This is a genomic window from Rhodopseudomonas sp. RCAM05734, from assembly GCF_052658035.1.
The window spans coordinates 2212929-2441754 of record NZ_CP199742.1; the positions used below are offsets into that span (position 1 = coordinate 2212929).

At 64.7% G+C, this 228826-nt stretch carries 196 protein-coding genes, 10 pseudogenes and 1 riboswitch (1 of these 207 running past the window's edge); of the genes and pseudogenes, 101 read left to right on the plus strand and 105 right to left on the minus strand.

The genetic code is table 11. The features are described 5' to 3' along the window. From ACUXVA_RS10480 to fsrB, 3 genes and pseudogenes are all read right to left on the minus strand, one after another. Positions 1-338: pseudogene (locus ACUXVA_RS10480) on the minus strand (response regulator) (it extends 1658 nt beyond the left edge of the window). 359 nt (positions 339-697) lie between these two features. Further along, complete coding sequence (locus ACUXVA_RS10485; protein ID WP_265080361.1) at positions 698-1156, minus strand: tRNA (cytidine(34)-2'-O)-methyltransferase; 459 nt, start codon at positions 1154-1156, stop codon at positions 698-700. Positions 1157-1238: 82 nt separating this feature from the next. After that, on the minus strand, positions 1239-2534 hold the full coding sequence (gene fsrB / locus ACUXVA_RS10490; protein ID WP_445492018.1) for a siderophore utilization protein FsrB: 1296 nt from the start codon (positions 2532-2534) through the stop codon (positions 1239-1241). A 704-nt stretch (positions 2535-3238) separates the two neighbouring features. Between fsrB and petA the strand changes: the two genes are divergently transcribed. The 12 genes and pseudogenes from petA (at position 3239) to ACUXVA_RS10550 (ending at position 14602) form a co-directional block, all read left to right on the plus strand. Further along, the gene (gene petA, locus ACUXVA_RS10495; RefSeq protein ID WP_445492020.1) at positions 3239-3766 is read left to right on the plus strand and encodes a ubiquinol-cytochrome c reductase iron-sulfur subunit; all 528 of its coding nucleotides are present in this window, start codon (positions 3239-3241) and stop codon (positions 3764-3766) included. A gap of 58 nt (positions 3767-3824) precedes the next feature. Continuing rightward, positions 3825-5891, plus strand: a complete 2067-nt coding sequence (locus tag ACUXVA_RS10500; RefSeq protein ID WP_265080358.1) for a cytochrome c1 — start codon at positions 3825-3827, stop codon at positions 5889-5891. 169 nt (positions 5892-6060) lie between these two features. Beyond that, the gene (locus ACUXVA_RS10505) at positions 6061-6999 is read left to right on the plus strand and encodes a bile acid:sodium symporter family protein (RefSeq protein ID WP_445492022.1); all 939 of its coding nucleotides are present in this window, start codon (positions 6061-6063) and stop codon (positions 6997-6999) included. Continuing rightward, the gene (locus tag ACUXVA_RS10510; RefSeq protein WP_445492024.1) at positions 6996-7967 is read left to right on the plus strand and encodes an SDR family oxidoreductase; all 972 of its coding nucleotides are present in this window, start codon (positions 6996-6998) and stop codon (positions 7965-7967) included. Before ACUXVA_RS10505 ends, ACUXVA_RS10510 begins: the two co-directional genes overlap by 4 nt. After that, complete coding sequence (locus ACUXVA_RS10515) at positions 7964-9241, plus strand: flavin-containing monooxygenase (RefSeq protein ID WP_445492026.1); 1278 nt, start codon at positions 7964-7966, stop codon at positions 9239-9241. The genes ACUXVA_RS10510 and ACUXVA_RS10515 overlap by 4 nt, the downstream gene beginning before the upstream one ends. Before the next feature lie 51 nt (positions 9242-9292). Further along, on the plus strand, positions 9293-9967 hold the full coding sequence (locus ACUXVA_RS10520; protein WP_265080354.1) for a dienelactone hydrolase family protein: 675 nt from the start codon (positions 9293-9295) through the stop codon (positions 9965-9967). A gap of 62 nt (positions 9968-10029) precedes the next feature. Continuing rightward, entirely contained in the window at positions 10030-10452 is a 423-nt protein-coding gene (locus ACUXVA_RS10525; protein ID WP_320109670.1) for a GNAT family N-acetyltransferase, read from the plus strand. A gap of 53 nt (positions 10453-10505) precedes the next feature. Further along, on the plus strand, positions 10506-10736 hold the full coding sequence (locus ACUXVA_RS10530; protein WP_445492029.1) for an AbrB/MazE/SpoVT family DNA-binding domain-containing protein: 231 nt from the start codon (positions 10506-10508) through the stop codon (positions 10734-10736). After that, on the plus strand, positions 10726-11127 hold the full coding sequence (locus ACUXVA_RS10535; RefSeq protein ID WP_445492031.1) for a PIN domain-containing protein: 402 nt from the start codon (positions 10726-10728) through the stop codon (positions 11125-11127). The genes ACUXVA_RS10530 and ACUXVA_RS10535 overlap by 11 nt, the downstream gene beginning before the upstream one ends. 12 nt (positions 11128-11139) lie before the next feature. Further along, on the plus strand, positions 11140-11670 hold the full coding sequence (locus ACUXVA_RS10540; protein ID WP_445492033.1) for a GNAT family N-acetyltransferase: 531 nt from the start codon (positions 11140-11142) through the stop codon (positions 11668-11670). A gap of 199 nt (positions 11671-11869) precedes the next feature. After that, positions 11870-14031: pseudogene (locus tag ACUXVA_RS10545) on the plus strand (anthranilate synthase component I). A 24-nt stretch (positions 14032-14055) separates the two neighbouring features. Continuing rightward, positions 14056-14602: pseudogene (locus ACUXVA_RS10550) on the plus strand (adenine phosphoribosyltransferase). A 147-nt stretch (positions 14603-14749) separates the two neighbouring features. On the opposite strand, the gene ACUXVA_RS10555 reads toward ACUXVA_RS10550, so the two are convergent. From ACUXVA_RS10555 to ACUXVA_RS10575, 5 genes are all read right to left on the minus strand, one after another. Beyond that, positions 14750-15418, minus strand: coding sequence for a hypothetical protein (locus ACUXVA_RS10555; RefSeq protein ID WP_445492035.1), 669 nt, complete (start codon positions 15416-15418; stop codon positions 14750-14752). 103 nt (positions 15419-15521) lie between these two features. After that, positions 15522-16277 (minus strand): hypothetical protein, encoded by a 756-nt coding sequence (locus ACUXVA_RS10560; protein ID WP_265080349.1) that lies wholly within the window; start codon positions 16275-16277, stop codon positions 15522-15524. Between the two features lie 285 nt (positions 16278-16562). Continuing rightward, positions 16563-17690 (minus strand): M48 family metallopeptidase, encoded by a 1128-nt coding sequence (locus tag ACUXVA_RS10565; RefSeq protein WP_445492037.1) that lies wholly within the window; start codon positions 17688-17690, stop codon positions 16563-16565. Positions 17691-17875: 185 nt separating this feature from the next. Beyond that, entirely contained in the window at positions 17876-18436 is a 561-nt protein-coding gene (locus ACUXVA_RS10570; RefSeq protein WP_265080348.1) for a LemA family protein, read from the minus strand. 230 nt (positions 18437-18666) lie between these two features. Beyond that, entirely contained in the window at positions 18667-19047 is a 381-nt protein-coding gene (locus ACUXVA_RS10575) for a COG4315 family predicted lipoprotein (RefSeq protein WP_265080347.1), read from the minus strand. Positions 19048-19379: 332 nt separating this feature from the next. Here ACUXVA_RS10575 and ACUXVA_RS10580 point away from each other — a divergent pair. Next, positions 19380-20323 (plus strand): IS630 family transposase gene (locus tag ACUXVA_RS10580; RefSeq protein ID WP_445492040.1). Its coding sequence is split into 2 segments (ribosomal slippage): positions 19380-19797 and positions 19797-20323, totalling 945 coding nucleotides; the frame shifts between segments, so codons are not numbered across the junction. Positions 20324-20335: 12 nt separating this feature from the next. Here the strand turns inward: ACUXVA_RS10580 and ACUXVA_RS10585 are convergent. Together ACUXVA_RS10585 and ACUXVA_RS10590 are read right to left on the minus strand one after the other, a co-directional pair. Then, the gene (locus ACUXVA_RS10585) at positions 20336-21307 is read right to left on the minus strand and encodes a small ribosomal subunit Rsm22 family protein (protein ID WP_265080346.1); all 972 of its coding nucleotides are present in this window, start codon (positions 21305-21307) and stop codon (positions 20336-20338) included. Between the two features lie 233 nt (positions 21308-21540). Continuing rightward, a pseudogene (locus tag ACUXVA_RS10590) lies at positions 21541-25005 on the minus strand (chromosome segregation SMC family protein). 384 nt (positions 25006-25389) lie between these two features. Between ACUXVA_RS10590 and ACUXVA_RS10595 the strand changes: the two are divergent. Next, the gene (locus tag ACUXVA_RS10595; RefSeq protein ID WP_265080345.1) at positions 25390-26091 is read left to right on the plus strand and encodes a GrlR family regulatory protein; all 702 of its coding nucleotides are present in this window, start codon (positions 25390-25392) and stop codon (positions 26089-26091) included. A gap of 395 nt (positions 26092-26486) precedes the next feature. Here ACUXVA_RS10595 and ACUXVA_RS10600 read toward each other — a convergent pair whose 3' ends face one another. Both ACUXVA_RS10600 and ACUXVA_RS10605 read right to left on the minus strand, forming a co-directional pair. Continuing rightward, entirely contained in the window at positions 26487-27143 is a 657-nt protein-coding gene (locus ACUXVA_RS10600) for a DsbA family protein (RefSeq protein ID WP_445492043.1), read from the minus strand. A 104-nt stretch (positions 27144-27247) separates the two neighbouring features. Beyond that, on the minus strand, positions 27248-27727 hold the full coding sequence (locus ACUXVA_RS10605) for a DUF721 domain-containing protein (RefSeq protein ID WP_265080343.1): 480 nt from the start codon (positions 27725-27727) through the stop codon (positions 27248-27250). Positions 27728-27910: 183 nt separating this feature from the next. On the opposite strand from ACUXVA_RS10605, the gene mutY reads away from it, so the two are divergent. Beyond that, positions 27911-29008, plus strand: a complete 1098-nt coding sequence (gene mutY, locus ACUXVA_RS10610; RefSeq protein WP_445492045.1) for an A/G-specific adenine glycosylase — start codon at positions 27911-27913, stop codon at positions 29006-29008. A gap of 3 nt (positions 29009-29011) precedes the next feature. Here the strand turns inward: mutY and ACUXVA_RS10615 are convergent, their stop codons facing one another. Continuing rightward, a complete protein-coding gene (locus ACUXVA_RS10615) occupies positions 29012-30754 on the minus strand; it encodes a sensor domain-containing diguanylate cyclase (protein WP_445492047.1) in 1743 nt (580 codons plus the stop codon). A 313-nt stretch (positions 30755-31067) separates the two neighbouring features. On the opposite strand from ACUXVA_RS10615, the gene ACUXVA_RS10620 reads away from it, so the two are divergent. Both ACUXVA_RS10620 and ACUXVA_RS10625 read left to right on the plus strand, forming a co-directional pair. Continuing rightward, positions 31068-31604, plus strand: coding sequence for a PAS domain-containing protein (locus ACUXVA_RS10620; RefSeq protein WP_265080340.1), 537 nt, complete (start codon positions 31068-31070; stop codon positions 31602-31604). Positions 31605-31641: 37 nt separating this feature from the next. Further along, a complete protein-coding gene (locus ACUXVA_RS10625) occupies positions 31642-32898 on the plus strand; it encodes a methyl-accepting chemotaxis protein (RefSeq protein WP_445492050.1) in 1257 nt (418 codons plus the stop codon). A gap of 112 nt (positions 32899-33010) precedes the next feature. On the opposite strand, the gene ACUXVA_RS10630 is transcribed toward ACUXVA_RS10625, so the two are convergent. Beyond that, positions 33011-33925, minus strand: a complete 915-nt coding sequence (locus tag ACUXVA_RS10630; RefSeq protein WP_265083844.1) for a LysR family transcriptional regulator — start codon at positions 33923-33925, stop codon at positions 33011-33013. 239 nt (positions 33926-34164) lie between these two features. On the opposite strand from ACUXVA_RS10630, the gene ACUXVA_RS10635 reads away from it, so the two are divergent. Then, positions 34165-34575 carry a nuclear transport factor 2 family protein gene (locus tag ACUXVA_RS10635; protein ID WP_265080338.1) on the plus strand — a complete coding sequence of 137 codons (411 nt, stop codon included), beginning with the start codon at positions 34165-34167 and terminating at the stop codon, positions 34573-34575. A 166-nt stretch (positions 34576-34741) separates the two neighbouring features. Here ACUXVA_RS10635 and ACUXVA_RS10640 read toward each other — a convergent pair whose 3' ends face one another. The 3 genes from ACUXVA_RS10640 to ACUXVA_RS10650 all read right to left on the minus strand — a co-directional run bounded on the left by ACUXVA_RS10640 (position 34742) and on the right by ACUXVA_RS10650 (position 37415). Next, positions 34742-35428: a glutathione S-transferase family protein gene (locus ACUXVA_RS10640; protein ID WP_265080337.1), complete on the minus strand. Its 687-nt coding sequence runs from the start codon at positions 35426-35428 to the stop codon at positions 34742-34744. 240 nt (positions 35429-35668) lie between these two features. Beyond that, positions 35669-35989, minus strand: a complete 321-nt coding sequence (locus tag ACUXVA_RS10645) for a hypothetical protein (protein WP_265080336.1) — start codon at positions 35987-35989, stop codon at positions 35669-35671. Positions 35990-36281: 292 nt separating this feature from the next. Next, a complete protein-coding gene (locus tag ACUXVA_RS10650; RefSeq protein WP_445492053.1) occupies positions 36282-37415 on the minus strand; it encodes a site-specific DNA-methyltransferase in 1134 nt (377 codons plus the stop codon). A gap of 236 nt (positions 37416-37651) precedes the next feature. On the opposite strand from ACUXVA_RS10650, the gene ypfJ reads away from it, so the two are divergent. Next, on the plus strand, positions 37652-38587 hold the full coding sequence (gene ypfJ / locus ACUXVA_RS10655; RefSeq protein WP_445492055.1) for a KPN_02809 family neutral zinc metallopeptidase: 936 nt from the start codon (positions 37652-37654) through the stop codon (positions 38585-38587). Between the two features lie 144 nt (positions 38588-38731). Next, positions 38732-39295, plus strand: a complete 564-nt coding sequence (gene moaB, locus ACUXVA_RS10660; RefSeq protein ID WP_265080334.1) for a molybdenum cofactor biosynthesis protein B — start codon at positions 38732-38734, stop codon at positions 39293-39295. Positions 39296-39299: 4 nt separating this feature from the next. Here moaB and ACUXVA_RS10665 read toward each other — a convergent pair whose 3' ends face one another. From ACUXVA_RS10665 to ACUXVA_RS10685, 5 genes are all read right to left on the minus strand, one after another. Beyond that, positions 39300-39449, minus strand: a complete 150-nt coding sequence (locus ACUXVA_RS10665; RefSeq protein ID WP_265080333.1) for a hypothetical protein — start codon at positions 39447-39449, stop codon at positions 39300-39302. Beyond that, positions 39449-40378 carry a bifunctional helix-turn-helix transcriptional regulator/GNAT family N-acetyltransferase gene (locus ACUXVA_RS10670; protein WP_265080332.1) on the minus strand — a complete coding sequence of 310 codons (930 nt, stop codon included), beginning with the start codon at positions 40376-40378 and terminating at the stop codon, positions 39449-39451. Before ACUXVA_RS10670 ends, ACUXVA_RS10665 begins: the two co-directional genes overlap by 1 nt. Positions 40379-40599: 221 nt before the next feature. After that, complete coding sequence (locus ACUXVA_RS10675; RefSeq protein ID WP_265080331.1) at positions 40600-41166, minus strand: glycosyl transferase; 567 nt, start codon at positions 41164-41166, stop codon at positions 40600-40602. A gap of 107 nt (positions 41167-41273) precedes the next feature. After that, positions 41274-42899, minus strand: a complete 1626-nt coding sequence (locus ACUXVA_RS10680; protein ID WP_445492059.1) for a PEP/pyruvate-binding domain-containing protein — start codon at positions 42897-42899, stop codon at positions 41274-41276. Positions 42900-42909: 10 nt separating this feature from the next. Next, positions 42910-44838 carry a hypothetical protein gene (locus ACUXVA_RS10685; RefSeq protein WP_445492061.1) on the minus strand — a complete coding sequence of 643 codons (1929 nt, stop codon included), beginning with the start codon at positions 44836-44838 and terminating at the stop codon, positions 42910-42912. A 192-nt stretch (positions 44839-45030) separates the two neighbouring features. Here ACUXVA_RS10685 and ACUXVA_RS10690 point away from each other — a divergent pair, with 192 nt between their 5' ends. The 3 genes from ACUXVA_RS10690 to ACUXVA_RS10700 all read left to right on the plus strand — a co-directional run bounded on the left by ACUXVA_RS10690 (position 45031) and on the right by ACUXVA_RS10700 (position 48686). Continuing rightward, positions 45031-46185 (plus strand): PA0069 family radical SAM protein, encoded by a 1155-nt coding sequence (locus ACUXVA_RS10690; protein WP_445492063.1) that lies wholly within the window; start codon positions 45031-45033, stop codon positions 46183-46185. A 184-nt stretch (positions 46186-46369) separates the two neighbouring features. After that, positions 46370-47113: a ribonuclease HII gene (locus tag ACUXVA_RS10695; RefSeq protein WP_445492065.1), complete on the plus strand. Its 744-nt coding sequence runs from the start codon at positions 46370-46372 to the stop codon at positions 47111-47113. A 64-nt stretch (positions 47114-47177) separates the two neighbouring features. Then, positions 47178-48686, plus strand: a complete 1509-nt coding sequence (locus ACUXVA_RS10700; RefSeq protein WP_445492066.1) for a glycosyltransferase family 39 protein — start codon at positions 47178-47180, stop codon at positions 48684-48686. An 8-nt stretch (positions 48687-48694) separates the two neighbouring features. On the opposite strand, the gene ACUXVA_RS10705 is transcribed toward ACUXVA_RS10700, so the two are convergent. From ACUXVA_RS10705 to carA, 5 genes are all read right to left on the minus strand, one after another. After that, positions 48695-50941 carry a TonB-dependent receptor gene (locus tag ACUXVA_RS10705; RefSeq protein ID WP_445492068.1) on the minus strand — a complete coding sequence of 749 codons (2247 nt, stop codon included), beginning with the start codon at positions 50939-50941 and terminating at the stop codon, positions 48695-48697. A gap of 109 nt (positions 50942-51050) precedes the next feature. Continuing rightward, complete coding sequence (locus ACUXVA_RS10710) at positions 51051-53246, minus strand: TonB-dependent siderophore receptor (protein ID WP_445492070.1); 2196 nt, start codon at positions 53244-53246, stop codon at positions 51051-51053. 497 nt (positions 53247-53743) lie between these two features. Further along, complete coding sequence (locus ACUXVA_RS10715; RefSeq protein WP_265080323.1) at positions 53744-54274, minus strand: hypothetical protein; 531 nt, start codon at positions 54272-54274, stop codon at positions 53744-53746. 56 nt (positions 54275-54330) lie between these two features. Further along, complete coding sequence (locus ACUXVA_RS10720; protein ID WP_445492072.1) at positions 54331-54822, minus strand: PaaI family thioesterase; 492 nt, start codon at positions 54820-54822, stop codon at positions 54331-54333. 244 nt (positions 54823-55066) lie between these two features. After that, positions 55067-56257, minus strand: coding sequence for a glutamine-hydrolyzing carbamoyl-phosphate synthase small subunit (gene carA, locus ACUXVA_RS10725; protein WP_265080321.1), 1191 nt, complete (start codon positions 56255-56257; stop codon positions 55067-55069). 108 nt (positions 56258-56365) lie between these two features. Between carA and ACUXVA_RS10730 the strand changes: the two genes are divergently transcribed. The 5 genes from ACUXVA_RS10730 (at position 56366) to ACUXVA_RS10750 (ending at position 62183) form a co-directional block, all read left to right on the plus strand. Then, on the plus strand, positions 56366-57067 hold the full coding sequence (locus ACUXVA_RS10730; RefSeq protein ID WP_445492075.1) for an alpha/beta fold hydrolase: 702 nt from the start codon (positions 56366-56368) through the stop codon (positions 57065-57067). A 153-nt stretch (positions 57068-57220) separates the two neighbouring features. Further along, the gene (locus ACUXVA_RS10735; RefSeq protein ID WP_320109668.1) at positions 57221-58843 is read left to right on the plus strand and encodes a glycosyltransferase family 39 protein; all 1623 of its coding nucleotides are present in this window, start codon (positions 57221-57223) and stop codon (positions 58841-58843) included. 99 nt (positions 58844-58942) lie between these two features. Continuing rightward, on the plus strand, positions 58943-59398 hold the full coding sequence (locus ACUXVA_RS10740; RefSeq protein WP_265080319.1) for a GatB/YqeY domain-containing protein: 456 nt from the start codon (positions 58943-58945) through the stop codon (positions 59396-59398). Between the two features lie 273 nt (positions 59399-59671). Beyond that, positions 59672-61282, plus strand: coding sequence for an acyl-CoA synthetase (locus ACUXVA_RS10745; protein WP_445492078.1), 1611 nt, complete (start codon positions 59672-59674; stop codon positions 61280-61282). Positions 61283-61355: 73 nt separating this feature from the next. Continuing rightward, on the plus strand, positions 61356-62183 hold the full coding sequence (locus ACUXVA_RS10750; protein ID WP_265080317.1) for a DUF2189 domain-containing protein: 828 nt from the start codon (positions 61356-61358) through the stop codon (positions 62181-62183). A 27-nt stretch (positions 62184-62210) separates the two neighbouring features. Here the strand turns inward: ACUXVA_RS10750 and ACUXVA_RS10755 are convergent, their stop codons facing one another. Beyond that, the gene (locus ACUXVA_RS10755; protein WP_265080316.1) at positions 62211-62666 is read right to left on the minus strand and encodes an SRPBCC family protein; all 456 of its coding nucleotides are present in this window, start codon (positions 62664-62666) and stop codon (positions 62211-62213) included. Further along, a complete protein-coding gene (locus ACUXVA_RS10760) occupies positions 62659-62973 on the minus strand; it encodes an ArsR/SmtB family transcription factor (protein ID WP_265083842.1) in 315 nt (104 codons plus the stop codon). Before ACUXVA_RS10760 ends, ACUXVA_RS10755 begins: the two co-directional genes overlap by 8 nt. Positions 62974-63106: 133 nt before the next feature. On the opposite strand from ACUXVA_RS10760, the pseudogene ACUXVA_RS10765 reads away from it, so the two are divergent. Together ACUXVA_RS10765 and ACUXVA_RS10770 are read left to right on the plus strand one after the other, a co-directional pair. Further along, positions 63107-63717, plus strand: a pseudogene (locus tag ACUXVA_RS10765) (LysE family translocator). Positions 63718-63798: 81 nt separating this feature from the next. Next, positions 63799-64773, plus strand: coding sequence for a DUF3592 domain-containing protein (locus ACUXVA_RS10770; RefSeq protein WP_265080315.1), 975 nt, complete (start codon positions 63799-63801; stop codon positions 64771-64773). Positions 64774-64980: 207 nt separating this feature from the next. On the opposite strand, the gene ACUXVA_RS10775 is transcribed toward ACUXVA_RS10770, so the two are convergent. Beyond that, positions 64981-65796, minus strand: a complete 816-nt coding sequence (locus ACUXVA_RS10775; protein WP_445492081.1) for an N-formylglutamate amidohydrolase — start codon at positions 65794-65796, stop codon at positions 64981-64983. Positions 65797-65889: 93 nt separating this feature from the next. Between ACUXVA_RS10775 and ACUXVA_RS10780 the strand changes: the two genes are divergently transcribed. From ACUXVA_RS10780 to ACUXVA_RS10790, 3 genes are read left to right on the plus strand one after another with little or no spacing between them, the layout of a single operon-like run. Next, positions 65890-66786, plus strand: coding sequence for a transglutaminase family protein (locus tag ACUXVA_RS10780; protein ID WP_265080313.1), 897 nt, complete (start codon positions 65890-65892; stop codon positions 66784-66786). Between the two features lies 1 nt (position 66787). Further along, positions 66788-67612: a transglutaminase-like domain-containing protein gene (locus ACUXVA_RS10785; RefSeq protein ID WP_445492083.1), complete on the plus strand. Its 825-nt coding sequence runs from the start codon at positions 66788-66790 to the stop codon at positions 67610-67612. Then, on the plus strand, positions 67612-68016 hold the full coding sequence (locus ACUXVA_RS10790; protein ID WP_265080311.1) for a gamma-glutamylcyclotransferase family protein: 405 nt from the start codon (positions 67612-67614) through the stop codon (positions 68014-68016). The genes ACUXVA_RS10785 and ACUXVA_RS10790 overlap by 1 nt, the downstream gene beginning before the upstream one ends. Before the next feature lie 34 nt (positions 68017-68050). On the opposite strand, the gene ACUXVA_RS10795 is transcribed toward ACUXVA_RS10790, so the two are convergent. Together ACUXVA_RS10795 and ACUXVA_RS10800 are read right to left on the minus strand one after the other, a co-directional pair. Then, entirely contained in the window at positions 68051-68716 is a 666-nt protein-coding gene (locus ACUXVA_RS10795; protein WP_445492086.1) for an NAD(P)-dependent oxidoreductase, read from the minus strand. Between the two features lie 78 nt (positions 68717-68794). Continuing rightward, positions 68795-69658: an NmrA/HSCARG family protein gene (locus ACUXVA_RS10800; RefSeq protein ID WP_265080309.1), complete on the minus strand. Its 864-nt coding sequence runs from the start codon at positions 69656-69658 to the stop codon at positions 68795-68797. 101 nt (positions 69659-69759) lie between these two features. Here ACUXVA_RS10800 and ACUXVA_RS10805 point away from each other — a divergent pair, with 101 nt between their 5' ends. Continuing rightward, positions 69760-70653 (plus strand): LysR family transcriptional regulator, encoded by an 894-nt coding sequence (locus tag ACUXVA_RS10805; RefSeq protein WP_265080308.1) that lies wholly within the window; start codon positions 69760-69762, stop codon positions 70651-70653. Between the two features lie 36 nt (positions 70654-70689). Here the strand turns inward: ACUXVA_RS10805 and ACUXVA_RS10810 are convergent, their stop codons facing one another. From ACUXVA_RS10810 to ACUXVA_RS10835, 6 genes are all read right to left on the minus strand, one after another. Then, positions 70690-72396: a methyl-accepting chemotaxis protein gene (locus ACUXVA_RS10810; RefSeq protein WP_445492089.1), complete on the minus strand. Its 1707-nt coding sequence runs from the start codon at positions 72394-72396 to the stop codon at positions 70690-70692. Between the two features lie 121 nt (positions 72397-72517). Beyond that, a complete protein-coding gene (locus ACUXVA_RS10815) occupies positions 72518-73723 on the minus strand; it encodes an MFS transporter (RefSeq protein ID WP_265080306.1) in 1206 nt (401 codons plus the stop codon). Between the two features lie 142 nt (positions 73724-73865). Next, positions 73866-74411 carry a chlorite dismutase family protein gene (locus ACUXVA_RS10820; RefSeq protein ID WP_445492091.1) on the minus strand — a complete coding sequence of 182 codons (546 nt, stop codon included), beginning with the start codon at positions 74409-74411 and terminating at the stop codon, positions 73866-73868. Between the two features lie 147 nt (positions 74412-74558). Then, complete coding sequence (locus tag ACUXVA_RS10825; protein WP_445492093.1) at positions 74559-74873, minus strand: BrnA antitoxin family protein; 315 nt, start codon at positions 74871-74873, stop codon at positions 74559-74561. Beyond that, positions 74821-75006 (minus strand): BrnT family toxin, encoded by a 186-nt coding sequence (locus ACUXVA_RS10830; protein ID WP_445493274.1) that lies wholly within the window; start codon positions 75004-75006, stop codon positions 74821-74823. The genes ACUXVA_RS10825 and ACUXVA_RS10830 overlap by 53 nt, the downstream gene beginning before the upstream one ends. A gap of 12 nt (positions 75007-75018) precedes the next feature. Next, positions 75019-75135: a BrnT family toxin gene (locus tag ACUXVA_RS10835; RefSeq protein WP_265080303.1), complete on the minus strand. Its 117-nt coding sequence runs from the start codon at positions 75133-75135 to the stop codon at positions 75019-75021. 352 nt (positions 75136-75487) lie between these two features. On the opposite strand from ACUXVA_RS10835, the gene dnaG reads away from it, so the two are divergent. From dnaG to ACUXVA_RS10855, 4 genes are all read left to right on the plus strand, one after another. After that, positions 75488-77527, plus strand: a complete 2040-nt coding sequence (gene dnaG, locus ACUXVA_RS10840) for a DNA primase (protein WP_445492096.1) — start codon at positions 75488-75490, stop codon at positions 77525-77527. Between the two features lie 233 nt (positions 77528-77760). Further along, positions 77761-79869, plus strand: coding sequence for an RNA polymerase sigma factor RpoD (gene rpoD / locus ACUXVA_RS10845; RefSeq protein WP_265080302.1), 2109 nt, complete (start codon positions 77761-77763; stop codon positions 79867-79869). Between the two features lie 374 nt (positions 79870-80243). After that, entirely contained in the window at positions 80244-80630 is a 387-nt protein-coding gene (locus ACUXVA_RS10850; RefSeq protein WP_265080301.1) for an ester cyclase, read from the plus strand. 36 nt (positions 80631-80666) lie between these two features. After that, the gene (locus ACUXVA_RS10855) at positions 80667-81317 is read left to right on the plus strand and encodes a lysozyme inhibitor LprI family protein (RefSeq protein WP_445492099.1); all 651 of its coding nucleotides are present in this window, start codon (positions 80667-80669) and stop codon (positions 81315-81317) included. Positions 81318-81395: 78 nt separating this feature from the next. Here ACUXVA_RS10855 and ACUXVA_RS10860 read toward each other — a convergent pair whose 3' ends face one another. Then, positions 81396-82262 carry an SDR family NAD(P)-dependent oxidoreductase gene (locus tag ACUXVA_RS10860; protein WP_265080299.1) on the minus strand — a complete coding sequence of 289 codons (867 nt, stop codon included), beginning with the start codon at positions 82260-82262 and terminating at the stop codon, positions 81396-81398. A gap of 232 nt (positions 82263-82494) precedes the next feature. Here ACUXVA_RS10860 and ACUXVA_RS10865 point away from each other — a divergent pair, with 232 nt between their 5' ends. After that, complete coding sequence (locus ACUXVA_RS10865; RefSeq protein ID WP_265080298.1) at positions 82495-83058, plus strand: type 1 glutamine amidotransferase domain-containing protein; 564 nt, start codon at positions 82495-82497, stop codon at positions 83056-83058. A gap of 54 nt (positions 83059-83112) precedes the next feature. Here ACUXVA_RS10865 and ACUXVA_RS10870 read toward each other — a convergent pair whose 3' ends face one another. The 3 genes from ACUXVA_RS10870 to ACUXVA_RS10880 form a co-directional block, all read right to left on the minus strand. Continuing rightward, the gene (locus tag ACUXVA_RS10870) at positions 83113-84303 is read right to left on the minus strand and encodes a GGDEF domain-containing protein (RefSeq protein ID WP_445492102.1); all 1191 of its coding nucleotides are present in this window, start codon (positions 84301-84303) and stop codon (positions 83113-83115) included. A gap of 197 nt (positions 84304-84500) precedes the next feature. Then, positions 84501-84773, minus strand: a complete 273-nt coding sequence (locus tag ACUXVA_RS10875; RefSeq protein WP_265080296.1) for a DUF2798 domain-containing protein — start codon at positions 84771-84773, stop codon at positions 84501-84503. 187 nt (positions 84774-84960) lie between these two features. Next, entirely contained in the window at positions 84961-85854 is an 894-nt protein-coding gene (locus ACUXVA_RS10880) for an alpha/beta fold hydrolase (protein WP_265080295.1), read from the minus strand. Between the two features lie 191 nt (positions 85855-86045). Here ACUXVA_RS10880 and ACUXVA_RS10885 point away from each other — a divergent pair, with 191 nt between their 5' ends. Both ACUXVA_RS10885 and ACUXVA_RS10890 read left to right on the plus strand, forming a co-directional pair. Beyond that, positions 86046-86393 carry a GIY-YIG nuclease family protein gene (locus ACUXVA_RS10885; RefSeq protein ID WP_265080294.1) on the plus strand — a complete coding sequence of 116 codons (348 nt, stop codon included), beginning with the start codon at positions 86046-86048 and terminating at the stop codon, positions 86391-86393. Positions 86394-86677: 284 nt separating this feature from the next. After that, the gene (locus tag ACUXVA_RS10890; protein WP_445492105.1) at positions 86678-87622 is read left to right on the plus strand and encodes a DUF4238 domain-containing protein; all 945 of its coding nucleotides are present in this window, start codon (positions 86678-86680) and stop codon (positions 87620-87622) included. A 112-nt stretch (positions 87623-87734) separates the two neighbouring features. Here ACUXVA_RS10890 and ACUXVA_RS10895 read toward each other — a convergent pair whose 3' ends face one another. Continuing rightward, entirely contained in the window at positions 87735-88628 is an 894-nt protein-coding gene (locus ACUXVA_RS10895; protein WP_445492107.1) for a DUF3800 domain-containing protein, read from the minus strand. Positions 88629-89567: 939 nt separating this feature from the next. On the opposite strand from ACUXVA_RS10895, the gene ACUXVA_RS10900 reads away from it, so the two are divergent. From ACUXVA_RS10900 to ACUXVA_RS10915, 4 genes are all read left to right on the plus strand, one after another. Next, entirely contained in the window at positions 89568-90392 is an 825-nt protein-coding gene (locus ACUXVA_RS10900) for a lytic murein transglycosylase (RefSeq protein ID WP_265080292.1), read from the plus strand. Between the two features lie 229 nt (positions 90393-90621). Beyond that, a complete protein-coding gene (locus ACUXVA_RS10905) occupies positions 90622-91902 on the plus strand; it encodes a GGDEF domain-containing protein (RefSeq protein WP_265080291.1) in 1281 nt (426 codons plus the stop codon). 281 nt (positions 91903-92183) lie between these two features. Next, a complete protein-coding gene (locus ACUXVA_RS10910) occupies positions 92184-93422 on the plus strand; it encodes a GGDEF domain-containing protein (RefSeq protein WP_265080290.1) in 1239 nt (412 codons plus the stop codon). Between the two features lie 101 nt (positions 93423-93523). Next, positions 93524-93913: a DUF5413 family protein gene (locus tag ACUXVA_RS10915; RefSeq protein WP_265080289.1), complete on the plus strand. Its 390-nt coding sequence runs from the start codon at positions 93524-93526 to the stop codon at positions 93911-93913. Positions 93914-93948: 35 nt separating this feature from the next. Here the strand turns inward: ACUXVA_RS10915 and ACUXVA_RS10920 are convergent, their stop codons facing one another. Next, complete coding sequence (locus ACUXVA_RS10920; protein ID WP_265080288.1) at positions 93949-94458, minus strand: PAS domain-containing protein; 510 nt, start codon at positions 94456-94458, stop codon at positions 93949-93951. 223 nt (positions 94459-94681) lie between these two features. On the opposite strand from ACUXVA_RS10920, the gene ACUXVA_RS10925 reads away from it, so the two are divergent. Next, entirely contained in the window at positions 94682-95212 is a 531-nt protein-coding gene (locus ACUXVA_RS10925; protein ID WP_265080287.1) for a DUF4112 domain-containing protein, read from the plus strand. 70 nt (positions 95213-95282) lie between these two features. Here the strand turns inward: ACUXVA_RS10925 and ACUXVA_RS10930 are convergent, their stop codons facing one another. The 6 genes from ACUXVA_RS10930 to ACUXVA_RS10955 all read right to left on the minus strand — a co-directional run bounded on the left by ACUXVA_RS10930 (position 95283) and on the right by ACUXVA_RS10955 (position 99399). Beyond that, positions 95283-95576, minus strand: a complete 294-nt coding sequence (locus tag ACUXVA_RS10930; RefSeq protein ID WP_265080286.1) for a hypothetical protein — start codon at positions 95574-95576, stop codon at positions 95283-95285. Between the two features lie 246 nt (positions 95577-95822). Beyond that, a complete protein-coding gene (locus ACUXVA_RS10935) occupies positions 95823-96203 on the minus strand; it encodes a hypothetical protein (RefSeq protein ID WP_265080285.1) in 381 nt (126 codons plus the stop codon). Positions 96204-96352: 149 nt separating this feature from the next. Beyond that, the gene (gene msrB / locus ACUXVA_RS10940; RefSeq protein ID WP_265080284.1) at positions 96353-96766 is read right to left on the minus strand and encodes a peptide-methionine (R)-S-oxide reductase MsrB; all 414 of its coding nucleotides are present in this window, start codon (positions 96764-96766) and stop codon (positions 96353-96355) included. A gap of 75 nt (positions 96767-96841) precedes the next feature. After that, a complete protein-coding gene (gene msrA / locus ACUXVA_RS10945) occupies positions 96842-97561 on the minus strand; it encodes a peptide-methionine (S)-S-oxide reductase MsrA (RefSeq protein WP_445492113.1) in 720 nt (239 codons plus the stop codon). A gap of 205 nt (positions 97562-97766) precedes the next feature. Then, complete coding sequence (locus ACUXVA_RS10950; RefSeq protein WP_265080282.1) at positions 97767-98174, minus strand: BA14K family protein; 408 nt, start codon at positions 98172-98174, stop codon at positions 97767-97769. Positions 98175-98289: 115 nt separating this feature from the next. Further along, positions 98290-99399 (minus strand): ATP-dependent DNA helicase, encoded by a 1110-nt coding sequence (locus tag ACUXVA_RS10955; RefSeq protein WP_265080281.1) that lies wholly within the window; start codon positions 99397-99399, stop codon positions 98290-98292. Between the two features lie 180 nt (positions 99400-99579). On the opposite strand from ACUXVA_RS10955, the gene ACUXVA_RS10960 reads away from it, so the two are divergent. Both ACUXVA_RS10960 and ACUXVA_RS10965 read left to right on the plus strand, forming a co-directional pair. Then, positions 99580-99966 (plus strand): DUF4345 domain-containing protein, encoded by a 387-nt coding sequence (locus ACUXVA_RS10960; RefSeq protein ID WP_265080280.1) that lies wholly within the window; start codon positions 99580-99582, stop codon positions 99964-99966. After that, entirely contained in the window at positions 99963-100118 is a 156-nt protein-coding gene (locus ACUXVA_RS10965) for a hypothetical protein (protein ID WP_265080279.1), read from the plus strand. The genes ACUXVA_RS10960 and ACUXVA_RS10965 overlap by 4 nt, the downstream gene beginning before the upstream one ends. Before the next feature lie 142 nt (positions 100119-100260). On the opposite strand, the gene flbD is transcribed toward ACUXVA_RS10965, so the two are convergent. The 9 genes from flbD to ACUXVA_RS11010 all read right to left on the minus strand — a co-directional run bounded on the left by flbD (position 100261) and on the right by ACUXVA_RS11010 (position 108780). Further along, entirely contained in the window at positions 100261-101640 is a 1380-nt protein-coding gene (gene flbD, locus ACUXVA_RS10970) for a sigma-54-dependent transcriptional regulator FlbD (protein WP_265080278.1), read from the minus strand. A gap of 56 nt (positions 101641-101696) precedes the next feature. Continuing rightward, the gene (gene fliN / locus ACUXVA_RS10975) at positions 101697-102044 is read right to left on the minus strand and encodes a flagellar motor switch protein FliN (RefSeq protein WP_413776401.1); all 348 of its coding nucleotides are present in this window, start codon (positions 102042-102044) and stop codon (positions 101697-101699) included. A 10-nt stretch (positions 102045-102054) separates the two neighbouring features. After that, positions 102055-102690, minus strand: a complete 636-nt coding sequence (locus tag ACUXVA_RS10980) for a FliH/SctL family protein (RefSeq protein ID WP_265080277.1) — start codon at positions 102688-102690, stop codon at positions 102055-102057. Further along, complete coding sequence (gene fliG, locus ACUXVA_RS10985; protein WP_265080276.1) at positions 102690-103778, minus strand: flagellar motor switch protein FliG; 1089 nt, start codon at positions 103776-103778, stop codon at positions 102690-102692. Before fliG ends, ACUXVA_RS10980 begins: the two co-directional genes overlap by 1 nt. Before the next feature lie 5 nt (positions 103779-103783). Continuing rightward, positions 103784-105397 carry a flagellar basal-body MS-ring/collar protein FliF gene (fliF, locus tag ACUXVA_RS10990; RefSeq protein ID WP_265080275.1) on the minus strand — a complete coding sequence of 538 codons (1614 nt, stop codon included), beginning with the start codon at positions 105395-105397 and terminating at the stop codon, positions 103784-103786. A 176-nt stretch (positions 105398-105573) separates the two neighbouring features. Then, complete coding sequence (gene sciP / locus ACUXVA_RS10995; protein ID WP_002714638.1) at positions 105574-105849, minus strand: CtrA inhibitor SciP; 276 nt, start codon at positions 105847-105849, stop codon at positions 105574-105576. A 303-nt stretch (positions 105850-106152) separates the two neighbouring features. Then, a complete protein-coding gene (locus ACUXVA_RS11000) occupies positions 106153-106878 on the minus strand; it encodes a flagellar hook assembly protein FlgD (protein WP_265080274.1) in 726 nt (241 codons plus the stop codon). A 10-nt stretch (positions 106879-106888) separates the two neighbouring features. Further along, on the minus strand, positions 106889-108451 hold the full coding sequence (locus ACUXVA_RS11005) for a flagellar hook-length control protein FliK (protein WP_445492119.1): 1563 nt from the start codon (positions 108449-108451) through the stop codon (positions 106889-106891). An 89-nt stretch (positions 108452-108540) separates the two neighbouring features. Then, positions 108541-108780: a hypothetical protein gene (locus ACUXVA_RS11010; protein WP_265080272.1), complete on the minus strand. Its 240-nt coding sequence runs from the start codon at positions 108778-108780 to the stop codon at positions 108541-108543. On the opposite strand from ACUXVA_RS11010, the gene mnmA reads away from it, so the two are divergent. The 3 genes from mnmA (at position 108779) to ACUXVA_RS11025 (ending at position 112293) form a co-directional block, all read left to right on the plus strand. Continuing rightward, positions 108779-109981 carry a tRNA 2-thiouridine(34) synthase MnmA gene (gene mnmA / locus ACUXVA_RS11015; protein WP_265080271.1) on the plus strand — a complete coding sequence of 401 codons (1203 nt, stop codon included), beginning with the start codon at positions 108779-108781 and terminating at the stop codon, positions 109979-109981. The two genes, ACUXVA_RS11010 and mnmA, sit on opposite strands and share 2 nt — an antisense overlap. Positions 109982-109997: 16 nt before the next feature. Then, on the plus strand, positions 109998-110636 hold the full coding sequence (locus ACUXVA_RS11020; RefSeq protein ID WP_265080270.1) for a class I SAM-dependent methyltransferase: 639 nt from the start codon (positions 109998-110000) through the stop codon (positions 110634-110636). Positions 110637-111189: 553 nt separating this feature from the next. Then, positions 111190-112293 carry a hypothetical protein gene (locus ACUXVA_RS11025; protein WP_265080268.1) on the plus strand — a complete coding sequence of 368 codons (1104 nt, stop codon included), beginning with the start codon at positions 111190-111192 and terminating at the stop codon, positions 112291-112293. Positions 112294-112382: 89 nt separating this feature from the next. Here the strand turns inward: ACUXVA_RS11025 and ACUXVA_RS11030 are convergent, their stop codons facing one another. Then, positions 112383-112751: a DUF1236 domain-containing protein gene (locus ACUXVA_RS11030; RefSeq protein ID WP_265080267.1), complete on the minus strand. Its 369-nt coding sequence runs from the start codon at positions 112749-112751 to the stop codon at positions 112383-112385. 237 nt (positions 112752-112988) lie between these two features. Here ACUXVA_RS11030 and ACUXVA_RS11035 point away from each other — a divergent pair, with 237 nt between their 5' ends. The 11 genes and pseudogenes from ACUXVA_RS11035 to ACUXVA_RS11085 all read left to right on the plus strand — a co-directional run bounded on the left by ACUXVA_RS11035 (position 112989) and on the right by ACUXVA_RS11085 (position 128907). Next, positions 112989-113147 carry a DUF3096 domain-containing protein gene (locus ACUXVA_RS11035; protein ID WP_265080266.1) on the plus strand — a complete coding sequence of 53 codons (159 nt, stop codon included), beginning with the start codon at positions 112989-112991 and terminating at the stop codon, positions 113145-113147. An 86-nt stretch (positions 113148-113233) separates the two neighbouring features. Further along, positions 113234-116206 (plus strand): pyruvate, phosphate dikinase, encoded by a 2973-nt coding sequence (gene ppdK / locus ACUXVA_RS11040; protein WP_445492123.1) that lies wholly within the window; start codon positions 113234-113236, stop codon positions 116204-116206. A 519-nt stretch (positions 116207-116725) separates the two neighbouring features. Continuing rightward, positions 116726-118136 (plus strand): annotated as a pseudogene (locus ACUXVA_RS11045) (cell wall hydrolase). A gap of 274 nt (positions 118137-118410) precedes the next feature. Then, the gene (locus ACUXVA_RS11050) at positions 118411-119655 is read left to right on the plus strand and encodes an MFS transporter (RefSeq protein ID WP_265080263.1); all 1245 of its coding nucleotides are present in this window, start codon (positions 118411-118413) and stop codon (positions 119653-119655) included. A 95-nt stretch (positions 119656-119750) separates the two neighbouring features. Next, positions 119751-119900: riboswitch (FMN riboswitch) on the plus strand. A 114-nt stretch (positions 119901-120014) separates the two neighbouring features. Next, positions 120015-120488, plus strand: a complete 474-nt coding sequence (locus ACUXVA_RS11055) for a 6,7-dimethyl-8-ribityllumazine synthase (RefSeq protein WP_265080262.1) — start codon at positions 120015-120017, stop codon at positions 120486-120488. 47 nt (positions 120489-120535) lie between these two features. Further along, positions 120536-120964: a PaaI family thioesterase gene (locus ACUXVA_RS11060; RefSeq protein ID WP_445492126.1), complete on the plus strand. Its 429-nt coding sequence runs from the start codon at positions 120536-120538 to the stop codon at positions 120962-120964. Positions 120965-121097: 133 nt separating this feature from the next. Continuing rightward, complete coding sequence (acuI, locus tag ACUXVA_RS11065; protein ID WP_265080260.1) at positions 121098-122078, plus strand: acrylyl-CoA reductase (NADPH); 981 nt, start codon at positions 121098-121100, stop codon at positions 122076-122078. Positions 122079-122189: 111 nt separating this feature from the next. Next, the gene (locus tag ACUXVA_RS11070; RefSeq protein WP_265080259.1) at positions 122190-122789 is read left to right on the plus strand and encodes a hypothetical protein; all 600 of its coding nucleotides are present in this window, start codon (positions 122190-122192) and stop codon (positions 122787-122789) included. 612 nt (positions 122790-123401) lie between these two features. Beyond that, positions 123402-125432, plus strand: coding sequence for a methyl-accepting chemotaxis protein (locus ACUXVA_RS11075; RefSeq protein ID WP_445492129.1), 2031 nt, complete (start codon positions 123402-123404; stop codon positions 125430-125432). A 330-nt stretch (positions 125433-125762) separates the two neighbouring features. Then, positions 125763-126482, plus strand: a complete 720-nt coding sequence (locus ACUXVA_RS11080; RefSeq protein WP_445492131.1) for a hypothetical protein — start codon at positions 125763-125765, stop codon at positions 126480-126482. Beyond that, positions 126397-128907, plus strand: a complete 2511-nt coding sequence (locus tag ACUXVA_RS11085) for a PAS domain S-box protein (RefSeq protein ID WP_445492133.1) — start codon at positions 126397-126399, stop codon at positions 128905-128907. Before ACUXVA_RS11080 ends, ACUXVA_RS11085 begins: the two co-directional genes overlap by 86 nt. Before the next feature lie 18 nt (positions 128908-128925). Here ACUXVA_RS11085 and ACUXVA_RS11090 read toward each other — a convergent pair whose 3' ends face one another. Further along, on the minus strand, positions 128926-130731 hold the full coding sequence (locus ACUXVA_RS11090; RefSeq protein ID WP_265080257.1) for a carbamoyltransferase family protein: 1806 nt from the start codon (positions 130729-130731) through the stop codon (positions 128926-128928). 413 nt (positions 130732-131144) lie between these two features. On the opposite strand from ACUXVA_RS11090, the gene ACUXVA_RS11095 reads away from it, so the two are divergent. Further along, entirely contained in the window at positions 131145-131462 is a 318-nt protein-coding gene (locus ACUXVA_RS11095) for a hypothetical protein (RefSeq protein WP_265080256.1), read from the plus strand. Between the two features lie 94 nt (positions 131463-131556). Here the strand turns inward: ACUXVA_RS11095 and ACUXVA_RS11100 are convergent, their stop codons facing one another. The 5 genes from ACUXVA_RS11100 to ygfZ form a co-directional block, all read right to left on the minus strand. Next, positions 131557-134244 (minus strand): DUF2339 domain-containing protein, encoded by a 2688-nt coding sequence (locus tag ACUXVA_RS11100; protein ID WP_265080255.1) that lies wholly within the window; start codon positions 134242-134244, stop codon positions 131557-131559. A 140-nt stretch (positions 134245-134384) separates the two neighbouring features. Further along, entirely contained in the window at positions 134385-134891 is a 507-nt protein-coding gene (locus ACUXVA_RS11105) for a tyrosine phosphatase family protein (protein ID WP_265080254.1), read from the minus strand. Positions 134892-135002: 111 nt separating this feature from the next. Then, positions 135003-135620 (minus strand): HD family hydrolase, encoded by a 618-nt coding sequence (locus tag ACUXVA_RS11110; protein ID WP_265080253.1) that lies wholly within the window; start codon positions 135618-135620, stop codon positions 135003-135005. Positions 135621-135623: 3 nt separating this feature from the next. Then, complete coding sequence (locus ACUXVA_RS11115; protein WP_445492137.1) at positions 135624-136271, minus strand: DNA-3-methyladenine glycosylase I; 648 nt, start codon at positions 136269-136271, stop codon at positions 135624-135626. Beyond that, positions 136268-137149: a CAF17-like 4Fe-4S cluster assembly/insertion protein YgfZ gene (ygfZ, locus tag ACUXVA_RS11120; protein ID WP_265080251.1), complete on the minus strand. Its 882-nt coding sequence runs from the start codon at positions 137147-137149 to the stop codon at positions 136268-136270. The genes ACUXVA_RS11115 and ygfZ overlap by 4 nt, the downstream gene beginning before the upstream one ends. A gap of 129 nt (positions 137150-137278) precedes the next feature. On the opposite strand from ygfZ, the gene ACUXVA_RS11125 reads away from it, so the two are divergent. Beyond that, positions 137279-138613, plus strand: a complete 1335-nt coding sequence (locus ACUXVA_RS11125; RefSeq protein ID WP_445492140.1) for a dihydroorotase — start codon at positions 137279-137281, stop codon at positions 138611-138613. Positions 138614-138795: 182 nt separating this feature from the next. Here ACUXVA_RS11125 and ACUXVA_RS11130 read toward each other — a convergent pair whose 3' ends face one another. Beyond that, positions 138796-139062 (minus strand): hypothetical protein, encoded by a 267-nt coding sequence (locus ACUXVA_RS11130; protein WP_265080249.1) that lies wholly within the window; start codon positions 139060-139062, stop codon positions 138796-138798. Between the two features lie 194 nt (positions 139063-139256). Here ACUXVA_RS11130 and ACUXVA_RS11135 point away from each other — a divergent pair, with 194 nt between their 5' ends. Both ACUXVA_RS11135 and ACUXVA_RS11140 read left to right on the plus strand, forming a co-directional pair. Beyond that, positions 139257-140540, plus strand: coding sequence for a DUF445 domain-containing protein (locus ACUXVA_RS11135; protein WP_265080248.1), 1284 nt, complete (start codon positions 139257-139259; stop codon positions 140538-140540). A gap of 269 nt (positions 140541-140809) precedes the next feature. Then, complete coding sequence (locus tag ACUXVA_RS11140) at positions 140810-141580, plus strand: esterase/lipase family protein (protein ID WP_445492143.1); 771 nt, start codon at positions 140810-140812, stop codon at positions 141578-141580. Positions 141581-141769: 189 nt separating this feature from the next. On the opposite strand, the gene ACUXVA_RS11145 is transcribed toward ACUXVA_RS11140, so the two are convergent. From ACUXVA_RS11145 to ACUXVA_RS11170, 6 genes are all read right to left on the minus strand, one after another. Further along, a complete protein-coding gene (locus ACUXVA_RS11145; RefSeq protein ID WP_445492145.1) occupies positions 141770-142990 on the minus strand; it encodes a bifunctional alpha/beta hydrolase/OsmC family protein in 1221 nt (406 codons plus the stop codon). Positions 142991-143201: 211 nt separating this feature from the next. Then, a complete protein-coding gene (locus ACUXVA_RS11150) occupies positions 143202-143864 on the minus strand; it encodes a sulfite oxidase-like oxidoreductase (protein ID WP_445492147.1) in 663 nt (220 codons plus the stop codon). 27 nt (positions 143865-143891) lie between these two features. Next, complete coding sequence (locus tag ACUXVA_RS11155) at positions 143892-145127, minus strand: MFS transporter (protein ID WP_413776546.1); 1236 nt, start codon at positions 145125-145127, stop codon at positions 143892-143894. Positions 145128-145345: 218 nt separating this feature from the next. Continuing rightward, positions 145346-146545, minus strand: coding sequence for a cytochrome P450 (locus ACUXVA_RS11160; RefSeq protein WP_265080243.1), 1200 nt, complete (start codon positions 146543-146545; stop codon positions 145346-145348). A gap of 79 nt (positions 146546-146624) precedes the next feature. Next, positions 146625-146834 (minus strand): ferredoxin, encoded by a 210-nt coding sequence (locus tag ACUXVA_RS11165; protein ID WP_265083838.1) that lies wholly within the window; start codon positions 146832-146834, stop codon positions 146625-146627. A 120-nt stretch (positions 146835-146954) separates the two neighbouring features. Further along, positions 146955-148394: an amidase gene (locus tag ACUXVA_RS11170; protein ID WP_265080242.1), complete on the minus strand. Its 1440-nt coding sequence runs from the start codon at positions 148392-148394 to the stop codon at positions 146955-146957. A 120-nt stretch (positions 148395-148514) separates the two neighbouring features. Between ACUXVA_RS11170 and ACUXVA_RS11175 the strand changes: the two genes are divergently transcribed. Continuing rightward, complete coding sequence (locus ACUXVA_RS11175) at positions 148515-149360, plus strand: alpha/beta hydrolase (protein WP_445492151.1); 846 nt, start codon at positions 148515-148517, stop codon at positions 149358-149360. A gap of 203 nt (positions 149361-149563) precedes the next feature. Here the strand turns inward: ACUXVA_RS11175 and ACUXVA_RS11180 are convergent, their stop codons facing one another. The 5 genes from ACUXVA_RS11180 to ACUXVA_RS11200 form a co-directional block, all read right to left on the minus strand. Then, positions 149564-150340, minus strand: a complete 777-nt coding sequence (locus ACUXVA_RS11180; protein ID WP_265080239.1) for an SDR family oxidoreductase — start codon at positions 150338-150340, stop codon at positions 149564-149566. Between the two features lie 90 nt (positions 150341-150430). Next, a complete protein-coding gene (locus tag ACUXVA_RS11185; protein ID WP_265080238.1) occupies positions 150431-151912 on the minus strand; it encodes an ATP-binding cassette domain-containing protein in 1482 nt (493 codons plus the stop codon). After that, positions 151912-152835, minus strand: coding sequence for a branched-chain amino acid ABC transporter permease (locus ACUXVA_RS11190; protein WP_445492154.1), 924 nt, complete (start codon positions 152833-152835; stop codon positions 151912-151914). Before ACUXVA_RS11190 ends, ACUXVA_RS11185 begins: the two co-directional genes overlap by 1 nt. 2 nt (positions 152836-152837) lie before the next feature. Continuing rightward, a complete protein-coding gene (locus tag ACUXVA_RS11195) occupies positions 152838-153713 on the minus strand; it encodes a branched-chain amino acid ABC transporter permease (RefSeq protein WP_265080236.1) in 876 nt (291 codons plus the stop codon). 235 nt (positions 153714-153948) lie between these two features. Beyond that, entirely contained in the window at positions 153949-155199 is a 1251-nt protein-coding gene (locus ACUXVA_RS11200; RefSeq protein WP_265080235.1) for an ABC transporter substrate-binding protein, read from the minus strand. A gap of 239 nt (positions 155200-155438) precedes the next feature. Here ACUXVA_RS11200 and ACUXVA_RS11205 point away from each other — a divergent pair, with 239 nt between their 5' ends. Further along, positions 155439-156518 (plus strand): tartrate dehydrogenase, encoded by a 1080-nt coding sequence (locus tag ACUXVA_RS11205; RefSeq protein ID WP_445492157.1) that lies wholly within the window; start codon positions 155439-155441, stop codon positions 156516-156518. Positions 156519-156598: 80 nt separating this feature from the next. Here the strand turns inward: ACUXVA_RS11205 and ACUXVA_RS11210 are convergent, their stop codons facing one another. From ACUXVA_RS11210 to ACUXVA_RS11220, 3 genes and pseudogenes are all read right to left on the minus strand, one after another. Further along, complete coding sequence (locus ACUXVA_RS11210; RefSeq protein WP_265080234.1) at positions 156599-157510, minus strand: NAD(P)-dependent oxidoreductase; 912 nt, start codon at positions 157508-157510, stop codon at positions 156599-156601. Positions 157511-157524: 14 nt separating this feature from the next. Further along, positions 157525-158778: a Zn-dependent hydrolase gene (locus ACUXVA_RS11215; RefSeq protein ID WP_265080233.1), complete on the minus strand. Its 1254-nt coding sequence runs from the start codon at positions 158776-158778 to the stop codon at positions 157525-157527. A 40-nt stretch (positions 158779-158818) separates the two neighbouring features. Next, positions 158819-159735 (minus strand): annotated as a pseudogene (locus tag ACUXVA_RS11220) (LysR family transcriptional regulator). A gap of 122 nt (positions 159736-159857) precedes the next feature. Here ACUXVA_RS11220 and ACUXVA_RS11225 point away from each other — a divergent pair. From ACUXVA_RS11225 to ACUXVA_RS11250, 6 genes are all read left to right on the plus strand, one after another. Beyond that, positions 159858-160673, plus strand: coding sequence for a putative hydro-lyase (locus ACUXVA_RS11225; protein WP_265080232.1), 816 nt, complete (start codon positions 159858-159860; stop codon positions 160671-160673). Positions 160674-160754: 81 nt separating this feature from the next. Further along, complete coding sequence (locus ACUXVA_RS11230) at positions 160755-162011, plus strand: ABC transporter substrate-binding protein (RefSeq protein WP_265080231.1); 1257 nt, start codon at positions 160755-160757, stop codon at positions 162009-162011. A gap of 272 nt (positions 162012-162283) precedes the next feature. Then, a complete protein-coding gene (locus ACUXVA_RS11235; RefSeq protein WP_445492160.1) occupies positions 162284-163162 on the plus strand; it encodes a branched-chain amino acid ABC transporter permease in 879 nt (292 codons plus the stop codon). Continuing rightward, positions 163162-164148: a branched-chain amino acid ABC transporter permease gene (locus ACUXVA_RS11240; protein ID WP_265080230.1), complete on the plus strand. Its 987-nt coding sequence runs from the start codon at positions 163162-163164 to the stop codon at positions 164146-164148. The genes ACUXVA_RS11235 and ACUXVA_RS11240 overlap by 1 nt, the downstream gene beginning before the upstream one ends. Then, positions 164145-164879 (plus strand): ABC transporter ATP-binding protein, encoded by a 735-nt coding sequence (locus ACUXVA_RS11245; RefSeq protein ID WP_265080229.1) that lies wholly within the window; start codon positions 164145-164147, stop codon positions 164877-164879. The genes ACUXVA_RS11240 and ACUXVA_RS11245 overlap by 4 nt, the downstream gene beginning before the upstream one ends. Further along, positions 164863-165567 (plus strand): ABC transporter ATP-binding protein, encoded by a 705-nt coding sequence (locus ACUXVA_RS11250; RefSeq protein ID WP_265080228.1) that lies wholly within the window; start codon positions 164863-164865, stop codon positions 165565-165567. The genes ACUXVA_RS11245 and ACUXVA_RS11250 overlap by 17 nt, the downstream gene beginning before the upstream one ends. A gap of 35 nt (positions 165568-165602) precedes the next feature. On the opposite strand, the gene ACUXVA_RS11255 is transcribed toward ACUXVA_RS11250, so the two are convergent. From ACUXVA_RS11255 to ACUXVA_RS11265, 3 genes are all read right to left on the minus strand, one after another. Then, positions 165603-167564, minus strand: coding sequence for a methyl-accepting chemotaxis protein (locus tag ACUXVA_RS11255; protein ID WP_265080227.1), 1962 nt, complete (start codon positions 167562-167564; stop codon positions 165603-165605). Between the two features lie 165 nt (positions 167565-167729). Next, positions 167730-168161 (minus strand): response regulator, encoded by a 432-nt coding sequence (locus tag ACUXVA_RS11260; RefSeq protein WP_445492164.1) that lies wholly within the window; start codon positions 168159-168161, stop codon positions 167730-167732. A 130-nt stretch (positions 168162-168291) separates the two neighbouring features. Then, positions 168292-168969: a Crp/Fnr family transcriptional regulator gene (locus ACUXVA_RS11265; RefSeq protein ID WP_265083835.1), complete on the minus strand. Its 678-nt coding sequence runs from the start codon at positions 168967-168969 to the stop codon at positions 168292-168294. Positions 168970-169320: 351 nt separating this feature from the next. Here ACUXVA_RS11265 and ACUXVA_RS11270 point away from each other — a divergent pair, with 351 nt between their 5' ends. Together ACUXVA_RS11270 and ACUXVA_RS11275 are read left to right on the plus strand one after the other, a co-directional pair. Beyond that, positions 169321-170079 (plus strand): ABC transporter ATP-binding protein, encoded by a 759-nt coding sequence (locus tag ACUXVA_RS11270; protein ID WP_445492166.1) that lies wholly within the window; start codon positions 169321-169323, stop codon positions 170077-170079. After that, entirely contained in the window at positions 170076-171599 is a 1524-nt protein-coding gene (locus ACUXVA_RS11275) for a permease (RefSeq protein ID WP_445492168.1), read from the plus strand. Before ACUXVA_RS11270 ends, ACUXVA_RS11275 begins: the two co-directional genes overlap by 4 nt. A gap of 32 nt (positions 171600-171631) precedes the next feature. On the opposite strand, the pseudogene ACUXVA_RS11280 reads toward ACUXVA_RS11275, so the two are convergent. From ACUXVA_RS11280 to ACUXVA_RS11295, 4 genes and pseudogenes are all read right to left on the minus strand, one after another. Then, a pseudogene (locus ACUXVA_RS11280) lies at positions 171632-173880 on the minus strand (xanthine dehydrogenase family protein molybdopterin-binding subunit). Positions 173881-173890: 10 nt separating this feature from the next. Further along, positions 173891-174900: pseudogene (locus ACUXVA_RS11285) on the minus strand (FAD binding domain-containing protein). Next, the gene (locus tag ACUXVA_RS11290) at positions 174897-175385 is read right to left on the minus strand and encodes a (2Fe-2S)-binding protein (protein ID WP_265080223.1); all 489 of its coding nucleotides are present in this window, start codon (positions 175383-175385) and stop codon (positions 174897-174899) included. The pseudogene ACUXVA_RS11285 and the gene ACUXVA_RS11290 overlap by 4 nt, the downstream one beginning before the upstream one ends. 137 nt (positions 175386-175522) lie before the next feature. Further along, entirely contained in the window at positions 175523-177715 is a 2193-nt protein-coding gene (locus ACUXVA_RS11295; RefSeq protein ID WP_445492170.1) for a catalase, read from the minus strand. Between the two features lie 235 nt (positions 177716-177950). Here ACUXVA_RS11295 and ACUXVA_RS11300 point away from each other — a divergent pair, with 235 nt between their 5' ends. Further along, positions 177951-178787 (plus strand): hypothetical protein, encoded by an 837-nt coding sequence (locus ACUXVA_RS11300; protein ID WP_265080221.1) that lies wholly within the window; start codon positions 177951-177953, stop codon positions 178785-178787. Positions 178788-179106: 319 nt separating this feature from the next. Here ACUXVA_RS11300 and ACUXVA_RS11305 read toward each other — a convergent pair whose 3' ends face one another. Together ACUXVA_RS11305 and glgX are read right to left on the minus strand one after the other, a co-directional pair. Further along, on the minus strand, positions 179107-179949 hold the full coding sequence (locus ACUXVA_RS11305) for a transglutaminase-like domain-containing protein (RefSeq protein ID WP_265080220.1): 843 nt from the start codon (positions 179947-179949) through the stop codon (positions 179107-179109). Between the two features lie 221 nt (positions 179950-180170). Next, on the minus strand, positions 180171-182276 hold the full coding sequence (gene glgX, locus ACUXVA_RS11310) for a glycogen debranching protein GlgX (RefSeq protein WP_265080219.1): 2106 nt from the start codon (positions 182274-182276) through the stop codon (positions 180171-180173). 117 nt (positions 182277-182393) lie between these two features. Between glgX and rocF the strand changes: the two genes are divergently transcribed. From rocF to ACUXVA_RS11325, 3 genes are all read left to right on the plus strand, one after another. Further along, positions 182394-183353, plus strand: a complete 960-nt coding sequence (gene rocF, locus ACUXVA_RS11315; protein WP_265080218.1) for an arginase — start codon at positions 182394-182396, stop codon at positions 183351-183353. A 190-nt stretch (positions 183354-183543) separates the two neighbouring features. After that, positions 183544-183804: a hypothetical protein gene (locus ACUXVA_RS11320; RefSeq protein ID WP_265080217.1), complete on the plus strand. Its 261-nt coding sequence runs from the start codon at positions 183544-183546 to the stop codon at positions 183802-183804. Positions 183805-183891: 87 nt separating this feature from the next. Continuing rightward, on the plus strand, positions 183892-185484 hold the full coding sequence (locus tag ACUXVA_RS11325; RefSeq protein ID WP_445492174.1) for an alpha-amylase family glycosyl hydrolase: 1593 nt from the start codon (positions 183892-183894) through the stop codon (positions 185482-185484). A 144-nt stretch (positions 185485-185628) separates the two neighbouring features. On the opposite strand, the gene ACUXVA_RS11330 is transcribed toward ACUXVA_RS11325, so the two are convergent. Beyond that, positions 185629-187320: an alpha-amylase family protein gene (locus tag ACUXVA_RS11330; RefSeq protein ID WP_445492176.1), complete on the minus strand. Its 1692-nt coding sequence runs from the start codon at positions 187318-187320 to the stop codon at positions 185629-185631. Between the two features lie 455 nt (positions 187321-187775). Next, entirely contained in the window at positions 187776-189374 is a 1599-nt protein-coding gene (locus ACUXVA_RS11335) for an ABC transporter substrate-binding protein (protein ID WP_445492178.1), read from the minus strand. 220 nt (positions 189375-189594) lie between these two features. Between ACUXVA_RS11335 and ACUXVA_RS11340 the strand changes: the two genes are divergently transcribed. The 7 genes from ACUXVA_RS11340 (at position 189595) to ACUXVA_RS11370 (ending at position 197018) form a co-directional block, all read left to right on the plus strand. After that, positions 189595-191262: an ABC transporter substrate-binding protein gene (locus ACUXVA_RS11340; protein ID WP_265080213.1), complete on the plus strand. Its 1668-nt coding sequence runs from the start codon at positions 189595-189597 to the stop codon at positions 191260-191262. 237 nt (positions 191263-191499) lie between these two features. Continuing rightward, entirely contained in the window at positions 191500-192453 is a 954-nt protein-coding gene (locus ACUXVA_RS11345) for an ABC transporter permease (RefSeq protein WP_445492181.1), read from the plus strand. 28 nt (positions 192454-192481) lie between these two features. Next, a complete protein-coding gene (locus tag ACUXVA_RS11350) occupies positions 192482-193360 on the plus strand; it encodes an ABC transporter permease (protein WP_413776545.1) in 879 nt (292 codons plus the stop codon). Between the two features lie 4 nt (positions 193361-193364). Further along, positions 193365-194432 (plus strand): ABC transporter ATP-binding protein, encoded by a 1068-nt coding sequence (locus ACUXVA_RS11355; RefSeq protein WP_265080210.1) that lies wholly within the window; start codon positions 193365-193367, stop codon positions 194430-194432. Further along, positions 194429-194626: a hypothetical protein gene (locus ACUXVA_RS11360; RefSeq protein ID WP_265080209.1), complete on the plus strand. Its 198-nt coding sequence runs from the start codon at positions 194429-194431 to the stop codon at positions 194624-194626. The genes ACUXVA_RS11355 and ACUXVA_RS11360 overlap by 4 nt, the downstream gene beginning before the upstream one ends. Continuing rightward, the gene (locus ACUXVA_RS11365) at positions 194623-196038 is read left to right on the plus strand and encodes an amidase (RefSeq protein WP_265080208.1); all 1416 of its coding nucleotides are present in this window, start codon (positions 194623-194625) and stop codon (positions 196036-196038) included. The genes ACUXVA_RS11360 and ACUXVA_RS11365 overlap by 4 nt, the downstream gene beginning before the upstream one ends. Continuing rightward, on the plus strand, positions 196035-197018 hold the full coding sequence (locus ACUXVA_RS11370) for an ABC transporter ATP-binding protein (protein ID WP_265080207.1): 984 nt from the start codon (positions 196035-196037) through the stop codon (positions 197016-197018). Before ACUXVA_RS11365 ends, ACUXVA_RS11370 begins: the two co-directional genes overlap by 4 nt. Before the next feature lie 160 nt (positions 197019-197178). Here the strand turns inward: ACUXVA_RS11370 and ACUXVA_RS11375 are convergent, their stop codons facing one another. From ACUXVA_RS11375 to ACUXVA_RS11390, 4 genes are all read right to left on the minus strand, one after another. After that, a complete protein-coding gene (locus ACUXVA_RS11375) occupies positions 197179-197661 on the minus strand; it encodes a CinA family protein (RefSeq protein ID WP_445492184.1) in 483 nt (160 codons plus the stop codon). Positions 197662-197686: 25 nt separating this feature from the next. Beyond that, entirely contained in the window at positions 197687-198727 is a 1041-nt protein-coding gene (locus ACUXVA_RS11380; RefSeq protein ID WP_265080205.1) for an esterase, read from the minus strand. 181 nt (positions 198728-198908) lie between these two features. Then, a complete protein-coding gene (locus tag ACUXVA_RS11385; RefSeq protein WP_445492186.1) occupies positions 198909-200225 on the minus strand; it encodes an MFS transporter in 1317 nt (438 codons plus the stop codon). Between the two features lie 147 nt (positions 200226-200372). Beyond that, positions 200373-201269, minus strand: coding sequence for a transcriptional regulator GcvA (locus ACUXVA_RS11390; protein ID WP_265080203.1), 897 nt, complete (start codon positions 201267-201269; stop codon positions 200373-200375). 116 nt (positions 201270-201385) lie between these two features. Between ACUXVA_RS11390 and ACUXVA_RS11395 the strand changes: the two genes are divergently transcribed. Continuing rightward, positions 201386-201607, plus strand: coding sequence for a DUF1127 domain-containing protein (locus tag ACUXVA_RS11395; RefSeq protein WP_265080202.1), 222 nt, complete (start codon positions 201386-201388; stop codon positions 201605-201607). A gap of 20 nt (positions 201608-201627) precedes the next feature. Then, a complete protein-coding gene (locus ACUXVA_RS11400; protein WP_445492188.1) occupies positions 201628-202224 on the plus strand; it encodes a GNAT family N-acetyltransferase in 597 nt (198 codons plus the stop codon). A gap of 45 nt (positions 202225-202269) precedes the next feature. On the opposite strand, the gene ACUXVA_RS11405 is transcribed toward ACUXVA_RS11400, so the two are convergent. Next, complete coding sequence (locus ACUXVA_RS11405; protein ID WP_265080200.1) at positions 202270-202971, minus strand: SDR family NAD(P)-dependent oxidoreductase; 702 nt, start codon at positions 202969-202971, stop codon at positions 202270-202272. Positions 202972-203064: 93 nt separating this feature from the next. On the opposite strand from ACUXVA_RS11405, the gene ACUXVA_RS11410 reads away from it, so the two are divergent. Both ACUXVA_RS11410 and ACUXVA_RS11415 read left to right on the plus strand, forming a co-directional pair. Beyond that, complete coding sequence (locus ACUXVA_RS11410) at positions 203065-204834, plus strand: acyl-CoA dehydrogenase family protein (RefSeq protein WP_445492191.1); 1770 nt, start codon at positions 203065-203067, stop codon at positions 204832-204834. A gap of 106 nt (positions 204835-204940) precedes the next feature. Next, positions 204941-205933, plus strand: coding sequence for an IS481 family transposase (locus ACUXVA_RS11415; RefSeq protein WP_265078738.1), 993 nt, complete (start codon positions 204941-204943; stop codon positions 205931-205933). 113 nt (positions 205934-206046) lie between these two features. On the opposite strand, the gene ACUXVA_RS11420 is transcribed toward ACUXVA_RS11415, so the two are convergent. Both ACUXVA_RS11420 and ACUXVA_RS11425 read right to left on the minus strand, forming a co-directional pair. Further along, positions 206047-207555, minus strand: a complete 1509-nt coding sequence (locus ACUXVA_RS11420; protein WP_445492193.1) for an amidase — start codon at positions 207553-207555, stop codon at positions 206047-206049. Between the two features lie 100 nt (positions 207556-207655). Further along, positions 207656-208183, minus strand: a complete 528-nt coding sequence (locus ACUXVA_RS11425; RefSeq protein ID WP_265080198.1) for a cytochrome b — start codon at positions 208181-208183, stop codon at positions 207656-207658. A 74-nt stretch (positions 208184-208257) separates the two neighbouring features. Between ACUXVA_RS11425 and ACUXVA_RS11430 the strand changes: the two genes are divergently transcribed. Next, positions 208258-208575 (plus strand): hypothetical protein, encoded by a 318-nt coding sequence (locus ACUXVA_RS11430; protein WP_445492195.1) that lies wholly within the window; start codon positions 208258-208260, stop codon positions 208573-208575. Between the two features lie 115 nt (positions 208576-208690). Here ACUXVA_RS11430 and hemN read toward each other — a convergent pair whose 3' ends face one another. Then, a complete protein-coding gene (gene hemN, locus ACUXVA_RS11435; RefSeq protein WP_445492197.1) occupies positions 208691-210052 on the minus strand; it encodes an oxygen-independent coproporphyrinogen III oxidase in 1362 nt (453 codons plus the stop codon). Between the two features lie 418 nt (positions 210053-210470). Between hemN and ACUXVA_RS11440 the strand changes: the two genes are divergently transcribed. Further along, on the plus strand, positions 210471-212666 hold the full coding sequence (locus tag ACUXVA_RS11440; RefSeq protein WP_445492199.1) for a methyl-accepting chemotaxis protein: 2196 nt from the start codon (positions 210471-210473) through the stop codon (positions 212664-212666). Between the two features lie 22 nt (positions 212667-212688). Here the strand turns inward: ACUXVA_RS11440 and ACUXVA_RS11445 are convergent, their stop codons facing one another. The 4 genes from ACUXVA_RS11445 to ACUXVA_RS11460 form a co-directional block, all read right to left on the minus strand. Further along, positions 212689-213852, minus strand: coding sequence for an alpha/beta fold hydrolase (locus ACUXVA_RS11445; protein ID WP_445492201.1), 1164 nt, complete (start codon positions 213850-213852; stop codon positions 212689-212691). Beyond that, entirely contained in the window at positions 213849-215162 is a 1314-nt protein-coding gene (locus tag ACUXVA_RS11450; protein ID WP_445493275.1) for a cobyrinate a,c-diamide synthase, read from the minus strand. The genes ACUXVA_RS11445 and ACUXVA_RS11450 overlap by 4 nt, the downstream gene beginning before the upstream one ends. 188 nt (positions 215163-215350) lie before the next feature. Further along, positions 215351-216889, minus strand: a complete 1539-nt coding sequence (locus tag ACUXVA_RS11455; RefSeq protein WP_445492203.1) for an acyl-CoA synthetase — start codon at positions 216887-216889, stop codon at positions 215351-215353. Positions 216890-217136: 247 nt separating this feature from the next. Beyond that, complete coding sequence (locus ACUXVA_RS11460) at positions 217137-218309, minus strand: acetyl-CoA C-acetyltransferase (RefSeq protein WP_265080193.1); 1173 nt, start codon at positions 218307-218309, stop codon at positions 217137-217139. A gap of 130 nt (positions 218310-218439) precedes the next feature. On the opposite strand from ACUXVA_RS11460, the gene ACUXVA_RS11465 reads away from it, so the two are divergent. The 8 genes and pseudogenes from ACUXVA_RS11465 (at position 218440) to ACUXVA_RS11500 (ending at position 227676) form a co-directional block, all read left to right on the plus strand. After that, positions 218440-219111, plus strand: coding sequence for a TetR family transcriptional regulator (locus ACUXVA_RS11465; RefSeq protein WP_265080192.1), 672 nt, complete (start codon positions 218440-218442; stop codon positions 219109-219111). 246 nt (positions 219112-219357) lie between these two features. Beyond that, positions 219358-220116 carry an SDR family NAD(P)-dependent oxidoreductase gene (locus ACUXVA_RS11470; protein WP_265080191.1) on the plus strand — a complete coding sequence of 253 codons (759 nt, stop codon included), beginning with the start codon at positions 219358-219360 and terminating at the stop codon, positions 220114-220116. Positions 220117-220252: 136 nt separating this feature from the next. Beyond that, positions 220253-221059, plus strand: a complete 807-nt coding sequence (locus ACUXVA_RS11475; RefSeq protein ID WP_265080190.1) for an enoyl-CoA hydratase/isomerase family protein — start codon at positions 220253-220255, stop codon at positions 221057-221059. A 71-nt stretch (positions 221060-221130) separates the two neighbouring features. Then, positions 221131-223005: an AMP-binding protein gene (locus ACUXVA_RS11480; protein ID WP_445492206.1), complete on the plus strand. Its 1875-nt coding sequence runs from the start codon at positions 221131-221133 to the stop codon at positions 223003-223005. 55 nt (positions 223006-223060) lie between these two features. Further along, positions 223061-224188 carry an acyl-CoA dehydrogenase family protein gene (locus tag ACUXVA_RS11485; protein WP_265080189.1) on the plus strand — a complete coding sequence of 376 codons (1128 nt, stop codon included), beginning with the start codon at positions 223061-223063 and terminating at the stop codon, positions 224186-224188. Between the two features lie 11 nt (positions 224189-224199). Then, a pseudogene (locus ACUXVA_RS11490) lies at positions 224200-225443 on the plus strand (acyl-CoA dehydrogenase). 153 nt (positions 225444-225596) lie between these two features. Further along, on the plus strand, positions 225597-226841 hold the full coding sequence (locus tag ACUXVA_RS11495; protein WP_445492209.1) for an acyl-CoA dehydrogenase: 1245 nt from the start codon (positions 225597-225599) through the stop codon (positions 226839-226841). 154 nt (positions 226842-226995) lie between these two features. Then, entirely contained in the window at positions 226996-227676 is a 681-nt protein-coding gene (locus ACUXVA_RS11500) for a nitroreductase (RefSeq protein ID WP_445492211.1), read from the plus strand. A gap of 202 nt (positions 227677-227878) precedes the next feature. On the opposite strand, the gene ACUXVA_RS11505 is transcribed toward ACUXVA_RS11500, so the two are convergent. Next, positions 227879-228664 carry an enoyl-CoA hydratase/isomerase family protein gene (locus ACUXVA_RS11505; protein WP_445492213.1) on the minus strand — a complete coding sequence of 262 codons (786 nt, stop codon included), beginning with the start codon at positions 228662-228664 and terminating at the stop codon, positions 227879-227881. Between the last annotated feature and the right edge of the window lie 162 nt (positions 228665-228826).

Genomic DNA, 228826 nt, shown 5'->3' on the forward strand with positions numbered 1-228826 from the left:
TCGAACATCTTGCGCAGCCGGTCCTGTTCGGCGGCATTGCGGCGGTCGGCGAGCACCCGCTCGGTGGTCTCGACCACAATGGCGATGACGCCGGCCGGCCGCCCGCTCTCGTCCGGAACCGGCGAGTAGTCGAGGTTCATCCAGACCTGTTCGGGGACGCCGTTGCGATACAGCGTCAGTTCCATATCGCGATAGGCCAGCGTGCCGCCGGCGAGGCCGACCTTCATGACGTGGTCGTTGAAGTCGGCGACCTCCGGCCAGCCCTCGCGGACCTTGCTGCCAAGCGGCTGCGGATGCCGTCCGCCCGCGAATACCGAATAGGCATCGTTGTAGATCATGATGCCGTCGTCGCCCCACAGCATCACGATCGGGACGGTGGAACGGATGATCAGCCCGGTGGCGGTCTTCAGGCTTTGCGGCCAGGAGGCGAGGGGGCCGAGCGAGGTCGAGGACCAGTCATAGTCCCGGATCAGGGCGCCTGTTTCGCCGCCGCCTTCCAGGAAACTGGTTGTTTCGATCGTATGGGGTGGGACAGGCAGGACGGATCTCCGGCAAAAGGACCGCTTGCGGCACGGATACGCAGGATTTGCGCGAACGTCACCTGCCAGTTTGCTGCAATCGACAAGCCAACCTTCGGCAAGTGGCGACGCCGCGATTTGGTTCCGCAGGACAATGCGGCCGGCTTGCGGGGACAAACTCAGGGCGGCGACGGCCCGGCCTGCCGCAACGCCTCGCCCATCGCCATCGCCGCGGCCATGGCGATATTGAGCGAGCGCAGGCCGGCGCGGATCGGGATCACCACCCGGGCGTCGGCGGCGGCTGCCACCGCATCGGGGACCCCGGCGGATTCCCGGCCGAACATCAGGATGTCCCGGGCGGTGTAGCGGTGCTCGAGATAGGGCGTGGCGCCCTTGGTGGTGAACAGCACCAGCCGCAGGTCGTTCGCGGCGCGCCACTGTTCGAAATGGCCCCAGGAGTCATGGCGGACGATGGTCACATGGTCGAGATAGTCCATGCCGGCGCGACGGAAATGGCGGTCGGAGATCGGGAAGCCGGCGGGCTCGATGATATGGGCTTCCACGCCGAGGCAGGCGCACAGCCGCAGGATGGTGCCGGTGTTTTGCGGGATGTCGGGCTGATAGAGCGCGATGCGCATAGGGTGGCGGCTCCGCGGCGGCACGATGCCGCCGCCCGGGGCCAGCCGATAGCGGTCCCGCGCCGATGCCGCAAGCCGCGCGCTATTCCGCCGGCGCCAGCCGTCCGCCCGGGCGAGTTGCCCCGGTTTCGCGCACCCGAACCCGGACCCGGGCGCGGCGCTTGCGCCACCAGATGACCACGCCGGTCACCGACAGTACCGCGACGACGAGGCCCATCAGCGAGATCAGGATGCGGCCGGGCAGGCCGGCGATGCGGCCGGAATGCAGCGGTAACTGCGGCTGCACGAAAATGTCGGCGGCGGTACCGACCCAGGGCACCCGGTCGCCGATCGGGCGGCCGTCCTCGCTGTCGTAGTACAATTGCGCCGGCGCGACGCCCGCGGCGCCGTGGTCCTCGCCGGGACGAAAGAACCCCGCAGCGTAGACGCCGTGGGCCGCGCCGTAAAACAGCGAGCCGACCGGGGCGTCCCAGCCGCGGGCTTTGCCGTCGGCGGTGGCGCGCGCCAGAATGTCGGCGAAGGTCATTTTCGGCTCGATGGGATGGTCGAGGTCGCGGTACTCGCGCAGCTCGAAAGGCGTCGGCGTGTAGTCCGAGACCTTCTTCATCAGCGGCGAAAACACCTCGAAATACAGGTTCAGCGAGAACGCCGTGAAGGCGATGACGAACAGCAGCGCCCAGGTCCACAGGCTGAAGGCCCGGTGGATGTCGAAGTTGATGCGATAGGCGCTGCCGGAGGTCTTGATCTTCCACGCCGGCTCCCAGCGCGCCCAGAAACCCTTGCCGAGTTCGCGTTCGACGGAGGCCGCTCGCCCGGCCTTGACGAGCCGGCGTGCCGGCAGCGTCAGGTAGAAGCCGACGAAGCAGTCGATGGTCCAGATGATGGCGATGACGCCAAGCAGCCGCGCGCCCCAGCGGTCGCTGCCCCAGAACTCCGGGATGTGCATGGTGTAGTGCAGCTTGTAGAGGAACGAGACGAAGTTCTCCCGGGTCACCGGCCACACCGCGCCCCAGTAACGCCGGCCCAGTTCGGCGCCGGTGTTGGGATCGAGGAAGACCTGGTTGTAGTCGAGGGTGAAGCGCTTGCCGGTGGCCGGGTCGATCTGCGGCTGCACGAAGAACGCCAGCGACTCGCCCTTTTCCGGCGTGGTCAGCAGGTAGCGGACGCGGGCGCGGGGGTCGCGCTGCTCGATCAGGGCTGCGAGTTCAACCGAGGGGCGGGCCGGGCCCGGCGTGGTGACGTCGAAGAGCTTCTTGTTCAGGAGATCGTCGAGTTCGTGGTCCCACGAAATCACGGCGCCGGTGATTCCGGAAAAGAACAGGAAGCCGGCCGTCAGCAATCCGGCCCAGCGATGCAGTTTTCCGAAGATCGATCTCATGATGCCACCGTCGGTCGGTTGGTGCGACGACCGCCTGGCCGCTCCCCGCGCCGGGCCGCGCGTCGCGCGAGGCCACGGTCGTCCCCGGCGGCCTGCGCCGGGGGCAGGGCCATCGCGCCGGTCGGTTCGGGAATGGTTCGGGCTGTCGTCACGCGGCCTCTGAATGCTGCTCCGGCGTTGCCGGTATTTTGCTGCTTCAGCTCTAGGCGCAGACACGGCGCGATGACCAGCCGTTGGGGTTTAGAATAGATTGAGACCGCGCCGTGCGATCCCGGCGATCGCGCAAACACTGCAGAATGCGGCGATTTCCGCGACAATCTGTCCCGTCATCGGCCGGCCGACGGATCGGCGGCGGATGTCGGGGGCGGCCCCGCGGCGACCGGTCGGGCGGCTCAAATCGCGGCGCGTCCGGACCGCAGGAGGGGCCCGCATTTGTCGGAATCCGTGCCCTGAAATGTCGGGACGAAAGGCAGGCAGCCCCTGTTTCAGTGCATTGCACGCGCGCAGGCAGATAGTGGGCTTGCACTGCCGCAGCAAGGGTGCCAATAGAACGATTCTGGACTGTCTGTTCCGCCTGCCTGGCCGGGACAAATGGTCGTTCTGCCGCCGCGGCAATCGCGGACGCCGGCGCTCCCAGGGGGTTGCACGCATGTCGCGTCACCGGGCGGGGATCGCCTGCTGCAGATGAGAAAGGGCTTGGAATCGTGACGACATCGTCTTCGGCGGAACCGACACGCCGTGATTTCCTCTTCGTAGCAACGGGCGCGGTGGCCGCAGTTGGCGCCGCTGCCGTGGCCTGGCCGCTGATTTCCCAGATGAACCCGGATGCCTCGACCATCGCCGCCGGCGCCCCGATCGATGTCGATCTGACGCCGATCGCCGAGGGCCAGGACATCAAGGTGTTCTGGCGCGGCAAGCCGATCTACATCATGAACCGTACCAAGAAGCAGGTCGAAGAGGCCCGCGCGGTTCCGACCGCCAGCCTGCCAGACCCGCAGTCTGACCAGTCCCGCGTCAAGGAAGGCCACGACCAGTGGCTGGTGGTGATCGGCATCTGCACCCATCTCGGCTGCATCCCTATCGCCCATGAAGGCAATTACGACGGCTTCTTCTGCCCGTGCCACGGCTCGCAGTACGACTCGTCCGGCCGCATCCGTTCCGGCCCCGCGCCGCTGAACCTGCCGGTGCCGCCTTACGCCTTCATTTCCGACACCAAGATCAAGATCGGCTGAGCCTCGGCCCTCTCCGAGACTTCACCCTTCGCGTCGCTTCTCTCCTCAGGATCGCATCATGAGCGGACCATCCACCTACCAGCCGACCAATCCCGCCCTGCAGTGGATCGAACGGCGTTTGCCGATCCTCGGGCTGATGCACTCGTCTTTCGTGGTGTATCCGACACCGCGCAACCTGAACTACTGGTGGACGTTCGGCGGCATCCTGTCGTTCATGCTCGGGGTGCAGATCATCACCGGCGTCATCCTGGCGATGCACTACACGCCGGAATCCACGCTGGCCTTCAACTCGGTCGAGGCCATCGTCCGTGACGTGAACTACGGCTGGCTGCTGCGCTACCTGCATTCCAACGGCGCTTCGATGTTCTTCATCGCCGTGTACATCCACATGTTCCGCGGCCTCTATTACGGGTCGTACAAGGAGCCGCGCGAAATCCTCTGGATCCTCGGCGTGATCATCTACCTCTTGATGATGGCGACCGGCTTCATGGGCTACGTGCTGCCGTGGGGCCAGATGAGCTTCTGGGGCGCCACCGTCATCACCAACCTGTTCTCCGCCATTCCCTACGTCGGCGACAGCATCGTGACCTTGCTGTGGGGCGGCTACTCGGTCGGCAACCCGACCCTGAACCGCTTCTTCTCGCTGCATTACCTGCTGCCCTTCGTGATCGCCGGCGTCGTCGTGCTGCACGTCTGGGCGCTGCATGTGGCCGGCCAGAACAACCCGGCCGGCGTCGAGCCGAAGACCGAGAAGGACACCGTGCCGTTCACGCCCTACGCGACCATCAAGGATGGTTTCGGCATGGTGTGCTTCATGATCTTCTTCGCCTGGTTCGTGTTCTACGTGCCGAACTACCTCGGCGACCCCGACAACTACATCCCGGCCAATCCCGGCGTGACCCCTGCGCACATCGTGCCGGAATGGTACTACCTGCCGTTCTACGCGATCCTGCGCTCGATCCCGAGCAAGCTCGGCGGCGTGATCGCCATGTTCGGCGCCATCATCGTGCTGGCGTTCCTGCCCTGGCTCGACAACGCCAAGACGCGCTCGTCGCGCTATCGCCCGATCGCCAAGCAGTTCTTCTGGATCTTCGTGGTGGTGTGCATCGTGCTCGGCTGGCTCGGCGGCAAGCCGGCGGAAGGCATCTACATCATCGCCGGCCGCGTGCTGACGTTCTGCTACTTCGCCTACTTCCTGATCGTGCTGCCGATCCTCAGCAAGGTCGAGAAGCCCCGCGCCCTGCCGAACTCGATCGCCGACGACGTGCTCGCCAGCTACGGCAAGAAGGCCGCCTCCGCGATTGTCGCGCTGGTGCTGGCCGGCGGCCTGATCGCCGGCGGCATGCAGGACGCCCGGGCCCAGGAGCATGGCGGCAACCTGCCGCCGTCGCAGAGCTGGTCGTTCGCCGGTCCGTTCGGCAAGTTCGACCGCGGCGCGCTGCAGCGCGGCTACAAGGTCTACAAGGAAGTCTGCTCGACCTGCCACTCGATGAACCTGCTGCACTTCCGCAACCTCGCGGATGAGGGCGGCCCCGGCTTCACCGCGGCACAGGCGCTCGCCGTCGCGTCGGAATACAAGGTGCAGGACGGTCCCAACGATGCCGGCGACATGTTCGAGCGTCCCGGCCGTCTTGCCGACAAGTTCCCGGCGCCGTTCGCCAACGAGAACGCCGGCCGTGCCGCCAATGGCGGCGCATATCCGCCCGACCTGTCGCTGATGGCCAAGGCGCGCAACTACGATCGCGGCTTCCCGCAGTTCATCTTCGACTTCTTCACCCAGTTCCAGGAGAAGGGCCCGAACTACATCGACGCCCTGCTGCAGGGTTACGTCGATCCGCCGCCGGCCGACTTCAAGCTGCCGGACGGCGCCTACTACAACACGTACTTCCCCGGCCACGCCATCAAGATGCCGAAGCCGCTCTCCGACGATCAGGTGACCTATGACGACGGTTCGCCGCAGAAGGTCGCGCAGTACGCCAAGGACGTTTCGACCTTCCTGATGTGGACCGCCGAACCGCACCTCGAGGCGCGCAAGCGGCTCGGCTTCCAGGTCATGTTCTTCCTCGTGATCTTCGCCGGCCTGATGTACTACACAAAGAAGAAAGTCTGGGCCAACGCCCACTGATTTGCGAAGGATATCCTTCCAGAAGGGCCCCGGTGGGGCCCTTCTTCTGTTTGTGCCCCGGGTGCGCACAGGCCATGGATTCTCCGGGACCCCTTGATTAGAGTTCCGCCAAAGGCGGGAATCGCGCGTCTGGTTGGCAGCACGTACCTCCACGCTCACAGGGGGACGCATGGCCGCGACGCAGGGGCAGGGGATCGACGACATCCTTCTGAACATCAGCCCGACCGGGCAGTCGGCGCTTGGCCTGGTGCTGGCGCTGATCATGTACGGCGTGGCGCTCGACCTGCGGGTGGCCGATTTCGTTGCCGTGTTCCGGCGCCCGGCGGCGCCGCTGGCCGGCCTCGTGGCGCGGCTGCTGGTGCTGCCGGCGGTGACCTGGGCGATCACCATGGCGCTGCAGCCGCGGCCCTCCATCGCGCTCGGCATGATGGTGGTGGCGGCCTGTCCCGGCGGCAATATCTCCAACCTGATCACCCACATGGCGCGCGGCAACACCGCGCTGTCGGTGTCGATGACCGGGCTCTCCAGCCTGCTCGCGGTGGTGACCACGCCGCTCAACATCCTATTCTGGGCCGGGCTCAATCCCCACACCGCCGCCCTCCTGCGCCAGGTCAGCGTCGAGCCGCTCTCCTTTATCGGTTCGACCGTGCTGCTGCTGGGCGTGCCCATGGTCGCCGGCCTGCTCACGGTGCGCTATCTGCCGCGCCTGGCGGACCGGCTGCGGCGGCCGCTGCAGATCCTGGCTTTCGTGTTCCTGATCGGCTTCATCGTCGCCGCCACCGCCAGCAACTGGCGCTACATCACGGTGTTCGCGCAGTCTGTGCTGCCGTTCGTGGTGCTGCACAACGCCGTGGCGGTGGGGCTCGGCTGGGGCGCCGCGCGGGTGCTGCGGCTGGACGAGGCCGACACCCGCGCGCTGACCATCGAGGTCAGCATGCACAATTCCGGGCTCGGCCTGGCGCTGATTCTCAACCAGTTCGACGGGCTCGGCGGCGCCGCTCTGGTCGCCGCAGGCTGGGGCGTCTGGCACCTGGTATCAGGCTGGGCGCTGGCTGCGTGGTGGAAGCGGCGCGATCCCGCGTCCGCACGTGAACAGGGGGCAGCATGAACGACCTGAGTGCGACACCGCGCGGCGTGCTGGTGACCGGCGCCGCCGGCTTCATCGGCAGCGCATTGCTGCGCGAACTGGCGGGGATGCCGGACGCCGGGGTCACGGCGCTGGACCTGCGCGAGGTCGCAGGCGGCGACCGTGTCGCCGGCATTGCTTATGAGACCGCCGACATCCGCGCGGAGCGGTTGAAGGAGATCGTCGCCCGGGTGGGGCCGCGCACGGTGGTGCATCTGGCCTCGGTGGTCGCGGTCGGCGGCGACCCGCGGCGTGACTACGAGATCGACGTGCTCGGCACCCGCAACGTGCTGGAAGCCTGCCTCGCCGCCGGCGTCGAGCATCTGATCGTCACCTCGAGCGGCGCCGCCTACGGCTACCACGCCGACAATCCGGTGCCGCTGCGCGAGAGCGATCCGCTGCGTGGCAATGCGGACTTCCCCTATGCCAGCAACAAGCGCGAGGTCGAGGAGATGCTGGCGCGCTGGCGCACCGAGCATCCGCAACTGCGCCAGACAGTGTTCCGGCCGTGCACCGTGCTGGGACCTTCCACTGACAACCAGATCACCGCGATGTTCGAACGCCCGGCGGTGATCGGTCTCAGCGGCACCGCGACGCCGTTCTCGCTGATCGCCGACAGCGACGTGGTGGCGGCGCTGGCGCAGGCGGTGCGCGACGGCCGCGGCGGCGTCTACAATCTGGCCAGCGATGGCACGCTAAGCCTGCGCGAGATCGCCCGCCTCAACGGCAAGCCGTATCTTCCAATCCCGCCAGCCGTGCTGAAGGGCGTGCTGTGGCTGCTGCAGACCCTGCGGCTGAGCAAGCTCGGTCCGGGCAACGTCAAGTTCATCCAGTACCGGCCGGTGCTCGACAACAGCAGGCTGAAGACCGAGTTCGGCTACACGCCGCGCTTCGACGCCCGCGCCGTGTTCGAGCGCTACCGCGACGGCCGCAGGGAGCGATCCTCATGAGCTACCTCGTGATCGGCGCCGGACCGGCGGGCCTCGCGGCACTACGCAGCCTGAAGGAGGCCGGCCTTGCGGCGCAGGCCGTGGAGCAGAACGCCGATGTCGGCGGCCAGTGGCTGTATGGCGCCGAGTCCAGCGCGGTCTATGCCTCGACCCACCTGATCTCGTCGAAACGCACCACGGCGTTCGCCGACTTTCCCATGCCGGAGGACTGGCCGGCTTATCCCAACCATGCCCAGGTGCTGGATTATCTGCGGGCCTATGCCCGGCATTTCGATCTCTATCCGCATATCCGCTTCAACACCGGTCTGCGCGCGCTGACCCGGCAGGGCACCGGTTGGCGCGCCGCCTTCAGCGACGGCAGCAGCGCCGACTATGCCGGCGTCATCATCGCCAATGGCCATCTCAGCGATCCCCTGATCCCGGCCACTGCCGGCGCCTTCGACGGGCCGGTGATGCACGCCAAGGACTACAAGACCGCGGATATCTTCGAGGGCAAGCGCGTGCTGGTGGTCGGCATGGGCAACACCGGCTGCGATATCGTGGTGGATGCCGTGCACCGCGCGAAGCAGGTGTTTTGGAGCGTGCGCGGCGGCAATCATTTCGTGCCGAAATTTCTCGCCGGCAAGCCGGCCGACGAGGGCAACCACAGACCGCGCCGCTTCATCATTCCGAAATGGCTGCGCGCGCGACTGCACGAACCAATCCTGCGCTTCGTCGTCGGCCCGCCGGAACGCTTCGGCCTGCCGAAGCCGGCGCACCGGCTGTACGACCGCACGCCGATCGTCAATTCGCTGGTGCTGCAGCATCTCGGCCAGGGCGACGTCAAGCTGCGGCCGCCGATCCGCGCCTTCGACGGGCAATCGGTGGTGTTCGCCGACGGCCGCTCCGACGAGGTCGACCTGGTGCTGCTGGCGACCGGCTATCGCATCACCTTTCCGTTCCTTGACGATCTCCGTCCGCTCGACTGGCAGGATGCGGCGGGCGCGCCAAAGCTGTTCATGAACATCTTTCCGCGTGAGGATAACGGCCTGTTCGTCGCCGGCCTGCTGGAAGGCGCCGGCGTTGGCTGGGAAGGGCGCGCGCTGCAGGCGCGGGTGATCGCCGCCTATCTTGGCGCCCGGGCGGCGCGGCCCGAGGCTGCCGCGGCGTTGCGTCAGGACATCACCAGTTGGTTCCAGAAACCGGCAGCTCGGGATGGCGGCGCGCACGGCCTGTTCGTGGATTTTCTCGCTTACAAGCGCGACCTGCAGCGCCTGCTCGCCCGGTTGAGTTGACACGGAGAGCGCCTATAAGTTTGCCTACCAAACATCTCAGCGGAGGACGTCATGGGCACATCGATCAGTTTCAAGCGGCCGGATGGCAAGGAAGCCCATGGCTATCTCGCCAATGCCGCCACCGGCAATGCGCCGGGCGTGGTGGTGATCCAGGAATGGTGGGGCCTGTCGGAACAGATCAAGGGCCTCGCCGACCGCTTCGCGCTGGCCGGCTTCGACGCGCTGGCACCGGATCTCTACAACGGCGTGGTGGTGCCCTATCACGACACGGACGCCGCCAACAAGGAAATGGGCTCGCTGGATTTCATTGACGCCACCGCCCAGACCGTGCGCGGCGCGGCGCAGTATCTGGCGCGTAACGGCGCCAAGGTCGGCCTCACCGGCTTCTGCCTCGGCGGCGCGGTGACCATCATCGGTGCTGCGAAGATTCCCGAGCTGGGCGCCGCCGTGGCGTTCTACGGCATCCCGCCGGAGCAGGCCGCGAAACCTTCCGACATCAAGGTGCCGCTGCAGGGCCATTTCGCCAGCCGCGACGACTGGTGCACCCCGGCGGTGGTCGACGGCTTTGAGGCCGGCCTGAAGGCCGCCGGCAAGACCGCCGAGTTCTTCCGCTACGAGGCCGACCACGCCTTCGTCAACGAACAGCGCGCCAGCGTGCATGACCGCGAAGCCGCCGAACTGGCCTGGGGCCGGGCGACGGCGTTCTTCAAGAAGCACCTGGGGTAAGGGAGCCGCGCATCGCATGCTGATCCGCCGTGCCCTTCTTGAGGACGCCGCCTCGGCATGCGATGCGCCGCTCCATCGCCGAGCTTTGCAGCGCCGATCATCAGGATGATCCGGAGATCCTGCGGCGCTGGCTCGCCAACAAGACGCCGCAACATTGGGCGGAATGGCTCGCTTATGAGGCCAACACGGTTTTCGTCGCCGTGGACGACGAAACGGTGCTCGCCGTCGGCGTGGTCAAGAACGACGGCGAGATTACCTGCAACTACGTCTCGCCGGATGCGCTATTCAAGGGTGTCAGCAAGGCCATGCTGGCGCAGCTCGAGGCTACGGCACGCGGGTTCGGCCACGACTCCTGCAACCTCGTGAGCACCGAAACGGCGCGCCGGTTCTATCTCGCCTGCGGTTACGAGCAGGTAGGGATCCCCGATGGCAAGTTCGGCACCGCTGGGGCCTATCCGATGCTGAAGCGGCTGGTCCGCGACTGACGCGCTGGCCGTTTCCTGCTATGCTTGCAGCAAGGGCATAAGAGGAGTCGACCATGATCGTCTCTAAACTGGCTGACAGCCTGATCGTCCGCCTATCCGACGACGACGTTAAGACGTTGGGCCTGAAGGAGGGCGACATCGTTCAGGTCAAGCCGCTGGACGTTACACCAGCGCGCCTGACCGACCCGGCTGAGCGTAAGGCCGCGCTGGACCGGTTGGAGCGTTTTCGCGGGATGATGCCGGCTGATTTCAAGTTCAATCGCGACGAGGCGAATGAGCGTTAGCTTCTTCGATTCGAACGTTCTGTTGTATCTGGCGTCAGACGAACCAGACCGAGTTCTTCGCGTGCGCCAGCTCGTTGACAGCGGTGGCATCATCAGCGTCCAGATTCTGAACGAAATGACAAGCGTGTCGCGCCGAAAGTTTGGCATGTCCTGGTCTGAAACCAGGGCGCTGCTTACTGAGATGCGGGATCTATTGGCGATCGTTCCGCTGACACCAGAGATCCATGAATCGGGCATCCGCCTCGCTGAGCGCTACGTGTTTGCCGTCTACGACAGCTTCATCGTCGCGGCGGCGCTGGCTGCCGACTGCGATACGCTATGGTCCGAGGATATGCAGAACGGCATGCTGGTCGAAGGCAGATTGCGGATCGCCAATCCGTTCAGGGCATAAGGCACGCTCTCCATGAGAATCGACGAGGCGTTGCCGCCTGACTTCACCATCTCCGACCTGCGCGACTGCCCCGAATTCTTCGATACCGTTGCCGACCGGATCTGGCAGGCGTGGTGGAAGCGACACGGTGTCCCGCTGGCCTATATCGTCGGGCGGCTGCGTGAGAACATGACAGGACGGGGGCTGCCGCTGGCGCTCGTGGCCCACCGCGCCGGCCAGTTCGCCGGCACTGCGTCGCTGATCACATCGGATCTGGACGAACGGCCGGCCTATACGCCGTGGGTGGCCGCGGTCTGGACCGAACCGGAGTTTCGCGGCCAGGGCATTGCCCCGGCCTTGATCGCGCGGGCCGCCGCCGCGGGCTTTGCCGCCGGCTTCCCGCGCATCTACCTCTGCGCCGCGAAGCCGCACCGTGTTTTCTACGAAAGGCTGGGCTGGACCCCGCTCGAGGACGATGTCGGGGATCTCCAGCTCACCATCTTCGTGAAGGAGGGGGCTGAGGAAGTGCCGGGTGGCCCACAAAACCCGCTTCGGTCGCCTTGACACCGGCCCTCCCGCCATGGTGTTTTGCCGCCATGAACACCGTCGTCCGCAACAGCCGTCTCTGGTGGCGCACCTCCTGAAGAGGTGGCCGGTGCGATTTTATCTTTTTCAATCGTCGGGGGCCGCCATCGCAGTGCGACGGCCCTTTGTTCGTTTGTCCTGTGTGGCGCTCCTCGCTCAAGTCTCCTAAGAGGACACCATGAACAGGACGGTTTTTCCCTTCCCGCCGACAGCCAGTACCAGACCGCCGGGGGCCTCAAGGTCGCCCGCCACGTCGCCACCTTTACCGGCGGCACGGCGCTCGACGACCTGATCGAGCTATTGGACCGCCGCCGCGGCGTGGTGCTGTCCTCGGGCACCACCGTGCCCGGCCGCTACGAGAGTTTCGATCTCGGCTTTTCCGATCCGCCGCTGCTGCTGGAGACCACCGGCGCCGATTTCACCGTCACCGCGCTGAACAAGCGCGGCCAGGTGCTGATCGCCTTCCTGGGCGACAGCCTGCGCGATCCCTGCCTGGTGATCAGCGAACGTACCGCGGTCCGCCTCAAGGGCCACATCGTCCGCGGCGAGGCCCCGGTCGACGAGGACCAGCGCACCCGTCGGGCCTCTGTGATGTCGCTGGTGCGCGAGATGGTGGCGCAGCTGTTCTCGTCGGCCGATCCGATGCTCGGCCTGTATGGCGCCTTCGCGTATGATCTGGTGTTCCAGATGGAAGACTTGCGACAGAAGCGCGCGCGCGAGGCCGACCAGCGCGACATCGTGCTGTATCTGCCAGACCGGTTGCTGGCCTATGACCGCGCCACCGGGCGCGGCGTGACGCTGTCCTACGACTTCACCTGGAAGGACCGTTCGACCCGCGACCTGCCGCGCGACACGCCGGAGCAGGGCTACAACAAGCAGCCGCGCCAGGGCTTTTCCGACCACGCCCCCGGCGACTATCAGCGCACCGTGGAAACCGCGCGCGCCGCCTTTGCCCGCGGCGACCTGTTCGAGGCGGTGCCCGGTCAATTGTTCGCCGAACCCTGCGAACGCTCGCCGGCGGAGGTGTTCCAGCGGCTCTGCGTCATCAACCCGTCGCCCTATGGCGCGCTGATGAATCTCGGCGACGGCGAGTTCCTGGTCGCGGCATCGCCCGAGATGTTCGTGCGCTCCGACGGCCGGCGCATCGAGACCTGCCCGATCTCCGGCACCATTGCCCGTGGCGTCGATGCCATCGGCGACGCCGAGCAGATCCGGCAATTGCTGAATTCGGAAAAGGACGAATTCGAACTCAACATGTGCACCGACGTCGACCGCAACGACAAGGCGCGGGTCTGCGTGCCCGGCTCGATCAAGGTGCTGGCGCGCCGCCAGATCGAGACCTACTCAAAGCTGTTTCACACCGTCGACCATGTCGAGGGCATGCTGCGGCCGGGCTTCGATGCGCTGGATGCGTTCCTGACTCATGCCTGGGCCGTCACCGTCACCGGCGCGCCGAAGAAGTGGGCGATGCAGTTCGTCGAGGACAATGAGCGCTCGAGCCGCCGCTGGTACGCCGGCGCGATCGGCGTTGTCACTTTCGACGGCGGCCTCAACACCGGCATCACCATCCGCACCATCCGCATGAAGGACGGCCTCGCCGAAGTCCGCGTCGGCGCGACGCTGCTGTTCGACAGCGATCCAGTTGCCGAAGAGAAAGAATGCCAGACCAAGGCCGCGGCCCTGTTTCAGGCCCTGCGTGGCGACGCGCCAAAACCGCTGTCGTCGTTCGCGCCGGATGCCTCCGGCTCCGGCAAGAAGGTGCTGCTGATCGACCACGACGACAGCTTTGTCCATATGCTCGCGGACTACTTCCGCCAGGTCGGCGCCAGCGTAACGGTGGTGCGCTACATCCATGCACAGAGCGTGCTGAACCGTGAAAAGTTCGACCTGCTGGTGCTGTCGCCGGGGCCGGGCCGGCCCGAGGATTTCGGCATCAAGGCCACCATCGATACCGCGCTCGAGAAGGATCTGCCGGTGTTCGGCGTCTGCCTCGGCGTGCAGGCGATCGGCGAGTATTTCGGCGGCGTGCTGGGCCAGCTTGCGCAGCCCGCGCATGGCCGGCCGTCGCGCGTTCAGACCCGCGGCGGCAAGCTCATGCAGGGCCTGCCCAACGAAATCGTCATCGGCCGCTATCATTCGCTGTTCGTCGAGCAGGACAGCATGCCCGCGGTGCTCACCGTCACCGCCACCACCGACGACGGCGTCGCCATGGCGCTCGAACACAAGACGCTGCCGGTCGGCGGCGTGCAGTTTCACCCGGAATCGCTGATGTCGCTGGGCGGCGACGTCGGCCTGCGCATCGTCGAGAACGCGTTCCGGCTCGGCCGCAACCTCAACTAACCTGCAATCCACTGAAAGACGTCGATGACACCTGAACTCGAACACGATCTCAAAGCCTCGGTCCGCACCATCGCGGACTATCCCAAGCCGGGCATCCTGTTTCGCGATATCACCACGCTGCTGGGCGATGCCCGCCTCGTTCCGCCGCGCGGTGGATGAGCTGGTGCAGCCCTGGGCCGGGCTGAAGATCGACAAGGTGGCCGGCATCGAGGCGCGCGGCTTCATCATCGGCGGCGCCATCGCGCACCAGCTCTCGGCGGGCTTCGTGCCGATCCGCAAGAAGGGCAAGCTGCCGCACACCACTGCGCGGATCGCCTATTCGCTGGAATACGGCCTCGACGAAATGGAAATCCATGTCGACGCCATCAAGCCCGGCGAGCGCGTCATTCTGGTGGACGACCTGATCGCCACCGGCGGCACTGCCGAAGGCGCGGTCAAGCTGATCCGCCAGATCGGCGCCGAAGTGATCGCGGCCTGTTTCATCATCGACCTGCCGGACATCGGCGGCGCCGCAAAACTGCGCGCCATGGGCGTGCCGGTGCGCACGCTGATGGCGTTCGACGGGCATTGAGACCACGCTCGGCTGTCGTCACCCGGCCTGCGCGCAATTGCGCGCCAGGACCGGGTGCCCCAGTAAGCGGCACCGCCGGTGATCGTCTCGAACCACGCGGAATACTGGGTCGCCCGCTTTCGCGGGCGATGACAGCCGTGAATGGTGCTACGAACTCTGCAGCAGCAGCCGCAACTCGATCTCGCGAAAGCTGAAATAGTTGGCGCGGATCCACTGGTGCAGTTCGGTGGAGGAATCCTGTTCCGAACGCAGGTAGCCGGTGAATGAGAATGTCAGCCGGTCGATATAGGTCTTCAGGAACACCGGCAGCGCGGCGATGCGCAGCACCCGGCCCCTGGCATAGGCGGCGGGCAATTCGCCGCGCAGCACGTGTTCATTGTCGATGGTGATCAAAGCGGCGGGCGGGATCTGCTCCTGTAGCATCGCATAAGCGCGTGCCGAGGTGCGGTCGGTGTCGGCGATGAACAGGATGATCGGGCTGATGCCGCGCCGCGCCGCCTCCTTCATGAAGCCGATCTCGGCGGTCATGCGGAAGAATTCATCGAAGGCGTGGTAGCCGAGGTCGATCACCTTGGCGATGTCGTCATTGACGATCAGGCGGTCCATCAGCGCCATCTTGCCGAAGGTGTCGTCGATCTCGGCGGTCTCGGTCAGCTTCGGCAGGTAGTCGAGCAGCGACGGTTCTTTCAGGTTGATGTCGAACGCCGTCACGCCGCCCCGCTGCAGCAGCAGAAATTCGCTCAGCAGTCGCGCCAGCAGCGTCTTGCCGACGATCGGGCGCGGGGAGCAGATGATGTAGACGGGCGTACGGCGCATGGCGGCAATATAGGGGACGGATCGGGTTTGTAGATGGAGAAAATCCGCCGGGGCGCCGCGGTGGTTTCACCTCTCCCCGAAGGGCGGGGAGAGGTGAAGAAGCCTACTTCTCGCCGGGGCGGGTGGCACCCGGCTTGTCGTTGACGAGGTCGGTCAGCTTGATGCGGTCGAATTCGCTCCAGACATTGGCCAGCCAGTGCCGGACATAGCCGCGCAGCACGAAGGAGTAGTTGGCGGCCTCGTCGTTGACGCCCTTGTTGGCGACGAATTTCAGGAACGGCACCGAAGACACTTCGACCTGCTCATAGGCCATCTCGTTGAGCTTCGGGATGGTGATCTCGACGGCGTCCTTGATGCGGTGGAAGTAGGAATTGTAGGTCGCCTGGTCCCATTCGAAGAAGCTGGTGTTGTTGATGAAGTTCTTCACCAGGAAGTATTTGGCGCCGTTCATGAAGCCGGCGGTCTCGGCGATCTCGTCCAGGGAGGCGATCGACGGGCCGAGGATGTGGAACACGGCGAAGGTGATCTGGCCGGATTTGGCGGCGTCGAGGAAACCGATGTCGCGCAGATTGGCGAGCGCCGTGGAGAGCAGGCCGGCGCGGACGTCGATCACGGTCACAGAGGGCGCGGAGGAGTTGAGCGTATCGAAGATCTTCATCTGGTCGGACGTGGTCGTCATGTCGACGATCTGGGTGATGTCCGGATGGAAGCGCTTCAGGGTGCCGCGCGGCGACTCGGTGTCGAAGGCGCGGGTCGGCACGTTGTTGGCGCTGAAATAATCCAGCACTGTGCGCGACACCGTGGTCTTGCCGACGCCGCCCTTGTCCGCGCCGACCACAATCACTGCTGGTTTAGCCATGAAATCCCCTACGACCTGAATTGATGGGAGCGCGCCAACGGTCCCGCGCGACTCGACCGCGCCGACACTAGCCCATGCCTGCTTTGGGCGCGAACATGGCAGAAACAAGGGAGATTTCAATCGCCTGGCGGCGCAGGTCCCCGGAATTGTGGGGTGGGGCCGTTACCCCAGGTTCGGTTGTCATCACCCGCGAAAGCGGGTGACCCAGTACACGCAGGCCGGAGTTGACTGGGTCCCCCGGTCCTGGCGCGCAATTGCGCGCAGGCCGGGGGACGTCGGTCGGCCTCACCCATGCCTGCCCCACGGTCCCTCCGCGGTGGCCGGCGGCGTTCCTGCCGGCTCCCCGGCGTCGCTCCACGGGCCGGATTGCGGGGCGGGCGCTTCGGTATCCGATGGCAGGGCCAGCCGGCCGGGGTCGTGCCCCCCGGCGAATTTCATCAGAGCGGCGATCCGGGAATCCACCGAGGGATGGGTGGCGAACAGATCGGCAAACCCTTCGCGGGGATTGTCGAGACACATTTCCATCACCGCCGAGGTGGCGCCCGGCAACTCGCCGCGGTTCTCGATTTTTCGCAAGGCGCGGATCATGGCGTCGGGGTTCTTGGTCAGTTCCACCGAACCGGCATCGGCCAGAAACTCGCGCGAGCGCGACAGCGCCAGCCGCACCACCAGCGACAGCGCCCAGGCCAACGCGATCAATACCACCGCGAGAATGATGACGAAGACGGCACCGCCGCCAGAGCCCTTGCTGTTGTTGTCGGACGACGATGACGACGAGCGCGACGAACGGAAGCCGCCGAAATTCATGCCGGAATTGAAGAACAGCCGGAAGAACAGTTCGGCGGTGAAGCCAACCACGCCGGCAATGATCACCGCCACCACCATCATCTGCACGTCGCCGTTGCGGATATGGGTCAGTTCGTGGCCGAGCACCGCCTCGATCTCATGGTCGTCCAGCGCGGCCAGCAGGCCGGTGGTCACCGTGATGGAATATTGCCGGGGATTGAGCCCGGTGGCGAAGGCGTTACGCGCTTCGGTATCCATGATCTTCAGTTTCGGCATCGGAATGCCGCGCGAGATGCACAGGTTCTCCAGCAGATTGTACAGCCGCGGCTGCTCCTGCCGCGTCACCTCCGTCCCGCCGGTGATGGCGTCGATCATGTTCTGGTGGAAGAAATAGGCAATCACGACCCACAGCGCCGCGCCGATGGTGGCGTAGGGCAGTGCCCTGATCAGATCGCGGGTCGCGGCATTGAGATAATACGACACCGAGCCATCGCTGTTGATCGCTACCTCGGCGATCAGCGCGCCGGCGAACACCATCACATAGATCAGCAGGAACAGACCGCCGAGCAGCAGCATCGAACGGGTCTTGTTCGCGGCGATGTGGGTGTAGAGACCGTAGGCGGCCATGAGATTTCCACTTGGATGAAACGCTGTCGCTCCCCTCCCCCTTGCGGGGAGGGTGGCCGGCCCTCTTGGGCCGGTCGGGTGGGGGGCCACAAACTCTGGAGCCCGCGGCACCCCCACCCCGGCCTCCGCTTCGCTCGGCCGACCCTCCCCGCAAGGGGGAGGGCTTCCGCGAGCGCAGTGCTGAATTAGAACTTCACCTGCGGCACGGTTTCGACCTGCGCGCGGCTTTCGCCGAGATCGAAGAATTGCTTCGGCGTGAAGCCGAAGGTGCCGGCGAACAAAGCGGCGGGCATCTGCTGGATGCCGGTGTTGTATTCCTGGACCGCATTGTTGAAGAAGCGGCGGCTGGCGGCGATCTTGTTCTCGATATCGGACAGCTCGGACTGCAACTGCTGGAAGTTGGCATTGGCCTTGAGGTCGGGATAGGCCTCCGACAGCGCGATCAGTTTGCCCAGCGCGCCGGACAGCTGGTTCTCGGCGGCGCCGATCTGCGCCGGGCCCTGCGCCGACATGGCGGCGTTGCGCGCCTTGATGACGTCGTCGAGGGTGCCGCGCTCATGCGCTGCATAGCCCTTCACGGTCTCGATCAGGTTGGGGATCAGGTCGTGGCGCTGCTTGAGCTGCACGTCGATGTCGGCAAACGACTGATTGACGCGCTGGCTCAGCGCCACCAGCCGGTTGTAGGCAGCAAAGGCGAAGAACACGAGAACAACGAGGACGCCAAGGACAATCCAGCCGGTCGACATGTGGCAACTCCCGATAGAGATCAATGCCGCAGCCTAGCCGAAAATTGCGGCACAGGGCAGGGGCCGCGGACGATGCGGCGAGCATTGGTCGGTGCGGGAGATCGATTAGTTCAAAAGCGCGCCCAGGCGAGGGCGATCGCTGAGCTCTGTCGCTTGCCCTCACCTGGAACCGAGCTTGCGTCCGGCTCCGACCTCTCCCGCAAGCGGGAGAGGTGAAGAAACAATCGAACCTACGGCTTGGCCATATGCCAGGCGCCGTTGAGAAACCCGTCGCCGTTGATATCGCCGGGGGCCATGTCCCTCTTGAAGGTGTAGAGCGGCTTGCCCTTGTAGGCCCACATCTTCTTGCCGTCGTCGCGCACCACGACGGTCATGTCGGCGGTCGGCTTGGCATCGTCGGCGGCCAGCAGCGCCGGCCAGTTTTCCGCGCAAGGGCCGTTGCACATGGACTTGCCGCCGGCATCCTTGTCGAAAGTGTAGAGCGTCATGCCCTTGGCGTCGACGAAGGTCTTGCCCTTGGCAGTGTCGGCGGTCTTCAGCATCTGCGCCGAGGCGGCGGACGCGCTGAGCATGAGAGTCAAAGCCGCGATCGCGGCAAATGTCCTGGACATGGCAACGTACTCCTGATGGATTTGATGGGGACGCGGTTGCGTCACAGAACAAACGCCGGGGCGGCGGGATTATTCCACCTTGCCCAACACTCAACTGTCATCGCCCGGCCTGGCGCGCACTTGCGCGCCGGGCCGGGCGACCCAGTAGACGCCGGCATTTGTGAATGAGCCGTGGCGGTGCCGGATACTGGGTCCCCGCATGCGCGGGGACGACAACGGAGTGCGGGAAGACAGCGGCGCGCTAGAGTCTGATTCTATTGGATTGAATCGTTTGGGATTCCCAAACCGCGCGAATTTTGATTCAAGTGCTGACTGTTTGGAGGTCAGCATGGATGGCGAAGGCTTATTCGAATGATCTGAGAGAACGGGCGGCGGCGTTGGTTGTTGGCGGCCGTTCCTGCAGGGAAGTTGCGACGCTTATGGGTGTGAGCGTGGCCAGCGTCGTCAAATGGTCGCAGCGGTTGCGGGCGACAGGCAGCGCAGCGGCCAAGCGGGTCGGGAACCAGCGACCTCGATCATTGATGGCGGAGCGGGATTGGTTATTGGCGCGTCTCGAAGCGGTCCCGGATCTGACGCTACGCGCCTTGGTGGTGGAGTTGCGCGAACGCGGCGTGGTGACGAGCTACGGCTCGGTGTGGCGCACGGTCCGAGATGCCCGGCTCAGCTTCAAAAAAAAGACGCTGTTCGCAACCGAGCAAGACCGGCCTGACGTGGCGCGCCGGCGTCTGCGCTGGAAAGCGCATCAAGCGACGTCGATCCCGCACGGCTGGTGTTTATCGACGAAACTTGGGCGAAGATCAACATGACACGCTTGCGCGGCTGGTCGCCCCGCGGCGCGAAGTTACTCGCGAAAGTTCCTCACGGCCACTGGCAGACGCTCACCTTCCTTGCGGCCCTGCGCAATGACCGCATCGATGCGCCTCTGGTACTCGACGGGCCGATCAATGGTGAGAGCTTCCTGGCCTGGGTTGAGCAAATGCTGGTCCCGACGCTGGCGTCGGGCGATATCGTGATCATGGACAATCTGGGCAGCCACAAGGGTCTCGCCGTCCGCCGGGCGATCCGCGCTGCCGGCGCACACCTGCTTTTCCTGCCGCCCTATAGCCCTGATCTCAACCCGATCGAACAGGTCTTCGCCAAGCTCAAGACACTCTTGCGCAAAGCTGCCGAACGCTCCGTCGACGCAATATGGCGCCGAATCGGAGCGCTCCTTCAGAACTTCCCGCCGCACGAATGCGCCAGCTATCTCAGAAACTCAGGATACGCTTCAACTTAAATGGATCAGACTCTAGTCCAACACCGCGTCGCCCCAGTCGATCTTGCGGAATTTTGCATAGGCCGCCTTGTCGCGGCGTGGTGCGGTGGTGATCGCGAGACCTGCGGCTGTGCAGAGCTTTGCGGTGATGGCGACCTTGGTCATGACCGGTTGCGCCAGCACGCGCGACGGCCGCATCGTCATCGGCGTGCGCGACAGCGCGACATAGATAAATTTTTCGTCCTCATAGGGAAGTTCTGCGGACTTGAGTTGTTTATGCACGCGGGAGCGTTGCAGGCGCTGGGTGAAATGGCACCAGTCCGGCTGGTGCAGCGGACACGCTTGGTCATGGGGGCATGGTGCGATCACCTGCGCACCGGCCGCGATCAGCCGTGCGCGCGCATCGAGGATGCGCTGCCAGCCGGCCGGCGTGCCGGGCTCGACGATGACAAGCGTGTCCAGCGTCTTCGCCCAGGCCCGGTCGATGAATATGGCGCGCTGCGCATCGGTCAACTCGTTGATCACATAGCTGGCGATCACCAGATCAGCCGGCGCTGCGTCGTCGAGTTTGGCGACGGCGTCGCCGAGTGTGTAGTTGCTGGCTGCGAGACGATGGCTGTGCCGGACGAGATCCAGCGCCAGCGTGCGCAGCGCCGGATTGGCATCGAGCAGCGCGAAGGCATTCAGCGACGCGAATGCTTCGGCTGCCGCCCAGGTCGCGGTGCCCGGCCCGGCGCCGCAATCGAGCAGGGTGCGCGGCGCGAAGTCCGGGCGGACCTGCTGCAGCGCATTGAGGCTGGCGATGACGGCGGCAAACGTCGCCGGCATCCGCGCCAGCGCATAGGCCAGTGCATCGGTCTCGGAGCGGATCGCGGTGGAGCCGCCGCCGGATCGGTAGGTCTTTGAGATGGCATCCGAGCGCGCCGCCGCGTCGTTGCGCGACAGGCCGTGCAGTTTCGTATTGAGAGCTGCGGTGAGTTCGGCGGGCAGGTCGGGGGCGGTCATCGCAACAGAGCGCCCTTCTTTTCCCTCCCCCAAAGCGCAGCGAAGCTGCGCGTGGTGGGGAGGGTGGCCCGGCGAAGCGTAGCGAAGCCGGGTCGGGTGGGGGGTGGTGTAGCATAGTCAATAGAGGGCGGGGCGCCCCCCCCACCCCGGCCTCCACTTCAGCAATGCTTCGTTCGGCCGACCCTCCCCACCGCAAGGGCGGGGGAGGGAAATCGCAGCCGCCGTCGTTTCAATTACGCCACTTGCTGATCGAGGATCTTGACCGCGTTCTCGAGATCGACCGAGACCAGCTGCGAGACGCCGCGCTCCGCCATGGTGACGCCGTAGAGGCGGTTCATCCGCGCCATGGTGATCGGGTTGTGGGTGATGGTGATGAAGCGCGTCTCGGTGGTCGAGGCCATCTCGTGCAGTAGGTTGCAGAAACGCTCCACGTTGTGGTCGTCGAGCGGCGCGTCGACTTCGTCGAGCACGCAGATCGGCGACGGGTTGGTCAGGAACACCGCGAAGATCAGCGCGAGTGCGGTCAGTGCCTGCTCGCCGCCGGACAGAAGCGACAGGGTCTGCGGCTTCTTGCCGGGCGGTTTTGCCACGATATCGAGACCCGCCTCGAGCGGATCGTCGCTCTCGATCAACTTCAATTCCGCCTCGCCGCCGCCGAACAGTTCGACGAACATCCGCTTGAAGTGGCCGTTGACGATGTCGAACGAGGTCAGCAGCCGCTCGCGGGCTTCCTTGTTGAGGCTCTGGATGCCCTGACGCAGCCGCTTGATGGCTTCGACCAGGTCGTCGCGCTCGGTGGCCAGGCTGTTGTGCGAGCCTTCGACCTCATTCAACTCTTCTTCCGCGCGAAGATTGACGGCGCCGAGCCGCTCGCGGTCGCGGCGCATCTTTTCCAGCTCGGCCTCGACCTCGTGCAGGTTGGGCAGGTCGTCGCCGTGCTTGAGTTCGGCCATGGCGGCGACCGCTTCCGGCTCCACTTCCAGCATGTCACGGATTTCCCGCTCGATGTCCTCGAGGCGGCGACGGGTGCCTTCCATGCGCTCGTCCGCGCGGGCGCAGGCCTCGCGGGCGCTCGACAGGGCCTCCAGCGACGACTTGGCGTCGCGGTCGGTCTCCTTCATGGCGTTTTCGGCGGTCTGCAGTGCGTCGGCAGCGAGCTGGCGCTCCTGCTCGGCGGTCTCTACTTCGCTGATCAGCGCGCGGCGCTTCTGCGCGTAGAGTTCGGGCGCATCTTCCAGCTCGGCGCGTTCGGCGGTGACTTCGGCGACACGCGACGCCACGGTCTCGACCTGCGAGGTGGCGCTGCGCTGGCGGTTCTGCCATTCGCTGCGCTCGGCGATGATCGCCTGCAGCCGGCGGTCGGCGAGCTCGGCGTCGCGCGCCAGCGCCTGGGCTTCGGCGCGCACCTGCGCGGCGAGCCGGCGATGGCCCTCGATCTCGCCGCGCACCGCGGCAAGCTGGGCTTCGGCATCGCCCGACGGCGGCAGCTCCTCGAGCGCCGCCATGGCGTTTTCGTGCATGGCTTCGGCTTCGGCGTGGTCGGCGGCGAGGCGGGTCTGGGCTTCGGTCAGCGCCGACTTGCGGGCGGCGTGGCGGTTGATCTCGCGTTCGGCATTGGCGTGGCGCTCGCGCGTCGCATCCAAGTCGCGGCGGGCGTTGCGCATGGCGTCGCGGGCGGCGGTCTCCGCGGCGGCGGCCTGCTTCAGCCGTGTTTCGGCGGATTCCAGCATCTCGCGCTTCTCGGCGGCTTCCTCGCGGGCCATTTCCAGCTCGGCCTCGATATCGGCGAGGCGGGCGCGTTCGGCAAGACGGCGGGCGGCGCCCGACGGCGCATGCGCGGCGGCGACGAAGCCGTCCCAGCGCCAGACGTCGCCTTCCAGCGACACCAGTCGCTGGCCGGTCTTCAGTTGCGACACCAGCGCGGCGCCCTGGTCCTTGGCAACGACGCCGATCTGCTTCAGACGGCGCGCCAGCTCGATCGGCGCATTGACGTGATCGGCGAGGCGTTCGACGCCTGCCGGCAATTCCGGGTCGCCCTCGACGACGCCAGTGCCGGTCCAGCGCATGGGCGCCGAGGGATCGACGGGCGCGTCGAGATCGTCGCCCAGCACGGCGCCGAGCGCTTTTTCATAGCCCTTGGAGACGGTGACGCCGTCGATGATCGGCGGCCACAGGTTCTTGGTCTCGCCATTGACCAGCTTGGCGATGGTGCGGGCTTCGGTTTCGAGGCGCTGCACGCGCTTGTCGGCTTCGTTGAGCGGCGCGCGCGAGGCTTCCAGCGCCTGGCGGGCCTGCACATGGGCGCTCTCGCTGTCGCCGGCATTGAATTCCGACTGCGCCAGGATTTCCTGCGCGGTCTCCATCAGGGCGGCGAGTTCGTCGAGATCGCCGAAGCCGGAGGTCTGCGCCACCAGGCGCTCGACCTCGGCCTGCACGCCGGCGATGTCCTGATCCAGCTTGGCAAGCTTGCCGCTATGGGCGCGGACGCTGTTGGCGAGCTGGTTGCGCTTGGCCGACTGGTCGGCATGGGCGGTGGTCAGTTCGGTGAAGGTGCGCTCGGCCATGGCGAGGATCGCCTCGGCCTCGGCGACGCGCTCGTTGACGCCGTCGCGCTGCTCGACGCGGCCCATGATTTCTTCCCGGAGCATCATGTCCTCGTCGTCGAGGCGCAGCAAAGCCGCCGCGGCGTCTTCCGACTGCTTCAATTCGCGGGCGACGTCGCTCTCGAACTGCGCCAGCCGGCGATCCAGCTCGGCGACGCGCTCCTTGGCGCGGACTTCCTCGCGGTCGAGCAGTTCGCGGGCATTGGTCAGGCGCTGCAGGGAGGCGGCGGCGCGGGCCTCGGCCTCGCGCAAAGCCGGCAGCTCGGAGGCGCGGATCGCCTGGATACGGGCGGATTCGCCCTGTTCGCGGGTCCGCTCGGCGAGCTCGCGGACATTGAGGTCATGGGTCTGCTGGGCCTCGGCCACGTCGGCATGGGCTTCCAGCCAGCGCAGGTGGAACAGGGTCGCCTCGGACTTGCGCACCTTCTGCGCCACTTCGCGGTAGCGGATCGCCTGGCGGGCCTGCTTCTTCAGGCCCTCCATCTGGCCGGACAGGCTGGCCGATCACGTCCTCGACGCGGGTGAGATTGGTTTCGGCGGCCTTGAGGCGCAGTTCGGCTTCGTGGCGGCGGGCATGCAGGCCGGCGACGCCGGCGGCGTCTTCCAGCACGCGGCGGCGCTGTTCCGGCTTGGCCTGGATGATTTCGCCGATCTTGCCCTGGTGGACGAGGGCGGGGAGCGCGCGCCGGTGGCGGCGTCGGCAAACAGGATCTGGACGTCGCGGGCGCGCACGTCGCGGCCGTTGATGCGGTAGGTGGAGCCGGCGTCACGCTCGATGCGGCGGGAAATCTCCAGCATTTCCATGTCGTTGACAGCGGCCGGCGCGGTCCGGTCGGCATTGTCGATGGTCATCACCACTTCGGCGTGGTTGCGCGAGGCGCGGTTGCCGGAGCCGGCGAAGATCACGGCATCCATGTCGGCCGCGCGCAGCGACTTGTGCGAGGTCTCGCCCATCGCCCAGCGCAGCGCCTCGACCAGATTCGACTTGCCGCAGCCGTTCGGCCCGACAACGCCGGTCAGACCGGGCTCGATGTGGAAATCGGTGGGTTCGACGAAGGACTTGAACCCGTGCAGGCGCAGGCGCGTGAGTTTCATGGACAGGTTACTCTATTCATCGAACAGGATGCGACAGGTCGCGATTCTCCAGCCGCCATCCTACCACATCTGGTAGAAAAGCGCTTCAGGAGACTCGCCCCTAGCGGTGATCAGGCCGGGACAATGGCGACATGGGCGCCGGAGGGCAACGGGGCCGTCGGGCTTTTCCAGAGGTGATTGCGGGGGAAAAAGGGGGGAAGGGCGCGATAAATGGCTTGGTGGATCGAAAGGCGGATGATCCCGCCCCTCAGGTCGTCACGTCAGGTCGTCATCGCTGAGATCGGTGAGCTTGATCAGGTGGTGTAGCCGCCCTCGTCCCCATCGCGCTTTCCTTCGCCTTGCGCGATCGGCTACGTTGCGCCGCAATGATGCGGGGACGGGCGCTTGTTTGACGGGTTTTACAAGGTCGAGTACCAGGCCGGCGACGTGGTCGGCCGCAGCGTGATGTATGTTCATGAGGGCCGGTTGCTGGGCGGCAATTCGGCTTTTGCCCATGTAGGCAGCTATGAGCGGGACGGCGACGAGATCGTGTGCCGGGTCGCCGGCCAGCGCCACACCGTCGATCCGCGCTTCCGCACGCTGTACGGCTCCGATGACGATCGCATCGTCACCCGCGGTCGCGCCGACGGGCCGCTCTATCGCTTCGCAGGCGGCCGGCCGCAGGACAATGGCATCACGTTCCGCTCGGTGATGACGCCGCTCGACGAGGAGTCGCTGCCTTTGGCGGGCACTGTCGGCGCCGGCGGCGCGGTCAACGGGCTGTATTCGGTGCAGATTCGGCTGCGCGACGGGCTGGCGGGCGGCCTCACCGGGGTGATGCTGCTGCGGGACGGCCGGCTGCTCGGCGGCGATGCGTGCTTCTATTATCTCGGCGCCTACAGCTCATCCGACGGCCAGTGGAGGGGCGAGATCGTCAACCAGGAGCACACGCCGGCCAGCGCCGATCCGATCTTCGGCGGCCACGAGGTCGGCATCGGCTTTTCGGGCCATTGCGACGCCCATGGCGCCGACTGGCGGGCCACTGCCTTCACCGGAAAACGCAGCCTGCAGCTCACCGCCACGCTGACGCTGCTGCATCAAAGCTGATGCGCGCTCAGATATCGCGGGCGTAGCCGCTCGGCCGCCGCGCCCCCGGCACCACGCAGACCGCCACGCACAGGCCGACCAGCGCCAGCCCGATCAGATCGATCAACAAATGTTCAAACATGAAATGCCCCCGAAAACCGTTAGAATGGGAGGCAAGTTTTTAAGCGGTCATTAACGCGTGGCGCGTTCGCGCAAGACGGTTAATGGCGGCGGGAACATCCGACTGTGGTGCCCCGGACGCGGTGCAGCGCAGGCGATGCGTAGCATCGCGGCGCTGCTCCGCAGATCCGGGACCGTACCGAACACCGCGTTCCCCAGCGGCCCCGGATCAGCAGCGCACCACGCGGCAAGTGCCGCGCGTTGCGCAGCATCCGGGGAGCGAGCGCCCAGATGCGTCAGCTCTTCAGGAGCGGGGTGATCTTCTTGGAGAATTCCTCGAACGAGGTTTCGCCGGTCAGCTTCTCGCCGTTGATGAAGAAGGTCGGGGTCGAGTTGACCTTGAGCACTTCGTTGGCGAACTTCTGGTCGGCGGCGATCTTGTCGAGCAGCGCCTGGTCCTTCAGGCAGTCCTCGACCGCCTGCTGGCTGAGGCCGGCCTGCTTGCCGATCCGGGTCAGGGTGGCGGCGGTGTCCTTCATGACCCAGTCGTTCTGCTGCTTGAACAACAGGTCGATCACGGCGAAGTACTTCGGCGCGTCGTTCTTGGCGATGCAGCGCGCCAGCATCGAGCCGGCAGCGGCCTTGATGTCGAGCGGGAATTCGCGGAACACGAAGCGGATCTTGCCGGTGTCGATGAAGGCTTCCTTGATCTTCGGGAACACCTGTTCGGTGAAGGCCGCGCAATGCGGGCAGGTCATCGAGGCATATTCGGTGACGGTCACGGCAGCGTCCTTGGGACCGAGCACCATGTCCGGCAGCGACACCGGCTTGGCGACATCGGCGGCGCTCTGGGCGAAGGCCTCGCCGATCAGCTGCAGCGGCGACAGGCCGATGGCCGCGGCGACGCCGGTGAGAGCGAGGGCGGCGGTGAAGTCACGGCGCGTGATGATCAACGGAATGCTCCATATCGGCGCGGCGCGCCCGTAAATGTCTGTGTTGGCTAGCTTGAAACCACAATTGTGGCAAGCGCGCGCCGCTCACGGCGGCGGCTGCCGGCTCAATTTCGCTTGATCGCCGCGCCCAGCCGGGCCAGCGCCTCGCGCAATTCCTCATCCTCCACCGAGCCGAGCGTCTGCCCGACCCGGGCGACGGCGGCGGGGTCGAGCGGCGCGATGGTCTTGCGGACCTTGGGCCGGCTGAGCGGCGCCTGGCGCAGCGCGATCTTGCCGATCGCATTCCAGCCGAAGAAGCGGTTGACCCGCTGCAGGATGGCGTCGGAGGAATGCTGGATCTCCAGCGCCATCGGTCCCTCGACGCGCAGGATCAGGGTGGCCGGCTGCTCGGGCTGGCCTTCCACCGGCCGCGGCCACTGGATCTTCAGCGGCTCGGAGAATTTGGCCACGTCGGCGCCGGCGATCTCGGCCCAGCGGGTCACCAGTTCCCGCGACGCAAAGCCCTGCTTGGCATAGGCGTCGGCAAATACCCCGCCGAGCAGCAGGGACAGGGGTTTTGCCGAGATGTAGCCGGGCTTTCGCATGCTGCGTTCTAGCACCTTGCGTGGGGCAGTGCAGCCGGAGTTATGCAGCGTGGGGGCGGTTGTAGGATGGGTTGAGCCCTTGCGAAACCCATCGACTTGCTGCCGAGGGATTGATGGGTTTCGCGAAGGGCTCAACCCATCCTACGCACTGGCCACGGCCTGATTCTGATTTTACAATGCGGCGTGCCCGCCTCAACAGTCATCAAAGCCCGTAAGACAAAAGCCGCCTTCGCCGCCGCCGACCGTCCGGCGCAACTGCTCGCCTGGTACGACCGGCACCGGCGCAAACTGCCGTGGCGGCCGCTGCCGGGTGGCACCATCGATCCGTACCGGGTCTGGCTGTCGGAAATCATGCTGCAGCAGACCACGGTGCAGGCGGTCGGTCCCTATTTCGAGAAATTCCTCGCGCGCTGGCCGACGGTGGCCGATCTCGGCGCGGCCTCGCAGGATGACGTGCTGCGGATGTGGGCCGGGCTCGGCTATTACTCGCGCGCCCGTAACCTGCACGCCTGCGCGGTGGCGGTGCTGCGCGACCATGGCGGCGCCTTTCCGGATACCGAAGCGGGGCTGCGCAGCCTGCCGGGCATCGGGCCATATACGGCCTCGGCCATCGCGGCCATCGCCTTTGCCCGTCAGTGCATGCCGGTGGACGGCAACATCGAGCGCGTGGTGTCGCGGCTTTATGCCGTCGAAGAAGCGCTGCCCAGGGCGAAGCCGCAGATCCAGGCGCTGGCCACCACCTTGCTCGGACCAAAGCGCGCCGGCGACAGCGCGCAGGCGCTGATGGATCTCGGCTCGACCATCTGCACGCCGAAGAAGCCGGCCTGCGCGCTGTGCCCGATCAATGACGGCTGCGCGGCGCGCAGGCGCGGCGACCAGGAGACGTTCCCGCGCAAGGCGCCGAAGAAGACCGGGCTGCTACGGCGCGGTGCCGCCTTCGTGGTGACGCGCGGCGAAGAGTTGCTGGTGCGCACCCGCGCCGAAAAAGGCCTGCTCGGCGGCATGACCGAGGTGCCGGTGTCGGATTGGCTGGCCGGCCATGACGACAAGGCGGCGCTGGCCCAGGCGCCGGCGTTGAAGAGCGTGGCGCGCTGGCATCGCAAGGTCGGCGTGGTCAGTCATGTGTTCACGCATTTTCCGCTGGAGCTGGTGGTCTACACGGCGCAGGTGCCGGCGCGCAGCCGTGCGCCTGATGGCATGCGCTGGGTGCCGGTGGCCACCTTGCACGACGAGGCGCTGCCCAACCTGATGCGCAAGGTGATCGCCCACGGGCTCGGCTGACGCTCAGGCGACCTGCGAACCCGGCGTCAGTCTGGCCGGCTCGAACACCGTCCGGTTGCGACCGTCGTTTTTCGCCTGATACAGGCCCTGGTCGGCGCGCTCGATGATGTCCTGCACGTCGCGGTCGTTGTCCGCCAGCAGGGCGATGCCGATCGAGACGGTCGCCGAAATCCGCGTCGCGCCTTCGCCGACGGCGGTCTGCTCGATCATACGGCGAATGCGGTCGGCCACGATCCGTGCGTCGCCCTCATCGACCTCGCGCAGCAGCACCATGAATTCCTCGCCGCCGAACCGCGCCGCGCGGTCGGTGGCCTTGATGTTGCCGACGATGATGCCGGCGATGTGTTTTATGGCGCCGTCACCGGCGGCATGGCCATGGCGGTCGTTGATCTGCTTGAAATGATCGATGTCGATCATCAGCACCGCCATGCTGCGCCGGTAGCGCAGGCTGAAGGCCATGGCGTCGTCGGCGGCAGCCAGAAAGGCGCGGCGGTTCATCAGGTCGGTGAGGAAGTCGGTGTCAGCCAGCCGCCGCAACTTGCTGATGTCATCCTTGAACTGCATGGCGTTCTCGGTGGCGCGCGCTTCAGCTACCCTGGTCTGCTCTTCGGCGAAGCCGATACGACGCAGCAGCGAGCGCAGGGCGCGCGTCGGCTGCACCACTTCCACCGAGCCGTTGTGGCGCGGCAGCATGGTCGGCCCCGAGGCGCGTCCGATCCGGTCTGCCTCGATCGTGATGGCGCGGATCGGCCGTGAAATGCGCAGCGCGATGAAGAACGCGAAGGCGACGCCGGCCAGCCCGGTGATCGCGCCGGTGATGAGGATGGTCTTGGCGGAGCGAACCGCTGCGGCGAGTGCCACGCTGGCCGGCTGGCTCGCGGTGACGATCCAATCCAGCCCCTGATAGTCGCGGTGCCCCTTGCCGACATAGAACGCTGTCAGCATGGAGGTTGCGCCGGCGGTTTCGACGAACGCGCCCGAGCGGGATGCAAGAATGTCACTCAGGCGGCTACCGCTGAACTTGACGGTGCCGGGGCTCTGGCCGACCAGAACGGTGCCGCTGCGCGACGTCACGGCGATCCGGGTGTCGGTATTGCCGTCGTTGTCTTCGGCGTTGGCGATCAGGCTGCGCGCCCAGTCCCAGTTCAGGTGGCCGCCCAGCACACCGATGACGTCGCCGGGGCTGTCCCTGACGGGAACCGCGATGTCGACAAAACGATAGGGCTCTCCGTCGGCGCGCTGCGCCAGCAGCGACGACAGCAACTGCGCCTCGTGCACGTCGCCGATCGTGCTCTCGCTGAGGCCGGCCTTGAACCATGGACGCGCGGCAACGGACACCCCTTCCAGCAGGCCTCCGGTCGCCGCCGCCACCATGCCGTCAGAGCGCGCAAAGCCGATCCATGCGAAATCGGAAAACGAATGCTGCAACTGATTGAGCGCCTTGCGCAGGGTTGCGGGGTCATTCTGCCAAAGCGTGCGGAGCGTCTCCAGTTCGGAGAACAGGCGCACTTCCTGCTGGCGCACCGCCATGTAGCGATCCAGCCGCTCGGCGGTGGTGGAGGCCACGCTGGCCAGCCGGATGTTCACCTGCGAGGCGGTGTTGCTGTAACTGACGAACGCCGCCCCGATGGCGAGCAACCCGACCAGGATCACACTCAACGCCGCCACCGCCGCGGCAATCTGCGTGCGGACCGTCAGGCGATCCTCGAAGGCGTGAAGCAGGCCCGTCAGTTCTTTCAACAACATGTATCGATGGGTCCTGTTGGTTCGCCTTCTGACATAGTGCTGTTGCGATTTGCTAACGGTGGTCCGACGCGTTGCGATCATGTTGAACGTCGTGTGAACGGCGCGAGTTCCGCTGCGGAACCCGTTGCGATCAGCCGCACGAGATGGCGGCACAGGCGCAATTGCGAAACTTTCTTTAAGCGAAATGCAATCAAGGGCTGCCAAGGTGACCTGAACATGGCCGGGCAGTTGTGGGAAACCTTAACGCTTCGTTTAACAAGGTGGCCTAATACCACTCGCCTGCTTTCCCGCATACGTTACGACCGGATCTGAAATGTCCAAGCACGTCACGCCGAGCGGCCGCGAGACCTTCTTTCCCGCATCCGACCTGATCGTTTCGAAGACTGACCTCAAGGGCCGGTTGACCTATGCCAACCGGTTGTTCTGCAAGGTCGCCGGCTACACCGAGGCCGAGCTGATCGGCGCGCAGCACAGCATCGTCCGCCATCCCGATATGCCGCGCAGCGTGTTCAAGCTGCTGTGGGACACCATCGAGGATCGCCGCGAGATCTTCGCCTACGTCAAGAACATGGCGAAGGACGGCGACCATTACTGGGTCTATGCCCACGTGACGCCGTCGTTCGGCGCCGACGGCAAGATCTGCAGCTATCATTCCAATCGACGCGCACCGGCCCGCGACATCGTCGAGAAGACCATCGCGCCGCTCTATGCCGAGGTGCTCGCGATCGAGCGCCGCCATACCAACGGCAAGGACGCCGTCGCCGCCGGACACAAGGCCCTTGTGGATTTCGTTGCCTCGCAGAAAGTCAGCTATGACGAACTTATGTTTTCTCTCAAAAGCGCAGCTTAGCACGCTGCTCGTCATTGCCGCCTCGGTTACGGCACTCGTGCTTCAGCTCGCAGGGTTTCCGCTCGCCGCCATGGCCTGCTCGGCGCTGGCGATCGCCGCTGCGGCGCTGTCGCTGATGTGGGTGATGCGAGCCACGGCGCTGGTCACGCGTGCGACGAAGGTTTGCCATAGCATCGCGCAGGGCGATTTTGAAGCCCGCGTGCTGGCGATCCCGGTCGGCGGCGACATGGGAGAGCTGCTGCACAGCATCAACGACATGATCGACGGCTGCGACGCATTCGTCCGCGAATCCACTGCGGCGATGACCGCCCTGCATCACAATAAGTATTATCGCCGCATCCTGCCGGGCGGTTTGCACGGCGGGCTGCTGCAGGGCGCCAATGCCATGAATGCCGCCACCGACAGCATCGCGGCGCGCATCAAGCACTTCGAGCGGCAGACTGCCGAACTGGAAACCACCGTCAATGCCATCGTCAGCGCGCTCGACAGCGGCGCCGCGGAGATGAGCGGCACCGCCGGCAATCTGCGCGCCGGCGCCACCTCCACGCTTCAGCGCATGACTTCGGTGGCGGCGGCCTCCGAGCAGGCCGCGGCCAACATGCAGTCGGTCGCCTCGGCGACGGCAACGCTGTCGTCCACCGCCAGCGAAGTCGGCGCCGACATCCACCGCTCGGCCGACATCGCCGGTCGCGCCGTGGAGCGGGTTGCCGATGCCGCCAGCAATGTCGACGTGCTCCGCAACGTCGCCATGCGCATCAGCGAAGTCGTCAAGTCGATCAACGCCATCGCCAGCCAGACCAACCTGCTGGCGCTGAACGCCACCATCGAGGCGGCGCGCGCCGGCGATGCCGGCCGCGGCTTTGCCGTGGTCGCCCACGAGGTCAAATCGCTGGCGACGCAGACCGCCAATTTCACCGCCGAGATCGAGGCCCAGATCGGCCAGGTCAAATCGGCCACCGACAAGGTCAGCGATTCCATCACCGAGATCGGCACGGTCATCGCCGAGGTCAACGAGATCACCGGCAAGGTCGCCAGTGCCTCGGAGGCGCAGTCGGCGGCCACGGCCGGCATCGCCCGCAATGTCGACGAGGCGTTCGGCGTGGTGCGCGACATGTCCGCCAACATCCAGGCGTTAGCGGGTACGGCCAAGGAGACCGAGCAGCTCGCAACCTCGACCATGGCCGCGTCCGGCGATCTGTCGTCGCAGTCCGGTCTGCTGACCAAGGAAATCCGCCTCTATCTCGACCACGCCCGGCAAAACCTGGTGGATCAGACGGGCAGCAAGGCGGCGTAGCTATACTTGTAGGACGGGCAAAGCCTCGACCGCGCAAAGCGCGGCGAGGTGTGCCCACCACAAATGTGACACGCGTGAGGGTGGGCACGGCGCAAGAGCGCCTTTGTCCACCCTACGTTTTCAGCGCTTTCATCTCCTTTCCGATCTCCAGCATCACCTTGCGCAGCCAGATCGAGCCGGGATCGAACTGTGCCCGCGTCGGCGTGAACATGTATTGTTCGTCGATACCGGGATCGAGCGGCGGCGCGATCGTCGTCAACTCCAGAGATTTGGCGAGCGCTGCGATCAGACGGCGCGGCACAAAGGCGACGAGGTCACTGCGCGCCGATACGTGCAGCGCCTCGAGATAGCCCGGCACGGTCAGTGCAATTCGTCGCTCGATCCCCTGCGGCAACAGCCAGTTGTCGATCAGGTCCGCGTTGTTGCCGCGGATCACCACCGCGATATGCTTTGCCCTGAGAAAATCCGCGCGCCGCTTCAGCTTTGTCCCGGCGGGATGCCCGCGCCGCACCGCCAGCGCGTCGCTGTCGGTGTAGAGCAGTTGCCGGTGAAAGCCCTTGAAGGCATTGCCGATGCTGATCACCATGTCGATGGTGCGGGCGAACTCGGCATGGAAGATCGCCGGGCCGCGCCACGGCACAATGTCGATCTGCACGTTCGGCGCCAGCGCCGAGATCTTCGCCATTAGCGGCGGGACCAGCAGTTCGACCGCGAGGTCGGGCATCATCAGGCGGAAGCGCCGCTCGCTGCTGGTGGCATCGAAGCCCTCGGCAACGAACAGCCCGCGCACCTGCTCGAGCGCCTGTGCCAACGGCCCACGCAGAGCCTGCGCCCGTGGCGTCAGCTCCATGCGTGCGCCGACGCGCACCAAAAGCGGGTCGCCGAGAACGTCACGCAATCGCTGCAGTGCGTGGCTTGTGGCCGGCTGCGACAACCCGATACGCAGCGCGGCGCGGCTGACGCTGGCGTCGCGCAGCAGGGCATCGAGCGCCACCAGCAGGTTGAGGTCTATCGCAGCCAAATTCATGGCGTCGATATATATCATATCAACTATCGATTGGAAGAATACAGCGCGCTGCGCCATGTTGCGGTCATGGTCTCGTAACGAGGACAATCCGGATGACGTCATGCCGACAGCATCACGCCAATGTCGAAGCGCTATTCGACCGCTTTCCACGATCGTGGATGCCGCCGTTCCGATTCTCTACCTCGCTTGCGAGGCACCCTGAGCTTTTCGAACGTCACTATCGCTATCAGGAGATATTCATGAGCGTTGCTGCCAACAAAAGATTGATTCAGCAGATTTACACCGACTCCGCCAACCGCAGCGGCACCACCTTCGCCGACCACCTCGCCGACGACGTGTGCTGGATCGTCACCGGCCAATATTCATGGTCGCGCAGCTTCAAGGGGCGCGATGCGGTGGTGAACGGGCTGATGGGGCACTTCAGGTCGTTGTTCGACATCCGGCCGCGCACCGTGGCGTACAATTTTATCGCCGAAGGTGACACCGTCGTCGTCGAGGCCAAGGGCGACAATGTCACCAAGACCGGCGTCCGCTACGACAACGATTATTGCATGGTGTGGCGCATCGAGGATGGCCGGATCAAGCAGATCAAGGAGTATTGCGACTCGGCGCTGGTGGAGAAGGTGCTCGGTCCGTTTCCGCAGCTATGATCGGTAGCCCGGATGAGCCAACGGGTCGCGCTTCGCGCGCCCGATGATAAACTCCACGATATCCGGGGGCCGGAGGATCGCTTGAAACTCTGTCCCGGATGTCGTTTCCGCGCCGCAAGCGGCGCGGAAACTCATCCGGGCTACAGGCAGAGCTCTGTCCTCGCGATCAGGCGACCTTGGTGGCGAGGTGCTTGAACATGACGCTGCGCGCGGCATCGTCCATGTCGGGCTTCCAGGTGAAGCGGTCCTTGAGCGCGATGGCCTTGGCCGCTGCGGGCCGTGCGGAGATCGCATCCACCAGTCGCTTCACGTTGGCGTATTTTGCCAGCGCGTCGTCGCCGAGCACGAAGGCGGTCATCCGCGCCCAGCCCCAGACGTCCATGTCGACGATGGTGTAGCTGTCGCCGACCATGTAGGCGCGGCCGGCAAGCCGCTCGTTCAGTACCGTGAGATGGCGGTTGGCCTCGAACTGGTAGCGGTTATGGGCGTAATCGATCTTCTCGGGCGCGAAATGCTTGAAGTGCACGGCCTGGCCGAAAAACGGACCGACTCCGGTGGCGACGAACATCAGCCATGACAGCAGCTCGGCGCGGTCTTTGGCGCCGGCAGGCGGCAGGAACTTGCCGGTTTTCTCGGCGAGGTAGAGCAGGATGGCATTGCTGTCGAACACCACGACACCGTCATCGTCGATGGCCGGCACCTTGGCATTCGGATTGATGGCGAGATAGTCGGGATCGAACTGGCCGCCGGTGCGGGTATCGACCGGGACGGGCTCGTAGGGCAGGCCGAGCTCCTCGAGCAGCAGCGCGACCTTGGTCGGATTCGGCGAACCGTTGAAATAGAACTTCAGCACGGCATATCTCCCTGGAATTCTCTGCGGGCAAAGCGACACCGCATGCGCGGCCATTGTCCGGTGCTTGGAATTGGCAGCCAAGGCAAGCGACGTTTTCGTGAAGGCCGGGCTGCAGACCGGGAAAGCCGCAACGCCCCGGCCACGCCCGGCAGATGCGGTCGATCGCGCCGGCGGCCTGACGGCTCGAACCGGCGCTAGTCTCCAGCTTGAAGCGAGAGCGGCGCGGTGCGCTACCGGCACCTAGGCCTTGATATCGGTGATGAAACCCGGGCTGCCGCCCTTTTCAATCTGCTTCTGTGCAGCCTGCTTGACCATGTCCGCGATCTTTTGCTCGATTGCTTTCTGCTGGTCCGGCGGCATGCTTTTCAACTGCCCTTCGGTGACGCCAATGCTCGACAGCATGGCGGCGCGCATCCTGTCGGCCGGCGACATCTTGGTGAAGGCGCGAAATTTGTCCTCGGCACTCTCGGGCGCGATGGCCTTGTCGAGGCTGCCCTTGCTGGCCTTGATGCTGCTCGAGAGCGTGGACGTAAACATGCTGGATACGATTGAGCTGGCCATCGGGATCTCCCGCGTTGTGAGGCGTCAAGCACCCCCACGCAAAATCCGGACCATGGAAATATTCAGCAACACCAGGTATTTGAGGTTGCGCGGTGGCGGGAGGGCGTTGCCGCCCGGCAAGCCTTGCCGGCAGACCTTGCCGGTCTATGGCGTGTCCCCGCGTCGATCGCCACGCACAGCAACGCCGCCGGCCGCCCGGCGGCATTGTGTAGTGTAGTTCATGTCTTTGGAAATCGGCGCGGTGGGCACGACGCAAGTGCGCCGTTGCCGACCATGCCAGGCGATGGAGGGATTATACCCCGTCCATCTCGCTGCGGATCTGGGCACGCAATTCGTCGATGAGCCGCAGGCCCTTCTTGGTCTCGAGGTGCCAGAAGGTCCAGCCGTTGCAGGCGGCGGAGCCCTGGGCGACTGCGCCCATGCGGTGGATCGAGCCGACCTTGTCGCCGAACAGGATGGCGCCGTCGGCGCGCACCAAAGCGCCGTGGCGCTTCTTGGCATCGACGAGTTTCGTCCCGGGCGTGATCATGCCGCGCTCCACCAGTTCGGAGAACGCGACGCGGGGGGCAGAACGCGCGGTCATGAACGGGGCGAGGGTGGCGTCGGGCAGAGGCTCGATCGCGGCGATGCGCGCTTCGGCCGCGGCGGCGTAGTCGCGGTCGCGCTCGAAGCCGATGTAGCTGCGGCCGAGCCGCTTGGCGACGGCACCGGTGGTGCCGGTGCCGTTGAACGGATCGATGACCAGATCGCCGGGCTTCGATGACGACAGCAGCACGCGGGCGAGCAGGCCTTCGGGCTTCTGGGTCGGGTGCACCTTCTTGCCGTCGGCGCCCTTCAGGCGCTCGTCGCCGGTGCACAGCGGAATCAGCCAGTCGGAACGCGCCTGGACATCTTCATTCGCGGCCTTCAGGGCCTCGTAGTTGAAGGTATAGCCCTTGGCGTTCTCGTCGCGCGCGGCCCAGATCATGGTCTCGTGCGCATTGGTGAAGCGGCGGCCGCGGAAGTTCGGCATCGGGTTGGACTTGCGCCACACGATGTCGTTGAGCACCCAGAACCCGAGGTCCTGCATGATCGAGCCGACGCGGAAGATGTTGTGGTAGGAGCCGATCACCCACAGGGTGGCCGACGGTTTCATGATCCGGCGCGCGGCCAGGAGCCAGGCGCGGGTGAAATCGTCGTAGGCGGCGAATGACGAGAACTTGTCCCAGTCATCGGTGACCGCATCGACATGCGATTCGTCGGGGCGCTTGAGATCGCCCTTCAGTTGCAGGTTGTACGGCGGATCTGCAAACACCAGATCGACCGACTGGGCCGGCAACTTTGACATCTCGGCGACGCAATCCCCGATGACGATACGGGAAGAGGGGCCGGATTCGAATTTGATGCGGGGCGCCCTTGCAGACGCCCCGCGAAGCGAAACAACCATGACTCAATTACTCTGACTCAGGCGACGCTGTCGGCGACGCGGGACTAAACAACCGACTGGCCACAACATGACGCGGCAAAGTAAAAATCGACTTAATTGCCATCGACTTCGTTACTGTTCATGCTAGGCAATAATTGCCGGGCAGGTTATTGCTGAATTCGATGGAAATTTTATGCGGTTGCCGCGTTGTGTGTCGGCGCGCGCTCCGCCAGCGGACTGAATAAAGGAAAGCCACCATGCGTTACGATGACTTCCGTCGCAGCGACAACATTGACGACCGTCGCGACGACGAAGGCGGCGGCGGTGGTGGCGGCGGTTTCGGCCTGCCGATGGGCGGCGGCGGTCTCGGCATCGGCACGGTGATCGTGCTCGGCCTGGTCGGCTGGGCGTTCGGCATCGATCCGCGCATCCTGATCGGCGGCGCCGAGATTCTCACCGGCGGCCAGCAGCAGGCGCCGACTTATCAGACGGACCGCCGCTCGGCGCCCTCCAAGGGCGGCGCGCCGACCGACGAGATGGGCAGCATGATTTCCGGCGTGCTCGGCGAGATCGACGACCGCTGGAGCGAGATCTTCCAGGCCAACGGCCAGAAGTATTCCGGCCCGCGCATCGTGCTGTTCAAGAATGCCACCAACGGTGGCCGCTGCGGCATGGCGCAAGCGGCGATGGGGCCGTTCTACTGTCCGCCGGACAAGCAGATCTTCCTCGACACCGGCTTCTTCCGCCAGGTCGAAACGCGTTTTCGCGGCTGCTCGGGCAATGCCTGCAAGTTCACCGCGGCCTACATCATTGCGCATGAGGCCGGCCACCACATCCAGAACCTGCTCGGCATCCTGCCGCGCGTGCAGCGGCTGCAGGAGCAGGCCGGCAGCAAGGCCGCGTCCAACGCGCTACAGGTCAAGGTCGAGCTGCAGGCCGATTGCCTGTCCGGCGTCTGGGTCAACCGCGAGGAGAAGAAGCGGCCGGGCTTCCTTGAGGCCGGCGACATCGACGCCGCGCTGCAGACCGCCTCGGCCATCGGCGACGATACGCTGCAGCGTCAGGCCCAGGGCCGCGTCGTGCCGGACTCCTTCACCCACGGTTCGGCCGAACAGCGCAAGCGCTGGTTCATGACCGGCTACCAGCAGGGTACCGTGCAGGCCTGCAACACCTTTGGCGCGCAGCGGCTGTAAACTGGGTACGTTCCCCGGACGCGATGCAATACGCAGTATTGCTTCGCAGATCCGGGGCCCAGCTTTCTGCTACAACCGGGGTCCAGCATCTGCGGAGCGGCGCAAGAGCGCCGCACCGCGTGCGGGACACGAGAGGTCGACACCATGTCATCCACCGACGAAACCAAGATATTCATCCCGCTCAACATCGCGGTGCTCACGGTGTCCGACACCCGCGCGCTGGCCGACGACAAATCGGGCACCACGCTGGTCGATCGCCTCACCGCTGCCGGCCACAAGCTGGCGGCGCGCGAGATCGTCACCGATGACGTGCCGGCGATCCGCGCCGTGATTCAAAAGTGGATTGCCGATCCCGGCGTCGATGCCGTCATCACCACCGGCGGCACCGGCTTCACCGGGCGTGACGTCACGCCGGAAGCGATCGAGCCGTTGTTCGAGAAGCGCATGGACGGCTTCTCCATCGCCTTCCATATGCTGAGCCACGCCAAGATCGGCACGTCGACAATCCAGAGCCGGGCCACCGCCGGCGTTGCGGGCGCGACCTATATCTTCTGCCTGCCGGGATCGCCCGGCGCCTGCCGCGACGGCTGGGACGGCATCCTGGCAGCACAGCTCGATTACCGCACGCGGCCGTGCAACTTCGTCGAGATCATGCCGCGGCTCGACGAGCACCTGCGTCGCGGCAAGGCGAAGGGCGCCTCGGCCTGATCTGTCAGCGCCGGCGCAGGATGCGTGTGAGCCATCCGCGCAGGGTGCGCCGTGCCGCGCTGCAGGCTTCGATACGCAGCAGCTTCGCATTGGCCTTGTGAAACGCCAGTAGCTCCGGGGTGACGCGCCGCGGTGTGTCGCGCCGCGCCGACATTACAGGTCGCGCTCCCACGTCTCCCCGATCAGGTTCTGGCCGAAGCTGCGATGCGGCTCGGTCGATACCAGCACGAAGCCGGCCTGCTGATAGATTTTTCGCGCGGCGATGAGGATGCTCTGGGTCCACAGCGTGATCTTGCTGTAGCCGCATTGCCGGGCGAAGCCGATGCACTCCGCGACCAGCCGTTGTCCGAGCTGCTGGCCGCGCCCGGCCGGGTCCACCAGCAGCAGCCGCACTTTTGCGATGTCGTCCGACTGCCGGACCAGAAATATCGAGCCCACCGGCTGGCCGTCGATCTCGGCGATCCAGCAGCGCTCGCGGGAGGCGTCGAACGACGCCAGAAACTTGCCGGCGATCTCCGCCACCAGCGCCTCGAAGGACGCATCGAACCCATATTCGGCGGCATAGAGCGCGCCGTGGCTTTGCACCACCCAGCCGATGTCGCCGGGGATCGGCGCGCGCAGCGTCGCTTTCGGGCGCGCACGGGCCCGCGCATCGAGCAGTCGTTCGATGGTCGACATGGCCTGCGCTACCTGGTTGGCCTCGTGTGGCGCAAGCTGGCTGAGCATCGCGCCGATGTCGGCATGCGAGCTGCGATCGAGCCGGCCGGACGCCAGGCGGCCTTTGGCGGTCAGGCCGAGCTGGTACTGGCGGCGATCGGTCGGCAATGGCCGGCGGGTGACCAGGCCCTTGTCGGCAAAATTCTGGACGATGCGGCTGAGATAGCCGGCGTCGATGTCGAGGGCGGTGGCGATCTCCTTCGCCGACGGCGCCTCGCGATGCGCGAGTTCGTACAGCACCCGCGCTTCGGTGAGCGAATAGGGACTGTCGAGGAACTGCTGCTCGAGCACGCCGAGCCGGCGGGTATAGAAGCGGTTGAAGTCGCGGACCGCGGCGATCTGCTGATCGGAGATGGTCGGTGTCATGGTCGTGTGTCCGGCAAGCCTCAATGGTTGCCAATGTCAATCAATTGGTTGCTTTTAGCAAGTAATTTGTGAGGCGCCGTTCGTAGGATGGGTAGAGCCAACGGGTCGCGCGAAGCGCGCCCGATGATAAACTCCGCGAAACCCATCGTGTCTGTGCGGGTGATTGATGGGTTTCGCGAAGACGCTCGACCCATCCTGCGCTGCCACGCCGTTGCATTCGTTCAGGCGACGATGATCCGGCTGCGCAGCAGGGTGCGCGAGGAACGGCCCAGCCGGCGCAGCAGGCGGGCTTCGGCGCGGGCGGCATCGGCGTAGCCGCCGAGCCGGTCGTAATGCTCGCGGGCGATCAGCAGGCCTTGATCCGCGGAAGGTCCGAGCATCAGGCGGCCGAGCAGTTTCAGCCCGTCGCGCAGGGTCGACTCCGAATAGGGCGAGCGGGCATAGCGGAAGATTCCCGCTCGGGGTTTATCGCTTCCCGACATCCGCTGGATGAACTGGCTGGTTTCCTCGATCCAGCCGGCGTCGAGCACGGCGCCGGCATGCAGGAACATCAGCCATGGCGAGCGCGACTGCCGGGCGCCGGCGGCCATTGCTGCGGCGCGCGAGCCCTGGAACGACAGGAAGCCGCAGCCGGCGACATCGGCGACGTGCTCGATGACGCCGTTATCGGCGCGGTCGACCAGCAGCACTTCCTTGATCACGCCCGCGGCAGCGCCGGGCACCAGCGCGGCCAACGTGGCGACGGCAGGCTGTTCGACGCCTTCGGTGGGGATGATCACGCTGAGCATGGGCGGAGGGGAGTACCTTTTTGATGCGAAACCGTGGCACGGTTATCATTTTGTCGCAATCAAATCAGCCCTCGGCCCGCCTATTTTTGCGCCCGTACCAACAAGCGCTATTGGCCCGCGGCGTGGTGCGGAGCCGGCCCCGCCGCGTGATGACCATGGCCCTTCGATCGCCAGCCTTCGATCTCGGCGAGTTCGGCGTCCGGGTGGCTGACGATGATCTCGCGCTTGCCGAGATAGATGTGGCCGCTGTCACCGTCGATGCAGATCCAGTCGCCGGCCGCCAGCGTGGCGTCGCCAAGTCGGGCCTGATCGGCGTCGGTGTCGATGACCATGCCGGCGCAGCCGACGATGCACGGCCGTCCCATCTGCCGCGCTACCAGCGCCGCATGCGCGGTGCGGGCGCCGACCGAAGTGACGATGCCGGCGGCGACCGCAAAGCCTGCCACGTCGGCGGTGGATGTATCCGGGCGCAACAGGATCACCGGCTCGCCGGTGTCAGCCAGCCGCCGGGCGCTGGCGGAGTCGAAGGCGGCGCGCCCGACGGCGATGCCGCCTGACGCGCCGATCCCTGCGATCGCCGGATCGGAGCTGTCCGCCAGCCGGGTGTGGTCGAGCGCCGCGAGATCGATGCCGTCGATCCGCTGCAGCGCCTGCTTCGGTGTGATCAGCCCGTCATGGACGAGGTCGATGGCGATGCGCAGTGCCGCGCGTGGTGTCCGCTTGGCGGTGCGCGTCTGCAGGATCCAGAGTCTGCCGTCCTCGATGGTGAACTCGATATCCTGGACATCTACGAATTCGCGTTCGAGCTGTTTAAGGATATCGCTGAGCTCGCCGGCCACCGCGGGCATCGCGCGGGCGATGCTCTGTTCGCTGTCGGGGGTGCGACGGCCGGAGACCACGTCCTCGCCCTGGGCGTCGAGCACCAGATCGATCATCGGCTTCGCCAGGCCTGTGGAGGGATCGCGCGAAAACGCCACGCCGGCGCCGGAAGAGAGGCCGCCATTGCCGAACACCATGGCTTGCACGGTCACCGCGGTACCTTCGAGGTCGTCGAGCTGTTGCAGCTTGCGGTAGGTCTGTGCGCGTTCGCTGACCCAGGAGCGATAGACCGCGCGCGCCGCGCTATCGAGTTGCGCCGCCGCATCTTCCAGCCAGCTGTCATCGTCATCGTCGACCAGGGCGCATTGCTCGCCGGCCAGGCGTTCCAGCGCTTCGCTGTCGAGATCGCGGTCGCTCAAAGCCTGCTCGGCGGCAATCAACTCCGTCAGCCGCGCGTTCAATGGCGCGGGATCGCGGCCAAGCACGGTCTCGGCATAGCTCTCGATGAAGCGGCGGCGGCAATCCCAGGCCAGCCGCGGCCGCCCGGTTGTGCGGATCAGCCCGTGTACCGCAGCCAGCGTGCAGCCGACGTCGAGCACGGTCTCCAGCATGCCGGGCATCGAGCGCGCGGCGCCGGAGCGCACTGATACCAGCAGGGGATTGCGGCGATCGCCGAAGCGCTTGCCGGTCGCCTGCTCCAGGAAGGCGATGCCGTCCTTCAGCCCGTGGCGAAGATCGCGTTCGGCCCGCGGATCGCCCGATATGATGGCGGCACACAGTCTGACCGGAAGCACGAAGGCCGGCGGCACCGGCAGGCCCAGCGCTGCCATGCGCGCCAGGTTGGCAGCCTTGTTGCCGATACTGTCCGCCGAATGCGGTTTGGTCGAGCCGTCGCCGATGCGCACGATATGCATGGTCTGTCCTCTACGCCAACAGGTCGGAGATGATGTAGCGGCGCAGCAGATGGCCGAAGCCGGCCAGCCGGTCGGTGGTGCGCTCGATGGCCCGCGCCAGCTCCAGCACCGACAAGGAGGTCGCCACGTCGAAGCCGCCGGCGAACACCCGGGTCGTCACCTCGCGTTCGCGCAGGTCGGCGTCGTGCTCGGCATCGATCAGCCGCACCACGCAGGCCAGCGCATCCTCGGAATCGACACGCTGGCCGTCCGGGACCTCGGCGGCGGCAGCGAGGCCCGAGGCCACGGCCTGCAGCGCCGTGACGGCGGTCCCGCACAGCCCGGTGAGTGCTTCCAGCAGCGCCGGATCGACATTCGCCGGCAGCAATGAGGCGATGAAGGCGGCCTGCTCCAGTTCGTCGACGGCCTGTTCGACGCTGTCCGTCATCTGCTCGATCACCGGGCGGGCGTTGAGGCGCGTCACTTCCTTGCGGGCCTCGATGGCGATGCGGTCGGCCTTCTGTTCGATGCGGCTGGCGCGGGCGGCGAACGCCTTGCCGTCGGCGCTCCGTCCGGCCTGCAGCGCCGCGAGATGATGGGCGAGGCCGGCGGCGATATCGTGGGCGAGACCGGCCTGCCGCGTGATGATCTCGAGCAGGGTGCTGTCGACGCGCTCCAGATGGCGCACCAGCTCGGCCTCGATCTGGTCGCGGACCAGACGCACCGAACGGCCCGCACTCAGCGCCTCGGTCGACACCCGCATGGCGGTCTTGAGAAAATCCACCGCGGCGTCGCGGCCGAGCGCTTGGTCGAGCCGTTCGCCGAAGCCGATCCGGGTCGGCGCGGCATTGCGTACCGCGGCGCCGATCAGCTCGTCGCCGCCCAGTTCGAGAAAGGCGCGGTGGCCGATGCGATGGCGCGCGGCCCAGCCGAGCAGCTCGGCGGCGTCGTTCTTGGCGACCCAGCTGCGCAACAGTTTGCGCGCCTTGTTCCAGTCGATCAGGAACACCAGCGCAGCACCGACGGCGGCGAGGAATTCATCGCGCTCGTCGGCGCTGTCGGCCTGATAGTCGCCGGTGACCAGATAGAACGTGCCGTCGTCGCCGAGGCCATCGGCGGCATGGCGATCCAGCCCGCTCCACGTCGCCGGAAATTTATCGAACAGCGCCACGAAGAACCTGGCGCGGGCACGATGGACGTCGGTGTAAGTGACGGTGACCGCGTTAGCCTTGACGGCGATCACCACCACATGAGCGTCGGTGGTGCCGATATCGTTCTGGATCAGCAGCCGGCCGCCGGAGCGGGTGGCCATGGTGTCGAGGCCGGGATGGTCGAACTTCAGTGCCCGCGTCTGGCCGAGCCCGCGCATGAAGGCCTGCACCGGCGCATGGTCGCCGGGCTGCAGCCCGAACACATGGGCGCCGTCGATCACCTCTTCGGCGCAACCCGCGGCCAGCCGGTTGAGCGCCTTGTGCAGGTCCATCACCATCCGGTGCAGGCTGTCGGCGCCGTTTTCGGCCATTCCGGTCAATCGCGCGATCCGCGCCGCCTCGATGTCGGCGGCGGCGTCCAGCACGCCGGCCGCCAGCATCGCGGACAGCCTGCCGTCGAAGGCTTCGCCTTCCCGCGACGCGCCGGCCTTGACCGCGCGGATCATCGCGGTGACGTCGTCGACGATGTCCTTCATCAGCCTTGCGAGATTGGGCGCCGCGATGCGGCCCTCCGCAGCCATGTGCGCGCCGCCGATCAGTGTGGCGATGGCGGCGGGCGCAATACCCGCGGCGCGGCATTCCGCCTGCAGATCGGCCATGGCCTGCCCCGGCGCCCGCGCATGCTGGACGGCGGCCTGCAACGCGCTCATCCGCACCTTGATGCGGTCGTTGGCGGCGAGACCCTCCGCCACCAGCGATGGCAGCAGTATGTCGGTCTGGCCGAGTTCTTCGATGATCTGGGATTTCATGGGCGACGCACACCGGTTGAATCGGACGTGCCGCCTGTATGGCCCGGCTTAGCGACACTTTGATTGCGCTATGTCAGTCATCCAATTGTCATGAGAACGTCGGTACAGCGGATGCATGCTCGTACCGGACGGAATGAATCGAGAGCGACGTTATGTTCTTGATTTGTTCCTACGTCGCGCTATGTTGTTGGCATGAGTCGCAACATCGCTGCCCTCAAGTACCCGCCGGTCCCGGCGCCCTCCGAACCGGCGGGTGTACCTTCGCCGTTTCCCGAAATCGCCGTGGCGATCGAGAAGCAGCGGCGGCGCGGCCGCGGCGCCCAGTCCAACGACTCCGGCCGCTTCGAGGCCGAAGCCCGGGTCGCCTTCGACGACGGCTGGCAGAGCCTCGACGAACTGTCGCCGTTCAAGACGACGGTGGCCGTCGACACCGCGCGCAAGGTGATCACCCGGAACGACTCCCCGGACATCGGCTTCGACCGTTCCATCAATCCCTATCGCGGTTGCGAGCACGGCTGCGTCTATTGCTTCGCGCGGCCGAGCCACGCCTTTCTCGGCCTGTCGCCGGGGCTGGATTTCGAATCCAAGCTGTTCGCCAAGCCGGATGCGCCGGCGCTGCTGGAAAAGGAGCTGGCGGCGCCGGACTACGAGCCGAAGATGATCGCCATCGGCACCAACACCGATCCGTACCAGCCGATCGAGCGCGACAGCAAGATCATGCGCGGCATTCTCGAAGTGCTGGAGCGCGCCTCGCATCCGGTCGGCATCGTGACCAAATCGGCGCTGGTGACCCGCGACATCGACATCCTCGCCCGCATGGCCAAGCGCAATCTCGCCAAGGTGGCGATCTCCGTAACCACGCTGGATCCCAAGCTGGCCCGCACCATGGAGCCACGCGCCTCGACGCCGGCGAAGCGGCTGGAGGCGCTGCGGCAACTGTCGGAGGCCGGGATTCCCACCACGGTGATGGTGGCGCCGATCATTCCGGCCCTGAACGATGCCGAGATCGAGCGCATCCTCGATGCCGCCGCCCATGCCGGGGTCAAGGAAGCCAGCTACGTGCTGCTGCGGCTGCCACTGGAGGTCCGCGACCTCTTTCGCGAGTGGCTGATGGCGAATTATCCCGACCGCTACCGCCACGTCTTCACGCTGATCCGCGATATGCGCGGCGGCCGCGACTACGACTCGCAATGGGGCACGCGGATGAAGGGCACCGGGCCGATGGCCTGGATGATCGGCCGCAGATTCGAGATCGCCTGCGCGAAGCTCGGCCTCAACAAGCGTCGCTCGAAACTGACCACCGACCATTTCGCCAAGCCGGCGGGTCAGCAGCCGAGTTTGTTTTAGAATTCTGAAGTGTCGCTGCCAGGACTTGGCCCCTCGTGTCGCTTCCGAGGGTGCCTGTGCAGCGCAGGCGGGTGGAGGGAAGTCCGTGAGCCACGCGGGCTTCCCTCACCCGACGTCCCTGAATAGCGGGCACAGCCCGGAGTTCCCGGTTGCGCTGTCGGGCCGGTGACAGCACGATCCCGGCATGATTCGTGTTCCAGCCAAAGATCAGCCGAAGCCGCGCAAGCCGGCAGTCATCGTGAAGCCGCCAAGCTTCAAGCGCGAGCGCGCGCTGCTGAAGCAGGGCGTGTGGCCGGTGGCCGGCTGCGACGAGGCCGGGCGCGGCCCGCTGGCCGGTCCGGTGGTGGCCGCCGCCGTGGTGCTCGATCCCAAACGGATTCCGAAAGGCCTCGACGATTCCAAGCGCCTGACCGAGGCCAAGCGCGAGGAACTGTTCGAGGAGATCTGTGCCACCGCCTCCTTCGCGGTGGCCTTCGCCGCACCGGCGCGGATCGACCGCGACAACATCTTGCGGGCCTCGCTGTGGGCGCTGGCGCGCGCAGTCCATGCGCTGCCGGACCGGCCGCAGCATGTCCTGGTCGACGGCCGCGACAAGATCGAGGCGGCCTGCAACTGCGAGGCCGTAATCGGCGGCGACGGCCTGGTGCTGTCGATCGCTGCGGCCTCGATCATCGCCAAGGTGACCCGCGACCGGCTGATGTGCCGGCTGGCGCAGGAATGTCCCGGCTACGGCTTCGAGGTCCACAAGGGCTACGGCGTGCCCGGCCATCTGGCGGCGCTCGGCCGGCTCGGCCCGACGGTGCATCACCGCCGCCTGTTCGCCCCGGTGGCTGCGGCGCGCGAGAAACACGAGGCGATGGCGCGGGCCGGTGCCATGCTGGCGGAGACCAGCCTCGAAACCGTCGAGATCGCAGCCGCCGCCGGCTGATCCGGTTGCTTCACCGCCCGCCGCGCTCTATCACCGGACGATACTGAACCTGCGCGGTCGCTTGATGCGTTTCACCTCCCTGATTGTCGAACTGATCCGCGCCCGGCCGCGGCTGATGTTCTGGGTTGTCGTGCTGTTCCAGGCCGCGTTGTGGCTGATCGTGCCGCTGATGCTGTACCGCGGACCGCCCGGCGACGTCGCCACCGTGCTGGCCTTCGGCCGGGAATACCAGGTCGGCACCGATCTCGGGCCACCGCTGGCCTTCTGGCTCGCCGATATCGCCTTCCGCGCCACCGGCAGCCATATCGTGGGCGTCTACCTGCTCGCGCAGCCGTGCTTCATCGTCACCTTCAACGCGCTGTACCTGCTGGGCCGGGCCATCGTCGGCGGGCCGCAGGCCGTGATTGCGGTGCTGCTGACGCTGACCGTCACGGCGTTTAGCTCGCCCGGTATTGCATTCGGGCCCGAGGTGCTGGCGCGACCGCTGTTCGCGCTGGTTCTGCTGCATGGCTGGCAGGCGATCGGCCTCGGCCGCCGCAGCGCCTGGTTCGCGCTGTCCATCGAGGCTGGACTGCTGCTGCTGACCACTGTCAACGCGCCGTGGCTGTTGCTGCTGCCGCTGGCCTTCGGCCTGTTCACCGCGCGCGGTCGCCGCAACCTGGCGTCGTTCGATCCGTTGTTGGCGCTGCTGGTGATCGTCGCGCTGGTGCTGCCGTGGTCGATCTGGGTGATGCGCGCCGGTTTCCGCGTCCTGCCCGAACTGCCGCGGCTGAACGATCCCGCCGCCGTCGCCACCGCCTGGGGCTGGCAGATCGCCGGCCTGCTGCTGGCGATGACCGGCATCGTGGTGCTGACCGTGCTGAACTGGGGCCGCGTGGCGCGGCAGTCCGACGACGCACCGATCGTGTTTCGCGCGCCGGTCGACGCGCTGGCGCGCGGTTACGTGTTTTTCTTCGCCCTCGCGCCGGCGCTGATCGGCAGCCTCGCCGCCGCGCTGTACGGCCGCGACCAGGCGGTCGGCGGCGCCGGCATCGCGCTGCTGATGTCCGGTCTCGCGGTGGTGGTGGCCACCGGCGATCTCGTGCACCTGCGGCACCAGTTGCTGCTGCGCAAGGTGTGGGCCTTCGCCGTGGTGGCGCCGGCGCTCGCCGTGGTGGCCAGCACCCTGTTCCTGCCCTGGCTGGGCGGCGGCGAGCAGAGCACCGCGCTGCCGGCCAGTGCCATCGGCAAGTTCTTTGGCGAGAGTTTCGAACGCCGGACCAATCGCCCGCTGCAGGCGGTCGCGGGCGATCCGCAACTCGCCGCGCTGATCGGCATGAGCGCATCGCGGCCGCACCTGCTGCTCGATGGCGGGGCGGCGCGTACGCCCTGGATCACGCCGGAGCAGTTCAGCGCGTCCGGCGGCGTGGTGGTGTGGCGCGCCGCCGACACCATCGGCACCCCACCGGAGGATATCGCCCGCCGTTTTCCGGACCTGGTCCCCGAAGTGCCACGCGCCTTCGAGCGGCTGGTGTCGGGCCGTCAGCCGCTGCTGCGGATCGGCTGGGCCATCGTGCGGCCCAAGGCGCCGTAGCGGCCGGTCTAGAGTTCGACCTCGAGCAGCGGCTGGAAGACGCGCGGCGTGCCCATGGTGAACGTGCCGAACGAGGCTACCCCCGCCCAGTAGTTGGTGCCGGCGACGTTCTGCACGGTGCCGCGCAGCGTGGTCTTGCGCCCCTCGACATAGTTGACGTAGCGCGCGCCGAGATCTAGCCGGGTCCATTCCGGAATAACCTGCGTGTTGAGGGCGTCGACATATTGCCGGCCGGTGTAAATCAGCGTGCTGCTCAGGGTCACGCCCGGCGCGCTCGGCAAATCCCATTCGCTGCCGAGATTGAATTGCGCGGAGGGAACGCCGACGGGGACCTTGCCGAGCGTGCGGACCGTTGTCGTCCTGGTCACCGCGGCATCGAACAGCGTCAGCCCGCCGACCGCGCGGAGGCCGGGCGTGATTTCACCGAACACGTTGAACTCGGCGCCGCGCACCCGCTGCTCGCCGATCGCTGCAAAGATGCCGGCGTTCAACTCGCCGTTGGGCTTGAGGATCTCGAACAGGCCGAACGTCGTGCCGATCCGGCCGAAGTCGAGCTTGACGCCGGTTTCATATTGCTTGGTCCGGTAGGGCGGCAGGATGTCGCGCGCGTTCAGCGCGATCGCGGGGGCGATATCTCCCCGGGTGAGGCTTTCGATATAGTTGGCGTAAAGCGACACATTCTCGATTGGTCGTACCACCAGCCCGAACATCGGCGTGGTCGCGGTCTGATCGTAGGAACTGGTCAGCAGCGCCGTGTCCGCGGAGAAACTGTTCGAGATCACCTGCTGGCGGCGGACGCCGACTGTGAGGGCGACACGCTCGTCCAGCACCGACATGGTGTCGGCGAGCGCCACGCCTTTCAGCGTGTTGTCGGCCAGCCGCGGCTTCAGCCCGGGCACCGTGTAGCCCTGCTCGGGTAGAGCGATCGGGTTGTAGATGTTCGACAGATAGGTCTGCCCGGTCGGAAACGCGCGGTATTGCTGGTCCTCGTAGTGCGAGGCCTGCACCGAAAATGCGTGATGCACGAAGCCGGTGTCGAACTTGGCCCGGACGCCGCCGTCGAAGGTGAAGCGATTGATGTCGATATTGTAGTAGCGTGGCGTGTTTTCGGTGTCGCCGCGGGCATTGACGATGTTCGGCAGGCCAAAGAAGCGCTCGATGTTGGTCTTCGAGCCGCCGATGTCGCCGAACAGCGTCACCGAGTCCGAGAGATCCAGTTCGTTCTTCCACAGCACCGACGACTCCTTGATCCGCGCCCATTCCCAGGATTGGGTGGGGTTGGTGCGGCCATCGGGCGCGGCCGGAATGGCAAGGCCGCTGGAGATCGTGAACTGGCGGGTCGGCGCCTGAAAGCGCTCGTTCTGGGTCAACGCATAGATCCAGGAGCGGTATCGTTCGCCCTGGTAGTCGAGCGCCAGCGAACCGACATGCAGGCGATCCGACTGGTGATCGAGCGCGGTGTCGCCACCGCCGAGTTTGCCGTTGAAACGCAGGCCGAATTCGCGATGGTCGCCGAAGCGACGCGAGAGGTCGATGTTGGTCTCGGCGAAGCCCTTCGAGACATAGCCGATGCCGATGCGGCTCAGGTCGGCCTCGGCGCGTTTCGGCACGATATTGATGGTGCCGCCGTTGGGCGAGAGGCCGGAGAGGATGGCCGAGGGTCCTTTGAAGATTTCGATCCGGTCGACATAGGTATTGAACAGCCGGAAATTCGGCGCGATGCCGTAGACGCTGTCGAAGGTGGCCTCGCCGGCCGCGCCCTCGAAGCTCGGCATGCCGCGAATGAAGAACGAATCCGCGACACCGCCGACCGGGCTCGTCACGCGAACGGACGGATCCAGCAACACCGCATCGGCCACAGTCGATGCCTGCAGATTGCGGATGGTCTCGTTGGTGTAGCTCGACGTCGCGAACGGCGATCGGAACGTGTCCGCATTGCCGAGCATGCCGAGACGGCTGCCACGCGCCACCTGACCGCCGGCGAACGCCGGTGGCCGGTCCGCCGCCGCGCTCTGCGCCGTCGGATTGACGTCCGGCGCACGTGCCGCGGCGGGCGCCGGCGCGCGGCGCGCCGAGCCCTGTGCGACCCGCCGTCTTGCCGCGACCGGCTTGGCGCGTGCCGGTTTCGGCGCATCGACGGTCACCGCCGGCAGGGTCTGTGCGGGCGCCTGGGCGAGCAGATCGGACGGCGACATGGCAAGCGAGCCCGACAGAACGAGCAGGCTGACGCCACAGAGGGAACGGTAACGAGACATGGAAACACCGACACCGGCGCGGGCCGGCTGGTTTGAGATGATCTGCGGGACGCAGTGCCGCGTACGGGAACCGAATCCGGCCAGATGAGTGCGAAGACTGAGGCCGGCTTTACAGTTCAAGCTCCAGCGACAGCAGGAAGACGCGCGGCGTGCCCTGTGCGAAGGTGCCGAACGAGGCCACGCTCGCCCAGTAATTGGTATCGGCGACGTTCTGCACGGTGCCGCGCAGCGTGGTCTTGCGGCCTTCGACGTAAGTCACGTAGCGCGCGCCGAGATCGAGCCGGGTCCATTCCGGCAGAACCTGCGTGTTGGCGGCGTTGACATATTGCCGGCCGGTGTGGATCAGCGTGCTGGTCAGGGTCACGCCTGGCGCACCCGGCAGGTCCCATTCGCCGCCGAGATTGAACTGCGCGGAGGGAACGCCGACTGGCGTCTTGCCAAGGTTGGCAACCGTCGCCGTCTGGGTCACGGCGGCGTCGAACAGCGTCAGGCCGCCGACCGCGCGAAGGCCGGGCGTGATTTCGCCGAACACGCTCAGCTCCGCACCACGCACGCGCTGCTCGCCGCCCGCCGAGTAGACGCCGGCATTCAACTCGCCATTCGGCTTGGTGATCTGGAACAGGCTGAACGTCGTGCCGATCCGGCCGAAGTCGACCTTCACGCCGGTTTCATATTGCCTGGTTCGGTAGGGCGCGAGGACCTCGCCGGAGTTGACCGCGGTGACCGGGGCAATATCGCCGCGGCTGAGGCCTTCGATAAAATTAGCGTAGAGCGAGACATGTTCGAGCGGCCGCACCACCAGGCCGGCCATCGGCGTGGTGGCGCTCTGATCGTAGGAACTTGTCTGCAGGCCGGTGACCGTGGAAAAATTGTGCGCGATCACCTGCTGGCGGCGGACGCCGAGGGTCAGTGCAACGCGCTCGTCCAGCACCGACATGGTGTCGGCGATCGCCGCGCCGTTCAGCGTGGTGTCGGACAATCGCGGCTTGAACGACGGGATCGTATAGCCCTGCTCGGGCTGAGCGATCGGGGCATAGAGGTTGGACAGATAGGACTGGCCCGCGGGAAACGCCCGGTATTGCTGGTCCTCGTAGTGCGATCCCTGCACAGAAATCGCGTGATGAACGAAGCCGGTGTCGAACTTGGCCCGCACACCGCCATCGAAGGTGAAGCGATCGACATCGAGATTGTAATATTGTGGCGTGGTGGTCGTGTCGCCCCGGGCATTGAAGATATTAGGCACGCCGAAGAAGCGTTCGACGTTGGTCTTCGAGCCGCCGACGTCGCCGAACAGCGTGACCGAATCCGAGAGGTCGAGTTCGGTCTTCCACAGCGCCGAGGATTCCTTGATCCGCGACCATTCCCAGGACTGGGTGAGGTTGGTGCGTCCGTCGGGCGCTGCGGGCACGGCCAGGCCGCTGGAGATCGTGAACGGGCGGGTCGGCGCCTGGATCTTCTCGTCCTGCGTGAATGCGTAGATCCAGGAACGGTAGCGCTCACCCTGGTAGTCGAGCGCCAGCGAACCGACATGCAGGCGATCCGACTGGTGATCGAGGGCGGTGTCGCCGCCGCCGAGCTTGCCGTTGAAGCGCAGGCCGAATTCGCGATGCTCGCCGAAGCGGCGCGCGAGGTCGATGTTGGTCTCGACGAAGCCCTTGGAGACGTAGCCGATGCCGATGCGGCTGAGGTCAGCCTCGGCGCGTTTCGGCACAACGTTGATGACGCCGCCCACGCCGCCGTTAGGCGAGACGCCGGACAGCATGGCCGACGGTCCCTTGAACACCTCGATGCGGTCGACATAGGTGTTGAACACGCGGAAATTCGGCGCGATGCCGTAGACGCCGTCGAACGCGACCTCGCCGGACGTGCCCTCGGCAATCGGGAAACCGCGAATGTAGAAGGAATCGACGATGCCGCCCACCGGGCTCGTCACGCGCACGGACGGATCCAGCAGCAATGCATCGGCGGCGGTCGCGGCCTGCAGATTTCGCACCGTTTCGTTGGTGTAGCTGGCGGTCGCGAAGGGGGATCTGAACGTGTCCGTATTGCCGAGCATGCCGAGACGGCTGCCGCGCGCCACCTGACCGCCGGCGAAAGCCGGTGGCCTGTCCGCCGTGGCGCTGCGCACCGTCGCGTTGACGTCCGGCGCGCGCGCCGTGGCGGGCGCCGGCGAGCGGCGCCCCGCGCCGGTCGAGGCTCGTCGTTGTGCGGCGACCGGTTTGGCGCGTGCCGGTTTCGGCGCATCCACGGTCACCGCCGGCAACGTCTGTGCAGGCGTCTGGGCGTGGACAGGGGACGACAACATGGCAAGCGAACCCGACAGAACAAGCAGGCTCACGCCACCGAGCGAACGGCAACGAGACATAGACATCCTGACACCGGCGCGTGAGCCGGTTTGCTGGCATTAATCAATACGGGGCGATCCCGTAGCGGTCACGGGGGAGGGGGCATCGAACGCCGTGGCTCTGCGAGGAGCGGCCGAGCAGGCCGCGTCATAGCTTCAGCGATCGTCATGCGGGTGAGCAGGGCGTGCTGTGGTGTCGGCTCCGATAGCGTCTCAGTCCTCCGCGCATAAAGAAGCAACAAGGCGCGCGAACGCATTGATGCGCGATGTGTGGCGGGCTTTTCGTCGGCCCGTTGTTTCTTGTGATGTCGGAACGGGATGCGAACGTCAATCAACCGGGAGCAACACTAGATAGCTTCTATATTTGAAACGTTCGAACATGGGACGTATTGCCGCGGCAACATGCGGCCGAGCTGCACGGCTGTCGTTTTATCAGCCGTTGTACGCGACGCGATGGTCTACGAAGCCGATTTCCAGATCCGCACCAACGGCCCGTCGGCGCCGAACACCGGATCGGTGTTCGGCAATTTCACCTTCGGAATAATCGCCCGCGCCTTGCGATAATTCTCCGGCGTCGGCCGCGTCACCTGCATGGTTGCACCCGGTGGATAGGCGCCGACGACGCTGAGGTCATGGCTGGCGAACAGGCATTTATGCCCGGTGCCAGCGGACAGCACGGCGACGTCGCCGGCGGTGATCTCGATGGCCTCGCCCTGCTCACCGCCGAACAGCACCAGCGCGCGACCGCGGGCGACGCCGAGCGCCTCATGCACCGTGGCGTGATAGTGCTGGAAGTCGTAGATGCCGTCACGCCAGGTCTGCCCCCAGCCATTGCCCTCGAACAACTGCTCGACGGCGTGTTCCTGCAATCGCGCCGGGACATCGATGACGCCCTTGTAGAGCAGCAGCGGCAGCACATTGTTCGGCACCAGCCCATCGTCGTCGAAGGGCAGGATCAGCGGCTTGATGTTGTCGGTGGTGGCAGTCATCGGGCCTCCGCATCAGGTGCCCGGATTAACCCGCAGCCCCCCGCCGATGTTCCCCGTCACGCAGACGCGGGAACCTCGAACACCAGACAGGTGGTGGTGGCGTGGGCGAGCAGCCGGCCCTTTGCATCGGTGATGCGCGCTTCGGCGGTGGCGGCGCGGCGGCCGACATTCAGCGTCCGGCCTTCGGTGCGCACCGTGCCGGACTCTTTCGACATGCCGCGAATGAAGCTGATCTTGAATTCCAGCGTGGTGTAGCCGCTGCCAGGCGGCAGCATGCTGTGCACCGCAAGCCCCATGGCGGAATCCAGCAGGATCGCCGCGTAGCCGCCATGCACCGAGCCGATCGGATTGTAGTGCCGGAAGCCCGGCTCGCTATGAAACACAACGACGCCGGGTTCGGCGCTGCAGTCGAACGGCGCGACATTCTCCATGATCGGCGGTTCCGGCAATTCGCCGGCGAACATTTTTCGCACGAAGTCGATGCCGGGCATGGAGGCCATCAGCGCGGTGGGGACGACGTCGTATCGGCGGGAAGGGGCGTCGGTCATGGCGACTCCGTCAGGTTTTAATGACGGGCATCATATCCAGCGATCGCAGGGCGAGGAAAGGCGGATGCGCCGTGCCCGCCATTTCGCCACAGGCTGTCGTCGCCCGGCTTGCCCGGGCGACCCAGTACTCGCCGATGTTCGCGATTGATCACCAGCGTCTGTGTCTACTGGATCCCCGCATGCGCGGGGATGACAGTCGGAGTGCGAGGCGACAGTGGACGCGGCTACGCCGACGCGCGTGCAGCTACGACGCCTTCCTGGCGCGCATCAGGTCCGAGAACCGCCGGAACAGGTAATGCGAATCGCGGGGGCCGGGCGAGGCTTCCGGGTGGTACTGCACCGAGAACACCGGTTTGCCCTCGAGCTGGATGCCGCAGTTGGAGCCGTCGAACAGCGAGATGTGGGTCTGCAGCGCGCCGGCGGGCAGGGTCGCCTCGTCCACGGCAAAGCCGTGGTTCATCGAGGTGATTTCCACCTTGCCGGTGGTCTCGTCCTTGACCGGGTGATTGGCGCCGTGATGGCCCTGATGCATCTTCTTGGTCTTGGCGCCGACGGCGAGGCCGAGCATCTGGTGGCCGAGGCAGATGCCGAAGGTCGGCGTGCCCGAGGCGATCACCTGCTGGATCACCGGCACGGCATATTTGCCGGTCTCGGCGGGATCGCCCGGGCCGTTCGACAGGAACACGCCGTCCGGCTTCAGCGCCATGATGTCTTCGGCCGAGGTGGTGGCGGGAACGACCGTGATCTTGCAACCCTCGCCGGCCAGCAGGCGCAGGATGTTGCGCTTGATGCCGTAATCGATGGCCACGACATGGAATTCCGGCGCGGTCTGGCGGCCAAAACCCTTTTCCCATTCCCACGGGGTCTCATCCCAGCTGTAACGCTGCGACGAGGTGACCATGGGCACCAAGTCCATACCCTCGAGGCCGGGCCACTCGCGGGCCTCTTCCTTCAGGCCGTGCAGGTCGAACACGCCATCCCTGGCATGAACCAGCACCGCGTTGGGCATGCCCTTTTCGCGGATCAGCGCGGTCAGGGCGCGGGTGTCGATGCCGGAGATGCCGATGATGCCGCGCGCCTTCAGCCACGCGTCGAGGTCGCGGGTGGAGCGGTAATTCGACGGATCGGTGATCCCTGCGCGCAGGATCACTCCGCGGGCGCCCGGCGTCGCCGCCATGTTCACGGTCTCGATATCCTCGTCGTTGGTGCCGACGTTGCCGATATGCGGGAAGGTGAAGGTGATGAGCTGCCCGGCATAGGAGGGATCGGTGAGGATCTCCTCATAGCCGGTCATCGCCGTGTTGAAGCAGACTTCGCCGACCGCCTGGCCTTCCGCGCCGAGGCCGAAGCCTTCGAGCACGGTGCCATCGGCAAGCACGAGGAGCGCGGTCGGTTTGTGGTCCGGCCAGGCTGATGCATTTTCAGAGGGGGTCATGAGTGGACTACATAGTCCGCAGCCGGGCTTGCGTCAAAGCCGGAACAGGTAGATTCACATGACAATCGCCGCAAATGGTGGAAATTTGGGCGGCAAGGGGAGATGAACATGGCCGAGGCAATGCCGATTCTGCTGGTTCCCGGTCTGGCCTCGTCGCCCCGGATCTATGCCCCGGTCATTCCTGCATTGTGGCGCTGCGGCCCGGTGACGGTGGCCAACCACATCCGCGACGACAGCATGGCGGCGATCGCCCGCCGCATCCTGGCCGAGGCGCCGCCGCGCTTCGCACTGGCCGGCCATTCGATGGGCGGCTACATTGCCTTCGAGATCATCAGGCAGGCGCCGGAGCGGGTGATGCGGCTGGCGCTGCTCAACACCCAGGCCGTGCCGGACACCCCAGTGGCCAGCGAGCGGCGGCGCGGGCAGATTTCCCGGGTCGAGGCCGGGCGATTTCACGACGTGCTCGACGAACTGTTTCCCGGTTTCGTGCATCCGTCGCGGCAGGACGACCCCGGGTTGCGCCGGCTGGTCCATGACATGGGCGACGACATCGGTCCCGAGGCCTTCATCCGCCAGCAGACCGCGGTGATGGAGCGGCCGGATTCGCGGCCCACCCTGAGCGCGATCCGCTGCCCGACGCTGGTGCTGTCGGGCGATCAGGACGCCACCATCCCGAACAGCCAGTCGGTCGACATGGCCGATGCCATCGCCGGCGCGACGCTGGCGATCATTCCGGAGTGCGGACATCTGTCGCAGGCGGAGCGGCCGCAAGCCACCGCCGAGGCCTTGGTGTCGTGGTTGCGCGGCTGAATCGACCTCTCCGGCCATTTTGCATACGGGTGTCGCCGATGCGGTGATACGCGGGATCAAATTGAATCGCTCCAATGCCCCCGCCAGCGCTTGCGGCAACGGGCAATCGCCGCTAGCAAACGCCATCTTTCTGTCTATTTTCGGACATTTTCTTTGCAACTCGACTATTTCACCGTGATGGCGGCACGCTCCGCTGCCTCACCTGCGCGGTGGCGGCGGCCGTTCTTGCGCTGGCTCGACGGCATCGAGAAGGGCTGGGGCATTCCCCTGCTGATCGCCGCCTTCGCCGCGGTCTGGCTGCTGTTCCTGATGATCGCCTATCTCAGCGGCGACCTGCATGCCGACGCCCTGGAGGCCTGGGTGGTGGGCCGCGATTTCGCATGGGGCAATGCCAAGCATCCGCCGCTGATGGGCTGGATCGCCTTTCTGTGGACCCTGGTGTTTCCGCTGACCGACTGGTCGATCCAGTTGCTGGCCATGACCAACGCCGCGGTGGCGCTGTGGGCCGTCGACCTGATCGCGCGCCGTTTCGTGCGCGGCGACCAACGCGCGGTGGTACTGCTGCTCCTGATGCTGCTGCCGGCCTACCAGTTTCATGCCCAGCGCTTCAACGCCAACACCGTGCTGCTCGCGGTCTGGCCGCTGGCGACGTACTGTTTTCTACGCGCCTTTGAGACCCGGACCGTCGCCTGGTCGGCCGCGGCCGGCGCGATGGCCGCGCTGGTGATGCTCGGCAAGTATTATTCGGTGTTCCTGGTCGGCAGCTTCGCGCTGGCGGCGCTGATGCATCCGCAGCGCCGGCTGTATTTCCGCTCCTGGTCGCCCGTCGTGTCGACGCTGACGGGGTTGGCCGTGCTGGGGCCGCACCTGTACTGGCTGGCGACCACCGGCGCCACGCCGTTCAGCTATGCCATGCAGGTCCATGGCGGCGTGCCCTTCCGGCAGTCGCTGGTCGAGGCGGCGATGTTCCTGCTGGGCCTGGCCGCGACGATGGCGCTGCCCGCGCTGGTGTGGATCCTGAGCGCGGAGACACGGCTGGCGAGATTCGTAGCGGATTTCCGTGCCATGAATCCCGGCCTGGTGCTGCTGTTCTGGATCTTGTTCGGCACCGTCGCGCTGCCGGTGGTCACGACCGTCGCACTGGGCACCGACATGCCGTCGCTGTGGGCGCTGCAGGGGCTGTTCCTGGTCGCGATCCTGATCGTCTGCGGCGCGAGTTTCGCGCTCGAACGGCTCTACGTCGTCAACATGATGGTGTTTGTTGGCGGCATCGCGCTGTTGGCCGTGACGGTGGCGGCGCCGATTCATGCCATCTATCGCAATGACGCGGGCGCCAACGACCGGACCTATTACCGGCTGGCCGCCATGGAGCTGACGCGACGTTGGCATGACGTTGCCCACGTGCCGCTGCCGGCGGTGTCGGGCGACGACCCTCTGGCCTTCGCCACTGCCTTCTACAGCCCCGATCACCCGCGTTATTCCCGCCCCTTCCGCCACCAGTACAAGTGGGGCATGCCGCGGGTGACCACGCTCGACAAGGGCTGGGCGGCGATGTGCTTCGCCGACAACGCGGCATGCCTCGGCTGGATGGCCAGCGTGACGGCGATTGCTCCGCGATACAGCCGTGTTGATTTCACCGTGACGCCGCAGCTCTGGGGGCGTCCCGGCCGGCCCGCCAGCATCGCCGCACTGATGGTGCTGCCGGTGGCCGCTGGCCAGCCGGCACCGTCGCGCGTGCCGGCCGATGACGTCGGCGCCAGCCAGCGGCACCGCTGAACCCTCGTCCGCGGTTGTATGCGCGGGCCAAACGGCCTAGATCGTCCCGACCGATCAATCCGGCGCCGCGCTCGCGGCGGACCGTGAAGGAGACGCGAGATGCTGCGCGACGATATCAACAATGCCGTCAAGGACGCCATGCGGGCCAAGGACGAGCGCAAGCTTTCCACCCTGCGGATGGTCAATTCGACCATCAAGAACGCCGACATCGCCGCCCGCGGCGAGGGCAAGCCCTTGCTCACCGATGGCGAGATCCTGGTGGTGCTGCAGAAAATGATTAAGCAGCGCCAGGAATCCGTCGAACTCTACGACAAGGGCGGCCGCGCCGAACTGGCCGACCAGGAGCGCGCCGAGATCGCCGTCATCACCGCCTACCTGCCGCAGCAGATGTCCGACGACGACGTCAAGACGGCGATCGCCGCCGCCATCGCCGAGATCAATGCTGTGGGCATCAAGGACATGGGCAAGGTGATCGCCGCGCTGAAGGCGAAGTATTCCGGCCAGATGGATTTTGCCAAGGCCAGCGGCCTGGTCAAGGCTGCGCTGACGGCGTGAATCCTTAACCTCTCCCCGCTCTTCGCGGGGAGAGGTCGGACCCCGAGCGAAGCGGAGGGCTCCGGGTGAGGGGCCGGGCACCGTGCTCACCTCATACAATTCGCTCTGGGGTCTGCAGCTTTCGACCCGAAGAATTTAATATCAGGCGGGCCGGTGCCTCGCCCCTCATCCGACCGGCTTCGCTGCGCTTCGCCGGTCGACCTCTCCCCGCGAAGAGCGGGGAGAGGTAAAGAGCGCCGCCGAATGATAATAAACTTCAGGGAGCCGTCCGCGATGCTCACCGAAACGTCCGACTACGATCAGCTCTATCGCGAGTTTCGCTGGGACATTCCTGCGCGTTTCAATATCGCCACAGCAGCTTGCGACCGTCACGCCGATGGCTCGGGCAGGCTGGCGTTGATCTATGTCGACGAGGACGGCGCCACGACGCGCTTTTCGTTCGACCAGATGCAATCCTTTTCGCGCCGCTTTGCCAATGTCCTGAAGGCCGACGGGCTCAGTCGCGGCGATCGCGTTGCGGTGTTCCTGTCGCAGTCGGTGGAATTGCCGATCGTGCATCTTGCTGCATTCCGCTCCGGCTTCGTCTCGGTGCCGCTGTTCACTTTGTTCGGCGAGGACGCGCTGGAATTCCGGCTGGCCAATTCCGGGGCGAAGGCGGTGGTCACCGACGCGAGCGGGTGGGCGAAGCTGTCCAGGATCCGCGACCGGCTGCCGGATCTGCAGCATATCTATGTGACCTCGGCTACGCCCGGTGCGGCAGCGAAATCGTTCTGGCCGGCGATCGAGTCTGCTTCCGACGATTTCGCGACCGTTGATACCTCCTGCGACGATCCCGCCATCATCATCTACACCTCCGGCACGACAGGTAATCCTAAGGGCGCGCTGCATGCGCATCGCGTGCTGCTCGGCCATCTTCCCAATGTGGAGATGGTGCACGGCTTCTTCCCCAAGCCCAATGATGTCTACTGGACGCCGGCGGACTGGGCATGGATCGGCGGGCTGTTCGACGCGCTGTTTCCGGCCTGGTATCACGGCGTGCCGATTGTCGGCCATCGCGCGAAAAAGTTCGAGCCGCAGGCCGCGATGCAATTGATGGCCGATCACGAGGTGCGCAATGTGTTCCTGCCGCCGACCGCGCTGAAGCTGATGCGGCAGGCCGATGTCAAACATCCCGGGGTGCACCTGCGCAGCATGCTGACCGGGGGCGAGTCGCTCGGTGCCGAATTGCTCGGCTGGGTGCGCAACACTTTCGGCATCGATGCCCACGAGATCTACGGCCAGACCGAATGCAACCTGGTGGTCGGCAACAATGCAAAACTGTTCCCGATCCGGCCGGGATCGATGGGCAAGGCCACGCCAGGTTTTGACGTGCGCATCGTCGACGAGAGCGGCAAGGAATTGCCATCAGGCGCGCGCGGCATTGTCGGCGTCCGCCAGCCCAATCCTTGCACCATGCTCGGCTACTGGCAGAACCCGGAAGGCACCGCGAAGAAATTTGCCGGCGAATTCCTGCTGACCGGCGATCTCGGGGTGCAGGACGACGACGGCTATTTCTGGTATGTCAGCCGCGAGGACGATGTGATCACCTCCGCCGGCTACCGGATCGGCCCCTCCGAGATCGAGCATACCTTGCTCAAGCACCCGGCGGTGGCCAATGCCGCGGTGGTGGGCGTGCCCGATCCGATCCGCAGCGAGGCGATCAAGGCCTGGATCGTGCTGCGCCCCGGCTTCGAGGCCGGCGAGGCCTTGGCGCGCGAGATACAGGACTTCGTCAAGGTGCAGCTCGCCGCGCACGAATATCCGCGCCACGTGCAGTTCGCCGACAGCTTGCCGATGACCGCCACCGGCAAGGTGCTGCGGCGCGAATTGCGCGCGCTGGGCTGATCATCGCGTATTGACGCCGCCCGGCGACGGCGCATGATGCCTCCCATAAGAATAGCATTGGGAGGGGAAGCCCATGACATCCATCTCGGGAAAGACCGATCCGGTCGTCCGGCGCATCACCGCCGCCGACATCGCGGAGTCGCTGGGCGAGGGGCTGCGCGATTTCCAGGCGGCGCCGCTGTTCGGGCTGGCCTTCGGCGCGCTTTACGTCGCTGGCGGCATCGCCATCCTGCTCAGCCTGACCGCATTCGGCATGGTTTACCTCGCTTATCCGCTGGCCGCCGGCTTTGCGCTGATCGGGCCGTTCGTTGCCGTCGGCCTCTATGAGGTGAGCCGCCAGCGTGAGGCCGGGCAGCGGCCGTCGTGGCGCGGCATCTGGGCCACCGTGAAGACGCGCAGCGAGATCGGCTGGATGGCCTTCGTCACGCTGTTCGTGTTCCTCATCTGGATGTACCAGGTGCGCTTGTTGATCGCCGTGCTGCTCGGCCTCAACGCATCCTTCGCCAGCCTGCCGGAATTCATCACGGTGGTGCTGACCACCAATGAAGGGTTGGTGTTCCTGGCGCTCGGCAATCTGGTCGGCGCGGCGCTGTCGCTGATCCTGTTCTCGCTCACGGTGGTGTCGTTCCCGCTGCTGCTGGAGCGCGACATCGACGCGGTCACCGCGATGATCACCAGCGTGCGCGCGGTGGTGATGAGCCCGCTGCCGATGATCGGCTGGGCCGCGGTCATCGTGGTGCTACTGGCGGTGTCGTCGCTGCCGTATTTCCTCGGCCTGCTGGTGACGCTGCCGGTGCTCGGCCACGCCACCTGGCATCTGTACCGGCGCATCGTTGTGCCGGTCGCGGCGTCCGATGCGGTGACGTCGCCGCCGCCGCTCGGATCGCCGGCGACGGGATAGGCTCCGATCGAGCCGGCAAGACCTGCTCTACGCCGCGATTGTCTTCTCGAAAGCCACCGGCTGGCCGGTCTCGAGAATGCTCTTGAGGCTCGACAGCACCAGCGGCCAGCCCTCGGAAATGCTGGGCAGGGTCTTGCTGCCTTCAGCGAAGCCGTCGTGGGTGACGGTGAGCTTGACGGCGCCCCGGGTGGTGGGTTCGAGCACGAACGTCACCTGCGAAGGCCGCTCCTGCTTCATGGCCTCGTCGAACACCGTCAGCCAGCTATAGACCAGCCGGCGCGGCGGATCGGATTCCAGGATGACGCATTCGTTCATGATCTGGCCGCCGCGCGTCATCTGCATGGGCGAGCCGACCTTCCAGTCCGAGGTCAGCTTGCAGCCGAACCAGTAGCGTTCGGTGAAATCCGTATCGGTCAAAGCGTGCCAGAGTTTGTCCGGCGTGGTGTTGATGAAGGTCGTGTAGACGAATTCCGGTTTACTCATCGTCCTTCTCCAGTTGGCGTTTCAAGGCGCTGAGCGCGGTGAGCTTGCCGCGCTCGAATTTCCTGATCCAGCGCTCGCCGATGTCAAAGATCGGCACGGGATTGAGATAGTGCAGCTTCTCGCGGCCATGCCTGATGGTCGCGACCAGATTGGCGGCCTCCAGGATCGCCAGATGCTTGGTCACCGCCTGCCGGCTCATGGCGAGGCCGTCGCACAGTTCGTTCAGCGTCTGGCCGTTCCGGGCATGAAGCCGGTCCAGCAACGAACGTCGCGACGCGTCGGCCAGTGCCTTGAAGACTTCATCCATGGCGGAGATAATAGGCAACCAAATAGTTGCATGTCAAGTCGACGATTGAGGCGATCCCGATTGCTGCTAGAGTTGAACCGACGCCGTCATGGCCGGCACGTGGCCAGGCAGGACGCAGCTCCGGAGCCAATCGATGTCCCTTCAGCTCTATCTCGCCTTCGTCGCCGCCTGCGTCGCGCTGGCGCTGTTGCCCGGACCGAATGTCACCTTGGTGATCGCCAGCGGCCTGCGCTACGGCACCCGCGCTGCACTGACTGTCATTGCCGGCACGCAAGTGGGACTGGCCGTCGTGATCGGCATCGTCGCGCTCGGCCTGGCCACGCTGATGGCCACCATGGGCTACTGGTTCGACTGGGTGCGCCTGGCGGGCGCGGCCTATCTGGTGTGGCTCGGCATCAAGCTGATCCGCGCGCCGGTCGAAGGCCTCGATGCCGACGTGGCGCCGCCGCGCGGCGGCTTCTTTTGCAGGGCCTGCTGGTGCTGCTCAGCAATCCCAAGGTGCTGGTGTTCTTCGGCGCCTTCATTCCGCAGTTCGTCGACATGGAGAAGAACCAGATGCTGCAGGTCGCGATCCTCGGATTCACCTTCATGGTGATCGCGGGGATCACCGACGCGATCTATGCAATCCTCGCCGGCCGTGCGCGAAAGTTCTTTTCGGCGCGGCGGACGCGAATGCTGTCGCGCGCATCCGGCGGCTTCATGATCGGCGGCGGGATCTGGCTGGCATTGACGCGGGCGCGCTGAGGCGCGATTGAACCATCCCGCCCGACGCGGCGTCCAAGCCTCATGGCGTCAACCGGCGTCGGTTCTTCCCGAGGTCGCGCCTTGCCCGATATCCCCTGGTACGCCTATGCGATCGTGCTGTCGCCGGCCGTCCTCTTCCTGATCGCCGCAACCTGGAAATATCTCCAGGTCCGTGCCGCCAGCGACTGGCCGTCGACGCCCGGCAAGGTCGTGGTGTCGACTTCCGAAGTGCGCGACGTCAAGGTGATCGACGACACCCGTGCCGATCGCCAGCGCCTTGAGCAGCGCAACTTCGCCAATATCGTCTACGAATACACGGTGAGCGGACAGAAGCTGCGCAACAACCGCGTCGACATCGGCGAGAACCGCGGCAATTTCGAGGTTGCCGAAACCATCGCGCGCTATCCGGTCGGCGCCGATGTCACCGTTTACTACAATCCGCGGCACCCGCGGGATGCGGTGCTGGAGCGCGATCTGCCGAAAGGCGCCGCCGGCTGCCTGGCCTGGGGCATCGTCATCGTGCTGGTCATCGTGTTCGGCGGCGCGTTCGGCGGCAAGCACATGGCGGACTATGTTGCCGCGCATCTGGCCGATCCCAAACTGTCGCCGCTGGTGATGGCGCTGGGCGCGTTCGGTTTTTTCATCGCGCTGTTCGGGCTGGCGCTGCATCGCCAGTCGAGGTTGGCGCGGAGCTGGCCGGTGGTGCCCGGCGTGATCAAGCTATCGGGCGTGGAGACCTATCAAAGCGCCGACAGCGACACCGGCCGCGCCGGACCGATGATGCACGAGCGCAAGGTGACCTACAGCTACCGCTTCAACCATATCGCCTATATCGGGAGCGCCGGCAGCATCAGCACCAGCAATCCGTCGCCGCCACGCTGGCAGATGCGCTTGTTCGGCATGGACTACCAGAACGGCGCGGCGGTCCGCGTGTTCGTCAACCCCGCCAACCCGACCGACTCCACCCTCAATCCGGGCGGCGGGGCAGCGTGGTTCCTGTGGGCCATCGCGGCGGGATTTGCGGTGGCGGCGGGTTACGTCGCGACGCATGGGTAGTTTCTTTCCCCTCTCCCCCAGCAAAGCGAAGCTTTGCGCAGCGGGAGAGGGTGCCTTCGCGCAGCGAAGGCGGGAGAGGGACGGCGGCAAGCGCTGTAGAAGAGCCCACTCTCCCGGCTCGAACCCGCTGCGCGTGTTCGATCCACCCTCTCCCGCCTGCGCGCAGCTTCGCTGCGCTTGGGGGAGAGGGAAGGGAAGTAGCTCCACCTAGATCAGCCCCTTCGTCTTCAGCACCGCTTCGATCTCGCCAAAGATCTGCGTCAGCCGCTCGGCCCATTGCGTCTCGCCGGCCTGATCCGAAATCAGGTCCTGCCTGATCTCGATGCCGGTATTCATCAGTCCGCGCGCTTCGGCATGGACCGGAATGGTGTAGTCGGTGGCATCCGACACCGCATAGGGCTCGTTGTCGCCGACCACGAGATCCGGCTCGGCGCGCAAGAAATCCAGCAGCAGCGGCGGCAGGCGAGTGTCTTTCTGATAGAGCGTGCCGATGTGCCAGGGCCTGGCGATGCCGGCATAGACCGGCGTGAAACTGTGTAGTGCCACCAGCACCGTGGGCACGCCGTCGCGCTGCCTTTGGTCGATGGTCTCGCGAATACGCTGGTGGTAGGGATCGAAGATCTCGCGCCGCCGCGCCTCGGCCTCGTCGCGGCTCAGCCCCTCATTGCCCGGCACCGTGGTGGCTTCGCTGATGATCGGGATCGAGCTCGGCGCTTCCGGCGGGCGATTGCAGTCGATCACCAGCCGCGAATAGCGCTGCGCGATCAGATGCGCGCCCAGCGCGCCTGCCATCTGCTCGGCGACGCCGGCAATGCCGATATCCCAGCCGATATGGCGCCGCCGCTCGCTGTCGGGCAGGCCGAGGTCGCCCAGCATGGCGGGGATCAGCCGGCCATAATGATCGCAGGTCAGCAGAAACGGCGAGGCGCTGCCGGCATTTTGTTCCCAGACCGGGGGAACTTCCCCGGCGCCGAGGCGTAGTGAAGTGTCGCTGACGCTGCTCAAAGCGCTTTTCCCCTGCATTGCCTAACGAGGCAGCAAACCGTCCTGTCAATCAGCAGGCATCGGTATAGATTTCACGATATGAATCATAGCCATCATATGAATGACGCGACGATGCCCCTGCTGACGATTCATCACAAGACCGAATATCGCTATGCCCATCCGGTGGCGTTCGGCGAGCATCGCATCATGCTGCGTCCGCGCGACGGGCACGACCTCCGCATGCTCACGGGTAATCTGCAGATCACCCCGGAGCCGATGTCGCTGCGCTGGATCCACGATGTGTTCGGCAATTCGGTGGCCATCGCCACCTTCGACGAGCGTGCCCGCACGCTGACCTTCAGCGCGACCGCCACCATCGAGCACATGCCGACCGATGAATTCGCGCTGACGCCGGACGACCGCGCCTATTTCTACCCCTTCATGTATGACGGCGACGAACTGCCCGACCTGCGGGAATTCATCCGCCCGCAATATGGCGATCCCGACGGCGAGCTGGCTTACTGGGCGCGCGGATTCCTCGATCCCGACGGGCCGACGCCGACCTTCAACATCCTCGCCGGTATGACCCATGGCATCCGCAAGCAGTTCAAGTACCGCAAGCGCCACGAGCACGGCACCCAGCATCCGCTGGATACGCTGCAGACCCAGTCCGGCACCTGCCGCGACTTCGCATTGTTCATGATCGAGGCCTGCCGCCGCCTCGGTATCGCCGCGCGCTTCGTCTCTGGCTACCTGTTCATTCACGGCGATAAGCAGCATGGCTATGTCGGCGGCGGCTCCACCCACGCCTGGGTGCAGGTCTATCTTCCCGCCGCGGGCTGGATCGAGTTCGATCCCACCAACGGCATCGTCGGCAGCCGCGATCTCATTCGCGTCGCCGTGGCGCGTGATCCGCGCCAGGCGATCCCGCTGCACGGCACCTATCTCGGTTCGGCTGACGCTTTCCTCGGTATGGATGTCAGCATCAATGTCGTCTCGGTCGGCGAAGACGTAAAGGCACACACCTAACATGCTCATCAGGGTCGGCTTCGAGATCACCTATGCAGCGCCGCAGCCGACACCGATGGTGACGATGCTCAGCATCCATCCGTCGCGATGGAGCGACATCGTCGGCACCGAGTCCATCACCACCGATCCGAACGTGCCGATCACCTATTACCGCGACAGCTTCGGCAATGTCTGCGGCCGGCTGGTGGCCCCGGCCGGCGGCATCACCTTCCACGGCAACACGCTGGTGCGCGATTCCGGCCAGCCCGACGTGGTGGTGCCGGCGGCGCAGCAATTGCCGATCGACCGGCTGCCCGACGAATGCCTGCTCTACCTGATGGCCAGCCGCTATTGCGAGACCGACAAGCTCACCGACATCGCCTGGTCGCTGTTCGGCAATACCGAGCCCGGCTGGAATCGGGTGCAAACCATCATCGCCTTCGTGCACAACCATGTGAAATTCGGCTACGAGCATGCCCATGCGATGAAGTCGGCCCATGACGTCTACGCCCAGGGCAATGGTGTGTGCCGCGACTACGCGCATCTGGCGCTGACCTTTTGCCGCTGCATGGGCATTCCGGCGCGCTACTGCACCGGCTATATGGGCGACATCGGCATTCCCTATGACGGATCGGTGATGGACTTCTCCGGCTGGTTCGAGGTCTATCTGTCCGGCCGCTGGTACACCTGCGACGCCCGCCACAACAAGCCGCGCATCGGCCGCATCCTGATGGGCACCGGCCGCGACGCCGCCGACGTGGCGCTGACCACCAGCTTCGGCCGCATGGACCTGGTCAAGTTCTTTGTGATATCCGACGAGATCAAGAACCCGGACCCCGTCGACTGATGACTGCAGCGCTTGATCTGATCTTCGTTTACGGCACCCTGATGCGCCGCTTCGATCATCCGATGTCGAAGCTGCTGTCGCGCAGTGCGGAATTTCTGGGCGAGGGCCGCTGCCCCGGCCGGCTCTACATGATCGCGCATTATCCAGGCCTGTTGCGGGCCGCCGCGCCGGGCGACGTCGTATCCGGCGAACTCTATCGCATGCATGATCCGGCCGCACTGCTGGCCGAACTCGACGAGTACGAAAGCTGCGGCCCGAACTTCGATCCGCCCACTCTGTATCTGCGCGAGACGCTGCCGGTGACGCTGGCCGACGGCAGCGTGCACGAGGCTTGGACCTACATCTACAATCGCCCGGTGGAGGAGGCGAAGCGCATCGCCTCCGGCCGGTTTCTGGAAAAATAGCACGCCGCGCTCCGGATCATCGGCCGATCTGCCTTCACCATGTGATCAGCGGAGCGCGATGCCGCCAGGCCTCGTTACCGAGTTGGTCGAGGACGAAACCCGCCACGTCCGAGCGCGATATCGTTCCGCCATGGAAGCCGGTAAGGTCGGTGATCGCCCGCACCGTGTTGCGGGCGGGCTTGTCGTTCAGCACGGACGGGCGAACCAGACTCCAGTCGAGCCCGCTGGCCCTGACGATGGCTTCCTGCCGGTTCTTGTCGGCATAGACCTTGCGCAGCAGAAGCGGGAAAATCAGCCTGTCGAAAACAAAGCCGCCATGTCCGGCGCTGTCGCCGGCGCCCATCCCCGTGATGCAGACGAGCCGCGAGACGTGCTCGGCCTTCATGGCGCTCACGAGCGCGCGCGTGGCAGTGGAGAGCAGCGTCACCTCGCGAAACGGACTGGCCGGTGTGCCCAGGGCACTGACGACCGCGGTCCGCCCTTTGATTGCTTCACGCAAGGCGGCTTCGTCGCGGGCATCTCCGACGACGAGTCTTGCCCCTTTGAGGTCACCGGCCTTCTCCGCTGAACGGACGAGGGCCGTGACGTCATATCCGCGCGTTACCGCCTGGTTGACGATCAGGCGGCCGGTGCCGCCGGTGGCGCCGAGGACGAGCAGCTTCGGCTGGGTCTGGACGGTGTCGGTTGCAGAGTCTTGCATGGCAGTTGCCTCGAAAAGCGGGAGGCCTGAGAGGCCGTCCCGTCGGTGAAGTTTCGGGTGGGACCGGAGGCTGCGCCGTCAGGCCGCGATTTCCCTGGCGAAGTCGCGGTAGGAGCGGAGCGGACGGCCCAGCAGCGCCGTCAGGCGGGTGACGTCGCCGGCCTCGGGGAGCATGCCGTCGGTGAGAAAGCGCTCGCTCATCAGCCGCATGTCGAACGCCATCCAGCCCGGCATGAACGCCCTGAGGTTCTGCTCGAAAGCTGCGGTGTCGTCGCCGCCATAGGCGATGGGACGACCCAGCACCTCCGACCAGATGGCGGCGATCTGGTCCCCGGTCAGCGTGTCCGGACCGACGACGTTGATGCGCTCGAGCGGCAGCGGGGCGGTCGCCTGCTCGCGACGGATCAGTTCGATGGCCGCGATCTCGCCGATGTCGCGTGCATCGACCATGGCGAGGCCCTTGCTGCCGACCGGCATCGGGTAGACGCCATGGCCTAGCACGACGTCCTTGATGGTGAGATCGTTGTTCATGAAATATGCCGGGCGCAGGATGGTGGCGTTGAAGCCCATCCGCTCGATCATCCGCTCGACGCCGAACTTGCCGGCGAAGTGCGGCACGTTCACGTAGAGATCGCTGTGGATCACCGACAGATAGACGATCCGTTCGATGCCGGCCTCGCGGGCGAGGTTGAGCGCGATCAGCGCCTGCGTGACTTCATCGGCCACCACGGCGTTGAGCAGAAACAGGGTGGAGGCACCTGCAAAGGCGCCGCGTAGCGAGTCGACGTCGAGCAGATCGCCCTGCACGACGGTGACGCCCGCCGGCAGGTTCGTCTTGGCGGGATCGCGGACCAGCGCCCGCACGTCGGCGCCGCGCTTGACGAGCTGTTCGACGACCTGGCGGCCGATGGTGCCGGTTGCGCCGGTAACGAGGATGGTCATGGGGATCACTCCGGTTGGTTGAAAACACACCCGGAAAATAGCGATCCACATTTGTGCCGATAGACAGTATATTTAGACAGATCGTCTCATTGGTGGAACATATGGATCTGCTTGCCCTAGCTGACTTCAATCTTGTGGCTCGGCACGGCGGGTTCGGCCGGGCCGCGCGGGCCGCTGGCCGCCCCAAAGCCACCCTGTCCCGCCGTGTCGCGGAACTGGAGGCGGCCCTCGAGCTGCGTCTGTTCGAGCGCGGCGCGCGGACGCCGAAGCTGACCGAAGAGGGGCGGGCGCTGTTCGAGCGAACCGGGGCCTTGCTGACCGAGATCGAGGAGACGGCCGCAGCGATCGCTTCGGGCGGAGACCGGCCGCGCGGGACGTTGCGGATCAGCGCGCCCCTGCTGTTCTCCCAGACCGCGATGGGCCAGCTCGCGGCTGGATTCGCGCTGAAATACCCGGAGGTCCGGCTTGAGGTCACGACCGAAGACCGCACCGTCGACATGGTCGAGGAAGGCTATGACCTGGCGATCCGGGTCAATCCCGATCCGGATGCGAGCCTTGTCGGCCGCATCTTTCTGCGCGATCGGCTGGTGGTGGTGGCGAGCCCTGGCCTCGCGCGTCCGGCCGACGATCGTGCTGTCCCTGCCGTCGTGAGGGGCGCCGGCGAGCCGGTGGCCGCTTGGGACGTGAGGGGGCCGGCCGGACCATCACGCATCGCGGTCGATCCGGTGCTGCGGCTGTCCTCGCTGCTGATGGTCCGCGATGCCGTGCGCGCGGGCGTCGGCGCCGGACGGCTGCCGATCTCGCTTGTCAGTCACGATCTCGCCGCCGGAACGCTGGTGCATTGGGGCGATGTGGACGGACCGGACATCGCTTTGTGGACGCTGTATCCGTCCCGCCGGCTGCTGAGCGCGCGCGTCTCGGCCTTCCTCGATTATTTGAAGTCGGCCTTCCCGATGGGGACGCCCGACGAACTGGCGGCCTATGTCGGGGCGTGAGACGAGGCGCTGACTAACGCGCCTCGCCTGGTTCGATCATGCTGCCCGAACCGTGCTGAGGAACTGGCCGACCTCGAGCTTCAGCCGGCTCGAGTCGCGCGACAGCGACCGTGCTGCGGACAGCACCTGCGACGAGGCCGAACCGGTCTCCGACGCGCCGCGCTGCACATCGGTGATGTTGACCGAAACCTGCTGGGTGCCCTGCGCCGCCTGCTGGACGTTGCGGGAAATCTCCTGCGTCGCAGCCCCCTGTTCTTCCACCGCCGAGGCGATGGTCGAGGCGATTTCCGACATCTGGGCGATGGTGACGCCGATCTCCTTGATGGCGGTCACCGACTCGCCGGTTGCAGCCTGCATGCTGGCGATCTGCGCGCTGACCTCGCCGGTAGCCTTGGCGGTCTGCTCGGCCAGCGCCTTGACCTCGGACGCCACCACGGCGAAGCCGCGGCCGGCGTCGCCGGCGCGCGCCGCCTCGATGGTCGCATTCAGCGCCAGCAGATTGGTCTGGCCCGCAATGTTGTTGATCAACTCGACGACAGCGCCGATGCGGCTGGCAGCAGCGGCCAGCACGCCGATCCGCTCGTTGGTCTTGTCCGCCTGCATCACCGCCTCGCCGGCGATGCGCGCCGAATCCTGCACCTGACGGCTGATCTCGTTGACGGAGGACGCCATTTCCTCGGTGGCCGAGGCCACCGACTGGACGTTGGTCGAGGCTTCTTCCGAGGCCGCGGCAACCATGGTGGTGACCTGCTGCGACCGTTCGGCAGTGGCTGTCAGCGATGCGGCGGAGGATTCGAGTTCGTTCGATGCCGACGACACGGTCTCGATGATCTCGCCGACCGCTCCCTCGAAATCATGGGCGAGCTTGATCATGTCGGCCTTGCGGACGCGGACGGCGTTCTGCTCGGCTTCCTTCTGTTCGGCCTCCATGCGGATCTTGGCGAGGCCGTTCTCCTTGAACACAAGCGCGGTCCTGGCGACATCGCCCACTTCGTCCCTGCGCTCGGTGCCCGCGACGTCGACATCGAAGCCGCCGCGTGCGAGCGACTGCAGCAGATGGACGACGGCGCGAATGGGCGCGGCGATTCCGTACTGGCCGATCAGGAAGCCAAGAACCAGTCCGACCACGACACCGACGGCCGAAATGATCACCATCATCTGCGCGGCGGCCTGATATTCGGTGGTCGCCTCTTTGGCAAAATTCTCGACGCGATCGTTCAAGCGGTCGGCCAGTGCTTTCACCTTGGCCTGCAGCGCTTCGGCCGCGGCACGGCTCGCCATGGCCGCTGCTTGCAGTTGCGCCGTCGTTTCGCTGAGTTGAGCCGCCTTGACGTCATCGCTGAGGCTAAGCGTCTTCTCCATGTCTTTCTTGTAGGCGGCGAAAGCGTCCTTGACGGCCGGCAGCATCGCGCGCGCCGCTTCGTCCGGGGTCTTGCTGACCTGCTCGATCCGCTCTTCGTACTGCTGGAGGTTCTCTTCGATGACCTTGCGTGCCGCGGTCCGGTTCTCCAGGCGTGGGTCCAGAGCTGTGCGGAACTCAGCGCGGTTGAGTGCGGTGACATTCTGATTGGCGCGGGCGGCCAGCAAGGCGCGTTTTGCAGCAGAGCTCATCAGGTCGGCCTTGGCATTGAGCGAACTCAGCGCCGTGATACCAAGATACGCCACGCCTGCGGCGATGCCCGCCATCAGGACAATGATCGACAAAATTTTGGTCAGTATCCTGAACCGCGCGAGGAAATTCATTAAAGGGCTCCAGATTTCGGTCTCTGATAACTTCAGACTGCAAAATCGGTATATAGATCCGATTGACTAACAATCGGGTGCATCGCCGCCCCAATGCTACTCCGCGTCGCAACAGGTTCAGCTACGACGTCCGCTTCCGCAAAAACTCAGTCGCATAAAGCAGCGCCGCGAGTGCGGTGAACCCCAGTCCGATCAGGCTCACCGTGGCCGCGCCGCCATGCGACACCGCGCTGCCGGACACGGCCGAGCCCACCGCGCCGCCGAAGAAGAACAGGCCGAGATATAGCGCGTTGAGCCGGCTGCGCACGTGCGGCGCCAGCGCGAAGATGGCGCGCTGGCCGGTGACCAGATGCGCCTGCGAGCCGGCATCGAGCACGATGCCCGCGAGCACGAAGGCGGCGAGCGAGCCGTGGCTGCCGCCGATCCACGTCAGCACGAAGCTGAGGCCCATGGCGGCGATGGCGACGCCGGTCACGGCGCGGCTGTGGCCGCGGTCGGCAAGCCGGCCGGCCAAGGGAGCAATCATCGCGCCGGCGACGCCCGACAGCAGGAAGGCGGACATCGCGAGATGGCCGAGCGAGAACGGCGGCGCCTCCAGCAGCAGCGGCGACGAGGTCCAGAACAGGCTGAAGGCGCCGAAGAACAGCGCCTGATAGGCGGCACGCCGCTGCAGCACCGGCGTGTGGATCAACAACTCCCACAACGAATGGATCAGCTTGCGATAGGTCAGCGCGTGCTCCGGCTGCCGCCGCGGCAGCACCCAGGCCATCAGCGCGATCACGGCGCACATCGCCACCGCCGAGCTGAGATAGACCGCGTGCCAGCCGAAGCTGCCGGCGATCAATGTCGAGACCGGCCGCGCCAGCAGGATGCCGAACAGCGCACCGGAGACGACGGTGCCGACCACCTGGCCGCGGCGCCGCTCGGGCGCCAGATGCGCCACCATCGGCACCAGCATCTGGGTCCCGACCGCGAAGATGCCGAGCAGCAGCGATGAGGCGAAGAACACCGCGGCGTTGGGTGCGGCGACGGAGATCAGCAGGCAGGCGACCAAACCGGCCAGCGTGATCAGCACCAGCTTCTTGTTCTCGACGAGATCGCCGAGCGGCACCAGGAACAGCAGTCCGGCCACATAGCCGAGCTGGATCATGGTGACGATGAAGCTGCCGGCATCGATGCCGATGCCGAACGCGGCGCTGATCGGGCCGACCAGCGGCTGCGCGTAATAGACATTGGCGACGGTGACGCCGCAGGTCAGGGCAAAGGCGAAAATCAGCCACGCGCCGGGACCGTCGTCCCGGGTGGTGGTCTCGGATGATGGGGGCATGACGTCTTTTCGTTGGCGGGAAGGCCCGCTGATATGGCGCATCGGCCCCGGCCGTGAAAGGGCGGTGCGGCGGATGGGTGCCATGCACGGGAGAAGCGTTATGCCAGTGCGGTGACAGCGCCGCCTCGATACCGCGCCTCGATCAATCCGCCCTTCGGAGCCGCACATCCACCTCGCGCTCCACAAAACGCCATTCCTCCGTCGCCCGGAGCATGCCGACCAGATCCTCGAAGACCTGCGCATGCTCCGGTGCGAATTCGAACCAGGTGAGAAAGTCGAACGGCTGGCCGAGGTCGCGGGCGTGATAGAGCTGCCGCGCGATCGCCGGCAGGTACTTCATCGACGCAGCGATGTGCTGCGACTTGTCCTCGAAGATCCGGCGACGTTCTTCCTGGGTGAGCTCCCACCACGCCGTGGATTTCCTGATCGGGATCAGCGCGGCCAGCGTGGCGTCGGGACGGCCGAGCCCGGCCTGCACCGCGACCAGGGCGGTCTTCTCGGTACGCTCCACATAGCGCACATGGCTGGCGACGCCGGTGAGCGGCCAGCCTGCAGCGGACGCCGCGGGCAGCGTGGCGACGGGCGCGACGGCGAGATGAGAGGCCGGCGCCAGGCTATCGCCGGTCACCGGCGTGATGCGGAGGATCTGCCGGCTGCCGGCGTCGCCGGCGGTGAAGGTTGTGAACATGGCCGGAGCAAAGCGTGGAACCGGGCGGGGTGCAAGAGCTCCGTCGTTCCGGGCGCGGGAGCGCAGCTCGAGCGAACCTCAGCCACTCCAATTGGAGTGGCGGGGAATCTGGAAAAGTTCAGCGATGACAGGCGCGGGAGTAACAGTCTATGCCCGCTTCTCAGGCTTCGCCTTCTGCAGCATGTAGGAGCGCAGTACCGCATTCATGCGCCGCTGATAGCCATCGCCCTCGCTCTTGAAAAAATCGAGCACGTCTTCGTCGAGGCGGATGGAGATGGCCTTCTTCTTCGCGGGAACGACGAGGACAAATTCTGACCAGTCCAGATCAAGCGGCACGGCGTCCGGATCATTCGCAACGGCTCTCGTGATCTCCTCGTCCGTCAACGCGTCGACGGCTGCCCAGTCGGTCTTACCCTTCCGGCGGTCGCCCCATTTCCTTGTTACGATAGTCTCTTTCTTCATTCGTCCTTGCGCGTCGCGCCGAGATAATCTGGATGACGTCTTTCCGTCGCGCAAACACAACGGCAATCAGTCGGTTGTCCGAATATCCAACCGCGACCCAGCGCTCCTCATTGTTGCGATCTGATCGACGCAGAACGACACGCCCTTAAAAGATCTCGATAGCGTCATCGAAGTCGATGCCGTGCTTGGCGCGATTTGCTTCGTTCTTGACATGGTCCCAATCAAATCCATCGAGGGATTTGAAATCGAATGTCTCTGTCATAGGTTTACATCCGTGAAGTAAAGCCAGCTTCGCTGCCTACGCGGACGTTTCTTCCCTAAACAGTTTTCTTATCTTTATGAGCGCTTTAGTTGTGTATATACGATTGTATGGCGGGCGTCAATCTGTCGGAAATCCGGGCTGACCATCCCGGGATTCCGGGCCTGCATCAGCCGGCTCCGCCGTCTGCGGCATCCCGGAATGACGCCACTATGGCTACGACTCCCTGTGAATAGCGGGTGCAACCCGCGAGCCCTCGTACTTGCAGTAACAAACCCTATATCGATGGCCGGCTGGGTGCAGTCTGGCCAACCAGGTCGAGACTCCCGCAACCGACTCAAAGCATAACGCCACCATGCGCTTCACGCCCCAGTTTCTCGACGACCTGCGCGCCCGGCTTCCGGTGTCGGAAGTGGTGAGCAAGCGCGTCAAGCTGAAGAAGGCCGGGCGCGAGTGGAAGGGGCTGTCGCCGTTCCAGCAGGAAAAATCGCCGTCGTTCTTCGTCAACGACGAGAAGGGATTTTACCACGACTTCTCCAGCGGCAAGCACGGCGACATCATCAGCTTCGTGATGGAGACCGACGGCTGCGCCTTCCCGGAGGCGGTGGAGCGGCTGGCGCAGATGGCCGGGCTGGCGCTGCCGGCGGCGACGCCGGACGCAGCAAGGCACGAGCAGCGCCGCAAGACGCTGTATGACGTGATGGAGTTGGCCGCCAAATTCTTCGCCGACACGCTGGCGTCGCGGCTGGGTGCCCGTGCCCGCGGCTACCTCGCCGATCGCGGCATCTCGCCGGCGACCCAGGTTCAGTTCCGCATCGGCTATGCGCCGGCCGAGCGCTATGCGCTGAAGGAGTTTTTGGGCGGGCAGAGCATCTCCACCGCCGACATGGTCGAGGCCGGCCTGTTGAACGGCGGCGACGACATCCCGGTGCCCTACGACAAGTTTCGCGACCGCGTGATGTTTCCCATCACCGACCTGCGCAACAGGGTGATCGCCTTCGGCGGCCGGGCGCTGGAGAAGGATGTGCCGGCGAAGTACATGAATTCGCCGGAGACCCCGCTGTTTCACAAGGGCGACAATCTCTACAACCTCGCCACGGCGCGCACCGCCACCCATAACGGCGCGCAGCTGGTGGTGGTGGAAGGCTATGTCGACGTCATCGCCATGGTCAGCGTCGGTTTTGCCGGCAGCGTCGCCCCGCTCGGCACCGCGCTGACCGAAAACCAGCCGATGCTGCTGTGGAAGATGGCCGACGAGCCGATCCTGTGCTTCGACGGCGACAAGGCCGGCCAGAAGGCGGCGTGGCGCGCCGCCGAACTGGCGCTGCCGCACCTCAAGCCCGGCAAGAGCCTGAAATTCGCGCTGCTCCCCGAAGGCCAGGATCCCGACGATCTCGCCCGCGCCGGTGGCCGCCTGGCCATCGAGGAAGTTCTGGGCGTGTCGCGCTCGCTGTCCGACCTGATCTGGACGCGCGAGATGGAGGGCGGCGACTTCTCCACCCCGGAGCGCCGCGCCGCACTGGAAGTCCGCATCAACGAACTCTCCAACGGCATCCGCGAGGAGGTGGTGAAGCGCTACTACCGCCAGGACATGGCGGAGCGGCTGAAGGCGGCGTTCGGCCCGCCGGCCGGCTTCGGCCGCGGCAATTTTGGCGGGCGCGGACCCGCCCGCGGCGGTCCCGGTGGCTTCGGCGGTTTCGGCGGCGGCCGGCCCGGATTCGGCGCCTCCGCCAGCTTCACCCCCGGCGCCGCCGGGCGAATCACCCCGCGCGGCCGCTCCCAGGCCTCGGCCGGCAGCCAGACCATCAACCGCAACCCCTACCAGGTGGTCTCGCCGCAGCCGGCCAATTCGTCGATCATGCGCGGCCAGCGCAGTGCCATATCGCGGCGCGAGGCGCTGATCGTGCAGACCCTGATCAACCACCCATGGCTGCTGCACGACCGGCTGGAGGAGGTGGCGGCGCTGGAGCTGGCGCACCCGCAGATGCACCGGCTGCGTGCCGGGATCATCGCCTGCTTCGCCCACGAGCATCACCACGGCGATGAATCCGAGCAAAGCGAGAAAATGCGTTCAGACCTGGTTAAGGCTGGATTTACTGAGCAATTGCAACACGTTGAGAAGGCGATTACCACCAAGGACGTGTGGGCGGCGCAGCCTGGGGCGGCGCGCGAGGACGTTCTTTCCACCTGGACCCAGCTGGTTGCCTTGCATCGGCAATGGCACTCATTACTTAGGGAGCTGAAGGATGCCGAACTGGCCCTCGGTGAGGAGGCCAGCGAGGCGAACTACGCGTGGCTGCAGGATATCAAGGCCCGGCTTGCCGAAGTGGACGGTATCGAAGCCCTGATTGAGGGTTTCGGCGAATCGTCGGGGCGGTTTTTGCGCAGCGAGTGATGGCAATTTGCTGCGGACGGCGGTCGCCGGAACCGCAAAAGACTCGCCAAACCCATGGTTTGGCTGCAAAAACAGGGTTAATCGGAGCTTAAGGCCCTTTAAGCCATTGTGCGACATCGGCGAGACAGATTCGGGGGTGGCGAAGTTCAGCGCCGCCCTTTCCGCGTCGAGATCGATCTACTTCAAAGCGGGGCGGCAACGCTCCCAGCGTGAGCGCGTTTCAGGAGCAATGAATGGCCACCAAGGCAAAGACGCTGCAGGTTAAGGACAAGGAAAAAGACGACAAGGCTGCAGACGCCCCGGAAAAGGATTCCCCGGACGCGCCGTCGCCGTTGCTCGACCTGTCGGACGCCGCCGTCAAGAAGATGATCAAGCAGGCCAAGAAGCGCGGCTTCGTGACCTTCGATCAGCTCAACGAAGTCTTGCCTTCGGACACCACCTCGCCCGAACAGATCGAGGACATCATGTCGATGCTCTCCGACATGGGCATCAACGTCTCCGAGTCGGATGACGCCGATAGCGACGAGGAAGAGACCAAGGAAGAGGCCGAGGAAGAACCCGACAACGAGTTGGTCGAGGTCACCCAGAAGGCCGTCACCGAAACCAAGAAGTCCGAGCCCGGCGAGCGCACCGACGATCCCGTCCGCATGTATCTGCGCGAGATGGGCACCGTCGAGCTGCTGTCGCGCGAGGGCGAAATCGCCATCGCCAAGCGCATCGAGGCCGGCCGCGAGGCGATGATCGCGGGTCTCTGCGAAAGCCCGCTGACCTTCCAGGCCATCATCATCTGGCGCGATGAACTCAACGAAGGAAAGATCTTCCTCCGCGACATCATCGATCTCGAAGCGACTTACGCCGGCCCCGACGCCAAGAACAACATGAACCCGGCGCTGATCGCCGCACCGGTGGCCGCCGATGGCGACGAGGGCACCGCCGCCGTGGCCGCACCTCCGGCCGCCCCGCCGACGGCCACCCCGTTCCGCGCCGCGCCGCCGCGCCCGGCGCCCGCTGCGCCCGCCGCCGACGCCCCCTCGGAAGGCGACGGTGACGGCGACGACGACGAGTTCGAGAACCAGATGTCGCTGGCGGCCATCGAGGCCGAGCTGAAGCCGAAGGTGGTCGAGACCTTCGACAAGATCGCCGACAACTACAAGAAGCTGCGCCGCCTGCAGGAGCAGGACATCGCCAACCAGCTGCAGAGCGAGCAGCTGTCGCCGGCCCAGGAGCGCAAGTACAAGAAGCTCAAGGACGAGATCATCGTCGAGGTGAAGTCGCTGCGCCTCAACCAGGCGCGTATCGATTCGCTGGTCGAGCAGCTCTACGACATCAACAAGAAGCTGGTGTCGTTCGAAGGTCGCCTGCTGCGCCTCGGCGACAGCCACGGCGTCGCCCGCGAAGACTTCCTGCGCAACTACCAGGGCTCCGAGCTCGATCCGAAGTGGCTGAACCGCGTCTCCAAGCTGTCCGCCAAGGGCTGGAAGAACTTCGTCCATCACGAGAAGGACAAGATCAAGGACCTGCGCGGCGAGATCCAGCAGCTCGCGGCCCTCACCGGCCTCGAGATCGGCGAATTCCGCAAGATCGTGCACGGCGTGCAGAAGGGCGAGCGCGAAGCCCGCCAGGCCAAGAAAGAGATGGTGGAAGCCAACCTCCGTCTCGTCATCTCGATCGCCAAGAAATACACCAACCGCGGCCTGCAGTTCCTCGATCTGATCCAGGAAGGCAACATCGGCCTGATGAAGGCGGTCGATAAATTCGAATACCGCCGCGGCTACAAGTTCTCGACCTACGCCACCTGGTGGATCCGCCAGGCGATCACCCGCTCGATCGCCGACCAGGCGCGCACCATCCGCATTCCCGTGCACATGATCGAGACCATCAACAAGATCGTGCGCACGTCCCGGCAGATGCTCAACGAGATCGGCCGCGAGCCGACCCCGGAGGAACTGGCCGAGAAGCTGGGCATGCCGCTGGAGAAGGTGCGCAAGGTTCTCAAGATCGCGAAAGAGCCGCTGTCGCTGGAAACCCCGGTGGGTGACGAGGAAGATTCGCATCTCGGCGACTTCATCGAGGACAAGAACGCGATCCTGCCGATCGACGCGGCGATCCAGTCCAACCTGCGCGAGACCACGACCCGCGTGCTGGCCTCGCTCACCCCGCGTGAAGAGCGCGTGCTGCGCATGCGCTTCGGCATCGGCATGAACACCGACCACACGCTGGAGGAAGTCGGCCAGCAGTTCTCGGTGACCCGCGAGCGCATCCGCCAGATCGAAGCCAAGGCGCTGCGCAAGCTGAAGCATCCGTCGCGAAGCCGGAAGCTCAGGTCGTTCCTGGACAACTAAGTCAGTCGATATTGGCTGCTATCAAAATGCCCGGCTCGCGCCGGGCATTTTTGTTTGTGGCGCACGCGGCATCAACACGCGCCGCTGTCATCGCCCCGGCCTGCGCGCAACTGCGCGCCAGGACCGGGCGGCCCGGTACACGCCAATGCCTGTAATGGAGCATTGCCGACAACGTTGACTGGGTCACCCGCCTGCGTGGGTAACGAAAGCGGAGTGAGCGGTGGTCTCTTGCCACACGCGCCGCCGTCTCTGCTTCCTTCCCCAGGAGAAGCGCGGCTTCGCGGAGGCAGGGGGGATCGCGGGAAGCGCCGAGGCTTGTCCGTCCGTCGTTGGGCGGTAAGATCCGGCCCTCGCCGCCCACATAGGACTTTTCAATGAACGCGACTGCCCCCGCCGAGCCGGATTACGGCACGATCCTTCATGCCAACCTCAACCGCGTCTTCAACGAACGCGACGCCGCCCGGCGCGCGGACGCGATCGCCGACATCTTCGTCGCCGATCCCGTGATGTTCGAACCGGCGGCCATCGTGCAGGGGCGTCAGGCGATCTCGGACACGGCAGGCCAGTTGCTGGCGCAGTTCGGTCCTGACTTCACGTTTGTCGCCGATGGCCCCGCCGTCGGCCATCACGGTCTGGCGGTGCTGCGCTGGCACGCCGGTCCGATGGGCGGCCCCATCACCGTCACCGGCGCCGACGCGGCCGAGATCGTCGACGGCCGGATCGCTCGGCTCTGGGTGCTGCTCAACCCGCCGGCAGGGTAAAGGCTCCCCGTCGTCACGCAACAGGCAAACTCGCGCTTGGCCTGTGCCCGCGCGGCGGCGCAATACGCTTCGCTATTGCGCCCTACGCTCGTGGCCGTTGAATCGAGCGGAAGGACCGTAGGCTTCGAACCAGCGACCGCGCCGCGACGACCTATCCGAAACCTCGTCGCAAACCGGTCCCGCCACATGCTCCGTTATCTACCGCTGTCCGTCCTGCTGGCACTCATCGCCGCTCCGCTGCCGGTACGTGCCGAAGGCCCGGCATCAAGCGACGTCGCCGCCATCGACGCATGCCTGCGCAAGCAGGACAGCAAACGCGGAGCGTCGCAGGAAGCGGCCGAGGCGGCCTGCCTGATGGTGGTGGCGCGGCCGTGCATGGGCGATGAGAGTGCCGCGGCCGACCGGCGCCGGATCGATTGCCTGGATCGCGAGCGGCTGGTGTGGGAAGGCATTGTCGCACAGTCCGATGCCGCGATGATGAAGGCGCTCGAGCCCGAGCAGCAAACAAAACTGCGCGCGATGCAGCAGGCGTGGAGCCACAGCCGCGAGCTGAGCTGCGGCTTCTGGTACGATTATTTCGAGGGCACCATGGCCAATCCGATGATCGCCTCGTGCAACAATCGCGAGACCGCACGGCGGGCGATCTTTCTGCGCATCTTTGCTGCCGATCTTGCCGGACGGAAATAGCGCGTGGCGACGCGCGCCGTCTTCACCCTCCCCCTCAAGGGGAGGGTGAAGTAAGTGCGCAATTGCCGTCAGGGTCGTTCAGCTCTCCACCCACGCCTTGAACGCGTCCGCATAGTCCGGATGCCAGCGCGACAGCGGCGGGCGGTTGTCGATGATGTCGCCGATCGCCCAGGCCATGCGCTTCTCGTCGAGCGCGCGCGGCACGTCGTTGTCCGGGCACAGGATGTAGAAGTCGCCGGCCGCGATGCTGGTGAGCATGAAGTCGACGGTCTGCTCCGCCGTCCAGGCCGCCGCCGGCTTCTCGGTGCGGTCGCCCTTGGTCAGCGCGGTGTAGACGAAGCCGGGGATCAGGAGATGCGCGTCGATGGCGCAGCCCGGCGTGTTGCGCAGCTCGTGCTGCAGCGCTTCGGTGAAGGCCTTCACGCCGGCCTTGCTGACATTGTAGGCCGGGTTGCCCGGCGGCGTGGTGATGCCCTGCTTGGAGCCGCTGTTGATAATCAGGCCGGGCCGGCCGCGCGCTATCATGGCCGGCGCGAAGACCTGCGTGCCGTGGACGATGCCCCACAGGTTGACGCCGAGGATGCGCTCCCACACGTCCTGCGGCCCGAGCGCGGTGGTGGCCGGCTGGATGCCGGCATTGTTCATCAGCACGTCGGTGCCGCCGAACCGCGCCTGCACGGCGGAAGCGAGCCGCTCCAGGTCGGCGCGGTCGGCGACGTTGACGGCGTGGCTCATGATGTCGGCGCCGGGGGCGGACTCGCTGAGCAGCGTCGCCGCGCGCGACAGTTGCTCGCCGCCGAGATCGGCAATGCACACTTTCATGCCGCGGCGGATGAAGGCACGGGCCGCGGCGAAGCCGATGCCCGAGGCGCCGCCGGTGATCACCGCCACCGCGCCTGCGACCAGAGCGGGATGCGATGCAAGCTGCGAGTCATTAGATGCCATGACGAACTCCTGACGCTGGCGGATTTTGGCGCGGCGTGTGCCGGCGGTGCTGCGCGATCCGGTTTTCTGCGATCCCTTGGCCGCTGTCAAAGCAAAGCGGCCGGCGCGCTGGAACCGCGCCGGCGGCGCGGCTCCATGTCCCGTGCAAGCCAACTCAACGTGATCGTGTCGGCCGGAACGATCGTTGCGGCCGGTCATTGACGCGGCATCACTCACAGCAATGGAGAATCTCATGTCAGCGCAACTGAGCGGCAAGCGCGTATTGATCCTCGCCACCAATGGCTTCGAACAGTCGGAACTCGAAGTGCCGCGCGATCGCCTCACCGAGGCCGGCGCGGAGGTGCATATCGTGTCGCCGGAACCGGGTGTGATCCGCGGCTGGTCCGGCAGCGACTGGGGCCAGTCGGTGCAGGTCGATCACACGCTGGCGAAAGTCTCGGAGGCCGATTACGACGCGCTGGTGCTGCCGGGCGGCCAGATCAATCCCGACCTGCTGCGCGTCAACGCCGAGGCGCTGGCGCTGATCAAGGCGTTCTATTCCGCCGGCAAGCCGATCGCCGCGGTGTGCCACGCGCCGTGGCTGCTGATCGAGGCGGGCCTCGTCAACAACCGCAAGATGACGTCCTATCATTCGATAAAGACTGACATGATCAATGCGGGCGCCAAGTGGGAAGACAAGGCCGTGGTCAGCGACGGCGGCATCGTCACCTCGCGCAATCCAGGCGACCTAGAAGCTTTCTCCAAGCAGATCATCGCCGAGATCAAGTCCAGCAAGACGCAGCGCCAGGCGGCGTAGCCGCGCGACGGTTGCAAATCCCGGAACTCCACTTGTGAGTTCCGGAGTTCTCGCTCAACGCCCCGATACGGCGTAGGGCATCGCCTCGCCGGCTTTGGCCGAGGCGCCCGGCTGGTCCGACACCGTGCGGTTGCGGCCGGAGCGCTTGGCTTCGTACAGCCGCGCGTCGACCCGTTTGAACAGCGGCGCCCAGGCTTCCCCGGTGGTCTGCGTCGCCACGCCGAAGCTGGCGGTGACAGCGAGGCCCGGCTGTTCGAACGCGCAATCCGCGATGGCCGCGCGCAGCCGTTCGGCGCATTCATAGGCCTCCCCGGCGTCGGTGTGCGGCAGCAGCACCGCGAACTCTTCGCCACCGAGACGCCCAACCACGTCGCCCTTGCGCACCGACTGGTTCAGCGCCCGCGCCACTGCCTGCAGCACCATGTCGCCGATGTCATGGCCGTGCGCATCGTTGATGGCTTTGAATTTGTCGATGTCGCACACCACCAGGGAATGCCGGCCCTTGCGGAGCTGGCGGGCGATGCGGTCCTCGAAGCCGCGGCGGTTGAAAACCCCGGTCAGGTGGTCGCGTTCGCGCTCCTGCTGCAGGTCGTCGATCACATCGGCGACGGCAGCGGCAAGGATCGCCATGGCCAGGCCCGCGCCGAGCACGGCGAGCGACAGCCGCAGCGTCTGCCAGAACATCGAATTCGCGAAGGCCGCGCGATTGGTGGGTGCGGAAAACCCGATCGTCAGCAGGGTGCGCGGAAAGAACTGCACGGCGAACACCAGCAGAACCCAGAACAAGATCCTGTCGACGATGCGGCCGCGCGCCAGCGCTGACAGACGTAGCGCCGTCACCAGCAGGATCAGCCCATAGCCGAAGTTCTGGATGTAGACCCGGGCAAGCAGGCTGCGCTCCACATAGACGTAATACGCCAGCAGCACGGTGAAGACTGCAACGATGGCCGCGTCCACGTCGAGGCCGAACTGCTTGTGCGAGCGCCGCAGCAGCCCCTCGGCGGCAGCGACCACGGCCGCCGTGTAGAGCGCGCCGGAGACAATGGCATTCGGCCCCGTCCCGGGCGGCCAGCCGAATGTCTGCGACGTCGCGCCCAGCGCGAACAGGACGCAGGCGCCGGCCAGCACCAGCAGATAGTCGCGTTTGCGGTCCATCAGCCAGGCGCCGACAAAGGAGATTCCGAAGATCAGCAATATGCCCGTGGGAACCAGCTGCAGCGTGGTCCTGACGATTGCGCTATCCATCCTGCTTGAACCCGGGGCTTGCGGCGTTGGCCCTTCTGCTGGGGCGGGAAGTTCCAGGGCGGTGGTACTGACGGAGGCTTGTTAAAGTAGAAATGAAATCGGATCAATTTGAGACGCGCAGCGTGTTTGCATGGCTGCTTCGTTGTTAGGGATCGGAAGGGCGGCCGCGCGGCCGCCCTTCCGTCATGGCATGGTCATCATCCCGGCGCTGACGGCGGCGCCACGATCAGCGCAACGATGCGCCGGACCATGGGCAGCAGCGCGAGCAAGGTGGGAAACGCCACCAGCCACGACAGCCCCCACGCCACCGGCCAGGTGGCGACGAAAGCGGGCGTTGGCCCGAGACTCTTCAGGGTCGAAATCGCCGAGACCACGAAGGTCATCAGCAGCGACAGCACCAGCGGCATCACGACGGATGCGTAGCGCGCCGGCAGTTTTCCGCGCGGACGCGGCGTGCGAAGCGTGTTCATCAGGTCACTCTTTGAAAAGTCGGTCGGTCGATCAGGTCTTCTGCAGCAGCATTCTCCGGGTCGAGCCGACCGGGGTGAATGCGTTGCCTGACGTGAGACGCTTACGGTGCGCCGGAGCGCAGCGCGCATCTGATAGCTCGACCCGCGCCGCCGCGCCAGCGGAAATTGCGCATCCCGCGCCGTAGCGTCAGCCGGCCCGCGCCGCCAGGGCGGCGATCGCGTCGATGACCTCTCGGTACACAGGCGGCGGCAGGTCGTGACCCATGCCCGCGATCGGCATGAGTTCGGCGCCTGCGATGTTGGCCGCCGTATCCTCGCCGCAGGCCGGCGGGACCAGGCGGTCGTGCGTCCCGTGTATCACCAGCGTCGGCGCCGTGATCTGCGCCAGGCGCGAACGGATGTCGCCGGATGCGCCGATCGCGGCGATCTGCCGGCCGAAGCCGGCGGGGTTATAGGCTCTGATAGTCTCCGCCAGTATCAGCGCGCGATGCGTATCCGTGTCGAACGGATGTCCGGGGCCTGCGATGCATCGGGCGAAGCCGAGACCGTGCGCGAGAAATCCGGCTTCGTCCGCGAAGGGATTTGGTGCGGGCCGGGTCAGCATCGCCATGATATCGGGCGCGGCCGGCGGCAGCGCCGGGTTGCCGGTGCTGGACATGATCGACGTCAGCGATCGCACGCGCTGCGCATGGTCGCTGGCCACCAGTTGCGCGATCATGCCGCCCATGGAGCGGCCGACCAGATGCGCGCGCGAGATCGCCAGCGCGTCGAGCAGCCCGACCGTATCCGCGGCCATGTCATGCAGCGTGTAGGGCACGTTGGGCCGCCGGCCCTGTGCGAGCGCGGCCGCCAGCGTGGCAAAATCCGGCGCCGGACAATCCGGAAAATGCGTCGACAGCCCGGCGTCGCGGTTGTCGAAGCGGATCACGCGATAGCCGCGCGCCGCCAGCTTCTCGCAGAACGGCACCGGCCAGCGGATCATCTGGGTGCCCAGGCCGGCGATCAGCACCATGGCTTCGGCCTCCGGCGCGCCAAAACTGTCGTAGTGGATGGTGATGCCGTTCGTGGTCACGCTGGTCATCGTCAGGTCCTCGGGCCGGCATCGGCATGGAATAAGGGAGGGAGCGGGAGCCCCGGCCCGCCGCTGGGGGCAGTGGCCCCGGCGAATGGCGCGATTTATACCCGGTAAAAAATGCTTGTGTCAATATTACCCGTATAATAATAAGCGGCATGGCCGAAGCTGCATTCGGACACGAGCGAAGGATCGGGCGAATGGGCAACCCATTGAGCGGCGAGGACAGGAAGGCGGCCATTGCGGCCTACAAGGAGCGCAAGGTCGTCGCCGGCATCTATCTGGTCCGCTGCACGGCGACCGGGCAGGCGTGGGTCGGCCAGTGGCCCAACGTCACGACTATCCAGAACCGCATCTGGTTCACGCTGCGGCAGGGCAGCCATCCGAACCGCGACCTGCAGGCAGCCTGGCAGCACAACGGCGCAGCGCATTTCCAGTTCGAGATTCTCGAACGGCTGGATGCGGAGGAGACGACCTACGTGCGGGACGCCCTGCTGAAGGAGCGCGCCGCCCACTGGCGATCGACGCTCGATGCAAGGCCGATCTGACGCCGCCGTCCGGCCTTGTCCGACATGCCATCCGCGGAGGCCGGCGGGGACAGCGGGCCGTCGTTCGAGAGCCTGTCAGGTGGCTCGACCGCCCGCGGGGATCGTCATGGCCGGGCCTGTCCCGGCCATCCACGATATCAGGCGCGAACGTGGGTGCCCGGCACAGGCGGGCACGACGGCCTCTGTCGGCGCGTCGGGCGGCGCTATCAAGTGTAGTTGTTGCGCATGCGACAGCAGCGCAATACGCTCTGCTATCGCGCCCAACGCGCCACGAAATGAGGCGTATGAGCAACCTTGGAGGGCCAGATAGGGTGGGCCATCACTTCAGCCCAGTGTTTTACCTGAGCGGTTGGGCGTCCCCGACCGTTACCGTAATGCGGAAGGTGAACGGCAATGTGGTGGTTAACAACCGTTATCCTGGTGGCACAGGGTTTGTGCCAGACGGCTACCGAATCGACCACGTGCCCGAGGACGTCTCTCAGAGGCTGGAAACCGCTTTCATGTCGCCGCTCGACGACGGCGCCGCCAAAGAACTGCAGGCGATCCTCTCCGGTGATTCTGCGCCTCGTAGCGCTGCACAGCGCAGTTCGTGGACACGGTTCGTTATCTCACTCCTGTTTAGACATTCGGAAGGCGTCCGCGTACTGAAAGATCACATGCAGGAGATGTACGCAGAGGCTGCAAAGGCGATTGAGCCTGCCCACCCCGGCATGAAATTTATAATCCACCCAGCAGCCCCCGCCATCGACGCCTCGAATATGCTGGCAGACATCATCGATAACGATCGGGTTGGTCCAACGATTTTCGGCATGAAGTGGTGTGTGGTCAATGTGCCTGACGCCAAACACAGGCTGTTGACCTCTGACAGACCTGTGGTAATGCCTATCGGCTTAGATGACGCTCAAGCTTACATCGCCCTGCCGATTTCTCCGACAAAAGTTTTCGTCGCAGCATATGACGACCGGTTTAAGCGCGGGTTGCCTGACGTAAACCAGAACACCATCGTGAAGGTCATGAATCGAGCCGTGGTTGCCCAAGGCCGGGAATACGTCTGGGGTACAGACAACTCGCAACTGGAATTCGTAAAGAAGCACTTCGGTACGGCACCGGAGCGCCCCCTCATCACCGAAGCCCAGAGGCAGGAAGCTATTGCCGCGGCTAGAGGTCTAGGCGAGTCAAATTCTGCACCAGTCACGCCGCCCGCTTCGCCGACATCCCTGCTATCATAAAAGGGGGCGTTCGCTGCTAGTTTCTGCAGCAGCTCATCAGGCCTATTGGCGAAGCACAATCCGCCGGTGGATGGCAGGCGGCGCAATACGCTTCGCTATTGCGCCCTATGCGCTACGAGTTTCCTCGGAGTAATCTCCTCACCCTGTCGATGGTGCGCCCGACTAAGGTTGAGCTGTCTGGATAGTAAACGCCCGGACCCGTGATTTTGGAAGGATCAATGCCTGCATCCTGCAGTCGCCTGATCTCATTTTTTATTTCCTTCCACTGATTTTTCGTCCGGAGTAGCGGCGTGCCGGCCAGTTTTCCGTGATGGTCAGCCCATCGACGAACCATATCGTCAGGGATCTCTTTGATGAGGTGAATGACGTTATTCAGAAGCTTGTCTTTCAACGGCCGCGCAACGCCCGTGGCGTGCTCGTTCCGCAAATGCCAAGCCAGTAGATCTGATGCCTGCAGCGGAACATAAAGCTGGTCCCGGTCACTTTTAAAAAGTGGCGGACCGTCAATTAGGTTTTGTGCTTCAGGCGGAAGTCCTTTTCTGAGATGAGAGAAAAAAAGCGCTATATCGTCATCCACGCCCTGCTGCTCGTCAAAGATAAACTCGATGGGCGTGCTTATCCCTTCCTGCGCTGCATATTGCGCGATCCCGGCGACCACGGAGAAACACATTTGGAAGTGAGGTCGACCAAATCCATAAGGTGAGACGGGCTTTAGCTCGTCCTCAAAGATTTGGCGGTTTACTGAAAAGAAAAATGACAGTGGCTGGAAGTGACTGATTATCGCAGCAAGATTGCCAACCTTCACATCTCGCTTGGCTTCATCCCAATCGTCTTTGTAGTCAAATTGTCCATTTAGGGCGTTGGCCTTTGAAGCTTTGAAGTATTCAATAGATGGCCATGCTTTTAACTCGGCGCTCCAAGCTTGCGAGAAAGATGCCCAAGCATCGGCGGTGCAGGTATCCCGCCAAGAACAGACGGCGGTCACCCTCTTGGGCTGCAGAGTCATCGGTGAATGCCTGCAGGAAGGCCAATGTGATTACCCTGTTGCTAGGCCCAATGGCAAAAGCGCCTCCAAACCGGCGCACTTGCCCGGAGCAGCGAGGAGTATCACCGATGAGCGATAGCGTACGCTCGCGAAGTGCATGTTGAAAGCACGATGACACGTCGCTGCAAAAGGCGCATCATCTAAAGATTATTTTCCTCTCCCTCTTGCCTTCCTTCCCATAAAGGATGATAGTCCCATTATCCCGCCTCACTGAGAGGGGCGGCTCGCGATCGTCACGGTCTGCGGGGCGGGATGCGGTGGCGCGGTAGCGTCAGGCGCGGCGCGCGGTGGCTGGGCGGCACTCACAAGGGCCGTGACCCATCGTGCAAGGCGCGGACGACGACGCTGCGCGCAGCCGGCGAAGGGCTGCGGCGAAAGCCGAGGCCGGACGCCGGACTGCGCCTCGCGCGCCGGCCCAAGTCGTGTGGTTCCTGGGTGCAAACGGTGCACCCCGGGTGGAGGGTCCGCGAGGCCAACCGGCGCGCGGAACACTCTCAGTCCGTGGCGACGTCCTCCGCCGGGAAGAGCACGAAGCGAGCCGGAAGCACCACCGCGTGCGGAACGCCGGGTTGATCCCCGGTGGATCCGGACGTCCCGGGCGCACTATTCGCCGACTACGGCAATAGCGCCTGGACCAAGGGTGCATCGGGCACCCGGCGTTCCGCGCGCCCTCTCAAAAGAAGAGGGCGGGGAATGCAGCAAAGCTCGGGCGCTGCGGCGTCGCGAGAACGGAGGGTCGTGTGCGCACACATTCCGACCGGTTCGATACGGCGATTCAATGCTGCGGCCCTGCAAATGGCCTGTGGCGCACTGCGCGGGATTGCCGCGCCTCGTCGGCCGCCGCGGCGCGTGCTACAAGCGCCGATCTCATCACCATCAGATTGAAGGAACCTGCTCCCGATGTCCCTCCCGCGCCTCGCCGCCTCGCTCTGTGCCCCGCTCCTCGCCAGCCTGCTGTTCGCGGCGCCCGCCTCGGCCGCGCGCTGCGGCGGCGATTTCAATACGTTTGTCGCGGCGATGCAGCAGGAGGCCGCGAGCGCCGGCATCTCGCAGGCGGTGATCTCGCAGGCCTTCGCCGGCGTGACGCTGGACCCCGCGGTGCTGAATTTCGATCGCCGCCAGCGCGGCACCTTCAACAAGAGCTTCGAGCAATATGTCGCGACCCGGGTCGGGCAGGGCCGCATCTCCATGGGCCTGCAGATGCTGTCGCGCCATGCCGCGCTGCTCAGCCGCATCGAGCAGCGTTTCGGCGTGCCGCCGCAGATCGTGGTGGCGATCTGGGGGCTGGAGTCGGATTTCGGCAAGGGCGACATCGGCAAGATGCCGGTGATCCGCACGCTGACCACCATGGCCCACGACTGCCGCCGCACCGAGCTGTTCCAGGGCGAGCTGCTGGCCGCGCTGAAAATCCTGCAGCGCGGCGACCTGCCGCAACGCGACCTGATCGGCGCCTTCGCCGGCGAGATCGGCCAGACCCAATTCCTGCCATCGTCCTACATCAAGTACGGCGTCGATTTCGACGGCAACGGCCATGTCGACCTGCGCCACTCCGTCCCCGACGTGCTGGCCTCCACCGCCAATCTGCTGCACACCGCGGGCTTCAAGAACGGCCAGCCCTATGGCGAGGGCACCGCCAATTTCGAAGCCATGCGCGAATGGAACAGGGCCACCATCTACCGCAAGACCATCGCCTATTTCGCCGACCGGCTGGCGGCGGGCCGCTAAGCCAAAGGGCGTCAGGGCAGTCAGCTCCGGCTCCGGCGCCGCTCGACCGCGCCGCCGGAGACGCCGTCGCACCAGTAACGGGTACTTCACTACACCGCCCAAAATGCCGCCGCGGGAGCGGCAACGGTCAGGGTCCATTAATGCCTTGGCTGCATTTTCTGCCCCGCGACAGGTATGGTGAGGACGTCGTGACGATCGGGATCGAGGCGACAGACATGGCGATGCTGCGATGCTGACCCCCGGCGGCGTCTGGATCCTCGCGGTGGTCAACTTCGCCGCGCTCGGCGTGGTCTGGGCGTGCGTGGCCTATATCTATCCGAAGTTCATCGCGGCGCGGTTCTGGGTCGGCTGCGCCGCCGTCGCCGCGCTCAGCGCTGTCGTGGGGGCGATGCGCGGCATGATCGATCCGGTGATCCCGGTGCTGCTCGGCAACGGGCTGATCATGCTGTCGAGCTGCCTCGGCGCCGCCGGCATCCGGCGCTTCTATGGCCGCGACATCGCATGGTTGCCCTGCCTGATAATCGTCGTCGTCGAGGTCGTTGGCCTGGCGGTGTTCCTGCTCTGGCGCGACGACATCGGGGTGCGCATCGCAATTCATTCTGTGTGCCAGTCAATGGTGCTGGCGCTGGCGCTGGCGCCGCAACTGTCGCAGCGCCGTCAGGCCGTCGATCCCGGGGCCCGGGTCACGGCAGGCATCGGCATCGCGATGATCGTCGTTGGCGCGATCCGCACCGCCCTGTCGCTGGGGAATGTCGGCGGCTCGGTGCAACTGGTCGAACTGAACACCGTGCAGGCCGCCTTCACGCTGGTGCTGATCCTGCTCGGGACGGCGTGGAATTTCGGCTTCCTGCTGATGGCCATCGGCCGGCTGCGCGACGAGGTGATCAGCCTCGCTCTGACCGACGACCTCACCGGGGTGGCCAACCGCCGGCATTTCCTGCAGCGCCTGCAGCAGGAATGCACGGCGTCGCAGCGTTCGCAAAAAACGTTCGTCCTGGTGGCGATCGATCTCGACGGCTTCAAGGGGATCAACGACAGCTTCGGCCACGCCGCCGGCGACGATTGCCTGCGCCGGTTCTCGGCGCTGGTGCAGGCGCGGCTGCGCCTCCGCGATCTCTTGGCCCGCACCGGCGGCGACGAGTTCTGCATCGTCTTGCCGGCCACCACGCTGACCGAAGGCGCGGCCATGGCCCGCCGCATCCTCGATGCGTGCCGTTCCGGCGCGGAAGGCAGCCCCATTCCCATCGCGGCCTCGATGGGGCTGGTGCAATGGACGCCGTCGATCGGCCAGCAGCCCGAGCCGATGATGGTCGCGGCCGACCAGGCGCTCTACCTCGCCAAGAACCACGGCAAGAACTGCTACGCGCTGTTCGACAGCGTGCTCGGCCCGCTGCTGGACAGCCACTCCGACGCAGCATCGGACGGACAAGAGTTGTTACGTCCGCTTCCGCACGCACCGGGCGGACCGCCGCTGGTCCCGACCTTGTCCAGGATGCGCTCGACCGGCTGAACGGCGGTCGCGGGACGGAAGCGGCAGGGTCGCCCTTGCGTGCAACCGCAGGCGCCGCGATAACAGTTGCGGACGCCGTCGCGTCTGCGTCGCGCTGCGCTGCGCTGGCATGCTTAATTTGCCGGTAGTTCTTGCTTCACGATTTTACAACCAACCCGTTGGATTCTGGAACTCGATCAGGAGTCCATTAACCGTCGGGGTGCCATTTAGCAGCGGCGGAAGTCGCCGGATGAGGATGCCAAGTTGAGCACAGCCAAGGCACAGAATGTTGCGAGCCGGCCATGCTGAGCGTCCCGACCCTGTGGCTGGTATTTACCTCCAATTTTCTCGCCGTGGGCCTGATCTGGGCCTATGTGACGCGCAGCTATCCGAATTTTTCCGCGGCCAAGTACTGGACCGCGTCGGCGCTGGCCGGGGCGTTCGGCGCCGCGGCGGGGCTGCTGCGCGGCGGCGGCCTGGTGGATTCCACGGTCCCGCTGCTGGTCGGCACCCTGACCATGATCCTCGCGGGCTGCTTCGCGGTGATGGGTATCCAGCGCTTCTATGGCCGCCCGGTAAGCTGGCGCCTCCCCGTGGTCACCGTCGCGCTCAGCGCCGCCGGACTGGCGTTCTTCTCGCTCGTGCATGACAACATTGCGATGCGCATCACGGTCTATTCGCTGGGTCAGGCGGTCCCGACGGTGATGACGCTCGGCCTGCTGCTGCGCGCGCCGGCCGACGGTCGCAGCAATCCCGGCGCCCGGCTGGCCGGCTCGATCTCGGTGCTGATGGTGGCAGCCTATGTGATGCGCTCGGCGGCGGCGCTGCTGGGTGTTGGTGGCCACATCGACTTCCTGCACTACAACGCGTTGCAGGCGGCGCTGGTGCTGGTGCTGGTGTTCCTGTCGATGGCGTGGAATTTCGGTTTCCTGATGATGGCGATCGACGCGCTGCGCGCCGAGGTCGCCGATCTGGCGCTGATCGACGACCTGACCGGCGTTGCCAATCGCCGCCACTTCCTGCAGCGCCTGCAGGAAGAATGCGCGGTGTCGCAACGCTCGCAAAAGCCGTTTGCCCTGCTGGCGATCGATCTCGACGGCTTCAAGGAAATCAATGACGGCTTCGGCCATGCCGCTGGCGACGACTGCCTGCGGCACTTCACCTTGATGGTGCAGTCGCGGCTGCGCCCCGGCGACCTCCTGGCGCGCACCGGCGGCGACGAATTCTGCATCGTGCTGCCGGCCACCACCCTGATCGAGGGTGGAGCGATTGCCCACCGCGTGCTCGATGCCTGCCGCGAGGATGCTGCCGGCTGCATCGGCGACGAGATTCCGATCGCCGCCTCGATCGGCGTTGCGGAGTGGACGCCGCAGATCGGCCACTATCCGGACCGGCTGGTGGCCGCCGCCGACCAGGCGTTGTATGCCGCGAAGAACGACGGCAAGAATCGCTACGCGCTGTTCGAACCCGCCCCCGAACTGGCCCCGGGCGGCACCGACGGCGCGAAGCGCTCGCCGGCCAGCCTGCGCAAGAGCGCGTAGACAAAACTCGAGCCGTGCCGGCAGGCCGCCATTGACGCTTCGCCAAACCGCAAGGACAATCGTCACGCCGCCACGGCATAGCGCTGCGGTACGGAGGTGACATGAAGCGCTTTGTGATTTTCGTTCTGCTGGGTCCGGTGATCGGCTTCATCGTGTTCGTGCTGCGCGACATCGCCGGCGGCAAGATCTTTGGCGGCTTTCCCGGTCTGCTGATAGGGCTGCCCTTCGCCTACCTGTTCGGCATCGTGCCGGCCTTGATCATGTGGCTGGAGGACTGGTGGCTGTGCGAACGCATCCCGCTGCTCGCCAAGGTCGCCACCTCGGCGCTGAATGGCTATCTCGCTGTGATTGCGCTGCTGTGGCTCAACACCGCACCGGGCCAGGTCCACGCTCCGCAATTCCTCACCTTCGGCCTGGTCGGCGCGGTGCCGGCGGCGATCTGCTCGCTGCTGTCGTGGACCGGCTGGTCGCGGAAGGAGCAGCAGGTCTAGAAGCCCCGCGAGGTCTCTTGCGGGCGAGTGCCGCCTCAGTGCATCGCCTTTTCGTGCGTGATGTCGACCAGCGCACCGGGCAGCCGCACAGGGCGGCCGTGCCTGTCGAGCGTGCAATGGCCGCGCGCAAAAACCCAGTAGAGCCGGTCGTTCCTGATCACCCGGTGCTCGACCTGATAGACGCCGCCAAGCCGCGTCACGTCGGCCAGCTTCTGCTTGACGCGGCCGATGTCGTCGGGATGGATGGCGTCGAGATAGGCGCTCACCGGCAGGCCGCGTGCGGCGCGCTGCGGGTCGATGCTGAACAGCTCCGCGCAACTGGCGTCGCCATGGTTGCGATCGTGGCTGATGTCCCAGTCCCAGATACCGGCGATCAGGTCCGACGGCGAGAATTTCCGCGGCATCGCCAGATCGAAGCTTTCCTCGTCGGCGCTTTTGTAGGCCTCGGCGGCCGCGAGCCGCAGGATGTAGGACAGGAATTCGTGCTTCCGCTCGCGGGCGTAGCTCGCGATGTCGAGGCACACATCGCCCAGTGGTCGTCCCATAATTCGCTCCCCAGCGCTTCTCATCGTGTGAGAATATCGCATGTGGCATACCGGAGGAATAGAATTCGAGAAATTCGTCGTACGACATTGGTTGAGTGTGATGCAAGTCACTTCCGGAGTCGTTCAGCGAACTTATCGACCGCGTGGCGCTGCATCCGCAGTTGTGTAACGCGACGCCATGACGCAACTTGCGCACCCCGCATAGGCTCCCCATGTCAGCGTCATGCAAAGTGATCGCAGCTACACATCATCATCGTCGTCTCCGCCGCGCGATTCCCGGCAGAGCGGCGCTGCGCGCGGTCCGATCATCGATCAGGACGGTCGCGAGGTGCGGCCGGAGCAATTCGGGCCGCAGGCCGGGGGCTTCGCTTTTGCGTTCGACGGTGCGTCAGCCAGCATGTTCGGCAACCTGACGCGGGAGCAGCGTATCGCCCGGCTGGACGCGCTGGCGAAACTGCTGGATGTCGCCTTCATCGTGCCCGGCACCAACATTCGCTACGGTATCGACGGGATCATCGGTCTGGTCCCGGTGCTCGGCGACATCATCACGACCGCGATTTCGCTGTGGGTGGTGCGCGAGGCGCGCGCGCTCGGCGCGCCCTGGCATGTCACCATGCGGATGCTCGGCAATGTGGCGCTGGATGGTGTGGTCGGAATCGTGCCCGTGGTGGGCGATGCCTTCGATGTGATGTTCCGCGCCAATATCCGCAATGTCAGGATGTTGCGGAAGTGGCTCGACAAGCAGCCGCGCTAGTGCGACTGCGTGGCATGATCCGGAAAAGCCGAAGCCGGTTTTCCGGACCGATCATTTGAAGGGGAACGTATCAGGCGGCGTCGACGGACTCGTCGGCGGCGGCTTCCGCGACCGGCTCGGGGGCGCGGCGTTCAAGCGGGAAATCCTCGCTCTCGTACAGCGTGCGAATCCCGCTCTGGTCAAAGCGTGCTTCCTCGACCTGCAAATAGGCGCCATTCAGCGAATCTGCAGGCAACTGTTCGATCGCGAACTGCACCGCCGCGGCGGCGGTATCGAAACGACGATAGGCGAAGCCGGCACGCTTCTTCTTGCGGATCGCGGCGGGAAACAGTTCTGCGGCAGTGTTGTAGCTAAAAGCAGCCATGGTCAGTGACCTCTATGAAAGTACGCAAAGCGAAATGACGGAGAATGGCGCGATCACGCGCGTCGGCGATTTCCCGCCGGACATCATTTCAAGGACAGACCCTAATATAAGCACGTTTCACAGAAATGCGACACCCGCCACGCAGCATGATGAATCGCCGGCAGCGCGGTGGTTTGACGCAATAAGGGTTACGAATTCAACGTCTTACGACGATTCAACGCTAGGATGCGGCGATCCGGAGGCGAATTATTGCCCGCTGTTGTCGGGGATCGGGACGATTTTCAGCGGTGTCGTGTAGGGCTCCACGCGGAGCGCGTCGTTCGACAGCAGTCCCACCTGGCGCAAAGGCGCTTGTTCCAGCGCGCCGGCCTCGGCCTTGCGCACCGCATATTGCCACACCGTGATGGCGCCGCGGTCGATCAGGTGCCGGGCCACGCCGCCGGCGGTCTTGCTCTGCAGCTTGGCCAGTTCGTCATCGGTCATGCCGATCACGATTTCGTCTTTCGCCGTGATGATCTTGAACAGCGAGACCTTGTCGGTGGCGAGGGCGGGATGGGAGACAATGGTCTCGAACATCAGGCCGGCGCAGGCAAAGCCCAACAGCCAGCGGTTGGAACGGGTCGACATAGCAGTGCTTTCTTATTGTTCTTCAGCGCGTGCACGCGAATGAGGCGTGTCGCAATATGAGGCATCGAACTGTCTTCAGGACAGAAACGCCCCGCGCAACCAATGTTGGTCGCACGGGGCATTGAGACAGTTCGATAACGTCCAGCTATTTATTTCGGCTGAAGTTTCAAGGCCGCCGAGTTGATGCAATAGCGCAATCCCGTCGGTCCGGGGCCGTCGGGAAACACGTGACCGAGATGGCCATTGCACTTCGAGCACAGCACCTCCGTCCGTACCATCCCGTGGCTCATGTCACGCTCCTCGTCGACATGGCTCTCCAGAGCGGGCTGCGTGAAACTCGGCCAGCCGCAACCGGAATCGAACTTGGCGTCGGAGTCGAACAGGGTCTGGCCGCAACCTGCGCAAACGAAAGTGCCGGGCGTGTGGTCATGCTCGTATTCGGCGGAGAACGGCCGCTCGGTCGCCTTCTCACGCAGCACGGCGTACTGCATGGGACTAAGCTCGCGGCGCCATTCGGCGTCGCTCTTCTCAACCTTGCCGGGATTGATCTTCGTGTCGGTCATGTCATCTCCTTGCAAAGCCGCGGGGTGGTCAGTGATCCCCGGTCATTCCGTGACCCCGGTCAGTTCTGATCGCTGTCAGTTCGTGACCTTGGCGCTGCTGACCAGCGTCGGCTTCTCGATATAATTCTGCGCAAAGATCTTCTTCAGGTTTTCGACCTTCGGAAGGTCATTATAGACAATATAGGGCTGGTTCGGGTGCAGCGTCAGGTAGTCCTGATGATACTCTTCTGCGGGGAAAAATCCCTGCAGCGCGCTGATCTTGGTGACGATGGGCTTCTTCCACGCCTTGGCGGCGTTGAGCTGGGCGATGTAGGCCTCGGCAACCTTCTTCTGCTCGGCCGAGGTGGTGAAGATCTCCGAGCGATACTGCGTACCGCTGTCCGGCCCTTGGCGATTGAGCTGGGTCGGGTCGTGCGCCACCGAGAAATAGATCTGCAGGATCTTGCCGTAGCTGATCTGCTTCGGGTCGTATTTGATCTCCACAGCCTCGGCGTGGCCGGTCGAGCCAGTAGACACTGCGGAATAGTTCGCCGTGCTCTTCGTGCCGCCGGCATAGCCCGATACGGCGTTGACGACGCCCTTGGTATGCTGAAACACGCCCTGCACGCCCCAGAAGCAACCGCCGGCGATGACCGCGGTCTCGGTTGTGCCGGAGGGCTGTGCATCCATGGCGGGTGCGGGAATGATCACCGCGTCCTCGGCCGCGTAGGATGGCGCGGCGAAGGAGGCGATCGCCAGCGCGCCGACGGCAGTGGCAACGCACAGTGACAGGCGGTTGAAGGTGGAGCGGCGCATGACATGTCCTCTTGGTCCAGGGCGACCGGATCGGTCGATAATCTAAAGGCTCCGGCGCAGCGTGCAATTGGCTCGGCCGGATCTAGTCATGGAAGATACGTGGCGAGGTACCATCCGTTACGAGGCGGCGGACACGACTTCGTGAGGCGGAACGCAAAATGCCCGGCACAAAGGCCGGGCATCGATTGCGGTCGATCTTCAAATGTTACGGGCAGGGATAGCGGTTGCCGTCGTTGTTGAGATAGGTGCCGGAAGCCGGATCGTAGGAGCGGTAGCGCTGGGCGCAGTAATTGGCGTTCTGCTGTGCCTGGGCGTTGCTCGCCGCGCCGGCCGCAATGGCGCCGCCGATGATCGCGCCCGCCGCCAATCCGCCGATAAGCGCGCCGTTGCCGCCGCCACGATGCCCGTAACCACGGTGTCCGTAGCCATGGCGATAACCGCCGCCGTACCCGTAGCCGTGCCCGCGATAATATTGCACGTTCTCGGTCGACGACGGAACGGCCTTGGCCACACTCGCCTGGTTCATCATGGGCGCGGATATAGCCGGAACCGAAAATGTCAGCGCGGTGGCGCCGATCAGCACGGCGGATGTGATTTTTTGAAACGTTCGCATGAATACTCCTGCATGATCCGATGCAGGTTTAACAAAGCTAACGCGCCAACGTTCCAGTTGAGCCTCGAACCGCGCCGCGTCGTTTCAGCGCATGAGGTCTCATCCCTGAGCTGCTTCAGATCACGATGCTGAGGCGCTTGGCGGCACGTGTGATGCCGGTATAGAGCCAGCGCGCGCGGCTTTCCTGGAACGCGAAGCTCTCGTCGAACAGCACCACGTCGTCCCATTGCGAGCCTTGGCTCTTGTGCACGGTGAGCACATAGCCGTAGTCGAATTCGTCATAGGGCTTGCGCTGGTCCCACGGCAACTGGTCGACGCCGCCGCTGAAACAGTCGGCGCGCACCGACACCTTGGTGACCTTGCCGCCGAAATCCTCATCCGGCGATAGCCGCATGGTGATGATCTGCGATTTCGACGCGGCGCGTGCCTTGACGCGCCATAGTCCGCCGTTGAACAGCGCCTTCTTGCGGTTGTTGCGCAGGCACACCAGCTTGTCGTCGGCCACGGGCAGCGGATCTTCGACGCCGAGCCGCAGACGGAACCGGGTGTTGTAGGCGCGGCGGGTGTTGTTGCGCCCGCAGAGCACCTGGTCGGCGTCCATCACGCGCTTCGGATCGAGTTCGGTGCGCGAGATCACCTCGCTCTCGCCGTAGCGGCCGATGTCCAGCTCGCGGCCCTCGCGCACGTCCATGGACATGCGCACGATCGGGTCATTCTCGGCCTGGCGATGCACCTCTGTCAGCATGACGTCGGGTTCGCAATCGGTGAAGAAGCCGCCGCCCTGGATGGGTGGCAGCTGCGCGGGATCGCCGAGCACCAGGAGCGGGCAGTCGAACGACATCAGGTCGCGGCCGAGATCGGCGTCGACCATGGAGCATTCGTCGATCACGATCAGCTTGGCCTTCGAGGCCGGCGCATCGTCCCACAACTCGAAATTGGGCTGTTCCTCGCCGGTCTCCCGGGCGCGGTAGATCAGCGAATGGATGGTGGAAGCGCCGTCGCAGCCCTTGTTGCGCATCACCAAAGCGGCCTTGCCGGTGAATGCCGCGAACTTGACCTCGCCGTCGACGTTGTCGGCGATGTGCCGCGCCAGCGTGGTCTTGCCGGTGCCGGCATAGCCGAACAGCCGGAACACCGGCGGTGTGTTGCCCTTGCCTGGTTTTGCTTTCAGCCAGTCATCGACGGCTTTGAGCGCGGCGTCCTGGTGCGGGGTAAAAGTGGGCATGGGATCTCGGGGAAAAGCAGGGCTTGCAGGTGTTGCGGCCGCGACTCACCTTGGCAAGCTAACCATTCGGGCGCGGGGTGCAAGCCGCAGAATAGGGCGGGATTCGCGCAGTTTGCGGCTGTCAGGAGCGGCCGCCTGCGCTAAAAGCCGGCGACATCGTCCGGACCGGGAATATCGCGCATGCAACGCAGACTGCTTCAAACCGCCGTAGCGCTGACCGGACTGTCTGCGGTCGGCTTCGGCCTGGCCGGCGTGCTGATCGGCACCAGTTTCAGCGGCGTGGCCGTCGATGTGACCATGGACAGCTATGTGCGCTTCCTCAAGGGCATGTTGCTGGCGATCGGGCTGATTTACTGGTCGGCGATCCCCAATATCGAACGGCACAGCGAGCGGATCGCGCTGGTGACCTTCATCCTGGTGCTGGGCGCGATCCCGCGCCTGATGTCGGTGATCTCTCACGGCGTTCCAACGCTCGGCATCCTGCTCAGCCTGTTCGGCGAACTGGTGATCGTGCCGCTGATCTGGCTGTGGCAACGCCATGTCGCAAAGCTCGGCCTCAGCCGATGAAGCGCGTCGGCATCTGGGCGATCTATCTGATCGGTGCGCTGTCGATCGGCTATCTGGCGCTCTATGCCTATGCGATGTTCACCCGCCATGATCTGGTGCCGGGCGAACCGATCCAGATTTTCCGCAAGCCGGACGCGCCGAAATATTCGTGAAGCGCATGGATGTCGTGTCCCGGACGCGCCGCAGCGCGTAGCGCTGCTGCGCAGATCCGGGACCGTCACAAGCGCCGGAGTTCGTGACGGTCCCGGATCTGCGAAGCAATACTGCGTATTGCATCGCGTCCGGGACAAGAGCCTACATCGTTGCGACCATCGCGCGGTAGTCGCCCGAACCGGCCGGTGTGATCGGCAGGCCGCCATCGGCATATTCGTTGAGCTTGTTGCGCAGGGTGCGGATCGAGATGCCCAGAATATTCGCGGCATGGGTGCGGTTGCCGAGGCAATGCTTCAACGTCTCGAGAATGAGATCGCGCTCCACATCGGCAACGGTGCGACCGACCAGGGAGCGGGTGACCTGTTCGGCAGCGAGGGTCGCATGCGCTACGGCCGGTGCGGTCTTTGCCAGATCGAGACGATCGCCGTCAGGCGTGAGAATGGCATCGGCACCGATCTCGTCGCCCGTGGCCATCAGCACCGAGCGGTGCATCGTGTTCTCGAGTTCACGGACGTTACCCTGCCAGCGGTTGACGGTCAGCACGTGCCGGGCTTCAGCCGAGATCGGCCGCACCGGCACGCCGTTGGCGTCGGCGTATTTCTTGGCGAAGTGCTGGGCCAGTTCGAGAATGTCCGCCGGGCGGTCGCGCAGCGGCGGGATCTTGAGATTGACCACGTTGAGCCGAAACAGCAGATCCTCGCGGAAGGTGCCTTCGCGCACCGCATCCGACAGGTTGCGGTTGGACGTGGCGATGATGCGGATGTCGATCGGCACCGGGCGCGTGCCGCCGACGCGATCGATCACCCGCTCCTGGATCGCGCGCAGCAATTTCGATTGCAGGCGGACGTCCATCTCGCTGATTTCGTCGAGCAGCAGGGTGCCGCCGGTAGCTTCCTCGAACTTGCCGATGCGGCGGGCGATGGCGCCGGTGAAGGCGCCTTTTTCGTGACCGAACAGTTCGGATTCCAAGAGATGCTCGGGGATCGCCGCACAGTTGATTGATATGAACGGCTTCTTGGCGCGGTGCGAGCGAGTGTGAACATAGCGCGCCAGCACTTCCTTGCCGGTGCCGGATTCGCCGGTGATCATCACGGAGGCATCGGAGCCGGCGATCTGCTGCGCCAGCTTGACGACCTTGGCCATGGCCTCGTCGCGGTAGATCAGGTCACGGGAGTCGTTGGCGACGGCGGCCAGCACCGCGGCGATCAGCTCCGGATCCGGCGGCAGCGGGATGTATTCTTTGGCACCGGCGTGAATCGCAGCGACTGCGGCACGGGCGTCATTGGTGATGCCGCAGGCGACGATCGGCACGTGGATATGTTCAGCTTCCAGCCGCATCACGAGGTCGCGAATATCGAGCGCGACATCGACCAGCAGCAGGTCGGCGCCCTTGCCGCCGCGCAGCACCGCCATCGCCTGGTCGAGGTTCTCGGCGTGGACGACGGAGGCGCCGTTGTCCATGGCGATCTTGGTGGCGGTAGTCAGCTGGCCCTTGAGGGTTCCGACGATGAGAAGCCGCATGGTTTGCTCCTGTTATTGTGGTCCGCGCCGTTCGGCGCTGGATTGTTGAAATGGCGTTAGCTGCGCTCGGTCTTGATGATTTCGGTCATGGTGACGCCGAGTTTTTCCTCGACCAGCACCACTTCGCCGCGCGCGACGAGGCGGTTGTTGACGTAGATGTCGATGGCCTCGCCGACCCGGCGGTCCAGCTCCAGCACGGTGCCGGGCCCGAGCTTCAGCAACTCGCCGACATCCATCTTCGAGCGGCCGAGCACCGCGGAGACCTGCACGGGCACGTCGAACACCGCTTCCAGGTCGGCGGCGATGCGCGTGACCTGTTCGTCCTCATTGTATCCGACGTCCCCCATCGCGACCGGATCGGCGCCGTTGAGATCGGGGAGCGGCACCTGGGTGTCGTTGCTCATGATGTGGTCCTCATGGCCGTGCAAGGCCGGTTGGGTTGCGCGACGCCATATAGCGCCCGACGAGTTCGCCAATTTTTGCTTCGATCGCCGTGCGTTCCAGCAGCACGCCGCCATCGGCCCATTCGATCTTGCAATCGCCGTTGTCGATGTCCGGCTCGGACAGGATCACGAGCTTGCCCTGGAAGCCGCTCTGCTTGGCCAGTTTCTCGATCCGCTCGCGGGCTTCGTCATATAATCGGTCGTTGATGCGGACGACGAGATGCGGCGTCGCCACCAGATGCTTGAAGCAATCATGAACCAGCGCCATCACTTCGGTCAGCGGCTCGCCGGCAATCAGTTCGCTGCACAGCTTGCGCGCAACGGCGACCGCCACGTCGACCGCTTCGGTCTCCATCCGGCTCTCGATGCCGGAGAAGCGGCCGGCAATGTCGCTGATCGCCACGCCGATCTGTTCCAGCGCCAGCGCGGCGCGGCGGTCGCTTTCCACCTTGGCCTCGTGCTGGGCGGCGTCAAATCCGTTGCGATAGGCGCGGGCTTCGGCATTGGCGATCATCTCGGCGATTTCCGCCGAGGTTGCAGCCTTTTCGCGCGCCTTGTCGGGCACCGCGAAATCGACGTCGAACAGGAATTTTGCGGGAGCGGCCATCAATACACCAGTTCGTCGTCGGCGCGGTTCTTGGTGAGTACGATCTCGCCCTTGGCGGCGAGATCCTTGGCGAGGTTGACAAGCAGCGCCTGGGCCTCGTCGACGTCGCGCAGTCGCACCGGGCCGAGCGCGGCCATGTCGTCGAGCAGCATCTTGGCGGCGCGCGACGACATGTTGCCCATGAAGAAGTTGCGGACCTCCTCGTTGGCGCTCTTCAGCGCGATGCCGAGCTTGTCCTTGTCGATGTTGCGCATCAGCGTCTGTGCCGATCCTGCATCCAGCTTGATCAGATCGTCGAAGGTGAACATCAGCGCCTTGATGCGCTCGGCGGCTTCGCGATTGTCTTCTTCCAGCGAGGTGATGAAGCGGGTTTCGGTCTGGCGGTCGAAATTGTTAAAGATTTCGGCCATCACCTCGTGGGCATCGCGGCGTCTGGTTTGCGACAGATTGGACATGAATTCCAGCCGCAACGTCTGCTCGACGCGCTCGATGACTTCCTTCTGCACGGCTTCCATTTTCAGCATGCGGCCGACGACGTCGAGCGCGAGATCCTCGGGCAGGATCGCAAGGACCCGGGCGGCATGCTCCGACTTCAGCTTGGACAAAACCACGGCGATGGTCTGCGGGTATTCATTCTTGAGGTAGTTGGCGAGCACCTCCTCCTGCACGTTGGACAGTTTTTCCCACATGTTGCGGCCGGCCGGGCCACGAATTTCTTCCATAATGCCGTTGACGCGGTCCGACGGCAGGTACTTCTGCAGCAGACGTTCGGTGGCGTCGAAGGTGCCCATCAGGGCGCCCGATGCCGACATCCGCGACACGAATTCGAGCAGCAGGTCCTCGACCGTCTCCGGCTCGACCGTCCCGAGCGAGGACATCGCCAGCGACAGCTCGCGCACCTCGTCGTCGTCGAGCAGTCCCCAGACCTTGCCGCCGTATTGTTCGCCGAGCGCCAGCATCAGCATGGCCGCGCGTTTCGGGCCGCTGACCGGCTTGCTGGGCGCGCGGGCGCCCTGGCGCTGAGCGAGCGATGCGACGACGCTGGCGATATCGCTGGAGTTGTCGCCTGTGGTTGCGGGGACTGCCATTCAGATCACGCCGGTTCCTGCAGCCACGCGCGAACGATGGCTGCCGTTTCGTTGGGATTGCGATCGGCCAGTTCGCCGACGCGGTGAACGGATTGGGCGTGGACCTGGCCCTGAATGGTGGCGACGTCGATCATGTTGGGGACGCCGGGGGCGACCGGGTGGCCGCTCGCATCGACCGCAGTGCCGTCGGTCAGCGCCGGCACGCCGCCCTGGGCGGCAAGCGCCGGCACAGCATCGCTGGCGAGAATGCGGCGGACCAGCGGACGGATGACCATGAACATCACCACCAGGCCGAGCAGCATCATCACCGCCAGCTCGATGACGTACATGACGTCGTCCTTGGTGAACTGCAGCATCCCGAAGAGCCCGGTCGGCTCGGCATTGGGTGTGACCGCGGGGGCTTCGGCGAATTTCAGGTTGACGATTTCGACCTGGTCGCCGCGCTTCTGGTCGAAGCCGATGGCAGAGCGGACCAGCGTGGCGATGCGGTCGAGTTCGCTCTTGGTGCGCTCCTGGTAGACCATCTCGCCTTTTTCGTTCTTGGTGTACTGCCCGTCGACCAGCACGGCCACCGAGATGCGGTTGACCCGTCCTGCTTCGGTCACTTCCGTCTTGGTGACGCGGGAAATCTCGTAGTTGTTGGTTTCTTCGGACTTCTTGCTCTGGTCCTTGGCGGCGGCGGCGCCGCCCTGTCCCTGATTGCCCGGCAATTCATTGTTCACCGTCACCGCACCGTCGGTGGCGCCGGAGGCCGAGGATTCTTCGCGCGACTGGCTGGAGCGCAGGACGCGGCCTTCCGGATCGAACTTGTCCGAGGTCTGGGTCACCTTGTTATAGTCAAAATCGGCGGTGAGCTGGACGCGGGCGCGGCCGGCGCCGACGATGGAAGAGACGATTGCCTCGATCTGGTTGCGCATGCGCTTTTCGAAGCCGGCGCGGCGTTCGTCGCCGTTGCCGCCATTGGCAGGATCGCCCTCGGCGCCGTCGGCGAGCAACTGTCCGGCCTCGTCGACGATCGAGACACGGTTCGGCTTCAACCCGTTGACGGCCGAGGCGACGACGTGGCGGATGGCGCGAACCTGCTGCGGCTCGAGCGCGCCGCGCACCCGCAGCACGATCGAGGCGGACGGCTCCGGGGTCTCGCGGGAGAACAGCGGGCGCTCCGGCAGCACCAGATGAACGCGCGCGGCCTGGATCCGGTCGATTGCCCGGATGGTCCGCGCCAGTTCGCCTTCGAGGGCGCGCAAGTGATTGATGTTCTGGACAAAGCTGGTGGTGCCGAGGGCGTCGGACTTGTCGAAGATCTCATAGCCGACGCCGCCGCCCTTGGGCAGGCCGGCTTCGGCCAGCTTCATGCGCAGGCGGGTGACCTTGTCCTTGGGCACCATGATGGCGGCGCCGTCGTTCTTCAGTTCGTAGGGGATGGCCTGGCGTTCCAGGTCCTTGATGATGCCGGAGGAGTCTTCAACGCTGAGATCGGTAAAAAGCGTTGTCATCTGGGGGGTGGTGACCCGCATGATGACGAACGCAAAGAAGCCGATCAGCGCAGCCGTGACAGCGATCATCGCCATCAGGCGTGCCGCGCCCAGACCCTTGAGGAAACCTATGAGACTCTGCACCCGAACCAGCCCCTGAGATTCGGCGCGAATGGCCGACTGGGCAAATTTTGCCCATGGGATGGTTTCGATATGGTTAACGATGGTTAACGGCCAGCAAACAGTGCCAAAATGACGAACACCGGCTTCCCGTGAAGGAGCCGGTTTTCGTCAAATGCGCGATACCTGAGAAGATTCGCTTATTGGCGGTATTGCTGGATGCGGGTCGTCCGCAGCCCCGCCAGGCCATGCTGGTCGATGGAGAATTGCCAGGAGAGGAATTCGTCGACGGTCAGCGTGTAGCGGCTGCAAGCCTCCTCAAGGGAGAGCAAGCCCCCCCGTACGGCGGCGACAACTTCGGCCTTGCGGCGGATGACCCACCGTTTTGTCCCGGGCGCTGGCAGATCCGCAATTGTTAACGGACTACCGTCAGGCCCGATGACGTATTTCACCCTCGGGCGATGGGGTTCTGTCATGGCGTACTCACAAACTCTCAACCACTGAACTCACTCTAGGAACCTACGCCCAGCGACTTAAAATTTGCCTAAGCCTAATCGTCCAATACGAATTGAGTTGAATTTCGACAGAATAGCTGACCGAATCATCTGATTCGTCGACGGAGAGACGCGGAAGCGCGGTGATCGAGGGCGACGTTTTGCACCGCGAGGCCGACAAACTGGCGCCGCAGTCAGCGCCCGCTGACGCAATCCGCCGGAGGACCGTGCTGATGCGAATTGTAAGCCCCGCGGGATCCAAACCCGCCCCAGCGTTCGCCAGGCTCAGGTCGTGCTGGGCGTCGTGGGTGTGGTCGGCGTCGTCGTGCCCGGACGCACCACACGCTTGATCTGGTCGGTCGTGTAATTCTGTCCGCCGATCGACAGGAGCGCCGGACTCGAGGTGAGATCGACGGAATCCACGATGCCCTGAACTTCCGTGGAGATCGCCACTTCCTTGCCGTTCTGGTCCTTGCCGGTGGCAGTGAGCTTGTAGACGCCGGCCGGATTGGAGGTGCCGTCGTTGCTCTTGCCATCCCACAGGAAGCTCGAACCGCCCGACTTGATGTTGAAATTGCCGCTGTAAACGGTGTTTCCGGCCGAGTTCGTAATGCTGATGACAGCGCTGGTATCCTTCGCCGCCGTCATATTCCAGGTCGCCTTCTGATCGAACTTCGTCGTGCTGCCGTCGACAGAAACGGTGTTGCCGACGTAGACCAGCGCTTCGGTCGCCTGCGAGCTCTTCTGAAGCGCGACCAGCGACTTCAACTGGTCGTTCGACTTCAACTGCTGCTCGACGCCCGCGAACTGCACGAGCTGCTGGGTGAACTGGTTGGTGTCCAGCGGGTCGAGCGGATTCTGGTTCTTCAACTGGGTGGTCAGCAGCGTCAGGAAGGTCTGGAAATTATCCGCGATCCCCGTCGTTGTGCTCGCGGTGGTGTCGGTCCCGGTGGTGCTCGGAGTGGCCGGCGCGGAGACGACCGGCTTTGCAATGGTTGCATCAATCGCCATGGTTCTCTCCTCAGATTCTGATGTCGACGCCGCTGCTGGATCCCAGCATGCGGCCGTAGTTGCGGCCTGCGACGGCGGCGGGAATGACATTGTCTTCAGTGACGATCACGCGCTGCGTATTGCGACCTGACTCACCGTTGGCGTTCTGACCGTTGCCGTTCTGCTGGCCTGACGAGGATTGGTCGCGCAGGCTGAATTGCAGGCCGCCGTCAGCGGTCTTCATGCCGGCCTGCTCCAGCGCGCGCTGCAACTGCGGTGCGTCCTGGCGCAGCATTGCCAGCGTCTCCGCTTTTTCGACCGTCAGATGCGAGGTGACGTTGCCGTGACGGTCGACATCGAGGCGCACGTCGATACGGCCGAGTTCGGCGGGATCGAGGCGGATTTCGAAGCGGGTGTTGCCGGCCTGCGCAGTGGCGGCGATCTGCACCGCGATGCCGTTGAGCGGTACCGGCGCGGTGGGGGCGGCATTGGCGGTCAATTGAAGGGCCGGGGCTGTATCCGTCGCGGAAGGTAGCACCGGCTGTTGCTGGACATTGTTTGCGGCGAGCTGACCGGCATCAGCCTGGCTGCCCTGGGCCGCGGAAGCAGCATCTGCGCTGTGGCGATCGTGCCCGGCTGTCTTGGCCGGGGCGAGTTCGACGGGGGCAGCGTCCGGCTTGGCGGTTTCGGTGCCGGCATTGTTGGGCTTTGCGCCAGTCGCCGGCGCGGTCGTCCCGTTGGCTGGGTGCGTCGCGGAGGTTGTCGTCAAGGGATACGCGGTTGCGGATTTGGCGGTGGCAGCCGTCGTGTCATCGGCGGATTTTCCGGCCTGCTTCAAGCCGGCCTTGCCGGCAGCGGGCGTTGCCGCGGCGATGATGGCGGCGAAATCCTGGTCGGACGCCGTCGTCGCGCTGGTCGCAGCTGCCTGCTCCGCCGTGGAGGTGGCTGTGGCCCCGGTGGCCACTGCCTCGGTAGCAGCGGCCTTGGCGGCAAGCGCCGCGGCAGCAGCCGTCGCCGACTGGGTCGCGCCCGCCGCTTCTGCGGTCGCGGGAGTTGCCGTGGTGTCGGTCGTAGCTATCGCGGCAGGTACGGGAGCGACGACGGCAACGGTGGCGGGCGTCGCAGTCGCCGGGGTTGCTGTCGTCGTATTTGCGTCTTTGCCCTTGTCACCCGCGGCCTGCTTGTCGCTATCAGCCTTGGTGGCGTCTTTGGCCGATGAATCTGAATCCTTGGCGGGGGGCTTCTGGTTGTCCTTGGTCGCCTTGGCGTCGGCGGCGTCTGCTTTGGCGTCCTTCGCCGCGTCGGCGGTCTTGTTCGCCTGGGTGTCCCGGTCGCGCACATCCGCAGCGTTGGCGCTGGCTGCACGGCTGTCGTCCCGCGCCGACCGGGCGTCGGAGCCAGATCTGTCATCGGGGCGCGCCGGTGCGGGCGCCGCCGTGGAGGGAGTCGACGCAGCGGTGGCGTTGTTTGCAGAATTGCTGTCGACCAATGCCGCAAAGCTGTCCTGTCCTGTCGTCTGCTCGTCGCGCGCCGACTTCGACCGCGAAGCCTGACGAGAGGCAGCCGAGGCAGGATCTGTTGTAACGCTAACCACGGGCGGCCCTTCCAGATGAATTCCAGCTTCTACTCAGCAAGGAGCGGGCCATCTGTGTCGGGTTAGAAAAGTTCATATATTTCATATAGTTACAGAATGTGATCGTGACTTGAGGCCCGACTTCCGATGGTCTTGTTCTGCCCGGCGGCAAGATTTGCCGTTTGCCGGGCTGCAAAACGGCCTTGCCGTGATTGCCTGACAGGAAGTCGGCCTATATTAACGTCGGGCATCCTTGCCAGCGCCGGAATGGCTTCAAGTTCCGGAATTTGCTTCAGCTTCCTGAGTGCGGCGGTTCGCAGCCCCGCATTCGCATCAATGACCGGAACCATGCTCAACAGTCTGGACCTCGAAGGCCGTCCGCAGGACACTAGGGTCGTTGTCGCCATGTCGGGCGGCGTCGACTCCTCGGCGACGGCTGCGCTGTTGAAGTCCGAAGGTTACGACGTCGTCGGCATCACGCTGCAGCTCTACGATCATGGCGCCGCGACCCATCGCAAGGGCGCCTGCTGCGCCGGCCGGGACATCCATGACGCCCGCGACGTCGCCGAGCGGATTGGCATTCCGCACTATGTGCTCGACTACGAGAGCCGGTTCCGGGAATCGGTGATCGACAATTTTGCGGCCAGTTATGCCTCGGGCGAGACGCCGGTGCCATGTATCGAGTGCAACCGCTCGGTCAAGTTCCGCGATCTGCTCGCGACTGCGCGCGAGCTTGGCGCCTCGGCGCTGGCCACCGGCCACTATGTTGCGTCGCGCCGCCTCGATGACGGCTCGCGCGCGCTGGTCTGCGCCGCCGACGCCGATCGCGACCAGAGTTACTTCCTGTTTGCCACCACCCAGGAACAGCTCGACTACCTGCGCTTTCCGCTCGGCGACATGACCAAGCCGCAGACACGCGAACTGGCGCGACGGTTCGGTCTGTCGGTGGCCGACAAGCAGGACAGCCAGGACATCTGCTTCGTGCCCTCGGGCAAGTACACCGACGTCATCGAGCGCATGAAGCCGAACGCGCTGGCGCCGGGCGACATCGTCGACCTCGACGGGCGCGTGCTCGGCCGTCACGAAGGCATCATTCATTTCACAGTCGGCCAGCGCCGCGGTCTCGGCATCGCATCCAGCACGCCGCTTTATGTGGTGCGGCTGGACGCCTCGACGGCCCGCGTCGTGGTCGGCCCGCGCGAGGCGCTGCGGATGCACCGTATCGCGCTGCGCGATATCAACTGGATCGGCGGCGGCACGCTCGACCGCGCGGTCGGTGACGGGCTGGAGATGTTCGTCAAGGTTCGCTCCACCCGGGCGGCGCAGGCGGCCTGGCTGCGCGCGACCGATGGCGGCTACGAAGTCGAACTGGTCGGCGGTGAGGAGGGCGTGTCGCCCGGTCAGGCCTGTGTGTTCTATGACGCGGTGGGCGGGCAGGCACGCGTGCTTGGCGGCGGCTTCATCAAAAGCGCTGCGGCGAAAAGCCCTGTCGGTATCCCGTTGCGTGATGCTAATGTCCCGCAGTCGCTGGTGACAGCGTTGCGCGTTTAAGAGTTCAGGGCACGAAATGGCTGGCGATATTGATCGCGCGGGTGTCGCCAAGGCCTACGGGCTCTGGGCACCGATCTACGACGTTGTATTTGGCAAGGTATTCAATCCCGGCCGGCAGGCCACGATCGTGGAAGCCAACAGGATCGGCGGACGGATTCTTGACGTGGGCGTCGGCACCGGCCTGTCGCTGACCGACTATGCACGCACCACGAAAATCTGCGGCGTGGATATCTCGGAGCCGATGCTGCGCAAGGCGCATGACAGGGTCCGCGCCCTCAACCTCAGCAATGTAGAATCGCTGGCGGTGATGGACGCCAAGAATCTCGCTTTTCCGGATTCATACTTTGACGCCGTGGTGGCGCAGTATGTCATCACCGCGGTCCCCGATCCCGAAGCGACGCTGGATGAGTTCATTCGCGTCCTGAAGCCGGGCGGCGAACTGATCCTGGCCAATCACATCGGTGCGGAAAGCGGTTTTCGCCGGGTGTTCGAACTGGCCTTCGCACCGCTGGCGCGGCGGCTTGGCTGGCGTCCGGAATTTCCCTGGGGGCGCCTCGTGAAATGGGCCGCCGGTCACGGCGGCGTCACGCTTACCGAGCACCGTCCGATCGAACCATTGGGTCATTTTTCGCTGATCCGCTACCACAAGTCCTGACCGCGGCGTTTTGACCGGGAACATCGGGTCCGGAATTCCGTTTTGTCACCATGCTGATGAAACGGTCGATCTTTCTCGCAGCCCTTCTGGCCTGCTCCAGCGCCGCTTTCGCGCAGGCGCCGCCGACGGCTACTCCGCCCGCGCCGACTGCGACGCCGCCGCGCCCATCTACAAACTGCGTGCCGACCCGGACCAACCCGCAAGGAACGGTCGAGCCGGGCGGCTCCGCCGGCCAACGCGCCGAACCACTCGGGGACAAGCTGGCAAGGTCGGACGGTGTGCTCTGCCCGCCCGCTGGCGTCGATCCCGAAATACGCGCGCCGACGCCTGAGACGGGCAACACGCCCGTGATCCCACCGCCCGGCAGCCCCGGCGGCGCTACATCGGTGCGGCCGAAGTAATATGTCATCGAACTCAGCTGGGGAGAGTCCGTTGATGGTGCAAAATTAGCGGGACACATCGGGAAATATTTACGTCCTGTTAACCACAAGCTGAAATTGTCCCACGTCATAACGAATTGTTAACCTCACCTCGTGGGGCGACAGGGGACATAATGAGCACGGTCACCTCCGGCTATGCCAACTCCTATGCGCAGCTCGGCTCCGCCTATATGCGTGCCGCAGCGGCGCAGCCGACGCTGGCGGAATTGCTTTCAAGCAGCGACTCGTCATCCGGCACGACGTCCAATGCTGCGACCAATCTGACGCTATCCGATGCCGCGAAGGCACAACTCTCCGGCACCGCCGCGGTGAAGGATTTCACCACCGTCACAAGCGAGGCGCGCAGCACGCTCGATGGCCTTTACAAAGCAGCCAAGGTCACCGCGCCGCTCGACGCCGCTGGCAATGCCACCATCGACCTGAAGTCCCTCGATCGCCGTTCGCTGTTTGCGATTGCCGCCAACAACGGCGGCAAGTTCAGCGCCGACGAGCAGGCGGTGGCATCGAAAGAACTCGGCAATCGGTTCGATGCGGCACTGGCGCCGGCCACCGGCACTGCGAAACTGACCGGCAACTTCAGCGGCGTCTACAAGGCGGCGCTGGATTATCTCGATGGCGCCAGCGCCGAGGAGAAGTCGACGGCATCATGGGGCGCACAACGCGCCGCCGTGGTGAAGGGCGTCCAGGCCACCCAGCAGGATCCGACCAAGGCTCCGTCCGGGATTTCCGGCGATCCGGTGGCAGCCTATCTGGCGCGGGACGCCAGCGGGGCAACGCCCCCAGTGGCAAGCTTTTCCAGCGTCGCCAAGACGGTTCGCGGGACGCTCGACGCGCAGGCAAAGGCCGCGACCGCTGCCGGCAAGGAGCTTGTGTTCGATACGGGCCGAAAGACCGGGCAACTCGCCGATCTCTCGGCGATCGACAATCGCTCGTTGTCCGCCATATCGCTCAATCAGGATGGCATGTTCTCCGGTACTGAGAGCTTTGCAGCCAAGAAAGAACTGGATTCCCGCAACCGCGCCAGCATTCTCGCGGCGCTCCATCAGAGCCAGAGCAGCGGCGATCCCACCCAGCTCAGCCTTGGCATTCTCAACGCCTATTCGGCGATGAGCGCCGAAGAACGCCAGTCGGCCAACTGGACGCCGGCCTTTCGCGACAACGCCGTTGCCAACTACAAATCCACCAGCAACATCCTGTCGATGCTGAAGGCCTCTTAACCGCGGCACAAAAACCCCGCCCGGCGGGGGAGACCAGGGCGGGGTTCTAGGTCCGTCGCTACACTGCGACGGGCGTGGCGATCAGGCGATCAGTCGATGACCTGAACGATCCGGCGGCTACGCGGCTCGACCAGGATGGTCTGGCCGTTGACGACAGTGTAGCGGTAGGGCGTCGAACCGTAGCTTTGCGGGACGTCGTAATAGGTGACGCCGGCGTCCGGCAAAGTGCCGCCCACAACGACGCGATCAGGCACCGTGTAGGTCGGTACCCGCTCCCGCACGACATATTCGCGGAACGCCGGCCGCTGCGCGACGGGGATGCCGTCGTCATCCACTTCCTGGACGACCACGCCTCTTTCGCGGGCGACGCCCACGGTCATTTCGCTCTGCGCCTGTGCCGCGATGGGGGCACCGAGAGCGCCCGCAAGTGCGGCAATCGCGATAATTCTGTTCCGCATGGTGATCTCCTTCACATGATGCGCGCTGGCTCGCGCCGCATTGCAAGCCATCCAGCCAGTCGACCAATCGCAGTCGCGGAGGAACGTTCCGCAGAGATGTGAGGTAAATTGGTGCAATGCACCCGACCTGGAAGGAACTCATTGATCCCGCGGGAGTCTGTACGGGGAACCCTGCCACGGGATAAAACCCCGCTACGATCTCGAGCTTCCCGCCAGCCCCCACCGGAGCGACTTTTCATGGTCATCACATCTGCGCACATCCAGCCCATCGTGGCTCTCATCGCCGGCCTGCTGATCCTGCTGATGCCCCGGCTGCTCAACCTGATCGTGGCCATCTATTTGATTTTCATCGGTCTTGTGGGCCTTGGCGTACTCAAGATGTTTCACCTGTCGTAGGGCGCAAACCCCTTCGCAGCTTGCGCCGGAGCGCCAAAACGTGGTGTAAGGCGGCACCTTTTTCTCTCGCGAACTGATTGTAAGCCATGGCAAAAACCGCATCGAAGACCAAAAAAGCTTCAGCGAAATCAAAGCCTTCTGCAGCTGCTCGAGCGAAGGCCCCAGCGCCGGCCCGGACCCGCAAGGCGATCGGCAAGAGCGCGTCCAAGGCGCCCGTCAAGTCCGCAGTGAAAAAGCCGGTGAGCAAGGCCGTAGTCGGCCGGATGCCGGCCAAGAGCCCGGCCAAGCCTGCCCCCAAAGGCGTGGCGAAGGCCGTCGCCAAGAAGAAGCCCGCCGTCGCCGTCAAGCAGGCGCGCAAGCCGGTCAATGAGGCGATCAAGGCTGGCAAGTGGGTCTACAGCTTCGGCGATGGCAAGGCCGAGGGCAAGGCAGGGCTGCGCGACCTGCTGGGCGGCAAGGGGGCCAACCTGGCGGAAATGGCTAATCTTGGCCTGCCGGTCCCGCCCGGTTTCACCATTCCCACCACGGTCTGCACCTATTTCTACGCCCACGACAAATCCTACCCGAAGGACCTTCAGGCCCAGGTCGACAAGGCACTGGCCATGATCGGCAAGATCGCCGGCAAGGGTTTTGGCGACGCCAAGAACCCGCTGCTGGTCTCGGTGCGCTCCGGCGGCCGGGCCTCGATGCCCGGCATGATGGACACCGTGCTCAACCTTGGGCTCAACGACCAGACGGTGGAAGCGCTGGCGGCTCTGTCGGGCGACAAGCGCTTTGCCTATGACAGCTATCGCCGCTTCATCACCATGTATTCCGACGTGGTGCTCGGCTTCGAGCATCATCATTTCGAGGACATCCTCGACACCTACAAGGACAGCAAGGGCTACGCCCTCGACACCGATCTCGACGGCGACGACTGGGCGTTGCTGGTCGGCAAGTACAAGGAAGCGGTCGCCCACGAGACCGGCAAGGAATTTCCGCAGGACCCGCACGACCAGCTGTGGGGTGCGATCGGCGCGGTGTTCTCGTCCTGGATGAACGCCCGCGCGGTGACTTATCGCCGGCTGCACGACATTCCGGAATCCTGGGGCACTGCCGTCAGCGTGCAGGCCATGGTGTTCGGCAACATGGGCGAGACCTCGGCAACGGGCGTCGCGTTCACGCGCAATCCGTCCACCGGCGAGAGCAAGCTGTACGGCGAATTCCTGATCAACGCACAGGGTGAGGACGTGGTGGCGGGTATCCGCACGCCGCAGGACATCACCGAATATGCGCGGCAGGAATCCGGCTCCGACAAGCCCTCGATGGAAGTGGCGATGCCGGAGGCGTTCAAGGAGCTGACGCGGATCTACACCCAGCTCGAGAAGCACTACCGCGACATGCAGGACATGGAGTTCACGGTCGAGCAGGGCCGGCTGTGGATGCTGCAGACCCGCAACGGCAAGCGCACCGCTAAGGCGTCGCTGCGCATCGCCGTCGAGCTCGCCAGCGAAGGCGTGATCTCGCAGCAGGATGCGGTGATGCGGATCGATCCGGCGTCGCTGGATCAGTTGCTGCATCCGAATATCGATCCCGCCGCCAAGCGCGACGTCATCGCTACCGGCCTGCCGGCGTCGCCCGGTGCCGCCTCGGGCGAGATCGTGTTCTCCTCGGAGGAAGCCGCCAAGCTGCAGGCCGACGGCCGCAATGTCATCCTGGTGCGCATCGAGACCAGCCCGGAAGATATCCACGGCATGCATGCCGCCGAAGGCATCCTGACCACCCGTGGCGGCATGACCTCGCACGCGGCGGTGGTCGCGCGCGGCATGGGCAAGCCCTGCGTATCCGGTTGCGGCACCATCCGCGTCGATTACGGCCGCGGCACCATGACCATCGGCAGCCGGGTCTTCAAGGCCGGCGACGTCATCACCATCGATGGCTCGATCGGCCAGGTGCTGGCCGGCCGCATGCCGATGATCGAGCCGGAACTGTCGGGCGAGTTCAACACGCTGATGGGCTGGGCCGACAAGGTGCGCAAGCTCAAGGTGCGCGTCAACGGCGACACCCCGGACGATGCGCGCACCGCGCTGAAGTTCGGCGCTGAAGGCATCGGCCTGTGCCGCACCGAGCACATGTTCTTCGAGGAGACCCGCATCCGCACCGTGCGCGAGATGATCCTCGCCGAAGACGAGCAATCGCGCCGCGCGGCGCTGGCGAAGTTGCTGCCGATGCAGCGCGCCGATTTCGTCGAGCTGTTCGAGATCATGAAGGGCCTGCCGATCACCATCCGCCTGCTCGATCCGCCGCTGCACGAATTCCTGCCGCACACCCAGGCCGAGGTCGAGGAAGTCGCGCGCGCGATGAACACCGACCCGCGCAAACTTGCCGACCGCGCCCGCGATCTCGCCGAGTTCAATCCGATGCTCGGCTTCCGTGGCTGCCGCCTGGCGATCGCCTATCCGGAAATCGCCGAGATGCAGGCGCGTGCCTTATTCGAAGCGGCCGTTGAGGCCACCAAGCGGACCGGCGAACTGGTCGGGCTCGAAGTGATGGTGCCCCTGATCGCCACCAAGATGGAGTTCGATCTCGTCAAGGCGCGGATCGATGCGACCGCGCTGGCGGTGATCAAGGAAACCGGCGGCAAGCTGAAGTACAGCGTCGGCACCATGATCGAGCTGCCGCGTGCCTGCCTGATGGCCGGTGAGATCGCCGAAACCGCCGAGTTCTTCTCGTTCGGAACCAACGACCTGACGCAGACCACCTTCGGCATCAGCCGCGACGATGCCGCGAGCTTCCTCGGCACTTACATCGCCAAGGGTATCTTGCCGGTCGATCCGTTCATCTCCGTGGATCGCGACGGTGTCGGCGAGCTCGTGAAAATCGGTGTTGCGCGCGGCCGCAAGACCCGGCCGGACATCAAGGTCGGGATCTGCGGCGAGCACGGCGGCGATCCGGCGTCGGTCACCTTCTGCCACGAGATCGGCCTCGATTACGTGTCGTGCTCTCCCTATCGCGTGCCGATCGCCCGCCTTGCGGCGGCACAGGCCGCGCTGGGCAAGGTCGTCGCCAGCCAGGCGTGACGACGCTACGCGCAAAACATCGTTAGCAAATGCTGAATGGCCGGGGAGTTCCCCGGCCATTTTTTCGTTTCAATTCGATCGCTCTCGCAACCACTCCGCCGTCATCCTGAGGTGCGAGGGCTCACACGCGATTCGGCTTCCACATGTGCAGAGACCCGAGCCCCGAAGGATGCATGTCCTGCAACGGCGGAGCTACGCCGTCGTCCTTCGAGGCTCGCCAAAGGCGAGCACCTCAGGATGACGGCTCTGTTCAGTTCGCGATGGAACTCTGAATTAGCCAACTGCATATCGAAAAATGCTTCATCACTTTCGTTGACGCGTTGTTTACTTCATTGCTGAAGCCCCTATTTACCAAGGCTTCCGATGATCGCCGTCACAGGCATCCACCTGCTTGCGTGTGTCGTGGCTGCATCAACGATTAACTCCCTCGCAACTTTAATTCGATATCACCAACATTGATCGAATTGTACGGAACGTGCTGTTCGATTGCATGTGTGTAAGCGTTGCGTGAGCGTATCGATGTCAGTAATGCGTAACCGGCCGAAGGGCGCGCGCAGCGTGTCTTTCGGCCTCGGTCTTTGCGTCTTTGCATTGATCCCCAACGAGATCGGCTATCAGGACATCGCTTCGTTGCTGGCGCGCCAGCCGGGCGTCGCCGAACGGTGGCAGAAGCGCGTGATCGCCTCCGCCGTCAGTTCCATCCAGGTCGCGACCTTCTCATTCGGCCGTCCGATCGGCACCACGACGCGCAATGCGGGCCTGCAACTCGCCAGCCTCGACAATTCCGGTATCGACATTACGGGCGCGATCACGCGCAATCCGCTGGCGCAGCCGCCGCGTCCCTATCAGCCTTCCGAGTTTCCCGCCGTCGACCGCACGCTCAAGGGCGACAGGCTCGCCAGCGTGGTTCCCGAGAGCGAGGCGCCCACCGAAGCGCTGCCGAAGAGGGATCTCGTTTCCGACCAATGCGTCGGTAAGAGGCGCGAAGACCGCCGAGGCCGCCGCGCCATCGGCGTCGGTGCACGTTGGCGCGCTCGATCCGGAGCTTGCCGAAGCGCTGAAGGCGCCGCCGCTGCCGCAATACGATGCCACGCTGGCGACCCAGCCGATCATCGACACGAAAGGCCAGCCCGACACCGCCGTCATCGCGGTCGAGCCGGCGCCGCCGAAGGATGGTTTCTCGGTGAAGACTGCCAGCCTGTTCTTCGGCAGCTCGTCGCTGGGCGCGGAAGTCGAGACCATGGAGCGCTGGCAGCCGGGCGAGGAGCCGATGATCGTGCTGCCCGGCGGCACCGTCGATCCCGATCTCAAGGTGAAGGCAATTCCGCCGGCCGCCGCGGCAGATCCCGCGAAAGGCGGCGAGAGCGTCGCCGGCAAGGGCGAGGTCAATACCACCAATCACGTCAAGACCCCGGCCGAGCGGCTTGGTCTGAACACCGACAAGCTGCGCGCCAAGCATGAGAAGTGCCTCACCGAGGCGATCTATTTCGAAGCGCGCGGCGAGGCGGTGCGCGGCCAGATGGCGGTGGCGCAGGTGGTGCTGAACCGCGCGTTCTCCGGCTTCTATCCCACCAATGTCTGCGGCGTGGTTTATCAGAACAAGCATCGCCATCTGGCCTGCCAGTTCACCTTCGCCTGCGACGACGTCGCCGATGTGGTCAAGGAACCGGACATGTGGGACCGCGCCAGGAAAATCGCCAAGGCGTCACTGGACGGCCAGATCTGGCTTCCGGAAGTCGCGAAGTCCACGCACTACCATGCCTATTGGGTTCGCCCGTCGTGGGTGCATGAGATGAAGAAGATGTACAAGTTCGGCGTGCACACCTTCTATCGGCCGCGGGCGTGGGGCGACGGCAGCGATGCGCCGAGCTGGGGTACCAAGGAGCAGACCGCGGCAATCACCGCCCGGCTCGCCGAGGCCAAGCCGTAACCGGGTTCGACTTGTCGCGGGAAAATCCGTTGCGGCAGTGATGCGGCGGACCTGCGGCAAATCCGGTCGCCGCGAACGCGCTCCTGTTTTCCGGAATTTGACGGAACCGATTTGCATTGCTGCTATGCGGCATGGAATTTTTTCCCCGGCCTTTGTGATTTCCATGCGCATGCATTAATCTGGCCGAGCTTGCGGGGAGGTCGGTTTCGACTCGCCCGCCAACGCTTTTGCGGGCCGCGCAGCGGCTCGAATTCTGGCACATCGGGGAAACGACATGGCAGCGACTGACAGCATCTTGCCTTCGCGTGGCCTCGGCTGGCGCACACCGCTGGTGATCGTGATCTGCGGCTCGCTGATCGGCATGCTGACCTTCGGGCCGCGCTCCAGCGTCGGCTTCTTCATGCAGCCCATGAGCCAGCAGTTCGGCTGGGGGCGCGACGTGTTCGCGCTGGCCTTCGCCGTGCAGAACCTGCTGTGGGGCATCGGCCAGCCGTTCGCGGGCGCCATCGCCGACAAGTTCGGCGCTGTCAGGGTGATCAGCGTCGGCGCGCTGCTCTATGCCGTCGGTCTTCTGGTAATGCGCTATTCCTCGACGCCGCTGGAGCTCAATCTCGGTGCCGGGCTGCTGATCGGCTTCGGCCTGTCGGGCTGCTCGTTCAACCTGGTGCTGTCGGCGTTCGGCAAGCTGATGCCGCCGGAGTGGCGCGGCATCGCGCTTGGCGCCGGCACTGCCGCCGGATCGTTCGGCCAGTTCGTGTTCGCGCCGTTCACCGTGGCGATGATCGACAATGCCGGCTGGCAGCCGACGCTGATGACCTTCGCCCTGTTGATGCTGCTGGTGATCCCGCTGTCGCTGGCGCTGGCGACGCCCACCGCTGCGGTGGCCGATGTGCCGGTTGCGCAGCGCCAGTCGTTCCGGGCGGCGCTGTCGGAGGCCTTCGGCCATCGCTCCTACGTATTGCTGGTGCTGGGCTTCTTCACCTGCGGCTTCCAGCTCGCCTTCATCACCATGCATCTGCCGGCCTATCTGGTCGACAGGGGCATGCCGGCCTCGACCGGCGGCTGGGTGATCGCCGTGATCGGCCTGTTCAATATCGTGGGCTCGCTCACGGTCGGCTATGCGCAAAGCAGGTTTCCCAAGCGCTACATTCTGTCCTTCATCTATTTTACCCGCGCACTGGCGACGGTGGCCTTCATCCTGCTGCCGATGACCACCTTCTCTGCGATCGCCTTCGGCATCATCAGCGGCCTGACCTGGCTGTCCACGGTGCCGCCGACGTCGAGCCTGGTGCTGCTGATGTTCGGCACCCGCTGGCTGGCGACGTTGTACGGCTTCGCCTTCTTCAGCCACCAGGTCGGCGGCTTCCTTGGCGCGCTGCTCGGCGGCATCGTCTATGAGAAGTTCGGCTCCTACACGCCGGTGTGGTGGCTGTCGGTGCTGTTCGGCGTGCTGTCGGCGCTGATCAACCTGCCGATCGTCGAAGCCCCCGTGAAGCGCCCGGTTGCGCAGCCGGCGTGATCCTGCCGCGCATCTGAAGAAATTAATGTGACGCGCTTGACTCGCAGACGGGGGCCCATGAACATTGGTACCGGTCGCCCCTATATTTCGGCGACCTTCGTTCTCAGGGCGGGGTGAAACTCCCCACCGGCGGTGATGGCACGCAAGTGCATGAGCCCGCGAGCGCCTGCTGGGCAACCGGCAGGGTCAGCAGACCCGGTGTGACTCCGGGGCCGACGGTATAGTCCGGATGAAAGAGAACGGGATTGCGCAGGATGCTCCGCGTCAGCGGAGCGTTGGCGTGTACCCGTACGTCCTGATTCTGGTCTCAAGCCTCGAGGGCACCCATGAATCAGTCACTGCAACATTCCCAATCCTCCTTGCGCAACGCCACCGTTCCTGCCGGACGGATCGCCTTCATTCAATCCTGCTGGCATAAGGACATCGTCGATCAATGCCGGCTTGGATTCGTCGCCGAGCTGGAGCGGCGCGGCCGGTCCTCGTCGCTGGTCGATTTCTTCGACGTGCCCGGCGCATTTGAGATTCCGCTGCAAGCCAAGCTTTTGGCGCGCAGCGGCCGTTATGTGGCGATCGTCGCCACCGGTCTTGTGGTCGATGGCGGCATCTATCGGCATGAGTTCGTGAGCGATGCAGTGATCAACGGTCTCATGCGCGTACAGTTGGACAGCGATGTTCCTGTGATTTCCGCGGTGCTGACGCCGCAGCATTTCCACGAACATGCCGAGCACATGCGGTTCTTTCACGAGCACTTTCTCGTCAAGGGCACCGAGGCCGCTGCAGCCTGCGAGTTGACGATCCGGAATATTGAAGCCACCCGGCAACTGGCGGCGTGACACCCGATCCCCTATCGCGCCCGATCACCCACGGAGGATCAAGCGTCGTGGCCGATGATCAAGATCGCCTTGATGAATCAGATATCAGATCGTTCCTCGCGGCGTTGCCGTTCGTGCGTGAATTCGGCATCGACGTGGCATCGTTTGCGCTCGGCGCGATCGACATTGAGCTGCCGTTTGTCGAGAGGTTCTCGGGCCCCACCGGATTGTTCCCCGCGTCCATCGTCGGCGATGTGGCGGCGGTGTCGTCGTGTTTGTCGCTGTTGCCGAGAGGATGGGCTCTTGCGACGCTCGACTTCACCATCAAGATGACCGGCTTCGCCAAAGGCGAGACGTTGCTTGCCAAGGGGCGCGTGCTGCAGGCGGGGCGGACCAACTCGGTCGGCGCCGCGGACGTCTACGCGGTCTCCGCTGCGGGAACGACCTTATGCGGAACGGTGCTCGCCACCACAAAGAATTTCAGGATCGGAAATTGAGCGCGCTTCGGTTGCGGTTGGCAGCCATGCGCTATGCGGCTTGGCCGCGGGCAGGTGGCGTTTCTCATGACGACGCGGCATAATTGGGCAGGAGAAATCCAGCCAATACAATTCAGGGAGTGATGCGTTGGGCATGTTCAGGGCGGTTCGGATCGACAAGGCCGACAAGGGCACCACGGTCGCACTCACGCAGTTCGACGAAGCCGAGCTGATGGACGGCGACGTCACCGTGCGGGTTGAATGGTCCACGGTGAACTACAAGGACGGCCTCGCGGTCACCGGCAAGGCGCCGGTGGTGCGCCGGTTCCCGATGATCGCCGGGATCGATCTTGCGGGCACCGTGGAGACGTCGTCGCATCCCGACTGGAAAGCCGGCGACAAGGTGATCTGCAACGGCTGGGGCATGGGCGAGACCCATCTCGGCGCCTACGCCGAGAAGGCGCGGGTCAAGGGCGACTGGCTGGTGCGGTTGCCTGATGGCATGACCGCGCGCGACGCCATGGCCATCGGAACCGCCGGCTACACCGCGATGCTGAGCGTGCTGGCGCTGGAGAAGCACGGCCTGACACCGGCCTCCGGTCCGGTGGTGGTGACAGGCGCTGCCGGCGGCGTCGGCTCGGTGGCGATCGCCGTGCTGTCGAAGCTCGGCTATCACGTCATAGCCTCGACCGGCCGCACGGCGGAAGCCGACTATCTCAAGGGTCTGGGCGCTGCGGATATCATCGACCGCGCCGAATTGTCCGGTCCCGCAAAGCCGCTGGCCAAGGAGCGCTGGGCCGGCGGTATCGACAGCGTCGGTTCGACCACGCTGGCCAATCTGTTGTCGATGACCAGCTATCGCGGCGCCATCGCCGCCTGCGGGCTCGCCGGTGGCATGGACCTGCCGTCATCGGTGGCGCCGTTCATTTTGCGCGGCGTGTGTCTTCTGGGTATCGATTCCGTGATGTGCCCGATCGACCTGCGAAAGCAGGCGTGGGGACGGCTGGCCAGCGATCTGGACAAGGCGAAACTCGCTGAAATCACTCATGAAATCGATCTCGCCGATGTCGTCGCGGCGGGGGCCAGGGTGCTCGCCGGCGAGGTCCGTGGTCGAATCGTGGTAAAGATTCTCTGACGATGTTCAGACTTTACCAACCAACCTGCTCCAATGTTGCCACGGTTGGTATGGTAAGCAGCGGGTAAAGGCATCTGGCGGTCACCCGCGCTCAGTTGGTCGGAGTATCCTATGGTTGCGCGTTTTGTATTGGGAGCCGTGTTCGCAGCGTCAGTGGCGATGCCAGCCGCGGCAGGCCAGATGACGGCCGAAGAGGCCCGCAAATTCGTCGCCGGCAAACTGTTCGCCTTCACCTGTTTCGACGGCACCCGCGGCGCGGGTCGTGTGTTCGACGATGGCGGTGCAGCAGGCGCCGTGCAGTTCTCCGGCTCCGGCCCCTCGCGCAACATGCGGCTCCCCGGCAATACGCTGCAGGTGCGCGGCCAGGCCATCTGCGCCTCGATCAAGGGCATTCCGTTCGAGCCGTGCTTCAACCTGACCAAGAATGACGAGCGGAGCTTTCGCGGCTCCGTCTCCGGCATGGGCTTCGCCTATTGCGATTTCCGCCATCAGGGCGTCGGCCAGATGCTGATGGCGCGCTCGCTGTCGCGCCCGCGCTCGCTGCGGGCACCGGAGCCGACCCGTTCGGCCGATGCATCGCGCACCGAAGTGTCGGCGCGCGTCGAAACCCCGCGCGTCGAAATCGGCAAGATCGAATCGGTCAGCACCGGCTCGGTGAAGGCCGATGCGAAGCCCGAGGGTGCGATGGAATTGCGCCGCTCCAAGGATTGAGCTTTTCTCAAGTCACCACATACACCACCGTCATCCTGAGGTGCGCGTCTTCGCGCGCCTCGAAGGATGAGCCGCGTGCGCTGAACACCCATCCTTCGAGGCTCGCCGTTCCGGCGAGCACCTCAGGATGACGGTCGCGTGTTTGGGATCGTAGCCAAATATCCAGCGCGCCCGCCCGTCAGATCGCGAACCGGAGCGATCATGGTGTCGCGGGGTTGACGAACAGCGTCGACAAATCCTTGCCGCCGCAGGCGAGGCAGGTACGGCCCTCGCCGGCAGGCGCGACGCAGACAATTCAACTCAAATCGAACTGTACTTTCAGAGCGACTGATGCCGTCTTCGGCAGCGGCTGCCGCATTTTGCGGCGCCGCGGATTAACGTTTGCATCAGGGTTGAGTGGTATCTTGGGACCGATCAAAGCGCCACCCACAACGGCGATGCGACTGCCGATCAAGCGACGGATCCCGCTCACAACCGTCGCCTGATCGGCGCGCGTCCAAAACCTCATCCATCCGGCCTTCGCTGCCGCCGCCCGCTCACGCTGACGGAGGCTGTTGCAGCGTTGCGCGCGGTCTCCTGCTACTTCATCGCATCCCTTGAGAGTACTCCGAGATGATCAAGCTCAATCGCGTTGGCAACAAGCTGGGCCTTGCCGGTCTGATCGGCATCCTGTTGTCGATCGGTGTCGTCGCAAACCAGATGCGGACCGAAACCACGGTCGCAGAAAACAACCTGCGCGCCGATGAACAACAGCGGGTGGTCGATTTTGTCATGCAGGCTGAAAGCGAAATGCGCAGCATGCGCCTGGCCAACCGAGGGCAGGTCGCGGCCAAAACCCGCAACGAGATTGACAAGGCCTATGCCGACCTCGCCACCGCCAAGGCGGCGCAGGACAAGGGGCTCGACGCCGCTCTCGCGATGCCGATCGGTCAGGAAGCCAAGGCGAGGCTCAGCAAGGTCAAGGATCTGACCGCCCGTTATGCGAATGGCGCGAGCCAGACCAACGAGTTTCAGAAGAAGCTGCTCGAACTGTACCGCACGCGCAACGTAGCCACGATTGATTGGGACAGGCACCTCAGTCGGCTGCGTCTGTCCACCGCGGTGATCGAGTCGAGCAAGTGGCCCGAGGTCGATCTGCAGTTGCGCGACGCCGACATCGCGATCAATGCGGTGCGCGCATCCGCCTGGCGTTTCACGGCGATGGGCGAAGCCACCGAGAAAATGCAGATCGGCAAGCGTGCCGATCTTCTCACCAAGTCGATCGCGCGCGCGGCCAGCCTCGCCGAGGACGGTCCGATGCAGGACGTCATCGCGCTACTGTCCGCCGATGCCAAGAAATTCATGGCGGCCACCGATGAAGCGATCAAGGTGGATGATACAAAGGCAAGCCTATCGCGCGAAAGCATCGTTCCGGCGGCGAAGGAAGCATCAGAACTGATGGCGGTTGCAGTCGCCTCGGCGAAGCAGACGGCCGATCTCGCCCGCAGCCAGGCGGGTGAGCAACTTGTCGAGTCCGGCAAGATCAACGTGGCCCTTGGCGCTGCTGTGGTTCTGGTGCTGATATGCACCATGGTTTTTTCCTTCGTGGACGTGGCGCGGCCGATGGTTAGGTTGAATGCCGCTATGACGTCGATGGCGGCGGGCCAGCTCGATACCGTCATTCCCGGCGCCAATCGCGGCGACGAGATCGGCGATATCGCCAAGACGGTGACCGTCATTCGCGCGAATGCCGAACAGGCTGCCCACGCCGAGGCCGAAGCCAGAGCGACTCAGGATCGCCTGGCCGGCGAGCAGCGCAAGCGCGACATGGTCAAGCTGGCCGACGATTTCGAGAGTGCCGTCGGCGAGATCGTCGAGACGGTGTCGTCGGCATCGACCGAACTCGAGGCCTCCGCCGGTACGCTGACCGACACCGCCGAGCGCGCCCAGGAACTGACCACGCTGGTCACCTCCGCCTCGCAGGAAGCCTCGATCAACGTGCAGGCGGTGGCATCGGCCACCGAGGAGATGTCGCTGTCCATCAGCGAGATCGGACGCCAGGTGCAGGAATCCGCAAATATCGCCAATGAGGCCGTCGGGCAGGCGCGCCGCACCAATGACCGGGTCGGCGAATTGGCCAAGGCCGCGGCGCGGATCGGCGACGTGGTCGAGCTGATCAATACCATTGCCGGTCAGACCAACCTGCTGGCGCTGAATGCCACCATCGAGGCGGCGCGCGCCGGCGACGCCGGCCGCGGCTTCGCAGTGGTCGCCAGCGAGGTGAAGGCACTGGCGGAGCAAACCGCCAAGGCGACCGGCGATATCAGCCAGCAGATCAACGGCATCCAGGCGGCGACGCAGGAATCGGTCGGCGCCATCCGGCAGATCGGCGACACCATCGGCAAGATGTCGGAGATCGCGTCGAGCATCGCCTCGGCAGTGGAACAGCAGGGTGCCGCGACCCAGGAAATTTCCCGCAACGTCCAGCAGGCCGCGCAGGGCACCATCCAGGTCAGCACCAATATCGGCGATGTGCAGCGCGGCGCCAACCAGACCGGCTCCGCGTCCTCCCAGGTGCTGTCGGCCGCCCAGTCGCTGTCGTCGGACAGTAACCGGCTGAAGCTCGAGGTCGGCAAGTTCCTCGCTTCGGTGCGCGCGGCCTGAGCGCCGCGCCAGATCCGGCGCGGCCCGGCGAAACGCCGGGCCTATGCACGGGCGACAACTACAGCAGAGCCGCGTGGAGGCACGCGGCTCTTCGTTGGAAAGCGGGCGCCTCGCGCTCCAGGCCGGCGAATAGCCGGCTTCCGTGCGGGTCTGACACGACGTAGTTCCCTCGCCGCTCCCCAACCCGTAATTTTACGGGCGGGGTTTTTAACGGCTGGGTTCCGTCGAATCTGATATCTTTCGCAGGATCGCTTTACCGCATGGCCATTTGCGGCGAGACTCCACGCCCGGCGACCAACTCCCTTGATATCAACCCAAAGGCGACCGCCTGTGCTGAAGTTGTCAACTCGTTTGGCGATCGCAATGGTGGCGCTGGTTCTGGTGACCACAATCGCCTTGGGCTTGATCACCTACCGGAACCTCGTCCGCCTTGCCTTGCCGCGGTCGCTGGAGAGGCTCGAAACCCACGCCTTGCTGAATGCCACGCGGCTCGAGGCGGCGCTGAATAATGCGCGCGTCGATCTGACGGCGCTTCGCACGACAGGCGCGGTCGCCGAATTGGGGGCGGCCTACACCCAGAGCCTTGTCGACCCCTCTGCGAAAGATCTCGCCGCGACGTGGCGAAAGCGCATTGCGGCTCGTTTAACCGCAGAGCTTTCGGCCAAACCTCTATATGCCCAGATGCGGGTGATCGGTCGGGAAGACGGCGGACGCGAACTGGTTCGCGTCGATCGGTCCGGCCCGCAGGGCGCTATCCGGGTCGTGCCGGAGGCCGAACTGGCGCCGAAGGGCGATCGCGCTTATTTCACGGAGGCGATCGGTCTTTCCGCCCGGGACATGTACGTGTCGCCGGTTGGACCGCAACAGGTCCCGAGCACGGTCGATCGTGCGCCGTTTCCTGTCGTTCGCGTCGCCGTTCCGCTCCTCGGCGGCGACGGCAAGGCATTTGCCGTCGGCGTGATCGATGTCGATCTGGAGCCCGAGTTCGATCGGATCTCGCGCGACCACGGTCCGCGGCCGCCAGGTCTTCGTGGTCGACGAGCGCGGTGAACATCTGCTGCGTCCGGATGGACAACACACGGCCGCGTCGGGTCCGACCGCACCGTCTCGTATCCAGAGCACGTTCCCGCAGTTCGACGAGGAGATGAAGAAGGGCCAGAATAGCGGGTTGTGGCTCGATCGAAAAGACGACTGGTTCGTGGCCGGCTGGGCGTCGGTGCGGCTCGCGGGCGGCCCCAAGATCACGGTGATCGAGGCCAGCGACTATCCCAGCCTCAATGTGGGCCTCGCCGCCGTTGGCAATTCGACGTTGGTCGGCGGAGCGCTCGCGATCCTCTGTGCCATCGTTCTTGCCTTGCTGCTGGCGCGCTCGCTATCGAAGCCGCTGGTACAGATGACGCGCGCTGTGGAAGGATTTTCGCGCGGGGAATCGATTGCGCTGTCGGCCGGCGGCGGTCGGGAGATCGAGGTGCTGTCGACGGCCTTCACCCGCATGGTCGCCGATGTGAAGCAGAACAGCGCCTTGCTCAACAATGTCATCACGACCATTGCCGATCCGGTGCTGGTGGCGAACGAGCGGGGCGATGTCGTGATCGCCAATCCCGCGGCGATGCGCTTGCTCGACGTGGAGCTCGGGCATTGCAACGTGCTGAGTACGATCAAGAAGTTCGCCCTGTTCTATCCCGACGGCGTAACGCCGTTCCCGTTCGATCAGTCGGCCATGTCGCTGGCGTTGCGCGGCAAGGCGGTGGACAATCTGCATCTGGTGGTGCGGCCGTCGGGCGCGGGGGGCGACCTGGATATCGTGGTCAGCGGGCGGCCGATCATCGACGAGGCCGGCGTGCTGCGCGGCGCCGTCACCGTCTATCACGACATCACCAGGAACCTGCGGGCGCAGGAGGCGCAGTCGGCGAGCGAGCAGATGGCGCAGGCCATCATCGACACCGCGCTGGATGCTTTTGTGCAGGTCGACAACTACGGCACCGTCCTGCTGTGGAGTCCCAAGGCTGAAGCCATGTTCGGCTGGAGCCGCGACGAGGTGATCGGGAAAAGTCTCGGCGAGCTGGCCATCTGCGGCGACAAGAACCTCGGCAGCGCGGAGCGGATCGCGCAGGTGGTGCAGAAGCTGGAGAACGGCATCTCCGGATGGCGCTACGAGACGATCACGCTGCGGCGGGATGGCAGCGAGATCGTCACCGAGATTTCGCTGACGGCGCTGCGCCGGCGCGACAAGATCATCATCAACATGTTCCTCCGGGATATCTCGCAACGTCGCGTCGCCGAGGAACAGTTGCGGCAAGCCCAGAAGATGGAATCCGTCGGCGAGCTGACCGGCGGCCTGGCGCACGACTTCAATAACATGCTGACGGTCATCACCGGCACCATCGACATCCTGGCCGATGCGGTCGCCGACAAGCCGCAACTCGCGGCGATTGCGGCGCTGATCAGCGGCGCCGCCGACCGCGGCGCCGAGCTCACCGCCAACCTGCTGGCTTTCGCGCGGAAGCAGCCGCTGCAGCCGCGCGCCATCGACGTCAATTCGCTGATGACGGATGTGTGCAAGCTCTTGCACCCGACGCTGGGGCGGCAGATCGAAGTCGAGACAGTCCTTGGCAACGACGTCTGGCCGGCGCTGATCGATCCCGGCCAGCTCAGCTCGGCCCTGGTCAACCTGGCCATCAACGCCCGCGACGCCATGCCCAACGGCGGCAAGCTGATCCTGACTACCGGCAATTTGGAAGTCCTGCCGGACGATTTCAAATTCAAGGGCATTCTTGCGGCGGGGCGCTACGTGCGGGTCACCGTGCGCGATACCGGCACCGGCATGCCGGAGGCCGTTCTCGACAAGGTGTTCGAGCCGTTCTTCTCCACCAAGGAACCCGGGCGCGGCACCGGCCTCGGCCTCAGCATGGTCTATGGCTTCGTCAAGCAATCCGGCGGCCATATCGAGGCGGAGAGCGACGTCGGCCACGGCACCACCTTCAGGATCTATCTGCCCAAGGCCATCGAGCAGCCGAAACAGCTTGCGGAGCCGGCCGGCGAACCGCGGGCGGAGAGCGGCAACGAGACCATCCTCTGCGTGGAGGACGATGCCAGCGTGCGCAGCTTCGTGCTGACGCAGTTGCAGAGCCTCGGCTACAAGACGATTGCCGCGGAGAATGCGGCGGACGCGCTGGCGCTTGTCGAAAGCGGCGAGCCGTTCGACCTGCTGTTCACCGACATCGTGATGCCCGGCAAGATGAATGGCCGGCAACTGGCCGAGGCGGTGGCGTTGCTGCGGCCCACGCTCAAGGTGCTGTTCACGTCCGGCTTCACCGAGAACGACGACGTCATCAATCACAGCCCCATGAACAGCGACGTGCTGCTGCTGCCGAAACCTTACCGGCGCGCGGATCTCAACCGGATGATCCGGCTGGCGCTGGAATCGCCGATGCCAGCGATCATCCAGGACCGCCGCGTCAGCGCGCAGAGCTGACGGCGATTCGCGCCGGGGTCACGCCGGCTTGACGTTGGACAGCACCAGCGTGGCAACATCCATCCAGGTGCGCACCAGCGGCGCCACGATGGCGTGCAGCGCGGTCTTCGATACCAGCGTGTCGTGCAGGATCAGATGATCGATGCCGGTGGTGAGGAAACAGGCCATGGCATCGCGCGGCGTCTCGACGATCGGCTCGCCCTTGACGTTGAACGAGGTGTTGAGCAGCACCGGCACGCCGGTCAGCGCGTCGAATTCCCTGAGCAGCCGGTACAGCACCGGATTGGTGGCTTCCGACACGGTCTGGACCCGCGCGGTGCCGTCGACATGGACGATCGCGGGAATGCGGTCCCGCCAGGCCGGATTGACCGACTTGGCCATCAGCATGAACGGCGAGTCGCCGCGGCCCTCGAAAATCTCGTCGGCCCGCTCGGCCAGCACGATGGGCGCGAAAGGCCGGAACGGCTGGCGGTGTTTCACCCGGCTGTTGAGGATGTCCTTCATCTCCGCCCGGCGCGGATCGGCGATGATGCTGCGGTTGCCCAGCGCGCGCGGCCCGAACTCGGAGCCGCCCTGGAACCAGCCGATCACCTTCTGGTCGGCGAGCAGCTTTGCGGTGTCGGCGCAGATATTGGCGCTGCGCGCAGCGGAGGTCTGGATGCGGACCAGCAATCTCTGCGTGGCAGCTCCGACTTCCGCCTCGGGATAGCGCTTGCCGATATAGGAGTGCGTCATGGTGAAATTGCGCGGATTGTTCTGCAGCGCGAGATGGCCGTAGTAGGCGCAGCCGATAGCGATGCCGTCGTCGCCGGCCGCCGGCTGGATCCAGACGTTCTCGAAGCCGGCCTCGCGGGCGATTCGGCCGTTGGCGACGCAGTTCAGCGCCACGCCGCCGGCGATCACCAGGTTTCTGGCGCCGGTGGTCTCGCGCAGCCAGCGGGCGCGCGCGAGCAGCACCTTTTCGGTGTCGTCCTGCACCCGCCAGGCGAGATCTTCCCAGTGCCGCATTGACGGGCTGCTGTCCCACTTGCCGCCGTCGGCCACGTAGGGCTGGTTGAATGCAGCGGTCCAGCGCGGCACCTGCAGGCGGTTGTCGCTGATGTCCATCAGCGGCTTGACCTGATCGCGGCGGCCATAGGGTGCCAGCCCCATCAGCTCGCCGCATTTGTTCCAGTCGCCGAAGATGTAGGTGGAGGCGCGGCTGTAGAGCGCGCCGAGGCCGGCCATGTTGTAGAACTCGTCGCTCAGGAAGCCGCGGTCGGGCTCCATCCAGACCTTCTTGATGCAATCGAGCCGGGTTCCGGAGAACGTGTAGTAGCTCTCGGATTCGCGTGCCAACGGCGACGCCGCGTCGGCTGCCGGAAAAGGCTCCATCACGTCCGACCGATAGCTGCCGACGCCGTCGACGATCATGACGGCGCCGTCCTCGAACGGGCACGGCGCGAAGGCGCTGTAGGCATGGGCGAGATGATGCGAGATCGTGTGGGTCTTGCCACCCTGCGCGCGATACAGCGGATGCCTGGCGGCATCGGCGCGCTCGTACTCCGGCAGGAAGCCGGACATGTCCTGATAGACCAGCCGCTCTTCCATCTCCGGCACCGGCAGGATGTAGCAGTTGCTTACCGCCAGTCCCACGTCGTCCAGCGTGATGCCTTCGGCCTCCAGGCAGTAATCGATCACCTCCTTGTAGAAGCCCATCGCGTGTTTCTCGCGGGTGATGCGCTCCTTGGCGATGCCGAAGGCGATGGCGCCGTCGCGCAGCAGGCAGGCACTGACATCGTGGTCGTAGGTGTTGAGGCCGAGGATGTATTGATGCTTTGACATGGACCATCTTCTGCGGAAGTCGCGGGACTGAATTATCGGAAATGACGACGGCGCGGCGCAAGGCGTGTGATGTCGGGATAGTCGCTTGCCTTTGACGGGTGAGAGATCAGCGGCTCGCGCGGGGCGCGCTGTGCAGTGCGAAAGAGATCGTCGCGGCCGTGACAAGCATAGTGAAGGCCCACGCGATGGCAACATGAACGAAGACGCAGCGCGTTTGTTCGCAACTGCGGTCGCGCAATTGCTTGACCGACGACGAGGCTTAACTCTATTCTGACGGCGTTCTGCGACGTGCGCCACGGGTCGGCCACATTGCTATATTGATTTTAGTACGCGACTGAATCGACGTAGAACGAAAATGCGGTGCCGGAAGCATTTTGAGAATTCCTGCTTCCCGAGAATGGGAGATTTCGACAATGGCTCAAACTAAATCGACGACGCGGCACAATATCGTGACGCGCTGCCTTGCGGCGGCAGCGATGGTCTTTGTCTACTGCATCGGGCTGGTCGGTGCATCGGCGATGCTGCTGGCGGCGAGCACCACCTCTGCGGATGCTCGCGGTGGTGGTCGTGGCGGCGGACGAGGCCGCGGTGGTGGTGTCGTCATTCGCGGCGGCGGATTCCGTGGCGGTGGTTATCGCGGGCGGGGACGTGGCTACGGCTTCGGGCCTCCGATCGTTGCGCCGGGCTGCTACTACAGCCGTCGCTGGGGCCGGATGATCTGCCCGTATTGATCTGCTTGCGAAGTTCGGCGGTTGCGCCGGATAACATCGAAACAGGAGGTGCGCCGGGAAACCGTCGCACCTCTTTTCGTTTGGCGTGTCGCCGCTACGGCTGGGGCGGTTGTGGCTGGACGCGGCGGCTGAACAGGATGCGCTGATACAGCCAGCCGATCGCCACCAGCACCAGGCCGAGGCACATGAACGACAGCGCGCGATAGACGCCGGTCAGCGACGACATATCGACCAGGAACGCCTTCAGCACGGTGAGGCCAATGACGATGGCCGAGGCCAGCCTCGCGCGCTGCGAGTTGAAGATCACGCCGAGGCCGAGCAGGATCACGCCGAACCCCAGCCAGGCGATCGACAACGTGTATTGCTCGGCGTCGAGGGTGGTGGCGGAGGAGAACACCGGGCCGTGGTAGAAGCGGCGGACCTGCAGCGTGATATACATCAAGGCCAGTACCAGTGCGCCGCCGGCCACCGTGTTGGCATAGGCGACGGCGCGGCGGCCGGCCACCGCATAGGACAGCAGCAGCGCGAGCACAGCCGGGAAGGCATAGCCGAGCAGCAGCAGGTTGATCACCGCGCCGCCGACGTCGATGCGCCAGATCGCCGGGTTCTCCAGGAACAGCAGGCCGAACAGGCTGGCGGCGCCGGCAAACAGGGTCAGCATGACGGCGCCGACATTGTGCACGATGCTCGCGGTACGGATCCGCAGCCGCTCCAGCCCGATCGCCATGGCCAGTGTCACGCAGACCTGCAGCGCCACCTCGGTGAGCCCCGCGGAGGGACGATAGACATCGCCGCCATTGACGGCGTGGCGGATCTCCAGGAAGGCTAGCAACACCGTGAACAGGATCGCGGCGGAATCCACCATGCGCAATGGCACGTCGTCGCCGCGGCGGCGCAGCAGGATGCTGGCGCCCCAGAAGGCCGCCGCCGGTACGCCGTAACCCCACAGCAGCCAGTTGAAGATCGGCGTCGAACCGACGAGGTCGCCGACGATGCGCGGCTCGTAGCCGACGCGCGCCACCACGATGGCGGCGAGGATGGCGGCGAGCCAGCGCAGGAACGGGATCGGCCGCTGGTTGGCGATCCATGCCGTGCCGAGCGCCATCAGCGCCAGCGCGATGGTCAGCCAGCCCTTGTCCAGCGCGAAGGTCAGCGCCAGCGCCAGCGCGCCGAGCGTGCCGGTGGCGAACAGCGCGATGGCAATCGACTGGCCCGGCCGCGGCTCGCGCTTGCCGAGCAGTTCGGTCGCCGCGGCAAAGCCGGCGGCGAGGATCACCGCGAGGATGGCGAACGGGATCGAGCGGTCGAGATGGGCAATGCGGGCATACAGCGCGATCAGCAGCGCCAGCGGGACGAAGACGCCGGCCGCCGACCAGATCACCGGCACGATGGCGCTGACCGATCGACCCTGCGCGAGAAAGCCACCGAGGCCGAAGCCGAGCGCGAAGATCGCGGCGGTCATCATGTGCGTGGACACCGAACCCTCGATCGGGCTGGCGCCGATACCGGCCAGCGGACCGCCGGGCAGCACCAGCATGTCGGGATTGCCGCGCACCGCCCATTCCAGGAACACCAGCGCCACGAAGCCGGCGGCCACGGCAATCGCCGCGGTGGCGGCTTGGGCATACCAGGCGACGAACAGGGTGCCGGCGACCAGCAGTCCGAACGTCACCATGGCGGTGTCGGCGTGAAAACTGTTGAGCACGATCAGCGTGGCGCCAAGCAAATAGGCCGACGGCGCGCCGGACGAGATGGCGTCGATGCGCCCCTGTTCGGCGGACGGGCCGTACATGAAGCCGCACACCACCAGCAAAGCGGCGAGAATGAAGCCCACCATGACGTGGAAGGCGTGCGGCGCGATCATCGACGGCCCGCATTCCAGGCAGGGCAGGGTCCACAGCGTCGCCAGCACGATGGCGGTGACCGCGAGCCACGGCCACAGCCGGATCCGCGCCAGGCCAAACGCCGCTGCGCTGACCACAGCGAGATAGAGATACAGCGCCCAGTAATCCGGCCTGTTCGACGACACGAGCACCGGCGTGGCGAAGGCGGCGACGACGCCGAGACCTGCCAGCGCCGGCCCGTGCAGCAACGCCGCGGCCATGGTGCCGAGAGCGACGAGGCCGAGCAGGATGAAGGCGGTGGCCGGCACCAGGAAGTCGTACAGTGCGTAGGCGGCGTAGACGGTGGCGAAAGCGACCGCCGTGCCGGCGGCGGTGAGGATCGCCGGGATGTTGGCGATCGGCAGCGGCGCGATCGCCGAGAGGCTTTCCTTGCGCCGCGACCACTCGCCGGCCAGCAGCAGCGCCAGCGCGAAGGCGCCGCCGAGCAGCACGCGCACGCCCGGCCCGAGCAGGCCGGCCTCGATGGAGTAACGCACCATGAAGAAGCCGCCGAGTGCCAGCGTCAGGCCGCCGACCCACACCACCCACCGGGTACCGATGCGTTCCTCGAAGCCGGGACCGGCCGGTGGCGCGGCTAACGGCGCAACGTGCGTGTCGACCGCTGTCTGCCAGGTCTCCGGCTGGAGCGAGGGCGAAGGTTCGCGGGCCAGTTCGGCCTCGGCGACGACAGGTTGCGCCATGGGCGCTTTGTCGTCGGCGTCGACCCGAGACGACGTTGCTTGTCCGGAAGGCATGCTTGCCGGCGCTGCGACGGGCGCCGCTGTCTCATAGACATCGAGCCGGGCCTGCAGCACCTTGACCTCGTTGCGCGCCCTGCGCGCGAAGATGAACGCGGCGATGGCGATTGCCAGGGCGAGAAAGCTGTAGTCGTCGAACATCGCGTTCAGATCCTATGGAGACGTGGGGCGGCCAGCCGTCGCGCGCGCGCAAGACCGCGGGATCGCTCCCGCGGCGCTGGCACCGATATGTGTCGACCCGGGAACCATAAGTTCACAGGCATTGGCAAGTTTGCGCAGTGTCAGGCGAGATCGATGCGGAACGGACGGCCCACCACGGTCATGCTGCCGGGGCCCATCTCGTCGAGCGCCCGCACCATGCGGCCGTCGCGGCCGAGTGCCTTGTCGGCCAGGGTGACGATCAGCCGGTTGGGCGCGGCGATCGGCGAGGCCGCGCGGATCTTTTGCGCGATGTCGCGCTCGTCGCGGTCCGGGTTAAGCATGCAGGCCGCGGCAAAGGCGCTGGCGGTGGAGCGGCTGATGCCGGCATAGCAATGCACCACCAGCGGCGCGCTGCGGTCCCAGCCGCGCACGAAGTCCAGCACCTGCACGATATGCGCATCGTTGGGCGCGACGAAGCCGTCGGTATGTGCGGTGATGTCGTCCATCTGGACCCGCAGATGGTTGGCATCGAGCACCGTTTCCGGCCGCACCACCTGCGCCACATTGGCCATCACGGTCAGCACATGGCTGGCGCCGGTAGCCTTCACGGTGGGATGCAGATAGGCGAGCGAACAGACGTGAATCATGGCGGTCCTCTGGTTGCGGGGATTATAGGCCGAGGGTCAGGGTGGGCAAAGGCGGTGGTGGCATACCCCCGCAAGGGGGAGGGAAAAGAAGGCGCGCCGTTGCAAAGAAAGCTACGAAATGGCCACCGCCTCGAAGCGCGCCAGCAAACGCTTCTCCGCTTTCCCTGCCGACCACGGCGTCAGGAAATCCTCCATGGCCGCTTCGGACAGGCCGGGGTCCTTGCCGAACAGCCGCTTGGCCTCGGCCTGCGAGAAGCCAGCCAGATGCGTTGCCTCGAGATAGGCGGCGCCCATGTCGGCATTCTTGATCTGTTTGGTGATCTCCGGCGCCAGCACCGGCGGCAGGCCGAAGCGGATATGGATCGCCGCGAGCAGGCGATGCTCCACCACCTTGTAGGCGCCGCCGATCACCGCCTTGAACGGTGAGATCATGTCGCCGATGACATATTCCGGCGCGTCGTGCAGCAGGGCGGCCAATCGGACGCGGTCGTCGACGCGCGGCGCCTGCTGGCGCAGCACGGCTTCCACCAGCAGCGTGTGCTGTGCCACCGAGAAGATGTTGGGACCGTGGGTCTGCCCGTTCCAGCGCGCGACGCGCGCAAGGCCATGGGCGATATCGGCGATCTCGATGTCCAGCGGTGAAGGGTCGAGCAGATCGAGCCGGCGCCCCGACAGCATGCGCTGCCAGGCGCGGGTGGCCACGTCGGTGGAGAATTTGGATTTGGCCATCGATCAGGCGCGATCTGGTTTGGAGGGCTTGGGCTTGAGGCGCGGCGCGCGCAGTTTGCTCCTGCAGGCTTCGTGGCAGAAGCAACTCACCAGATGGTCGTTGACCATGCCGGTGGCCTGCATGAAGGCGTAGATGATGGTAGGGCCGATGAATTTGAAACCGCGCGACGCCAGTTCCTTGGAGATCTTCGCCGACAGCGGCGTGGACGCCGGCACGCTGCCATGGGTCTTGAAATTGTTGACGATCGGCTTGCCGTCGACAAAATCCCACAGGAATTTCGAGAAGCCGGGGCCGTCCTCCATGATCTTCAGATAGCCCTTGGCGCTGCCGATGGCGCCCTCGATCTTGGCGCGGTTGCGCACGATGCCGGCGTCCTGCATCAGCGCGTGCACCTTCTTCTCGCTGTAGCGCGCGATCTTCTCGGGCTTGAAGTCGTCGAACGCGGCGCGAAAATTGTCGCGCTTGCGCAGAATGGTGATCCACGACAGCCCGGCCTGGAAACCGTCGAGGATCAGCTTCTCGTACAGCGCGCGGTCGTCATATTCCGGCACGCCCCATTCGGTGTCGTGATAGGCCACGTAGAACGGATCTTCGCCGGGCCACGGGCAGCGTTTCAGGCCATCGGCATGCAGCAGCGCGGGCTTGCTCATGCCAGCAGCTTCTTCGGCGCGATGCGCACATCCTCGGCCGCGGTGAGGTGCAGCGGAATGCCGCCGGCCAGCAGTGGCAGCGAGGCATCGATGGCGTCGGCGGTGCGATCGAGCCGCAGCAGCGCCAGGCCGTGGCCATTGGCGGACGAGCCCATGGTGCCGACCGCCTTGTCGCCGGCGCGGATTTCAATGCCCGGCTCCGGCACCGGTCCATCGAGCTCGACGCGGGTCACCCGTGTCCGCACCACGGTGCGGTGCTGCATGCGCGACACCACTTCCTGGCCGACATAGCAGCCCTTGTCGAAATCGACGCCGGCCATGCGGTCCATGTTGGCCTCATGGGGGAAAGCGTCGCCATAGCTGAAATCGAGGCCGCCGCGCGGCACGCCGAGCGCGATGCGATGCGCCTCATAGGCCGCTTCGTCGACGAATTCGGCGCCGACCAGGTCGGCGGTCTTTTGCGCCAGATCCGCGGGCACGAGGACGCGCCAGCCGAGCGCGGCGTTGCGCGGATCTGCGAAACTGAGGTCCGGCTTCAGCGTGGTGTCGCCATCCCACACAGCCAGACCCCCCAGACTGTCGGAGAGGTTTTCCACCACGACCTTGGCGCGCAATTTGTAGAAGCCGAGTTTTGTCGCGAGGCCCTGCGCGAGTGCGCGCGGGCAATCGATCAGCAGCCCGCCGCCGTGTCCGGCCGGGGCCTCGGTGACCAGGAAGTCGACGATGATCTTGCCCTGCGGCGTTAGCAGCGCCCCGAACCGGGCGGAACCGGGCTGCAGCGTTCCGAGCTCCGAGGTGATCAGATTGTTGAGAAATCCGCGGGCGTCGTCACCGCTGAGCTTGATCACGCCCCGGTCGGAAAGAAACGCTGCCTTCATGGGATTTCTCGAACTTCGTTGGGGGAAATGCCTGCGCCGGATATTACATACGAAACTAAGCCGCTAGTATGCCGGCAACAAGGCCCACGCCGCCCATTTCCTGCAGCAAATGCAGGCCCTTGAGGACGAATGACCCAGACATTTCAATCTATTCTAAAGAACGGCACCGTCGTCAATCAGGACGGCGAGGGCGTGCGCGATATCGGCATCGCGAATGGCCGGATCGCCGCCATCGGCACGCTGGATGCCGGCTCCGCCGCCGAGGTGATCGACTGCAAGGGGCTGCATATCCTGCCGGGGGTGATCGACACTCAGGTGCATTTTCGCGAGCCCGGCCTGACGCAGAAGGAGGATCTGGAGACCGGCTCGCGCAGCGCCGTGATGGGCGGCGTCACCGCGGTGTTCGAAATGCCGAACACCAACCCGCTGACCGTCGACGAGGCCGCCTTCACCGCCAAGGTGAAGCTCGGCCATCACCGCATGCATTGCGATTTTGCGTTCTTCATCGGCGGCACCCGCGAGAACGTGCAGGACCTGCCTGAGCTGGAACGCGCGCCGGGCTGTGCCGGCGTGAAGGTGTTCATCGGATCCAGCACCGGCGCGCTGCTGGTCGAGGACGACGACAGCCTGCGCCGCATCTTCAAGGTCATCAATCGCCGCGCCGCGTTCCACGCCGAGGACGAGTACCGCCTCAACGATCGCAAGAACCTGCGCATCGAGGGCGACCCGCGATCGCATCCGGTGTGGCGCGACGAGACCGCGGCGCTGATGGCGACGCAGCGGCTGGTGAAGATCGCGCACGAGACCGGCAAGCGGATCCATGTGCTGCATATCTCCACGAAAGAAGAGACCGATTTCCTGCGCGACCACAAGGACGTCGCGACCTGCGAGGCGACGCCGCATCACCTGACGCTGACCGCGCCGGAATGCTACGAGCGGCTCGGTACGCTGGCCCAGATGAATCCGCCGGTGCGCGACGCCAGCCATCGCGACCGCATCTGGCACGGCATCGAGCAGGGCATCGTCGACGTGCTGGGCTCCGACCATGCGCCGCATACGCTTGAAGAAAAGAACAAGACCTATCCGGCCTCGCCCTCGGGCATGACGGGGGTGCAGACGCTGGTGCCGATCATGCTCGACCACGTCAATGCCGGGCGGCTGTCACTGGCGCGCTTCGTCGATCTGTCCAGCGCCGGCCCGGCGCGGATCTACAACATCGCCACCAAGGGCCGCATTGCCGCAGGCTATGACGCCGACTTCACGGTGGTCGACATGAAACGCTCCGAGACCATCACCAACGACTGGGTGGCTTCCAAAGCAGGCTGGACGCCCTATGACGGCGTCAAGGTCACCGGCTGGCCGGTCGGCACCTTCGTGCGCGGCAACCGTGTGATGTGGCAGGGCGAGCTGGTGACGCCGGCGCAGGGCGAGACCGTGCGGTTTCTGGAGACGCTGAGGGGGTAGGTGCGATGGCGCTGCGGGCCGTAGCGTCGCCTCGACACGCTTGCTGTCATCACCCGCGAAAGCGGGTGATCCAGTCATCGTTGTCGATAGTGCTGATCACCAGCCGCAGCGTTTACTGGGTCGCCCGGTCCTGGCGCGCAATTGCGCGCGGCCGGCCGACGACAGACAGAGTATGGAGTGACTTACTGCTTCGCCAGCGACAGAGAGAATTCGCCGTTGCGGACGCGGGTCGGCAGGCCCTCGACGAACTTCGCAACCGCGTCCTCGCCATAGGTGCCGACCAGTTCGGCAAAGGCGGTGAACAGGCTGGCCTGCGCCAAGCAGTCGCCGTCGATGCCGTCGTGCAGTGCCTCGGCCCAGGCCTCGTTGAGGTAGGACAGCGCCGCCTGTTTCTGGTCCTGATCGGGCAACTGCTCGCGGGCGGGGCTGTAGGACACTGACTGGCTCATGAAATTCCCAAACAACTTCTGCTGTCGCCCGAATCAGGGCGGGTTCCTCAATAAGCCAGAGTTAACATGCGCAACGCGGGGCGCCAGACCACATCTTTAAGAAGGGTTAACGGCGGCGAATCACATCTCCGGGAATGTGGAAAAAGCCCTAGAATGCATGGCGTAACAGCTCTGCCTGTCGACTGGAAATTGCAATGAAGACGATCAATACGACCTCCTTCGCCAGCCCCGGCGACGCCGCGCGCGCGACGGAACTGCGCCGGGTGAAGGCGCTGGCCACCCTGGTGCTGGCCGGCTGTTTCGCGGTGTTCATCGTCGCCAGGCTGCTGCTGCCCATGCATTCCGCCTTCGGCTTTGTGGCGGCCTTCGCCGAGGCCGCCACCATCGGCGGGCTGGCCGACTGGTATGCCGTGGTCGCGCTGTTCCGCCGGCCGCTAGGGCTGCCGATCCCGCATACGGCGATCATCCAGGGCAACCAGAATCGCATCGCCGACAAGCTCGGCGAATTCATCGAGGTGCATTTTCTCGAGGCGGGGCCGGTCGAGGCCAAGCTGCGCGAGGTGGATTTCGCGTCCTTCGTCGCGGACTGGCTCGGCGACCGCAAGCGCAGCGCCGATCTCGCGCGCTTCGTGCTGCGGCTGCTGCCGGAAGCGATGTCGGCCACCGAGACCTCGGGCCTCACCGGCTTCATCAGCCGCCGCGTGATGACCCAACTGCAGTCGATCGATCTGGCGCCGCTGATCGCCGGCACCGCCCGCGGTTTCATCCGCGACGGCCGCCATCAGGGATTGCTCGACGATCTCCTGCGCGCGCTGCACGGCGCACTGACCGAGCCGCAGACGCTGGCTGTCATCAAGGAGAAGATCCGCAACGAACTGCCGACGCTGCTGAAGCTGTACCGCACCGACACGTTTCTGGTGAAGCGCATCGTGGCGTCGGCCACCGCGTTCTTCGAGGAGGTGCGCAACGATCCGGCGCATCCGTTCCGCGGCGAGTTCGACCGCATGCTGCTGTCGTTCGTCGACAAGCTCGAGAACGAGCCCGGCTTCACCGGCCGCATCGACGGCCTCAAGCGCGACCTGCTGGCGCGGCCGGAGCTGGCCGAACTCGCGGGCAACCTGTGGAGCAACGCCAGGTCCTTGATCGCACGCAGCGCCTCGGGCGAGAGCACGGTGCTGCAACATCATCTCGCCAACATGTTCGTCGCCGCCGGCGCGACGCTGGCCGCGGATTCCGAGATGCGCGGCGAGATCAACCAGGGCGTCGTGGTGGTGCTGCGCAGTTTCATCGCCGACCAGAAGAGCGGCGTCTCCACCTTCATTGCCGACCAGGTCAAGGCCTGGGACATGGGGCAGCTGATCGGGGTGATCGAAGTCAACATCGGCCGCGACCTGCAATACATTCGTTTCAACGGCTCGCTAATCGGCGGGCTCGCCGGGCTCGCGCTGTATACCATCGAGGTGCTGTTGCGGTTGTGAGACCCCGATACGTGCCCCGGACGCGATGCGATACGCAGTATCGCTTCGCAGATCAGGCCACCCTGCGAAATGAAGCGATGGGTCTCGCATCGCGTGCGGGAAACATGAACCTCAACGGCAGGGCCTACCCTGGTACGCTTGATATCCTGCCAATCCGGGCTACACTTCGGGAACCAATACTTGTTGCGCTGCGTTATCCCGCGACTGTTTTTCACAGCAATCGATTCCGCCCCGGCGTCACAGAGAACACCGGCACGAGAGGAAATCAGATGTCGGCGACTGCCCAGACTTTGCGTGCCCCCTCGAAAACCCTGATGCTGCTGGAGACCCGGGCGCTGCATGAATTCGGCGCCTTCCTGGGCGCGCTGCCGCTGCTGAATCTGGCGCCGCGCGGCGACGGCCATCCGGTGCTCGTGCTGCCGGGGCTGGTCGCCTCGGACATTTCGACACGGCCGCTGCGCAGTTTTCTCAAAGGCCGCGGCTATGCGGTCAGTGGCTGGAAGCAGGGCCGCAACCTTGGCCTGCGCGACGGCGTTCAGGACAGCATGATGGACCTGCTGCGCGAGTTGAACGACAGCCATGGCCGCAAGGTCAGCCTGGTCGGCTGGAGCTTGGGCGGGCTCTATGCGCGCCAGCCGGCCAAGCTGATGCCGGACCGGGTCCGTTCCGTGATCACGCTGGGCAGTCCGTTTGCAGCGGGCCCCAAGGCGACCAATGCCTGGCAGGTCTATGAAATCGTCAGCGGCAAGCCTGCCGATCACAGTGACCCGAATTTTGGCAGCGACCTATCCGAGCCGCCGCCGGTGCCGACCACCGCGATCTACAGCCGCACCGACGGCATCTGCGCCTGGCAGGGCTGCAAGGAAAACCCGTCGGCGCAGACCGAGAGCATCGAGGTCGAAAGCAGCCATTGCGGCATGGGACATCATCCCGCCGTGGTCTATGCGGTGGCCGAGCGCCTCGCCCAGCGCGAGGGCGAATGGGCCCCGTTCGATCGCTCCGGCTGGCGCAGCCTGCTGTTTCCGGATCCGAACCGGTAGGCTCCATCTGCAACCACACACTTCGCCGTCATCCCCACCGAAACGCAATTGCGTTTCGGCTGGAAGAGCGCTCTCTTGCCCGCTTCGAAGGATGGGCCGCCTGCGTCTGTAGCCGCATCCTTCGAGGCTCGCGCAAGTGGGCGTGCGCCTCAGGATGACGGCTCCCAGCGCTGCGCACTTTTTGGATCTCTACTCCGCGGCCTTGGTCACGATGCGAATTTCCGACTTCAGCGTGCGATGCACCGGGCACTTGTCGGCGACGTCCATCAGCCGCTTGCGCTGTTCGTCATCGAGCGCGCCTTCGATCGATATCACGCGGTCGAGCTGGTCGAGCATCCCCTCTTTGGTCTCACACTCCGCGCAATCCTTCGCGTAGATCTTGCTGTGGTTCAGGGTCACGGTGACGCGGTCCATGGGCAGTGCCTTGCGATCGGCATAAAGCCGCATGGTCATGCTGGTGCAGGCGCCGAGCGCGGCGAGCAGCAGGTCGTAGGGACCGGGCCCGGTGTCGGCGCCGCCGGCGGCGAGCGGTTCGTCGGCGATCAGGCGATGCGGGCCGACCATGATCTGCTGCTGCAGTTTGCTGGCGCGGGTCTCGCGCACCACCACCCTGCGCGGCTCCGGCGAGTCGGCGGCAGGCGCAGTCGCCGCCGCATCGAGATAGCGGCCGGCCCAGGCGGTGATGACGTCGGCCACATAGACCGCATCGGATCTCTTCGTCAGCAGGTGGTCCATGCCGTCGAGCGAAACGAAGCTCTTCGGGTGCTTTGCCGCCAGAAAGATCCGCGTGGCGTTGTCGATGCCGACGGTGTCGTCGGTGGGCGATTGCATGATCAGCAGCGGCTTGTGCAGCCTGGCGACGTGCGCCATCAAATTGTGTTCGGCGATGTCGTCGAGGAATGCGCGCTTGATGGTGAAGGGGCGGCCGGCGAGCTTCACCTCGACCTCGCCGTGGGCGCGGATGCAGTCGAGGCGGTCGGCGAACAGATGGGTGACGTGGGCGGGATCCGAGGGGGCCGCGATGGTCACCACCGCCCGGGCCTCAGAAATGTCGGCGGCAGCAGCGAGGATCGCGGCGCCGCCAAGACTGTGACCGATCAGGATCGCCGGTGCCTTGCGGATATTGCGCAGGTGGTTGGCGGCGAGCACGAGGTCGGCGACGTTGGACGAGAAGGTCGCGTTGGCGAAGTCACCTTCGCTGGAGCCGAGGCCTGTGAAGTCGAAGCGCAGCACGGCGATGCCGCGTGCGGTCAGCGCCGCGGCGATGCGCGCGGCAGCCAGCGAATCCTTGCTGCAGGTGAAGCAATGCGCGAACAGCGCATAGGCCGCGGGCTCGCCATCGGGCAGGTCGAGCGCCGCGGCGAGCTGATGGCCGCCGGTGCCGGGGAATTGAAAGCGTTCGGTGGGCATGACGAGGCTCCTTTAAGCGAGGTAGATCTTCCCTCTCCCCGCCCGGCGAAGCGAAGCTTCGCTAGGCGGGGAGAGGGTGGCTCGAATGCGCGGAGCGCGTTCGAGTCGGGTGAGGGGGAGCTAGCGAGTGAAACACTGGCTCCCCCTCACCCGGAGCCTCGCTGACGCGAGGCCCCGACCTCTCCCCGCAAGCGGGGAGAGGTAAAGCCTCTCAATCCTCCGAATAGCGCTGCTCGAGCCACGGGTCGCCGTGGTTATGATAGCCGCGGACTTCCCAGTAGCCGGGCTTGTCCTCAGTGACGAATTCGATGCGCTGCAGCCACTTGGCGCTCTTCCAGAAGTACAGATGCGGCACGATCAGCCGGACCGGGCCGCCATGCTCGCCGTCGATCGGCTGGCCCTGCCACGCGTGCGCGAGCAGCGCATCCTCGGCGGCGAAATCTTCCAGCGCGAGATTGGTGGTGTAGCCGTCGTGGGAATGCAGCACGACGAAATGCGCGTCGTCCTTCGGCTTGCACGCTGCCAGCAGCTCCCGGGTCGACAGGCCCTCCCACGCATTGTCGTAGCGCGACCAGGTGGTGACGCAGTGGATGTCGGAGACGAATGTCTGCTGCGGCTGGGCAGTGAAATCAGCAAAATTCCAGAACAACGGCGTCTCCACCGCACCGTAGACGTCGAGCCGCCAGCTGTCGCGGGTGACCTTCGGCGTGACGCCGAGGTCGAGCACCGGCCAGTCCATGGTCAGGTGCTGGCCGGGCGGCAGCCGTTGCTCTTCGGGGCGCGCGATCCTGCCGGTGAGGAACTTGCCCTCGCGCGCCCAGCGTTGCTTGCTCCGTGTCAGCTTGGAATCCGGCGGGAGATCGTCGTCGGTCATGGCTGCCGCTCCGTCAGGCGAGGGCCGTCACTCGTGACGGTGCATCGCCGAATTGTGCTTGGTGTCGCGCATCGTAAGATAGATCAGCAGCGACAGGAAGATCATGCCGCTGAGGTAATAATAGAACCATTCCTCATGGCCAAGGCTCTTGAAGTACAGCGCGATCGCCGGGGCGGTGCCGCCGAAGATCGACACCGTCAGCGCATAGGGCACGCCGACGCCGAGCGCGCGGATATTGGTCGGGAACAGCTCGGCCTTCACCACGGCGTTGATGGACGTGTAGCCGGCGACGAACACCCAGGCGGCGCAGATCAGCAGGAATGCGGTGAAGGGCGACTTGGTGTCCTTCAACAGCGTCAGGATTGGAACCGTCGACAGGGTGCCGGCGACGCCGAAGAAGATCAGCAGCGGCTTGCGGCCGATGCGGTCCGACAGCGCGCCATAGACCGGCTGCAGGAAGGTGGCGAAGATCAGCGTGCCGAAGATCACCGTGGTGGTCTGGTCGGTGGTGAGCCCGACCGAGAGCTTGACGAAGGTCTGCATGTAGGTGGTGAAGGTGTAGAACGCCGCGGTGCCGCCGGCGGTCAGCCCGACCACCAGCAACAGTTCGCGCGGATACTTCAGAAGGCTGCGCATGGAGCCCATCGGCTTCTTCAGCTTCTTGGCTTCCAGGAACTGTTCGGTCTCGTGCATGTCACGTCGCATCACCGCGGTGAACACCGCCAGCAGGGCGCCGATCACGAACGGAATCCGCCAGCCCCAGTCCTTCAGCTCCTGTTCGGTGAGAAACACCTTCTGCAGCAGCATCAGCACGATGATGGCGGTGAGCTGGCCGCCGATCAAAGTGACGTACTGGAAGCTGGAATAGAAACCGCGATGCTTGGGGTCGGCGACCTCGCTGAGGTAGGTGGCGCTGGCGCCATATTCGCCGCCGAGGCTGAGGCCCTCGATGATGCGCGCAAAGGCAAGGATCGCCGGCGCCGCGAAACCGATCGACGCATAGGTCGGCGTGCAGGCGATGATCAGCGAGCCGAAGCACATGCACAGCACCGACGCCGTCAGCGAAAAGCGCCGGCCGTAGGTGTCGGCGAGATAGCCAAACAGCCAGCCGCCGAGCGGGCGCATCAGGAAGGTCGCGGCGAACAGCACGGCGGCGTTGAGCTGCTGCACCACCGGGTCGCTATTGGGGAAGAAGGCCGGGGCGAAATACAGCGCAAACGCCGTATAGGCGTAGAAATCGTACCATTCGACGAGATTGCCCATGGAGCCGATGAAGATGGCCTTCACCCGCTTTTCGACGTCGATCAGGTGAAGTTTGCCATCCGCGTTGGGGGCTGCGATTTGTTCCGCCACTGTAAACCCTCGGAATTCCGTGAAATGAAATGCTCCGTTGCCACGGACCGGCGGAAAAGCCAATGGCATGAAATGCATTGCAGCTGACAGCAGACCCGCTGGTTCATGCTGCAATGCGGCATTCGATTTCAGCGAGCGCCGGAAAACCGCAACGGCAGTTGCCTCGGGCCGCGCACGGTGCCCTCCGACCAGGTGACCGTGCCGGTGGGATCGAGACTAAAGTCGGGTATGCGCTTCAGCCACTCTTCAATGGCGATGGCCATGTTCATGCGGGCGAGATTGGAACCGATGCAGCGGTGGATGCCGAGGCCGAACGCGACGTGGCGATTCTCCTGGCGGTCGATGATCACCTTGTCGGCGTCCGGGAACACGGCGGGGTCGCGGTTGGCCGCCGGGAACGACAGCAGCACCATGTTGCCGGGCTTCATCGGGCAGCCGCTGACGGTGGTCTCCTGCATCACCTCGCGGGCCATGGTGACCGGCGAATAAGCCCGCAGGAATTCCTCGATGGCCACCGGGATCAGCGCGGGATCGGCGACCAGCCGGGCGCGGTCGGCCGGCGTCTTCGCCAGATGCCACAGGGATGAGCCGATCGCACTCCAGGTGGTGTCGATGCCAGCGATCAGCAGCAGACGCAGCGCGCCGAGGACATAGGCGTCGGACAACGGCTGGCCGTCAGGACCGCGGGCATTCATCAGCGTGCTGATCAGGTCATCGGTCGGCTGAGTCTTGCGCTTCTCGATCTGCACGGCGAAGTAGGCGCTCATCGCCTTGACGCCCTTCATCAGCTCGGCGTCGTCGGAGATGCCGAGTTCGAGGATCTGGTGGATCCAGCCGATGAATAGGTCGCCGTCCTCGCGGGGAATGCCGAGCATGTGGGCGATGGTGCGCACCGGGATATATTTGGCGAATTGCGCGGCGGCGTCGCAGTGGCCGTCGGTGATGAAGTTGTCGATCAGCGTATTGCAAATGGTGCGCACATCCGGCTCGAGCTTGCGCACCGCGTCGGGGGTAAAGGGCGGCAGCAGCAACTGCTTGAACGGCTTGTGCACCGGCGGATCGGCGGTGATCGGCGGCGACGGGATCGGCGGTTCCGGCCGTACGCTGCGCACCACGACGCGGCGCGACGAGAAGCTGTCGGTGTCGTAGGACACCTGCTTCACCGCCTCATAGGTCGTCGGCAGATAGACGCCGAGAAAGCGCTCGGTATGCGCCACCGGACATTTCGATCGGAGTTCGTCGAGGATCGGATAGGGATCTTCAGTCCAGCGCGGGTCGGTGTGATCGAAGTCGGTGAGCCAGTCGGTGACGGGGACAGGTTTGTTCATCGGGACGGTTCCTCGGGATGATCTGGTCCGGCCCGTTGATCGGGCTCTGGCATTTGAGTTGGATGCGATAGGTTCTGGTTCAGTCCTCGCTGATGTCGATGGCCAGTTCGGGGCAATTGGATTTCGCTAGCCAGGCCTGGTCTTCAAGGCCATCGGGAACGCTGCCGTCGCCCACTTCGTGGGCGTAGCCGTATTCGTCCAGTGTGAACAATTCGGGGGCCAGCGACTTGCAGCGGCTGTGGCCCTGGCACTTGTCCGGATCGACGCGGATTTTGAGTCTGGCTGGCAACGTGATCCCCCGGAAGTTCGGTGGCGCCTTGCTGCGCTCTTGTTCTGCCGGGGGATTATAGGCGCGGCCAAGCCGCACGCCAGCGGCTTCGCGTTTGCTGCTTTGCAAAACCGATCGGGTTTACGGCGTCGTCGCCGACTTCACCCCGCGTGGATCGATCGGTGTGCTGCCGCTGATGCCCAGGATGTCCTCGAGCAAACGCGCACCGGCCAGCAACGGCGCTTCGCCGCGCGGCGGGCCGACTATCTGCAGGCCGACCGGCAGGCCGCTTGCGGTGAAACCGCAGGGCAGCGACAGCGCCGGGCAGCAGGTGAGCGTGATCGCGTAGACGATGGCCAGCCACTGCACATAGTTGTCGAATTTGGTGCCGTTGCATTCGGCAAGGTAGCGCTGCTCGATGGGGAACGGCGGCACGATGGTGGCGGGGCACAGCAGCAGGTCGTAGGTCTGGAAGAATTCGTAGGCGCGCGCGGCCAGGGCGACGCGCTGGCCCTCGGCGCGTTCGAGGTCCGTCACCTTGAGCTTGAGGCCTTCCTCGATGTTCCAGATCACTTCCGGCTTCAACAGGTCGCGCTTGTCGCGGAGCAGCGCCGCCTTGGACAGCGCGAAGTCGTAGGCGCGCAGCACGTGGAAGCACTCATGGGCTTCCCTGAGGTCCGGGCAGGCTTCCTCAACGATGACGCCGGCTTCTTCAAACCGCTTGGCGGCGGCGCGGGTGATTGCGACGACTTCGGGATCGACCGGGGTGACCCCAAGGTCTGGTGAATAGGCGACGCGCTTCGGCTTCCTGCCAGAACGGACGGCGGCACGGAACGACTCCGGCAACAGCGGTAATGAGAGCGGATCGGCGGGATGCTCGCCGCTCATGGCGTCGAGCATCAAAGCCAGATCCTCGACGGTTCGGGCCATGGGGCCCTGCACACTGACCATCCGCGCGAGCGCCACCGACGGCGTGGCGGCGACCCGGCCAATGCTCGGCCGCAGGCCGACGATGCCGCAGAAGCTGGCCGGATTGCGCAGCGAGCCGCCCATGTCGGAGCCGTGGGCCAGCCATGCGGTGCCGCTGGCCAGTGCCGCCGCGGCGCCGCCGGAGGAGCCCGCCGCGGAGCGCGACAGGTCCCAGGGATTGAGCGTGGCACCGAACACATCGTTGAAAGTGTTGGCTCCGGCGCCGAATTCCGGCGTGTTGGACTTGGCGTAGACCAGCGCGCCGTTGTCTTCGAGCCGCTCGACCAGGATGTTGGATTTGGCCGGGATGACATCCTGGAAAATCCGCGAGCCCTGGGTGGTGCGCACGCCAGCCACCGAGGTGAGGTCCTTGATCGGCACCGGCATGCCGGCGAGGATGCCGCGGCTGCCGAGCGGCTTCTTCATCAATTCGCGGGCGGCGCTGCGGGCGCGATCGAAACACAGCGTCGGCAGGGCGTTGACCTGGCCGTCCACGGCGGCGATGTGCGCCTCCAGCACGTCGAGCAATTCCAGCGGCGTCACCGTGCCGGCATTGAGTTGATCGACAATGGCACAGGCCGTTGCCTTGATGAGATCCTGATTCACAGCCACACACGTCTCCAGTTCGCTTGCATAGGGGTGTCGATCCTGACGACGTAGCGGTGTAGACGATTTTCTGGAAAAGTGGAGTCGCGAGCGCAGTGTCGCGTCGCATAACGCAAGGATGCAACCATGAGTAAGCCCTTCGGCGAAACGGACTGGCGAGCGATGAGCCGGCCGCAGCTCGACGCCGGCCTCAACAACGGCGTCGCCGTCGCCGGCAGCGCCGATATCGGCGCGGGCTGGGTCAAGCGCTCCGAGGACATCAAGGCGAAGCATCCCGATCACCTGGATCTCAGCTATGGACCGCGCGAGCGCAACAGGTTCGACTTTCTGAAGGCCGCCGACGGCGGTCCGACGCTGGTGCTGATCCATGGCGGCTACTGGCAGATGCGCTCCAAGGATTTCTTCACCTGCTTCGCCGCCGGGCCCATGGCGCATGGTATCAACGTCGCCGTCGTCGGCTATACGCTGGCGCCGGAAGCGACGCTGGACGAGATCGTCGCGGAGCTTCACGCCAGCGTCGATGCGGTGGTCGCGCAATCGCCCGCACTGGGCGCGGACCCCGCGCGCATCGTGGTGTCCGGCTGGTCGGCCGGCGGTCATCTGACTGCGACGACGCTGACGCATCCCGCGGTCAAGGGGGGCGTGGCGATCTCGGGCATCTACGATCTCGAGCCGATCCGGCATTCCTATCTCAACGAGAAGCTGAAGCTCGACGAAGCGATGGCACTGCGCAACTCGCCGTTGATGCAGGACGGCGGCCCGGCCGTGCCGCTGTCGCTGGTGGTGGGCGGCGGCGAACTGCCGCTGCTGCGCCAGCAGACCGCCGACCTCGCGGCGTTCCGCGCCGCGCACGGATTGCCGGTGAGCTACGAGGAGATCCCCGGCGCCAATCACTTCAGCATTATGCAGCAGCTGGAATCGCCGACCGGGCGGATCACCACGCTGATCAGGCAGATGTTGGATCGGATTTAGGCTGCGTCCTGCATGGGCCGCTGCAAACTTTGTTGTCGTCACCCGCGAATGCGGGTGACCCAGTAAACGGAGCTGCTGCGGACCTATCACTATCGGCACGGATTACTGGGTCGCCCGGTCCTGGCGCGCTATTGCGCGCAGGCCGGGCGATGACAGTTGAGTGGGAGGGGATGCGCCGTGTCGCACTCAGTTTCTGAGCTGAACTAACCCCAGCCCGCGCTCAACCCGCCATCCACCGTATAGATCACGCCGGTCGTATAGCTTGCGCGGTCCGACGCCAGGAATGTCATCAGATCGGCGATCTCGCGGGTATGGGCCGGGCGTCCGAGCGGAAGGCCGGCCTGCAATTCGCGAAACCGGTTCTCATCGCCGAACTGGGCCTTTGCCCTGGTCTTCATCAGCGTGATGTGGCGCTCGGTCTCCACCGGGCCGGGATTGATGCCGACGACGCGAATGTTGTCCTTCAGGCTCTTGCCGCCCAGCGCCCGCGTAAACGCCATCAGCGCGGCGTTGCCGGCGCTGCCGCAGATATAGTTGGCGTCGAACTTCTCACCGGCGGCGCCGATGTCATTGATGATGACGCCGTGCCCCTGCGCCTTCATCCGGGCGTAGATCAGCCGCGTCAGGTTGATGAAGCCGAATACTTTCAGGTCCCAGGCATGGCGCCAGGTCGGTTCGTCGATCTTGTCGAGGGAGCCGCCGGGAATGTCGCCGGCATTGTTGACCAGGATGTCGATGTGGCCCGCGGTGGCCGCCAGCACTGCGAGTTCGGTAGGCTTGCGCAGGTCCACCGTGTGCACGGCGACCTCGACGCCGTGGTCGGCGCGCAATCGAGTGGCGAGCTCTTCCATGGCGATGCCGCTCCGGGCGGCCAGTGCAATGGAACAGCCTTCAGCGGCGAAGGCTTCGGCTGCGGCGGCGCCGATGCCCTTTGAGGCGCCGGTGATGAGAACGCGGTTGCCGCGCAGGTGAAGATCCATGAAGCTTGCTTTCGGTTATTGTCGGATGTGCTGCGTCGAATCCAGGCGCGGGGGACGCGCCGGGCACTCCGTTGCACAGGAAGGCCACAACTACAAGTAGCCTTCGCCGGCCTCGGCCGCAAACCGGCCGGGATCGCCTTCCCAGACGATGCGGGCGTGTTCCAGCACATAGACCCGGTCGGCGTGGGGCAGCGCGAAAGTGACGTTCTGCTCGCCCAGCAGCACTGTGATGTCGGTGGTCTGGCGCAGCTTTTCCAGCGCCTTGGAGAGCAATTCCAAGATCACTGGCGCGAGACCCAAGGTCGGCTCGTCAAGGATCAGGATTTTCGGCTGCATCATCAGCGCGCGGCCGATCGCCAGCATCTGCTGCTCGCCGCCGGACAATGTCTGCGCCATCTGGCCCTGCCGCTCCCGGAGGATCGGGAACAGGTCGAACAGCCATTCCAGCTGCGTGGCCCGAGCATCGTCGGACAAATGCTGACCGCCGAGGTCGAGATTTTCCCGCACACTCATCTCGCCGAACAGTTCGCGGGATTCCGGACATTGGACAACGCCGGATCGCGCGATCTTCGCCGGGGTGGTGCCGCGCAGTTTGTCGCCGTCGCGGACGATCTCGCCGGTGTAGGGCAGGAAGCCGGAGATCGTATTGAACAGCGTGGTCTTGCCGGCGCCATTGAGACCGACCACCGAGACGAACTCGCCCTTGTGGACGTGGATCGAGACGTTCTCCAGCGCCTGCGCCTTGCCGTAGAAAACGCTGACATTCTCGACCTGCAGCAGCGGCACCTTGTCCTTGAAGCTGATCTCCGGGCGCGCCGAGGTCTCAATGGCGCCGCCGAGATAGACCCGGCGCACGGTTTCGTTGCGCATCACTTCGCTGGCCGCGCCGGTGCAGATCTCCTCGCCGAGATACATCGCCAGCACGCGGTCGACCAGCGCCGCCACGCTCTTGACGTTGTGGTCGACCAGCAGCACCGCGCGGCCCTCGTCGCGAAAGCTGCGGATCAGTTCGGAGAAGGTGCCGACTTCGGCCAGCGTCAGCCCGGCGAAGGGCTCGTCGACCAGCACCACTTTGGGATCGCGGGCGATCGCCTTGGCCAGTTCCAGCCGGCGCAGGTCGGCGAACGGCAGGGTCGGCGGCCGGCGATGCATGACATTGCCGAGGCCGACGCGGTTGGCGATCCATTTGGCGCGCTCGGTCAGCGCCTTGTCGGCGAACAGCATGAACAGGCTGTCCGGCAGCAGCGCGACCATGATGTTTTCCAGCACGGTCTGCCGGTTCAGCGGCCGCGAATGCTGGAACACCATGCCAAAGCCCTTGCGCGCGATCTTGTGCGCGGGCAGGCCGGCGACGTTCTCGCCCAGGAACAGGACTTCGCCTGCGGTGGGGCGCTCGATGCCCATGATCGACTTCATGGCGGTGGACTTGCCGGAGCCATTCGGGCCGATCAGCCCGAAAATCTCGCCGGCGTTGAGGTCGAACGACAGCTTCTTCACCGCGGTGAGGCCGCCGAAGCGTTTGGTCAGGCCGCGGACTTCGAGCACGGGCGGGTGGTTGGTAATGGCGTCCATCAGGCTTTGGCCTCGCGCGACAGGGCTTTTCCGAGGAAGCCACCGGGGAAGAACAGGATCGCCAGCAACGCGATGGCCGAGACGATGAAGGTGGCGAGTTCGCCGGTCGGGCGCAGGAACTCGCCGGCGACGATCAGGAAAATGGCGCCGAGGGCCGCGCCCAGCACGGTGCGGCGCCCACCGAGAACGGCGGCGACGATCACCTGCACGCCGACGGCGACATCGACCACGGTGCCCACCGATGCGGTGCCGAAGTAGAACACCAGCATGGCGCCCGACAGGCCGGAGAAGAACGCGCTGACCACGAAGGCGAACAGCTTGTGCTTGACGATGTTGAAGCCGAGCGCACCGGCCTGCACCGGGTCCTGCCCGGAGGCCTGCAGCACCAGCCCGATCGGCGATTGCGACAGGCCGTAGAGGATGATCGCCGAGAAGGTCATGAAGCCCAAGGCGATCCAGTAGTTAGTGCCGGCGTCGATGGAGATGACGTCGGGAATGGTGAGGCCGATCTCGCCGCCGGTGAGGTCGGCAAACACCACGATGAAATTCTGCAGCATCAGCACGGCCACCAGGGTGGTCAGGCCGAAATACGGACCGCGCACCCGCAGCGCCGGCAGCGCCAGCACGAAGCCGGCGATCACCGAGGCCATCGCGCCGAGGAAGATGCACAGATAGACCGACCAGCCATACTGGTTGTTGAGAATGCCGGCGGTATAGGCGCCGACGCCGATCAGGAAGGTCGGGCCGAAATTGACCTCGCCGGCAAAGCCGAACAACAGATCCCAGGCCATGGCGAACACGCCGAAATAATAGGCCACCGTGAGCAGGCCGAGGATATAGCCGGACACATACCAGGGCAGCGTTGCTGCGGCGACAACGACGACGAGCGCGATCCAGAACGGCTGTGACTTGAAAAAGGACATGCTCATCGCCTCCCGAGCAGGCCCTGAGGCCGGATGTACATCACGATCACCAGCAGCAGCAGCGCCGGGATGGTGCGGTAGGCCGGCGAGACCAGATAGGCGGTGAGGGTTTCGAGATAGCCGACCACGAAGGCGGCGATCAGCGAGCCGGAGACGCTGCCGAGCCCGCCCAGCACGACGATGGAAAAGGCGCTCGCGGTGAGCGGGCCGACGCTGTAGGACGACACGCCGAGGAACATGCCGAGCAGCACGCCGGCGATCCCCGCCAGCACGCCATAGATCGCCCACACCACGACATAGATGCTGGTCAGTTCCAGCCCGAGCAGCGTGACGCCGCGCGGATTCATCGAGGCCGCCAGCACCGCCTTGCCCATCTTGGTGCGGTTGACCAGGAGCCACAGCAGGCCGATCACCAGGCAGCACACCAGCGCGGTAAACCATTCGTTTTTCGGGGTGCGCACGCCAAACACGGTCACCACGCCCTCGATGATCGGCAGCACGGTCTTGGCGTTGTTGGTGAAGAAATAGGCGATCACTTCCTGGATCATGATGCCCCATAGCAGGGTGCCGGTGAGCACGAAGATTTCCTTTTCCTCATTGGGGATGCGGCGCGAGCGCTGGATCGGCTGCACCACGAAGAAATAGGTGATCAGCGAGGCCACCAGCGCGGCGGCGATGCCGACCAGCGCGCCGGCGTAGTTGTTGAGATGCAGTACGCTGGACGCGGCCCAGGCGGCCACCGCCGCCAGCACCATGATGGCGCCGTGGGACAGGTTGAGCACGCCGGAGACGCCGAAGATCAGGGTGAAGCCGGTGGCCCCCAGCGCGTACAGCGCGCTGATGGCGAAACCGTCGATCAGGATTTGCAGGAAGAGCATTTAGATTTCTGATCCGGTGAGATGAGATGTGGCGCGTCATGCGCGGTCTTCTTTCCCCTCGCCCTCGGGCGCAGCGAAGCTGCGGCTGGGAGAGGGGGCTCGAACGCGCGACGCGCGTTGGAGACGGAAGAGGGAGCTGTCGCAGAAAGAGCCCTCTCCCGCCTTCGCTGCGCTCAGGCACCCTCTCCCGCGGCGCGCAGCTTTGCTGCGCTGGGGGAGAGGGGACGACAGCGGCTCAGTTCGCGGTCACCTTGATGAAGGCCGGGAACTTGATCTTGGCCTTGGCCACTTCCGGCGGCCAGACGCTGGTCTGCACGCCATCCTGCCATTGCAGCATCAGGCCGGTGATCAGGCCCTTGCCGTATTTCAGGCCATGGGTGAACGGATCGTTCTTGCCATAGAACTGGATGCGGCCGACGGTGCCTTCCCAGTCGGTGGCTTCCAGCGCGGTGACCATCTTGTCGGCATCGGTGGAGCCGGCGCGCTTGATGGCGTCGGCGATGTAGTAGACCTCGTCATAGGAGGTGTAGCCGGCATAGGACGGGAAATTGCCGAACTTCTTCTTGAAGTTGTCGGCGAACGGCACCGACTTCGGGGTCACCGCCACGCCGGGGCCGGAGACGCCCTGATACAGCACGCCGTCGGAGGCGTTGTTGGTGTCCTTGCCGAAGGTCGAGTTGGTGGCCTGCGACGAGATGCCGAGCATCGGGATCGGCACCTGCTGGTTCTTCCACTGCACCGTCGGCTGCACGCCCACATGCGAGATGCCGGTAATGATCACGTCCGGCTTGACGCCCTCGATCTTGTTGAAGATGGGCGTGAAGTCGGTGGTGTCGGGCGAGAAGCGGATGTGGTCGAGGACCTTCAGGCCGATCTTCGGCAGGCATTCCTCATAGCCGACGTCGAGCGGCTTGGTCCAGGCGGCGTCCTCGCTCATGATCACCGCGGTCTTCATCTTCTTGTCGTTGACCAGCAGGTCCTTGGCGGCATCGCAGACCGACAGCGCCAGCGACGCGGACGTCAGATAGCCGTGGAAGGTGTATTTGTTCTTCTCATAGTCCTTGTTGACGGCCTTCGGGATTTCGTTGGATGCGGCGCCGGGCGTGATGAACGGCGTCTTCAACCGCGACGCCCAAGGCATCAGCGCCAGCACGACTTCGCTGATATAGGAGCCGATCACCGCATGGACCTTGTCCTCGTTGACCGCGCGCTGGAACGCGCGCACCGAATCGGCCGAGGATGAGTGGTTGTCGTAGGTGACGATTTCGATCATGCGGCCATCGACGCCGCCCTTGGCATTGATTTCCTCGGCAGCCATCTGGGCGGCCTGGGGGATCGAGGCACCGGCGATGGCCTGGGCTTCGGCGATGACGCCAATCTTGATGGGGTCGGCAGCCAGCGCGGTGGTGGCGGTGAATCCGAGCGCCGTTGCGGCAATGAATGCGCGCAACGACCATGAACGAGAATACGGGATTCTGGACGTCATGATGTGGTTTCCTTGACCCTTGATCGGCTCTGCGGCCCGGCTGGTTGTCAGCTCGGGTCGAATAGTAGCGCGCAATTCGAACTCGGCAAGTTAAACCGCGACATGTGGACGCATGATTGTGCTGTGCAGTGCAGCGTTGATCGTCGCGCTTGTTTGGTTCAATGGTGTCTAATCATTTTATATGCAGCGGGCGCGCAGCGCATTGTCGTGCCCGTTATCGAACCGAAGGGACGTTCTCCGTGAGCAGCAAGTCTAAAGAATACCGGATCGCAGTTATTCCGGGCGACGGCATTGGCAAGGAAGTGATGCCTGAGGGCCTGCGCGCGCTGGAGGCGGCGGCGAAGCAGCACCGGGTCAAGCTGCATTTCGATCACTTCGATTTCTCGTCGTATGATTATTACGAGAAGCACGGTCAGATGATGCCGGGCGACTGGAAGGACCAGATCGGCAAGCACGATGCGATCTATTTTGGCGCGGTCGGCCTGCCCGCGAAGATTCCCGATCACATTTCCCTGTGGGGCTCGCTCATAAAATTCCGCCGGGAGTTCGATCAATACGTCAACCTGCGTCCGGTGCGGCTGATGCCGGGCGTCCCCAGCCCGCTGGTCGGCCGCAAGCCCGGCGACATCGATTTCTGGGTGGTGCGCGAGAACACCGAAGGCGAATATTCGTCGGTGGGCGGCCGCATGTTTCCGGGTACCGACCGCGAATTCGTCACCCAGCAGACGGTGATGACCCGGATCGGCGTCGACCGCATCCTGAAATTCGCCTTCGATCTCGCCCAGTCGCGCCCGAAGAAGCACCTGACTTCGGCGACCAAGTCGAACGGCATCTCCATCACCATGCCGTACTGGGACGAGCGCGTCGAAGAGATGGCGAAGGCCTATCCCGACGTGAAGTGGGACAAGTACCACATCGACATTCTCACCGCGAATTTCGTGCTGCATCCCGACTGGTTCGATGTGGTGGTCGGCTCCAACCTGTTCGGCGACATTCTCTCCGATCTCGGTCCGGCCTGCACCGGCACCATCGGTATTGCGCCATCCGGCAACATCAATCCGGCCGGCGATTTTCCGTCGGTGTTCGAGCCGGTGCACGGTTCGGCGCCGGATATCGCGGGGCAGGGCATCGCCAATCCGATCGGCATGATCTGGTCCGGCGCCATGATGCTGGAGCATCTCGGCGAGAAGCAGGCCGCGGATTCCATCGTCAAGGCGATCGAGCGCACGCTGGGCGAACGCACCCTGCGCACGCGCGATCTGGGTGGCCAGGCGGATACGGGCGCCTGCGGCAAGGCGGTGGCCGAGATGATCGAGTAGGATGCGCTTCTTGGTTCCCCTCTCCCGCCAAGCGCAGCTTCGCTGCGCCCGGGGGAGAGGGGAAGAAGCCGCATCTCCAGCTACGAGCCCGCAATCCTGCGGCAATGCTCGAGCGCAGCGTGAATGAGATTCTCGCTGGCTTCCGGCGTGCGGAATGCCGAATGCGCCGAGAGTGTCACGTTGGGGATCTTCGTCAGCGGGTGATCTGCCGGCAGAGGCTCGATGTCGAACACGTCGAGGCCGGCATGACGCAGGTGGCCTGATGTCAGCGCATCGATCATCGCGGCTTCATCGACCACCGCGCCGCGTGCGGTGTTGATCAGGATTGCGCCCGGCTTGATCTGCGCGATGCGGGCGCGCGAGAGGAAGCCGCGGGTTTCGTCGTTGAGCAGCAGGTGCAGCGAGACGACGTCGCTCGATGCCAGCAATTCGTCGAGGCCGACGAAGCTGACGCCGGCACAGCTCTTCGGCGTCCGGTTCCAGGCGATCACCTTCATGCCGCTGCCGACGGCGATGCGCGCCACCTCCGCGGCGATGCCGCCGAAGCCGATCAGGCCCAGGGTCTTGCCGGTCAACTGCATGCCGTCGATGCGCAGCCAGTTGCCGACGCGCATCTCGCGGTCCATCTGCGCGATGTCGCGCGCTGCCGCCCACATCAGTGCGATGGCGCATTCGGCGACGGCCGTGTCGCCATAGCCGCGGATCAGGTGCACCTCGATGCCGAGTTCGGCGAGCTCGTCGGGATTCATGTAGCTGCGGGCGCCGGTGCCGAGAAACACCACATGCTTCAGCCCCTTGCACTGTCGTGCGATTTCGGTCGGCAGATAGGTGTGATCGATCATGGCAATGGCGGCGTCGCCGAGCACGGCGGGCAGTTGCTCCGGTGTCACATCGGGGTCGCGATGGATGACGACGTCGGGATCGCCGGCCTTGCGTTGTTGTTCGACCAGGACAGCCAGCGATTCGCTGGCATCGACAAAGACGGCGCGCATGTCGTTCTCTTTCGTTACTTGGACGCGACGCCGGCGAGCGCCAGCACGGTGTGCATGAGCACGTTGGCGCCGGCGGTGCAGTCGGCCTGGGTGGCGTCTTCCAGCTCGTTGTGGCTGATGCCGTCCTTGCAGGGCACGAACACCATCGCGGTCGGCATGATGGTATTGAGGTTGCAGGCATCGTGCCCGGCGCCGGAGGTGATGCGGCGGTGGCTATAACCGAGCGCCTGCGCCGCGGTCTCGACGGCATCGACCAACGTCTTGTCGAAATGCGTCGGCGGCTTGTGCCAGACCTTTTCGATCTTGACCGCGACCTTGCGGTGCGCGGCGATCTCAGCGGCGGCGTCCATCAGCGCCTTGTCCAGGTGCTCCATGATATCGGCGTCGGCGCTGCGCATATCCACTGTGAAGGCAATCTCGCCGGGAATGACGTTGCGCGACGGATTGGCGATCACCGCCTCGCCGATGGTGCCGACCGCCTTCGGGCCGAAGCCGCCGGCGATGCGTTCCACCGCCAGCACGATCTCCGACAACGTCGCCAGCGCGTCGCGCCGCAAAGTCATCGGCGTCGATCCGGCGTGGCTTTCGAAACCGGTGATCTGGCCGTTGTACCACAGCACGCCCTGGCCTGAGTCCACCACGCCGATGGTCTTGCCTTCGGCTTCAAGGATCGGGCCCTGCTCGATATGCAGTTCGACGAAGCTGGTGAATTTCTGGGTGCCCACGGGGACATCGCCGCGATAGCCGATGCTATCGAGTGCCTCGCCGACGCTGACGCTGTCGATGTCCTTGCGCGACAGGATGTCGTCGGTGGTGAAGTCGCCGACATAGGCTGCCGAGGCCATCATCGCCGGTACGAAGCGAGAGCCTTCCTCGTTGGTCCAGTTGGCGATGCAGATCGGCAGATCGGTCTCGATGCCGGCGTCGTTCAGCGTACGCACCACTTCGAGCGCCGCCAGCGTTCCGAGGATGCCGTCGAATTTGCCGCCGGTGGGCTGGGTATCGAGATGCGAGCCGAGACCGATCGGCGGCTTGGACATGTCGCGGCCAGGGCGCAGCGCGAACATCGAGCCCAGCGCATCGATATGCACCTCGCAGCCGGCGGACTCACAGGCGGCGCGAAACCAGTCGCGCACCTGTTTGTCTTCGGCAGTCAGCGTGAGCCGTCGGACGCCACCTTTCGGCGTGCCGCCGAATTTGGCGGTCTCGTGAATGGTGTCCCACAAGCGCGCGGAATCGATTTGCAGATTTGATGTGAGCTGGCTCATGCAGTTTTCCGATACTCGGGCAACAGGAATGGATCGCTTTTTAATGACGCGGCTGGGTTGGCACGTCAACCAAACTGCTTTCGCGCGCAATCTCGCCGGCGAGATCGGCAACCAGCTCCATCGCAACCGTATCCGGTGAGGCCAACCAACTGGCGCAGAAGGTCAGCGGTGACACCTGCAGATCGGTGGAGAGCAGTTGCAATCGCCCGTCCGCCAGTTCGTTCTGTACGATGGCGGTGGGAATGACCGCGATGCCCAGGCCCTCGATGGCCATGTGGATCACCGTGGCCAGCGAGGCGCTGGCGTGGAGCCGGATCGGCGGCAGCTCCGGCCGGTTGAACAATGAGCGCACGATCTCGTAGGGCTGCGTCTTGCGCGGGAAGGTGATGATCGGGAATTTTGCGAGATCCTGCACGGTCAAGGGGCCGTTGCCGAGTCCGAGCGCCGGGCTGGCGAGAAAGCCGACCGGATAGTCGCACAGCTCCCGGCTGCGCACGGTGGCGGCACCGGGGGACCCGATCAGGAAGGCAAGCTCGATCTCCTGCGCCATGAGCCGGGCACGCAGGTTCGGTGTGATGTCGACCTCGATCTCCAGCGACAGGTTGGGATAGGCCTCGTTGACGCTCTTGATCAGCTTTGACAGCCATGTGTGGACGATGGTCTCGGCGACGCCGAGTCGCAGTACGCCGCGCATCGCCGAACGGTCGCCGACCGCCGCCATCATTTCCGAGCGCAGCCCGATCAGCTTCTCGGCGTAGACCATCATCTGCCGTCCAGAGGAGTCGGTGACGCGACCCGGCCATCACGCTGCAGCAGCCGCACTCCCATCTCTTGTTCAAGCTGCGCGATCCGCTGCGAAATCGCCGGCTGGGTGGTGTTCAGCTTGTGCGCGGCGCCGCGGAAGCTGCCGAGATTGACGACCCAAAGGAAGGTCTCGAGCGCCTTGAAGTCCGCCATTGATTGAACGATCCGGGTCTTGATAAGATAGATTTATCGCTATCGATTAGAAACAACGATTAGACATTATACTAGTCCTAGGTTTCAGTCCGTGTCGAGGCAGAATTAGGCAGGATGTCGAGATGGCCAGTTTTTCGGCAGTGCAATATGGCGAAGGAGCGGAACCGTTGCCAAGTGCCGTTGCCCGCCGGGAATATCGCGCAGGAAAGTACGGCAGCACCGCCGGTGTGGCGCCGGGCTATGTCCAGGGCAACCTGGTCATTCTGCCGGAAGCCCAGGCTGCCGCGTTCCACCGCTTCTGCCAGCTCAACCCGAAGCCGTGCCCGATCATAGGCATGTCCGAGGTCGGCGACCCCCGCATTCCGGCCCTCGGCCTCGATCTCGATATCCGCACCGACATCCCGCGATATGTGGTGTGGCGCGATGGCGAGGCGATCGATCGCCCGGCTGAGGTGACAAAATACTGGCGCGACGATCTGGTGTCGTTCGTGATCGGCTGCTCGTACTCGTTTGAGGAAGCGATGATGGCCGACGATCTGCCGATCCGTCACATTGAGCAGGATGTTCTTGTGCCAATGTATCGCACCAATATCCCATGCAAGTCGGCCGGCCCGTTCGCCGGTCCGATGGTGGTGTCGATGCGGCCGCTGAAGCCGGCCGATGCAATCCGCGCGGTGCAGATCACCTCGCGCTTTCCGTCGGTGCACGGCGCGCCGGTGCATCTCGGCCTGCCGCAGTCGATCGGCATCAGCGACATCAACAAGCCGGATTATGGCGACGCCGTCGAAATCCGCGACGACGAAATCCCGGTATTCTGGGCGTGCGGTGTCACGCCCCAGGCGGTGATCGCTGCGGCGCGCGTGCCGTTCGCGATCACGCATGCGCCGGGCGTCATGCTCGTCACCGACCTCAAGAACAAGCATCTGGCTGTTTTATAAGAAGCAGCTTGCCGATCTTTCAGGCTTTACCGTAACCTTGATTAGTTTCATCGATAGCCGCCTGTAACAAAGGACCAACAGATGACGATTTCTCGCCGAAACGTGTTGCTCGGAGGCGCTGCCTCCGCCGCGCTGCTGCCGCTCGCGACCACTGCCGTGCGTGCGCAGGCCGTCAAGGAAGTCGTGATTGGCGTGATCTATCCGCTGTCCGGGGCCAGCGCGCAGATCGGCGTCGATGCACAGAAGGCCTTCGAGACCGCGGCCGACCTCATCAACAAGAACTATGATTTCGCCTTGCCGATGGCCAAGGGCGAAGGCTTCAGCGGTCTTGGCGGCGCCAAGGTACGCCTGGTGTTCGCCGACCATCAGGCCGATCCGCAGAAGGGCCGCGCCGAGGCTGAGCGCCTGATCACCCAGGAAAAGGTCTGCGCCATCGTCGGCACCTACCAGAGCGCCGTGGCGGTCACCGTCAGCCAGATCTGCGAACGCTACCAGATCCCGTTCATCTCGGCCGACAACTCCTCGCCGAGCCTGCATCGCCGCGGCCTGAAATACTACTTCCGCGCCGCGCCGCACGACGAGATGTTCTCCACCGCGATGTTCGACTTCTTCGACGCACAGAAGAAGAAGGGCCAGAAGATCGAGACGCTGGCGCTGTTCCATGAAGACACCATTTTCGGCACCGACTCCGCAAATGCGCAGCTGAAGCTCGCCGCCGATCGCGGCTACAAGATCGTCGCCGACATCAAGTATCGCGCCAACTCGCCGTCGCTCACCGCCGAAGTGCAGCAGCTCAAGGCGGCCGATGCCGACGTGCTGATGCCCTCGAGCTACACCACCGACGGCATCCTGCTGATCAAGACCATGGGCGAACTCGGCTACAAGGCCAAGAATATCGTGGCCCAGGACGCCGGCTTCTCCGAGAAGGCGCTGTACGACGCCGTCGGCGACAAGATCCCGGGCGTGATCTCGCGCGGTTCGTTCTCGCTCGACCTCGCCGTCAAGCGGCCGATGGTCGGCAAGATCAACGACATGTACAAGGAGCGTTCGGGCAAGGACTTCAACGACTACTCGTCGCGCCAGTTCATGGGCCTGATCGTGATGGCCGATGCCATCAACCGCGCCAAGTCCACCGACGGCGAGAAGATCCGCGAAGCGCTGGTCGCCACCGACATGCCGGGCGACGTCACCATCATGCCGTGGGAAAAGGTCAAGTTCGACGAGATGGGCCAGAACAACTTCGCCAACCCTGTGCTGCTTCAGTACAACGGCGGCAAGTTCGAAACCATCTTCCCGCCGCAGGGCGCGGTCGCCGAAGCCATCTGGCCGATGAAGTAAGCGGTCGCTCTATTGAGCGATCACGACTAACCGGGCGGCGGCTTTTCCCTCCCCCGCACTTGCGGTGGAGAGGGTGGCCGGCCGAAGGCCGGTCGGGTGGGGGGCGCCACAGACGCTGTCGCCCGCGGCGCCCCCACCCCGGCCTCCACTCCCGACGATGCTGTCGCATCGTCGTCCGTTCGGCCGACCCTCCCCACTGCGCGCTGCTGTGCAGCGCTTGGGGGAGGGATACTACTGCCGCCTTCACTCTACGACACCGAGAGGATCGCAACTTGACCGCCGCGACAATCATCCAGAGCCTCGCCAGCGGATTGCTGATGGGGCTGCTCTACGGCCTGATCGCGGTCGGCCTTGCGCTGATCTTCGGCCTGATGGACGTCACCAACTTCGCGCATGGCGAATTCCTCATGCTGGCGATGTATGGCGCGTTCTTCCTGTTTGCATTCTTCGCCGTCGATCCTCTGCTGGCTGCTCCCCTGGTGGCAGCGGGGATGTTCGTATTCGGTGCGGTGATCTATTTGCTGATTGTGCGCTTCGCCATGCGGGCCAAGGCGAATATCGGCATGGTGCAGATCTTCACCACCTTCGGCCTCGCCATCCTGATGCGCGGCCTGGCGCAGTTCTTCTTCACCCCGGACTATCGCAGCATCCCGACCTCTTGGCTCGGCGGCAAGACCGTGTCGTTCGGCGGCATCTTCCTGCCGCTGCCGCGGCTGGCCGGTGCCGCAATCTCGGTGGTCGCCTTCGGCGCGCTGTTCTTCTTCATCAAGAAGACCGATTTCGGCCGTGCCCTTGAAGCCACCCGCGAGGACGCCGGCGCGGTGGCGCTGGTCGGCATCGACAAGAACAAGGTTTTTGCACTCGGCTGGGGCCTCGGCTCCGCGCTGGTCGGCCTCGCCGGCGCGGTGATGGCCTCGTTCTTCTATATCTACCCCGACGTCGGCGCGTCGTTCGCGCTGATCGCCTACGTCACCGTGGCGCTCGGCGGCTTCGGCTCCGTGTTCGGCGCCTTTGCCGGCGGCATCATCGTCGGCCTGGTGGAAGCCTCCACGGCACTGATCCTGCCGCCTTCGCTGAAGTCCGTGGGCATTTACGCTGTCTACCTGCTGGTGGTGTTCATCCGGCCGCGCGGCCTGTTCGGATCGATCTGATGGATACGACCTTCGCCCAAAGCCGCCGCCGCGATTTGACCCTGGCCATTTTCCTGGCGGCACTCGCCGCCGTGGTGCCGGTCTTCGTCAAGGACGTGAACATCCAGAACATCATGGTGCTGACCCTGATGTGGGCCGCGCTGTCGCAGAGCTGGAACATCCTGAGCGGCTATTGCGGCCAGATCTCGCTCGGCCATGCGCTGTATTTCGGCCTTGGCGCCTACACCACGACCCTGCTGTTCACCAAGTTCGGTGTGCTGCCGTGGTTCGGCATGGTGGCGGGCGGCATGATCTCGGCGCTGATCGCGTTGGGATTGGGCTATCCGACTTTCCGCCTGCGCGGCCATTACTTCGTCATCGCCACCATCGTCATCGCCGAAATCGGCCTGCTGCTGTTCCACAACTGGGACTATGCCGGCGCTGCGCTGGGCATCGACGTGCCGGTGCGCGGTGACAGCTGGGCCAAGTTCCAGTTCACCCGCAGCAAGCTGCCCTACTATTACTTCGCCCTGGTGTTCTGCTGCGTCGCCTGGCTCGTGACGTGGAAGCTGGAAAACTCCAAATGGGGGTTCTGGTGGCGCGCGGTGAAAGACAATCCCGACGCTGCCGAAAGCCTCGGCGTCGTGGTCTTCAATTCCAAGATGGGCGCCGCCGCGATCTCCGCCTTCATGACCGCGATCGGCGGGGCCTTCTACGCGCAGTACGTTTCCTACATCGATCCGGACAGCGTCATGACCTTCCAGTTCTCGCTGCTGATGGCGCTGCCGGCGGTGCTCGGCGGCATTGGCACGCTGTGGGGGCCGGTGCTTGGCGCGGTTATCCTGATCCCGCTCACCGAACTGACGCGCAATTATCTCGGCGGTTCCGGCCGCGGCATCGACCTGATCCTCTACGGCTCCGTCATCGTGCTGATCTCCCTTGCCCGACCGGAAGGCCTGATCGGGCTGTTCTCGCGCAAACCTGCCTCGAAAGGAGTGCCGCAATGACGACACCCCTGCTTGAAACCCGCGGGGTCTGGCAGCGCTTCGGCGGCCTGATCGCAAACAGCGACGTCTCCATCAAGGTCGGCGCCGGCGAGATCGTCGGCCTCATCGGGCCGAACGGCGCCGGAAAGTCGACCTTGTTCAACCTGATCGCCGGCGTGCTGCCGCCGACGCAGGGCTCGATCTGGTTCAACGGTGAAGACGTGACCCGCATGCCGGCGGCGCAGCGCTGTCAGCGCGGCATCGCCCGCACCTTCCAGGTGGTGAAGAGCTTCGAGACCATGACGGTGATCGACAATGTGATCGTCGGCGCGCTGATCCGCACCACGGTGATGCGCGACGCGCGGCGCAAGGCGCATGAGGTGCTGGAATTCTGTGGCCTCGGGGCGCGCGCCAATGTCATGGCCAGCCAGTTGATCCCGTCGGAGAAGCGGCGGCTCGAAGTCGCCCGCGCGCTCGCCACCGAACCGAAACTGCTGCTGCTCGACGAGTGCCTCACCGGCCTCACGCCGCTGGAGGCGCAGTCCGGCGTCGCGCTGGTGCGCAAGGTGCGCGAGACCGGCGTCACCGTGCTGATGGTCGAGCACGTCATGGAAATCGTCATGCCTTTGGTCGATCGCGCCATCGTGCTCAATCTCGGAAAAGTCCTCGTCGAGGGCAAGCCCACCGACGTCGTGCGGCATCCGGAAGTCATCAGCGCTTATCTTGGGGATCGTCATGCTATCAGTGCATGAAGTCACCACCGCCTATCAGGGGCTGGTCGCGATTTCTTCCGTCACCATCGATGTCGCCAAGGGCGAGATCGTTGCGGTCTGCGGTGCCAACGGTGCCGGCAAGTCGACGCTGATCAAGACCATCGCCGGCGCCGAGCGCCCGCGTTCGGGCACCGTGACCTTCGACGGCGAACAGATCAACGGCATCCCGCAACATCTCATTACTGCGCGCGGCATTGCCTATGTGCCGGAAAACCGCCGGCTGTTTCCGCGACTGTCGGTCGGCGACAACCTGCGGCTTGGCAGTTACATGTACCGCGGCAAGCCGGATCGCGATGCGCCGCTGAAATTGGTGTTCGAGCTGTTTCCGCGTTTGGCAGAGCGCCTTGAACAGCGCGCCGAAACCCTATCCGGCGGCGAGCAGCAGATGCTGGCCATCGGCCGCGCGCTGATGACGAGGCCGCGGCTGCTGATGCTGGACGAACCCTCGCAGGGCATCATGCCGAAACTGGTCGACGAGATCTTCCAGGCGGTGGTGAAGATCCGGGATACCGGCATGACCGTGCTGATCGTGGAGCAGCGCATGTCCGAAGTACTGGAGATCGCCGACCGCGCCTACATCCTGCAGACCGGTCGCGTCCAGATGCATGGCAAGGCCGCGGAGATCATGGGCAACCCGGACGTTCGCAAGGCGTATCTCGGGCTGTAAATCGCGGTCATCCTCTTATCTGGGCGGCGTCAGGTTTACGCCGCTCTGACGTCGCGCAAAAATGCGTCGACCTGGGTCTTCAGATCCTCGCCGTTTTGCGACAGTTCTGCTGCCGAGTCGACCACGCGGCGGGCGGCGAGACCTGTTTCGCGCGCGGCGTCGTTGACCCCCGCAATATTCTCCGAGACCTCGCCGGTGCCGCGCGCGGCGTCGGCGACGTTGCGGGCGATCTCCAGGGTCGCGGCCCCCTGTTCCTCGACTGCTGCGGCGATGGCGCTGGCGATTTCACTGACGCGCCCAATGGTCGACGTGATGCCCTGAATCGAGTCCACCGACGATCTGGTGGCGTTTTGAATAGCGCTGACCTGGGCCGAGATCTCGTCAGTCGCCTTGGATGTCTGGGTGGCCAGCGCCTTGACCTCGGATGCCACCACGGCGAAGCCGCGGCCGGCTTCGCCGGCACGCGCCGCCTCGATGGTAGCATTGAGCGCAAGCAGGTTGGTCTGCGCCGCGATCTCGCTTATCAAACTGACCACATCGCCGATCTTCTGCGCCGCGGTGGCGAGGGTCTGTACTTCCGAGTAGGTCGTGTTGGCCTGATCGACAGCGTTGCCGGCGACCTTGGCGGATTCGTTGACCTGCTGGGCAATTTCGCTGATCGAGGCATTGAGTTCTTCGATCGCGGCCGCAACGGCCTGCGCGCTCTGGGTGGCTTCCTCGGATGCCGACGCAACTGCTGCGGTCTGCCGGGTTGCTTCGCCGGCGGTGGCAGCCATCGACTGCGCGGTGCTGCGCAACTCGCCCGCCGCCGTGCCGACGGCATTGACCACGCCGCCGACGCCTGACTCGAAACGCGCCGCCAGCATATTCATGGTTTCGCGACGGTCGGACAGGGACTGCTGGCGCTGCTTTTCCTGCGCTGCGCGCAGCGCGTCGGTCTCGATGAGTCCATCCTTGAAGATGACCACCGCGCCGGCCATCGAGCCGATCTCGTCCTTGCGGCCGGCGCCCGGCACCGCAATCGTGTGATTGCCCGCAGCGATGGTGCGCATCGCCGACTCCAGCGCACGGATCGGTCGTGCCATGCCGCGTCCCATCAGCGTCGCGATGACGCCAGCCAGCAGCAATACGCAGATCGACGCGATGATAAGCCAGTTCAGCGAGCTTTGCGTCAGCGCCGCATAGGCGCTCACGTCACGCACGATTTCGAACACGGCGACTGGATTGCCGGAGAAATTCTTGATGACACCGAAAGTGGTAGCCGAGGGGCGGCCGTTGATCTCGCCAAACTGGACTACCGTTTCGCCGGCCATGGCGCGGCGGATGGCGGCAGCGTCGGCAGTCGCGCCGGACATTGTGGAAGCGAGTGTCTTGGTGGCCTGACCGTCCAATTGATGAATCGCCACGTCGAGCTTGAAGCGGCTCTTCATGTTGTCGACGAAGGTCTTGCCGAATGGCGCCCCAATATCGACCGTTCCGATCAAGGTGTCGCCATCGAGCATCGGGCTGGTGCCGAAGATATTGAGGACGTCGCGGCCGGCTTCAATGCCTCCCACGGCCTTGCGGGTGTTGATGACCTGCACAGACATCTTGCGCCTTGCCGTCAGGTCGTCGCCGAAGGCCGTCACGTTGTGAGCGCGCGCGAAGGCGACCGCCGGCGGAATCTGGATGGTGATCAGTTCCAGACCGCTTGGCGCGATTCTCTGCATCGCTTCCTTGAGCAGCGCCAGCGTACCGGGCCGATCTTTGGCGCGCACAACATCCTTGAGCTGCTGCATCGACGCCAGTGCATCGGCAACTGCCAAGGCTGCGCGCGTGTCGGCGTTCAACGCGGCAGTCAGGTTAGCGTAGTCGTTTTGCGATTCACGTTTCGAGGCAATGTCGACGATGGACTGCTGCTGCCACATACTGAACGCCGCGAGCACGCCGCACGAACCTGCTGCAACCAACGTAATGGCCAGAATCATGCGTGCTGAAATTGACTTGAATGCCTGCATCGTGCCCCCCGCGAGCCACAGTAAGCAATTTGCCACGGCGTACCCCTTTTTGATTAGTAGGGTTTTCCCGTGAATGGGCTCTTAACGGTATTTTACCGCAGTGCACTACGTTAGCACCGTCGAGTAGGGGGGCCGGTTCCGTCTTGTCGTCCGCTATGGATCGCGTCAGGCGCGCGACGCCGCGGCAGCGATCGGGGCGAAACTTGAAACGGACGGCGCTTGCCCGAGGCACCGGGCGATGTTCTCCAGCAAGACCGCCGACTTGAAAGGCTTCTGCAGGCTGCACGTGGCGCCAAGCTTGGTAGCCATGGTCAGGAAGTCTGGCGAAGGTGTGCACCTCGCGGAGAAGGCGTGGCCGGATATCACGATGATGGGAATGCCCGGTCGGTACTCGTGCACCTGTTTCATGGTTTCGAGACCATCCATGCCTGGCATGAAGATATCGACGATGAGGAGATCGAAGTCACGTTCGCGAAAGGTCTGCAATGCCTTGCGGCCGTCGCTGGCGCCGACGACATCATGACCGCTACGCTGAAGCAGAATCTTGACGATCTGCTGAACGGCTTCGTCGTCGTCGGCGATCAGGATATTGGCCATCTATCGCAGCTCCCATCGGTTCCGTATCCACGGAAGTCCGATTCCCACTGGAAGTTGCGCCTAACTGATTTGATTCGCTGTACAATTTTGCTCGACGCTGGGTTGTGCGGATCGAGCAGCTTGCACGGCGTCAGACGTCGCGCTCGATTTGGGGCCTGTCGTTCAGGACGGCATTGAGCAGCGAGTTGTGGACCTCGATCTTGCCATTGTAGCTGATGAAGCCAAGCTTGCGGAACTTGTTCATGAAGAAGCTGACGCGCGAGCGTGTGGTACCGATCATCTCCGCCAGTGTCTCCTGACTGAGTTCGATCGCGATGGGCTGCGACGTGCCTTCCTTGCCGAAGTTGGCAAGGATGAGCAGCAATCGCGCAAGTCGCTTCTCACTCGAATTGAACAGCTGGTCGATCAGGTCCTCCTCCACGCGGCTGTTGCGCGTCAGCAGGTAGGTCATGAACAATTCGGAAAAGGCCGGCTCGGCATGGAGCGTGGCTATCATGGCAGCTTTGGTGATCGAGGTGATCAGGCAGGGCTCCAGCGCAGTGGTGGTCGCGATGCGCAGCGGATGGCCGTTCAGGCATCCTTCGCCAAAGAACTGTCCCTGCTCGAGGATGCCGACCACAGCCTCCTTGCCCTGTTCGGAAAGCACGGTGAGTTTGACCCGTCCTTTCTGAATGTAGAAGACCGAGTCGGCGAGTTCGCCCTGGCAGAAGATGGTCTGGTTACGCTGGTACTCGGCAATAGCCTTGCCTGCCCCGACGCGAGCGAGAAAGACCTTGGGATCGAACTCTTCCTTGAAAATCCTACTCACGGTCACCGCCTGTGCCGAATTCGAAACGCTACCAGCCGTATGTCCGGTATAGCACAAAGCCCGTATGGGTTGTAAGTTCCATTTTTTCTTCCATTGCGGGGTGGGAGCATTAACAATTCCCCGCCGGAGCCAGCGGGGCGCGCACAGTTCAGCGGTCCCTGGGCAAGGCTGATGCGGGATCCGAACCGGCGCAACGTGAGCAGGGATCCGCTGCGGCGACGCCGGCAGCGAGACGCGTCGCGGGAGCACCTTTGCCGGTAGTACAACATGCAGAATCGGACAGTGATGTTCATGGCGTAGCAATGAATTGCCGGCATGTTGCCTTGCAGTACCAAGCATGGATGCCGCCCCATGAGCCAGCAGCCGTTGCCATTCGCCCTCGAAGTCCGCGGGCTGACCAAGGTGTTCGACCGGCCTGCGGTCGATGCCCTCGATCTCACCGTCCGCGCCGGCGAGTTCTACGCCCTGCTGGGCCCCAATGGCGCCGGCAAGACCACGACTCTGCGCATGGTCGCCGGGTTGTTGCGGCCGGACGCCGGCTCGGTCCGGGTACTTGGCATCGATGCGCTGGCCGATCCGGTGGCCGCCAAACAGATCACGGCGTGGGTGTCGGACGAGCCGATGATCTACGACAAGCTCACCCCTCTGGAATATCTCGAATTCGTCGCCGGCCTGTGGGGTTGCGATCCCGTCATTGCCGAAGGCGCGGCGCGCGACCTGCTGGCGTCTCTCGGTCTTGGCGCGCATCTCCAGCAGCGTTGCGAAGGCTTCTCCAACGGCATGCGTCAAAAAGTAGCGCTGGCCGGCGCGCTGGTGCATGAGCCCCGGCTGATCATTCTCGACGAGCCGCTGACCGGCCTTGACGCGGTCTCGGCACGTCACGTCAAGGGATTGCTGCAGGCGCGGGTGCAGGCCGGCTGCACGGTGATCATGACCACGCATATTCTCGAAGTCGCCGAGCGAATGGCCGATCGCATCGGTGTGATCGCGTCCGGGCGGTTGATCGCCGAAGGCACGCTGGCCGAACTGCGCCAGCAGAACGGGCAGGGCGACACCAGCCTCGAGGACATGTTCGTCGCGCTGGTCGAGAGCGAGCCGGTCGCGGCATGAGACCTGTCGCCGTCGTATCGTGGTTTGCCGGCCATGAGATCCGTCTTGCCTGGCGTGAACTGATCGGGATGCTCACCGCCGGCACGCGCTGGCGCAAGCCGGGTGTTGTGCTTGTCATGGCGGCGCTGCTGCTATTCCTGCATCTGCCGGCCTGGGCCGTGGTCGGACGTTTTGCCGACATCCAGGCACCGCTGACTGGGCCGGCCCTGATCGTCATCACGGCCAGCGTCGTTCTCGCATGGGCCCTGATGCTGTCGCAGGCGATCGAGTCCGTGACGCGGGTGTTCTATGCGCGAGCCGATCTCGATCTGATCATGTCGTCGCCGGTGCCGCTCGCCAACATTTTTTCGGTGCGCATCGCGGCCATCGCGATGAGCGTGACGCTGATGGCGCTGCTGTTCTCCACACCGTTCGTCGATGTGCTGGTGCTCGGCGGCGGCGCCCGATGGTTCGCCGCCTATGGCGTTGTCGTTGCCATCGGGCTCTCGGCCTCGGCGGTGGCCATCGCGCTGACGATCGCGCTGTTCCGGCTGTTCGGGCCGGCACGGACACGGCTGATGGCACAGATCGTTTCGGCGGTGACCGGCGCCGGCTTCGTCATCGCGCTGCAGATCGCCGCGATCCTGTCCTACGGCACGCTGTCGCGCTTCGCCGTGCTGACCTCCGATACCGCCGCTCGCTTCGCGCCGGAAGCGGACAGCATGCTGTGGTGGCCGGCTCATGCCATGCTTGGCGACGGTGTGGCGTTGCTGCCGCTGCTGGCGGCCAGCCTGATCCTGCTTGGCGTCACCATGGCGCTATTCGCGCCGCGCTTTGGCGACTATGTCGCCGGCGTTTCGCCGAAGGTGGTGCGGACCGGTGGGCGGTCGCGGCCGTTCCATGCCGTCTCTCGCCAGGGCGCGCTGCGCCGCAAGGAATTGCGATTGCTCTGGCGCGATCCCTGGCTGGTGTCGCAGACGCTGATGCAACTCCTCTATCTGCTGCCCCCGGCGGTGATGCTATGGCGTAGCATCGGCGAGGGCGCTGGCGGTTTCATCGTGCTGGCGCCGGTGCTGGTCATGGCGGCGGGCCGGCTGGCCGGCGGTCTCGCCTGGCTCACCATTTCCGGCGAAGACGCCGCCGACCTTGTTGCCACCGCGCCGCTACCGGCGTCATCCATCACCCGCGCCAAGATCGAGGTGGTCCTGCTGATCATCGCGGCCGTATTTACGCCGTTGATCCTGGCGCTCCTGTTGGTGTGGCCCGAGCTGGCTGTCATCACCGCGTTGGCAAGCGTCTTCGCGGCCTGCTCGGCGACCGCGATCCAGTTGTGGTTTCGCGTGCAGGGCCGCCGCAGCCAGTTTCGCCGCCGCCAGACGTCGTCGCGCATCGCGACCTTTGCCGAAGCGTTTTCGTCGATCGGTTGGGCCGCCACCGCGGCGCTTGCGCTCGTGCTGCCGGCTGTTGCCGGGGTGACGGCCCTGCTGACCGTGGCGGTGATGGCCGGGACCTGGCGCATCAGTCCGGCCAGGGCGCGGTAGCGCATACCCGCTTCGACAGGTGCGGTCTCCCGTCAGTCCAGCAACTTGTCGATAGTGATCGGCAGGCTGCGGATGCGCTTGCCGGTGGCATGGTAGATGGCGTTGGCGACTGCCGCGGCGGTGCCCACGATGCCGATTTCGCCGAGGCCCTTGACGCCCAGCGGCGTCACTTCCGGGTCCGGCTCGTCGACGAAAATCACCTCGATATCGTCGATGTCGGCATTCACCGGGATGTGGTACTCGGCAAAGCTGGGTTCATGAAGCGGCCGAGGGTGTGATCCATCATGGTCTCTTCATGCAAGGCCATACCGATGCCCATCACCACGCCGCCGAGGATCTGGCTGCGTGCGGTCTTCGGGTTGATGATGCGCCCAGCGGCCACCGCATTGACGATGCGGGTAACGCGAATGACGCCCAACTCTTCATCGATCTTGACCTCGGCGAAGATCGCGCTGTGGGTGTTGCGCGACTTCTGCAGCTGGCTGATCATGCCGCTGAGGCCGCCCGAGGCGGTTTCCTCGACCTCGATGCTGTCGAGGCCAGCCGCGTGCATCGCATCGGCGAACGATACGCTGACCGATTGATCGGACTTCAACACCAAGCGACTTTGCTTAGTGTCGATGTCGTCCATGGTCGCGCCGCCGAGCGGATTGCCCTCGATCTTGGCCGCCGCCTTCAGCACCTTTGCTGCCACGGCCTCGCAGGCCATCTGCACTGCGGCGCCGACCGACGCTGCAACCCACGAACCGCCCTGCAGCGGCGAGGTCGCCAGGCTGGAATCGCCGAGCCGCGCGGTGATCTGCTCGACCGGCAGGCCGAGCGTGTCAGCGGCAACCTGGGTCATGACCGTGTAGGTGCCGGTGCCGATGTCGGAGGAGGCCGAGGCCACTTCGAGATGGCCGTTGGCGGACAGCTTTGCGCTGCAGGTGGTCTTCATGAACATGGCATCCCACATGCCGGTGGCGACGCCCCACCCGACCAGCTCCTTGCCGTCCTTCATGGAGCGCGGCTCGGACGATCTTTTGTCCCAGCCAAATTTCGCAGCGCCCTCGGCGAACGCCTCCTTGAGCGCCTTGCTGGTGAACGGCGTCCCGTTCATCTGGTCGATGTCGGAATAATTCAGCAGCCGAAACTGTATCGGATCCAGCTTCGCGGCATAGGCCATCTCGTCGATGGCCATTTCAAAGATGGTCATGCCTGTTGCCGCACCGGGGGCGCGCATGTCGCCGGATGTGTAGGTATCCACCGGCGCAATGGTATAGTCGCCGGAAGCATTCTTGCAGGCATAGTTCATCATGCCCCAGATCACCACGTCTTCCATGTTGTTCTCGAAGCGCGAGGTGGAGGTCGTGGCCTTGTTGATGATGGACGCTAGCTTACCGTCCGCGGATGCACCAAGCTGCACGCTCTGCACCGCCTCGGGACGATGCACGTGGCTGAACATCTGCTGCCGCGTCATCACCACCCGCACGGAGCGCTCCAGCAGTTTCGCTGCCATCACCGCAAGGTAGACCGCATATTGCGGCCGCAGTCCGGAGCCGAAGCCGCCGCCCACATAGGGGTTCATCACCCGCACATCGCTCTTGGAGAAGCCGAACACCGAAGCGAGATAGCCCTGTACGTTCTGCGGGCCCTGGGTCTTGTCGTGTACGGTGATCTTGCCGTCGCCTTCCCAGACCACGGTCGTGGCGTGCATCTCCATGGGATTGTGATGCTCAGTGGCGAGGTGATAGTCCGCCGACAGCTTCAGCGCCGCATCCTTGAATGCGCTCTCCGCATCGCCACGGTCTTTGGGCGGATGGAATGTCGAGCGCTTCTTCCTGGGCAGGAACTTCTCCGCCAGCGCCTTGTCGAAATCGGTGTTGTGCGGCTCCACGTCGTAGGACACCTCGACAAGCGCCGCCGCGTCGCGTGCGGCTTCAAGAGTCTCCGCCAGCACCAGCGCGACAGGCTGGGCGCTGAACAGGATCGTCTCATCATAGAGCGCACGAAACGGTTCGCCGGGCGGGCCGGCTTCTTCGGGGTAGGAACGGTCGAGCCAGGCAACATGCGGCCGATTGGCGTGGGTGACGATCTCGACTACGCCGGGCACCGCGCGTGCCGCGGTCTCGTCGATGGCGACGATCCTGCCCTTGGCAATGGCGCTGGACACGATCCAGCCGTACAGAAGCCCCGGCACAGGATATTCGGCAGCATAGCGCGCGCGACCGGTGACTTTTGCCAGGCCGTCGACGCGGTTGATCGCGCTGCCGATGCCCACGGAATCGATGCGGATATTCATAGGTCTCTCCTCAGGCGACGCGCTTGTCCGTTTGCGATTGCGGGGTGCCGTCTGACGCTTGTTGCAACGCGCGGACGATGGCCTTGCGGGCCAACGGGATCTTGAAATCGTTCTTGCCTTGGCCGACCGCGCCGTCCAGCAGGGCATCGGCGACGGCGCCGAACAGCGCTGGCGATGCGGCCTTGCCCTTGAGCAGGCTTTCGGCGGCGGGCGAGCGCCAAGGCTTGTGGGCAACGCCGCCCAGCGCAATCCGCGCTTCGCCGATCGATCCGCCGTCCATCTTCAACGCCACGGCAACCGATACCAGGGCGAAAGCATAGGACAGCCGGTCGCGCAGCTTGAGGTACGTGTAGTTGGCGCTGAAATCTTCGGCCGGAAGATCGATGGCCGTGACCAGTTCGCCGGGCTGCAGAGTGTTGTCGCGTTGCGGCTCGTTGCCGGGCAGGCGGTGATAGTCGCCGATCCGGATGGTGCGTTCGCCGCCGGCACCCGTGACGCGGACGCTGGCATCGAGTGCGGCAAGCGCCACGCACATGTCGGATGGATGGGTGGCGATGCAGGCGTCGCTGGCGCCGAGGATGGCATGGATGCGGTTGAGGCCGCCGATCGCCGAACAGCCCGAGCCGGGATCACGCTTGTTGCACGGCGCTGCCGTGTCGTAGAAATAATAGCACCGCGTGCGTTGATTAAGATTTCCGCCATTGGTCGCGGCATTGCGCAGCTGCGGACTGGCGCCCGCGAGGATGGCCGATGCGAGCAGCGGATAGCGCGCGGAGACGCGCTCGTCATAGGCGGTGTCGGCATTGGTCACGAGCGCGCCGAGCCGCAATCCACCCTCCGGCAGATCTTCGATGCGGTTCAGGGCAGCCGGTTGACGTCCACCAGCCGCGCGGGGCGCTCCACATTCTCCTTCATCAGGTCGACGAGGTTGGTGCCGCCGGCCAGAAACCGGGCGTCGGCGCCGCCGTTGTTGACGGCCGCGGCTACATCGGCCGCGCGGGTATAGCTGAAGCGGTTCACTTGGCGGCCTCCTGTGAGAGCACGTCGACGACGGCGTCGGCGATGTTGGTGTAGGCGCCGCAGCGGCACAGGTTGCCGCTCATCAGCTCCCGTACTTCGTCGCGGTTGTCGGCATGGCTTTCATTGATCAGGCCCTGGGCCGAGCAGATCTGGCCGGGGGTGCAATACCCGCACTGGAATGCGTCGTGATCCATGAAGGCCTGCTGCAGCGGGTGCGGCGAAGTCTCGCTCCCGAGCCCCTCGATGGTGACGATGTCGGCACCATCGCGCACGACAGCCAGCGTGAGGCATGAATTGATCCGCTTGCCGTCGATCAGCACCGTGCAGGCGCCGCACTGGCCGTGGTCACAGCCCTTTTTGGTGCCGGTAAGATCTTCGCGCTCGCGCAGCAGGTCGAGCAGCGTCACCCAGGGCTCGACAGCCATCTCCCGTCGCTTGCCGTTGATGGTCAGAGCGATCTCGACAAGATCCGATCGATCGCTCATTTCGGTTCGCTGTTCGCTAGAGGTGGCCAAGTCCATGACAAATTCTCCGATTCTGAACCGCTGCTGCGCCGTAGCTGCAACGATTGCGTGGCAAGATGCGGCGACGTGCCGGCTGAGGCACGTCGCTGTCTGCTGCGTCAGGCAGGGACGCTGTCGATCGCGCGCCGCGGAAAGCGATGCTGCATCATGGCTTCGACAAATGGAGCCACATCATCGCCCGTGATGATGCCATTGCCCTCGTCGGCATCGGGCAGGTTTGCCGCTTCCATGAGCTCGACGCCTTCCCCCATGAATGCGATCGGCTTGCCGTGACGGAACGCCTCGTTGACGAAGAGGATGGCAAGACCGGACTGCGCCAGCGCCGCGGCAGAATCGCCGCCGAGCACGATGACCCCGTCATAGATCACCGACGGTGCGTTGGGCGCAGCGCGGTTGACCTTCTGAGGCTTGCCCTTGGAATCCGCCACTGTACCGGCATGGGCGGCGATCAGCTCGACCACGGCTTGCTCGGCCTGCAATGACGTCAGCACAGCCTTGAACTGCGCGGTATCCATGCCGTCGCCACCGAGAACGGCGATGCGACGACCTTTGATACTGTCGCAAGGCTTGTCCATGCTGAGCGCCGGGGACGACAGGTCCTTGGCGTTCTTGCGCAGCGGACCGGACGGCGTCGGCGCCGACGGCGTCGGATTCTTCGCGTCGCCGACCGGCGCGATGGCAATGCCGGTCTGCGCCGACACGGCCTGGGCGAGGGGATCGGCGATGTTGACAAGGATCTCGTTCATGACGTGATGGCGGATGTCCTCGTTCTCGACCTGGTTGAGTTCGAAGGCGAAGGCCTCGGCGATATGTTGCTGCTCCCAGTCACTCATGCTGTTCCAGAACATGGTGGCCTGGCTGAAGTGGTCGGAGAAGCTGTCGCTGCGCTGCCGGATCTTGGTGGCGTCAATTTTCTCGCCATAGCTGACGAAAGCCTGTGCCCCTTCGGGAGAGTGCATCGGGCAACCGCCGCCGAGCCGGTTGGGGAAGTAGGCGACGCGGCCCTTGTTGATGGTAGTGCGGGCCATCGCATCGCGCTGGTTGTTGTGGACAGGGCAGAGCGGTCGGTTAATCGGCAGCTCGGCGAAGTTGGGGCCGACGCGGCGCAGCTGGGTGTCGGTATAAGAGAACAGCCGGCCCTGCAGCAGCGGATCGTTGCTGAAGTCGATGCCGGGAACGATGTGGCCGGTGTGGTAGGCGACCTGTTCGGTCTCGGCGAAGTAGTTGTCGGTGTTTCGGTTCAGCGTCATCTTGCCGACGCGGCGCACCGGTACGAGTTCTTCGGGAATGATCTTGGTGGGATCGAGCAGGTCGAAATCGAACTTGAACTCGTCCGTCTCCTCGACGATCTGCAGCCCCAGCTCCCATTCCGGATAATCGCCGCGTTCGATGGCTTCGAACAGGTCGCGGCGATGGAAGTCGGCGTCCTTGCCGGAGATTTTCTGCGACTCGTCCCACACCAGCGAGTGGACGCCCTTGATCGGCTTCCAGTGGAACTTGACGAAGACGGACTCGCCCTTGGCATTGACCAGCCGGAAGGTATGGACGCCGAAGCCTTCCATCATGGCGAGGCTGCGCGGCAGCGCGCGGTCGCTCATGACCCACATCAGCATGTGGGCGCTCTCCGGCGTCAGCGAGACGAAGTCCCAGAAGGTGTCATGGGCGGAAGCGGCTTGCGGAATCTCGTTGTTGGGCTCGGGCTTCACTGCATGGATGAGGTCGGGAAACTTGATGGCATCCTGAATGAAGAACACCGGCATGTTGTTGCCGACGAGGTCCCAGACGCCTTCCTTGGTGTACAGCTTGACGGCGAAGCCGCGCACGTCCCGCGGCGTGTCGGCGGAACCGCGCGATCCGGCGACCGTGGAGAAGCGCACGAATACCGGCGTCTTGCGCGAGGTATCGGTCAGTACGCCCGCCGAGGTGAACTCGGAAAGGTCCTCATAGAGTTCGAACACGCCATGCGCCGCCGCGCCGCGCGCATGCACTACGCGCTCCGGAATGCGCTCGTGATCGAAATGGGTGATCTTCTCGCGAAGGTGAAAGTCTTCCAGCAGCGTTGGGCCGCGCGGACCCGCCTTCAGCGAGTTCTGGTCGTCGGAGATCATCACACCCTGATTTCCGGTCATGGCTTCGCCGGGTTCCAGGGTGTCGCGGGCGAGGTCGGCATTCTTGCCGGTGTCGAGATCCAAGGACTGATTGTCCGCCGCCGTCGACGACTGACCGGACGAGCGGGCTTTCGGTGGGCGCGCGACGCCCTTCTTGGACGCGGCAGCCTTCTTTGTAGCCATGAAACACAACTCCGGTTGGGACATCTTTTGAGGAATTCCAAACCGCGTCGCAGGCTTTGCGTTCCCCACTATCGCGCCAACTACAATTTTTAATAATGGCGAGGAAACAGCGCGAGACGCTTGTTTTAAGTCGGTTTCCGCTCATAGCAATGATGCAAACCCGTCGGAACCAATGTTCCTAATGCACATTGAATGCGCAGCTGAAACAGGACAGGCCCATCGGGCAGGAGCGAATATGATCGATACAGTGGTTATCCAACCGACCGACGTGGCGGAAACGTCGGGCACAGGCGTGTCGTGGCCAGCTATCTTTGCCGGCGCCGTCGTCTCCTGTGCGCTGACGCTGGTCTTGCTGACGCTCGGAGTTGCACTCGGCGCCACGTCCGTATCGCCATGGTCGGGTTCCGGCGTTTCTGCCACCACATTCAAACTCGCGACCGGCATTTACCTGATCGTGATCGCCATGATCTCCTCGTCGATCGGCGGATACATTACCGGCCGTCTGCGCACCAGGTGGACCGGCGTGCACAGCGATGAAGTCTACTTCCGCGATACCGCCCACGGCTTCATCACATGGGCCTTTGCCTCGGTGCTTGGCGCCGTCCTGCTCGCCACGCCTGCCGCGAGCGTGATGGGCGGAGCCGCTTCGGGGGCAACCCAGGGTGCTATAACGGCAGCCTCTGGTCCGATGGACGGTTACGTCGACTCCCTGCTGCGTTCCGACACCCCGCAGGCCAATGCCAACCCGGCTGATTCTCGCGGCGAGCTGACGCGTCTGCTCGGCACCAGCTTCAAGGCCGGCACCGACATGAAGCCGGCCGACAAGACCTATGTCGCCAAGGTCGTCTCGGCGCGGACTGGACTGAGCCAGGCGGACGCAGAAGCCCGCGTCAATCAGGTCATCACCGACGCCAAGGCCAATCTGGATGCGGCCCGCAAGGCCACTGCCTCGCTGGCCTTCTGGCTTACCGCCTCGCTGCTGCTCGGTGCCTTCTGTGCGAGCCTTGCGGCGACCGAAGGGGGCGGCCTGCGTGACGGCACCTGGGGCAACAAGCGTCGCCTGAACACGTAAAATCCAAGTCAACTGATCCAGTCAACTCACACTGAAAGGACATCACATGCCCATTCTTCTCTGGCTCCTCGGCATTCCGATCCCCCTGATCATCCTGTTTCTGCTGATCCGCTAATCAGCAGGTCACCGAAAGAAGCCCGCCGAGCAATCGGCGGGCTTTTCGTTGGTCTGGACAAACGTGGCGCGTGTGGCCGAGCCTGTCTCGCCATCGCTCTCCTTGTCTCCCCTCGATACGCGAATGCCCGGCACGAGGCCGGGCTTGATGAAGATCGGGTTGGTTTGGACCTAGCGATCGTGGAGCGATCGTTCGGCGAGACGACTACGCCACCATGCAGATCGGCGCCTGGGCCGGCGCGGCGGCGACTTCCTCGGTGATGACAACGAACTTCGCCAGCGGCGCCGGGCCGAAGGCTGTGGAGATTGCCACGTCGGCGGCATCGCGGCCGCGGGCCATGACGATGCGGCCGATGCGCGGATGGTTGTGCCGGGCGTCGAAGGTGTACCAGCGGCCGTCGAGATAGACCTCGAACCACGCGCTGAAATCCATCGGCGCGGGATCGATGGGCACGCCGATGTCGCCGAGATAGCCGGTGCAGTAGCGCGCCGGAATATTCATGCAGCGGCACAGCGTGACGGCGAGATGCGCAAAGTCGCGGCAGACGCCCACGCGCTCATCATGGCCCTCGGAGGCGGTGCGGTCATTGCGGGCGTGGTGATAGCCGAACGAGATACGGTCGTGGGCGTAGTCGCAGATCGCCTGCACGCGCTGCCAGCCGCCAATAATGCCGCCGAACATCGACCATGCCAGATCGGAGAGTTTCTGGGTATCGCAATAGCGGCTGCCGAGCAGATAGATCAGCGCGTCGTCAGGCAACTCGCCGATCGGGGTCTGGCGAGCATCCGGGTTGACCGCGTCGGGCAAGCCGCTGTCGTTGATCAGGAAGTCGTTGCGGATCTCGGTGAGGCCGGGCGGCGCGATGATGCGCGTACAGGTGTTGCCGAACATGTCGAGGTAGTTGCGGGCCTGAACATCGTGGGAAAACTGGATGCGATCAGGCGTCATCAGATCGCACTGCCGATCGGGATGAACGCTCAGCATCAGGACCATCGGGGTTTCCTGATAGCACTGGAACGCAATGTCGTAGCCCGCACGAATCTGCACTGGAATCTCCATGGTCTGGCGAGGCGAACAAATAACGATTGTCAAATAAGTGTATCAATCCGCGTTCGTTCCGGGCGCGGCGGCCCGATCTGTGCAGAAAATGTGGGCATTCTTGGGCAGTTCCTGTGCGCTAGCATGGTTCCAAACGAAACGACCCGCGCCGGCCGGTGATCGGCACACGCGGGTCATGATGGGTCGGTGCGTTGCGAGAGAAGGTTCGCCTATTTTTTGAGGGCGAGCAGCAGCAGCGAGCGCCCGGTCACCTGATAGACATCGCCGAACGGGAAGTCGGTCCCGCCGTCGGTGTCGGGAATGTTGGTATCGATCAGCAGGGTCCACTGGCTGCCGCCGAACGCCTTGGGCATGGTGAAATCCACCACGTCCTCATAGCCGTTCATCACCATCAGCACCGTCTGGTCCTCGCCCAGCCGCCGGATGCCGGTCTTCTGGGCGCGGCCGTCCAGCAACATGCCGAAGCACTTGATGTTGGTGTCCTGCCAGTTGCTGTCCTGCATCTCGCTGCCGTTGGCATTGATCCAGGTGACGTCGCGGACATCGAGATGCGGATCGTGCTGTCCGGTCAGGAACCGGCTCCGGCGCAGGATCGCGCAGGTCCGTTGCAGGTCGATCAGGCGCTTGGTGAACTTCAGCAGATCCTTGCCGTCGTCGGTCAGTTCCCAGTTGAACCAGGAGATCTCGCTGTCCTGGCAATAGGCGTTGTTGTTGCCATGCTGTGTCCGGCCGAACTCGTCGCCGCCGAGCAGCATCGGGGTGCCCTGGGAGAACAGCAGGGTCGCCAGCATGTTGCGCTTCTGCCGCTCGCGCAGGGCGGTGATCGCCTTGTCGTCGGTCGGGCCCTCGACACCGCAATTCCACGAGGCGTTGTTGGAAGAGCCGTCCTTGTTGTCCTCGCCGTTGGCCTCATTGTGCTTCTCGTTGTAGCTTGCCCAGTCATTCAGCGTGAAGCCGTCATGGGCGGTGACGAAGTTGACGCACGACCACGCCCGGCGACCTTGGTGGTTGAACAGATCGGCCGAGGCCGATAGCCGCGGGGCGATCGCCGCGACGGGCGCCTCGCCGCGCCAGAAATCCCGCATGGTATCGCGGAACTTGTCGTTCCATTCCGCCCAGCCGGGCGGAAAGCCGCCGACCTGGTAGCCGCCGGGCCCGATGTCCCAGGGTTCGGCGATCAGCTTCACGGTGGTCAGCAACGGATCCTGATCGACGGCCTTGAGGAAGCCGCTCTGCTCGTCGAAGCCATAGACCTCGCGCGCCAGGATGGTGCCGAGATCGAAGCGGAAGCCGTCGATGTGCATTTCCCGCACCCAGTAGCGCAGGGAGTCGGCGACCATCTGGATGACGCGGGCATGGGACAGGTTGACGGTGTTGCCGGTGCCGGTGTCGTTGATGTAATGGCGCTTCTTGTCCGGCAGCAGCCGGTAGTAGCTGGCGTTGTCGATGCCCTTGAAGGACAGAGTCGGACCGAGCTCATTGCCCTCGGCGGTGTGGTTGTAGACCACGTCGAGGATCACCTCGAGACCGCCAGCGTGCAGCGCCGACACCATCTCCTTGAATTCGCGCAGGCTGTTCGGCACGTCGGAGGCGTAGCGCGGATCCGGTGCGAAGAACCCGATGGTGTTGTAGCCCCAATAGTTGACCAGCTTCTTGTCGAGCAGGTAGTCGTCATTGATGAAGGTGTGGATCGGCAGCAGTTCGACCGAGGTGATGCCGAGGTCCTTGAGATAGTCGACAGCCGGTTTGCTGCCGAAACCGGCATAGGTGCCGCGGATGGTCTCGGGCACGTCCGGATGCTGCTTGGTGAATCCCTTGACGTGGACCTCATAGATGATGGTCTGGTCCCATGGAACGGGGAGCCGGCCGGCTTCACCGGTCCAGTCGAAGTTCTTATCCACTACCACGCATTTCGGCATGAACGGCGCCGAGTCGCGCTCATCGAAGGTGGTGTCGTCGCCGGTCTCCATCTTGTAGCCGAACACGGCCGGATTCCATTCCAGTGTCCCGGCATGGGCGCGGGCGTAGGGGTCGAGCAGCAGCTTGTTGGGATTGAAGCGGTGGCCGTTCTCCGGCTCGTAGGGACCGTGGACGCGGTAACCGTAGAAGGTGCCGGGCGCGACATCGGGAATGTAGCCGTGGAAGACCTCGTCAGTGTATTCCGGCAGTTCGATACGGGTCTCAGTGTCGCCGTCGAACAGGCAGACCTCCACCTTGGTGGCATTGGCCGAAAACAAAGCGAAATTGGTGCCGTTTCCGTCCCAATGTGCGCCTAGCGGATACGGCAAGCCTTCTTCGACCGTTCTATTCGTCACGATTGCCCCATATGTTTGCTGATCAAATGCGCAAGACAACCGCTCCACGGCCAATACGTTGCAGTGCGAAGAAAATTTCGCCGCTTAATTTCCACATTTCAACCCGGGATTCTGCGAATGAATGACCGCAAGCGCATTGCGCTGCTCGGCGCGCCTGTTGAAGTCGGGGCCTCGCAACGGGGCACGCTGATGGGGCCTGCGGCGCTGCGAACCGCAGGACTGGCGACGCTGCTGCAGGAGCTGGGCTTCGAGGTTGAAGACCACGGCGATCTCACTGCGCTGGACGGGCATCCCGCCCATGACACGCCGCCGGAGAACGCCAAGCACTATCGCGACATCCAGCGCTGGATCGAGGCGCTCAGCAGTCGTGCCTATGAACTGGCGCGCTCCGGCGCGTTGCCGATCTTTCTCGGTGGCGACCACAGCCTTTCCATGGGCTCGGTCAATGGCGTTGCGCGGCACTGGCACGGCCAGAGCCGCGAGCTGTTCGTGCTGTGGCTCGACGCGCATGCCGACTACAACACCCCGGCCACCACCATCACCGGCAACATGCACGGCATGTCGGCGGCATTCCTGTGCGGCGAGCCCGGGCTCGACCGGCTGCTCGGCGCGCAGCCGCGGGCCTCGATCCGGCCCGACCATCTCGATCTGTTCGGCATCCGCTCCATCGACAGGCTCGAGAAGGAACTGGTGCAGGCGCGCAATATCACGGTCGCCGACATGCGGCAGATCGACGAATTCGGCGTCGGCGTGCTGATCCGCCGGGTGATCGACAAGGTCAAGGCACGCAAGGGCGTGCTGCATGTCAGTTTCGACGTGGACTTCCTCGATCCGGCCAACGCACCGGGCGTCGGCACCATGGTCCCGGGCGGCGCCACCTATCGCGAGGCGCACCTGATCATGGAGCTGCTGCATGACTCAGGTCTGCTGTGCTCGCTCGACATCGTCGAGCTTAACCCCTTCCTCGACGAGCGCGGCCGCACCGCCCGGGTCATGGTCGAATTGATCGGCAGCCTGTTCGGCCAGCAGATCACCGACCGGCCGATGCCCAGCAATGCGATCCTGCCACCGACGTAATCGAACCGCGGGCATCCCCCCCGGTACACGTGGCCAATGCCACCTGGAACGGCACCAGGCGCCTAAAGGTATTTTACGCGCTCGGTCACGCGCTGAGCCTGCACAAGTATTACAGTGCGGTCATATTAATGGAACCTTCGCTACAGCTTCGCATTGCTACCTCATCGTTTCACAATTTGAGGAGCACGCAATGATTCAGCATTTGGCTATCATCGCCGTTGCCGCGGCGGCAATCGGCAGCGTCGTCCCAGCAAGCGCCCAGCAAATCGGCGTGGGTGTGGGTCCGGGCGGCGTGACCGTGGGTGCCGTCCCGGATCGCCACCGTGACCGCGAATACGTTCGCGAACGTGGCTACCGCGATCGCGACGAGACCGTCGTGATCAAGCGAAGCCGTGAGCGCGATCGTGATTATGATCGCGGGCGTCGTTCGGTTGTCATCGAACGCGACTAATTTCGACTTTTGTAGAGGCGGCCTTCCCCATGGGAAGGCCGCTTTTTCGCGCCCATTTTGCCTGACTTAATGGTTTAGTATCCGAATATGAATATTGCAGCGACCGTCTGGTGGCAGGCCGGCACCATCTATCAGATCTATCCGCGCTCGTTCCAGGACGCCAATGGCGACGGCATCGGCGATCTCACCGGTATTATCGGCCGGCTGCCGTATCTGACCCGTCTCGGGGTTGATGCGATCTGGCTGTCGCCGATCTTTCCATCGCCCATGGCCGATTTCGGCTACGACATTTCCGACTATATCGGCATCGATCCGATCTTCGGTACATCTGCGGATTTCGACGCGCTGGTAGCGGCGGCCCATGGCCAGCGCCTCAAACTGATCCTTGACCTCGTGCCGAACCACACCTCGGATCAGCATCCGTGGTTTCTTGAGAGTCGAGGCTCGCGCGACAACCCGAAGCGCGACTGGTACATCTGGCGCGATCCGAAGCCGGACGGATCGGCACCGAACAACTGGATGTCGGAATTCGGTGGCAGCGCCTGGCAGTTCGACGACGCCACCGGGCAATATTACTATCACGCCTTCCTCGACAAGCAGCCAGATCTGAACTGGCGCAATCCGGAGGTGCGTCATGCTATCTACGAGGTGATGCGATTCTGGCTGCGCCGCGGCGTCGATGGCTTTCGCGTCGACGTGATATGGCACCTGATCAAGGATGGCGAGTTCCGCGACAATCCGGTGAATCCGAACTTCAACGCCGGGCGGCCGCCGCATGAGGCGGTGCTGACGCTGCATTCGGCCGACCAGCCGGAGGTCCAGGAGGTGGTGGCCGAGATGCGCCGCGTCGTCGACGAATTCGACGACCGCGTACTGATCGGCGAGGTGTATCTTCCGGTCGAGCGGCTGGTGGCCTACTACGGCAAGGACCTCAGCGGCGCCAACCTGCCTTTCAATTTTGCGCTGTTGTCGGCGCCGTGGAATGCCCGCGAGATCGCGGCGCTGATCGATCGCTACGAGCAGGCACTGCCGCTCGGCGCGTGGCCCAACTGGGTGCTCGGCAATCACGACCGTCCGCGCGTCGCAAGTCGCGTGGGCGCCGCGCAAGCCCGCGTCGCCGCCATGCTGCTGCTGACGTTGAGGGGCACGCCGACGCTCTACTATGGTGACGAGATCGGCATGCGCCAGGTGGCGATCCCGGCCGAGCGGGTGCAGGATCCGTTCGAGAAGAATGTGCCCGGTATCGGCGTCGGCCGCGACGGCTGTCGTACCCCGATGCAATGGGGCGCGACCGACAACGCCGGCTTTACCTCGGGCGAGCCATGGTTGCCGCTCGCGGACGATTTCGCCACCGACAACGCGGCTGCATTCGCCAGCGATCCGCACTCCATCCTCAGTCTCTACGTCAAGCTGATCGACCTGCGCAAGCATACGCTCGAGCTTGTTTTTGGCGACTATGTCCCCCTTCAAACCGCCGGCGACGTCCTGGCCTATCTTCGTGTCTATGACGGCAGGGCCCTGCTGGTGGCGCTCAATTTCAGCAGCGAGGCGACATCGATGCATGTGGAAGGCGAGGGCGGCGAAATCGCGCTGACGACGGAGTTGGATCGCAGGGGTGAGAACGTCTCCGGCGTGCTGGAGCTGCGCGGCAATGAAGGCGTGATTGTCCGGTTGCGTTAGTCTTCCGTCTCGTGCCCCGGACGCGACGCAATACGAAGTATTGCTTCGCAGATCCCGGGGCCCATCTTGTTGAGCAAGCGGTGGGTCCCGCATCTGCGGGGCGGCATAAGAATGCCGCACCGCGTGCGGGACACGAGTTTCAGGCTACTCCGGATGCGGATCGGCGTCGCCGTCGATATCGCTTCGTTTGAGCAGATAGTCGAGGCCGCCGACGCGGAACCAGCGATAGGCATAGGCTTCGAGCATCAGCCTGTGCCTGCCCTTGTCGTCGGCGTGGCTGTGGTCTTCCGTGAGCAGGTTGATCAGGCTGTTGTCCTGGTCGGTGCCAAGCCCGACCGCGAAGCTCACCTCGTGCGGCTTGTCGTCGAGGTTGTGCACGAACAGCACCGAATTATTGCGCCAGTCGTAGCGGATCGCCAGCACCGCGGGATTGCGCGTGGCGATGATCTGGAAGTCGCCCCAACCGACCTCGGGCACCTCCTTGCGCATGCGGATCATGCGTTCGGTCCAGTTCAGCATCGAGTTGGGGTCGCGGCGCTGCATGGCGACGTTGACGTGCGGGTAGCCGTAGGGCCCGCTGTCGATCACCGGGTTCTTCGGCTTGGCATTCTTGGTGAAGCCGGCATGCGGTTCGGTCGACCATTGCATCGGTGTGCGTGCGCAATTGCGCTCCGGCAGCGAGAGGTCGTCGCCCATGCCGATCTCGTCGCCATAGCGCAGCACCGGCGTACCCGGCAGAGTGTACATCAGGCTGTAGGCAAGCTCGAGCCGCCGGCGGTCGCCGCCGAGCATCGGCGCGAGGCGGCGGCGGATGCCGCGGTCGTAGAGCTGCATCGACTTGTCCGGGCCGAATTTGGCGAACACGGTCTGGCGTTGCGCGTCGGTCAGCCGTCCGAGATCGAGTTCGTCGTGGTTGCGCAGGAACAAGCCCCATTGCGCCGTCGCCGGCCGCGGCTTGGTGACTTTCAGCGCGCCGGCCAGCGGACGCGAATCGGCAGACGCCAGCGCGAAAAACAGGTTCTGGTTGACGTGGAAATTGAACATCATCTGCATGCGATCGCCGTCATCGCCGAAATATTCCATGTCGGTCTCGGGCTCGACATTGGCTTCGGCGAGGATGATGGCGTCGCCCTTGCGCCACTGCAGGAATTCGCGGAAGGCGCGCAGCATGTCGTATTGCTCAGTCGGCTTGTTGACCTTCGGCCCCTTGGTCGCGATCACGAACGGGACTGCGTCCATGCGGAAGCCGGACACGCCGAGCTGTAGCCAAAATCCCATGATCTTGAGGATCTCGGCCTGCACATGGGGGTTCGAGGTGTTGAGGTCTGGCTGGAAGTCATAGAAGCGATGGAAGAACCACGCTTTGGCTTCCTTGTCGTGGGTCCAGGTTGATTTTTGCACGCCGGGAAACACCATGCCTTTGTTGGCATTGGCGGGCTTCTTGTCGGACCAGACGTACCAGTCGCGATACTTCGAGTCCGGCGAGCTTTTGGCTTCCTTGAACCGGCTGTGCTGGTCCGAGGTATGATTGACCACCAGGTCGATGATGACGCGGATGCCGCGCTGGTGACAGCCATGGGTAAATTCGACGAAGTCGCCGAGCGTGCCGTAGCGCGGATCGACACCGTAGTAGTCGGAGATGTCGTAGCCGTCGTCCTTGCCCGGCGAGGGCTGGAACGGCATCAGCCAGATCGCGGTGACGCCGAGCCCGTGCAGATAATCCAGCCTTCGCGTCAGGCCCTTGAAGTCGCCGACCCCGTCGCCGTCGGCATCCATGAAGCTGCCCACCGACAGGCAATAGAAGACGGCGTTCTTGTACCAGAGATCGTCGATCATGCGGGCACCGGGCTGCGAGGACGGTGCGGATCAAGTCGCGGAGCGGGCAGGGGTTCCGCTGAGCTGCTGCGCGCAGTGAAGCTGCGCCTTTCCCCTCTCCCCCAGCGCAGCGAAGCTGCGCGCCGTGGGAGAGGGTGCATAGGCGGCCTTCGGCCGCCGTTCTAAAATTCACGCCGATGCAAAGCATCGGCTTTGGCGAAGCGAAGGCGGGAGAGGGAAGGCCGCGAGCGCCGGCGTTTGCGGCATCACCCCCTCTCCCGGCCGCGCTGGCGCGCGTCCACCCTCTCCCACCAACCGCCGCTGCGCGGCGGCCGGGGAGAGGGGAAACAAAAAGGCGCCGCCGATGGCTCGGCGGCGCCTGATGTTATTGTAGGGTGGGCAAAGCGAAGCGTGCCCACCATCCGCGTGGTGGGCACGGCGCCGAGGCGCCTTTTTGCCCACCCTACGCTTCTAGCTCAGTCCATGCTGATCGTGGTCAGGTCCTGGAACCAGTGCTGCGCCTGCACGAACTTCTTCACCTTCGGCGACAGCGCATGCGGGTTGGTGTCGTGCACGACCCAGACCAGTACGGCGTCATCGACGATCAGCGCATGTGCCTGCGCCAGCAGCTCATCCTGCTTCGCCGGATCGAAGTTGTTCTTGGCCTCGTCGATCAGCGCATCGACCTTCGGGTTCTTGTAGCCGCCCCAGTTGACGCCGACCGGCGCGATCTGGCGGGAGTCGAAGAAGCGCACGATGGCGTAGAGCGGATCGGAGGTCACGTAAGCGATGTTGTTCGCGGTGATGCCCTTCATGCTCTCGTCGGCCGCGCCCTTGCGCCAGGCAGTGTACAGCACTTCGAGTTCGACCACCTTGAACTCGACGTCGACGCCGATTTCCTTAAAACTCTGCTGCAGGAATTCGTTCATCGGCAGCGACAGCATCTGGCCGGTGCCGCCATTGGCGATGATGAACGTCGCCTTCAGCGGCTTGTCCGGTCCGTAGCCGGCTTCCTTCACCAGCTTCTTGGCTTCGGCGAGGTCATACTTGATCTTGAAGGTCGGTTTGCCGAACCACGGGGAGGACGGATCAACCTGGCCGATGGCCGGCTTGGCGAGACCGTTCATCAGGCCGACCACGGCGTCGCGGTCGATGGCGAGATTGAGCGCCTTGCGCAGGCGGACATCGGTCCACGGTGAGCCCGGCAGCACGCTGAGATGATAATTCCAGACATGCGGCGTGACGTTGTCGACGATCTTCATGCCGGCCGACTTCGGCTGCGGCACGGCGTCCGGCGCCGGGGTCTCGATCAGGTCGACCTGGCCGGCGAGCAGCGCGTTGGTGCGCGTGAGAGCTTCGGGCATCGGCACCAGAACCAGCTTGTCGACCTTGGCGAGGCGCTTCTTGTCCCAGTAGTCCGGATTCTTCGAGAGTTCGGCGAGTTCGCGCGGCACCAGTTTTGTCAGTTTGAACGGCCCGGTGCCGGAGGGAGACGCTGCGAACTTGTCCCAGTCCTTGCCGACCTTTTCGTATTGCGCCGGGCTCGAGACCAGGAACCAGAGCATCTGGTACGGGAAGAATGAATCGACGGTCTTGGTGGTGATCTCGACGGTATTGTCGTCGATCTTGGCGTAGCTGGCGACCGAGGGCAGGCGGGTCTTGACCTGCGCGCTCTGGCGCTTGTCGAACTGCGGTGCCTTCTCGTTCAGCACCTTGTCCAGATTCCACACCACGGCGTCGGCGTTGAAATCGCTGCCGTCGTGAAATTTGACGCCCTGGCGCAGGGTGAAGCGCCACTTGGTCTTGTCGGCGGGATCGACCTTCCACTCGGTGGCCAGCCCGGGGATCAGCTTGCCCGGACGATCGGAGACGTCCATCTCCCAAGCCACCAGCGGGTCGTAGATGGTGTAGCCGGTGAATTGATAGGCACCTGCGCCGCGATCGGGCTGACCTGTGGTCAGCGGGATGTCCGCCATCGAGATGCCATAGCGCACCACCGACTCGGCTTGCGCCGGTGCGGCAGCACCCAGCACGGCGGCGATGGCCGCGACAAATATTGAATTCCGAACGCGCATGTAAACAGGCTCCAATGAGGATAAGCGAGAGTCGGAGAATTCCTGCAAGCTTGATGCCACATTAGGCAGATGCTGATGCACTGTGTGCCAACGGGGCGCTATGCCGCACGCCGAGTCACCCAACGCAGTGACTCGCCGCCGCTGGCACAGCCGTTGCATAAGAATTAGCCAGTGCTTAGGCTGTGACGCCGAGCCATCCAATCCACGGGGAATGACACCGATGCGTATCGAGAAGCCGACCAAGAGCCGCCTTGCCATGGCGATCGCCATGCTGAGCGTTGCGACCGCGCTGACGCTGCCGCAGGCCGCGCGCGCCGAGACCGTGCTGCGCATTGGCATGACCGCCGCCGACATTCCGCGCACGTTGGGCCAGCCCGATCAGGGCTTTGAAGGCAATCGCTTTACCGGCAACACCATGTATGACGGCCTCACGATGTGGGATCTGTCGTCGGCAACCAAGGCGAGCGTGGTTATCCCCGGCCTGGCGACCGAATGGAAAGTCGATGACGCCGACAAGAAGAAGTGGACCTTCAAGCTGCGCCCCGGCGTCGTCTTTCACGATGGTTCGCCATTCAACGCCGATGCCGTGGTGTGGAACGTCGAGAAGGTGCTGAAGCAGGATGCCGTGCAGTTCGATGCCAGCCAGGTCGGCGTCACCGCCTCGCGTATGCCGACGCTGGTCTCCGCGAAGAAGATCGACGACATGACCGTCGAACTGACGACCAAGGAGCCAGACTCGTTCCTGCCGATCAATCTGACAAACCTTTATATGGTCAGCCCCAGCAAGTGGCAGGGCTTCTTCGACAAGGCCGAGGGCGCCGACGCCAAGGCGAAGTCGCAGGCGGCATGGACCGCCTTCGCGCGCGAACCGGCCGGCACCGGCCCGTGGAAGATGTCGAAGTTCACGCCGCGCGAGCGGCTCGAACTGGCGAAGAACGACGCCTACTGGAACAAGGATCGCATCCCCAAGGTCGACAAGATGCTGTTGCTGCCGATGCCGGAGGCCAATGCCCGCACCGCGGCGCTGCTGTCCGGCCAGGTCGACTGGATCGAGGCGCCGGCACCTGACGCGGTCAAGGAAATCACCGCCCGCGGCTTCAAGATCGAGAAGAACGAGCAGCCCCATGTCTGGCCGTGGCAGTTCTCGCGCGTCGAAGGCTCGCCGTGGAACGACATCCGCGTCCGCAAGGCCGCCAATCTCTGCATCGATCGCGAAGGCCTGCGCGATGGTTTGCTGGCCGGCTTGATGGTGCCCGCCACCGGCACCTTCGAACCCGGCCATCCCTGGCGCGGCAAGCCAACCTTCCAGATCAAGTACGACCTGAAGGCCGCGCAGGCGCTGATGAAGGAAGCCGGTTACGGTCCGACCAAGAAGCTTGAAGTCAAGACCCAGACTTCGGCGTCGGGCTCCGGCCAGATGCTGCCGCTGCCGATGAACGAATATCTGCAGCAGGCGCTGGCGGAGTGCTATTTCGACGTCAAGCTCGACGTCATCGAGTGGAATACGCTGTTCACCAACTGGCGCCGCGGCGTCAAGGATCCCAGCGCGAACGGCTCCAACGCCACCAACGTCACTTATGCGGCGATGGACCCGTTCTTCGCATTGGTGCGCTTCCTGCAGTCATCCATGGCGCCGCCGGTCTCCAACAACTGGGGCTATATCAATAACCCGAAGTTCGACGAACTGGTGACCAAGGCCCGCACCACCTTCGATCCTGCTGCGCGTGACGAGGCTCTGGCCGAGTTGAACGCCGCCTCGATCGACGATGCAGCGTTCCTCTATGTCGCCCATGACGTTGGTCCGCGCGCGCTGAGCCCGAAGATCAAGGGCTTTGTGCAGCCAAAGAGCTGGTTCGTCGACTTCTCGCCGGTGTCGATGACGCCGTAGTAGCTAACGCAAGCGTGCTTCTTTCCCTCCCCCCGGCGAAGCGAAGCTTCGCGGGGTGGGGAGGGTGGCGCGTTTGAGACCGAAGCGAACAAACGTGACGGGTGGGGGCGCAACATTCGCTGTCGTGATGTGGCCGCCACCCCCACCCGACCGGCCTGACGGCCGGCCACCCTCCCCACGCGAAGACGCGGGGGAGGGATAAGAAGCGCTTCTCTACCACTGAATCGAAGGTGACCTTTGTTCGTCTATATCGCGCGCCGCATCGTTTATGTGATTCCGGTCGTCATCAGCGTGGCGCTGGTGTGCTTCCTGCTGGTGCACATCACGCCGGGTGATCCGCTTGTCGCCATCCTTCCCGCTGACGCCTCGCAGGAACTCGCGGCGCAATTGCGTATCGCCTATGGCTTCGACCGGCCGCTGCCGGTGCAGTTCGGCCTGTGGCTGTGGCGCGCTCTGCATGGCGACCTCGGCGCCTCCATCGCCACCGGCCGCCCGGTGCTCGCCGAAGTGCTGCGTGCGGTCGGCAACACCGTGACGCTGGCGATCGCCGCCGCATTGATCGGCTTCACGCTCGGCCTGTTCTTTGGGCTGATCTCCGGCTATTTCCGCGACACCTGGATCGACAAAGTCTCGACCTCGATCGCCATCGCCGGCGTCTCGGTGCCGCATTACTGGCTCGGCATGGTGCTGGTCATCATATTCTCGGTGCAGCTGAACTGGCTGCCGGCGGTGGGCGCGGGGCCGGGCGGCTCCGGCTCCTGGGCCTGGGATTGGGACCACATCAAATATCTGGTGCTGCCGGCAATCACCACCTCGGTGATTCCGATGGGTATCATCACCCGCACCGTGCGCGCCCTGACCGGCGACATTCTCTCGCAGGATTTCGTCGAGGCGCTGCGCGCCAAAGGCCTGCGTGAGAAAAGCGTGTTTCGCCACGTCATCAAGAATGCCGCACCGACCGCGCTTGCGGTGATGGGCCTGCAACTCGGCTATATGCTCGGCGGCTCGATCTTGATCGAGACGGTGTTCTCGTGGCCGGGCTCCGGCCTGCTGCTGAACTCGGCGATCTTCCAGCGCGACCTGCCGCTGCTGCAGGGCACCATCCTGGTGCTGGCGCTGTTCTTCGTCTTCCTCAATCTCCTGGTCGATATCGCGCAGGCCGCGATCGATCCGCGCATCAAGCGGAACTGACCATGCAGGATTTTCTCTCATGACCGCGATGACCGACACCGCGCTGCAGGCAGCGCCTACGCACGCCGCCCGCGGCTACTGGGCCACGGTGGGCCGCCGTATTGTCAAAGACAAGGTCAGCATGACGTGCGCGGCGATCCTGCTGCTGATTCTGCTCGGCGCGTTGTTCGCGCCGTGGCTCGGCCTCGCCGATCCCTATCAGGGCTCGATGATCCGCCGGTTGCGCCACATCGGCACACCGAATTATCCACTCGGCACCGACGAGCTCGGCCGCGACATGTTTGCGCGATTGGTCTATGGCGGCCGGCTGTCACTGCTGATCGGCATCCTGCCGGTGATCCTGGCTTTCGTGATAGGCACCTCGCTCGGCCTCGTGGCCGGTTATGTCGGCGGCAAGCTCAACACCGCCATCATGCGCACGGTCGACGTGTTCTACGCCTTCCCCTCGGTGCTACTGGCCATCGCGATTTCCGGCGCGCTTGGCGCCGGTATCGTCAATTCCATCGTCTCTCTGACCATCGTGTTCGTGCCGCAGATCACCCGCGTCGCCGAGAGCGTCACCACCGGCGTTCGCAACGCCGACTTCGTCGAGGCCGCGCGAGCATCCGGCGCCGACGCCTTCACCATCATGCGGGTGCACATGCTCGGCAACGTGCTCGGCACCATCTTCGTGTATGCGACGGGGCTGATCTCGGTGTCGATGATTCTGGCCGCCGGCCTGTCGTTCCTCGGTCTCGGCACCAAGCCGCCGGAGCCGGAATGGGGCCTGATGCTCAACACGCTGCGCACCGCGATCTACGTCAATCCCTGGGTCGCGGCATTGCCCGGCGCGATGATTTTTGCAGTATCGATCTGTTTTAACCTGTTGAGTGATGGCATGCGCAGCGCCATGGACATCCGGAACTGATGTCATGACCGAAATCATCGAACCCATCGACAAGCTCGAACCGTTGCCGGACATCGGCGGCGTCGCGCAGCCGCTGCTTCGCGTGGATGGCCTCACAAAACACTTTCCGGTGCGCGGCGGGCTGTTTGCCAAGAGCAAGACCGTGCGTGCCGTCGATAACGTATCGTTCGACATCGCCAAGGGCGAGACCGTCGGCATCGTCGGTGAATCCGGCTGCGGCAAATCGACCACCGCGCGACTGCTGATGCACCTGATGGAGCGCAATTCCGGCGACATCATCTATGACGGCCGCGCCGTCGGCCGCGAGCTGACGTTGCGCGAACTGCGCCGCGGCATGCAGATGGTGTTCCAGGACAGCTACGCCTCGCTTAATCCGCGCCTCACTATCGAGGAATCGATTGCGTTCGGGCCGAAGGTCCACGGCATGGCAGAAGGCGCGTCGCGGGCACTGGCGCGCGAGCTGCTGGGGAAGGTCGGCTTGCGGCCGGAGAATTTCGCCAACCGCTATCCGCACGAGATTTCCGGCGGCCAGCGCCAGCGCGTCAATATCGCGCGTGCGCTCGCGTTGTCGCCGCGCCTCGTCATTCTCGATGAGGCCGTGTCGGCGCTCGACAAGTCGGTCGAAGCCCAGGTGCTCAACCTCCTGGTCGACCTGAAGCGCGAATTCGGCCTGACCTATCTGTTCATCAGCCACGATCTCAATGTGGTCCGCTACATCTCCGACCGTGTGCTGGTGATGTATCTCGGCGAGGTCGTCGAACTCGGCCCGGTCGACAATGTCTGGGACAGGCCCGCGCATCCCTATACGCGCGCACTGCTGGCGGCGATGCCGTCGTCGGACCCTGACAACCGCACCCAGACCCCGCCGATCACCGGCGATCCGCCGAACCCGATCGATCCACCGTCCGGCTGCCGTTTTCACACGCGCTGTCCGTTCGCCGAGGCGGTATGCTCCGGTGAAAGCCCGAAGCTGACCGATATCGACGCGACCGGACATCAGGTCGCTTGCTACATGTTCATTCCGGGCGCCAGCCACAGCAAGGCGCCAGCCGCAGGAGCCATGCCGTCATGACCGCGCCAACACCCAACCAGATCAAGGCGATCGCCGAGTTCGGCGGTTTAACTGTTGCCGACGATGTCGCGGCGCGCATCGCCCATGCCATCGGCCCCGCTTATGAGGGCTTCAAGGCCATCGCCGGCACGCTGCCGATGGATCTCGAGCCCGCCACCTTTCTCGTCGTGCAGAATACGAAAGCCGTCAAATGAGCGTCACCGAACCCGCATTGCTGTCGCTGACCGAAATAGCCGACGCCATTGCCAACAAGAAGATCTCGTCGCGCGAAGCGACAAAGTCATGTCTCGACCGGACCGCCAAATGGCAGTCGAGCCTCAATGCGTTCATGTCGATCGAGGCCGATGCTGCGCTGGCCGCTGCCGATGCCGCCGACGCAGCGCTCGCCAAGGGGCAGAGCAAGGGCGTGCTGCACGGCGTGCCGCTGGCGCACAAGGACATGTATTACGACGAAGGCCATGTGGTCACTTGCGGCTCGCACATCCGCCGCGACTGGGTCGCGACCACGACGTCGACGGCGCTGCAGCGGCTGAAGGACGCCGGCACCGTGCGCCTCGGCTCTCTGCAGATGGTGGAATTCGCCTATGGCCCCACCGGCCACAACGCGCATTACGGCGCGGTGCATAATCCGTGGCATGTGGATCACGTCACCGGCGGCTCGTCGTCGGGTTCGGGCTCCGCCGTCGCTGCCCGTTTGACATTTGCGGCATTGGGCTCCGACACTGGCGGTTCGATCCGGTTGCCGGCGCATTTCTGCGGCGTCACCGGATTGAAGACCACCGTGGGCCTGATCAGCCGCGCCGGCGCCATGCCGCTGTCGCAGTCGCTCGACACCGTCGGCCCGCTGGCCCGCACCGTCGAGGATTGCGCGCTGCTCACCGGCCTGATGGCCGGCGCCGATCCGCTCGATCCGACCACCAGCACGCGCGCGGTGCCGAACTACATGGCGGCCACGCACGCGTCGGCCAAGGGCATGACCGTCGGCATTCCCAAGGCGTTCTACGTCGAGGATCTCGATGACGGCACGGCGCAGGCCCTGCAGGACACCATTGCAACGCTGAAGCGCGAGGGCGTTCATGTGGTCGAGGTCGACCTGCCGGACCAGCGACAGCTTTCGGCGGCTTGCCAGTTGCTGATCGTCACCGAGGCTGCCGCGATTCACAAACGCTGGATGGTCGAGCGGCCGCAGGACTATGGCCCGCAGATCCTGGCACGGCTGCAGAACGGCTTCGGCATTTCCGGCGTGACCTATCTGGAAACCATGCGCTGGCGCGGTCCGGCGCTGGCGGCTCATCTCGCCGCGGTCGCCGGCGTGGATGCAGTTCTGGCGCCGGTTTCGCCGGCCGCGGCACCAACCATTCTGGAAACGGATGTCGGCAACAGTCTGGACGCCGAGGCGATGATCCAGCGGGTGACACGCTTCACCCGCCCGATCAACTACCTCGGCCTGCCGGCGCTCTCGATTCCGACCGGCTTCACTTCCAGCAAGTTGCCGATAGGCATGCAGCTGATCGGTCGACCGTTCGATGAAGCCACCGTGCTGACCATCGGCGCCGCGTTCCAGCGGGCGACTGATTTCCACACCCAATGCCCGGAGCTTGCATGAGCAATCTCGTCGAGGTCCGCAATCTCAACGTTCGCTTCGGCGGCGAGCGTACCGTATATGCGGTCAACGATCTCAGTTTTTCGCTGGGCGAGGGCGAGGTGCTCGGCCTGCTCGGCGAGTCCGGCTCCGGCAAGAGCGTGACCCTGCGGGCCTTGATGCGGCTGTTGCCGAAGAAGCGCACGCAGATCACCGGCACCGTCAACGTGATGGGCAAGGACGTGCTGGCGCTCAACGACGAGGAGCTGTCGGCGTTTCGCGGTCAGACCGTATCGATGATCTTCCAGGAGCCGGCGCTGGCGCTGGATCCGGTCTACACCATCGGCCAGCAGATCGCCGAGAGCGTGATGCGCCACGAAGGCAAGAGCCAGGCGGACGCGAACAAGCGAGCGCTGGAGATGCTGGAAGTGGTACGCATCCCCTCGGCGAAGCGCCGGCTCGATGCCTATCCGCATGAAATGTCGGGCGGCATGCGGCAGCGCGCGATGATCGCGCTGGCGCTGGCCTGCAAGCCGAAGATCCTGCTGGCGGACGAGCCGACCACCGCGCTGGATGCTACCGTGCAGATCCAGATCCTGCTGCTGCTGCGCGAATTGCAGCGCGAATTCGGCATGTCCATCATCTTCGTCACCCACGACATCGGCGTGGCCATCGAGATCTGCGACCGTGTCGCGGTGATGTATGCCGGCCAGATCGTCGAGCAGGGCACGCTGAGCCAGATCGTGCGTAGCGCGGTGCATCCCTATCCGCGCGGCCTGCTGGCCTCCACCGTGCACGGTGCCAAGCGCGGCGCGCGGCTGGAGACCATCCCCGGGACGCCGCCCTCGCTCGACAAGGCACCGGTGAACTGCTCGTTTGCGCCGCGCTGCAGCTTCGCGCAGCCGCGCTGCGTCGAGGCGCCGCCGCCCAACGTGCATCTCGACGGCAACCGCGTGGTGCGCTGCATTCTGGCGGAGCAGATGGCGGTGGTTGAGACGGTTTAAGTTACCAACTCTCGTGTCCCGGACGCGATGCGGCATTCTCATGCCGCTCCGCAGATCCGAGACCCACACCTGCAGTGCTCTTGCAATGGGCCCCGGATCTGCAGCGCACGACGCCGCCTGGCGGCGGCGCACTGCACTGCGTCCGGGGCAAGAGCTTCTGCTACCCCGCCAAATTCTTCAGCAAGAATGTCAGCGCAGTCTGCGCGAAGACGTGCATGTTGCCGAGCCGGTCGCTGCTGCCGGTCTCCAGCGTCATGACCTCGTTTCGCGGCCCGGACACGGCCATGCGGCTGTGGCCGGCGGCGTCGCCGTAGCTGTTGCCGGACGGACCGGTGGCGCCGGTTTCCGACAGGCCCCAGTCGCAGCCAAAGCGTTCGCGGATGCGCTTTGCCAGCAGTTGTGCATAGGGCTCCGACGCTGAGCGGATGCCGGTCATGGCGTCGTTGTCGATATCCCCCAGGATGCGGCGGGCGTCGCGGGTATATATCACCGCGCCGCCGAGAAAATACGCCGATGCGCCGGGCACCGCCAGCAATGCCGCCGATATCAGGCCGCCCGTGGACGATTCCGACACCACGATCTTCTGCTTGCGCGCGATCAGTTCGATCGCGATCTTTTCCGCCAGCGGGACCAGGTCCTTCATGATGGTTCGCCCATTCTGCAATCTGTCAGGGTTGTCGGGTCAGGCCTTTGCCGTGCAGCCATGTCTGGATGAGTGCAGCGACCTCGGCGTTGTTCTTGTCCATCATCAGCATGTGCGAATTGCCCTTGATGCCGACCTTTGGCAGATCGACAACGTCGGCGATGCCGCCCGCCGCCTTGATCCCGTCTGCGAAGGCCACTCCGGTTGCGCGAATTTTCGGCCAGCGCGAATCCTGTTCGATGAAGTCACCGTAGACCAGCAATGACGGAATGCCCTTCAGCATGTCCACCTTGGCCGGATCGCCGACGCCCGCCGGTTCGATGGCGATGAGCGCCTTGACCTTGTCGGGCCGCGCCTGCGCCGCCTTGAAGCCGAACGCGCCGGCCTGACTGTGAAACAGGATGACGCAGGGGCAGACCCGGTCAATCTCGGCGATATAGGCGGCAAGGATCGCATCGTCCGTGGTAGTCCACCGCGGCACGTTCTGCTTGACGAAGTTTTCGTAACCATCGTTGGGAAACTGGCTGCCGGGCAGCAGCTTGCGTTTGGCCGGATCCGGATCGTACGAGCCTGGGCCTGCGCCGATGCGAAACCGTTCGAATGGGTTGCCGGTGGTCAGGAACACCGGCTCGCCTTTGAAGATGTCAGGATACTGCGCCCAGCCGGAACGGCCACGTTCAACCGCATCGGAATTGTAGACAGCCCAGCCCTTGCGCAGGAAATAGTTCAGCCAGCCTTCGCGGCCATCCGGTGTGGTCTCATAGGTGACGCCGGTGAGGCCGCCGCCATGCCACATCAGCAACGGGACGGTGCCGGTCTCGTTCGCAGGCAGGAAGTACTGCACGTACATCTGCTCGACCTGGTAGGTGCCGTTGGGGTCGACCTTGGCCGGCACGCCGCCCTGGGTGAACGTGACCTCCTTGACCGGCTTGCCGCTGATCTCGACCAGCCGCCCGCCCACATGGAAGGAGCCCATGTCGTGCAGCGCGATAGGCTCGGCAGCCCGCGCAGGGATGGCTGCGGCCATGAGCAGGGCTGCCGCGGCGATGAAGCAGGAACGTGACATGAATCCTCCCACGATAGCGTTTTATTGTTTGTTCGTCATGGTGCCTGCCGGTGCGTCAGGCGTTTGATCGCATGATCGCACCGGCGAAGCCCATCTGGCGATGGGCGGGTATGCTTAGCCGTTCATCGACGCGTCGCTTCCGCAAATCAGGCGATCATCATGATCGCTTGCCGCCCGCCGCTCAAGCCTGTGCCGGCGCGGTCTCGCGGGTCGCGATGGATTTGCCGCCGCGATAGATAGCCAGCGTTGCCATCAGGCCGGAGGCGGCGGCGAACATCAGCCAGAAACCGGGCGAGGCGTTGTCGCCGGTTTCCTTGATCAGCCAGGTCGAGGCCAGCGGCGTGAAGGTGCCGAACAGCGCGGCGGCCAGTGCGAAGGCGAGCGAGAAGCAGGTCGTTCGTACATGGGTCGGCACGATCTCCACCAGCGCGCCCAGCATGGCACCGCTGTACATGCCGAAATAGAACGAGAACAGCATTTCCACGGCCAGCATCTTGCCGAAGGTTGGCGCCGCCGTCAGCCACAGCAATGCGGGATAGGCGGTGAGCAGCGCGAGAACGGAGATCGTGATCAGCACCGGTTGGCGTCCGATCCTGTCCGACAACGCGCCGCCGACCGGATTCCAGATGAAGTTGGTCACGGCTACGGCCAGCGTCACCAACAGGCTATCGGCCGTCGACAGCTTCAGCACGTTCTTGCCGAAGGTCGGCGTATAGACGGTGACGAAATAGAACGTCACGGTGGTCATTGCCGTCATGAACATGCCGAGCATGATGATCTTCCAGTTCAGCGCCGCCGAGGCGAAGATTTCCTTCGGACTGGGATGGTGCTTCATGGCGAGAAATGCCGGGGTCTCTTCCAGCGTCCGACGCAGGACGAAGATGAATGGCACAATGATGCAGCCGACGAAGAACGGAATGCGCCAGCCCCAGGCTGTGACCTGATCCGCCGGCATGATTTCGCTCAGGAAGTAACCGAGCAGTGCTGCGACGAAGATCGCGACCTGCTGGCTGGCCGACTGGAACGAAGTGTAGAAGCCCCGGTTGCCCGGCGTCGAGATCTCGAACAGGTAGACCGACACGCCGCCAAGTTCGACGCCGGCGGAGAAACCCTGCAGCAGCCGGCCGATCAGCACGATGATCGGCGCCGCAATGCCGATCGAGGCATAGGTCGGGCATATCGTGATGACTACGGTGCCAATTGCCATAATCCCGAGCGTCACGATCAGCCCCTTGCGGCGGCCGATACGATCGATGTAGGCGCCGAGGAAGATCGCACCGACCGGCCGCATCAGGGCGCCCAGCCAGAAGGTCGTGAAGGTCAGCAGCAGCGCATTGGTGTCGTTGCCCGGTGGGAAGAACGCCTTCGAAATCGCAGTGGCATAGAAGCCGAACAGGAAGAAATCGAACTGTTCAAGGAAGTTGCCGCTGGTCGAACGCAGAATGGCTCCCAACCGTGATTTGATCTGCGGCTGCGCTACGGTGGCTTGCGATGTCACGACGTTTCTCTCCTGGCTCGGGCCGACTCATGGTGGTGCTAGCTGGACAACTGTCCTATTCTTCTGCGGCAATCTGCCACAGTGCGGCGCGACCACCAACCAGAAACCACTGCGAGACACGAGATCTCTCAGTAATATCCAACAAATTCAGGCTTTTGCCGATCCGGAGGCCAGCAGCCACTTCCGGAACGCGGCGAGCTTCGGCGTCTCGGCTGCCGCCTCCGGCGCAACGAGATAGAAGCCTGCATCGGCCGGCAGGCGGATCTGGAACGGCACCATCAGCCGGCCCTTGGCCAGATCGCCTTCCACATAGGTCGTCCGGCTGATGGCCACGCCGAGGCCATCGATCGCGGCCTGCAACGTCATGAAAATCATGTCGAAGGACAGGCTGGGCTGTTTTGCGATGTCGGCCGAAAGACCCGCGGCGGTCAGCCATAGCCGCCAGTCGTCGTCATAGCCGCTCGAATGCAGCAGCGTGTGATGCGCGAGGTCCGCAGGCGAGCGCAGCGGCCGCTCGCCGGCCAGCAGCGCCGGGCTGCACACCGGAAACACCTGATCGGCCGTGAGCCAGTCGGCGCGCAGGCCGGGCCACTGGCCGCGGCCGTAGCGGATGGCGGCATCGACGTCGCCGGCATTGAAGTCGACCAGGCTGGTCGAGGTGGTGATGCGCACGTCGATGTCGGGATGAGCCGCCTGGAAAGTCGACAGCTTCGGCAGCAGCCATTTGGACGCCAGTGAGGCCAGCGTGCTGATGGTCAGCACGCGGTCGTTGCCCTTTCGCTGCAGGCGGTCAGTGGCCAGCCGGAGATCGTTGAACGCCGCGCGCACGCCCGGCAGATAGTCGCGCGCCTGTGGGGTCAGCGTCAGGGCGCGATTTTGCCGAAGGAACAGCTTGATGCCGAGTTCCTCCTCCAGCCGCCGGATCTGATGGCTGATCGCGGTCTGGGTCACGTTCAATTCAGCGGCGGCATTGGTGAAGCTGAGGTGGCGCGCCGCGGCCTCGAAGGCGCGCAGGCCGTTGAGCGACGGAAGGCGGGCGGTCATTGTCTGTCCTGACGCGTAATGCATGAGTCCGTATCATGCGAAGGGGACAACATGTCGTTTGTCGAAATTCACCGAGGGGCAGATATTTCCTGAGAAATTAACTTCAGGAGAGCAAAATGTCCACGTGCACCCATGAACCGTTGGCCACTCGCGAACCGATGACAAATCATCATGTTGCGGGCTTGCTTAGCCAGGTCCTTGAAGTGGTCCGTACCTGGCACGAGCGGCAGCACGGCAGGCGCGAACTCCAGCATTGGACCGAGCGCGATATGCGCGATGCCGGCGTGTCGCCGGGCGACGTACGGTTCGAAGCCGGAAAGCCGTTCTGGCAGGCGTGAGCCGAAGTGGAGTGCGGGCCATGCTGGCGCTGGATCTCAACCATCTCGATCAATATTCCGACCATCTCCGATCCCTCAGCGGGGTCCCCGTGACGGTGCGCTTCGTCGCGCCCGAGGACGCGTCTGCACTGCAGGCGTACTTCCGCAGCCTGTCGGTGCAGTCGCGCTACAATCGGCTGATGGGCGCAGCCAGCGAACTGCCGCCGGCGCAGCTCGACGCCTTTACGCATTTGCATGACGACGGCCGGTTCTCGGTGGTGGCGACGGTTGCGAGCGACGCCATGGAGACCATCGTCGGCGAAGCCCGCTATGCGTTCGACGAGGATACTGCGAGTGTCGAACTTGGCCTGTCGGTGGCGAACGCCTTTCAGGGCCAGGGGATCGGTACGGCGCTGATGGCCAACCTGGAATGTCGCGCGGCTGCGCTCGGCGCCAAACGCCTGTTCGGCGATACGTTGCGCACCAACGACGCGATGGTGGCGCTGGCGCGAAAATCGGGCTTTGCCTTTGCTGCGATACCGAATGACTGGAGGCAGGTGCGGTTCACCAAGCCAATCGAGGTCGCGCCGCGTGAGGTTCCGTGTGCGACGTGGCATCTGCTGGCGGAAGCGGCATGACTCGTCGCTCGCACCACGCCAATTGGCCTGGTGCGAGCGACAGCTTTAAAACTTCTCCACCCACGGCCGGATCTCCAGTTCCGAACTCCAGGCGCTGCGGGGTTGCTGCAGGACGTTCCAGTAGTTGAGTGCGATCGCATCGGGGTCCAGCATGGAGTCCGGACGGTCGGCAGGCTCGGCGCGCACCGAACTGCGGATGCCGCCGTCGATGACGAAGTGTGCGATGTGAATTCCCTGCGGCGCGAATTCACGCGCCAGCGATTGTGCCAGACCGCGCAAGGCAAACTTGCCCATGGCGAACGGCGCTGATTGCGCAAAGCCCTTGATGCTGGCCGACGCCCCGGTGAACAGGATGGCGCCGTGCCGGTCCGGCAGCATTCGCTGCAGTGCCTGTTGCGCCACCAGAAAGCCGCCGAAGGCGCTGACGGCGATCGACTGCGCGACATCGGCGGGAGCCAGTTCAATGAACGGGCCGCGGGCGCGCTGACTGGCGTTGTAGACCACCACGTCGGGCTTGCCGAGCTTGTTCTCCACGTCGGCGAACAGCTTTTCCACGTCGTCGGCATCGGTGGCATCGCAGGTGAATGCCGTTGCGCCGGTGTCCCTGCACAGCGCATCGAGCTTGGCGATGTTGCGGGCGGCGAGCGCGACGCGAAGGCCCTGTTTCGACAGCAGCCGTGCCAGCGAAGCGCTGATGCCTTCGCCGGCGCCGACGATCAGGGCAGTTTCATAGTGCGGAATGTCCATGGGATGCATTTCTCCAGCAGGCCACTTTATTCGATCGCGCGCGAGGCGCATGATGCAGATGGAAACGCCACCCACATAAACAAGAGGGTCGTCATGAACGCCCAGACCAAAATCAGTGCATCGATCGCTGCCAACCTGATCGCCCCCGATACGTCCGGCATGAACTTTTATCGCGCCGATCCGGCGCTGCGTGATCTGTTGAGCATCCATCTGCCCGAAGCGCTCTTCGTGCATATCGAGCCGCATCTCGACCGGCTCGGCGGGCTTGCCGGCGGCGTGCTCGATGACTGCGCGCGGATGGCTGACCAGCACGTGCCCGTGCTGCACCAGCGTGATCGCTTCGGTCGCGATGTGCAGTGGATCGAATATCATCCGGCCTATCGTGAGCTCGAAAAGGCCGCCTATGGCGAATTCGGCATCCATGCCATGTCGCATCGCGCGGGCATCCTCGGTTGGCCGTCGATCTATCCGGTGGTCGCCAAGCATGCCTTCACCTTTCTGTTCAACCAGGCTGAGTTCGGCATGGGTTGTCCGATCAATGTCACCGACGGCGCCGCAAAACTGCTGTCGAAATTCGGCGACGCCGCACTGAAGGAAAAATATCTCGACGGGCTGACGCAGACCGACATGCGCAAGCTCACCCAAGGCGGCCAGTTCATGACCGAGAAGGAGGGCGGTTCCGATGTCGGCACGCTGACGACGACGGCCGTGCAGGAGGGTGATCACTGGCGCCTCACCGGCGAAAAATGGTTCTGCTCCAATGCGGATGCCGAGGTGGTGATGCTGCTGGCAAGGCCGGAGGGCGCGGTGGGCGGCACCCGCGGCGTCGGCCTGTTCCTGATGCCGCGGCGGCTGGAGGACGGCTCGCCCAATCACTATCGAATTGTGCGTTTGAAGGACAAGCTCGGCACTCGCTCGATGGCGTCGGGCGAGATCAAGCTGGAAGGCGCCATCGCTTATGCGGTGGGAAATCTAGACCGCGGCTTCGTGCAGATGGCCGAGATGGTCAACTCGTCGCGGCTGTCGAATGGCGTAAAGTCGACCGCGCTGATGCGCCGCGCGTATCACGACGCGATGGCGGTGGCGCGCGGCCGCGTGGTGTTTGGCAGCCGCATCGTCGACCTGCCGCTGGCACGGCGCCAATTGATGAAGATCATGCTTGCCACCGAGCAGGCGCTGTCCATGAGCTTCCTCACGGCCGATGCGCTGGATCGCGCCGAGGCGGGCAGCCAGGACGCCGCGGCGTTGCTGCGCATTCTCACGCCGACGCTCAAGTTTCGCGCGACGCGCGATGCGCGCAAGGTCTGCGGCGATGCGCTGGAGATGCGCGGCGGCATCGGTTACATTGAGGAATTCGCCAGCGCCCGGCTGCTGCGCGACGCCCATCTCGGCTCGATCTGGGAAGGCACCGGCAACATCGTGGCGCTCGATGCCTTGAAGCGCGCGGTGGGGCGTCACGGCGCCGAGGGTGCATTGGCTGCCGACCTGCATGCGCGGCTCGACGATAGTTCGAGCGTTCCGCAGGCGTGGCGCGACCGGCTGCATGGCCTGGTCGATCGCGCCATCGGTTTTGCCCGTGAGGTCGCGGCGCATTCCGATCACGAGGCCGATGCGCGGCGCGCCACCAGTTCGCTCTATCACGTCGCCAGCGCGGTGGCCTTGGCGTGGGAAGCCGAAAAGATCCATGCGCGGCGTGGCGACGCCAGGCGTCTCCTGTTGTCGCGTCTGGTGATCGACCATCGCCTGATGGCGCCGGATCCGTTCGCTGTGATCGAAGGTCCGACACAGCGCGCTATCACAGAGTGTCTGCTCGACGAGCGCGATTTGGGGATGGCGGAGGCGGGCGCGTTGGTGATGGCTTAGCTTCGCGCGCAACTGTCATCGCCCGGCCAGGTGCGCAATTGAGCGCTAGATGTTTGGTCCCAGCATTTGATGGTGCATTATTCTCCGACGGTTGGAAGGATGCGCTATGGGACAGGTTCACCACGGGAGCGCCACAACGACAGCGGCGGTCCGTCGAGCGATACAACATAGTCAAGAGAGCCTGAGGGTCTTGGCCAGGCGGCATGGGATCAATCCCAAGACCGTCGCCAAGTGGAAGGCGCGGGCCTCGGTCGAAGATCTACGAACCGGGCCGAAAGACCCGAAGTCGACGGTTCTGACGGTCGAGGAAGAGGCGCTTATTGTCGCCTTCCGGCGGCACACGCTGCTGCCGCTCGATGACTGCTTGTATGCCCTGCAACCAACCATCCCGCATCTGACGCGCTCGTCACTGCATCGCTGCCTGCAGCGCCACGACATCTCGCGATTGCCTGAAGTCGAGGGCGACAAGCCAGATCGGCGTAAGTTCAAGACCTATCCGATCGGCTACTTTCACATCGACATCGCCGAGGTCCGCACCGAGCAGGGCAAGCTCTATCTGTTCGTGGGGATCGACCGGACCTCAAAGTTCGCCTTCGTCGAGTTGCACGAGAAAGCCACTCGGCGCATCGCCGGCGACTTCCTGCGCCACCTGATCGCGGCCGTGCCCTACAAGATCCACACCGTGCTGACCGACAATGGCACGCACTTCACCACGCCCGGTGCCGGTGGCTCAGCGGTCCCTGAGATCAAGCTGGCCCTCGAGCGTGGCGAGCCGGTCTGGGCCCATGGCTTCGAGTTGGCTTGCGCCCAGGCCGACATCGATCATCGCCTCACCAAGCCCAAGCACCCCTGGACCAATGGCCAGGTCGAACGGATGAACCGGACTATCAAGGAAGCGACCGTCAAGCGCTTCCACTACGAGACCCACGACCAACTCCGTCGCCACCTCGGCGACTTCATCGACGCCTACAACTTCGCGCGTCGGCTAAAGACCCTGCAGGGCCTCACACCCTACGAGTACGTTTGTAAGATCTGGACAAAAGAGCCCACCAGATTCAATGTTGATCCGACCCATCAAAGTCCGGGACTAAACATCTAGGTCCGGGCGATCCAGTAGACACTGCCGCCGGTGATCAGACCTCAACGTCGCAGTTTACTGGATCCCCCGCTTACGCGGGGGATGACAGTGGAGTGCCCGGAGAGACTAAGACTTCAAAATCCCTTCGGCGCCTTGAAGCCGCCGAACTCACGTTCGATCAACTCGGCCAGTTTCAGCGGCGTGCGGTCTTCCAGCCATGGCCCCATGATCTGCAATCCGATCGGCAGCCCATCCTTCGACATCGCGACGGGAATGGCGGTTGCTGGCAGGCCGGGCAAGGTGGCAACGCCGGGCCAGATCAGCTGATCGACATAGGGATGGTTCACGCCGTCGATCTCGATATTGCGCTTGTCTTGGTCGGGGTCGTGATTGTGCGGATAGGCGGGCGTCGGCATCACCGGGCAGATCACCGCGTCGAAGCGCTCAAACAGCGCGCGCCACTGGGCGCGCAGTCGGTTGCGGCCGTTGTCTGCGATCAGCCAGTCGCGATGATTCAGCACTGCGCCGCGGCCGCGTTCGGCCGCGAGGCTGAGATCGTTCGGATCGAGTTTCGAAACCAGGGTGACGTTTGCCGCGTATTCCTCGGCCGGGGCGCCGGCGGCCATCAGGGCCACCAGCATCCGCATGTAGAGCCGCGCGCCGTCTGCGAGATCGGGCAGCAGCGGGCTCGTCCGGCTCACGCTGGCGCCGGCCTTTGCCAGGTTTGTGGCGAGCGTTTCCACCGCTTCGCGCACGCTTGCCGAGATCGGCAGAAGCGGATGAGCGTTGAGCACCAGAACCCGGAAATCCTTGAGTTCTGTATGCCGCGCCGGTGGCAGCGCTAGCTGGTAACCGACGCCTTCGTGCCAGGGGTCCGGCCCGGCGATGACGTCGAGCAGCAGGGTGAGGTCGGCAGCGCAACGGGCCATCGGGCCGATCACCGAGAGGTCGCGGGTCGAGGGCAGCGGCGGAAATGGCGGCGGGACGTGGCCACGGGGCGGAGCTAGCGCGAAAGTCGGCTTGTGGGCGTAGATGCCGCAATAGTGGCCGGGCACGCGCAGCGATCCGCCGATGTCGGAGCCGAGCGACAGCGCGCCATAACCGGCCGCCAATGCGGCCGACGATCCGCCGGAGGAGCCGCCCGGCGTGCGGCCGAGGTCATAGGGATTACTGGTGGTGCCATAGATGTCGTTGTAGCTCTGCCAGTCGCCGAGACCGATGGGCACGTTGGTCTTGCCGAGGATCACGCCGCCCGCATCCTTTACACGGGTGATGGCGAGGGCGTCGTCTGCGGCAATAAAATCCTTCTGCGCCGGAAAACCCCAGGTCGTGGGTAGACCGGCGACATTGAAGGATTCCTTCACCGTCAAGGGAATGCCGAGCAGCGGTGCGGTGTCGCCGCGCCCGAGCGCGGCGTCGGCGGCGCGGGCGGCGTCGAGGCCACGATCGAAATCGCGCACGCAGACGGCGTTGACGCGGCTGTCATGGGTTTCGATCTGGTCGATGACGCCCTGCGCCAGTTCGACGGCAGAGACTTTTTTTGCGTTCAGCAGGGAGGTCAGTTCGGTGGCGGTCGCAAAATTCAATTCCGGCGTGGTCAAGGCGCATCTCCTGCGATGATCGACGGGATCGATGATGCGCATATCGCGGTACCGGAGCAAGCGCTATCAGCGAAATGCACGCACCGCGGAAGTGTCGGGGATCAATGGTCCGGAGGCCGAGTGCGTGCGGCCTACGGGCTGCCTATCCCGGCAGCATCCGCTGCATGATGCGGTCGCGATAGACAAAGATGTGGACCAGCACGGCCGCAACGTGCAACGCGATGACAATCATCAGGCCCCATTCCGTGGCCTGATGCCAGCCGTCGATCAGTTTGCCGGCCTCCGCATTTTTCGACGACAGCATGGGCAGCGGCACCAGGTAGAACAGCGACACCGACCAGCCGCGGAACGAGGCGAACAGCCAGCCCGTGATGGTTGTGGCCAACACCAGAACATAGAGCAGCCAGTGCATCGCCTCCGAACTGACGCGCTGCCATGGCTGCAACAAGCTATCCGGCGCCACCGGATGGGTGCTTCGCCACACCAGGCGCAAGGCGATAACTGCGAGGATGAGCATACCGAACGAGAGGTGAAACGTCATCGGGGCACCGGGCGGGCCGGCATGGATGTCGGGCATCAGCCAGCCGATCGGATACTGGATCAGAAGCAGCGCCACGATCAGCCAATGCAAGATCTTGGCTGGAGTGCCGTAGTGCAGACGATCAGTCATGACGTTCTTTCAGTGAGCAGGGGTCAATAGACGGCTCTGCGAGTTGCGGAGCGCGCCGTCGGATTCACGGGTCCGTGGGGACACGTTCGCCGGCGTCCGCTGAGATTCACATCGAAGATGCCGAGCTTAAAACCGGTGACGGCAAACAGCGTATGCTGCTGTTCGGCCGACGGACTAAGGCGCTCGATCTGATCTTGCGCGCCAGGCGCACCGCCGGTGCGGCGTCACCAACTGGTGGGAAGGTCTGGATTTCGTCGACGGCCCAAGCGGGGGCCGCGAAGGCAAGACCGGTGGCGAAGGCGAGATTCCCGAAGCAGCGTCGTAGAGTCTTCATGGCGCTGATCCAGCTCGTCGATCCGGCACATGGCAGCGGCGGCCGACATCAAGGTTAGAATTATTCTAAATTTTCTAGAAGGTCACTCGCGCACGGTCAAGCTGCCGGTTCCCTTTTCGATCCAGCGTCGAGCAGCGGCCATATGGCGGATCCGGATTCTGACAACCGCAGCGTCACACCGACATCGAGTGTTTCGCGCCGCCGGCGACGGGATTGAGATAGGCGTCGAAACGGGCGCAGATGTTGCGGACGAACGGGCGACCGCGCGGCGTCAGCTCAAACCCGTCATCGGTTGACTTCAGAAAACCGTCGGGATCGTTGACCACCAGCGCATCGGCCTCGCGCAGCAGGGCATGCGCTTCTGCCTCGCCGAAATTCGCAGCGATGGCTGCGAAGGAGAACGTGAAATCGCACATCAGGCGTTCGATGACGAAGGCGCGCAACCGGTCGTCGGGCGTCAGCGTCCAGCCGCGCGTGGTGGCGAGACCGTTCTGCCCCACGCGGTTGGCATAGTCGCCCACAGCCACGGCGTTCTGCACGTAGCCCTGCGGCAATTTTCCGATCGCCGAAGCGCCAAGCCCGATCAGCGTCTCGGCGCCGTCGGTGGTGTAACCTTGGAAATTGCGGTTGAGCGGCTTCGTCGCCAGGCTGTCCTCGCGCCGTGCAAAATGATCGAGCCCGAGTTGCACGTAGCCAGTCTTGGTGAGCTGGGTGGTGAGCCGACGCGCCATGGCGAAGCGCTCCATCGGCCCGGGCAGCGCGGCCTCGTCGATCAGCTTCTGATTGTGCGCGCGCTGCGGCAGGTGAGCGTAGCCGAAGATGGCGATGCGGTCGGGCGACAGCTCGATCACCCGGGCGATGGTGCGGGTCAGGCTCTGCTCGGTCTGGTGCGGCAGGCCGTAGACCAGATCCATATTGACCGAGGTCACGCCACGGTCGCGGAACAGGTCCAGCGACGCCTTGGATACCTCGTAGCTCTGCATACGGCCGATCGCGGCCTGCACCGCGGGATCGAAGTCCTGCACGCCGATCGAGATTCGGTTGACGCCGATTCCAACGAAGGCATCGGCCTTGTCGGCGGTCATCAGCCGCGGATCGATTTCGACGGCGAATTCGGTGTCTGCGTCGAGGTGGAAACTCGCCTTCAGCGCGCCGCCCAGACGCGTGATGTCCGCGACCGACAGAATATCCGGCGAGCCGCCGCCCCAGTGCAGGTGGGGCAGCCGATGCCCGCGCGGGACCAGACCGGAGACCGTGGCAATCTCGGCCTCCAGCGTATCGAGGTAGCGCGCGACAGGATCGTAGCGGCGTGTCGCCTTGGTGCTGCAGGCGCAATACCAGCACATCTCGTTGCAGAACGGAATGTGCACATACAGCGATAGCGCCGCGTCATCGGCCAGCCCGGCCAGCCAGTTGCGGTAGTCGCCCGGACCCACCGTCGGTTTGAAGTGGTTCGCAGTGGGATAGCTGGTGTAGCGCGGCAACGCGGCGGCTCGCCGCATCACCAGCGCCTTGTCGATCTCATTCAAGCTCATGGCCTGCTCCCGAGCGGAACCGCGCCGGTCCGGCGGCTCGCGCATTCCGGGGACCATGCCCGCTCTACCGTCGGTGGGGGATGATCTGGATCAAGCTTCCTGCACATCGTGGCTCCCTGCCATGGCGGGGCGCGGGCGGGGCGATCAGAAGCCGGCCGTATAGCGACGGCATAAAAAGCTCATGAGGCCGAACCGGTCGCCTCAGAAATGCAGCGGCTTTCGCATCCAGATCGCGATCCAGATTCTGCTCTTTTCCGTCGTCGAAGCCATCGATCGGATGGCAAGTTCCCGTAGTAGTACCGGCCGACATATTAAGCCGGTGGAGTTACCGACCCTGTATCTGCAATGGCGGTAATGGCGATCCGGACCGATTTGATCCCCCATCCAATTTGAACGAAAGCAGAAAGAACTGATCCATATGCGCAAATTCTCGTTCGCAAAAATCCGTTCGCTTCAACTCAAAATCGGCCTCGTTGCGGGCCTTTGCCTGACGATGACGAGCGTTGTCCTGATCAGCTACACTCTGGTCTCGAGCGGGAATACGCATTCTTACGTCACCGCGGAAGTGATGCGCCTGGTGGATAGCCAAACCAAGGAGAGCCTGCTCAACCGCGCCGCGACTGAGGGCAATGCGATCAAGGCCGAACTTGAAGTCGGGCTCGATGCAGCGCGAACCATTGCGCATGCATTCGCCGTGCTGGCGGACGACAAGAACAGCGGGACACCGAGCGATACCCGCCGCAAGCAGCTGAATGCGGTGCTGCGGAATGTCCTGGAGAACAATCCGGCATTCAATGGCACTTATTCGGCGTGGGAACCCAATGCGCTCGACGGCAACGATGCAGCCTTTAAAGGCCGGAAGGACAGCGGCTCCGACGATACCGGCCGCTTCCTGCCTTACTGGACGCGCGGCGCGGGCGGTACGGTCGCGGTGCAGCCGCTTGTCGAGTACGACAGCAAGGACCAGCATCCGAACGGTCTGGTGAAAGGCGCCTGGTACATCAACCCGATGACCACGGGCAAGGAGAACATCCTCGGCCCGCTTCCCTATATCGTGCAGGGCAAGCAGGTATTCCTGGCGACCATGTCGGTCCCGGTGGTTATTGACGGAAAGTTCCGTGGCGTGGCAGGCGCAGACTACAATCTTGATTTTGTGCAGCAACTCGCGGTCAAGATCAATGCGTCGCTGTTCGACGGCAAGGGCAAGGTCGCCATTGTCAACGATACCGGACTGGTCGTGGCCAACAGTGCCAGTTCGAACGTCATTGGCAAGAAAGTCGCAGAGGCGGATCCTCGTTGGGCCGATAGTGCAGGCATCGTCCGCACCGGCAAGGCCACGGTGAAGGACGATCCGGCATCGGCCAACGTTGACATTTACTCCCCGATCCAATTCGGTCTCACGACTTCGCCGTGGGCCGTCATCGTCTCGATTCCCCGCAGTGTGGTGCTCGCGTCAGCCAATGCCCTCGACACCTCGCTACGGGAACGATCGACATCGAGCAGTCTTATGCAGCTTGGTGTCGGCTTGGTCGTGGTGCTGATTGCCATCGGACTGATTGCCATAGCCGCACGCGGCATCGCGCAGCCGATCCGCGCCTGTGCCGCGTTTGCCAACGGAATCGCCAAAGGCACCTTTGATCAGAAACTCGATATCGAGCAGGCGGACGAGGTGGGTGTTCTGGCAGGCGCATTGCGAACGATGCAAGGCGATTTGACGAAGAATGTCGCGCAGCGCGCGGAGGATCAGGCCAAGGGGGAGATTGATCGACGTCGAGGCATGCATGAACTCGCGGACAAATTCGAGGGCGCTGTCGGCGAGATCATCCAGACTGTGTCATCGGCCTCAACCGAACTCGAAGCGTCCGCCAATACGCTGTCGGCCAACGCCGAACGCGCGGAGCAACTGACCGCGGTGGTTGCCGCGGCTTCGGAAGAAGCCTCCACCAATGTGCAGTCGGTGGCCTCGGCCACCGAGGAGATGGCCTCTTCGGTTAACGAAATCAGCCGTCAGGTGCAGGAATCCTCGCGCATCGCCCATGAGGCGGTGGATCAGGCGCGCAAGACTAACGACCGCGTCGGTGAGTTGGCGAAAGCGGCGAGCCGTATTGGCGACGTCGTCGAACTGATCAACACCATTGCCGGGCAGACCAACCTGCTGGCGCTCAATGCAACCATCGAGGCGGCCCGTGCCGGCGAGGCCGGACGCGGTTTTGCGGTGGTGGCGTCTGAGGTCAAGGCACTGGCGGAGCAGACCGCCAAGGCCACCGGCGAGATCAGCATGCAGATCACCGGCATCCAGAACGCCACGCAGGATTCGGTGGGGGCAATCAAGGAAATCGGCGACACCATCGGGCGCATGTCGGAGATCGCCTCGACCATCGCGGCTGCAGTGGAAGAGCAGGGCGCGGCGACCCAGGAAATCTCCCGCAACGTCCAGCAGGCCTCGCAGGGCACCACCCAGGTCAGCACCAACATCGGCGATGTGCAGCGCGGTGCTTCCGAGACCGGCTCGGCGTCGGCGCAGGTGCTGTCGGCGGCGCAGCTGCTGTCGCGCGACAGCGAGCGACTTAAACAGGAAGTCGGCAAATTCCTCGACACGGTGCGCGCGGCGTAAAAGCCGCGCAGGCTGCCGCGGATTATCGCCCGGCAGCCTGCGTGAAGAACTCCAGGAGCAGCCGGCTGACCTCGTCCGGCTGCTCCTGCTGCACCCAGTGGCCGGCGTGGTCGATCAGATGCACGCCCCGCATGTCGCTGCAGGCCGTGGTCTGCATCGCCTCGATGGTGCCGGACCGCTGATAGATGCCCCAATCCTGTCGTCCTGAAATGAAGCAGCTTGGGACGTCAATGCTGCGGCCGGAGTAGGTCTCGTGCTCGGCGGTGAATGCGCCCGACGTGCCGCAGCGATACCATTGCAAGCCGCCCTGGAATCCGGTGCGGTCATATTCGCCGGCATAGAACGCCAGCTCCAGGTCCGGCAGCCACCGGTTCGCCGCGATCTGGGCCGGCGACGGCATTTCCTCGGCGACGGTTTCGGCCATGGTTTGGCCGAGTCTCATCACGTAATAGGTCGGCAGCTTGGCCAGCTCGCTCGCGGTCCAGCTATTCAGCGGGAATGGCCTGTTGCCGGTCCAGTCCGCGCTCTTGTGATGATAATAGCCGCGCAGGAAATCATGCACGCCCTGTGGCGCACGCTGCATGTCGCCGTTGGCCTCGCGCGTCGAATAGTACCATTGATAATGCTTGCGTGGCCGCGGCAGGGCGGCGAGATCGCGGTGCACGGGATCTTCCGGCTTCGGCGCCGCCGGCACGTCGGCGGTGCCGAACGGCAGCGGCGGCGGGCCGGCGAACGGCGCACTCATCAAGGCCACCGCGCGAAACACGTCGGGCCGCACCAGCGCGCACCATGCCGCCACCGACGAGCCGAAATCGTGACCGACCACCGCCTCGACGTGGCGATAGCCGAAGGCGGCCACCAGCCCAAGCGCATCGCGCACTAGATTGAGCAGGCGGAACGGCGCGAGGTCGCCGTCATAGTCCGCATCCCAGCCGGTGGTGCGGCCATAGCCGCGCTGGTCCGGCGCCAGCACGTGATAGCCGGCTGCCGCCGGCTGCGGCATCACCTTGCGCCAGCTATAGGCCAGTTCGGGGAAACCGTGCAGCAGCAGGATGCACGGCCGGTCCCTGGTCTCGAAGCCGGCCTCCAGCACGTGCATGCGCAGGCCGTTGATGTCGTCGACGAAGCGCGAGCGGATACCCGGCGGCAGTAGGGCGGCATCGATGGCAGAGAGGGGCTCGGTCATGCGTCGCTCCGTGCGATGGCGTGGAAGAACGTACCAGTGACATGGCCGCGGCGACCGCCCTGCTCGGCGACGGGCTGACCGTAGGCATCGGTGAGCTCGGCAAACGGCGCGTCGGCACCGGGGATCAGCGTGGCATAGTGGAATTCATGGCCGCGCACCCGCGCGCCGGCCGGTCCGATCGGACTGTCGGCGAGGAGCCGCGCCTCGCGATAGCCGAGATGCAGCCGACGCTTGTGGAAGCTGGTGGCGTGGCCGAGCAGGCCGGTCATGGGGTGGTTGACGCCGTCGGCGTCCTCCAGCCGCTCGCCCAACACCATGAACCCACCGCACTCGCCATGCACCGGCCGGGTTTCTGCGAAACGCATGAGCCCATCGCGAAAGGTCTGCGCGGTAGCCAGTGCACCGGCGTGCAGCTCGGGATAGCCGCCCGGCAGCCAGCAGACATCGCAGGACGAGTCCGGCGTTTCGTCGGCGAGGGGAGAGAAGCGTACGATCTCCGCACCGGCGCGGTGCCAGCCATCCAGCAGATGCGGATAGATGAAGCTGAATGCGGCATCGGACGCCAGCGCGATGCGCTGCCCGGGCGGCGGGATTGCGAAGGCCGTCTTGCCTGTGCTGCGCGCGAGCGGCGCGGCCAGTGCGATGACGGCGTCGAGGTCGAGATGTTGTTCGGCCATGTCGGCGAGGGCAGTCAGGCGCGCGGCGAGGTCACCGTGCTCGCCGGCCTGCACGAGGCCGAGATGGCGCTCCGGCAGCGTCAGCGTGGCGTCGCGCGGAATGCCGCCGAGCACTGGTATGCCCAGGGCACCGATCGCGGTGGCGATGGGCGCGCGATGCCGCTCGCTGCCGACGCGGTTCAGGATGGCGCCGGCAATGTGGACCGCGGGATCGTGGCCGGCAAAGCCGCGCAGCACGGCGGCGGCGGATTGCGACTGGCCGGAGACGTCGAGCACCAGCAGCACCGGCAGGTGCCAGCGCGCCGCCAGGTCCGCCGCCGCACCGCTGCGGCCGGGTTCCCTGGCAACGCCGTCGAACAGGCCCATGGCGCCTTCGATCACCAGCATGTCGGCATCGGCTGCGGCATCGCTCGCCAGCGCGTCGAGCAGCGAGGGCGGCATCGACCAGGAGTCCAGGTTGAGACTGCTGCGACCGGTCGCGGCGGCATGAAACGCCGGGTCGATGTAATCGGGCCCGGCCTTGGCCGATCGCACTTTTATCCCGCGCCGCGCCAGCGCGGCGAGGATGCCCAAAGTCACCGTGGTCTTGCCGGCGCCGGAGCGCGGCGCGGAGATGAGAAGGGCAGGGGTCATTTCGGTCATGGAGCTTGTCATCAGCGAAGCGCGGACTCACCCTCCCCTGGAGGGGGAGGGTCGACAATGTCGCGCGAAGCGCGATGTTGTCGGGGTGGGGTGAAACCGCAAGCGCAGCGCGGGCGAATCACCCCACCCCGCGCACTGCGTGCGCGACCCTCCCCCTCCAGGGGAGGGTAAGCAAGAGCCTAAGCGCTTGCCTTCTGTGGCCAGTAGCGATCCCGCAGATGCCGCTTCACCAGCTTGCCGGTTGGGGTGCGCGGCAGTTCGGCTTCGAAGTCGATGCTCTTCGGGCATTTGATCGGCGACAGGTGCTTGCGGCAGAACAGCATCAGCTCGGCCTCCAGCTGCTTGCCGGCGCGGCTCATGTCGTGCGGCTGCACCACCGCCTTGACCTCTTCGCCCATCTCTTCGTTGGGCACGCCGAACACCGCGACGTCGGCGATCTCAGGATGGGTGATCAGCACGTCCTCGGTTTCCTGCGGATAGATGTTCACGCCGCCAGAGATGATCATGTAGGACTTGCGGTCAGTGAGGTAGAGGAAGCCTTCGTCGTCGAGATACCCGACGTCGCCCAGCGTCGACCAGCCGCGGGCGTTATAGGCGCGCTTCGTCTTCTCGGCGTCGTTGTGATAGGAGAACACCGGCGCGTCTGCAAAATACACCGTGCCGATCTGGCCGACCGGCAATTCCTCGTCGTTCTCATCGAGGATTTTCAGCACCCCGGTGACCGCGCGGCCGACGGTGCCGCGATGAGACAGCCATTGCTGCGAATTCGACACGGTGACGCCATTGCCTTCGGAGCCGGCATAGTACTCGATCAGGATCGGCCCCCACCAGTCGATCATCTGCGCTTTTACGTCCACCGGGCAGGGCGCCGCGGCATGGATCGCGCCTTTCAGCGAAGAGATGTCGTAACGCAGACGAACCTCGTCCGGCAGCTTCAGCATGCGCACGAACATGGTCGGTACCGGCTGCGACTGGGTTGCCTTGTATTGTTCGACCAGCTTCAGGAATTGCTCGGCGTCGAAAGACTCCATGATCACCGAGGTGCCACCCAGCGTGACCGCCATCATGTTGAAGCGCAAGGGAGCGGCGTGATACAGCGGCGCCGGCGACAGATAGATGCTGTCGGCATTCATGCCGCACATGTCGGCGCACAACAGCTTGAGGAACGGGCTCGGCACATCGATGGGGCCGTTGTTCAGGTCGCGTTTGATGCCCTTCGGCCGCCCGGTGGTGCCGGACGAATACAGCATGTCAGTGCCGGCGGTTTCGTCGGCGATCGGCGTGGCGGACTGGGCCGCAACCGCGGCATCCCAGTCGCGGAAGTTCTCGTGCGGGCCGTCGACGCAATAGAACAACGTATCCGCCGCGCCGGAGATCAGCGGCGCAATCACTTCTGTTCCTTTCGGCGAGGTGATGACCACCTTCGCGCCGCAGTCCTTGACGATGTAGGCGATCTCCTCCGGCGTGAGGTAGCGGCTGATCGCAGTGTAGTACAGCCCGCTGCGCTGCGCCGCCCAGCAGATCTCCATGAATTCCAGCCGGTTCTCCATCAGTAACGCGATGTGATCGCCGGCCTCGAGGCCAAGCGATCGGAACAGGTGCGCGCCCTGATTGGAGCGTTGGTCGAGCTGGCGATAGGTCATGGACTTGCCCGAGCCCGCCATCAGGTAGGCGATCTTGTCGGGATTCGTCCGCGCGTGGATCGACGGATGCGTCATGGGGCGTTTCCTCAAGGGTCGGCGGATTGATCCGCTCTGGTATTCAGGCAACTTGCTTTCTTTCCCCTCTCCCCCAAGCACAGCGAAGCTGCGCGTAGGCGGGAGAGGGTGGATCGAACCCGTGAAGCGGGTTCGAGACGGGAGAGGGGGCGCTTCTGAGCCTGCGGCTTTCCCTCTCCCGCCTTCGCTGCGCTCAGGCACCTCTCCCGCGGCGCGCAGCTGCGCTGGGGGAGAGGGAAAAGAAAGATCAGAGCCGTTCCACGATCGTCACATTGGCCATGCCGCCGCCTTCGCACATGGTCTGCAACCCGTAACGTTTGCCGTTCTGCTTCAGGGCGTGAAGCAGCGTTGTCATCAGCTTGGTGCCGGAGCCGCCGAGCGGATGGCCGAGCGCAATGGCGCCGCCGTTGACGTTGAGTTTTGCGGGATCGGCACCGACGGTCTTGAGCCAGGCCGTGGGCACCGAGGCGAAGGCTTCGTTGACTTCATAAAGGTCGATGTCGTCGATCGACATCCCGGCCTTCTGCAGTGCGCGCTGGGTTGCGGGAAGCGGCGCCTCCAGCATGATCACCGGATCGCCGCCCATCATGGTCATGTGATGGATACGGGCCATCGGCTTGACGCCCAGCCGCTTCAGGCCGGCCTCGTTGACCACCATGACGCCCGAGGCGCCGTCGCAGATCTGGCTGGCCGAAGCGGCAGTCAGCTTGCCGCCTTCCTGGATCAGCTTGACCCCACGGATGCCGTCCAGCGTGGCGTCGAAGCGGATGCCCTCGTCGATGTGGTGGGTGTCGGCGGTGCCATCAGCGCGGGTGATCGAGAGCGGAATGATCTCGTCCTTGAAACGTCCGGCCTGTGTCGCCGCAATGGCGCGCTGGTGGCTATCATAGGCGAATTGGTCGAGTTCATCCCTGGAGAGACCGTACTTCTCCGCCATCATCTCCGCGCCGGTGAACTGGCTGAACTGGAGGTTGGGGTAGCGCCGTTCCATGCCCGGGCTCTTGTAGTGGCCGAGGCCGGCCTTTGCGGCCAGCGTGCTCGGCGAGCCCATCGGCACGCGCGTCATGCTCTCGACGCCGGCGGCGATCACCATATCCATGGTGCCGGACATCACCGCCTGGGCGGCGAAATGCAGCGCCTGCTGCGACGACCCGCACTGGCGGTCGACCGAGGTGCCCGGCACACTCTCCGGCAGCTTCGAGGCCAGAACCGCGTTGCGCGCGATGTTGACAGATTGCTCGCCACCCTGGCCGACGCAGCCCATGATGACGTCGTCAATCTCTGCGGGATCGGCGCCGCTGCGCTCAACCAGAGCGTTGAGCACCGAGGCGGCCAGATCGGCCGGATGCCAGCCGGAGAGGCGGCCGCCCTTGCGGCCGCCGGCGGTGCGGGCGGCTGCAACGATATAGGCCTCGGCCATGGCGAATTCTCCTTGGTTTGCGTCGTTCGACGGCAGTTTTCTGACCCCAATTTAAGGGGGTAATTTCGCTTAGTCAATCGCTCAATTAACTCTTGAGTGCAGCGCGCCAATCGGCTTATGTGCACGTCACATGATCGCATCTCCGCACATCAGTTCCGCCGGGCGTACACCTCCGGGCAAGAACTCCACCGCCGACAAGCTGTTGGTGGCGGCCAGCGAACTGATGATTCTCAGCAATTCCATCGAAGTGTCGCTGAGCGAGATTGCGCAGAGGTCCGGGGTCAACGCGGCGCTGGTGAAATATCATTTCGGCAACAAGGACGGGCTGCTGCTGGCGCTGCTGGCGCGTGACGCCGCCACCGAGATGACCAACCTCGATTACCTAATGGCGCAGCCGATCTCGTCCACTGCCAAGCTGAAGCTGCACGTGGCCGGGATCATCAAGGCCTATCACCAGTTCCCCTACATGAACCGGCTGATCCATTATCTGCTGCACGAGAGCAGCTCCGAGGCCGCCGACGAAGTATCAAAGTTCTTCATCGGGCCGCTGCTGGATTTCCATCGCCGGCTGCTGGCCGAGGGCTTCGCCGCCGGTGAATTCCGCAAGATCGATCCGGTGCTGTTCTACACCAGCCTCATCGGCGCCTGCGATAACCTGTTCTTCAGCCGCCATGCCATGTCGCGCGCCATTGGCGTCGGCCCGGTGACGGATGAAGTCTGCCGCGACTACGTCGCCCATATGGAGGCGATGCTGCTCGGCGGCATGCTGATCAATAACACGGCCGGATCAACGGTCGGATGACGAGGCGACAAAGCTAAGAAGAAACGGCCCCAAGGAAGACGACAGGCGACCAAGAAAAAACGTCGGGAAACGCCCAAGGAAATATCTGAGGTCCAAGTCGAGAGAAGAAAAGTCCAAGGAAAATACCAGGCAACTACGAAGCCCAATAAGAACAAAAGACCGCGACGCCCAAAAGTAAGTCGAAGAACAAGTCAAAGAACAAGTTCAAGAAGAAAATCAGGAAACGCCCAAGGAAAGGCAAACTCGATGCAGTTGAAGGACGTGGCCGTATTCATCACCGGTGGCGGTTCTGGGCTGGGTGCTGCGACCGCACGCGCCATGGCGGCCAAGGGCGCCAAGGTCGCGGTGTTCGATCGCAGCCAGGAAAATGCCGAGAAGGTTGCGGCTGAAATCAAAGGCATATCCGTGGTCGGCGACGTCACCAGCGAGGCCGACGTGCAGGCTGGTCTGGCCAAGGCGGAAGCTGCGCACGGCATCGCGCGAGTGCTGGTCAACTGCGCCGGCATCGGCGGCTCGCAGCGCATCGTCGGCAAGCAGGGCGTCTATCCGTTGGAGAAATTCACCAACGTCATCATGGTCAACCTGATCGGCACCTTCAACGTGCTGCGGCTGTTCGCCGAACAGGCCGTGAAGCTGGATGCCGTCGGCGAAGAGCGCGGCGTCATCATCAACACCGCCTCTGTGGCTGCCTATGAAGGCCAGATCGGGCAGATCGCCTATTCGGCGTCGAAGGGTGGCGTCGTCGGCCTGACCCTGCCGGCCGCGCGCGACCTCGCCTCGCAGAAAATTCGCGTCAACACCATCGCGCCCGGCCTGTTTCTCACGCCGCTGCTGATGGGCCTCAACGAGGAAGCCCGCGCCAGCCTCGGCGCGCAGGTGCCGCACCCGGCGCGTCTTGGCGACGCCTCGGAATACGGCAACCTCGCGGTCCATATCGTCGAGAACCCGATGCTCAACGGCGAGACCATTCGTCTCGACGGCGCCATCCGCATGGCGCCGAGGTAGGACTCTTCCTTTCCCCTCTCCCCCGGCGCAGCGAAGCTGCGCGCCGTGGGAGAGGGTGCCCGAACGAAGTGAGGGTGGGAGAGGGTCCAGCAATGACTGCCGGTGCTGGCGGAAACAAAAAACGCGGGAGTCCTTGGTGTCCAAACCGCTGCTGATCGATCATCGCGACGGCGTGGATCATGTCACGCTGAATCGGCCGGAGAGTCTGAACGCGCTCGATCCCTCGCTGATCGATGACCTCAGCGTTCACTTCCAGGGCCTGCAGCGCAACCGCGATACCCGCGTCGTGGTGCTGAAAGGCGCCGGTGCATCGTTCTGCGCAGGGCTTGATCTCAAGCATGCCATGACAAAGCGGGCCGGACGGCAGGAGATGCCCGGCGTGACGGAGTCGCTGGATTCGCAGCGCCGCATCGCCGACATCGTGATGCTGATGCGGCGCTGCCCGCAACCGATTATCGCCTTGGTGCAGGGCGCCGCTGCCGGCGGTGGCTTCGCGCTGGCGCTGGCGGCAGACATCCGCATCGCCACCACCTCGGCGCGGATGAACTGCGCCTTCATCAAGCTCGGCCTCGGCGGCTGCGACATCGGCACCAGCTATTTTTTGCCGCGTCTCGTCGGCGTCTCCGTCGCTTCGGAACTGATCCTCACCGGCCGCTTCATTCACGCGGAGCGTGCGCTGGCCGTCGGGCTGGTCTCCGAAGTCGTCGAGGAGGGCAGTCTTGAGTCTGCCGCTGCGCCCTATGTCGAGGCCATGATGATGGCCTCGCCGGTGGGGCTGCGGCTGTCGAAGGAATGCCTCAACATGGCGGTGGATGCCGGCTCGATGGAGGCGGTGATTGCCATGGAAGACCGTAACCAGGTGCTGTGCAGCCGTTCGGAAGATTTTGAGGAAGGCATCCGCGCCTTCATGGAAAAGCGCAAGCCGGTTTACGTGCGGCGCTAGAGTGTGATCGACTGCTGAAACACAGGTCCGTCAAGAGACCGTGGAAAAGAATGCGAACGGGAGAAGATCAGATGAACGCACAGGCCGCCACGGTTTTCACAAAGCCGGCGTTCCGAAAAATCAACTGGCTGCCGCGCGACATCGACGTCGTCAGGCGGGCGGACGGCGTCATCGTCATCAAGTCGAACTTTCCGCTCAAGGACTACGAGCCGCATCTCCCGGTTTCGCTGGCGAAGTGGGCGGTGCAGAAGCCCGATGGCGTCTGGCTGGCGCAGCGCGCTGGCGCCGACCGTGCCTGGCGCAAGATCACCTATGCGCAGGCCAAGCGCGAAGTCGACGGTCTGACCCAGGCGCTGCTCGACATGAAGCTGCCGGAAGGCGCGCCGGTGGCGATCCTGTCCGGCAATTCCATCGAGCATGCGCTGATGACCCAGGCGGCGATGCAGGCGCGGCTGCCCGCGGCGCCGGTGTCGCCGGCCTATTCGCTGATGAGTCAGGATCACGTCAAGCTGAAGTATCTGTTCGATCTGATCAAGCCGGCCGTGGTGATGATGCAGGACGGCCCGACCTTCGAGAAGGCGTTGAAGGCGCTCGACCTCGATGGCATCAGGGTCATTCACGTGACCCGTCCGTGCGACGGCATCGCCAGCACGGCTTTCGCCGATCTCGCCGCGACCCCGGTGACATCGGCCGTGTCCGACTCGATCGCGGCGATCACGCCGGATACGGTTGGAAAGCTGCTGTTCACCTCGGGCTCCACCGGGATGCCCAAGGCGGTGATCAACACCCAGCGCATGATGACGGCCAACGCTGCGCAGATGATGCAGTGTCGGCCGCGCGATCCCAACGGGCCGCCCACCGTCTACATCGACTGGATGCCATGGAACCACACCATGGGCGGCAACGCATTGTTCAACCCGGTGCTGACCGAAGGCGGCACGCTGTACATTGACGACGGCAAGCCGGTGCCGGGGATGATCGAGGAGACGCTGAACAATCTGCGCGAGATCTCGCCGACCTATTACGCCAACGTGCCGGCCGGCTATGCCGTGCTGGCCGCGGCGATGGAGAAGGACGATGCGCTATGCCGCAACTTCTTCAAGAATCTCACGCTGATGGGCTATGGCGGCGCGCGGCTGCCCGACGATCTCTATGACCGCATGCAGGCACTGGCGGTGCGCGCCACAGGCGAGCGCATCGTGTTCTATACCGGCTGGGGGGCCACCGAAACGGCGCCGACCTCGACCGGGACCTATTGGGAGACCGAGCGCGTCGGCCTGATAGGCCTGCCGTTTCCCGGCGTCGAGCTGAAGATGGTGCCGGTCGGCGCCAAGTACGAATTGCGGCTGCGCGGCGTTAACGTCACGCCGGGCTACTATCGCCAGCCGGAACTGACGGCGGCGGCTTTCGACGAGGAAGGCTTCTACAAGATCGGCGATGCCGGCGTGTTCGTCGATCCCGAAGATCCTGTCCAAGGGTTGATCTTCTCCGGTCGCGTGGTCGAGGATTTCAAGCTGACCACCGGCACGTTCGTCCATGTAGGCTCGCTGCGCACCGATGTCATCGCGGCGGCGACGCCGGTGATGCAGGACGCGCTGATCACCGGACAGGACCTGCCCTATATCGGCGTGTTGGCGTGGCCGAATCTGGCCGCCTGCCGCCTGCTGGTCGGCAATCCCGACGCGACATTTGCCGATGTGGTGAAGCATCCGGCCGTCCTGCAGTGTCTGAAGGACGGCCTGCAGGCGCACAACGCGTCTTGCGAAGGCGCCAGCAGCCGGCGCATCGCGCGCGCCATGCTGATGGAGGAGCCGGCCAGCATCGATGGCAACGAACTCACCGACAAGGGCTACATCAACCAGCGCGCCGGCCTGGAACGCCGCGCGGCGCTGGTGAAGCAGCTCTATGCGGAGCATCCGGCTGCGGATGTGATGGTGCTGAATTGAAGCCGCCCCGGAATGACAACTCCATATTCTTGAACAACCAGCAGAGTATCCAGCCATGAACTTCGATTTCTCCGACGACCAGAAACAGCTCCGCGACCAAGCCCGCCGCTTCCTCGCCGAAAAATGCCCGCCGAAGGCCGTGCGCGAGGTGCTCGACGGCAAGGCAACCTATGACAAGGCGCTTTGGAAGGGCCTCGCGGAGATGGGCTTTCTCGGCGTCGCCATTCCCGAGGAATTCGGCGGCACCGGCGCCGGACATCTGGAACTGTGCGTGATCGCCGAGGAGATGGGTCGTGCGCTGGCGCCGGTGCCGTTCTCCTCCACGGTCTATCTCGCTGCCGAGGCGCTGCTGCTGGCCGGGTCAGATGCGCAGAAGAAAAAGTGGCTGCCGCTGATCGCGTCGGGCGAGGCGATCGGCACGCTGGCGCTGTTCGAAGGCTCCGGCAACCCGTCGCCGGACAAGATCCAGCTGGTCGCCGCCAACGGCATGCTGAGCGGCACCAAGAAGCCGGTGCCCGACGGCGCCATCGCCGATTTCGCCATCGTCGCCGCGCGCACGGCCTCGACCGGCCGCGAGACCGACATCGCGCTGTTCATCGTCGACCTCAAGGGCGACGGCGTGGAAGCCAAGGCGCTGGCCAATGTCGATCCGTCGCGCCAGCAGGCCGTGATCACCTTCAAGAACGCAAAAGCCGAACTGCTCGGCGCCGCCAATGAAGGCTGGAGCATCCTGTCGCGCGTGCTCGACCGTGCTGCGGTACTGGTCGCCTTCGAACAGGTCGGCGGCTCCGACCGCGCGCTGGAAATGGGCCGCGACTACGCGCTCGACCGTATCGCGTTCGGTCGGCAGATCGGCTCGTTCCAGGCGGTCAAGCACATGCTCGCCGACATGTATGTGTCGGCCACGCTGGCGCGCTCGAACTGCTACTATGGCGCCTGGGCGCTCTCGACGAATGCTTCTGAATTGCCGGAAGCCGCCGCCGCCGCGCGCATCAGTGCGACGCAAGCATTCCAGCATTGCTCCAAGAATAATATCCAGGTCCATGGCGGCATGGGATTCACCTGGGAGTTCGATTGCCACATGTACTACCGCCGCTCCAATGCGCTGGCGCTCGGGCTGGGCAGCCTATCGTACTGGGAAGACCAGTTGATCGATCGCATGCGCCAGCGCAACGCGGCTTGAGGATCAGAGAAATGAATTTCGATGACACCCCGCAGGAGGCCGCGTTCCGCGCCGAAGCAAAAGCCTGGATCGCGGCCAACGCGCCGAAGCAGTACGAGGATGAACTGAAGAAGGCTTCGCTCGGCCGCATCCAGCTCAAGAGCAACAATATTCTCGACGTCGCAAAGGCCTGGCAAAGAAAAAGGCCGATGCCGGCTGGGCGGTGCCGCATTGGCCGAAAGATTATGGCGGCCGCGGCGCGACGCCCATCGAGCGGGTGATCTGGCAGCAGGAGGAGGGCGTGTTTGGCAAGCTCGGCGCGCTGTTCATCATCGGTCACGGTATGTGCGGGCCGACCATGATGGCCTATGCCTCCGAAGACCAGAAGCGGCACTACCTGCCGCCGCTGGCGTCGGGCGAAAACATCTGGTGCCAGTTGTTCTCGGAGCCCGCCGGCGGCTCCGACGTCGCCGGCCTGCGCACCCGCGCCGAGAAGGACGGCGATGACTGGGTCATCAACGGCCAGAAGATCTGGACCTCGGGCGCACATTATTCGGACTACGGCATTCTCATCACCCGGACCGACCCGAACGTGGCCAAGCACAAGGGTCTCACTATGTTCTTCCTCGACATGAAGAGCCCGGGCGTCGAGATCAAGCCGATCAAGCAGGCCAACGGCCAGTCGGAATTCAACGAGGTGTATTTCACCGACGTGCGGATTCCCGACGCGCAGCGGCTCGGCGCCGTCGGCGATGGCTGGAACGTATCGCTGACCACGCTGATGAACGAGCGCATGGCGATCGGCGCGGGCATGGCCACCGGCTTTCCGGAACTGTTCGAGTTCTGCAGCAACCTGATGCTCGAGGATGGCCCGGCCATCGACGATCGCGCAGTGCGCTCGAAGCTGGCGAGTTGGGCGGTGAAGGCCAGCGGCCTGAAATACACCAGCTTCCGCGCCATCTCGGCGCTGTCGCGCGGCGAGCGGCCGGGGCCGGAAAACTCCATCGGCAAGCTGGTGGCGGGCTCCATGCTGCAGGACGTGGCGACCTATGCCCTCGACCTGCAGGGCGCCGCCGGCGTGCTGACCGGGCCGGACGAGGCCGACGCCGCGGGAAAATTCCAGGCCATGCTGCTCCGCTCGCCGGCCACCCGCGTCGAGGGCGGCACCGACGAAATCCTGCGCAACATCATCGCCGAGCGCGTGTTGGGCCTGCCCGGCGATATCCGGGTCGACAAGGACGTGCCGTTCAACAAGATCCCCACACGGGAACGATAGAGTTCGTGTCCCGGATCTGCGGAGCAGCGCCCTTCGCGCTGCTCCGCAGATCCGGGACCCATATACCAGAAGCAAAATGGGCCCCGGATCAGCAGCGCACCGCTTCGCGCTGCGCGGCATCCGGGGCGCGATTCCTGAAATGAGGATGAGCAGATGAATTTCGATGATACCCCGCAGGAAGCCGCCTTTCGTGCCGAGGCGAAAGCCTGGATCGCCGCCAACGCGCCGAAGGCGTACGAGGCTGAGCTGTCGAAGACCTCGGTCGGCCGCATCAAGCTGCAGCATGAGGATATCGTGTCGGTCGCCAAGGACTGGCAGAAGACAAAGTCCGATGGCGGCTGGGTCTGCCTGCACTGGCCGAAGGAATATGGCGGCCGCGGCGCCACGCCGGTCGAGCGCGTGATCTGGCAGCAGGAGGAGGGCGTCTACGGCAAACTTACCCATCCGTTCCAGATCGGCGAAGGCATGTGCGGCCCGACGGTGATGGCCTATGGCAGCGAGGACGACAAGCGTCGTTACCTGCCGAAGATCGCCTCCGGCGAGGAGATCTGGTGCCGGCTGTTTTCCGAACCCGCCGGCGGCTCCGACGTTGCCGGCCTGCGCACCCGTGCGGAGAGGGACGGCGATGGCTGGATCGTCAACGGCCAGAAGATCTGGACCTCGGGCGCGCATTATTCCGATTACGGCCTGCTGATCACCCGGACCGATCCCAACGTGCCCAAGCACAAGGGTCTCACCATGTTCTATCTGGACATGAAGAGCCCGGGCGTCGAGGTCAAGCCGATTAAGCAGGCCAACGGCATGCAGGAATTCAACGAGGTGTTCTTCACCAACGTCCGCATTCCCGACTCGCAGCGGCTGGGCGCCGTCGGCGACGGCTGGAACGTGTCGCTGACCACCCTGATGAATGAGCGCATGTCGATCGGGGCGCGGCTGGCCAACGGTTTCCCGGAGCTGTTCGAGTTCTGCAGCAACCTGATGCTGGAGGACGGTCCGGCCATCGACGACCGCGCGGTGCGCTCCAAGCTGGCCGACTGGGCGGTGAAGTCGAGCGGGCTGAAATACACCAGCTACCGTGCGGTGTCGGCGCTGTCGAAGGGGGAGCGGCCGGGGCCGGAGAATTCCATCGGCAAGCTGGTCGCCGGCGCCATGGCCCAGGACATCGCGACCTTCGCCATGGACCTGCAGGGCGCTTCGGGCATGCTGACCGATCCGGCGATGGCGGAGGTCGGCGGCCAGTTCCAGGCCATGCTGCTGCAGTCGCCCTCGATCCGGATCGCCGGCGGCACCGACGAGATCCTGCGCAATATCATCGCCGAGCGCGTGCTCGGCCTGCCCGGCGACATCCGCGTCGACAAGGACGTGCCGTTCAACAAGATCCCGACCAAGGGACGGTAGCTCTCGTGTCCCGGACGCGATGCGGCATTCTTTATGCCGCTTCGCAGATCCGGGATCGTCGCGAACGCCGGTATGTGCGACGGCCCCGGCTCTGCGAAGCGATAGTCCGTATCGCATCGCGTCCGCGGGACGTGTCTCACTTTATGAGGACTTCATGACCGACCCCGCCATCGACACTCTCGAAACCCTGCTCGCCGCGCGCTATTCCTGCCGCGCCTTCAAGCCGGAACCGGTGCCGCGCCAGACGATCGATCGCTTGCTCAGCGCCGCGCAAAAAACCGCGTCGTGGTGCAACAGCCAGCCGTGGCAGGTCACCATCACTTCCGGCGAGGCGACGAAAAGATTTCGCGACCTGCTGTATCCGCTGGCGGCGTCGGGCGCGCCGAATGTCGGCGACTTTCCGTTTCCGCGGGAATATCGCGGGGTCTATCTGGAGCGCCGGCGCGAAAGCGGATTCCAGCTCTACAACACGCTAGGCATCGCGCGCGGCGACAAGGCGGCGTACACGAAACAGGCGCTGGAAAATTTCAATTTCTTCGGCGCGCCGCATGTGGCGATCATCACCACAGACGAAGCGCTCGGGGTTTACGGCGCGGTGGATTGCGGTGGCTATGTCAGCAACTTCATGCTGGCGGCGCAGGCGCTCGGCCTCGCGACCGTGCCGCAGGCGGCGCTGGCGTTTCATGCCAAAGTGGTGCGCGAGCATTTCGGCATGGGCGACGACCGCCGCATGGTATGCGGCATCTCGTTCGGATTCCCGGACAGCGGCAACAAGGTCAACAGCTACCGGACGACGCGGGCGGCGTTGCCGGATGTCGCGACGTTTGTGGAATAGAGTTTTTCTTTCTTCCCCTCTCCCCCGCGCGGCGAAGCCGCGCAAGGTGGGAGAGGGTGCCTTCGCGAAGCGAAGGCGGGAGAGGGGCGCCACGCGCTCCTCAGAAGAGCCCCTCTCCCGTCTCGAACACGCTGCGCGTGTTCGATCCACCCTCTCCCGCCCAACGCAGCTGCGCTGCGTTCGGGGGGAGAGGGGACAGACTTCAAAACCGCGGCGCGCGTTTCTCCGCGAATGCCAGGATGCCTTCCTTGATCTCGGCGCCGCGCATGCTGTCGCGGGCGCGCTGGTTGGCGGCGTCCGCGTCGAGTTCGCCGCGGGCGAATTCATTGATGGCTTGCTTCATGCCGCGCATGGCGGATGGCGCGTTGCCGGCGAGGATGGTGGCGAGCCCGTCGACTTCCTCGTCCAGCGTTTCCGCCGGCGCAGTGGCGGTGAGGTAGCCAATCCGCAGCATCTCCGGCGCGTCGATCTTCTGCGCGGTTAGGAACAGCTTCTTGGCGTTGTCGACGCCGAGCCGGGTCACGTAACGCTGGATGCCGCTCTTGTAATAATGCAGGCCGAGCCTTGCTGCCGGCATGAACATCTCGCAGCTGTCGACGCCGATGCGGAAATCGCAGGCCAGCGCCAGGTCGGTGGAGCCGCCATAGACCCCGCCATTGAGCCGGCAGATGGTCGGCAGCGCCAGATCCTCGAGCCGGTTGGCGACGTTCTCGAAGGACGAGCCGGCGCTTGGCTGCTCGGCTTCGCTGCCGGCGCGTTCCGCAATGGCGCCAAGATCGAAGCCGGCGCTGAAGGCGCGGCCGGTCCCGGTCAGCACCAGCACCCGGATGGCGGGATCGGCTTCGACCTGGTCGAACTGGGCCAGCAGCGCGTCGAGATCGGCCGGCTGCAGCCGGTTCAGGTGCTTCGGACGGTTCAGCCGAATGGTGGCGCGGGGGCCGTCGACGGTCAGAATCGGGGGGCCGGCGGTGTCCGTCGTTGCCGACATGTTGTTCTCCTTGGGCAGGGCCGTCGCAAATTGCCTGCGCTGTCACAGCAGGTCAACGCGGCCAACCTATATAAGTGTGATCGATCTCACGGAAGCGGGGCGGCATTTTCGCTGGGATCGGTTATATATTCCACCAAGGATGGTGCTCCCGATCACTGGCAT

What these genes read in the sequence shown, in the direction of transcription:
- ACUXVA_RS10885 (WP_265080294.1), top strand. Translation starts at nt 86,046, where the DNA reads ATGGGCAACCCATTGAGCGGCGAGGACAGGAAGGCGGCCATTGCGGCC.
- ACUXVA_RS11210 (WP_265080234.1), bottom strand. Translation starts at nt 157,510, where the DNA reads ATGCGCGCCGTCTTTGTCGATGCCAGCGAATCGCTGGCTGTCCTGGTC.
- ypfJ (WP_445492055.1), top strand. Translation starts at nt 37,652, where the DNA reads ATGCGTTACGATGACTTCCGTCGCAGCGACAACATTGACGACCGTCGC.
- ACUXVA_RS10520 (WP_265080354.1), top strand. Translation starts at nt 9,293, where the DNA reads ATGGGCACATCGATCAGTTTCAAGCGGCCGGATGGCAAGGAAGCCCAT.
- ACUXVA_RS11495 (WP_445492209.1), top strand. Translation starts at nt 225,597, where the DNA reads ATGAATTTCGATGATACCCCGCAGGAAGCCGCCTTTCGTGCCGAGGCG.
- ACUXVA_RS10715 (WP_265080323.1), bottom strand. Translation starts at nt 54,274, where the DNA reads ATGACTGCCACCACCGACAACATCAAGCCGCTGATCCTGCCCTTCGAC.
- ACUXVA_RS11025 (WP_265080268.1), top strand. Translation starts at nt 111,190, where the DNA reads ATGAGCACGGTCACCTCCGGCTATGCCAACTCCTATGCGCAGCTCGGC.
- ACUXVA_RS11300 (WP_265080221.1), top strand. Translation starts at nt 177,951, where the DNA reads ATGATCGATACAGTGGTTATCCAACCGACCGACGTGGCGGAAACGTCG.
- ACUXVA_RS11375 (WP_445492184.1), bottom strand. Translation starts at nt 197,661, where the DNA reads ATGAAGGACCTGGTCCCGCTGGCGGAAAAGATCGCGATCGAACTGATC.
- carA (WP_265080321.1), bottom strand. Translation starts at nt 56,257, where the DNA reads ATGACCCCCTCTGAAAATGCATCAGCCTGGCCGGACCACAAACCGACC.
- ACUXVA_RS10685 (WP_445492061.1), bottom strand. Translation starts at nt 44,838, where the DNA reads ATGAAATCCCAGATCATCGAAGAACTCGGCCAGACCGACATACTGCTG.
- ACUXVA_RS10785 (WP_445492083.1), top strand. Translation starts at nt 66,788, where the DNA reads ATGCTCATCAGGGTCGGCTTCGAGATCACCTATGCAGCGCCGCAGCCG.
- ACUXVA_RS11480 (WP_445492206.1), top strand. Translation starts at nt 221,131, where the DNA reads ATGAACGCACAGGCCGCCACGGTTTTCACAAAGCCGGCGTTCCGAAAA.
- ACUXVA_RS11380 (WP_265080205.1), bottom strand. Translation starts at nt 198,727, where the DNA reads ATGTCACGTTCCTGCTTCATCGCCGCGGCAGCCCTGCTCATGGCCGCA.
- ACUXVA_RS11150 (WP_445492147.1), bottom strand. Translation starts at nt 143,864, where the DNA reads ATGACCGACGACGATCTCCCGCCGGATTCCAAGCTGACACGGAGCAAG.
- ACUXVA_RS11320 (WP_265080217.1), top strand. Translation starts at nt 183,544, where the DNA reads ATGATTCAGCATTTGGCTATCATCGCCGTTGCCGCGGCGGCAATCGGC.
- ACUXVA_RS11350 (WP_413776545.1), top strand. Translation starts at nt 192,482, where the DNA reads ATGACCGACACCGCGCTGCAGGCAGCGCCTACGCACGCCGCCCGCGGC.
- ACUXVA_RS11075 (WP_445492129.1), top strand. Translation starts at nt 123,402, where the DNA reads ATGATCAAGCTCAATCGCGTTGGCAACAAGCTGGGCCTTGCCGGTCTG.
- ACUXVA_RS10795 (WP_445492086.1), bottom strand. Translation starts at nt 68,716, where the DNA reads ATGCAAGACTCTGCAACCGACACCGTCCAGACCCAGCCGAAGCTGCTC.
- rocF (WP_265080218.1), top strand. Translation starts at nt 182,394, where the DNA reads ATGAATGACCGCAAGCGCATTGCGCTGCTCGGCGCGCCTGTTGAAGTC.
- ACUXVA_RS10805 (WP_265080308.1), top strand. Translation starts at nt 69,760, where the DNA reads ATGGATCTGCTTGCCCTAGCTGACTTCAATCTTGTGGCTCGGCACGGC.
- ACUXVA_RS11115 (WP_445492137.1), bottom strand. Translation starts at nt 136,271, where the DNA reads ATGAGCAAGCCCGCGCTGCTGCATGCCGATGGCCTGAAACGCTGCCCG.
- ACUXVA_RS10760 (WP_265083842.1), bottom strand. Translation starts at nt 62,973, where the DNA reads ATGGATGAAGTCTTCAAGGCACTGGCCGACGCGTCGCGACGTTCGTTG.
- ACUXVA_RS11225 (WP_265080232.1), top strand. Translation starts at nt 159,858, where the DNA reads ATGGCCAGTTTTTCGGCAGTGCAATATGGCGAAGGAGCGGAACCGTTG.
- ACUXVA_RS10675 (WP_265080331.1), bottom strand. Translation starts at nt 41,166, where the DNA reads ATGCTCAGCGTGATCATCCCCACCGAAGGCGTCGAACAGCCTGCCGTC.
- ACUXVA_RS11275 (WP_445492168.1), top strand. Translation starts at nt 170,076, where the DNA reads ATGAGACCTGTCGCCGTCGTATCGTGGTTTGCCGGCCATGAGATCCGT.
- ACUXVA_RS10635 (WP_265080338.1), top strand. Translation starts at nt 34,165, where the DNA reads ATGAGCGTTGCTGCCAACAAAAGATTGATTCAGCAGATTTACACCGAC.
- ACUXVA_RS11460 (WP_265080193.1), bottom strand. Translation starts at nt 218,309, where the DNA reads ATGGCCGAGGCCTATATCGTTGCAGCCGCCCGCACCGCCGGCGGCCGC.
- ACUXVA_RS10575 (WP_265080347.1), bottom strand. Translation starts at nt 19,047, where the DNA reads ATGTCCAGGACATTTGCCGCGATCGCGGCTTTGACTCTCATGCTCAGC.
- ACUXVA_RS11130 (WP_265080249.1), bottom strand. Translation starts at nt 139,062, where the DNA reads ATGAGCCAGTCAGTGTCCTACAGCCCCGCCCGCGAGCAGTTGCCCGAT.
- ACUXVA_RS11185 (WP_265080238.1), bottom strand. Translation starts at nt 151,912, where the DNA reads ATGGACGCCATTACCAACCACCCGCCCGTGCTCGAAGTCCGCGGCCTG.
- ACUXVA_RS11145 (WP_445492145.1), bottom strand. Translation starts at nt 142,990, where the DNA reads ATGCCCACCGAACGCTTTCAATTCCCCGGCACCGGCGGCCATCAGCTC.
- ACUXVA_RS10815 (WP_265080306.1), bottom strand. Translation starts at nt 73,723, where the DNA reads ATGCCCCCATCATCCGAGACCACCACCCGGGACGACGGTCCCGGCGCG.
- ACUXVA_RS10860 (WP_265080299.1), bottom strand. Translation starts at nt 82,262, where the DNA reads ATGGCATCTAATGACTCGCAGCTTGCATCGCATCCCGCTCTGGTCGCA.
- moaB (WP_265080334.1), top strand. Translation starts at nt 38,732, where the DNA reads ATGTCATCCACCGACGAAACCAAGATATTCATCCCGCTCAACATCGCG.
- ACUXVA_RS10910 (WP_265080290.1), top strand. Translation starts at nt 92,184, where the DNA reads ATGCTGAGCGTCCCGACCCTGTGGCTGGTATTTACCTCCAATTTTCTC.
- ACUXVA_RS10605 (WP_265080343.1), bottom strand. Translation starts at nt 27,727, where the DNA reads ATGCGAAAGCCCGGCTACATCTCGGCAAAACCCCTGTCCCTGCTGCTC.
- ACUXVA_RS10500 (WP_265080358.1), top strand. Translation starts at nt 3,825, where the DNA reads ATGAGCGGACCATCCACCTACCAGCCGACCAATCCCGCCCTGCAGTGG.
- ACUXVA_RS11260 (WP_445492164.1), bottom strand. Translation starts at nt 168,161, where the DNA reads ATGGCCAATATCCTGATCGCCGACGACGACGAAGCCGTTCAGCAGATC.
- ACUXVA_RS11390 (WP_265080203.1), bottom strand. Translation starts at nt 201,269, where the DNA reads ATGACCGCCCGCCTTCCGTCGCTCAACGGCCTGCGCGCCTTCGAGGCC.
- ACUXVA_RS11425 (WP_265080198.1), bottom strand. Translation starts at nt 208,183, where the DNA reads ATGACTGATCGTCTGCACTACGGCACTCCAGCCAAGATCTTGCATTGG.
- ACUXVA_RS11105 (WP_265080254.1), bottom strand. Translation starts at nt 134,891, where the DNA reads ATGATTCACGTCTGTTCGCTCGCCTATCTGCATCCCACCGTGAAGGCT.
- ACUXVA_RS11355 (WP_265080210.1), top strand. Translation starts at nt 193,365, where the DNA reads ATGACCGAAATCATCGAACCCATCGACAAGCTCGAACCGTTGCCGGAC.
- ACUXVA_RS10560 (WP_265080349.1), bottom strand. Translation starts at nt 16,277, where the DNA reads ATGGCTAAACCAGCAGTGATTGTGGTCGGCGCGGACAAGGGCGGCGTC.
- ACUXVA_RS10775 (WP_445492081.1), bottom strand. Translation starts at nt 65,796, where the DNA reads ATGCAGGGGAAAAGCGCTTTGAGCAGCGTCAGCGACACTTCACTACGC.
- ACUXVA_RS10895 (WP_445492107.1), bottom strand. Translation starts at nt 88,628, where the DNA reads ATGACTCTGCAGCCCAAGAGGGTGACCGCCGTCTGTTCTTGGCGGGAT.
- ACUXVA_RS10690 (WP_445492063.1), top strand. Translation starts at nt 45,031, where the DNA reads ATGAGTCGCAACATCGCTGCCCTCAAGTACCCGCCGGTCCCGGCGCCC.
- msrB (WP_265080284.1), bottom strand. Translation starts at nt 96,766, where the DNA reads ATGACCGACACGAAGATCAATCCCGGCAAGGTTGAGAAGAGCGACGCC.
- ACUXVA_RS10870 (WP_445492102.1), bottom strand. Translation starts at nt 84,303, where the DNA reads ATGGATAGCGCAATCGTCAGGACCACGCTGCAGCTGGTTCCCACGGGC.
- ACUXVA_RS10530 (WP_445492029.1), top strand. Translation starts at nt 10,506, where the DNA reads ATGATCGTCTCTAAACTGGCTGACAGCCTGATCGTCCGCCTATCCGAC.
- ACUXVA_RS11110 (WP_265080253.1), bottom strand. Translation starts at nt 135,620, where the DNA reads ATGGCCAAATCCAAATTCTCCACCGACGTGGCCACCCGCGCCTGGCAG.
- acuI (WP_265080260.1), top strand. Translation starts at nt 121,098, where the DNA reads ATGTTCAGGGCGGTTCGGATCGACAAGGCCGACAAGGGCACCACGGTC.
- ACUXVA_RS11195 (WP_265080236.1), bottom strand. Translation starts at nt 153,713, where the DNA reads ATGCTCTTCCTGCAAATCCTGATCGACGGTTTCGCCATCAGCGCGCTG.
- ACUXVA_RS11245 (WP_265080229.1), top strand. Translation starts at nt 164,145, where the DNA reads ATGACGACACCCCTGCTTGAAACCCGCGGGGTCTGGCAGCGCTTCGGC.
- ACUXVA_RS11125 (WP_445492140.1), top strand. Translation starts at nt 137,279, where the DNA reads ATGACCCAGACATTTCAATCTATTCTAAAGAACGGCACCGTCGTCAAT.
- ACUXVA_RS11290 (WP_265080223.1), bottom strand. Translation starts at nt 175,385, where the DNA reads ATGAGCGATCGATCGGATCTTGTCGAGATCGCTCTGACCATCAACGGC.
- ACUXVA_RS11405 (WP_265080200.1), bottom strand. Translation starts at nt 202,971, where the DNA reads ATGGACATTCCGCACTATGAAACTGCCCTGATCGTCGGCGCCGGCGAA.
- ACUXVA_RS11255 (WP_265080227.1), bottom strand. Translation starts at nt 167,564, where the DNA reads ATGCAGGCATTCAAGTCAATTTCAGCACGCATGATTCTGGCCATTACG.
- ACUXVA_RS10905 (WP_265080291.1), top strand. Translation starts at nt 90,622, where the DNA reads ATGCTGACCCCCGGCGGCGTCTGGATCCTCGCGGTGGTCAACTTCGCC.
- ACUXVA_RS11175 (WP_445492151.1), top strand. Translation starts at nt 148,515, where the DNA reads ATGAGTAAGCCCTTCGGCGAAACGGACTGGCGAGCGATGAGCCGGCCG.
- ACUXVA_RS10585 (WP_265080346.1), bottom strand. Translation starts at nt 21,307, where the DNA reads ATGACCGCCCCCGACCTGCCCGCCGAACTCACCGCAGCTCTCAATACG.
- ACUXVA_RS10850 (WP_265080301.1), top strand. Translation starts at nt 80,244, where the DNA reads ATGAACGCGACTGCCCCCGCCGAGCCGGATTACGGCACGATCCTTCAT.
- ACUXVA_RS11240 (WP_265080230.1), top strand. Translation starts at nt 163,162, where the DNA reads ATGGATACGACCTTCGCCCAAAGCCGCCGCCGCGATTTGACCCTGGCC.
- ACUXVA_RS10875 (WP_265080296.1), bottom strand. Translation starts at nt 84,773, where the DNA reads ATGAACACGCTTCGCACGCCGCGTCCGCGCGGAAAACTGCCGGCGCGC.
- sciP (WP_002714638.1), bottom strand. Translation starts at nt 105,849, where the DNA reads ATGACAGAACCCCATCGCCCGAGGGTGAAATACGTCATCGGGCCTGAC.
- ACUXVA_RS11160 (WP_265080243.1), bottom strand. Translation starts at nt 146,545, where the DNA reads ATGAACAAACCTGTCCCCGTCACCGACTGGCTCACCGACTTCGATCAC.
- ACUXVA_RS10695 (WP_445492065.1), top strand. Translation starts at nt 46,370, where the DNA reads ATGATTCGTGTTCCAGCCAAAGATCAGCCGAAGCCGCGCAAGCCGGCA.
- ACUXVA_RS11090 (WP_265080257.1), bottom strand. Translation starts at nt 130,731, where the DNA reads ATGTCAAAGCATCAATACATCCTCGGCCTCAACACCTACGACCACGAT.
- ACUXVA_RS10525 (WP_320109670.1), top strand. Translation starts at nt 10,030, where the DNA reads ATGCGCCGCTCCATCGCCGAGCTTTGCAGCGCCGATCATCAGGATGAT.
- ACUXVA_RS10555 (WP_445492035.1), bottom strand. Translation starts at nt 15,418, where the DNA reads ATGCGCCGTACGCCCGTCTACATCATCTGCTCCCCGCGCCCGATCGTC.
- ACUXVA_RS11370 (WP_265080207.1), top strand. Translation starts at nt 196,035, where the DNA reads ATGAGCAATCTCGTCGAGGTCCGCAATCTCAACGTTCGCTTCGGCGGC.
- ACUXVA_RS11395 (WP_265080202.1), top strand. Translation starts at nt 201,386, where the DNA reads ATGTCCACGTGCACCCATGAACCGTTGGCCACTCGCGAACCGATGACA.
- ACUXVA_RS10835 (WP_265080303.1), bottom strand. Translation starts at nt 75,135, where the DNA reads ATGACAGAGACATTCGATTTCAAATCCCTCGATGGATTTGATTGGGAC.
- ACUXVA_RS10920 (WP_265080288.1), bottom strand. Translation starts at nt 94,458, where the DNA reads ATGGGACGACCACTGGGCGATGTGTGCCTCGACATCGCGAGCTACGCC.
- ACUXVA_RS10930 (WP_265080286.1), bottom strand. Translation starts at nt 95,576, where the DNA reads ATGGCTGCTTTTAGCTACAACACTGCCGCAGAACTGTTTCCCGCCGCG.
- ACUXVA_RS11085 (WP_445492133.1), top strand. Translation starts at nt 126,397, where the DNA reads ATGTCGATCTGGAGCCCGAGTTCGATCGGATCTCGCGCGACCACGGTC.
- ACUXVA_RS10825 (WP_445492093.1), bottom strand. Translation starts at nt 74,873, where the DNA reads ATGAAGAAAGAGACTATCGTAACAAGGAAATGGGGCGACCGCCGGAAG.
- ACUXVA_RS10790 (WP_265080311.1), top strand. Translation starts at nt 67,612, where the DNA reads ATGACTGCAGCGCTTGATCTGATCTTCGTTTACGGCACCCTGATGCGC.
- ACUXVA_RS11100 (WP_265080255.1), bottom strand. Translation starts at nt 134,244, where the DNA reads ATGTTCGACGACTACAGCTTTCTCGCCCTGGCAATCGCCATCGCCGCG.
- ACUXVA_RS10750 (WP_265080317.1), top strand. Translation starts at nt 61,356, where the DNA reads ATGACATCCATCTCGGGAAAGACCGATCCGGTCGTCCGGCGCATCACC.
- ACUXVA_RS11415 (WP_265078738.1), top strand. Translation starts at nt 204,941, where the DNA reads ATGGGACAGGTTCACCACGGGAGCGCCACAACGACAGCGGCGGTCCGT.
- ACUXVA_RS11450 (WP_445493275.1), bottom strand. Translation starts at nt 215,162, where the DNA reads ATGACCCCTGCCCTTCTCATCTCCGCGCCGCGCTCCGGCGCCGGCAAG.
- flbD (WP_265080278.1), bottom strand. Translation starts at nt 101,640, where the DNA reads ATGCGGCTTCTCATCGTCGGAACCCTCAAGGGCCAGCTGACTACCGCC.
- ACUXVA_RS10935 (WP_265080285.1), bottom strand. Translation starts at nt 96,203, where the DNA reads ATGTCGACCCGTTCCAACCGCTGGCTGTTGGGCTTTGCCTGCGCCGGC.
- ACUXVA_RS10800 (WP_265080309.1), bottom strand. Translation starts at nt 69,658, where the DNA reads ATGACCATCCTCGTTACCGGCGCAACCGGCACCATCGGCCGCCAGGTC.
- ACUXVA_RS10535 (WP_445492031.1), top strand. Translation starts at nt 10,726, where the DNA reads ATGAGCGTTAGCTTCTTCGATTCGAACGTTCTGTTGTATCTGGCGTCA.
- ACUXVA_RS11230 (WP_265080231.1), top strand. Translation starts at nt 160,755, where the DNA reads ATGACGATTTCTCGCCGAAACGTGTTGCTCGGAGGCGCTGCCTCCGCC.
- ACUXVA_RS11335 (WP_445492178.1), bottom strand. Translation starts at nt 189,374, where the DNA reads ATGCGCGTTCGGAATTCAATATTTGTCGCGGCCATCGCCGCCGTGCTG.
- ACUXVA_RS10890 (WP_445492105.1), top strand. Translation starts at nt 86,678, where the DNA reads ATGAGCAACCTTGGAGGGCCAGATAGGGTGGGCCATCACTTCAGCCCA.
- ACUXVA_RS10680 (WP_445492059.1), bottom strand. Translation starts at nt 42,899, where the DNA reads ATGCATATCGTGCGCATCGGCGACGGCTCGACCAAACCGCATTCGGCG.
- ACUXVA_RS10705 (WP_445492068.1), bottom strand. Translation starts at nt 50,941, where the DNA reads ATGTCTCGTTACCGTTCCCTCTGTGGCGTCAGCCTGCTCGTTCTGTCG.
- ACUXVA_RS10925 (WP_265080287.1), top strand. Translation starts at nt 94,682, where the DNA reads ATGCAAAGTGATCGCAGCTACACATCATCATCGTCGTCTCCGCCGCGC.
- ACUXVA_RS11010 (WP_265080272.1), bottom strand. Translation starts at nt 108,780, where the DNA reads ATGGTTCCGGTCATTGATGCGAATGCGGGGCTGCGAACCGCCGCACTC.
- ACUXVA_RS10780 (WP_265080313.1), top strand. Translation starts at nt 65,890, where the DNA reads ATGCCCCTGCTGACGATTCATCACAAGACCGAATATCGCTATGCCCAT.
- ACUXVA_RS10645 (WP_265080336.1), bottom strand. Translation starts at nt 35,989, where the DNA reads ATGGCCAGCTCAATCGTATCCAGCATGTTTACGTCCACGCTCTCGAGC.
- ACUXVA_RS10915 (WP_265080289.1), top strand. Translation starts at nt 93,524, where the DNA reads ATGAAGCGCTTTGTGATTTTCGTTCTGCTGGGTCCGGTGATCGGCTTC.
- ACUXVA_RS11020 (WP_265080270.1), top strand. Translation starts at nt 109,998, where the DNA reads ATGGCTGGCGATATTGATCGCGCGGGTGTCGCCAAGGCCTACGGGCTC.
- ACUXVA_RS11135 (WP_265080248.1), top strand. Translation starts at nt 139,257, where the DNA reads ATGAAGACGATCAATACGACCTCCTTCGCCAGCCCCGGCGACGCCGCG.
- ACUXVA_RS10615 (WP_445492047.1), bottom strand. Translation starts at nt 30,754, where the DNA reads ATGTTGTTGAAAGAACTGACGGGCCTGCTTCACGCCTTCGAGGATCGC.
- ACUXVA_RS11050 (WP_265080263.1), top strand. Translation starts at nt 118,411, where the DNA reads ATGGCAGCGACTGACAGCATCTTGCCTTCGCGTGGCCTCGGCTGGCGC.
- ACUXVA_RS10670 (WP_265080332.1), bottom strand. Translation starts at nt 40,378, where the DNA reads ATGACACCGACCATCTCCGATCAGCAGATCGCCGCGGTCCGCGACTTC.
- ACUXVA_RS11095 (WP_265080256.1), top strand. Translation starts at nt 131,145, where the DNA reads ATGGCTCAAACTAAATCGACGACGCGGCACAATATCGTGACGCGCTGC.
- ACUXVA_RS10630 (WP_265083844.1), bottom strand. Translation starts at nt 33,925, where the DNA reads ATGAATTTGGCTGCGATAGACCTCAACCTGCTGGTGGCGCTCGATGCC.
- ACUXVA_RS11420 (WP_445492193.1), bottom strand. Translation starts at nt 207,555, where the DNA reads ATGCGCATCATCGATCCCGTCGATCATCGCAGGAGATGCGCCTTGACC.
- ACUXVA_RS10955 (WP_265080281.1), bottom strand. Translation starts at nt 99,399, where the DNA reads ATGCCCACTTTTACCCCGCACCAGGACGCCGCGCTCAAAGCCGTCGAT.
- rpoD (WP_265080302.1), top strand. Translation starts at nt 77,761, where the DNA reads ATGGCCACCAAGGCAAAGACGCTGCAGGTTAAGGACAAGGAAAAAGAC.
- ACUXVA_RS11180 (WP_265080239.1), bottom strand. Translation starts at nt 150,340, where the DNA reads ATGGATCTTCACCTGCGCGGCAACCGCGTTCTCATCACCGGCGCCTCA.
- ACUXVA_RS11360 (WP_265080209.1), top strand. Translation starts at nt 194,429, where the DNA reads ATGACCGCGCCAACACCCAACCAGATCAAGGCGATCGCCGAGTTCGGC.
- ACUXVA_RS11325 (WP_445492174.1), top strand. Translation starts at nt 183,892, where the DNA reads ATGAATATTGCAGCGACCGTCTGGTGGCAGGCCGGCACCATCTATCAG.
- ACUXVA_RS10700 (WP_445492066.1), top strand. Translation starts at nt 47,178, where the DNA reads ATGCGTTTCACCTCCCTGATTGTCGAACTGATCCGCGCCCGGCCGCGG.
- fsrB (WP_445492018.1), bottom strand. Translation starts at nt 2,534, where the DNA reads ATGAGATCGATCTTCGGAAAACTGCATCGCTGGGCCGGATTGCTGACG.
- ACUXVA_RS10730 (WP_445492075.1), top strand. Translation starts at nt 56,366, where the DNA reads ATGGCCGAGGCAATGCCGATTCTGCTGGTTCCCGGTCTGGCCTCGTCG.
- ACUXVA_RS11000 (WP_265080274.1), bottom strand. Translation starts at nt 106,878, where the DNA reads ATGGCGATTGATGCAACCATTGCAAAGCCGGTCGTCTCCGCGCCGGCC.
- hemN (WP_445492197.1), bottom strand. Translation starts at nt 210,052, where the DNA reads ATGAGCTTGAATGAGATCGACAAGGCGCTGGTGATGCGGCGAGCCGCC.
- ACUXVA_RS10740 (WP_265080319.1), top strand. Translation starts at nt 58,943, where the DNA reads ATGCTGCGCGACGATATCAACAATGCCGTCAAGGACGCCATGCGGGCC.
- ACUXVA_RS10960 (WP_265080280.1), top strand. Translation starts at nt 99,580, where the DNA reads ATGCAACGCAGACTGCTTCAAACCGCCGTAGCGCTGACCGGACTGTCT.
- ACUXVA_RS11500 (WP_445492211.1), top strand. Translation starts at nt 226,996, where the DNA reads ATGACCGACCCCGCCATCGACACTCTCGAAACCCTGCTCGCCGCGCGC.
- ACUXVA_RS11295 (WP_445492170.1), bottom strand. Translation starts at nt 177,715, where the DNA reads ATGGCTACAAAGAAGGCTGCCGCGTCCAAGAAGGGCGTCGCGCGCCCA.
- ACUXVA_RS10665 (WP_265080333.1), bottom strand. Translation starts at nt 39,449, where the DNA reads ATGTCGGCGCGGCGCGACACACCGCGGCGCGTCACCCCGGAGCTACTG.
- ACUXVA_RS10620 (WP_265080340.1), top strand. Translation starts at nt 31,068, where the DNA reads ATGTCCAAGCACGTCACGCCGAGCGGCCGCGAGACCTTCTTTCCCGCA.
- ACUXVA_RS10965 (WP_265080279.1), top strand. Translation starts at nt 99,963, where the DNA reads ATGAAGCGCGTCGGCATCTGGGCGATCTATCTGATCGGTGCGCTGTCG.
- fliN (WP_413776401.1), bottom strand. Translation starts at nt 102,044, where the DNA reads ATGAGCAACGACACCCAGGTGCCGCTCCCCGATCTCAACGGCGCCGAT.
- ACUXVA_RS11445 (WP_445492201.1), bottom strand. Translation starts at nt 213,852, where the DNA reads ATGACCGAGCCCCTCTCTGCCATCGATGCCGCCCTACTGCCGCCGGGT.
- ACUXVA_RS10650 (WP_445492053.1), bottom strand. Translation starts at nt 37,415, where the DNA reads ATGGTTGTTTCGCTTCGCGGGGCGTCTGCAAGGGCGCCCCGCATCAAA.
- ACUXVA_RS11140 (WP_445492143.1), top strand. Translation starts at nt 140,810, where the DNA reads ATGTCGGCGACTGCCCAGACTTTGCGTGCCCCCTCGAAAACCCTGATG.
- ACUXVA_RS11485 (WP_265080189.1), top strand. Translation starts at nt 223,061, where the DNA reads ATGAACTTCGATTTCTCCGACGACCAGAAACAGCTCCGCGACCAAGCC.
- ACUXVA_RS10755 (WP_265080316.1), bottom strand. Translation starts at nt 62,666, where the DNA reads ATGAGTAAACCGGAATTCGTCTACACGACCTTCATCAACACCACGCCG.
- ACUXVA_RS10980 (WP_265080277.1), bottom strand. Translation starts at nt 102,690, where the DNA reads ATGGCCGCTCCCGCAAAATTCCTGTTCGACGTCGATTTCGCGGTGCCC.
- msrA (WP_445492113.1), bottom strand. Translation starts at nt 97,561, where the DNA reads ATGCGCCGCTCCACCTTCAACCGCCTGTCACTGTGCGTTGCCACTGCC.
- fliG (WP_265080276.1), bottom strand. Translation starts at nt 103,778, where the DNA reads ATGGCAGTCCCCGCAACCACAGGCGACAACTCCAGCGATATCGCCAGC.
- ACUXVA_RS10810 (WP_445492089.1), bottom strand. Translation starts at nt 72,396, where the DNA reads ATGAATTTCCTCGCGCGGTTCAGGATACTGACCAAAATTTTGTCGATC.
- ppdK (WP_445492123.1), top strand. Translation starts at nt 113,234, where the DNA reads ATGGCAAAAACCGCATCGAAGACCAAAAAAGCTTCAGCGAAATCAAAG.
- ACUXVA_RS10710 (WP_445492070.1), bottom strand. Translation starts at nt 53,246, where the DNA reads ATGTTGTCGTCCCCTGTCCACGCCCAGACGCCTGCACAGACGTTGCCG.
- ACUXVA_RS10745 (WP_445492078.1), top strand. Translation starts at nt 59,672, where the DNA reads ATGCTCACCGAAACGTCCGACTACGATCAGCTCTATCGCGAGTTTCGC.
- ACUXVA_RS11250 (WP_265080228.1), top strand. Translation starts at nt 164,863, where the DNA reads ATGCTATCAGTGCATGAAGTCACCACCGCCTATCAGGGGCTGGTCGCG.
- ACUXVA_RS11200 (WP_265080235.1), bottom strand. Translation starts at nt 155,199, where the DNA reads ATGACGTCCAGAATCCCGTATTCTCGTTCATGGTCGTTGCGCGCATTC.
- ACUXVA_RS11330 (WP_445492176.1), bottom strand. Translation starts at nt 187,320, where the DNA reads ATGATCGACGATCTCTGGTACAAGAACGCCGTCTTCTATTGCCTGTCG.
- ACUXVA_RS10865 (WP_265080298.1), top strand. Translation starts at nt 82,495, where the DNA reads ATGTCAGCGCAACTGAGCGGCAAGCGCGTATTGATCCTCGCCACCAAT.
- ACUXVA_RS11190 (WP_445492154.1), bottom strand. Translation starts at nt 152,835, where the DNA reads ATGTCCTTTTTCAAGTCACAGCCGTTCTGGATCGCGCTCGTCGTCGTT.
- ACUXVA_RS11035 (WP_265080266.1), top strand. Translation starts at nt 112,989, where the DNA reads ATGGTCATCACATCTGCGCACATCCAGCCCATCGTGGCTCTCATCGCC.
- ACUXVA_RS10950 (WP_265080282.1), bottom strand. Translation starts at nt 98,174, where the DNA reads ATGCGAACGTTTCAAAAAATCACATCCGCCGTGCTGATCGGCGCCACC.
- ACUXVA_RS11465 (WP_265080192.1), top strand. Translation starts at nt 218,440, where the DNA reads ATGATCGCATCTCCGCACATCAGTTCCGCCGGGCGTACACCTCCGGGC.
- ACUXVA_RS10565 (WP_445492037.1), bottom strand. Translation starts at nt 17,690, where the DNA reads ATGGCCGCCTACGGTCTCTACACCCACATCGCCGCGAACAAGACCCGT.
- ACUXVA_RS11340 (WP_265080213.1), top strand. Translation starts at nt 189,595, where the DNA reads ATGCGTATCGAGAAGCCGACCAAGAGCCGCCTTGCCATGGCGATCGCC.
- ACUXVA_RS11070 (WP_265080259.1), top strand. Translation starts at nt 122,190, where the DNA reads ATGGTTGCGCGTTTTGTATTGGGAGCCGTGTTCGCAGCGTCAGTGGCG.
- dnaG (WP_445492096.1), top strand. Translation starts at nt 75,488, where the DNA reads ATGCGCTTCACGCCCCAGTTTCTCGACGACCTGCGCGCCCGGCTTCCG.
- ACUXVA_RS10540 (WP_445492033.1), top strand. Translation starts at nt 11,140, where the DNA reads ATGAGAATCGACGAGGCGTTGCCGCCTGACTTCACCATCTCCGACCTG.
- ACUXVA_RS11365 (WP_265080208.1), top strand. Translation starts at nt 194,623, where the DNA reads ATGAGCGTCACCGAACCCGCATTGCTGTCGCTGACCGAAATAGCCGAC.
- ACUXVA_RS10515 (WP_445492026.1), top strand. Translation starts at nt 7,964, where the DNA reads ATGAGCTACCTCGTGATCGGCGCCGGACCGGCGGGCCTCGCGGCACTA.
- ACUXVA_RS11400 (WP_445492188.1), top strand. Translation starts at nt 201,628, where the DNA reads ATGCTGGCGCTGGATCTCAACCATCTCGATCAATATTCCGACCATCTC.
- ygfZ (WP_265080251.1), bottom strand. Translation starts at nt 137,149, where the DNA reads ATGAAGGCAGCGTTTCTTTCCGACCGGGGCGTGATCAAGCTCAGCGGT.
- ACUXVA_RS11155 (WP_413776546.1), bottom strand. Translation starts at nt 145,127, where the DNA reads ATGGGCAATCTCGTCGAATGGTACGATTTCTACGCCTATACGGCGTTT.
- ACUXVA_RS10570 (WP_265080348.1), bottom strand. Translation starts at nt 18,436, where the DNA reads ATGTCGACCGGCTGGATTGTCCTTGGCGTCCTCGTTGTTCTCGTGTTC.
- ACUXVA_RS11215 (WP_265080233.1), bottom strand. Translation starts at nt 158,778, where the DNA reads ATGAGCCAGCTCACATCAAATCTGCAAATCGATTCCGCGCGCTTGTGG.
- ACUXVA_RS10485 (WP_265080361.1), bottom strand. Translation starts at nt 1,156, where the DNA reads ATGCGCATCGCGCTCTATCAGCCCGACATCCCGCAAAACACCGGCACC.
- ACUXVA_RS11410 (WP_445492191.1), top strand. Translation starts at nt 203,065, where the DNA reads ATGAACGCCCAGACCAAAATCAGTGCATCGATCGCTGCCAACCTGATC.
- ACUXVA_RS11455 (WP_445492203.1), bottom strand. Translation starts at nt 216,889, where the DNA reads ATGACGCATCCGTCGATCCACGCGCGGACGAATCCCGACAAGATCGCC.
- ACUXVA_RS10720 (WP_445492072.1), bottom strand. Translation starts at nt 54,822, where the DNA reads ATGACCGACGCCCCTTCCCGCCGATACGACGTCGTCCCCACCGCGCTG.
- ACUXVA_RS10880 (WP_265080295.1), bottom strand. Translation starts at nt 85,854, where the DNA reads ATGACCAGCGTGACCACGAACGGCATCACCATCCACTACGACAGTTTT.
- ACUXVA_RS11440 (WP_445492199.1), top strand. Translation starts at nt 210,471, where the DNA reads ATGCGCAAATTCTCGTTCGCAAAAATCCGTTCGCTTCAACTCAAAATC.
- ACUXVA_RS10505 (WP_445492022.1), top strand. Translation starts at nt 6,061, where the DNA reads ATGGCCGCGACGCAGGGGCAGGGGATCGACGACATCCTTCTGAACATC.
- ACUXVA_RS10510 (WP_445492024.1), top strand. Translation starts at nt 6,996, where the DNA reads ATGAACGACCTGAGTGCGACACCGCGCGGCGTGCTGGTGACCGGCGCC.
- ACUXVA_RS11505 (WP_445492213.1), bottom strand. Translation starts at nt 228,664, where the DNA reads ATGTCGGCAACGACGGACACCGCCGGCCCCCCGATTCTGACCGTCGAC.
- ACUXVA_RS11470 (WP_265080191.1), top strand. Translation starts at nt 219,358, where the DNA reads ATGCAGTTGAAGGACGTGGCCGTATTCATCACCGGTGGCGGTTCTGGG.
- ACUXVA_RS11030 (WP_265080267.1), bottom strand. Translation starts at nt 112,751, where the DNA reads ATGCGGAACAGAATTATCGCGATTGCCGCACTTGCGGGCGCTCTCGGT.
- ACUXVA_RS10820 (WP_445492091.1), bottom strand. Translation starts at nt 74,411, where the DNA reads ATGTTCACAACCTTCACCGCCGGCGACGCCGGCAGCCGGCAGATCCTC.
- ACUXVA_RS11270 (WP_445492166.1), top strand. Translation starts at nt 169,321, where the DNA reads ATGAGCCAGCAGCCGTTGCCATTCGCCCTCGAAGTCCGCGGGCTGACC.
- ACUXVA_RS10900 (WP_265080292.1), top strand. Translation starts at nt 89,568, where the DNA reads ATGTCCCTCCCGCGCCTCGCCGCCTCGCTCTGTGCCCCGCTCCTCGCC.
- mnmA (WP_265080271.1), top strand. Translation starts at nt 108,779, where the DNA reads ATGCTCAACAGTCTGGACCTCGAAGGCCGTCCGCAGGACACTAGGGTC.